Origin of the sequence: Hyphomicrobium sp. D-2, assembly GCF_029872155.1 — a bacterium.
GTDB lineage: Bacteria > Pseudomonadota > Alphaproteobacteria > Rhizobiales > Hyphomicrobiaceae > Hyphomicrobium_A.
Genome location: NZ_JARXLA010000003.1, coordinates 57672 through 288357, shown reverse-complemented (window position 1 = coordinate 288357; position 230686 = coordinate 57672). Strand labels below are relative to the sequence as shown.

The following is a 230686-nucleotide window of genomic DNA, read 5'->3' as shown; positions in this document are numbered from 1 at the left end:
TCTTCACCGGCACCAAGGACGGCAAGCCCAAGCGCGCCATGATCTATAACGTCTGCCACCATGAGCATGCGTTCAAGGAAACCGGCGCGCAGGCGGTGTCGTACACCACGGGCGTGCCGCCGGTCGTCGGCGCGATGATGCTGTTCGACGGCTCATGGAAGAAGCCGGGCGGCGTTTACAACGTCGAGCAGCTTCCGCCGAAGCCGTTCATGGACGAGATCGGCAAGCAGGGCCTGCCGTGGCACGTGCGTGAACTGGAGACGGACGAGCAGGCCGAGCTGTTCGCAGTCGAGACCTAATCGGGGTTCCCGCGCATCTCCTCCAGCGCCAAGTGAACCTCAACGACTTCAGCGAAAGGGTGGCGCAAGCCGCCCTTTTGCACGTCATAGTCTAGACGCCGCCGAGTGTATGGTAGGCGGCGCCTGAACAGCGGGCCAGACACAGCGGGTAGACAACCGGGGGAGACCATGACCGTCGAGGCCGCGCCGCTGGAAACTGTGCCATCGCTCTCCAATGGTACCGGGCATCCCAATGCCGACGGCGCGATCGCCACGCAGCCCAACCCGGCCTCAGACACTTCACCGCGTCACGTCATTGTCACCGTACACGGCACCAACAGCCAGCACCCGGACGATAACGGCGAGCGCTGGTGGCAGACGGGTTCGCCGTTTGCAACCCAGATCGCCGCCGCGTTGACCCGATGCGGCCTCACCAACATTGAAGTCCTGCCGGTGCACTGGAGTGGGCAGAACTCCGATTTCGACCGCCTGCGCGCCGCCGCCGAGCTGGCGAAGACGCTGCGCAAGCTGGAAAAATCCGGCACGTCCTATTCCATCATCGCCCACAGCCACGGCGGCAACGTCACCGCTGAAGCCCTCGCCCTGCTGCCGCCCTCCGCGCTGCGTGGCGGTGTTGTGACGTTCGGCACGCCGTTCTTCACCCGCAAACTCAAAACGGTGCCGTGGCTGATCGCGCTGTTTCAGGCCGCGATGGGCATCATCATCGCGCCGATCATGCTCTGGTATCTGATTACGATCCTTGGCGGCGGCGGCACCAAATGGTTCGAGACCATCGTTTTCTTCGGCGGCCTGCTGTTGCTGTCCATCTGGAGCGCGCAGCGCGGTCTGCGCACCCTGCTGTGGCGTCGGCGCGCGCGCTATCGGTGCGCCCGGGGCATCAAACCCGGGCAATGGCTGGTGATCCACAGCCCGCGCGATGAAGCGATGCGGCTCTTGGAAACCGCGGCGGCGATCTCGCCGCAATACGTCACCGTTGCCGCTGCCAGGCGCTCACTCACGGCGTTCGCGCGGCTTGCCGGGGTTGTCGGCACGCTCGCGTTCTTCACTGCAACCGCCAGCTACTTTTTCACTCCGGTGTTCGAAAAGGTGAAGGCCGGCAACTTCGGCCTCGGCGCAGCGGCTGACCTGACATTCCTGCTGCTCGTGCCGATTGTTTACCTCGCGATCTACGGCGCAGTCTGGCTGATCGCTCGTCTCGGCGGCGCGTGGGCATGGGCGAAAACCCTGACCGCCGCCATTCACGGAGGTGTCGTCGGCGCGGCGTATGGTGGCGATGCCGCCTTTGCGCTCAAGGGCGTCAGCCAGTTTCCACCCTACGTGAAGGAACTCAATGAGGCGCGGATCGAAGCCATCAACCTGGGTGGCATTGACGACGACGCGATCTTTGTCGCCGCGCGCAAACTGTACGCTTCAGTGCTCGCCACGGACGCGGTCGAAGGGGGCCTCGCTGATCCCGACACGATGTGGAAACACCTGAGCGATGCGCTCTATCACAACGCCTACATGCGCGACGAACGGGTTATCAAAACCGTCTGCGACCACATCAGCCGATTTCAGGGAACAGGCAACCCCGGCAGAGTGCGCTAACGGCGCAACCGCCGCAACTTCCGCCACTTTCAACCAACCTTCCGCAATGCCATATACGGGCACCCGACGACCGGGTGAACGCTGCAAGGACTGCCAATGACGACGCCCAACCTGCCCACCTCGATGGCCACGCCCGCCTATGTGCTCGACGTCGCGGCGCTGAAGCGCAACCTTGAAACGGTTGTGCGGCTGAAGCGGGAATCCGGCGCCAGGGTGCTGCTCGCCACCAAGGCGTGGGCGATGCCCGACGCCTTCCCGCTGATGCGCGACGCGTTCGATGGCTCAACGGCCAGCGGCGAATATGAAGCCCGCATGGGCTTTGAGGACTTCGGCAAGGACGTACACGTCTATGCGCCGGCCTACGCCCCGGGTGAGGTCGAGCGCCTGATTGCGCACGCCCATCACATCTATTTCAATTCGCCCGAGCAGATCGCGCAGTTCGGTCCCATCGCCAAGGCGGCGGGTGCAAAGATCGGCGTGCGCATCAACCCCGGCTATTCCAACGCGACGCTGGGCGGTGCGCTGTATGATCCGTGCGCGCCGTGCTCTCGCTTCGGCACCACCCGCGCCGACATCGACAAGCTGCCGTGGGACGAGATCGACATCTTCCACGCCCACACGCTGTGCGAAAGCCTAGCCGATGGTTCGGTCGGATTGATCGAGCACATCGCGCGTGAGTTCGCGCCCTACATCCGCAAGGTGAAGGCGGTGAACTTCGGCGGCGGGCATTTCATCAACAAGCCGGGCTATGACCTCGACAAGCTGATCGCCGCCGTCAAGGCGTTCCGCGAGCAGTTCAACGTCGAGGTGTTCCTTGAGCCTGGCGGCGGCATCGTAGTCAACACCGGCTATCTCGTTGCCACCGTCATCGGCCTGCACTGGAACGAGAAGAACCTCGCCATCCTCGACACATCGGCGAGCTGCCACATGCCCGACGTGCTGGAAGTGCCGTACACGCCCGACATCATCGGCGCCGGCAAGCCCGGTGAGTACGCGCATGACTATGTGCTGGGCGGCAAGACCTGCATGACCGGCGACGTGATCGGCGAATACTCGTTCCCCGAGCCATTACAGGTGGGCAGCCGCATCGTCTTCACCGACATGATGCAGTATTCATTCGTGAAGAACACGACCTTCAATGGTACGCCTCGGCCGGACCTCGCCATCCTCGACGAGGACGGCACATATCGCGTCGTGCGCTCGTTCGGCTATGAGGACTACCGCCAGCAGCTCGGCAGCTGACTTTCGTCAATCCGGCAGTGGCAGGTCTCATTGAAAAGCTAAAGCGGCATCGCGATTCATAAGAAAAGCGATGTCGCGCTAATGTGACCGCCGGGGCTGCCCCCTGCCGTATTGTTGAATTTTGTCGCTTGGGATATTGATCCGGGCACCGGATTAACCCCTCACCTGCACGGCAGCGGGCAATCTGCCCGACAACACGCCGCCGTGCGTTCCATCCAAGCCTCACCAGAATAGCCGAATAAAGCCATGAATATTCATTTTCTCTACGGCACGGTCAGCGGTACGGCCGAGATGCTCTGCGACAGTCTCAAGGACGATCTGGGCGATGCCCACGACTGCCAGATCTCGTCGCTGGATGAAGTCGAGCCCGGCGAGTTTGATGCCGATACGCTCTATATTCTGGTGAGCGCCACTTACGGTAGCGGGCAATTGCCCGACAATGCGCAGCCGTTCCTGGATACGCTGGAGCGCGAGAAGCCGGATCTCAGCTCGGTGCGCTTTGCTATTTTCGGTCTTGGCGACCGCTCATTCGGGCCGACGTTCGCTAACGGATCGCAGACGCTGTTGACTGGAATGCTGGCCTGCAATGCGCAGCAGATTGGCGAGCGCGGCATTCACGACGCTTCGTCGGAGGACTTCCCGCAGGATGCCGCGCTGCCGTGGCTGAAGGATATTCTGGTCAAGGCAGCCGCCTGAAAGCGTTGAACGGCTACGCAGCGACGTTCACGACTTAGCGTGACGTCGCGATGCGCGCGCCATGCAGAAATCTGGCCCGCGTTATCAGTGCCGGGCCGTAATGGGCAGGCTGATATAAAGGAAGCTGGGCAGCCCCAAACGATAGGGCTGGTCGGGGCGAATGAGGTTGGTTCTGGTCTTCTCGTCCAGCCACTCGCGCTGGCGTTCCAGCGCCGCCGTGCGGTTGGCCCCAGCGCTCAGCATTTCCCGCGTGTAAAGCGTCGCCGCTTCAAAGCCAATCGCAGCACCAACACCCGCAGCCAAAACAGCGACAGCAACGGCGACACCGTTTGCGTAGCCATTTGTGCTGCGCGAACCGGGCGCAAAGCGCGTCAACAGCTCGGCGCATTGGCGGGCGAGAAATCTGCCGGCGAGAACCGCGCATGCGCCGATGACGGCATGGGCAGCGAGCTCAGCATATTTGGAGTCGAACACCAACTGGTTGTTGAACAGAAAGCTGAAGCCACAGCACACTACGAACCACGCCCACGGCGATGTCAGCGTTGATGGAAGCTGCAGGCCCGATCTGCTACCGGGCGCAGCGATACCGTCGGCGCGTTCGTCCGGCAACCTTGCGACAAGCTCTTCTGTCGTATGCGCCAAAGTCCCTCCATCGCGGTGCGGCGAGTGACGTTGGCTGAAATGCTAACTGTCGAAGGCTTAACGGTCGCTTCGTCGGAATGTCGCGCTCCACAACAAAGTTGTCGCACCAATAGGTCATGACGGCGCGTAATACACCACAAGATATGCGTTGGATGTTTTCTTCGCGGTCGACGCGACAATTCTTGCCACAGGCAAATTGCTCAAGCCCAATTTATGCAAGAGCACTTGCATCCTGCAGAAATGCAAGTGCTCGTCAGCGCAGTGTCTTGCGCACTGGGATCAAGCCTTCAGCCGCCATGCGTGCAGCCTCTGCTCGATAAGGGCTTGCCAGATATGTGCCGAGCACGCGCTTTTCCGACGAGAAGAATGAAAGCTCTTCCAGCGCAAGGCGAACCATGCGGTCGGATGGATGGCCTTCAATGTCGGCGTAGAACATCGTGGCGTTGAACGTGCCTTCAAGCTGATAGCTCTCCAGTTTTGTCATGTTAACGCCGTTGGTGGCGAAACCGCCGAGCGCCTTGTAGAGCGCGGCGGGAACGTTGCGCACGCGGAAGATGAACGTGGTGATGACAGGGCCGTCCTCCGGCAACGCATCATCGGCTTCGGAGGCCAGCACGACGAAGCGCGTCGTGTTGTGCATTTCGTCCTCAACATCGTTCATCAGGATGTCGAGGCCGTAGATCTCAGCAGCCAGCGTCGAGGCAATCGCCGCCAGACTGGCATCCTTCATCTCGCTGACGATGCGTGCCGAACCAGCGGTGTCGGCTTCCGGTACCGGCTTCAGGCCGAGTTCGATCAGCTTGCGGCGGCATTGGCCCAGCGCCTGCGTGTGCGACAGCACCTTTTTCACCGACTGCAGGCTGGCGCCGGGAATGGCCATCAGCTGATGGCGCACGCGCAGGAAGTGTTCGCCAACGATATAAAGCTCGGCCTGCGGCAACAGGTGATGGATATCGGCGACACGCCCGGCGACCGAGTTCTCGATCGGGATCATGGCCAGGCGCGCCTCACCATTCTTCACCGCCAGCAGCGCATCCTCGAACGTCGGGCACGCAACGGCTTCCATATCTGGAAACGCCTCGCGGCAGGCCAGATGCGAGTTCGCGCCCGGCTCGCCCTGATAGGCAATACGTCCGGAGGCCGGCACGCTGGCAGAAGATTTTGCACCCGCAGGTGCACCGCTCGTTGATTGGGACATGATCGCTGGGATGCTTTGGCGGCAAACAGATGCCTGCGGTTTGAAAAAACCGTCAGACTTCGGCTCGCGGAGGGTTCAGACGGCCCCCAGGAGGCGGCGCGCCCGCTCGAGGTCGGCCGGAGTATCGACACCGAGCGGAACAGTGTCAACGACGGTCACATCGATGCGCATGCCGGCTTCCAGCGCCCGCAACTGCTCCAGCTTTTCGCGCTGTTCGAGCGGCGAAGGTTGCAGCGACACGAAGCGCGACAGGGCCGGGCGGCGATAGGCGTAAATGCCGATGTGATGGTACAGCGGGCCCTCGCCATGGGGGGCGATGGCGCGTGTAAAATAGAGGGCGCGCAGGTGCGTGGCGGATGCATCGACGGGCGAGCCGACCACCTTCACCACATTAGGATTGGTGCGTTCTTCGGCCTCGGTAATCTCAGCCGCCAGCGTAGCGATGTCGACCGAAGCATTGGTCAGCGGCGCCACGCAAGCCGAGATCAGATGCGGCTCCAGCGTCGGCAGATCCCCCTGCAGGTTGACGATGGTGTCGATGCGGCCAGCAGGATCGATGCTTTCCACCGCCTCATAGATGCGGTCCGATCCGGAGGCGTGATCGGTTCGGGTCATCACGGCTTCTCCGCCCGCCGCCTGCACCGCCTGCAGGATTTCGTCGGCGTCGGTGGCCACCACCACGCGCCCCGCGTTGGCCGCCATGGCCCGGCGCCAGACCTGCACGATCATGGGCGCCCCGGCGATATCCAGCATCGGTTTGCCCGGCAGCCGGGTGGCCTGCATACGGGCCGGAATGACGATAAGTGTATTGGCCGGGGTGCCCGAGGGGCTGCTGGACGGCGTATTAGGCAATGGAACACCTGATCGGGTTAGGCTGCCCATGGGACGGCTTATGTACCCAAAGAACAATGGCCGAAGGGGACCGGGCGAGGCAATTGGTCCCGGCGCGATGCACATAGAACGACGCCCACTGCGGTTGCAAGCCGATGTGGAGTTTCTATAGTCGCGCACACGCTTCGGCAGCGAGCCGAAAGCGGCCGCGGAGCGAACAATGCAAGTTGATACTTTCGAACTTTCGAAGATCGCCGGCGCTTTTATCTGCGCCCTTCTGGTGATCGTCGCCTCCCGCGTAGCCATCGAAATCGGCCAGCACCACAGCACGCCGCAGGCGCCGGGCTACGTGTTGCCGATGCCGAGCGCCGATGGTCCTGCGGCGGGCGGTGGTGGTGCTGCTCCGGCGACAGAAGCGCCAGCCGCATTTGATCCGGCCGCGGTTGCTCAGGCCGCAGAAAGCGCCAGCGTCGATGCCGGCGCCAAGGTATTCAAGAAGTGCAGCGCATGCCACACCGCGGAAGCGGGCGGCGCCAATAAGGTCGGGCCCAATCTTGGCGGGCTTGTCGGCCGGGGCAAGGGTTCGCACGCAGGATTTGCCTATTCCGACGCCATGAAGGCCAAGGGTGGCGACTGGTCGATGGCTGATCTCGCCTCGTTCCTGCACAACCCCAAGGAATTCGTGCCGGGCACGAAGATGATGTTCCCCGGCATCAAGGACTCTACCGAGTTGGCCGATCTGATCGCTTACCTCAACAGCAACAAGTAGTTGCATGGGCGGCGGAGCGGAGCGCAGCGCGTCTGCATCGCACGGCCCACCCATCAACGACAATTGCGGCTCCGCTCTCCAGCGGGGCCGTTTTCGTATCTGCACGGCCACGCCGTCGTGGCCTCGATGCTGCTCAGCCAAGGGGCCGCAAACAGTTAACTGGCATCAAACGGTGGCGGTTAAGCTGTCCATGAGGCTAAAAATGACAGCAAGTTAACTCGCCCCCGCCGCCGTATTTTGCGACTCTGGCGCCTGTTGGCATATCTGTTGTTCTTTTGCGGCGCCCTGCCGTCGGTTTTCCGCGCAGCGGCGTCTTCCAGCTCTCGTCGTGATCATCAAGGGAATTCACCTGGTGCACCTGCGTCTTGACGCCCCCGCCGCCTGCCTCGCAGCTCTTCTTTGCCTGACGATGGCCACCGCCACCTTTGCCCAGGAGCCGGCATCGCCTTCGGTACAGGCAGAGCAACCCGTGCCGGTTGCAGATCCTGCCGCCCCCACCGCAGCGCCGCCAGCCAACGAAGCATCGGAACCGGCCAGCCCTCCTCCCGCAGCAGCGGAAGCACCGGCTACACCTGATGGCCAGACTGCTGCACCTGCGGAAGCCGCACAACAGGAAGCACAGCCGACCGCGCCGGAAGCACCGGCCGCAGAAGCTCCAGCCGCCGCTGTTGAACAGCACCCGCGCCACCATGCACTTTCGCTGATGGGCGATCCGGCCTTCCCAGAAGGCTTCAGCCATTTCGATTGGGTCAACCCGGATGCACCGAAGGGCGGCACCCTGCGCGCCTTCGCTCAAGGTTCGTTCGACAGCCTCAACCCGTTCTCGGTGAAGGGCGATCCGGCCGGTGGCCTCGGACTGATCTACGACTCGCTGATGTCGAGCAGCCCGGACGAGCCTTCGACCGAATACGGGCTGATCGCAGAATGGGTTTCCTATCCGCCGGATTTCTCGTCCGTCACCTTCGGCATCAATCCCAAAGCGCGCTTCCATGACGGCACGCCGGTTACGCCCGAAGACGTGATCTTCTCGTTCGAAGGCCAGAAGGCGGCCCATCCGCGCTCGGCGTTCTATTACAAGAACGTCGTCAAGGCAGAGAAGACCGGCGACAACGAGGTGACCTTCACCTTCGACGTCACCGGCAACCGCGAATTGCCGCTTATTCTCGGTCAGCTCAACGTTGTACCGAAGGCATTCTGGGAGGCGGCAGGCCCAGACGGCGAGAAGCGCGACATCACCAAATCGACGCTAGAAATGCCGGTGGGCTCTGGACCCTATCGCATCAAGAGCTTCGACCCCGGCCGCGGCATCACCTTCGAGCGCGTGAAAGATTATTGGGCGCAGGATCTGCCAGTCGCCAAGGGCCAATGGAACTTTGACGAGTTCAAGCTGACGTACTTCCTCGACCGCACGCCGGGCTTTGAGGAATTCAAATCGGGCAAGATCGACTACTGGCAGGAGACGACCGCGAGCCAGTGGGCCACCGGTTATGACTTCCCCGCGATCCGCAACGGTCAGGTGAAGAAGGAAGCCATTCCGGTGCGTCGCGTCGCGCCGATGCAGTCGTTCGTGTTCAACCAGCGCCGCAAGCAGTTCCAGGACCCGCGCGTGCGCCAGGCCTTCAATCTCGCCTTCAACTTTGAAGAGGCCAACAAGAAGCTGTTCTACGATTCCTATGTGCGCGTGGGCAGCTTCTTCGACAATTCCGAGCTGGCTGCAAAGGGGCTGCCGGAAGGGCGCGAGTTGGAAATCCTGCAGGAAGTGAAAGACGAAGTTCCGCCGGAGGTCTTCACCACCGAATGGAAGAACCCGGTGAACAAGACGCCGGAAGACTTCCGCAACAACATGCGCGAAGCCTCCAAACTGCTGCAGGAAGCAGGCTGGAAGCTGCAGGAAGTTGAAGTGGACGACGGCGAATGCGGCACGTTCTGCTCGATCATGCGCAGCGTCGGTCTTTCGTCGGCCAACACCACGAACCATCTGCGTAACGACAAGGGCGAGACGCTGAACGCAGAGTTCCTGGTCCAGTCGCCCGACTTCCAGAAAATCGTGCTGCCGTATGTGCAGGATCTGAAGAAGCTCGGCATCAATGCATCGATCCGCATGGTCGACAGCGCCCAGTACAAGCGCCGTGAAGACTCACGCGATTACGACGTCATCATCGACAACTTCGCGCAGTCGGAATCGCCCGGCAACGAGCAGCGCGATTTCTGGGGCTCAGCCGCCGCCGACCGCGAGGGTTCCACCAATACGGCCGGCATCCGCAATCCCGCCATCGACAAGCTGATCGACAAGGTCGTGTTCGCCACGACACGCGAAGAGCTGGTTGCAGCCACCCACGCACTCGATCGCGTGCTGCTGTGGAACCACTACGTCGTGCCGCAGTGGCATTATCCCTATGAGCGGATCGCCTACTGGGACATCTTCGGCCGCCCTGACAAGCTGCCCTCGCAAACGTCGTCGCTGTCGCGCGTCTGGTGGATGGACGCCGACAAGCAGAAAGCTCTCAACGCTGTGCAGGGACGCTGATCATCATGCTGCATTCGTTCTCAGCCCAGCGGCACGGGCCAAGCCGACGCCGGAACTTTGCAGCGGCTTTAGCACTTGCAGGAGCGGCGATGTCATTCGTCGCCGCTCCGCTCAGCGCCGAACCTAGGCACGGCCTTTCCACGTTCGGCGAGCTGAAATACGGACCGGACTTCAAGCACTTTGAATATGCCAACCCGGACGCGCCAAAGGGCGGACGCTTTTCCTCCACCGGCACCGGCGGCACAAAGACATTCGACAGCTTCAACGCCTTTATCCTGAAGGGCGACTCTGCGCAGGGCCTTGAGTATCTGTTCGACAGCCTGATGACGCGGGCGATGGACGAGCCCGACGCCGCCTATGGTCTGGTGGCTGAAAGCGCCGACGTTGCCGAAGACGGCCGCTCCGTCGTTTTCAAGCTGCGCCCCGAAGCGAAATTCTCTGACGGCACGCCGTTAACCGCCGACGACGTGGTGTTCTCGCTCGAAGTGCTGAAGGAAAAGGGCCACCCCAATTATTCGCTATCGTTGCGCGATGTGGTGAAGGCCGAGGCGATCGATCCGCACACGGTGCGCTACGAATTCAAAGGCAACCTGATCCGCGATCTGCCGCTGACGGTTGCGGGGCTGCCGATCCTGTCGAAGGCGTTTTACACCAAGCATCCGTTCGATCAGTCGTCGCTGGAAAAGCCCGTGGGCTCGGGGCCGTACGAGATCGGCAACTTCAAGCCCGGCACGTTTGTTGCCTACAAGCGACGGCCGGATTACTGGGCCAAGGATCTTGCGGTCAATCGCGGGCGCTTCAACTTCGATGAGGTCCGCTACGAATATTTCCGCGATCGCACGCTGGAGCTGGAAGGCCTGAAGTCGGGCACGTTCGACTATCGCGAGGAGTTCACCTCGATCGACTGGGCGACCGCATATGACATTCCGGCGGTGAAGGAAGGCCGGCTGCAGCGGCTCATCATGCCGGACGGCCGCCCATCTGGCGCGCAGGGCTTCTTCATCAACACGCGCAAGGACCAGTTCAAGGACAAGCGCGTGCGCGAAGCACTGGATCTTGCGTTCGACTTCGAATGGTCGAACAAGAACCTGTTCTTTGATCTCTACTCACGCACGCAAAGCTTCTTTGAAAATTCGGAGCTGAAGGCATCCGGCCTGCCCAGCGCTGCGGAGCTAGCGTTGCTTGAGCCATTCAAAGATAAGCTGCCGCCGGAAGTGTTCAGCGAGCCCTATGTGCCGCCGGTGACCGATGGATCGGGCCGCAATCGCGATAACCTGCGCAAGGCGCATCAGCTGCTGGCCGAGGCCGGCTATGGCCAGGGCGGCAAACCGCTAAACGTGGAAATCCTTTCCTTCGAGGAAGGCTTCGACCGTATCATCATTCCGTACATCGAGAACCTGAAGCGCATCGGCGTCAACGCATCGCTGCGCCGTGTCGATCCCGCACAGTATGAACGGCGCATCAAGTCGTTCGACTTCGATCTCGCGATCCAGCGCTACGCGCTGCGGCTGACACCGGGCATCGAGGTAAAAACCTACTGGGGGTCAGATGCTGCCAAGATCGACGGCAGCTTCAATCTGCCCGGCATCGCCGATCCTGTTGTTGATGCATTGATCGACAGGATGGTGGAAGCAAAATCGCGCGAAGAACTCACCGTTGCGGCGCGTGCGCTGGACCGTGTGTTGCGGGCCGGAAATTATTGGGTTCCGCAGTGGTACAAGGCGTCACATAATGTCGCTTTCTGGGATATGTACGGGCGTCCCGCTGTGAAGCCGAAGTATGACGACGGCGTAATCGACACGTGGTGGTTCGACGCCGACAAGGCCGCCAAACTGAAAAGACCGTAAGCCCGAGCGGAGCCCGATGGCAGCATATCTCCTGAAACGCCTGTTGCTGATCATTCCGACACTGTTCGGGATCATGCTGATCAGCTTCACGATCATCCAGTTTGCGCCGGGTGGTCCGGTTGAACGGATCATCGCCCAGCTGCAGGGGCGCGACTCCTCCATCGTCTCGCGGATCGGCGGCGGCGGCTCCGATACGCTCTCCAGTGGCAGTCAGGCACAGCTTGGCCAAGGCTCGGTGGATTCCAACACCTCGAAATATCGCGGTGCGCAGGGCCTCGATCCGGAATTCATCAAGAGCCTTGAGAAGCAGTTCGGCTTCGACAAACCGGCCTACGAGCGCTTCTTCATCATGATGAAGAGCTACCTCACCTTCGATTTCGGCAAGAGTTACTTCCGCGACGTTTCCGTGTTGCAGCTCATCAAGGAGAAGCTGCCGGTTTCGATATCGCTGGGTCTGTGGATGATGCTGATCAGCTATCTGATCTCCATCCCGCTCGGCATCCGCAAGGCGATGAAGGACGGCGAGCCATTCGACGCCTGGACCAGTACCGTGCTGGTGGTCGCCTATGCCATTCCGGGCTTCCTGTTCGCCGTGTTGCTGCTCATCCTGTTCGCGGGTTCATCGTTCCTGCAGATCTTCCCATCGCGCGGGCTGACATCGGACAACTGGGAGCAGCTTTCGTTCTTCGGCCGCATCACCGATTATTTCTGGCACCTGACCCTACCGCTGATCGCCATGTCGCTGACCGCGTTCACGACGATGACGTTCCTGACCAAAAACTCGTTTTTGGACGAGATCCGCAAGCAGTATGTGACGACCGCGCGCGCCAAGGGCCTGTCGGAAAATCAGGTGCTGTACGGCCACGTGTTCCGCAACGCGATGCTGCTGATCATCGCCGGTTTCCCCGGCGCATTCATCGGCGCGTTCTTCGCCGGATCGCTGCTGATCGAAACCATATTCTCTCTGGATGGCATCGGCTTGCTGTCATTTGAATCCATCGAGAAGCGCGATTATCCGGTGATCTTCGCCACGCTGTGGATTTTCTCGCTGGTCGGCCTGCTGCTGAACATCGTTGCCGACTTCGTCTACACGACAGTCGATCCACGGATCGACTTCGAAAGCCAGGAGGTCTGAGCCGATGACCGACCTGCGCGCCCTCGAAACGCCACTGCCGCAGTCGCAGCCGCCGCCCCGCGAAGAGCACAAGCGCCTACCGGAATGGATTTCGCGCCGCCTGCCTTCCGGCGACAAGCTGAGCCCGATCAACCAGCGCCGCTGGGCCAACTTCAAGGCCAACCGGCGCGGTTTCTGGAGCCTGCGAATTTTTCTGGCGCTGTTCCTGGTGTCGCTGTTCGCGGAGTTCATCGCCAACGATCGTCCGCTGCTGATCAGCTACAAGGGCGAAATCCTGTCGCCGGTGCTGTTCAACTATCCTGAATCCAAATTCGGCGGCTTCCTCGCCATCACCGACTACAAAGATCCGGTGATCCTCGACGAGATCAAGAGCAACGGCTGGGTGCTGTGGCCGCCGATCCGCTATTCCTACGACACGATCAACAAGGACTACCCCGGACGCAAAGCCCCGGACGGATTGTGTCTCGGCTATCCCGCGCCACCACCGTGGGCGTCAAGCGCACCGCTGTGTGACGCGCCCGCAGAACAGCTCGCGCGCTTCAACGCGCTCGGCAACACCAACTGGCTCGGCCTCGACAATCAGGGCCGCGATGTCGTCGCGCGCGTGATCTACGGCTTCCGAATATCGGTGCTGTTCGGCCTTATCCTGGCGCTGCTGTCGGCCACGGTCGGCGTGACGGCCGGCGCGATACAGGGTTACTTCGGCGGCAAGACCGATCTCATCTTCCAGCGCTTCCTGGAGATATGGTCGTCGATCCCGTCGCTGTTCGTGCTGATCATCATCTCGTCGGTGCTGATCCCCGGCTTCTGGACGCTGCTGGGCGTGCTGCTGCTGTTCGAGTGGGTGAATCTCGTGGGCGTTGTGCGCGCCGAATTCCTGCGGGCGCGCAACTTCGAATATGTGAACGCGGCGCGCGCGCTCGGGCTTTCCCATCGCAAGATCATGGTGAAGCACCTGCTGCCAAACGCGATGGTAGCAACGCTCACCTTCCTGCCGTTCCAGCTCTCGGGCAGCATCGCGGCACTGACCGCTCTCGACTTCCTCGGCCTCGGCCTGCCGCCGGGTTCACCGTCGCTGGGCGAGTTGCTGTTGCAGGGCAAGCGCCATCTTGAAGCGCCTTGGCTGGGTCTCACCGGCTTCTTCACCGTAGCGATCATGCTGTCGCTGCTGATCTTCATCGGCGAGGCGGTGCGCGACGCACTCGACCCCCGCAAGACTTTCCGGTGAGGCTGGCAATGTCGGACAAACCTTCCCGTGCGTTGCTCGATGTCAGGGATCTTTCGGTCGCCTTCAACGGCGGCAAGGTGATCGCCGCCGATAAGGTGAGCTTCCGTATCGGCAAAGGCGAGACGGTCGCGCTGGTCGGTGAGTCCGGCTCGGGCAAGACCGTGTCGGCGCTCTCGATCCTGCGCCTGCTGCCGTATCCGGCTGCGTCGCATCCTTCGGGCGAGATCTGGTTCGAGGGCCGTGATCTCCTGAAGCTAAAGCCGTCGCAGCTGCAAAGCGTGCGCGGCGATCGCATCTCGATGATCTTTCAGGAGCCGATGACGTCGCTCAACCCGCTGCACACCATCCAGCGGCAGGTGGGCGAAGTGCTGCGCGTGCATCGGCGCATGAACGACGTCGCCGTGCGCGCACGCGTGATTGAGCTGCTGCAGAAGGTCGGCATCCGCGATCCCGAGAAGCGTCTTGATGCCTATCCGCATCAGCTTTCCGGCGGGCAGCGTCAGCGCGTGATGATCGCCATGGCGCTTGCCAACGAACCCGACCTGCTGATCGCCGACGAGCCGACAACCGCGCTCGACGTGACCATTCAGGCGCAAATTCTGGAGCTGTTGCGCGATCTGCAGCGCGAGATGGGCATGGCCATGCTGCTCATCACGCACGATCTGGGCATCGTGCGCAAAATGGCCGAGCGCGTTTACATCATGCGTCGCGGCAACATCGTCGAGGAAGGCCCGACCGAGCGCATCTTCACCGATCCGCACCACGCCTATACCAAGCAGCTACTGGCCGCCGAGCCGAAGGGACTGCCGCCGCCCGCGGATGAAACCGCGCCGGTGGTGGTCGAGACCGACGATCTGAAAGTCTGGTTCCCGATCAAGGCGGGGCTGCTGCGGCGTACGGTGGATTACGTGAAAGCCGTCGACGGGCTGTCGCTGAAACTGCGCAAGGGCCAGACGCTGGGCGTCGTGGGTGAGTCCGGTTCCGGCAAGACGACGCTCGGCCTTGCCATTCTGCGGCTGATCTCGTCGGAAGGACCGATCGTCTATATGGGCAACCGCATCGACGGCCTGACCACCGCCGAGATGCGTCCCCTGCGCAAGGAAATGCAGATTGTTTTCCAGGATCCCTACGGATCGCTGTCGCCGCGTCTTTCAGTCGGGCAGATCATCGAGGAAGGCCTGCTGATCCAGAACCCCGAGCTGACCTACGACGAACGGCGCGCACGCGTTTCCAAGGCGCTGCAGGAAGTGGGCCTCGATCCGGAAGCGCAGGACCGCTACCCGCATGAGTTCTCCGGCGGACAACGTCAGCGCATCGCCATCGCCCGCGCGATGGTGCTGCAGCCGAAGTTTGTCATGCTGGATGAACCGACGAGCGCGCTCGACATGTCGGTGCAAGCGCAGATCGTCGATCTGCTGCGCGACCTGCAAAAACAGCGCGACCTTTCCTATCTGTTCATCAGCCACGACCTGAAGGTTGTGCGCGCGTTGTGCAACTACGTGATCGTAATGCGCAACGGCAAGGTTGTAGAGGAAGGCCCGGCTGCCAATGTATTTGCGCACCCGCGCGAGGACTACACCAAGGCGCTGCTTGCCGCCGCGTTCGACCTGAAGGTGGAACACGAGGGCGCGCTCGCCGGTTGATGCTCGTGCATCGGCATCCGGGGCGGCGCTCCGCCATTACATGTGAGGGATCGCGGCGATGACAGAAACACACCGTCAGAGCGTGAAATTCTACTATTCGCCCGGCAGCCGATCGAGCACCGTGCTGTGGATGCTGGAAGAGCTTGGCGCGCCGTACGATATCGAGCTGATAAATCTGAAAGCGGGCGCACAGCATTCGCCGGAATATCTGGCGGTCAATCCCATGGGCAAGGTTCCGGCCATTGCCCACAACGGCGCCGTCGTCACCGAAACCGCAGCGATCTGCTGCTATCTGGCCGACGCATTCCCACACGCAGGACTGGCCCCCGCAATTGGCGATCCGCTACGCGGCCCATACCTCAAATGGCTGTTTTACGGGCCGAGCTGCATAGAACCGGCAATGATCGACAAAGCCGGCGACCGCCCGCCAACCCCACGCGGCATGACCGGCTGGGGCAGCTACGATCTCGTCATCGAAACGCTGCGCGGCGCGGTTGGCAACGCATCTCCGTACCTGCTGGGTGAACGTTTTACGACGGCAGATGTTGTTGTCGGCTCTACCCTGCGCTTCGGCATGGGTTTCAAGATCATTCCAGAGCTGCCCGAGTTTGTCGCTTACGCCAAACGGCTTGAAGAACGCCCGGCTCTGCAACGGCAAATCGCAATCGAAGCCGACTATGCACGGCAGATAACCGGCTGACCGACTTTCCGCTTTGAATAATCGCCACGAAGCAGCATCGTAGTCGCATCGTCCATCAGCCAGCGATCAGAAGATGCTCCCCGACGACGTCTTTCGCACACGGCTTCAGGCAACGATCACGGCGCTGCGCTACTGGGCGCCCACCGTCGCAAGCACCGCACGCGTGGAAGAAACGTCTTCGGGCGATTACTGGCGCCTGGCCATCACCCCGATCACGCCAAGCGCCTGCCCGCTGGAACTGATCCTGCACTCGGACCAGCACTACGATATTTTCATCGCGGGCGAGACTTATGAAGGCAGGCCGATCGATTCCTTCGACTGGTTCCTGCCGCTTGCCGAAGCGGTGGCCGAAGGACAGGTGGTGCAACGCCAGCGCATCAGTCGCCTGACCGGATTGCAGCGCTCAACCGAGACGCTGGTCGCACTGGCCAATGGTGAAGTCTGGTTTGATGGTCGCGATACCCTGCATGCCGCGCCGCCGATCGAGGATGATGGCACCGAAATTCGCGAGCGCCGCTTCCTGCCCTACCATCGCTGATGTGACCGGCCAGCCAACCCGCTGGCCAACTTCCGCAAACGAAAGCCCACCGGTTATTGCGGCGCAATGCCGCCTGTCGCGCCACCGCCCGATTTCTGCTAGAAGCACCCCGAGCGGGTGTGCCTCTGGCGCACTTTTGCAAGTATTTGCGGGCATCTAACGCTTGCACTAAGGCACGACGCACATGTTGGCCGCAATTTGCTAGGATTGTCCGGCGCAAGATGCACGGGCTTTCGAATCCTGCCACCCCTGCGGCAGCAACCGCTGCTCGCCAGCGGCCCGTGCAGCAAATATGATCTGTAGGCGGCTGACCCGATCTGACCGCCGATCGCATGAACCTGGAGGCAATGAGAGTGTTGAAAGGCGTCGCCGAGGCAACCCCATCCAATCCAGTTTCCGCCTATTTCGAAGAACTCAGCCAAGTCCTGTCATCGATGCGCGTCAGTGACGCCGAAGGCAAGCCTATCGAGCTGCAGCGCGGTTTCGAATGGGTTGCCGAGACCGCGCGCAAAACGCAGGACGCCGGCAACAAGCTGATCCTGATCGGCAACGGCGGCAGCGCCGCGGTGGCCAGTCATCTGGCGATCGAGTTTGTGAAGAACGGCGGCATCCGCGCCCTTTCGCTCAACGATCCCGCCGCCATCACCGCGATGAGCAACGATTTCGGCTACGCCAACGTCTATTCCGAGCAGCTCAAGATCCAGGGCCAGCCCGGCGATATGCTGATCGCGATCTCCAGCTCGGGTCAGTCGGTCAACATTTTGAAATCCGTGCAAACAGCGCGCGCCAAGGGCATGACCATTGCCACGCTGAGCGGCTTCCAGCCCGACAACCTGCTGCGCAACCGGGGTGACGTAAATTTCTATGTGAATTCGACACAGTATGGCTTTGTCGAATTAGCGCATCACGCACTGGCGCAGGCCATCCTCGATATCTACGTGTTCCCTCAGCAGGCCGCGAAATAACCTCAGCCTGAGCGCTGATGCAGAAAAGTTCGGCGGCTATGGAAAACCAATGCCGCAGGCAGCGAGCTGCGTGCATTCGGCTGCAAATTGAAGCACTATCCCATCTGGCATGAATACTTTTTACGATTCCTGATACTGTTGGACGCCATTAGCGTCACTCGCAACGGATCGTGACCGGATGCACAGCGATAGATCTGCGCTGACAATCGAACGTCGGTCGTTAGCGGTTGGCGTTCTTGATGCCGCCAATGTCGATGGCGAAGCGACGCTGCGGCTGACCATCCAGATCGAAAGCGCAGGCGCGCATCTGGTGGCCCCGTTCGCCTCAGATGCCCTGATCATTGTCACCACCACCCGCGTTGGCCTGACAGCGGAAGTGCGCAAAATCGCAATGCTCGCGCACGCAGCCGGCGTGTCGCATCTTGTGCTCGCGGTTTTACGCAGTTCATCCGATGATCTGCAGCCGAACGCGTTTGATACCCTGACGCGTGGGTTCGACACGATGATGCGGCGGCTGAATTTCGTTTCAGCGGCCATCATTCCGATCGATAACGCTTCAGATAAGGCGGCTGCCGTTTCCGGGGCGCATATTTTACGTCGCGATCAGGCGCTGGCAAACTATCTCGTCACGCTCCCCCGGCCATCGCCGCTGCATACATCGCAGCTCGATCCCTCGCCGCCGAGCGAGCACTTCGCTGCTCATGTTGCCTGCCTGACCTCGCGTGAGGAATTGCTGCCCGGTCGCGAATACCGCTTGCGGATTGGATCGCTTGAGCAACCGGCGACGATCACGGCGATCAAGCACCGGCTCGACACCGAAACACTTCAGCGGCTGCCCGCACGCACCCTCAGCCATGGCGAGATCGGCGTTTGCACCGTTGCAACCCATCCCGCAATTCGTCTGGCGCCCGACTCGCTCGGCGCGGCGCGCTTTGAAATCTGGGGCGAACAGACAGACGAGCCGGTGGCCGCTGGCACGGTCGATTTCGCGCTTCGCCGTGGGCAGAATGTCCATTGGCAGGAACTGAGCGTCGCCAAGCCGCTACGGTCGTCCATGAAGGCGCAGCGGCCCTGCATCGTCTGGTTCACAGGCATCTCCGGCGCAGGCAAATCCACCATCGCCAATCTGGTGGAAAGCGCCCTGGCCGCGAACGGCCGCCACACCTATCTGCTCGACGGAGACAATGTCCGCCACGGCCTCAACAAGGATCTCGGCTTCACCGCCGCCGATCGGGTTGAAAACATCCGTCGCGTCGGAGAAGTGGCGCGCCTGTTTGTCGACGCCGGCTTGATTGTGCTGTGCTCGTTCATCTCACCATTTCGGGCTGAACGCGCAGCGGTGCGCGGTCTGCTTGATGACGGCGAATTCATCGAAATCCACGTGACCGCCCCGCTGGCTGTGTGTGAGCAGCGCGACCCCAAAGGGCTCTATGCCAAGTGCCGCGCCGGCAAGTTGCCAAACTTCACCGGTATCGATTCACCCTATGAAGCGCCGGAAAATCCGGACCTCATTCTCGAAACCGCCACTGCGCCGGCAGATGAACTCGCCCAAAAAGTCATTTCCCTGCTTGCTGCCCGCGGAATGATTGCAGCGCGCGATTGACCGCAATCTCAGCTTGAACCTCCGCAGAACTACAACATCTGTCGGATGGCTCGGCGTTGCTGGCTGGCAACGTTCATAGGATTATTCGGACTACCAATAGTTTTTGCGGCGCAGCGTGCATAAATTTCCTCCTGTGTGGGGGATCTGAATTTGATGCCAATGCCGTGGCTCTTCATCCGAACTGTGGGCAAGCTGTGCGTGGTCGGTGCGCTGACCATTGGCGGTGCCGGATGCGCTGCCATGCATGACCTCAGCGGAGCACCCCGGGCTGGCTATCAGACAGATGGCTCATATGTTTTGAGTGCCCAAGATCAGGGGTTGGGTTGCCGCGAGCTGACCGAACGCAGGGTTAGCCTGCAGACCCAGCTCAACGAACTTCCCGCCAAAGCAATGCAGCAGATGCAGGAACTGCCCCAAACCGTTGTGAGCGCGTGGGCACGCCTGACGGGCTCAACGGATCAGGGTGTGCCGGCTCTTGCCCAGTATAATGAAGCCAAGGCCGAAGCGGCGGCGGTGAACGCAAGCCTGGAACAGAAGGGCTGCGAAGCCAACTACGGCATCGAAACGGCCGGAATTCACCCCCACAACGCCCAATAATACGTGGCCCCTCTCCCGGGCCGCAGGCTTCAGCGCACACTTGCTGGATGGCTCCAGAACGCCAGTTCGTTGCCCCGCGCATGTCAAATATGCAAATGCTGAGCAAGTTTGCGTAGTGCCGCTCGCCCGCTGCCGCAGAAAGACCCGAACATTGATTTTTGTTTGTGATTGTCGGGCCCGGTTCTGGGGCGATCGCCAACGCCAGAACAGATAACTTATTGATTTGATTGGTCGGAGCGGGGAGATTCGAACTCCCGACCCCTTGCTCCCGAAGCAAGTGCGCTACCGTGGCTGCGCTACGCTCCGCCCGACCTATCAAGTCCCCTTAGGGACAATCGCCGCGCTCCTTGTGGAAGCAGCGGCGAGGGCGGCTTTATAGCTCCCGATCTGCGGGGCCGCAAGCCGCCCGGCGCCCCTAATGTCATTTCTTTTTCCCACCAGCGCAAAGGGGATGGGGATGCGGCGTCTAAGCCGGCTGAAACGGGATTGCCGGCCCATTCACCACCGACTATATGGGGCTGTCGGCTGGTCTGCTTTGTCCGTTTTAGCGGCAAATCGGCCGGCCGATGATGGGACGTAGCCAAGTGGTAAGGCAGTGGATTTTGATTCCGCCATTCCCAGGTTCAGATCCTGGCGCCCCAGCCAACGTTTCAGCGCAAAAATTAGCGCTATAAAACAATACATTAGCGAAATCGCTCTGGCGCCAAGGTGCTCTGCGGAGTTTCTCCAACGGGGCAAAGCTACCCGTTAGGCTGGACCACACCCACATCATTACCACGGCACCTGTCGCCGCCCCGGTGCGTAAACCGCTACACGCTGGCGTAGATCCCTGTCTCCCCGCCATTAACGCACAGGCCCGCCGCCGCTTATTGGCGATCTCGTTGCTTACGCAATCGCTGGCCGATCACCACGCAACCTTGACGCCGAGCTTGCCGTCGTAGGCGTTGCCGTCGGCGTGTTCGCCGATGCCGACGAGGTACGATGCATTGGCATAGATCGCGGTGCCATCGCCAATGTCGGTGCTGAAGCCGGTGTTGATCTCGAACGTCGTGCCGCCCATGTCGGCCGCGAACGGGATGAAACCGGTGGCGGATGAAAACTTCGTCTTCGGATCGCCGAGGAACTCGTACCAGAAGTTCGGCCGCACCCAGGCGGTGAAGGTAGATGGTTCACCCGTCAGCCAGGTCGGTGTGCCGAAGTCCTGCGCGAAGCGCACACCCACACGGCCCACCAGCGAGTTGACATTGTCGAAGTGCACCTGCGCGGCGACATCCGATCCGTTGTTGAGGTTGACTGTCTGATAGGCGAGCTGCGCCTGCGGTTCGATGCTGAAGCCGCCGGGACCGGAGTAAACCGGATAGCCACCTTCCAGAGACGCTCCGAACGCGCCGCCATCTGTTTTCATCTTCGGGATGCGGTTGGACTTGGCATCAATATCGTACCACGATCCTAACAGCAGCGCGTCGACGTAAGCATTTTCTGGCGTGTAGTGGGTCCAGTAGGCGCCCCAGCTGTAGGCCATGAAGCTGTTCTCACCCGCTTTGCCATCGCCGATGTGCTGAACATCGCCGGAGCCATGGCCGATAGCGAAGAACGCACCGGCGTGATTGCGTGATGTTCCGACATCGCCGTCGCGGTAGAGGTCCATGCCGCCCTGGAAGGCCCAGAAGTCATAGTCGTATTTCGGGCCGGCGCCGTAGATGCCGCCCTTACCGCCATCCCGATCACCATGCTGACCGATGACACGCGCCCAGGCTGCGTTCGGTGCGCCTTCTGCGTAGGCGCTGACGGCTGTACCGCGACGCTCATGCAGCGTGTCGAGCATCAAGCGGCCATACAGCAGCGTCATCGCCGGAACAGCGGCGTAGAGCGACGTTTCCTGCCGCCAGTCGGGGATGCATCATCGCCGCCGCCACCGTTACAAACCGCTGCAGACGGATCAGTGCACAATCCAGATCGGAGCGCAGATACCAGTTGTCAGGGTTGGCGCCATTTTCACCGCCGCGATAGAGCGAGTATTCGTACGGGCCAGCGATAACCGGCGCGGCGAGTGTGAACAGGCCTGGAGCTGTTGCACTGTTGATCGTGTCGACGACAAGAATGCCGTCAAGTGTTGTCAGGTCACCTCCACCACCGACATTGTTGACACTGAGTAATGATGATCCGAGCCCGTTGCCACCGTCAATGATAAGCCTATCGGAAGGCGATCCATCGGCGCCAAGATGGGTGTTGATACCAAGCGTGCCGCCAAGGCCAAGGTAGTCGTTCACCGTCAGCGTCTTGAACGGTCCCGCACTCGAACCGGGCGGGGTGAATTGCGCCAGGCTGCCGGCCTGATTGATCAACAGCGTAAGATTTGAATCGCCAGTTATGTTCCACACCGAGGCACCCAGCAGGTTCAACTGTGCTGTGCCACCGGCCGCCGTTACAGTGCGACCCGTAAGCGTTGATCTGGCTGCATAGATATCCAGCACGCCGGTGCTGCTCACATTCAAGAGTTCGTCACCACCAGAGACGGTTGCGTTTGTTAGTGTCGCACTAAGCTGGCCGTCCGCAATGTCGAAGCCGGCACCATCTGCCGCGTTCACAGAACTGCCGGTTATCGTGACGCCGTTGTTTCCTGAGACAGACGAAACGCCAGCCGAGCCGCTTCCCAATGCGGTCACGGTACTGTTCGATATCGAGATCGATGATCCGCCGTTGATACCAATCGCAGCGGCATTAGCGCCCGACGTCGTGACGGTTGCGTTCTGAGCATTGATCTCACCGCCATCCTGCGCCGAAAGCCCTATTGCGCCCACGCCTGCGGTAGTGATTTGCGATCCGCTACCGATCGAGACAAGTGAGATGGCTCCAGAGGCCAAAGCGCCATACGAGGAGTCGCCTCCTGTCGATACGCTGACGCCTCCCGCGGTGACCTGCCCGCCGCTGAGTGCATACAGGCCGTGCGAGCCGCCGCCAGCAGTGGTGACACTCGCGCCTGAGGCGCTGACTGCCCCAGTGTCCCCCGCGAACAAACCGTGCGCGGTGGCTCCCAACGTTTCGATGGTGGAGCCGGCGTCGATCGTGACGAGCGAGCCGACGCCGTTCGAATAGGCGCCATGTGCGCTATTGCCGTTCGTGGTGACAGACACGGCCCCGGTGTTGATCTCGCCGCGCTGGATCGCATAGAGGCCATGCGCATTATCGGACTGCGTCGTTATTGACGATCCGTCTCCAAGGGAGACAAGCCCACCTGAGAAGTTCGCCATGACGCCATAAGCCCCAGTCCCCTCAGTGTTGACCGTTACCGCTTGCGTCTCTAGCTGGCCGCCAAGTGCAAACAATCCAATGGCGCCCGCCCCCTGCGTGTAGACCTCGACGCCAGTGCCGATCGTAACCCGTCCGTCATTGCCAACAATACCGTAGGCGCTCGCACCCGCAGTGTGGATTATCACGTTTTCGACTGTGATCTCGCCCCCGGCGACAGCGCGGATGCCTTCACTACCGTTCGTCGTAGTGATTTCCGTATTGGTCAACGAGATGAAAGAGCCCGTACCGGAGGCTATGGCACCGAAAGAACCTGTGCCCTCAATGCGGATCGCCAGCGAGTCCGCAAATATTTGCCCTCCATCCGTAACAAGACCGTAGCCACCACTCCCCGATGTCGTAATCGTGGAGCCGGGCTGGTTGATCGTGATGGTTCCATTCAACTCGGCCTCCGCGCCGTGCCCGTTGATACCGGACGTCGTCACCGTTATGGCGCCGGTAGTCACGATAGAACCGCCATTCAACGCCCACAGCGCAATTCCGGCGTCGTAATTCGCCGACGTGTTATAATTGCCTGTGGCAGTGAGAGCGATGCCATTGGCCACTACTCGCTGCGCTTGTGCATCGGAAGCCTGCAATACGGCAAACAAAGTGAGCATCAAAATCGCGCAACAACGCGCATGGTATGGCCGCGCCATATCAAGATCCTCTTGAAACATCAGCATGCGTTGTATTCAGCTTGAATTTGATTTTTTTGGCCGTCGTGTTTGTGAGCGACGGCTTCGCCGCGCTAGCTGGGCGCGATACGGAAACAACTTTTTGAATAAGTGTTACGGCGCATCATGAAGCGGCCTTTATTCGTCTGCGCACGGCTCAGCATCAACGATTCGCGCAGATCAGGGAGGGACGTTCAGTAAGCGCCAGCGAGATGTGCTCACTAGCGTCGCAAATTAAACACGGTCCACTGACGGATTAACATTATATCGCCAAACGATATCGTCTATATGATTGAGCTTTTCACACGCATTGCGGTGTGCAGCTACGTGATGGCTGGGGCCTGGCGCGCCAGGAAGCGCCAAGCCATGCCCCGGCAATTTCAAGAACGACTGTCCCACTTGCCGATTAGGTAGCCGAGACCGCGTACGGTTTTTATTGAAACGTCGGCACCTGCATCGGTGAGGGTTTTTCGCAGCCTGTGAACGTAAACCTCAACAGCGTTTGAGCCAACAGCCCCGGCAAGCGCATAGATCTCGTCTTCGATGAGCTGCTTCGGCACCACACTGCCTGCGCGCCGAAGCAACAGCTCCAACACAACGCTTTCGCGCCCAGCAATACCCCTAGTCTCACCCGCGACACACAGCTCTCGCGTTTCGGCGTTGTATTCCACATTGCCCAGCTTGAGCGCGCGCCGATGCCGTTCTCCCGGCCGACGCAGAAGCGCTTCAAGGCGCGCAACCAGCTCATGGAATGCAAATGGCTTTGTCAGATAATCATCAGCGCCGCTCTTGAAACCTTTGACCTTGTCCTCAACGCCGCTTCGAGCCGTTAGAACGAGGACAGGCAGAGCGTTGTGCGACATCCGCAGCGCCTTCAGCAGGTTCACGCCGTCGCCATCGGGAAGTCCAAGGTCGAGTATCAAAGCTGCATAGTCGACGGTTTTAAGCGCCAGCTCGGTTTCAGCCAGGGACCCGAGAATGTCGGCCTCGTATCCGGCCTGCCGCAAGCCCGAAGCCAGCAGCCCTGCCAGCTCGCTGTTGTCCTCAACCACCAGCACGCGCATTCCGGATGCCTTTCGCGACCTAGCGTCAAAACCAGATAAGCGACCTAAGCGCCGCCGCTGCGCTCTGAGTGCGGCAGGCAGGACGCCTATACGAATCCGCTTTTACCGCAGCTCGCCTTGAGCACAGCTTACCTGTCACGCTGCGTCAGCGCTCCGTCAAAAGTGCAGCAATGTCACCCCGAGCCGCTTGAAAACGCAGCTGTGCGTCCATGAGGCTACCGGTCAGTTCAACGCCGTTTACCGTGCTTTCCACGCGAGTGCGGGTTGCATCCAGCAGATCGGCGATGGTGCCGCCGGATAGTTTGTAAGCATCCTCGGACATGCGCTTCAACTTGGCCAGACGCGGGTTCACATTCGAGCGGAAGTTCTCAAATGCCGCGGTTCTTTCACGAACCTGCGAAGCATACTTGACCAGATCCGCATGCACCTGCGCATTGGCAACGCGCAGCTTCAGATAGGCCGTGCGCACTTCAGCTTCAGCCTTTTCAACCGCGCCTTCGCGGCGATCGAAAATCGGTATCTCAAGCGAAACACCGATGTTCGTAGTGGCGCCATATGGGCTTTCGGTCCAGAACCGTCCCGTGCTCACGGATACCTCCGGAAACCGCTCGCGGCGCGCCGTTTCCAGCGAAGCCTGCGCATGGCTGACATCCCCGCGAGCAGCGCTGATGGTGGGATGTTCGACGCTATAGTCGTCATATCCGTTCAGCGCGCTGAGGCGCCAGGGGCGCAGCTTTCCCGCTCCGCGCGGTCTCCAGTTCTCGACGCCAAATATGGCCGCAAGTTGCGCCCGCTTGCCCGCAAGATCGGCCTTCGCCTCCCCAACCTCGGAAAGCCAGATAGCGCCTTCCACTTCTATGCGCTCAAGATCGTAGTCACTCGCCATACCGGACGATCGCCGTCCTTCGACAAGCTTGCGCAGGCGTGCAATCTCTTTTTGGCGTTCCTCAAGCAGTCGCAGTTTTTCCTGGGCGACAAGCAGCTCGATGTAAGCGGCGCCTGCTTCTACAGCCCGCTCGGTCGCCGCCGCTTTGACGCGGGCCTCGGTCGCGCGCAGCCCCTGCTCGGCGGCTTCAATGCGCGCGCGGCGCTGCCCACCGATCAGCAGCGGAAACTCCACCCCCACCTCATGCGCTTTATGGCCATCGAAGTTGGTCAGCGGACCCGGCTGATACGCCCCCCCGTACGTTACCGTCGGATTAGGCCATGCACCCGCTGTCGTCCGATCCGCCCGTGCGACGGCAACATCCTGCCAATCCAGCTCGGTGCGCAGATTGGATTGAAATGCGAAGTCGATCACATCATCGAAGATGATCTTGTCGGGCAGGGATTGCGCCAAAGCCGGAGCAGCAAATGCCAGCAGTGCGGCGATCATGGAAAGTCGCCTCATGCCAGCGCCTCCTGGGTCTTCTTGTTTTTTTCCCGCGCCACCAAACTGTAAATAACCGGCAGCACGAACAGCGACACGAGAAGTGTCGTCAACATCCCTCCGACGATGACAAGCGCAAACGGGCGCTGCGTCTCGCTGCCGACACCGGTGGAAACCGCCATCGGCAGCAGGCCCAACAGCGCCAGCACAGATGCCATCAACACCTGGCGCATACGGTTGACTGTGCCATTCAGAACCGCGCTGTGCATATCGTGGCCTGCATCGCGCAGCGCCTCAATGGCGGACAGCACGAGCACGCCCATCAGCGAGACCTGCCCGAGCAGAGCGATGAAGCCAACCGCGGCACTGACGGAAAGGTTCACGCCCGTAAGCAGCAACAGGAAAACACCGCCCGTCATCGCAAACGGCATCATCACAATAACTACCGTTGCACACAGCCAGCTGCGCATGGCCGCGTACAGAAGTCCGAACACCAGCAGCAGCGCGATTGGCACCACTGTTTTCAGTCGCTCGGTCGCACGTGTCTGATTTTCAAACTCGCCGCCCCAGACGAAATAATGTCCGCTCGGCGCGGTGACGTTCTCCGCGACCTTAGCCATCGCATCCTTGACCACGGAGCCCATGTCGCGGTCTTCAACGTTGAACTTCAACGCCAGGAAGCGAACATTGCCCTCGCGCACGATGGAAGCGGCGCCATTGGCGACCGATATGTCGGCGAGCTCGCGCAGTGGCACGCGGCCGCCCTGCGGTGTCGTGATGGAGAGACTGGAAATTTTCTCTACGTCGCTGCGGTTTGAGTTCGGGAAAATCAGTCGTACCGGCACCGGACGCTCACCCTCCCACAGTTGCGTGGCGACACGGCCCGCCAGAGCCGTTTCGATAGTTCGGGTTGCATCCTCCATCGCCACACCGGCACGGGCCAGCGCCTGTCGATCAAGCGCTATCTGCAGTTGCGGAATGAACGCGTCACGATACAGATCAAGCTCGGTGACACCGGGCACACCTTCAATCGCTGCCCGCGCTTCCGGCAACGTGCTGCGCATCAACTGCAGATCTTCGCCGAACAGTTTCAGAACCACTTTGCCGCGTACACCGGCGACTGCCTCTTCCACACTGTCCTTGATCGGCTGCGTAAAGTTGAAACGCACCCCGAGAACAGGCGCCAGCACGGCGCGCAATTCCTGAATGACCTGTGGCTTCACCATGCCAGAACGCCATTCCGACTCCGGCTTCAAACGCACAACGGACTTCACCATATTGACGCTTTCGTTATCGGTGCCGTCTTCAGGACGACCGTGCTCGCTGTGGATGTCGTGAACCTCGGGAACCGCCGTAATGCGCTGATGGATATCGGCCAGGATCGACTGGCTTTTGCCCATCGATATACTGGCGGGCATTTCAATGAAGATACCGATATCGCCTTCATCGAGTTCTGGCAGAAATTCCGTACCCAGACGCTGCGCAGCCAGTCCGCCTACAACGAGCAACGCCAGCGCGAACACAGCAACGGTGGCACGACTTTTTAGAAGCCCGCTCAGCGCCGCGCGATAGCCATTACGCAGCCGGACCATCCAACCGGGTTCCTGCGGAATGCCAGCCGAAGAACGGAACGCAAAGGCACACAGGGCGGGCACAAGCGTCAACGAAAACACCAGCGCTCCAGTCAACGCGAACGCATATGTTTGTGCCAGCGGCCGGAACAGACGGCCCTCAACCGATTCCAATGTGAAGATGGGCAGAAGAGCCGCAATGATGATCAGCATCGCGTAGAACGTCGGCCGCCCGACTTCCACGGCGCTCTTCACAATCAACTGCAGAATGTCGCGACGCTTCTGTGGCCGGTGGGTATGGATCGCGTGCATGACATTCTCGACCAGAACGACAGCACCATCGACCAGAATGCCGAAATCTATCGCGCCCATGGATATGAGATTAGCGGGCATACCCGCCGCGTAGAGGCCTATAAACGCCACCAGCAGAGAGAGCGGAATCACCACCGAAACGATTGCAGCTCCCGTTACGCTGCGCAGGAACAGCCACACAACGCCAGCAATAAGAAAGAAGCCGTGCAGCAGGTTGTCATGCACTGTCGACAGCGTATGATCGACCAGGATGCTGCGGTCGAGCGCAACATCGATGTACATGCCGCGCGGCAGAATGCTTTCGTTGAGGGCTTTTACCTGCTGGTGAATCCCTTCAAGAACAATCGAGGGGTTCTCGCCGCGGCGCATCAGCACCAGGCCTTCGACAACCTCCCGCTGGTCGTTCCACGCCACCGATCCGCGGCGTGGCGAGGCGGCCTGCTTGACAATGGCAACGTCACCGAGCGTGAGCGCAGTGCTGTCCTTTGCACGTAGCGGAACGTTTTTCAGATCCTCAGCGGTCCTCAGGTTGCCGAGCCCGCGTATTGTAAGATCCTGATCGCCCTGCTGCAGGAATCCGCCGCCGACATTGATGTTCGCCTTGCTGATCGCATCCTCAAGATCGCTGATCGACAAACCAGCCGCGTAAAGCTTGGAGGGATCGGCTTCAACGTGGATCTCTTTCAGAAACCCACCGAAAGGCACAACGTCCGCAACGCCATGGACCTGACGCAACACTCGCGTGACGGTCCACTCCATCTCCGAACGAAGCTGGTAAAGATCGTGCACCGGGCTGAGCAATCGAAAGCGGTAAATCTTGCCGAGCGGCGTAGCATCCGGCGCCAATGCAGGCGTGATGCCATCCGGCAGATCGGCCCCGGACATGCGTTGCGCCACAATGATGCGACTGAGAAACGGATCGGCGCCATCCTCGAAAACCAATGTCACCAGCGACAACCCGAACAGGTTCTCACTGCGCATCAGCGTCATGCCGGGCGTGCCGTTAAGGGCCCGCTCCAGTGGCACCGTCACCTGCCGCTCGATTTCCTCGGCAGCATAGCCGGGCATCTGGGTGATGACCTGAACCTGCGCGTTGGTGACATCGGGATAAGCTTCAATCGAAGTGTTGCGATAGGCATGCAGGCCGAACAGCGCAACGAGTGCTGCCAGGATCACAATCGTAATGCGACCCTTTACGCACTGATCAATGATGCGTTCAAACATGATTGTACGTCAGAGCAGCTGCTCAGAGCTGCTATCAAGCAGCAACGCGCCTTTGACGACGACCTTCTCGCCGAAACGCAAACCATCGGTAACAGCCACGCGGCCGTTGCGCGAAGCCCCTATGGTTATCGATCTTGCCTGAAGCACACCTGCTTCGTTTTCGACGTAAACGATGTATCGATCACCATCCTTGATAAGCACCGCTTCGACCGGAAGCGAAAGCTGCGCAGTTGCATCGGTTTGCATGCGCACATCTACAAGCATGCCCGGCGACAAAGGCTTGGTCGTGCCACTGAGGCCGATGTAAACCGGCACACGCCGCTGATCTGCGTCGACCGTGCGCCCGATCCGTTCAACGATTGCATCGTATGTTGCGCCGATGGATCGGATTGCGACCTTCGCCGGCTGCCCCACCGTTATGGCTGCAAGCTCGTGCTCCGCCACATCCGCGATGACGAACAGCTTATCAGGGTTGCCAATGTCGACCAGCGCTTCGCCATCCGGCGATGACATCGCACCGATTCTTGCACGCACATGCGTCACCACACCGCCCGTCGGCGCCCGCAACTTAAATTCATCGTTTGAACCTTCACCGAGCTGATCAGCCGCCCGCTGCGCCCGATCGAGTTCAGCAGCCGCCTCGCGCGCAGCGATTTCAGCGCCAAATCTTTCGACCTCCAGCCCAACGCCACGCTTGAGCATTTCAGTTTGTCTGGCCAGCATATCCTCAGCCGCCGCAGCCCGAGCCGCAGCCTGCGCGAGCGCTGTTCGCGTCGCGGCAACTTCTGCGCCTTTGAGCGTCATCAACGGAGCGTTTTCCTGAACCACATCACCGGGGCTGACGTGCACAGCGACGACCCGCGCCTGCACGGGAACGCTCACCGAAGCTAACGCCTGAAGCCGGAACGCAACGCGTGCGGGAATGGCATCGCCCAACTCTCCGGTGCGCGGCGCAACGGATTCAATTGTCAGCGCATCCCGGACCTGCAGCGCAGGAGGCCGTTCGGAGGCGATGGGCGCGGCACGACTATCCGCCTCAGTGCATCCTGCAAGCAAGCCGCATACAGCGGCTCCCGACAGTGCAATGGCGCACATGCGCACTAAGTTCATCGTGTCCCCTCCCGACCAACTATCGGTAACAGGGCACACGATCAAACGTGGACCTGACAAAATACTTACAACGCGCAAAACCCACGAGCAGCAGCAGCCAAAGAGCCACAATCCGCACAGCGAGCCGGAAACCTTACGCGAAAATTACAGCACCCATCGGTTGTCTTTTGCGGCCCGCCGCGCTTTAAACGCGCCCGATACAGGATATTCAGATGCGATGCGGCTGCTGATCGTCGAAGACAACGAGCAACTCTCTGAGCTCATCTCCAACGGCCTGCGCACCGCCGGGTTTACCGTCGATGCCGTCACCCGCGCCGACCAGGCACTTGCGGCCGCGTCATCCAATAGTTACGCAGCCATTATCCTGGATCTCGGCCTACCTGACAAAGACGGTTCCTGCGTTCTCGCCACATTGCGGCAGGCGGGCAATCCGACGCCTGTGCTTATCCTGACCGCGCGCGACGGCGTCGACGACAGAGTGGCGGGGCTACGCGCAGGGGCTGACGACTATTTGGTAAAGCCGTTCGCATTTGCAGAGCTAGTCGCCCGCATTGAAGCCTTGCTGCGTCGTCCGGGCAATCTTCTTGGCGCCCAACTCCAGCTCGGCGACCTGACATTTGACACGCAAACGCGTCAGGCAAGCATCAACGACCAACCCGTGCTTCTCTCAGTGCGGGAGACCACGGTGCTTGAGCTTCTCATGCGCCGCAAGGGCAATGTCGTCTCCAGGAAGGCCGTGGAAGACCATCTCTTTGGTCTGGGTGAAGTGACTTCAAACGCCGCCGAGGTTTACGTGCACCGATTGCGCAAACAGCTTGCGGCAGCTGGCGCGAGCGTAAAAATCGCAACCATGCGCGGCGTTGGCTATGTGATGAAGGAAACTGAGTAGTGCCGACTTTCCGTTCGCTAACGGCACGGATGACTTCGCTGCATGTCATCACCATTCTTATCACCGCCACCATCATTCCGCTGGTGCTGTTCTATTTCATGAACGTAGCCGTGCATACGATTCATGAACAGGCGATGCGCGATCAGGCCGAATGGCTGGCATCTAACCTGCGCCGCAATCCCGATGGCAAACTCAACCTCGAACTGCCGCAAAATCTGAAGGCGATATTCTCAGACGACTATGGGCGCTATGCATACGCTGTTCTGGACGAACGCGGCGCGCCGCTGCTGTCTCCTACAGCGTACGCACAAGGTCTTTTTGTCTCCACGTCCGGCAACACCATTCCCAGCGGATATCAGGTAGCAAAGATAGGTGACAAGGAGATTGCCGGCGTCAGCATTCTCAAGAACATTGGCGACGAAAACCTTTGGATTCAGGTTGGTGAGGATCTCCACCATCGGGATGTCGTTTTGGATGACGTCGTCGCAGAGTTTCTGCAGCGGGTTGGTTGGACGGCCATTCCGGTACTGTTGCTGTTAGCCACGGCCGACATTCTCATCGTTCGCAATTCGATGCAGCCCCTGTTGCGCGCCTCGACAAAAGCCGCACGTATTTCGCCCAATCGTCTGGAAGTTCGACTGCCCGTCCACGATGTTCCAAACGAAATTCTGCCGCTGGTCACCAGCATCAATCAGGCGCTTGATCGCATCGAAAATGGCTTCGCCCATCAGCGCGAGTTCATTGCCGACACGGCGCACGAGTTGCGTACACCTTTGGCCGTACTACGCGCGCGCCTTGAAACCCGTGCCGACCTGCTGCCGACGGATGAATTGTTCCGCGATGTCGATGTCATGAGCCGCGTGATCGGGCAGCTGCTCGATCTTGCCGAATCGGACAACATTCTCGTGCACGCCAGCGACCGCGCCGATATTTATGAGGTGTGCGCCGACGTTGCTGCCCACATTGCCCCGCTGGCGCTGGCGCAGGACAAAAGCGTTGCTCTCGAAGCTTCCGGCACGCCGGTATGGGTTCGCGGCAACGCAGAACTTCTGCGCCGCGCCGTGCGCAACCTTTCTGAGAACGCACTTCGGCATACGCCGGCCGGCTCTACCGTTGAACTGATTGTCGGCTCGGACGCTACCGTCACCGTACTTGATCGAGGTGATGGGGTACCGGTCTCCCAGCGCGATACAATCTTTCAGCGCTTTGGCGTCCGCGATCCCTATCGAACCGGCGGCGCTGGACTAGGCCTGTCCATCGTCAAGCGCATTGCCGAAATCCATCAAGGTTCGGTAACAGTTGACAGTCGCAGCGGCGGCGGCGCTCAGTTCACTCTGCATCTGGTAGCGTTCAACGACGACGGCACCGCATCGGCTGATAATGAACTCACATCGTAAATCCTGGCGAACCAAACTCACGCGATCAAAACGGACGTCGCGCGTGGCATCTCCGATACTTCACGCCACCGCCGCGATGATCCAGAAGGAATTCATCGCGGCGAGTTGGTTGTTCGGCTGAACGCTTCAATTAAAAGCGGTAGTTGATGCCGAGCTTGAGCGTGTGCATGTCGAGCGCATTGTTCGCGGACCGGCCGTTCACTTCATTTGCGGTGCCGTCGTCGTATATCGTGGGTGCGCGCATAGGCTCATCGCAGATCGATTGCGGCAGTGTTCCAGCCGCACATCGGGCGGAGAAGCGAGGATCGTCCCTGATGTAGCCAATGATGGCGCCAGGTGTTGCCGAGGGAGCCGCAGCACCGGCTGCTGCCTTTTCAAACGAAAAGCTCTTGCTACCGAAGCGGGTGTAGCCGTAATCCGCGCGGATCGACCAGTGCTCGCTGACCGCATATTCCGCGCCGCCGCCGACGGTGAATCCGAACCGGTTCTTGGTATCTGTCTCAATGCCGACCGCTTCCGTCGTCTTGCCCAATGGATATGCCGGAGAGTTAGTGGAGCGATACTGCTGACGCGTTTGCGTTTCGCGCAACATGCTGAGACCGCCGGTGCCGTAGAGCATGAGCCGGTCGCTCACGGCATAACCAATGCGGCCGCGCACGCTCACGGTCCAGTCGATGTCGTACGCTGTCAGAGCCTGCAGCGAGCCTGCGGTAGCGAGCGTGCCTTCGGTGGAGCGCGCCATCTGCCGGCCCTGCATGTAGGTCTTGCTCCAATCGGCTTCGAGACCCAGCACCACACCGTTGCCAAGCTGCCAGTTATAGCCCGCCTGCAGGCCGAACATGCCGCTGTCGAAGTCCATGTCGGCGGATTCGGTTGCGGCGATGGCGTTTGACGAACCATCGGTTGGAGTCGTCGTGCCCCACGTGTGCGCCAGACCGGCGCCGGCGTGGAAGCCCGCATAAAGACCGCCCCAGTCAACACGGCCAGTGGAGTCCGGTTCGCCGTGGGTGAACAGCGACGGCACTTCAGGCAACGTATCGTCACCGCCGAATGTCTTGGTGAAGCTGGCATAGAAGGTGCGGCCAGGGCCTGGCTGCGCGACGAGGCTGAGCGGGTCGATATAGTATTTGTCGAACAGGTTTTCGACGCGCAGCGATGCCGTCAGGCTGTCGGTCAGCTTGTATTCCGAGAACAGGTCGACCAGCACATAGGGTTCCCACTTTATCGGCGCGATGAACTGCGATGCACCGACCGCGGTGACGTCGCCATGACCAATCGAGCGCGGACCGATGTACGATGCGCGGCCGCCGACCGTCAGCGTATCCTCGAACAGCTTCTGGGCAACGGTCAGATCGACGGTGTATTTCGGCTGCACATGATTGGTGGCGTAATCGCCGTAGAGCGTGCCGGCGCCGCAGGTATCAGCCGTGCGGCAGTATTCAACGTTAAGAAAATAGTTCGCGGCGAGATCCGCTGAGAAACCCTTGTATTCGTAGCGTCCGGCAAATTCCACGCCTTCGAATTTCGCCCGGTCGATGTTGTCGACCTGCAGCACGTTGTTGTTGTCGATGATCCTGAGATTACGCGCGAGATAATCCTGCACATCCCAATTGAAGTAGCCGAGCTTGACCATGCCGCGATCATCGGTTGACAAAAGGCCGTCGCGACGCAGGTTGGCGCCGAGCTCCCAGTTGTTGGAGCGTTCTGGCACCAAACCGTTCTGCGCCACCATGGTGAAGGCCGAACCGGCTTCGATGATGCTTGGCGAACGCAGCGTGCTCGAATAGTTTGCGTACAGCTCGACGCCGTCCATCGGCTTGACGATTACGCCGGCCGATGGGCTGAACCCGCCATCATTGGTTCGGTAGCCCATTTTGATCTCGCCGCGCTCGATCTGGCCGCGCTCCGAATAGGGCTCGAAACGATCCTGCATCCAGAAATGCGAGTAGCGTAGGCCGCCGTGCACGGTGAACCAGTCCAGCGGCGTGTATGCTACCTTGGTGAAGCCCGCGACCTCGTGGCGAACGGCATCGCGCGCGCCGATGATGTCCATCGCTTCGCTGTTGCGGCTGCCGCGCGTGTCTTCGGCGCGATATGAAAAGCCGTTGGTGACATCAATCTTGCCGAAGTCGAAATCGAATTTCGACAGGTTGGTGAGATCGCCGCCCCACATGTCGGTGTCGGAGCCGCTGCGGAAGTTTGGCGCGACAAGCCCTTTCTGCACGAACGCATAGTTGGTGAGGCGCATCGGATTGCGCAGTTCAAGGTGGCTCCAATACGCGTTGGCGTTCAGCTGGATCAGATCGTTATCGGCCGGATTCCACTGATGGCGAGCAGTGAACGTGTCAAGGGCAGTGCCTGCAGTCTGCTTCTGTTGAACGGCCTGAGTGCCAATGCTGCCAAGCGAAGACGCCATCCGATCACCTGCTTCACTGCGGAATCCGGTGTAGCCAAGCTGCAGCGTGTGCTCATCGGAGAGCTTGGCATTCATTTTTGCCAGCCATGACTCGGTACGCAACTGCGTGTTCAGCACTTCCTCGCCGGCGCGGTAGTTCGCCAGTCCACCGTTGACCATGAAGTCGCGATAGAAAAACGGGCAGGTTCCATCCGGATAACAGAACGGCCGATCGCCGGTGTTGGTCGGATTGGCATCGTTGCCCTTAGTGCCGGCGTGATAATTGCCCTGCTCGCGATAGGCGTAGCCCGCAACGACGTCGAAATTCTCGCCTTTGTATGCGGCAGCAATGCTGCCTGATCCGCTGGTGGGCGTGAATGTATTCGGCCGGTTCATGCCCGCCGCCGATGGCGTCGCGGTTCCGGGGCGCGCATTGGGATCGTTTAGTTCGCTAAGCGGATTGTTGAACAGGTAGCCAGCGCGACTGCCGGTGGTCGGCCCGGACGTGTTGGTGCCAAAGCCGCCTTTGACGCGCACGCCCCACGTGTTGCCATCCTTGACGATGTCGTCGGCGTTGATCGTGCGCATGGCCACGGAGCCGGCGTTGCCCCACGATGAAGCGTCAGAACCCTTGGTGATGTCGACGCCGCCGATCAGATCAGGATCGACGAACGAGCGGTTCGATAGTCCCTGATATCCCTGATAGATGGTGAGCGAATTTTCTGCACCATCGACGGTTGTCGAAACGCGGCCAAAGCCCTGCATGCCGCGGATATTGACGTCGATGCCTGCACCGCCATTGCGCGCTTCGCCCGACATTACGCCGGGTGTTCCGCGGAACATGTCAGCCGGACTTGCGCCGCGAAAGCGTTCAATGTTTTCAGCCGAAATGTGTGCGGTCGGTGCTGCGGTTTCATAGGGTGTGTAAACGGAGGTGCCCGCGATGCCACCACCCGACACATCGATAGTATCCAGCGCAATCGCACCATCGACAGCCGCACCGGCATCGGCGCCGCTGTTAGGATCGCTGATCGTCGCGACGTTCGCCGCGGTGAAGCTGAAGCTCAAACCGCTGCCGCTCAGCAGTTGGCTCAGCGCCGCATCGCGCGTGTATTGACCAGAAAGCGCCGGCGCCGACTTACCCGCTGTAAGCGATGCCGGATAAGCCAGCTTGACGCCCGACTGACGCGCAAACGCAGAAAGCGCCGATGTCAGCGGCTGAGCTGGAATATTGAAACTGATGGTGTTGCTCTGTGCAGCAGATAGCTGCTGTGCTTGCAGCGCGGGCGCCAAGGCCAGCAGCGACACGCTTAACATCGCCATCCGCGCAAAATGCTGCGGTTGGCGCCCCCGGTACGCAAACGACATTCAAACCCCCATACGCATACACATCGAGGGAGTTAGCCAGTGGGCTCGTGCCTTCCCTCACTGGCTTAGACGGGAAACCTGACGATAACCCTCAACAAAGATCCGCCGAAAAATTCACGATCGCTATGCGGCAGAAATAACCGTGACGAGATTTGACAACCGCATCACCCGGATCGGCAGGCCGGCCGCCAGCGCATCGAGCGATTGCTGAGGAGTTCTGAGATCCAGAACCGCGTTGACCTTCAGCTCGCGCACATCGGCATCCTGGATGATGATCCAGCCTTTGGAATAGGTGCGCAGAGCAGCGATCACATCTTCCAACGTTTCACCCTCGGCGATCAGCATCCCCGTGCGCCAGGCCAGAGCTGCTGCGGGGTCCTGTGCGACTGCGGCACCGATGCGGCCTGCACCGGAGACGAGCACCCTGTGCCCGGCCGACAGAATGACACTATCGGTTGCACGCTCGAACGTGGATTGCACCCGCACAGCGTTCTGGGCGACAAAGACGCTGACGCGATCGGATGCAAGGCGGCTGTCGACATCAAAGGCTGTGCCGAGCGCGGTCACGGTGGCGCCGCGCGCCGAAACTTCGAATGGACGGGCGGTGTCGCGCATGACCTCGAAATAGGCTTGCCCTTGCAGCAGCGCGATGCGGCGCAACTGCGGAGAATAATCGACATTCATTGCCGACATTGCATTCAGCACCACGCGCGTGCCATCGTGCAGATCGACCGTTCCGACTTCGCCGACCCCTGTCGCATGGTCGGCCATCAGCGGCCGCATGGCGCCGCTGGCCCAGTAAGCGCCAACGGCCCCGACCCCCACGCCGGCCAACCCGCGGAGCACCGTACGCCGGGACACCCGAGGCTTTTTGCGGCCGCCTAACCTGATCAAACCGCTTTCAGGATCGGCATGAAGATTGTCGGCATCGCGCCAAAGGGCTTCGGCCTCGGCCGCGGCGGCCTCGTGCTCGGCGCTCTGTGCGCGCCAGGTAGCAAAGGCCGTGCGATCCGATTTTCGGGCCGCGCCAGAATTCAGTCGAACGATCCACTCCAGCGCTTCGTTCGAAAGTGCCTTGGATGGATAGGTTGGTTTGGGGCTCATCCGCGGATCACGTTGCACGGTCAGTCTGTCATGTCCTCAGTGATATAGACGGGACCACGGCGCAAAACCCGTAATGCAACCTTCGATGCAGGTGGCCTGCAGGTCAGCTCTCTTCTGCGTCGCGCATGAGATCGCGACAATGAATCAGCGCACGGGTGACGTGCTTTTCGACCATGCTGATGGATATGCCAAGCGCCTGCGCCACCTCTTTGTGCGTGCGCCCCTCCATCCGGTTCATGACGAAAGCAGTCCGGCAGGAGGTGGGCAGTTCGTTGAGCAGCACGGCAAGGCGGGCTAGGCGCTGGCGATATTCAAATGCCACAGTTGGATCAACGGTCACCGCCAGCGGCGACAGATCCTCAACGTCGACGCGATAGGTCCATTCCACCGCACGCCGCGCCGTGAAATCGACGGCAGCATTGCGCGCCGCCGTAAACAGGTAGGCTCTCGGATGCTCGACAACGATGCCTTCGGCGGAGCGCCTTGCAAGACGCACGTAAGCGCTTTGCACGACCTCCTCGCCGTTTTCGCGGTCACCGACGAGACGGGCCGCATAACGCACGACCTCGGTGTGATAGTGCCGAAACAGATCCCCGAGCCATCGATGGATATTGTCAGCCACAGAGCAACCTCACGCCTCACATGGTACGGTAAAGCCCCTTCAAGCCGGGGCGCGGCATAGCGGAAAGCAGGCCAACAATCGATGCCGTCAGCCTTGAATGCGGGAAGGCAACGCCGATGCCGCACTTTGCATCTCCACAAATCCCATCAAAAATTTCTCTGCAACAATAAATATTTAGAGCGCTTCTATGCAGTTCCGGGCGGGCGGCCACATAACATGACTACAAGAGTATGATTATGCCTTGTTTTAGTGGTCTTGCCGCTGCGAGCGCGGCTGATCGCATACCGCCGGAGCCAGATCGATTGATCGCAACAAACCGAGCGCTCGTTGCCGCAAAGCAACTGCCTTGCTTGACAACAGGCAACTACAGCGTGCGCTATGCGTCCCGCTCTATCGTCTACTGCTGGTCGGGTTCGGGTGAGATCAGTCCGGGCCAATAGTGTGCATCGCTGGTCGGCCGCGCGCCGAAGATGGCCCGGCCGACACGCACAACATTCGCGCCTTCCTCGATGGCGATCTCAAAATCTCCGGACATCCCCATTGAGAGCTGCGTCAATGCCGGGTGAACCGCCACCGCGCGATCCCGCAGATCACGCAGCAACCGGAAGCAAGTCCGAACGCGTTCGACATCGGAACTGAATATCGCGAGCGTCATGAGTCCCTGCGGTTTCAGGCGAGGGAACTCGGCCAAGCGTTCGACGAACGGAATGACGTCCGCCGGTTGCAGCCCATACTTGCTCGGCTCGCCCGATGTGTTGACCTGCACGAACACATCAAGATCGCGCTCCTGCGCTTCAAGACGTCGGTTCAGTTCTTCCGCCAGCCGGAAGCTATCGAGCGCATGGAATTCCGATGCGAAGCGCACCAGGTACTTCACCTTGTTGGTCTGAAGATGCCCGATGATGCTCCAGCGGATATCGAGATCGGCAAGAGCTGCGTTTTTATCGCGCGCCTCCTGCAATTTGTTTTCACCGAAATCGCGGATTCCCGCTGCGAAGGCATAGCGCAGAACCGGCACCGGCACAGTCTTGGTGACCGGCAGCAACCGCACATCGTCCGGCGACCGCCCGCTGCGAAGACAAGCTGCGGCGATGCGAGATCTGACGTCCTGCAGGTTCGCAGCGAACGACGCAGTGGGATCCTCACCGAAACGCGCAATATCGTCAGCCGATAAATCGGCTCGTTGGGTCATCGTCATGCTGCATCCGTTCGTGTGTCAGCCAACTCGCGCATTACTTGTTCGCGTCCCTTGTTGCTCACACCATGTAGGACGCATTCGCGCGGCAGGTATGCCTATAAAACGCCGCACTCAGCTAAAGTGTATGAACAATCGCTGCGAGCGCGCGGTAAAGTAGGCGACCTACTGATGTCGCGAAGCGTCGATCAGATTAAGCGCGCTGTATTCTGCGGCCAGAAAATCGATAAATCCGCGCACCGATGGCAGCAGTCCGCGACGGGATGGAAACACCGCGTGCACAATGCCACCGGGCGGCGTCCAGCCCGGCGTGACGTTGACCAGCGCGCCCGATGCGATGTGCTCATCCGCCACCATCGATGGCAGCTTCACCACTCCGACCCCGGCGATGGCTGCTGCGAGAAGCTGAGCCATGTCGTCTGTGATGAGCCGTGGATGATGCGTCACGCGCACAGAGGCACCGTCAGCGCCGATCAGCTCCCACACATGCTTCGCCACCGCCGGAGCCAGATCGAGGCTAGGCAGCGCTGCAAGATCCGCAGGCACCAGCGGCAGCGCCATCCCCTTGACCAGCTCCGGACTGGCAACCATCCGTTGCGGACTTTCGCTCAGCGTACGCATCACGAGGTCGCTCTGCTCCAGTGGCGGGAAGCGCACGCGCAACGCAACGTCAAAGCCCTCGCCGATCACATCAACACGGCGGGACGTCGAAACCAGATCGACGTGAACGCGCGGAAACTTCGCCATGTAACGCGCGATCATCGTGCCCACTTCAAAACAGACCAACGCAGGCGGCGCGCTGACGCGGATGACACCCTGCGGTTCGGAGCGCGACCGGTCGATCACGTCCTGCGCCGCCTCGGCCTCGACCAGCATCGCCACGCAGTGCCGGTAATACGCCTGCCCCAGCTCCGTTACCGCGAGCTTGCGCGTTGAGCGCTGCAACAGGCGCACGCCGAGCCGCTCCTCCAGCTCCTGAACCCGGCGGCTCAGCTTCGACTTAGGGATACCCAGCGCCCGGCTGGCGGCGGCAAAGCCACCATGCTCCACCACCGACGCAAAATAGTAGAGGTCGTTGAGATCCTGCTGCATGCACTATCGTCCTATATTTGGGACGGTGTGGTCAATATGTGCCTGCTAGCGAATTAATCGTCCCGTCGATAGGTATATCGGCAACGGAGATGCCCACCGGCATCCCCCACCAATCACCAGCAGGAGAAGTGCCATGAGAAAGATTCTCGGCATCTACAGCGCCCCGCGTCAGCACTGGGTCGGTGACGGCTTTCCGGTCCGCACCGTGGTCTCCCACCACGATCAGGGCCAGCACGTCAGCCCGTTCATCATGATGGACTACGCCGGACCCGCCGTTTTCGGCCCCACCACGCAGCGGCGCGGCGTCGGCGCCCACCCGCACAAGGGGTTCGAGACGGTGACCATCGTGTACGACGGCGAAGTTGAGCACCGCGATTCAGCCGGTGCCGGCGGCGTCATCGGACCGGGGGACGTGCAGTGGATGACGGCTGCCAACGGCATCGTCCATGAGGAGTTCCATTCCGATGCATTTGCCCGCAAGGGCGGTGCATTCGAGATGGCGCAGCTCTGGGTGAACCTGCCCGCGAAGGATAAGTCCGCGGCCCCCGGCTATCAGACGCTGCTCGCGTCCGACATCCCGGTCGTGGAACTGCCCAACGGTGTAGGCCGAGTTCGCGTCATCGCCGGCAACATCGATGCTGCCAAAGGTCCTGCGCGGACGTTCACGCCCATCAACATCTGGGACGTGCGTCTGAACAGGAACAAGACAGCGACCCTCGATCTGCCGGAAGGCCACACTCTGACGGTGGTCGTGCTTTCGGGCACTGTCGAGATCAACGGCGAAGAAGTTGCACGCGACGCACAGACCGTCGTGTTCGCTTCGGAAGGCGGCAGCATCACCATCGAAGCCAATGGCGATGCCAAGCTGCTGGTGCTGAGCGGCGAGCCTATCAACGAGCCCGTCGTCGCCCAGGGCCCGTTCGTGATGAACACCGTGGGCGAGATCAAGCAGGCGATGCTTGATTTCCAGCACGGCAAGTTCGGCGGCATCGCTGCTGTCGAGCACGCCTGACGCAACTGCGGTGCTCCGGATGAAAATCCGGGGCACCATCCTCGCGCCGAATTCCCCCTTCATCATTAAAGACCCAGAAGGAACCTGCTATGGCCCGGGCCTACAACCGCCTTGACCGCGACAACGCCGTCGTGCTGCTCGTTGATCATCAGTCGGGGCTGCTGTCGCTGGTGCGCGATATCGAACCCGACAAGTTCAAAAACAACGTGCTCGCACTGGGCGATCTTGCGGCCTACTTCAAGCTTCCCACCATTCTGACGACCAGCTTTGAAGATGGCCCCAACGGCCCCATCGTTCCCGAACTGAAGCAACAGTTTCCCAATGCACCCTTCATCGCGCGGCCGGGACAGATCAATGCCTGGGACAACGATGATTTTGTAAACGCCGTGAAAGCCACGGGACGCAAGCAGATCATCATCGCCGGCGTCGTGACGGAAGTTTGCGTGGCATTCCCCACTCTGTCCGCACTCGCTGAGGGCTATGAGGTGTTCGTTGTCACCGACGCTTCGGGCACGTTCAATTCGATCACACGTGACAACGCATGGGACCGCATGTCGGCTGCCGGTGCTCAGCTCATGACTTGGTTCGGCGTTGCCTGCGAACTGCATCGCGATTGGCGCAACGACGTGGAGGGCCTCGGCGCGCTGCTGTCGAACCACATCCCCGACTATCGCAACCTCATCACCGGCTATACCGCCGCAAAGACCGGGCGCTGAATATCGACCCAACTGGATCAATCCGCTGGTATCGGCGGATTGATCCCCGCGGAATGTACACGCCCTCTGCAACCGCCGTGATTATCGGCGTGTAGCCTGCCAAAGCACGAGGCGCGGCACTTGCAACCGTCTTCGCCACAGCCGCTGGGCAAACCCTGTCTCATCTGTCATGACCTCAGTCTCGCGGCGGGCTACATTCCCGCTTGCCGAACTGACATTGTCCGTCGGCCCGTTTCCAGCAAGACCGGTTGCGTTGTATGGCCCTTAACTTCAAAACCGACATGCACTTCAGCTACGGCATCCCCACCGTTATGGCGGATGGGATCGCGCGGCTTGTGGCGCCCAATGCCGGACCGCTGACGTTCAAGGGCACAAACACGTATCTTGTCGGAACCCGCAGTCTGGCCGTGATCGATCCGGGTCCGGAAAGCGCGGTGCATCGTGATGCGATCCTTGCCGCAGCGAATGGACGCCCGATCACGCACATCATTACCACCCACGCCCACCGCGACCACACCGACGGCATCAACGCCCTGGTGGCAGCAACCGGCGCACGCACGTTTGCATTTCGGCGCGCTCAACTGACACCCGAGCAAGGCGGCGATCCCCATGCGGAGTTTGTCGGGCACGATTTTATGGCGGACGTGCACGTCGCCGATAACGACCGCATCGCCGGCGAAGACTGGGCATTGACAGCGCTACATACGCCGGGCCATGCGCCGGACCACCTCTGCCTTGCGATGGAAAATCAGCCGATCGTTTTTTCTGGCGACCACGTGATGGCATGGAACACATCGGTTATCGCGCCGCCCGAAGGCCGCATGTCAGATTATCTGCGTTCTCTGGAGCGGCTGCTGACACGCAACGATGCCCTGTTTCTGCCGGGCCACGGCGGGCGCATCGAGGAACCCAAGCGCGCGGTGAAAGCCTATCTTCTGCACCGCAAGTGGCGCGAGCAGGCCATTCTGGAAGCTATTCGAAAAGGCGCATCAAGCGCGCGCGCACTGCTGCCGATTATCTATCGTGATCTCGATCCAGCAGTGATGGGTGCAGCGATGATGTCGCTGCGCGCGCACATCGATCATCTGGCCGAACGCGAACTCATCACCGTCAGCGACGGTTCTTCGATCGCCGATTGCGAGGTTCGTCCTCTTTAGGTTCCTCGGCTTGTTCGTTGCGCGCGGACGGAACGGACGACTCCATCGCAACAACGATTTCCTTTAGCAGCACGCGCACCCGTGCGGCGTTGAATCCCAGATCATGTTTGCCATAACGCCAAGCTGAACGCACATCGACCCGCGCGTGCTTTTCCGTGCCTGAGACACGGATAGCGATGTCTTCTTGCAGCCCCAGAATTAGCGTGCGATCCGCCACTTCAATGAAGCCTGGGCGCTCAACAGAGTCATCGGGCGGCTGCTGATGGATGATCGGCAGCTTCAGCCGCCTCAAGGCCGCAATGACGAGCTCAAAAACTTCGTCGGCAGGCCTGTCGATTTCAATCGGCCGAATATCCGGATAGGTCGCAGCCTGCTTGCGCGCAAAGGATTCCCCCACATACGCAACCGAGTTTGCATCGGGCGCGCGCAACTTCGCGATCTCGGTAAACGGCGGCGGATCAGCGGTGTCGGTCGTAACGTCGTAGATGCTTGGCAGGCCATCATACTTCGGCAGGAAAATAAGCGGCCAGAGCATCAGGGCCAGACTGACAAGAATGGCGAATACAGCGCGGGACGTTCCGGCGCGTCCGGTACGCCAGATGCCGATGATCGCCAGCACCGCGAAAATGATCGCAAGCCCGGCGCCGAGAAACGCAACCGCCGCAAGATTGAAGGCAATGGGCGTGGGCAGAGAAAAGATTCGATGCAGGAATGCCGCTGTGAACAGCAACACAGCCGAGAATACCGCGATGCGGCTGGTCCAGCGGCCGAAGAAGGAAGGCGCGGAGTGTGGCGATCTCATGCGTGACACCGCAGGCAAAACGCGATGGCCGCTGCCGGGCGCGGTGCTTCAGCGGCTGAAAAAAGTGCAGGCGCGGCGGAGGTCATGCAAGGTCAGCCATCAGTTAGTTGCCAACGACATCGGCGTCGGCGTTTCCCCAAGGTGCAAGGCAGGCAACCTTAATCGAGAATCAGCCCCGATGCAGCGATGCGCCCACAGCAAAGTGGACCTCCACGCGCGGCCCTCAAACGTGCTGGCCGCCGTTGATGTGCAGCTCCGCCCCGTGGACATAGCTCGACTGCTCACTGCACAGGAAATAAATCGCGCGCGCCACTTCCTCCGGCGAACCAAGCCGATGCATGGGAATCTGCTCCTCCACGATCTTGCCCGTGCCCGGCGAAAGGATTGAGGTGTCGATCTCGCCCGGCGAGATGGAATTGACGCGAACACCGTCGCGACCGAAATCGGCCGCCATCTCGCGCGTCAACGCCGCCAGCGCCGCCTTTGATGTTGCATAGGCAGACCCGGCAAACGGATGCACGCGTGTGCCGGCAATCGAGGTGACATTCACCACTGCCCCGCCCGCTTTCGCCAGTTCACCGAAAAGCCCACGCGCCAGCATGATCGGCGCGAAGAAATTCACCTGAAACACCTCGCGCCAGATCTCGTTTGAGGTGTCCTTTGCCCCCAGACGCTGGCCGCCCGGTGCCTTGGGGCTGATGCCGGCATTATTGACCAGCGCATCCAGATAGCCGCCTTCATCGGCAAGGCGCGCGCGCAAGTCTTCGATGGCGCGCTCGGTGTCCTGCGGATCAGCAAGATCAACCTGCAGATGGTTTTCACACCCCATCTCCCAGGGGCATTTTTCCGGGAAAGCATGGCGCGAACAGCTGATGACGCGCCAGCCCGACGCCGCAAAACGCTGCACGGTGGCGTGCCCGATCCCGCGCGAGGCGCCGGTCACGACCAGTATTTTCCGCCTGCGCTTTTCGTTCGTCGGCATGCCACCTCTTTCCCGCAGCCGCCACATATGACGTCAGCGGATTTGACCGTAGATTGTGACCGGGTCAAGCCACGACCGTGCGGAGCATGACTGCCATGCTACTGCGCGCCGCACTCAACGTCAGTACAGTCTCAAGGGTAAAGGCGGGCTCAAGGGTAAAGGCGGGTTTTCGACCACTCCGCACCGGGCTCCGGCCGCGTGAACACCACGCGCTCGTGCAGCCGCGATATGCGTGCGTGCCAGAACTCGATCTGCACCGGCGTGATGCGGAAGCCGGACCAGTGCGGCGGGCGGGGAACTTCCCCAAGCAGATACCTGGCGGCCTCGCCAGCCACGGCCTTTTCCAGCGCAAAGCGGCTTTCCAGCGGCCGTGACTGCTTCGATGCCCAGGCGCCAATCTGCGATGTGCGGTGCCGGGTTGCGAAATACTCGTCGGCTTCCTCGGCCGTCGTTGGTGTAACCGGGCCGCGCACACGAACCTGCCGACGCAAGCTTTTCCAGTAAAAATCGATCGCCGCGTGCGGGTTGGCCTGCAGCTCCTGGCCCTTGGCGCTCTCGTAGTTGGTGAAGAACACGAATCCGCGACCGGGATAGCCGATCGGATCGACGGCCTTCAACAGCACCATGCGCACGTTGGGATGGCCCTGACTGTCGACGGTGGCCAACGCCATGGCGTTGGGGTCTTCCGGCTCGTGCTTGGTCGCCTCCCGCAGCCAATCTGCGAACAGGGCAAAGGGTTCATCGGCAGCAACGAAATCGCCGGGCTCTACTACCGCCTCGGCGGCGGGGCGCAGATCACTCACGTCGAAACCTCAATGCAAGAAGTTTTTCTCGGTCGAGACACGCGTTCAGTCGAATTTAACCAAGCCGGAGCATAGTTGTCACAGGTCGCGCCAGTCTTTGCGTGGCAGTTGCGTAGGTTAGATTCAAGTGAGCGTCATGAGTCAGCACCCCTCTGTAGTAACGCTTACCGCCGTTGTCACCACCGGCATGGTTCTGTTTGCAGCAATACTGATGGCTCCAGCCACGGCCTTCGGCAGCGAGCAGTGGGAAACTTCGGTCAGTCGCGAAGGAAGCGCCGCACCGGCTCCGGCGGCCGCTTTGCCTGAAACTCCAGGCATTTCGATCCTGTCCCAGACCGAAATCAGTGTGCCCAGCGCGCGCTATCAACTGGATGAAAAGGACGAAATCGCCGCACTGGAACGTATCCAATATGCGCTCACCGAGGTGGGCGACGGCAAGACTTATGTCTGGCGCCGCTGGCATGGAAAGCTCTCCGGCCTTGTCCAGCCGACAGCGTCATTCAAGGACAGCAGCGGCAAGATTTGTAGACATCTCATAGTTTTAATGACCAACGGCCCGACATCGAAGCGCCAGGAAGGCATCGCCTGCCGGTTGCCCAGCGGCCGTTGGCAATTGGACGGCTGACCCGGCGGTAACCCCCTTCCCGCATGGCGATCAGCACAAAGGCCGGCCCCGAGCCGGCCTTTGACTTTCTACCTGCGGGCAGCCGCCCATCTGGACCCACCGTTTCATTTGTGTAGGATGCGCGCCGAACTGACCGGGCGATAACCAGGAACTATAGAGAGAGACCCATGACGGAGCCTATGCCGAGCGCAGGGGTTGCGAAGGGCAACCTGTTGGCTGGCAAACGCGGCCTTATCATGGGCCTTGCCAACAACCGTTCAATTGCCTGGGGCATTGCCCGCGCCGCTGCTGACCAGGGCGCTGAGCTTGCCTTTACGTATCAGGGCGACGCGCTGAAAAAGCGCGTGGAGCCGCTGGCCAAGGAACTTGGCTCGAAAGTGGTGCTGCCGTGTGACGTCAGCGATGCCGCATCGATGGATGCCGTGTTCGCTGAGCTAGAACGTGTCTGGGGCAAGCTCGACTTTTTCGTCCATGCCATCGCCTTCTCGGACAAGGCTGAGCTGGACGGCCGCTACGTCGATACCACCGAGAAGAACTTCACCCAGACGATGCTGATCTCGTGCTACTCGTTCACGGCCCTTGCGGCCCGGGCCGAGAAGCTGATGCCCGAGGGCGGCTCGATGCTGACCCTCACCTATTACGGCGCCGAAAAGGTCATGCCTCACTACAACGTGATGGGCGTGGCGAAGGCGGCGCTGGAGGCCAGCGTGCGCTATCTGGCGGCCGACTTGGGCAAGACCGGCATTCGCGTCAATGCGATCTCGGCTGGCCCGATCAAGACGCTGGCCGCTTCAGGCATCGCCGACTTCCGCTACATCCTGCGCTGGAATGAGTACAACTCGCCCCTGCGCCCGGACTGTCAGCATTGAAGATGTGGGCGGCTCGGCGCTTTACCTGCTTTCGGATCTCTCCGGCGGCGTTACGGGTGAAGTGCTGCACGTCGATAGCGGCTATCATGTTCAGGGCATGAAGAACGAGGACGCCCCGGACATCACGGTCGCCAAATCCGACGAGAGCTAAACGCCCGCAGAAGAGCAGCTTTTAGTGATGCGCGCCGGGGTTACGATCTATTTCATCCGCCACGGCGAGACCGACTGGAACGCCCAGTCGCGCTATCAGGGGCAGGCCGACGTGCCCCTGAACGATAAGGGCCGCGGTCAGGCCCGGCGCAACGGCGAGATGTTGCGCGCGCTGGCACCTGAAACCGGCGCGCTTCCCTTCATCGCCAGCCCCCTGCAGCGGGCGCGGGAGACCATGGAGATCGTGCGATCGGCCATGGAACTGCCCGCTGAAGACTACAGCCTCGATCCACGCCTGAAAGAGATCAATTACGGCGCCTGGCAGGGCACGCTGGCGGCGGATCTGCCTCAGGTCGATCCCGATGGACTCGCAGCGCGCAACCTCGACACGTTCAACTGGCGTCCGGAGGGCGGCGAAAGCTACGCCGACCTTAGCCAGCGCGCCGTGGGCTGGCTGGACGGCATCGAGCGTGATTGCGTGGTTGTCGCCCACGGCGGCATCAGCCGGGTGCTGCGCGGGCATCTCTACGCACTGGAACCCTTGGCCATCCCCGACCTCGCCGTTCCGCAGGATCGCATTCTCATTCTGCGCCGCGACGGCATGGAGTGGATTTAGTTTTAACTTGGGCGCGGCGACACCCCTGCGGGCGCCGGCCGCCGCGCGCGTAAAAGCTAGATCGGTGCTACCAGACATATGCCTCGGCACGCCGTCATCCCGACGAGGTCAGGAGCCACGCCAGTTTCCGCATCTGCGCCTGGTGTAGTCGGGCAGCATGCTGCCTCAAAACCTTTCTCGTCATCCGAGTGTAGGGTGTCACCCCTTCCCGTGTCCGGCGGCTGACGCCCCAATCCTTCTCAGTGTCCGGCGGCCGCGCGCCCCGCAGGAGTGTCGCCGGACACAAAAGAAAGAGCCGAAGCAGCGGCTGCCTCGGCTCTTTCCCGTTTTGGTGCATGACACCACTCGGTGACAGTTGCTCAGGCTGCCATGGAGCAGTGTTTCGGGCAGTCCGTTCCTCTCGGAGGCCCTAAACGCTTTTACGCAGTTTGCGCTCACGCAACCCGGCGCTTGTGGCGCCGTTGATCCTGAAACAGCAAAAGAAACCAGAAGTCCAAGGCAAGCCTTGTGATGACTGGAGGTTTCACCACCCGGAGGTGGCCCATGCAGGTAGCCGCTTATCGCGGAGGCGATATGCGACCGGGCTGCTGCTTCAATGCGATCAATCGCGAAGCACGACGCGATACCCCCCCCACTTAAACTGCGTCGCGCTCGTCTGTCACGGTCTTTGCCACCTAGCGCACTTGCGAGGCCTCGCTTGCACTCCTAAGACTGGCACAACTGCCACTGGGCAAGTGTTGCACACACAGCCGCTTTTTCGATCTTCAACGCGGCTACAGGCGATGTCACACAACACTTTCGGCCATTTGTTTCGTGTCACGACCCTGGGGCGGAGCCACGGTCCCGCCTCGGCTGCGTTGTGGACGGTTGTCCACCGGGAATTCCGCTTGAGCCATCCGAGATCCAGCAGTTCCTGGATAAGCGCCGCCCGGGCCAGTCGCGCTTCACAACCCAGCGCAAGGAGCCCGATGAGGTCGAGATTCTTTCCGGCGTGTTCAGCGATGGAGAAGGTCGTCAGGTGACGACCGGCACACCGATCTCACTAATGATCCGCAACGTCGATCAGCGCTCGAAGGACTACGGCGACATCGCCAGCAAGTTCCGGCCCGGTCACGCCGATTACGCCTACTTCAAGAAGTACGGCATCCGCGACTATCGCGGCGGCGGTCGCTCATCGGCGCGCGAAACCGCAGCGCGGGTCGCCGCTGGCGCGGTTGCGCGCAAGATCATTCCCGGCGTACGCATCCGTGGCGCGCTAGTGCAGGTCGGCGATATCAAGGTCGACCGCTCGCTGTGGGACTGGGACGCCGTCGACGCCAATCCGTTCTTCTGTCCCGACGCTGCTACCGCCGTGAAGTGGGCCGACTATCTCGATGGCATCCGCAAATCCGGCTCATCCATCGGCGCAGTGATTGAAGTCGTCGCCGAAGGCGTTCCGGCAGGCTGGGGCGCACCGCTCTACGGCAAGCTGGATCAGGACATCGCTTCGGCGATGATGAGCATCAACGCGGTGAAGGCTGTCGAGATCGGCGCTGGCATGGCAGCTGCTGAACTGACCGGCGAAGAAAACGCTGACGAGATCCGCGTCGGTCACGATGGCGAGCCGTGTTTTCTTTCCAACCACGCGGGCGGTGTTCTGGGCGGCATCTCCACCGGCCAGCCGGTCGTGTGCCGGTTCGCGGTGAAGCCGACGTCATCCATTCTCACCCAGCGCAAGACCATCGACATCAACGGCGAAGAAACCGATGTGATGACGAAGGGGCGTCACGATCCGTGCGTCGGCATCCGCGCGGTTCCCATCGGTGAAGCGATGATGGCGATCGTGCTCGCCGATCATTTCCCGTGCCACCGCGCACAGATCGGCTGACATCAGCCACTCTGCGCAATCGCACATAATTCGTACGCTGTCGTGGTGTGCATGCACGCGCACGCACGCCGCGTAACGATGCGAAAATTTGCAGTGCTTATCGACAAAATGTCACACGCGAGGCTAGCCAAAGTTTGGTCGCTGCGTTATCGTCAAGAAACTGAAGCTCAAGAGAAATCCCAACACTGACGTTGCGGCCGGCATGGCCAGCAGCGCCGCTCTCGGCTGCGAGAGCATGCGCTTGCGTCTTGCGTGCCCCGCGCGAACGAGAGCGCTTGCCTGTTTTCAGGACAAGCACCGGACTTGGCCGCTTGACGCGTGGGAGGCGTGAGACTGTGTTGAGACTCGACGGACGTCGACAGATTTCGCTTTTGAGCAAAGCCGTCATCGAGCGTAGCTCGCCGGAAATACGTTACGCGATGTCGCGCCCTCGGTTCCGCTCATCGCGCGCGACAGCTTCGTGGCCGAAACCGCGGTGAAGATGGAGCAGATGCAGGCGACGCTGCGCCTGCTGTCGCGCGACATGTCTCAGCTTGCCGGTGCTGTCGCCGATCTCCAGAAGGCGACCGAGGACGAACGGCATTATCGCAATTTCCGCATGGGCGAGCAGCGCAGCCGGCGAAAGCAAGCTCGATGAAGTGCTGCGCAAGTGCCGCGATCTGAAGGCGCGGCTGGACCGCATCGAATACACGTCGCCCCGGGGCGACTATCACGCCTACACCAGCTTCGAAGCGATAAGCCGTAAACTGGCGGAGTTCGACACCTTCCGCGCCTACGCCCAGCGCATAGAGCGTTCGATGACCACGCGCGCCTGGCTGTTAAGCAGCATCGTCGCGGCTGGCGCTAGCGTGTTGGTGGTAGCGGCGCGACTGGCGAGCCAAAAACTCACCCAACCAAGCCGGGGCGCGGAATGTGCCCCGACGCAAGCGCGCCATGTTAAGCGCCCGGGTATCGGTGAGCGCTCGGTTCAACACACGCTGTTAAACGCGTTCGGCCCACAGGTCGTAATCGTCAGCCTGCGTCACGCGCACCGAAACGATCTCGCCGGGCTTCACGTCGGTGACGCCGTTGAGGAACACGCTGCCGTCGATCTCCGGCGCATCCCACTTGGAGCGGGCCAGCGCGCCCTCATCATCGACCTCATCGACGATAACGTCGATCTCGCGGCCGACAATCTTCGCCAGCCGCTTCTCGCTGACTTCCTTCGCCGTCTCCATGAAGCGATGCCAGCGCTCGTCCTTCACTTCCTGCGGCACCGCGCCTTCCAGATCGTTGGCGGGCGCGCCATCAACCGGCTCGTAGCGGAAGCAGCCAACGCGCGCCAATTCGGCTTCGCGCATCCAGTCGAGCAGCAGCTCGAAATCTTCATCCGTCTCACCGGGGAAGCCGACGATGAACGTGGAGCGGATGGCCAGATCAGGGCAAACGTCACGCCAGCGGCGGATGCGCTCCAGCGTCTTCTCCTGATTGCCGGGGCGGCGCATCGCCTTCAGTACCGCGGGCGAGGCATGCTGGAACGGGATGTCGAGATAAGGCAGCAGCTTGCCTTCCGCCATCAGCGGAATGACGGTATCGACGTGCGGATAGGGATAGACGTAATGCAGGCGCACCCATGCGCCCAGCTCGCCCAGCGCCTCGCACAGCGGCAGGAAGCGCGCGGGCAGCGGCTGCCCCTTCCACTGGCTTTCGGCATACTTGAGATCGAGACCGTAAGCGCTGGTGTCCTGACTGATGACCAGCAGCTCCTTCACACCCGCCTTCACCAGGCGCTCGGCCTCGGTCATCACATGGTTTGACGGCCGGCTTTTCAGGTCGCCGCGCAACTGCGGAATGATGCAGAAGGTGCAGCGGTTGTTGCAGCCTTCGGAAATCTTCAGATACGCATAGTGGCGCGGCGTGAGGCGCAGGCCTTCAGCGGGCACCAGATCGATAAACGGATCATGCTTCTGGCGGCGCGGCGGCATGCACCGCTTCGACAACCTGCTCATACTGATGCGGTCCGGTGATCGCCAGCACGCCGGGATGGGCTTCGCGGATGCGCCCTTCCTCAACGCCGAAACAACCCGTGACGATGACGCGGCCGTTCTCGGCCATCGCCTCACCAATGGCGTCCAGGCTTTCCTGCTTGGCGGAATCCAGAAACCCACACGTGTTCACCACCACCACGTCGGCGCCCGCATAGTCCGGCGCCACGCGATAGCCTTCCGCGCGCAGCTTGGTCAGGATGCGCTCGGAATCGACCAGCGCCTTCGGGCAGCCAAGCGACACGAAGCCAACGGTTGGCACATGGCCGCGCTTCTGATCAGCCGGCGGGTTTTTGTCGAGCGATATTGTCAGGGCCGGGGCTCTAGCACGGCCTGAACGGGCGCGCGAGAGCGCTCTTTATGCGCTTGGCAGGAATAGAAAGCATTTCTTGTTCGTTCCGGAACGTTTGGCCGCACCGATAGGTTGTAGTGAGCTGACACTGGAACCACAGCCATGACCGCCGATCGACTGCTATCCCTGGCCGGCCTTTTCCTGTCCTTCGGACTGGTGGCCTCAATCGTTCTCGCCCTGGTTTAAGACGCCCCTCCGGGAGCCCCGCAGCGATGGCGGCAGTCCCGGTATTGCAGCGGAAACGCGGCCGAGCGGTTAATCGACGGTTACTTCAGGGCGACCTTCATCAGCACCGGCACCCTCATCCTCCAACGCCGCAGCCATCGCGTCCTCCACCTTTTCCAGCCAGATCAGCTCAAGCTGCTTGCGCGTTTCCTCGGACAGATCCTCGATGTCCTTACGGTTGCGCGCCGGCAGCATCACGCGCCGGATGCCCGCACGCGCAGCCGCCGCAAGCTTCTCCTTGATGCCACCCACCGGCAGCACCAGCCCACGCAGACTGATCTCGCCCGTCATCGCCGTATCGGAGCGCACCGGCCGGTTGGTCATCAACGATGTGAGCGCCAGAAACATCGCAACACCCGCTGACGGACCATCCTTCGGAATTGCACCGGCCGGAACGTGGACGTGGATGTCGCTGCGTTCGAACAGCTTTTCGTCGATGCCAAGCTGCGCCGAACGGTTCTTTACGATCGACAACGCCGCCTGCACGCTTTCGCGCATCACCTCGCCGAGCTGACCGGTGAGGATCAGCTTGCCGTTACCCGGCGTGCGCGTGGCTTCGATAAACAGGATATCGCCGCCCACAGGCGTCCATGCCAATCCGGTTGCCACGCCCGGTACCGACGTGCGCATCGCCACTTCGCTTTCAAACACCGGCGCACCCAGAATGGCGTGCAGATCCGGCGTGTCGATGCTGATGGTGCTGCTCTCGCCTTCTGCAACACGCACGGCGGCATTGCGCAAAACCTTGCCGATTTCGCGCTCAAGGTTTCGCACGCCCGCTTCACGCGTATAAAGGTTGATGATCTCGCGTAACGCATCGTCGGTCAGTTCAACCTGATCGGACTTCAGGCCGTTCGCCTTGAGCTGACGCGCAACCAGATATCGCTTTGCGATATTGAACTTCTCCTCCGCCGAATAGCCAGAAAGATGGATCACCTCCATGCGATCGCGCAGCGGCCCCGGAATCTGGTCGAGCACGTTCGCCGTAGCGATGAACACAACCCGTGACAGATCGAACGGCACCGCGAGATAATTGTCGCGGAACGTCCCGTTCTGCTCGGGATCGAGCACTTCAAGCATCGCCGCGCGCGGATCGCCCTGCACGCCCGAACCCAGCTTGTCGATCTCGTCCAGCATCATCACGCAGTTACGCTCCCCAGCCTTGCGGATAGCCTGAATGATGTTGCCCGGCAGCGCGCCGATATACGTACGGCGGTGCCCGCGGATTTCCGCCTCGTCATGCACGCCGCCAAGGCTCACGCGCACGAACTTGCGGTTCATGGCGCGCGCGATCGATTGGCCAAGCGATGTCTTGCCCACGCCGGGCGGTCCGACGAAGCACAGGATCGGCGCCTTGCCCTCCGGCGCCAGCTTGCGCACGGCCAGAAACTCGACGATGCGCCGCTTGATCTTGTCGAGGCCGTAATGGTCCTCATCAAGAATGCGCCGCGCATCCTTGATATCGATCGGCGTCTCTTCAGGCAGTTTCCACGGCAGTTCGATCAGCCAATCGAGATAGGTGCGCGTCATGCCATAATCTGGCGACGCCTCCTGCATGCGCTCAAGCCGGCGCAGTTCCTTGCGCGCAGCGTCTTCCACCTCCTTGGGCATTTCTGCCTTGGTGATGGCTTCCGACAGATCCGCGATATCCTGCGCCTTGCCCTGCTCGCCTTCACCGAGCTGACGCTGAATGGCTGCCATCTGCTCGCGCAGCAGCACCTCGCGCTGGCGATCATCCAGCGCGGCTTTGGTCTGGCGGCCAATCTCATGCGACAGCCGCAGAACTTCGATGCGATGGGCAAGCAGCGCGGAGACCTTCTCCATACGCGCCGAAACATCGACCGTTTCCAGGATTTCCTGCTTCTCCAACGCGTTGAGATCCATGTACGCGGCCGCCATATCGGCGAGCGCACCGGGTTCGCGCACGCTCTGCACCGCAATCAACATCTCCTGCGGCGCCTGGGGCAGAAGCTCCAGCGCTTCGACGGCCTGCCGCTGCAGGTTCAAGAACCGCGCCTGAATTTGTGCGTTCGTTTCCTGCGGATCCGCGATGCGCTTCACCCGCGCGACCAGAAACGGCCAGCCGGTGAGAAATTCCTCGATCTGGAAACGCTCATCGCCCTGCACGACAAGATGATGCGAGCCATCCGGCGCCGTCACATAACGCACAATGTTAGCCACTGTGCCGATGCGATGCAGATCGATCGGCTGCGGAACAGCGGCTTCGCCGTCGCGCTGCATGAGAATGCCGACCTGGCGCTGTTCGCGCACACCGTACTGCGCAGCCGCGACCGAACCGGGACGACCGACAGCAACCGGCAACACAACGCCGGGAAACAGCGTCATCTCGCGCACAGGAATAATCGCGATCGCATCCTCCGGCAGCGCAGGCATATGCGACGGCAGCGAGCGCCCACCGCTATCGGGGGCCGCGCTATTCGTATTGGTATTCGGAGCGTCCATTTTCATCTCAGTCACGGCCCGGCCCCACTTTCGATAACAGCACCAGCAAGCAACCATCGGCAAAGCTGCGGCGTACATCAGCGTAACGCCCCGCAGGCAATCGAAGACGGCGTTCGAAACGCCCCTGCGGCAACTCCAGCCGATGTATCTCGGCCGTACGGAACTCCGCCGGCGGTGTGCGCACGCCAATGACAATTAGATCGTTACCGTCGATCGCAGCTTCAACCTGCTCTGGCTTCACACCCGGCAAAGCGACGACCACCAGCACACCGCGCTCGTCCTCGAACACATCAACCGGCGGCTCCCAAACCGGTTGGCGCGCATAGACGCGCACCGGCTGAAAAAACTGCCTGTGCATACGTTCAGCCCGCGCAAGCATCTCGCAGGCCTGAGACCACATCACACGCGTTGGATCGTCTTTCATGGACAAGCGCTTTCGTTGACTGGGTCACCGACGAGGACTGGGCCACCGACGAGGCGCCGGCGCATGGTCAAGAAAGATAGTCGTCAATTGATGGATTTCTACTGCCGGCCAGAGATGCGCGACGCAGATGCCCTGGCATGTGGATGCCGGACGGATCGCGAGGTCGATCCAGGCGCCGAGCACAAAGCTGGATAAGGCCTATCGGCTGAGGCCCATACCGGATGGCAGGCACTCAACCGAAGCTGCCGGGGGCCGCGACGCAACCGGCAAAACTAACTGGCCATCAAGCGGGCCACGTTATTCCTGAATTCCAGCGCGATTTTTCTATACAAAAATAGTCATGTATTTGCGATCGGTGTTTGGTTTAAATTGATGAATTAATATTTTCGCGATATAAATGCTTAAGAACGTGATGTTTGGCGGCCAAGATCGGGTTTTTCGACGCACGACAATCGAAATACCCTTGAAATATCATGTAATAGTGCCGATATGCGCTCCTAAGGTGCACACTACGCGTGTGCCCCCTCCGGTAGACATCCAGAAAATATCAATCTTTTTGCTGGAAATGCCGAAGGTAACGGCGGGTCCGGGGCGTTCGCCAGTTAAAAACTAGAACGCAAATTGGCAACTGTGGTCGAGGTCGAGTTGACAAATTTCAAGGAACATTACCGCGCTCACGCCGACAGCCATGATCATGGCGACACCTGCTTGGACAGCTTCGAAGCTGACCGTGAGGCACGCCGACATACCGAGCAAAAGACGAGGAAATGCCTGCTTTGCCGCGAGTCCTTCCCCAGTTCGTGGGCAGGAGAGCGCATCTGCCGGAAGTGCAAATCCACGTCGACATGGCGCAGCAGCGGGATGGAATGATCCCGCGGCGCGAATGGACATAACAGCTAAATTGGGGGCGCCTGCTAGGCTGCCCCCTTTTTTATGCGGATCGGGCTCTGATGTTCACAGGGCGGAAGGAATGAAGTCCGCCCCGACGCAGCGCAGCCGCTGCGTTACGGACCGGGCGCCGTTTCGTTCAGTGGTGCAGGGTCAGGCGTGCTCATATCGGTATTGCCAGCATAAAAGACCGTATACAGCACCGCCGCCGCGATAACGGCGAGCAGAAGCGACTGCACCAACACCCGAAAATTGAGACGGCGCGGTGAGCCCTGACTTACATCGGTGGGCGTGAGCGTTTTGTCAGTATTCCTCATGGTAAAAGTCCTCCGCTGAAGGAATGCGCTCATCTTCAGCAAGGTTCCGGTGGCCGATCGAAAAGGCCGCACCTCAGTGAGGAAACAAAATGGTTACGGCATCGAACAATCATTAACGACCGGAAATCGGCCTTTCAGCTCAGGGAACAATCCATCTGTCTGGTTCGTTTTAAGGAAGAAATAGCGCTACTGAATTGAGATCTCAGTGTTTCCACTTGTTTGCCGCAATCGGGGCCCCAATTCCAAAATTCTGCAAAGCCATCCAGAAAAAGTTGCGTAGCCATGCTTGCGTACTCCGTTCCACAGATTGACCCGATAGCCCGGTCCGCATTCTCGGCGGATCAGCAGAAGGCACGCGTCCGCCGATTGGCACGCGGAGAAACTCTGTTCCATGCCGGAGACGCACGGCACATGCTCTACCGCGTCGAGCGCGGTGCGCTATGCCACTACATTCGCTGGGCTGATGGCCGGCACGATGTGATCGAATTTGCGTTTCCCGGCGACATCATCGGGTTCGGCCATATGGATTCACACATCAGCACCGCCCAGGCCGCGGCGCGCACGATTGTCAGCCATATTGATCCCGCTGAATTCGAACAGCTGATGGCAGACGACGCGCAGCTTGCCGGCAGATACGCTTCCGCTGTCGATCGAGAGTTTGAATTCATGCGGCTGCGCGCTGTGCAAAGCACTCAGGATGCGCCTGCACGGCGAGTTGCTTCTTTCCTGGCGGCGCTGTCTTATATGGGCGTGCGCGAAGGTCGCGACGCGAGCCTTATTCCCGATGAGGTTAGCTCCGGCGCTGTTGCCGATCAGCTTGGCATGAACATCGCCGCGCTGGCGCGCGTACTTTCTGATTTGAAAGCGCGTGGCATGATAACGGAAACCCCGAAGGGGCTACGCATTCTAGACCTTGAAGCGCTGGAGCAGTTTGCCGACGCTCGCTAAAGGCAGCGCGAAGCTGAAGGCAATCGAAATTTCTGGTTGAAGCAGCCGTGTGCCCGATGATGGCATGGCGGCGGATCTTGCCGCGCGCTGCATTGAGCGCTTGATTGCTCCGATCAGCGACGCGCTACAGGCGTCGCTTTATCGGGCGAATGCGCATCGTTGTTTCCAGAATCGCATCTCGCTTTGACCAGGTATGTGTCCCCCCACACGCTGGACACTGCACCGGAGCAGCGACAACATCAGGTAGCACTGCGAAGCTGTCCTGATCAGTATCTATACCCACCGGAATAAGCTCGTCCGTCTTCGGACAGCGGATCATGATCGCGCCCATCACCCTCTCCCATACACGTCGCAGGCGGCCATGCCATGGTATGCACCGGCATGTACGCCAACTTCGTTTGGTCCCCAGGCGCAGATTATCTCCAATATCGGCCAAATGTTGTTCAGTAAAAGGGGGAATTGAGATTCAGCGCTTCGCATGGCGCTATGCTCTTTGAGAGCGCAATCGACGCCTACACTTCACCGTCAGCCACAGACTCAGCGCGATCCTCACTAGAACACATGGATTTTTCCAATTGCCGCACTTTGTCGAGCGCTCGTGCAATCGACGGCGAGAGCGCGTCAGAACACGATGTCTTCATGGCATCGCGAAATTTTCTGCCAATTGAAATCATGAGCTGATGTCTGACCGGATTCACCCTTCATGTTCCTATAAAATTATCCTTGCTGTTCAAAATCCAACACCGCGATCCACCTAAAGTTCCTCCATTCCGACGCACGATTGCCTAGTGCCCAGCGCACAGCTCCATGACGCTTCACGTTTCATGTCAACGATGGTTCATGTCGGAACTTTTAGCGCAGCAACTCAGTTTTTGCCTTGTACTCACCGTACAGAGCTTCAAGGAGTGCAACATGAACTGGGATCGCGTCAGCGGAAACTGGAAGCAGTTTCGTGGCAAAGTGAAGGAACAGTGGGGCAAGCTCACCGACGATGAGATTGCCCAGATCAATGGCAACCGCGAGCAGCTTGAAGGCATGATTCAAGAGCGGTACGGCATCACAAAAGACGACGTGAAAAAGCAGGTCGATCAGGCGATGAGCCGCTGGTGACCACTTTCTCCGAATTGATCGAGATCATCTAACGGGAGTTCGCAGCTTACGGGCTGCGAACTCTCGTCTTCCGTGCTTAAATATTCTTGTCCACAGATGGACCAAATGGGAACGGCCGTGGATGGCAGAACGTTGTATGCCACATGCCTCATGCTCAAGCTGGGCCTAACATACGGCATATGGGGCCAACTCAAGGTCAGATCGACAATGCCTGAAGGGGGAATGCACGGGAGGGCCATGATTTAATGTCTGAAGAGAAAAACGCCGGCTGGGGCAAAGGCGCTCCACCTCAGAGTGAGAGCGTTCCCACTGCTGCAGCATCCGCGCCTCTGGAACAGTCTCCCGAAGCGCAGGCCGCTGCCTCTTCCCACGGCAGTGACACAGCTCAGGATATTTCCAGTTCAATGGTAGCCGGTCGCGATGATGGGCACGAACAGGGCCAGGAAGGTGAGCAATCCTCCCCGGCTTCTGGTGACCTCCATGCGGAATCGACGCATCAACGGGTTCGTGACCAGGATGTGCTGCCCGAGATTTTGGGTCGGCAGCTGCGGGCTGCTTACGGTGAATTGCTCAGCACACCACTGCCGGACAGCATCACGAATCTCGTGAAGAAGCTCGAACGCCGCGAACCCACACCTTCAGCCACCAATGCAAAACAGCGAAGCGGAAAGGAAAGCCGTTGAGCCATTCCGCACAGTCCGACAGTCCGCTCCATAACGATCTGATCGCCGCTATTCCGAATATGCGCGCGTTTGCGATCTCGTTGTGCGGCAACCGCGATCGCGCCGACGATCTGGTGCAGGAAGCGCTGGTTAAGGCGTGGAACCATCTCGATTCATTTCAGGAAGGCACGAACCTCAAGGCGTGGCTCTTCACCATTCTGCGCAACGCTTATTTTTCGGAACTGCGCAAGACCAAGCGTGAGATCGCCGATAGCGAAGGATACCACGCCGCGAAGCTGTCAGCTCCGCCGGAGCAACAGGGGCATCTCGATCTGCTGGATCTCAATAATGCCCTCACGAAACTACCTGCCGACCAGCGTGAAGCGCTCATTCTTGTCGGCGCGGAAGGATTTTCCTACGAGGACGCTGCGGCAGTTGCAGGCTGTGCCGTTGGCACCGTGAAAAGCCGGGTGAACCGTGCACGCACCCGCCTCAATGAACTCATGTCTCAGACGTCGGCCACGGGCGACAAACCCAACAAAAGCGCTGATGCTGACAGGCCGCCACTGACGCCAACAACGCCAGCTGGCAACTCTCGACGCGCGCGGGCTGTATAACGGAGAAGTCAGTCCTTCGCGCCCTACGACGCCTGCGTTCCCCGCGGCTCTCCGCTCTCCGCTCTCCGCTCTCCGCTCTCCGCTCTCCGCTCTCCGCTCTCCGCTCTCCGCTCTCCGCTCTCCGCTCTCCGCTCTCCGCTCTCCGCTCTCCGCTCTCCGCTCTCCGCATCGTTCCATGACAGCAGGCACGCGCCAAACGAAAATGGCGGGTCTCCCCGCCTTCGTTGTTGTCGTCCCATGATGTATTTAGTCCGCAGCGGCCGCCTACAGCACGCCGCCTGTCATCCTCACCGACAGCATCATGCCGATGCGCCCTCAGCGTTAGGGCTGCGAGCCTTGTAATCGAAAAACAATGCCTGGCTGATAACCGCCTGCACCGTCTCGGTGCGGAACGGCTTATTGATCAGAAAGGTCGGCTCAGGCCTGCTGCCGGTGAGAAGACGTTCCGGATATGCGGTGATGAAGATGACCGGCACATCGAAGGTCTCGAGGATCTCGTTAACCGCCTCCAGACCAGAGCTGCCGTCTGCCAGCTGAATATCAGCCAGAACGAGACCCGGCTTGTGTTTCTGGAACGCGGCCACCGCTTCCTTATGCGTGCGGGCAGTGTCGCTGACATCATGGCCGAGCCCTGAAACCAGATCGGCCAGATCCAGCGCGATCATCGGCTCGTCCTCAATAATGAGAACGTTGGTGGCCACCTGCTCGGCGATCTCGGATGCCGCCTGATCGACAAGGGCTTTGACTTCAGCCTCGTCTGTCCGGAGCACTGCGGCCGTATCGGCGGTAGAAAATTCCTCAACGGCCATTAGCAGAAATGCCTGGCGCGCTCTGGGCGTGATAGCTTCCAGCTTGCGATCCGCAGCGGCCAGCCGTTCTGAGGTGCCCTCTTCCCTGGTGTGGTTAAGCTCAACCGCGTTCCAGACATCCAGGAACGATTGATAGGTCGCAACGCGAGGCTCTAACTGGTCCGGAAATACCGTAGGCTCGGCGGCGATTGCCTCAAGCATTGCCACGACATAGGCGTCACCACTTTCCTGGCTGCCCGAGAGAACGCGCGCGAACCGCCTCAGATAAGGCAGTTGCGACGCGATAATATCAGAAATCGACATGCTCTCCCCTTTACACAATTTGCTTTCCGGTGCCGGATCGGCACCCGGACAGCAAAACGGTTTCGAAACGCTCAGTTGCGTGAAAAGTTCCGTCAGTCTTTCGAATGTTCTTTGACCGAAAGGAAGGCTTTACCTTTTAATAAGGCCGCAGGCAGCCTCTACTGCCCTACCACGTAACCGCTTAATTCGGGTTAGCTGGACAGGGCGCGCACGACCACAGCTGGCCGATGGAAAGCCTTGCCAAAGGCCGCTACATTCTCAGCCCCGACGCAACATGCCACCCACCACGGCGAGGGCCAGCAAAATAATTGCGATCCAGAAGAGCAAACGCGCGCCCTCAGTTGCAGCGCCAGCTATTCCGCCGAAACCTAAAAATGCTGCAACGATGGCGACCACCAGAAATACCACCGCCCAATAGAGCAAATTACCCATGACATCCTCTTGCTACGCAAAAATACTGCATCAGCAAAACACGCCCCGGCGACATCAGGTTCCAGTTACGCGGCAGGAGGGTCATGAAGCATTGTTTCGTCGCCTAGGAGATCTCCGTGCCTTAGACGGACCGATGCCACCGAAATAAAAAAACGCGTTGTGTCGAAATTCACGGGAACTGAGACCCGGATAACAAGTTGAGCACAGGCACCGCAATGCCGTCTATCGCCCGCCGGATGATGAGCACCCACATTCGCCAGTTCGACTGGAGCACCACACCTGTAGGCCCGATTGAAGACTGGCCTATTGCGTTGAAGGTTGCAGTCGACATCATAACTGCTTCACCCGTGCCTATGCTGGTCCTTTGGGGACCGGAAGGCACGATGATCTATAATGACGGCTATGCCAGCTTCGTGGGCTCGCGGCATCCCGGCCTGCTCGGTCAGCCTGTACTAATCGGCTGGCCCGAAACTGCCGACTTCAATCAACGCGTTATCGAAAACGTACTGGCCGGCGAGTCGCTCTCGTTCCGGGACAAGCACTTCACCTTACGCCTGCACGAAGCTCCGCAGGATGTATGGACCAATCTGGATTACAGCCCAATTCTCGGCGACGACGGCCTGCCCAATGGCGTGCTGGCGATCGTCGCTGACACAACACCCTGGGTGTATGCAGAACGCGCCCAGCGCGAGAGCGAATCCCGCTTTCGAACGCTAGCCGACAACATCGCTGCATTCGCCTGGATGGCCGACCAGGACGGCGGCATTTTCTGGTATAATAAGCGCTGGTTTGATTACACCGGCCTGCCTTTTGAAGAGGCCCGGGAATGGGGCTGGCCGCTGCGCCAGCACCCCGATCACGTCGAGCGCGTGATGGAAAAAATCAACCGCTGCCTCACAACCGGTGAAGTCTGGGAGGACACCTTCCCGCTGAAAGGGCGCGACGGCGTTTATCGATGGTTTCTTTCACGCGCGATGCCTATTCGCGACGACAAAGGCACCGTCATACGCTGGTTTGGCACCAACACTGACATCACTGAACATCTGCAGGAAGCTGAAAAGAACGCACAGCTCGCAACGATCGTCGCCACCTCCGCCGACGGTATTCTTTCGATGTCTCACGACGGGATCATCCAATCCTGGAACCCCGGCGCAGAGGCGATGTTCGGCTATGCGGCCGACGAAGTGATCGGTAAATCGGAACGTCTGCTGTTCCCCGACGACGCCCAATCCGAGTTCGACGAGAAATATATTCACCTGCGTGCGGGCCAGCACGTGATGCGCGACACCATCCGCAAGCGCAAAGATGGCTCCATGCTGGACGTCGCCATCAACGTTGCCCCGATGCGCCGGCCCGATGGCCACATCTTCGGGTTTTCCGCTGTGTTCCGCGACGTGACCGAGCGACGTCGCGCCGAGAAGCATCTGCGCATGGTGATGCGCGAGCTTTCCCACCGCACCAAAAATTTGCTGGCGGTAATCGTCGCTATGGTGCGACAGACAGCGCGCGCAAGTTCTGACGTGGAAGTGCTGCAGTCGCAGCTCATTCAGCGCCTGCAGAGCCTGTCCGCGTCACACGATCTGCTCGTCGCCGAGGATTGGACAGGCGCGTCGCTGGAAGAGTTGATCCGCGCAGTGCTGCAACCCTTCATCGGCAATACATCGGATGCGCTTGAATGCGAAGGCCCGATGGTTTTCGTCAATGCAACCGCAGCGCAGAACCTCGGGCTGGCGCTGCACGAGCTGGCCACCAACGCCGCCAAATACGGAGCGCTCTCCACGTCGTCAGGCAAGGTGCACATGGACTGGCACTTCGAGCCTGACGCCGAAGGCCTGATGCGACTGATATTGAATTGGCGCGAAACGGGTGGCCCGCGCGTAGCACCTGCCACAATAAAGGGGTTCGGCCACGTCGTGATCGAAAAGGTTGTGGGACAGGCGCTGAACGCCCACGTTGATTATGAGTTTCCGCCCGAAGGCGTGCGGTGGTCGATAGCAATTCCGCCGGAATTCATGGCGGCCAACTGGCGGCGGAACAGCGCCCCGGTTCAATCGACTGCCGATACTTAACAGCCCTGCTCGGCTGTTCCCGTTCGACAAAATTGCGGCGGCCCGCACAACAGCGGCCTTGCCTAATAATTCGACTTGGCCTTCAATCGCGGTGAGCCATCCATTTGCAGCCGCTAGCAATGACTGAACAGACCGACCAGCCAGCACCAAACGATCACGAGACCGAGCTGCAAATCGCCGAACAGCAGATCTCCACGATTCTGGCGATTGCTGCCGATGCCATCATCTCGCTGAATGAGCAGATGCGCATCATGCTGTTCAACGACGGTGCCGCGGCGATGTTTGGCTACACCAAGGAAGAGATCATCGGCCAACCGCTCGATATTCTCATTCCCGATCGCTTCCGCCCGCTGCACAAGGAACACGTTGCAGTATTTTCCGCCTCCCGCGTGGCTGCCCGACGCATGGGAGAGCGGCAGGAGATTTTCGCGCGCCGCAAGGACGGCAGCGAGTTTCCCGCCGAAGCCTCCATCGCCAAGCAGGAAATCGGTGGCCGGCGCGTCTACATGGTGGTGGTGCGCGATGTAACGGAACGCAAACGCGCTCAGGCCGAACTGGCGCGTGCTAACTCGCAACTGGAAGAACGCGTTGCCGAGCGCACCCGCGCACTTGAAGCGGAAATCAAACGGCGCGAAGAGGCCCATGCCGCGCTTATTCAGGCCCAGCGCATGGAGGCTTTCGGCCAGCTAACCGGTGGCGTGGCGCATGACTTCAACAACCTGCTGACCATCATCTCCGGCAACCTTGAACTGCTTGGTTCCAACTCGCTTGAGCCCAACTCCAAAACGTTGCTCAAGCGCGCAGGCGACGCGGCGGACATGGGTGCAGCGCTGACGAAGCGGCTGCTGACCTTCGCGCGCCGACGGTCGCTGTCACCGCAGGTGCTGGATCTCAACGACCTTGTTCTGGGATTGATGGAAATTCTGAAGCGCTCCATAGGCGAGCCGATTACGCTGAGCACCATGCTTGCCGGGCAGCTCTGGACTACGAGGGTCGATCCGAGCGAAGTCGAGAACGCAATTCTGAATCTCGCCATCAACGCCCGTGACGCAATGCCGAATGGCGGCGAATTGCTCATCGAAACCCGCAATGTCGAAGGCAGCGAGTTGCCATTCGACGGTGGCGGGCGTCAGTTCGTGATGCTCTCCGTTTCCGATAGCGGCGACGGAATGCCCCCCGATGTCATCGAGCGCGCGTTTGAGCCGTTCTTCACCACTAAGGAGCCGGGACGTGGAACAGGCCTCGGCCTCAGCACTGTCTATGGTTTTGCGCAGCAATCGGATGGCCATGCTGCAATCGAAAGCACGCCCGGACGTGGCACCACTGTGCGCCTTTATTTGCCCCGGGCCGACGCGGAAAAAAGCTCGGTAGCTCATCAATCCGCCGAAGCGGTGCCCATGTCGGAGGCCAGCGAGATTATCCTGGTTGTCGAAGACAACGACGACGTGCGCGAAGTTACGATGCAGCGCGTCGAAGGATTGGGATATGTCGCGCTGGAAGCCGAAAGTGGGCCGGCAGCTATAAGCTTGCTCAAGTCAGGCGAACATGTCGATCTGGTATTGAGCGACATCGTGATGGCGGGTGGTATGTCGGGATACGATGTGGCGAGCTGGGTGCGCGAGCACGCGCCGCACATCAAGGTTGTGCTGACCACCGGATACGCGGCGGAAGAAGCCCGCCATGCACCGTGGGAGGCGGGCAGCGGCCCAATTCTGCGCAAGCCATACAAACGCGCACAGCTTGCGACCGCCCTACACGACGCCCTGCACCGCACCAATCCTTGATCATTAAGCCGCCGAGGATGGCCGCCCGGTCGGCGCGCTACTCAGCCGATTGTCTGGGCTTCTGCGCGGCCCGATAAGCTTCATCAAGCATACGCTGACGTTCATCGTCGGCGGCACGGGCCATAAGCTCAGCTGCGCAGGATTCCACTGCATCGCCGCCTTCGCTGGCAAAGCGCGAGGTGCATTCCTCACGGATGCGATCGGCGGATGGCTTGTCAGGCGCCCCAACGATAAAGCCGATTGTCATCAACAGCAGCAGGCCCATGAGTGCGCTGCCCGCGAGCACGAGCAGAACTTTCAGCGTGACGATGATCGGGCCTTGCCGCGTCATGATGTTTTACCTTCAACAGCACAGCCAAGGTGACGCTGCGTGTATGTTTTCTCGTGCTTCTTGTCGGAAACCGGGTTCCACTTTTCCGAAAGCACTTCAGGCTAAAGTCGCTTGACGCTGCCGGCGAAAACATAACCAACGCCGCGCACCGTCTTCACCAGCATTGGCCGCTCGCTCTCAGGCTCAAGCTTCTTGCGCAGGCGCGCGACGAGCGCATCGATCGAGCGGTCCATCGGCGTCCACTCATGGCCCTTGAGCAGATCCATCAAATCATCGCGAGAAAGCACACGCCCGGGCTTGTGCAGGAATACAGCCAGCAAGTTGAACTCGGCGGTTGTGAGATCGCGCCTCTCGCCGGCCGGATCATGCACCTCCCGCCGCGCAATATCTACCGTCCAGCCATCGAACGCGAAGCGCTCATCGGCGCTGTCCGCGCCCGCTGACGCCTGCGTGTTGCTGCTGACGTAACGGCGCAGAACCGCCCTGATGCGTGCAACAACTTCGCGCATCAGAAACGGCTTGGGAATGTAATCGTCAGCGCCCAGTTCCAGCCCGACGATACGGTCGATCGCATCGCCCTTGCCGGTGATCATGATGATCGGCGTATTTCTCGCCATGCGCAATTCACGCGCGAACTTCAGGCCGTCCTCGCCGCCAAGCTTCAGGTCAAGCGTTATCAGGCTGACGTTTTGGCGGCCCACCTGCTCCATCGCCTGACGGCCATCGCCAGCCTCAAGCACATGAAATCCCTCAGCTTCTAAGCCCGTACGCAGCAGCTCGCGCACCTGTGGTTCGTCGTCAACTATCAGGATTGTTTGTTGGTCGTCTTGCATGGACATGGACGGCACATTCAGAAAAACCGGTCGCCTCTGTTACATGCTGTCACACAAGCGCACAATCGGGTCAAATCCTGGCGGTTGCCACAGGCTACTTTAGCGCCGTTTGACCGAACCAGACGAAGGCGCAGTCCGGTGGCACAATCGATATCAAACGGCACGGACAAGACCTGTTGCAACGTCTGCAAGGGCGTCGACAGTGCTCGGCCCAGCTTTGTCGTCGGCGTATTCTTCCAGCCCGCTGCAGCCGCCAGCGTCGCCGAGCGGCTGCGCCGTTGCGCAGCCCGGAATGTCGATGTCGTTTCAGCGGCCGAAGCAATTCCGGACGGACCTCTGACAGGGCTGCCCGGCCTTGGTTGCGGGCGATTGTCGGAGCAGATCTCGCGCCATCTGCAGTCCGGCGCTGCGCTTGTGGTTGTTAATGTCCAGAACCCGGAGCAACGCCTCGACATCTCGCGCGAGATGCTGGACTGCAAATGCGATCTGCTGCTGACTCATGACGGCATCCGCAGCGACTAAAGTTTCGCCAAGTCGTCGACGGCGGTCTCACCACGTAGATCTAATCGGCCTTGGGCGCGTAGTCCTCGGGCGTAGCCTGTCGGCGCTCCGGCCCGGGCACGTCCGGTCCTTCATGATCCTCAATGCCGCGCCAGCCAGCGCCCTCGAGATCATCAAACTGGCCACTGCGCAGCGACCATAGAAACGCCGCCAATCCCAAACCGCCGAGCACCAGTGCGCAGGGTATCAACCAGGCAAGCGCCGTCATTGTGTTGCGCTCCCTTGCAACGTCCACATCGGCGTCGCTTCTGAGGTGAGCGTGAGACGACGGTTCCGCAGCCGCAGGGCATTCGCCGTGACCGCGATTGACGATAGCGACATCGCCACCGCCGCCAGCAACGGCGTCACGTATCCGGCAACGGCCAGGGGCACAAACACAGCGTTATAGGCCAGCGAAATTCCGAAATTCTCGATCGCCATCCGTTGCGACGACCGCGCAACCTTCAATGCCTCGGCAACCGGCTCCAGCGCTTCGCCCTGGAAGACGGCATCCGACGCGATCTGACTGACATCCGCCGCTGTCGACGGCGACAGCGATGCATGCGCCTCGGCCAACGCAGGCGCGTCGTTGAGGCCGTCACCGACCATCAGCACCTGATGACCTTCAGCCTTGAGCTGCTTGAGACGCTCAATTTTGCCAGCCGGACGAACCTCGGCAGACCAGTCATCAATGCCACATGCAGCGGCAGCGGTGCGGACAGCTGCTTCGCGATCGCCCGAGAGCAGACAGACCTTGAAGCCCGCCTTGCGCAGATCACCGACTAGCGCTGCCGCATCCGATCGCAACTCGTCCTGGAAGCGGAACGCAACAGGCGGCGCGCTGCCATCGCGGAACCAGAGCGATGAGGAGGGTGCCTGCGCGCCATCGGAGCCTTCAACGCCAACCCAGGCGGCTGATCCCAGACGCTGCTCTCCACCAACCGAAGCATCGCAACGCAATCCGCTGCCCGGCTCTTCAACCGTTCCCTCTGCGGCGGCGAATGACAATCCACGCTCACGCGCCGTGCGCACAACAGCACGCGAATAGGGATGTCTGCTCGCCACCGCGAGTGATGCAGCAGCAGCCAGCGTGCGATCGTCAATCTGGTCGGCATTGGAGAGTGAAGGCTCACCGCGCGTCAGCGTACCGGTTTTATCGAACACGATCGTATCGACTTCCGACAAACGCTCCAGCCCATCCGGCGCCTTGACGATAACCCCCTTCGCGAACAGACGGCTGGCCGCCGCAACCTGCACAGCCGGAACCGCCAACGCCAACGCGCACGGACACGTGATGATGAGCACGGCGATGGCGTACGTCAGCGAGCGCTCGAAGCCCGCGCCCGCGATCATCCAGCCAATAAGCGTCAACGCGCCGAGTAGATGCACCGCCGGCGCATACTGGCGTGCGGCCCTGTCGGCCAGCCGCACGTAACGGCCACGACCCTGCTCAGCCGCCTGCACCAGACGGGCGATTTCGGCCAGCAGCGTATTGTCGTCGGTAGCGCTTGCCTCAACGATGATAACGCCACCCAGATTGACCGTTCCGGCGTGCACGGTTTCACCGTCCGATGCTGCGCGAGGAATCGATTCACCGGTGATGAGACTGGTGTCGATTTCGGTTGAGCCGCTCACGATGCGGCCATCGACCGGAATACGCTCGCCGGCCGCCACCTGCACCCGCATGCCCGGCGTCAATTCACGCGCCTGCACCCGGCGCACCGCGCCGTTCTCGCCGATGACATTTGCCGCCAGCGCCTTCAAGCCGATGAGGTTCTCCGCCGCGCCCCGTGCACGCACACGCATGTATTCGTCGAGATAGCGGCCGATCAGCAGAAAGAACGTGAGTGTGATTGCGGCGTCGAAATAAACCTGCTCCGTGCCGCGATAGGACTGATAAACGCTCATCGCCGTGGCAAGAATGATGCCGAGCGAGATCGGCACATCCATGTTCAGGCGGCGCGCCTTGAGTGCCGCCAGGGCGGATTGGAAAAACGGCTGGCCCGAGTATGCAATTGCGGGCATCGCGATCAGACCGGACAGCCAATGGAACAGGCCCTTGGCCGAAGCATCCATATCGCTGGCGATACCGGCCCAGACCGCAACCGACAGCAGCATGACGTTGGCTTGCGCAAAACCGGCTACACCAAGACGGCGCAGAAGATCGTCGGCGCGGGCATTGGCGGCCTCGTCGGCGCTGCCAACGGACTCGGCAGCGCGGTATCCTTCATGATCGAGTGCTTCGATCAGTTGCAGAGGCTCAGTCGTGTCTTCATCGTAGGTGACAGAGACGCGGCGCGTGGAAAGGCTTGCCCTGGCGGCCTCCACCCCAGGCACCTTGCGCAAGGCGCGCTCGATGGTGCCCATGCAGGCGCCGCACACCATATTCTCTACGATGAGAAGAATCGTACGGGGTGTGCGGTCTTCCTCCGGCGCATTGTTCCCGTGTGTTGATGCGCCGTCGCCCTGCATGCCGCCGGGCAAAGGAAGGGTTACTGCCCTATCCATATCCTGCTCCGCGCCTGATAGGCCGGGTCGTTATCCGTGTTCGCATTGAATGCGCTGACGTCAACAATCCACGCCCCACCGGCTATCTCATCACCCAGCGGGGCCTCATATAAGCCCGGGGCTGTTTCAACCAGTTCCAGGTTCATATCATAACGGTTCGTGGCTGGCCGCCCAACCCGGGCCCTCAGAGCCTGCCCGGCGATGGTCTCATTGTCGCGGCCATGCAGCACAACGCGCAACTTCGCGGGCTCGCCAGCGACGCTGACCGTATCGCTCCAGCCACTGGCCGACTGAGCGACCTGACGCTCGATGCGGTCGTTGTAATGCAGGCCCTTGCGATAGGCGTCGTTGGTTTCAAGGCCGCCGAACGTCGTTACGGCCTGATAGATCATGAAGCCGTCGACAACCACAATGGTGGCGAAAAAGCCGACGAGGATCATGAACACATGGCGACCCTGCAATCGGCGTCCACGCGGTCCGGCAGGTGCAGCGGTGTCACTCATTGGTCGGGCCCCCGGAAGTTGAGATCGTGATGGGTAACGTCGCCATTCTCTGCGCAGGTGACGATCAACTGGAACGGCGTGGCGGCGCCCTTCAACTTGTCGCGCATTGCCACCGGCACCGTAACAAGAACCTTCAGTGCACGCAGATTATCGGACGCAACCTTGATGGTTGAGGTCGGATCATCAAAGCCTACCACCGTCATCTTGGCGCCCTCAAGTCCGGCGATGCCAAGCTGGAAGCCGCGCACATGATGTTCCTTGTTGAGCAGCTTGACGGTGAAACCGTTACGTAGGCTGCCGTCCGACAGCTTGACGAACATCGGGTTGCGGTCCTGCTGCACGGTTACATCTGTGGAAGAACGATTCATCCACGCCGCAGCCATAATGCCCGTAACGAGAAGCATCATGAGCGAGTAAAGCACGATGCGCGGACGGAACAGCTTCACCTTTGGGTGAGCGAGATGCACCGGCGCTTCGACATTCTCGAAGGTATCGTAGGCGATGAGGCCCTGCGGACGGCCGACACGCTTCATGATGTCATTGCAGGCATCGATGCACAGCGCACACTGGATGCACTCAAGCTGTGAGCCATCGCGGATATCGATGCCCATCGGGCAGACTGTGACGCACGCCTTGCAGTCGACGCAGTCGCCACGTCCATCCCACGGCTGCCCCTTCTTGTGCGGGGCGCGCGGCTCACCACGATAATCGCGGTAGGTTACAAGCAGTGATTCACGATCGAACATCGCCGCCTGAATGCGCGGCCACGGACACATGTAAATGCAGACCTGCTCGCGCGCGATGCCGCCCAGCAGATACGTCGTGCCGGTGAAGATGGCCAGGAATGCATACGCGACCGCGGGAGCCTCGCCGGTAAACAGCTCAACCAACAAGGTTGGCGCATCGCGGAAATAGAAGACAAGCGCACCGCCGGTCGCGACCGAGATCAGCAACCACGAAATGTGCGTGCCTGCCTTCTTCCAGATCTTCTCGAACGTCCAGCGGCCGTTGTCGAGCCGCATGCGCGCGTTACGGTCGCCCTGCCAGAAGCGCTCGACCAGGATCATCAGATCCGTCCACACTGTCTGCGGACACGTGTAACCGCACCACATCCGCCCGGCGACAGCTGTCACAAGGAACAGCCCCAATGCCGAGAGGATGAGAATGCCGGTGATGTAGTACAGTTCCTGCGCCCAGATTTCGATTGGGCCGAAGAACAGCCGCTGATTGGCGAAGTCCAGCAGGAACGCCTGGTCCGGCAGGTTCGGTCCACGATCCCACCGCAACCAGGGCAGCAAATAGTAGATGCCCAGCGTGACGACCAGCACCGCCCATTTCACCTTGCGGTAAAAGCCGTGCGCAAGCTTTGGATAGATTTTCTTGCGCCCGATGTAAGCCTCCATCGGGCGTTGCCCGACGGTCGCTTCAGTCGTCTGATTCATGGCATTCCTGCGCGTCTTGGATGGCTAGGGACACGCGTCTCCAACTTATTGTCCACCCCCCAGAGAGTGCACATAAGCGGTTAGCATTTTGATCGTAACGGGGTCGAGACGACCACCCCAACTGGGCATAACGCCGCCGCGACCTGTCACGATGGACCGCTCGACATCGGCAAGACGCGAGCCATAAAGCCAGATGCTATCGGCGAGATTTGGCGCACCGACAGCCGGATTGCCCTTGCCGTCTTCGCCATGGCACGCAACGCAGTTGTCAGCGAACAACTGTTTACCACGTCCCGCCGCAGCCTCATCCGTAGCACCGCCCGACAATGACAGAACATATTGCGCCGTGTCGGCGATTTCCTGCGGCTTCAGTAGGCCATCGAGACCGAAACGCGGCATCGCCATGTCGCGGGCTTCCGGATGTCCCGAGCGAATGCCGTTGGTGATCGAATATTCAATCGCCTCCAGCGTGCCGCCCCACAGCCAGTCGTCGTCGTTAAGGTTCGGATAACCAACCGAGCCGGCGCCGCCCTTGCCGTGACACGGACCGCAGTTGTCGCCGAACACAGCCGCACCGCCAGCCATAACGAATGGCAACAGCTCTTCGTTTTTCAGGATGTCTTCGAGCTGCGTCTCTTCAATTTTCTTGAAGTAGCTAGCCTGCGCTGCCTTCGCGTCGGCAACCTCCTGCGTAACCACGGCGCGCTGGCTGTAATCCCAGATGCCCTTGGTGTAACCGCCGCCGGGCAACGGCCACGCCGGATAGAGTATCCAGTAGCCGATCGCCCACACGATGGTGGCGTAAATCGTGTACAGCCACCACTTCGGCAGCGGCTTGTTCAGTTCCTTCAGATCGCCGTCCCAGACGTGCCCGGTCGTTTCGACGCCGGTGACGCTGTCAATTTCTTTCTCAGCCATCAGGCCTTCCCCTCCGGTTCGTCGTCTTTGTCGTCGAGAGGCACCTGTGCTGCCTCATCAAACTTCTTTTTGTTTCCCGGCCAGAACACGTAGACGATGATGGTCGCGAACAAGCCGACAAAGAGCACCAGTGCTATGATCTGCGATATGACTGTCGCTGACTGATAATCCATTGGTCTGGCCTCACCGAAGGTTGGGGCCAGCTGCGTCGAATTTTGTGAAATCGACCAGCGTCCCAAGCATCTGCAGATAGGCGATCATTGCATCGAGCTCGCTCGGCTGATCTCCTCCAGCGCCATCGAATTTACGCACCTGCGCTTTAGGATATCGTTCAAGCAAAGCCTTGGATTCATCCGTGTCAGGCGAAACCTGCGCCACCACGTCTGCCTTTGCGGAAGCAATCATTTCATCCGTGTAGGGCACGCCGGCGATGCGCAGCGCCTGCAACCGCTTGTCCATGTCGGAATAGTCGAGCTTGCGCTTTTCCAGGAACGGGTAACCCGGCATCACCGACTCCGGCACCACATCGCGCGGACGGCGCATGTGATCGACATGCCATGCGTCGGAATACTTGCCGCCAACACGCGCAAGATCCGGCCCGGTACGCTTGGAGCCCCACTGGAACGGGTGATCATACATGCTCTCGGCGGCCAGACTGTAATGGCCGTAACGCTCCACCTCATCGCGCAGCGAGCGGATCATCTGCGAGTGGCAGTTATAGCAACCCTCGCGGATGTAGATGTCGCGCCCCGCCAGCTCCAGCGGTGAGTATGGCCGCATGCCCTGCACTTTTTCGATCGTCGAAGACAGGAAGAACAGCGGCGCGATTTCCACCAACCCGCCGATCGATACCACCATGAGGATACCGATCAGCAGCACCATCGGGCGTTTTTCGAAAATGTCGTGCTTCATTGTTTTTCTCACTCCGCCGGTGTTGCTGCGATGGCATGGCGCAACTCGGGCGCAGCAGCCGATGCGGGTTGCTCTGCAATGTCGGAAGATTCCTCGCCGCGGATCGTCCGCCAGACGTTGATGGCCATCAGGATGCTGCCGATCACGAACAGCAGGCCGCCGGTGGCGCGGATGATGTACGGCCAGTGCATCGCCGCCACGGTTTCAACGAACGAGTACTTGAGGAAGCCGAGGCTGTCGTAGGCACGCCACATCAGACCCTGCGTGATGCCCGACACCCACATCGACGTGATGTACAGCACGATGCCGATGGTGGCGGTCCAGAAGTGCCATTCCACAAGCCGCAGCGAATAGAGGCCGCGACGCTTCCACAACCACGGCACGAGGCAGTAGATGGCGCCGAACGACACCATGCCGACCCAGCCCAGCGCGCCGGAGTGTACGTGGCCGATGGTCCAGTCGGTGTAATGCGACAGCGAGTTGACCGACTTAATGGACATCAGCGGCCCCTCAAACGTCGACATGCCGTAGAACGCCACCGACACAACGAGCAGACGCACCACCGGATCGGTACGCAGCCGGTCCCATGCGCCCGACAAAGTCATCAGGCCGTTGATCATGCCGCCCCACGACGGCATCCAGAGAATAATCGAGAACGTCATGCCCAGCGTCTGCGCCCAGTCCGGCAGCGCGGTGTAATGCAGATGGTGCGGACCAGCCCAGATGTAGAGGAAGATGAGCGACCAGAAGTGAACGATCGACAGGCGATATGAATACACCGGCCGCTCGACACGCTTCGGGATGAAGTAGTACATGATGCCGAGGAAGCCGGCGGTCAGGAAGAAGCCGACCGCGTTGTGGCCGTACCACCATTGCGTCATCGCATCCTGCACACCCGAGAACAGCGAGTAGCTCTTGGAACCCAGGAACGAGACCGGGATCGACAGGTTGTTGACGATGTGCAGCATCGCAATCGTCACGATGAAGGCGAGATAAAACCAGTTCGCAACGTAGATGTGCGACTCGCGGCGCTTCCACAGCGTGCCCAGGAAGATCGCCAGATAGGCCACCCAGACGAGCGTCAGCCAGATATCGACGTACCATTCCGGCTCTGCGTATTCGCGGCCCTCGGTTACGCCGAGCACATAGCCCGACGCCGCCAGAACGATGAAGAGCTGATAACCCCAGACCACGAACCATGGCAGCCAGTAGCCGAAGATGCGCGCGCGGCTGGTGCGCTGCACCACATACAGCGAGGTCGCGATCAGCGCGTTACCACCAAAGGCGAAGATGACCGCTGAGGTGTGCACAGGGCGCATGCGACCGAAGTTGGTCCACGGCAGATCGAAATTGAGATCAGGGAATGCGAGCTGCCAGGCGATAAGGTCACCGACGAGGAATCCCACGATGCCCCAGATGACAGCGGCAATTGTGGCCACCTTGATCGGGCCATCCATGTAGTGCGCCTGCTCGTCCGGCCCGCCGACGCGCGGATGCGTCATCACATAGAAGCCAGCGGCGGCACTGGCCGCGAGGAATATCAAGCCGTGCAGTCGAATGACTTCATCCTGGCCAAACAACGCCAGTATGCCCCCGACTAGTATTCCGAGACCCGCGGCGATCGTCGCCGTGGCTCCCGAAAGAGCGATCATCTCTTCGCTGGCTGCCTTCATTATTGGAACCCTTCGTCCTTCCCCAGGAACTGCACGATAAGGTCGCAAGTGCGCGTCACCCTTTGACGGAGATCAATCCGACACGCACATATCGCCATCACATTTTGTCGCGTTCACAACAGGCGCACCGACATGTGATGCGCACTTTGACGCTAATCAAAATCCATCGGCGTGCCAGCGCTCATGCTCCCTTCACAAAAAGTCATGTGGAGGAACGTCATGAATGAGATCGTTCGAGGGGTGACGGCTGCGGACGCGCTGCTTGGCCCGGCTGAATTTGAAGCCGCCATTCGCGCTGTCGGTGCCGAGCGCTATCACGACAAACACCCGTTTCATAAATTGCTGCACGGCGGCAAACTGTCGAAGGGACAGGTGCAGGCGTGGGCGCTGAACCGATATTGCTATCAGTCCGCTGTGCCGCGCAAAGACGCTGCATTGATGAGCAGAACGCTCGATCGCGCGTTGCGCCGTGAATGGATCCACCGCATCATGGATCACGACGGCATCGACGATGAGCACGGCGGCATTGAACGCTGGCTGGTGCTGACGGATGCGCTCGGCCTGGATCGCGACTACGTGATCAGCATGGAGGGCGCGTTGCCGGCGACGCGCTTCGCCGTCGAAGCCTATGTGCGCTTTGTCGTCGAACAACCACTGACAGTTGCTGTGGCCTCTTCCCTCACCGAGCTGTTCGCGCCCGCCATCCACCGGGAGCGCATCGCCGGAATGCTGGAAAATTATCCGTTCGTGAACGACGAGGTGATGGCCTACTTTAAACGTCGGCTCACGCAGGCGCCGCGCGATGCTGATTTTGCTCTTGAATATATCAAGGCCAACGCGCGCACCCGCGAAGAGCAGGAGGCCTGCATCAACGCCGTGCGCTTCAAGTGCAACGTGCTGTGGGCACAGCTTGATGCACTGCATAATGCTTATGTCGAACCGGGCCAGATCCCGCCCGGCGCGTTCCGGCCGAGCCCCTGAAGCCAGCAACCTGAAACACCGAAGGGCGCCGCGAGGCGCCCTTTTCATGTGTCGTCAAAACTGAAACGGCCAGCCGTCACTCCGGCCACCCGCGACGCGTGTTACTCGTTGGCAAGATCCGTCAGCCGCGCCAGATCGCAAAGTTGTACGCGCGTGCCACCTTGCGCAATATCGATGACGCCCATCGTGCGCAGCTTCGTCAGGGTCCGGCTCACCGTTTCAATCGTCAGTCCGAGCAGATCGGCAATATCGCTGCGGCGCATGGCCAGATCGACGGTCGCACTCTCCGCGCCGGCTGTACGGCGATGCAGAGCGACGAGAAATGCGCAGACCCGCTCAATCGCACTGCGCTGGCCAACCGTGATCAGCAGGCTGCGCGTTGCCGCAAGCTCATGACATACAGACTTGTATAGCTTCAGTGCGAGTCGGGCGTCGCTCTCGGCGATGCGCTCAAGCGCGGCAGCAGAAAGACATTTCACCTTGGATGGAACTGTCGCCTGCGCACTCAGAACATGCTCGTCCAGGATACCAAGGCCGATAAGGTCACCGGGGTATGCAAAGTCGATGATCTGGCGGCGGCCATCGGGCAGCGTCTTGTAAACGGCGATGACGCCTTCCTCGACCTGGAACACCTGCTCGCGATCATCACCCTCGCAGAACACATGCTCCTTGGCGATCAGGCGCCGCACGGTTGCACTGGGCAGACGCTGCTCGGCGACGGACGAACCATCACCATGGCGATTGTGCATTCCGGTAGCGGTTGCAGAGGTCAGGTCGAGCTGCGCCGCGAACATATGCTTGTGCTCCGTCTTTGATCTTTCTCAATGACGGTTTAGCCACCTCAAGCTCCGCAGGTATGCCGAGCGCGTGACGAATTGTAAGAGTGTGTAACAGGCGGGGCCCGCGAAGCTGATGGCGCAAGCCCCCCTAAATCCACGCGCCGACGCAGATGATCCTGATCAATGCGCAACTGGCCGGGCACTATAGCCTCAAGCCCCATGGATATGCCGCCCGACATCTGCGAGCTCATCGAAGCCGACGCGCGTCTTCAGCGGGAGATTAACCACGCGCTGGAAGCGGCGATCGATCATCTCCTGCCTGCTGCGGAGGTTGGGCGCGCCATGATCCACATGCTCGTGCGGACGCTGGTGCCGAGCTGGCAAAGTCACGTCAGCCTGCAATCGGAGGTGATTTTCCCCATCGCCGAGGCACGCCAAGATAGCGCAGTGCTGCCTGCAATAACGCGCCTGAGGGCCAGTTACCCTGAATTGGCGCACCATCACGCCACGGTCGGCGGCGCCCTGCAGCGCCTGCTCGGCCTGTCACAATCGCCGGAACAAGGCGACCTCAGCGGCACGAGACAGCAATTGTGCACCGCACTGAAGGCCCGCCAGGTCCATTTTCGGCTCAGCGCACAGCTTGACGCTCCACTGTCAGGCCCCCTAACGCCAGCGGAGCAGACCCTGTGTACATTATGGCTGGCCACCCGGCCGCAGCCCTGCTTCCCGCTCAATATGCTATTAGCTGAGTGGGTAGCGCATCAGGAGCTTACGGGTGGCCCGTCAGCCGGCTTGCGTCTGCACTGATTTCGCGCGTTCCAGGGAGCATGAATGGACGCCGCCCTGTTGATTATCCTCAACGGTCTGGCCCTCGGACTTGCCAGTACGCTGCACTGCGCCGGCATGTGCGGAGCGATTTCGTGCAGCCTGATGCTGGCGCAGGAACGGGTTGGCGGCGCCGATCCGCGCTTTGTGTTCGCGCTCAATCACGCCGGCCGCATCTGCTCATATTCAATTGCCGGCGCCCTCGTGGGGCTCGTGGGCGCACCGGCGATCTCGTGGTTGGACCGTGACGCTGCCTTCCACCTGCTGCAATGGGCTGCCGCATCCTCGCTTATCTGGATTGGCCTCTCCACCGCCGGGCTGGTGCCCTCGATCACCATCATCGACCGTGGGCTGACCTCGCTGTCAGATTCGGTAGCCCGGTTGCAATCGCGCGGCACCGGCCAGACATTTGTTCCGCTCGCATCGGGCCTGGCGTGGGGAATGATGCCCTGCGCGATGGTTTACGCCGCGCTGTTCACCGCCATGCTGACCGGATCGTTCAGCGGCGGTGCGCTCACCATGGCGGCCTTTGGCGTCGGCACGCTCCCGGGCTTGCTGGCTTCAACCTTCGGCTTCCGCCAACTGGCGCAGATCAAGCGCAATCGCGGCACCCGCATCGCCGCCGGACTGGCCGTTGCGGTATTCGGCGCCGCGACCGTACTGCTGGCGCATCCGCAGTCACCCTACTTCTGCTTCCCTGGCACCACGACTTCCACCCATTCCGCCGCGCCTTCTTCGCCAAAAGTCTAAGGCCGTACCGCGGAGGCGCGCGCAACTCCTGCCGCGACAGATCGACAACCATTGATCGCCATCAAGTGCCGCCGCAAGGCGCTGCAGTAGCTTCCCGGCCATTGCTGCAACAGATAACGCGATAGATGGCCCTATGAACCCAGAAGTCGTGAAGCGATATTCCGCTCCCGTTCCGCGCTACACCAGCTATCCAACGGCGCCGAATTTTTCCGCTGACGTGGGCGCTTCCCAATACGACCGCTGGCTCAGCGCCCTAAACCCCGGATCGCTGATCTCGCTATACCTGCACATCCCCTACTGCAGTTCGTTGTGCTGGTATTGCGGCTGCTGCACCAAGGCCGTCCAGCGCTATGAGCCGATAAGCGACTATCTGACAGCGCTGCACAGCGAGATTGCAGGCGTATCGCAGCGCATGCAGGCCTCGCACCGGGTCAATCACATCCATTGGGGGGGCGGATCTCCCAACATACTTTCCGCCGATGATATTGCATTGCTTGCAGCGGCCCAGCGCGAGCATTTCGAAATCCTCGACACAGCCGAGTTCGCCGTTGAGATCGATCCTCGCGGATTGGACGCCGAACGCGTCGCAGCATTCGCCAAAGCGGGCGTAACGCGTGCTTCGCTTGGCGTGCAGGATTTCGACACCAAGGTTCAAACGGCGATCAACCGCCATCAGTCGTTTGCCGAGACACAATTTGCGGCGGAAGAGTTTCGCGCCCACGGCATCGACAACATCAACATCGACGTCGTCTACGGGTTGCCACATCAAACCCGCGACGGCGTACAGAAAACAATCGAACAGGTGCTAGAGTTGCGGCCATCGCGCGTTGCAGCGTTCGGCTACGCCCATCTGCCCAGCCGCCTCAAACATCAGACAATGATCGACGAGAAAGCGCTGCCCGATGTTATCGAGCGCTTCGCGCAGGCAAGCCGCATTTCGCGCACACTCGCCAAGGCTGGCTATGTGCGCATCGGTCTGGACCATTACGCACTGCCTGAAGATCCCATGGCGCGCGGCATGCTGGCGCGGAATTTCCAGGGCTATACGACTGATGTCGCCGATGCGCTGATCGGCTTTGGCGCATCCGCAATCGGACGGCTTCCGCAAGGTTACGTGCAGAACATCTCGGCTGCGGGAGAGTATGCCCGTAAAATCTTGGCTGGCGAACTGGCAACCGCGCGCGGCTTTACGCTTTCTAATGCCGATAAGATGCGCGCCTTCGTCATTGAGCGCCTGATGTGTGATCTGACGTTTCCGGCCAGCGAGCTGCGCTCCCGCTTCGGCACTGCTTGCAATGAGCTGATCGAAGAAGCCCAGGCATTGCTGGAAGCGGACCAGGATCGCTTGATCGAGCCCGACGGTGATGCGTTCCGCGTGACCGATCGGGGGCGCCCGTTCGTGCGTTCCATTGCGGCCTGCTTCGATTCCTATTTCGACAGCGGCGCACGCCACGCGCCCGGCGTGTGACGACTAGAGCGTTTGGCGACCAGATGGAATCTGATCACACGCTCTAGTTTTTTGATTGGTCGCATTTTCTGGCGCCGAACCGGCGTCCAATTCGTCGGAAAATGCTCCGGCACGTCGCATAGCGCAATCGCACGCACTTGATTGGGGGAACAGGCGCAATGGATGACCACTTCTGGCCATCGCTCTATCCGGGCATATTCATTGCCGTGATGATCGGCTTCGCGACCGGCGGCATCGTCGCAATTTTCACCGGCGCGCTCGGCGGCCTCATCGGCTCAATCGCAGCCTACTTCCTGACCGTATGGTTGGGCCTCACCGATTCCGCCGTGTCACTGGCAGTGTTGATCGCCGGTGCGTCTGCTGGCGGTTACGCTGGCGCAAAAATCGGCGCAAAGCTGCTCGCCCGTCGCAGCGAAGAAGCCTGACGCCGGCTTCACGCGTTGCGATTGAAATCCTGCAGTACCGCTTCCAACCGCTGCCATTGCTGCGCACCACCGGGCAGCCCAAACCGCAGCCAATTGCGGTTATGGGGAAAGCTGCGGACGAGAATACCCGCGCGCCCCAATACCTCCGCTAGTGCCGGAGCACGCGCGCACTCCGCCAGACGGAACAGCTGCGTGCCGCCAACAATCGTCAGACCTGCATCCTGCAAAAGATGATCGAGCCGACGGCAGTCTGCAGTCAGCGTCTTTGCCATGGCAGTAAGCCACACGTCATCGCACAGCGCTGTTTTGCCAATCTCCAGCGCAGGGCCAGCAACAGCCCATGGCCCCACTTCAGCGCGCAACGGGGAACACCAGCGCTCGTGCGCGATCGCAAATCCCAGCCGAACCCCCGCCAGGCCATAGGCCTTGCCGAACGAGCGCAGCAGCACGGCCGATGTCGGCAGGTGCGAAGCTAGGCTGGCATCACCGGGCGCAAAATCTGCAAACGCCTCATCGACCACCAGCAGCCCGTCCCGCACAGCAAGCTCATCGGCAAGGTCGCTCAGCTCTTCTACGGAAAAAATGCGGCCTGTGGGATTGTCCGGATTGACGACGATAATCACACGCGCCGCGCCAACCTCTGCAATGCTGGCGACTTCCCGCACCCGATGCCCGCACCGCTCCCACGATGCCGCATGCTCACCGTACGTCGGGCCGACGATCGCCACCTCTGAAGCATCGATCAATCGTGGCACGATCTGAATAAGTGCCTGACTGCCCGGAGCGGCAACGATATTCGCATCGAGCGGAACGCGATAACGGCGGCGCGCCGCCAGCAGCAATTCATGCTCGGCTGACGATTGCGGCAGATGACGCCATGCACCCGGCGTTACCTCCGGTACCGGATAGGCGTGTGGATTGATGCCGGTCGACAAATCGATCCAGGGCTCAGGCGCATCGGGATAGCGCGCACGCGCTGCATCAATGTCGCCGCCATGGGGAAGCGGTTCTAAGCGAGGCGCTGTCATGCTAGCACCAAATCCCGATCAAGCGCCTGGACTGCAATCCGATGTATCCCTTCACAACCCTCATTGCCATGGCGCTGGATGTGGCATGCGGCTACCCCACATGGGTATTCACCCGCATCGGCCATCCGGTAAGCTGGATCGGCGGACTGATAGCATGGTGTGAGGCCCGCTGGAACGATCCGCGGCTTTCCTTCGCACACCGCCGCCGCAACGGCGTGTTGGCCCTTTGCGTCACCTTGGCCGCCACCGCTGCGGTAACCATTGCTATCGTCGTTGCGCTCGGCCTTCTGCTGCCGCGGCCTTGGGACATCATCTGCACCGGCGTCATCGCCAGCACACTGATCGCCCAGCGCAGCCTTGACGAGCACGTGAATGCCGTTTCCAGCGCCCTGCAGTCGGGCGGTCTGGATGCCGGCCGCCATGCCGTGGCGCAGATCGTCGGACGGCGTACAGATACCCTGGACGAAGCAGGCGTCAGCCGCGCCGCGATAGAAAGCCTTGCCGAAAACTATTCCGATGGTGTCGTCGCGCCGCTGTTCTGGCTGCTGATCGGTGGGCTGCCCGGCGCAGCGCTCTACAAGGCCATCAACACCGGCGACAGCATGGTCGGACACCGCAGCGAACGCTACCTGGCGTATGGCTGGGCATCCGCGCGCCTCGATGATCTCGTCAACCTGCCTGCATCCCGGCTAGCTGCGGTGTTTATAGTCCTCGCGGCGGCCATTCTGCCGGGCTCGAATGCACGTGATGCAGTGCGCGCCGTCCGCCGCGACGCCCGCCATCACGGATCGCCCAACGCCGGCTGGCCGGAGGCCGCCTTCGCCGGAGCGCTCGGTTTGCGCCTGGCCGGTCCACGCATCTATGGCAATGAGACGGTCACCGGCCATTGGATGGGTGATGGCCGCCCCGAAGCCACAGCCGCCGACATACGCCGCGCCTTGCGCCTTTACCGCACCGCATGCCTGCTGCAGTTTCTAACCGTCGCCGCGCTCGCGCTGCTGCTCACGACCTGATATCTGCCGCCAATGGACAAGCCCTTCTCGATCACACTCGCGCCGCCGTTCCTCACCGCTACGTTCGCACAACCGCAACGTGTCCTGAGCTGGTCCATGCTGCGCTCCGGCATGGTGATCGCGAACCGCATCACCTGGCTGGAAGTCCGCAACGCTGATCTGCCAGCAGACGCAGATCCGTTTGAAGTTATCGGTAAACGGGTGAGCGACGCTGGCCTTGACGACGCGGTGGTGCTGGTCACCTCGCGCGACATCCGCCGCCATCACCACCATCACGCGCCGGTAGAAAACGTGCATGCCCACTGCCTGACAACCGCCGGGCTCTCGAACAGCGAGCGCGTGGGCACACGCCTGCACATGCCGCCACCGTTCGCGGGCACCATCAACACGCTGGTGCACCTCTCCCTGCCGCTGACGGACGGAGCAATGCTGGAAGCGCTTTCCATCGCCACCGAGGCCCGGACAACGGCAATTCTGGAAGCTGACCTATATCGCGGCGGAAAACACATTACCGGCACCGGGACCGACTGCATCGCGATTGCCTCACCTGTCAGCGGGCCAGCGCAACCCTATGCGGGCAAGCACACCGCGGTTGGCGAAGCTATCGGCGCCGCCGCCTATCACGCGACAGTCGCCGCGATCGACGATTGGAAAACCGATTGTGCGGAATTGAACAAAGCGATGCGCGCCAGCTGATGCCATGCAACGCATTCATCCGCATACGGTTTTTGAATCATTCCAGCCGACATAAATAATTTGACGCCAAACTGTATGCGGCACTCGCTCACGCAGCTTCCCGCAGGTTGCGAACACGGCCGATCTGCATACACCCTTGTCGAATAGCACAGTGGTCTCAACGCTTTGTCGGCAACACTGTTGCAACCAATCGGCCCCCACTTTGCAAGCGCCTGTTTCCACCAAACGACGTAGAGCGTGGCTGATAAACATCAGCTCCTGAAACAGTCTGAATGTTGACTCTCAGATGCTTGACTTAGTCAGTCAGGTTTTGCTCCTTACCTAATCAAGATTGCTGCAGTCGAGTTTTCCGGCGCGCAACCTTAGGTTTTTGTATTGCGTAAGGGGTGGGGTAATGCGTACTCATAATGAGTGGGAGTCCGTCTGGGCGCTTGATAATTCGAGCCCAGCTGAAACTGAGACCAGTGGCGACGCTGCAAAAGGCAATCGGCGCCTTTCTTTTAAATCTCACTTACTTATCGGCGCAGCTAGCGTCATTGGTGCACCTGCTGCTGCCACAGCTCAGGAAGCAGCCGAACCTGTTCCTCTTCCGACCCTGAGCGTCGAAGGCGCCGCCAAGAAAAAGGCCGCCGCGAAGAAGAAGGCTGCGCCCAAGAAGGCCGCCACTCAGCAGGCCTCGCCAGTACCGCAGGCACCGCAGTTCGTTCCGCAGCAGCAGCAGGCCGATCCGCTGCCGGGCCTCGCTGCTCCGGTCGCTCCGGGAGTGTACAACGCCCAGTATTCGACGTCGGCCAAGGCCACCGGTCCGCTGCTCAACACGCCCCAGACGGTCAACGTCATTCCCACCGCGATCATCCAGGAGCGCAAGAGCACCAACCTGATCGAAACGCTGAAGAACACGCCGTGCATCACCATCGACGCCGGCGAGAACGGGTTTAATACTGCCGGTCTTCAGTTCGCGATCCGCGGCTTCAATTCGACCGGCAATGTTTTCAATGACGGTGCACGCGACAACGGTGTCTACACGCGCGACACGTTCAACATCGAGCAGGTCGAAGTATTCAAGGGCCCGGCAGCCGATAACGGACGCGGCTCTGCAGGCGGCTATGTCAACATCGTCACCAAGACGCCGAAGCTTGAGGATTTCGTAGAGGCAACGGTCGGCATCGGCTTCGATGACACCAAATCCGAAGCACGCCGCCGCGCAACATTCGATGTTAATCAGAGCTCCGGAACTGTTGCGGGCCGCCTGAACTTCTTCATTCAGGATGGTGGTGTCGCCGGCCGCGATGTCGCCGAAGCTAACGCGTGGGGCGCGGCCCCGTCATTGGCCTTCGGTCTCGGAACGCAGACGCGCGCTATTTTTGCTTACGAGCACTATGAGCGCAACGACCTGCCGGACGCTGGCGTCCGTCTTAATCGCCGTGCGGAAGGGCTGACGTTCGGTGCGGGTGGAAACCCTGTAGACTCTGTCGGCATCGGTGGCGCTGGTCCCCGTCCGAACGGGGGCGGATCGTTGTCCCGCGATACGTTCTTCGGTCGCCACACGGACTTCGATGACACCGTAGCAGATACGTTTATCGCTCGGTTCGAGCATGATCTAGCTCCCGGTGTGACGATCTCCAACCAGACTCGCTGGAACCAGGTTGACCGTCAGGCCGCACTCTCCACGCACGCGACGACCTTCACGGCGGCAAACCAGAACAGCGGTCTGCAAGGCGGCATGGGTCTGTTCACCTACGACCGCAATAACGAAACGCTGACCAACCAGACAAATCTGGCCGCGCGGTTCTACACGGGTCAGTTCCGACACACGATCTCCACCGGCGTAGAGTTCTCGCGCGAAGAATCGTTTGCCCGCCGCGCTAGCAACCAGACCGCTGATATCGGTATCGATACCGCTGCTGTCTATGCCTATGACACGATCGATTTGACACGGCAGTGGCAAGTCGTCGGTGGCATCCGTGTCGAGCACTACGATTTGAAGATCAACGGTCAGGGCGTTCCAGGCGGATTGTATACTCAGACCGAAACGACGGTCGGCGGCAAAATCGGTGTTGTTTACAAGCCGGTTGAGAACGCCAGTCTCTATGCCTCATACGGGATTTCACATCTGCCGCACGGTTCGCTGATGTCCAACCCGGACATCTCGCGCGATGGTGGCAATGCGTTCCCCGGCTTCGTTGCCGGCGCAGATCCCGCCGAGTTCCACAACTACGAAATCGGCGCGAAATGGGACTTCTTCAACGGCCGTCTGTCCACCACCGCTGCGCTGTTCCGTACCGAAAAGCACAAGTCTCCGATCGTCGGTGCCGATCTTGCAGCAGGTGACCCAGCCGGAGCCAATATCTTCCGTGGCTACGGCGAGCAGGTCGTGCAAGGTATCGAGCTTGGTATTGCCGGTAACCTCACCGAGCACTGGAAAGTGTATGGTGGCCTGCTCGTCATGGAAAGCGAGCGCAAGCATAGTGCCTACCTCGATGGCGTACGCCGCAATGGTGGCAACGGAACAGGCGACTACGGTACTGCACTGCGCACCGATGGCGACGAACTCGCCTTCACTCCAAACGTGACGGCAACGTTCTGGACTACCTATGACGTCACCAAGGAACTGACACTCGGCGGTGGCTTCCAGTACGTCAGCGACTCCTACATCGGTCGTCCAGATGATGCCCTGCGTATCATCAAGAATGGACGCTACGGCAAGCTGCCCGGCCACTTCATCGTCAACCTGATGGCGTCGTACGACATCACCGAGAACATTGAGCTGAGCCTCAACGTCGATAACGTCTTCGACGAGACATATCTCACCTCAGTCAACTGGAACGGCAACTGGGGTTACGTGGCTCCGCCGCGCACCTACTGGCTGTCGGCCAGCTACAAGTACTGATCTACCCACCAACCAACACCGGCCGCAGGACCTCCCGCCTGCGGTCGGTGCACTACTCCCCACGACGAGACTGCCGGGCCCCCGTCCCGGCATTCTTGCTTTTTTCGGAGCTCCCACAATGCTCGTGACCATCCCCGATGTCCTCTCGGCCGACGAAGTGGCGCACATCCGCAGCGTGCTTGAGAGCACCGATTGGGTCGATGGTCGCGTCACCGCCGGTGATCAGGCGGTGAAGGTCAAAAACAATCTGCAGATCCCGATCAATTCGCCTGAAGCGCAACAGCTCGGACAGATCGTCCTCAATGCGCTCGGCAAGAATCCCAAGTTCATGTCGGCCGTGCTGCCGCTGCGCGTGCTGCCGCCGATGTTCAATCGCTACGACGAAGGCATGACCTTCGGAGCACACGTTGACGGTTCGATCCGCGCCCTGCCCGGAACCGGCGAGCGCCTGCGCACCGACGTATCCTCGACGCTGTTCCTAACCCCGCCGGAGGATTACGACGGCGGCGAACTGGTGGTGCACGATACGTATGGCACCCACACCGTGAAGCTGCCCGCTGGCCACATGGTCGTCTATCCCGCCACCAGCCTGCACTCCGTCACGCCGGTGACACGGGGCAGCCGCTGGGCGTCGTTTTTCTGGTCGCAGTCGATGGTGAAGGACGACTGGCAACGGCACATGCTGTTCGATCTCGATCAATCGATCATGCGCATCCGCGCGCAGATGCCGGACGACGATCCCGCTGTCGTCAGCATCACTGGGCACTATCACAATCTCATCCGCGCCTGGGCCGAAGTGTAAGCAGCAAAGCGTAAAGCGAGTTCCGTCATGCGTGAGATAGAGTTCCACACCGAAGTCGGCGCTCCGCAAAAATATCGCCCGCTGTATGTCAGCATTTACGCCGATGACGATGATACGTCGGCCGTGCAGGACGCAAACCGGGATGCGCGCAGAACGGAGCAGCTTGCTCAGCAGGGCTCACCCTTCGCGCAGTTTCTGCTCGCCCATATGTACCTGTCTGGGCAGGACAAGCCACAGGATTATGCCGCCGCCTACAGGTGGTTTGCACGCTCTGCCGCCTCCGGACGGGCCGACGCGCTGAACATGGTCGGGCGCTGTTACGAATGCGGCTGGGGCGTGGAAATCGATCGCGCTGAAGCCGCCCGCTGGTATCGTCTAGCGATCGAACAGGGCCATGCCTGGGCCATGTTCAACCTCGCATCATTGATGATGCAGGGCGACGGCGTAACGCAAGACGCGGAAGGCGCACTGGCGCTGTTCGTGCGCGCCGCACGGCTGGGCAACATCAAGGCCATGAACATGATCGGCCAGTACCGCGAGGATGGCTGGCGTGGCCGTGTGCGGTTGCGCTCCGCCGCGCGTTGGTATCAGCGTGCAGCCGAAGGTGGCTGCTTCCGCGGACAATATAATCTGGCGCGTTTTCTTGCCCGCATGGGACAGACTCAAACCGCCGCCCAATGGCTGCGCGTGTCGTTCGCCGCTGCTCCTCCACAGTTCTGCCGCGAGGTCGGAGAAATGCTGGCCAACCATCCGGACGCGAACCTGCGCGATGCTGCCTGTGAAGCATTGCTCCGCGCCGAAACGCCGGCGCGTCATCCCGCAGCATAGATCCGAACGCATTCCTGCGCGTTTCTGCCCGCGCAATCACTGCGCGCGGCCCTGGCCGGATCGTCACCCAGCAGCGACGCCCGCACCGGGCAGCCGGCAAAACTCTGCGGATCTCGTATTAAAACATCACGCAGCGCAGCCGCACCGCTCGCGCTACAGCTTGAGTTGCAGCGGATCTGTCACCAGCAAGTCCCGCCCGGCATCGCTCAGCGTCCGGCAGCCAGTCAGCGCCATCGCCAGTTCAAGCTCATCGCGCAAGATACGCAGCACATGCGCCACGCCGCGTACGCCGGCAACCGCCAGCCCGTACACGATCGGGCGCCCCACCATCACCGCTGACGCACCGCACGCGATGCACTTCAACACATCCGTGCCACGCCGAATGCCGCCATCCACCAGCACGGGTGCGCGGCCCGCAACGCGATCGACAATGCGCGGCAGCACGGTGAGTGTCGGCGGCAGCGTATCCAGCGTGCGCCCGCCGTGATTGGAAACGATGACACCCGCAGCCCCATGCTCCAACCCGCGTTCGGCATCGTCAGCGTTCAGAATACCTTTGAGGATGACGGGAAGCGATGTATTCGCCGCCAGCCATTCGATGTCGCTCCACACCGCCGCAATAGGCAGGAAGTGCTCGAACACGACGCTCTGCAGTGCGGCCGAAGGCACATGCTGCGCGTAGTCGCCGAGATTGACCGCGCTCATCCCGTCCGGCAGACGAAAACCAGCCCGCTGCTCGCGATTGCGCGCGCCGCTGACCGGCGCATCGACCGTCACGACGATGGCTTCATATCCGGCAGTCTCCGCGCGCCGCACCAGATCCAGCGTCGCCGCTCGGTCCGGTTGCATGTAAAGCTGGAACCAGATGCGCGGACCCGCGGCAACGGCGATGTCCTCCAGCCGCATGCTCGCCAGCGTGCTGACAACAAACCCCGCGTCCAGCGCCGCTGCAGCAACCGCTGTTGCCTGCTCGCCATCGGGATGCGCCAGCATCTGGTGCGCAACCGGCGCAACCAGAATCGGATGCTCGAATGTCTTTCCAAACAGCTCTACGCGTGTGTGCCCACCCTTGCCATGACGGAGCACGCGCGATTCCAACCCGACACGATCGAACGCTTGCCTGTTCCAGCGGGCGGTTATTTCATCCGCCGATGCACCGGAAAAATACGCCCAGGCGTTGGTGTCGAGCGTTTCGCCCGCGAAGCGCTCGTAGTCACTGAGGCTGACAATTCCGTTCGGAATATCCGCCAATGTGGGCAATGTGTCGGTCAAGCGATGTGTCTCATGTCAGCAATGCGTGACGCATATTTGGCATCACAACCACCGCAGCGCCAGTCAATAGTCAGTGTGCAAGCCGCGCTGCATATTGGCTGACAGACGATCACCGCCAACCTATTTTGTGAAGCGCTTCATCCTGGCTCTAAACATCGGCAGCAACCATGCATTCGGAAGATTGGGTTTCGCATTTCCCAGGGTTGCACAGCCTTCCCGACGACATTCTTGCTGCCCTCATCGCCAGCAGTCGTGTCGTTCAGCTTCCCGCCGGTACGCGCATATTCGGACCCGGACACGCGCCGGACGCATTCATTCTGATGTTGCGCGGAACCGTGCGCGTGCAGCAGGTGTCCGATACCGGCCGCGAGATCGTGCTGTATCGCGTTTCAGCCGGCGATAGCTGCGCGCTGACGACAGCGTGTCTGATGGGCTATGACGACTATCAGGCTGAAGCATTAGCCGAAACGGATGTTGCCGCCGTCGCCATTCCGCGCGCAACGTTTGACGACATTATCGCCCGCTCGCCGGATTTCCGCCGCTTCGTTTTCACCGCCTTCAGCCGCCGCGTCACCGACCTGTTCCGTGTCATTGAGGAGGTCGCGTTTGCGCGCATTGATGTGCGACTGGCCCAACGGCTTCTGGAGCGCGCCAACACTGATGGCCACATTGAGCTGACGCACCAACAGCTTGCCGCCGAGCTTGGCACCGCGCGCGAAGTGATCAGCCGCCAGCTCAACGAATTTCAGCGCCGCGGCTGGATCACCACCTCCCGTGGCGCCATCGACATCACGCAGCCCGAAGCGCTGCGCCAGCTTGCCACAGCGCCGTAGCACCGGGTTGCGACTCTGCACGGCAAACCCTGTGACTTGGTCACATACGGCCCCGCACCGGGCAGCTATCCAGTACCCAACCAACTGGAGCTGCCGCCATGATCAAGAATATTGGAACCTGGGACCGAGCCCTGAGAATTACACTGGGGCTGGTGCTGCTTTCGCTTGTATTCGTCGGCCCGCAAACGCTGTGGGGCCTTGTCGGCTTTGTTCCGCTGCTCACCGGGCTGGCCCGCGTCTGCCCCGCCTATAGCATCACCGGTGTCAGCACTTGCGGGCAGCGCTGCGCAGGCCCCAAATCCTGATCGAGCTTCGCTCGCCCGTTACTACAGGCCAAAGGACGTCCAGATGGATCAGATATTCGCAGCCAACAGCACGCTCGCCGCAACAATTGGTGGCGTTCTCATCGGCCTTTCGGCGGTACTGCTGATGGCGACAACAGGGCGCATCGCCGGTATCAGCGGATTCGTTTCGCGACTGTTGCCGCCCTACACAGACGACGGCTTTCTCGCGCGCATCGCATTCATCGCCGGGCTTGTCGCAGCGCCTCTTATCTACAGCTTCGCAACTGGCAGCGGCATTGGCATTTCAGTTTCCAGCAGCGTGCCATTGCTGATCGCAGCCGGATTGCTGGTCGGCTTTGGCGCCGTGCGCGGCGGTGGCTGCACCAGCGGTCACGGCGTCTGCGGCATCGCCCGCCTTTCGCCTCGTTCGATCGTTGCGACGCTCGTGTTCATGGCAACCGCTGTCGCAACCGTATTCATCGCCCGCCACGTGATCGGAGGCTGACATGCAGATCATGATTTCATTTGTTGCAGGGCTTCTGTTCAGCCTGGGGCTTCTCATCTCTGGACTGATCAATCCTGCCAAAGTGCAGAACTTCCTCGATCTCGCTGGCACCTGGGATCCCAGTCTCGCCTTCACGATGGCCGCCGCCATCGCCACGACGACAATCGGCTATCGGCTGGCGTTTCGTAATTCCAGGCCGCTGTTCGCTGACGCGTTCCAACTGCCGATAGCCAAGGCCATCGACGTTCGGCTTGTTGGCGGCGCCGCGGTGTTTGGCATCGGCTGGGGCCTCATCGGCTTCTGCCCGGGGCCAGCGGTGGCAGCACTCTCAACCGGATCGACATCGGCCTTCATCTTCGTTGGCGCCATGCTGGCCGGCATGTTTCTGGCGCGCACACTCGAACGGCCATCTTCTCCATCTGCTCCGCAGACAAAAATTTAGTGGAGGTCACCATGAGCATTCCCCACACTGTCGATCTCAGCGTGAAGCCGCCGATCACCGCGTTCTTCGATGAACCAACCAACACCATCAGCTATGTGGTGAAAGATCCGCATTCCAACGCGTGCGCCATCATCGACAGCGTCATGGACATCGACTACGCCGCCGGACGCATCGCGTATGAGTCCGCAGACGAGATCATCGACTTCGTCAAGAAGAACGATCTCAAGGTCGAGTGGCTGATCGAGACGCACGCCCACGCCGATCACCTTTCAGCGGCGCCGTATATCCAGAGCAAGGTCGGCGGCAAACTGGGCATCGGCGATAACATCAAGATCGTACAGGAGGTGTTCGGCAAGATCTTCAACGAAGGCACCGAGTTCCAGCGCGACGGCAGCCAGTTCGATCGGCTATTCAACGATGGCGATACGTATCAGATTGGCTCGATGACCGCGTTCGCCATGCTGACGCCTGGCCATACGCCCGCATGCATGACGCATGTGATCGGCGACGCCGCCTTCGTGGGCGACACGCTGTTCATGCCCGATGGGGGCACCGCCCGCGCCGACTTCCCCGGCGGTGATGCCCGCACACTGTTCCGCTCCATCAAGCGGGTGCTCGAACTGCCGCCTGAAACGCGTCTGTTCATGTGTCACGACTATGCGCCCGGCGGCCGCGAGATCAAATGGGAGACCACGGTCGGCGAGGAGCGCGAGCACAACATCCACGTCCGCGACAGCGTCACGGAGGATGAGTTCGTTGCCATGCGGGAGGCCCGGGACAGCACGCTGGAGCTGCCGAAGCTCATCATCCCGTCGATCCAGGTCAACATTCGCGGCGGAAACCTGCCCGAGCCCGATGAATCCGGCAAACGGCATCTCAAGGTGCCGATCAATGAGCTATAAGGTCCTCCAACATAGCAGAGGAGGAAGCAAGCCATGGCCAAGGAGCTAACTGAAGAACTGTCGGTGGCGGGGCAGATCGGCCCCGCCGAGATGACGGATCTGGCGGCCGAGGGCTTCCGGTCGATCATTTGCAACCGGCCCGACGGTGAAGGCGCCGATCAGCCTTCGTTTCCCGAAATTGCCGCTGCCGCGGCTGTCGCCGGGCTTCAGGCTCGCTATGTGCCGATCACCGCTGGCCAGGTGAGCGACGCCGATGCCGCCGCGTTCGCAACGGCGCTGGCTGAGCTCCCCAAGCCGGTGCTCGCCTACTGCCGCAGTGGAACCCGCTCCACCATCCTCTGGGCGTTGACTGAGGCCGGCAAGCGTCCCGCCGATGACATCGTCAACCGCGCCCGATTGGCCGGATACGATGTCACCGGCGTGATGCAGCGCGCGGCCAAGGACGGTGCGCCAGCAACGGATAAGCCCGTCGCCAGCCACGATATCGTAATCGTCGGCGGTGGCGCGGCCGGAACCGCCGTTGCCGCAAGCCTGCTGCGCCGCGCTCCGGACCTCGACATCGCCGTCATCGATCCGGCCGAAACCCATTACTACCAGCCCGGCTGGACGATGGTCGGCGGCGGTATTTTCAGCGCCGAATCGACAGCGAAATCGATGGCCTCAGTGCTGCCCGGTCGCGTCACCTGGATCAAAGCTGCTGTCGCCAGCTTCTCGCCGGAAACCAACAGCGTACTGCTCGAAGGCTGCCGCGCGATCCGTTACAACCACCTCATCGTCTGCCCCGGTATCAAGCTGAACTGGAACGGTGTCGAGGGTCTCAGCGAAACGCTCGGCCACAACGGCGTAACATCCAACTACCGCTACGATCTGGCGCCCTACACGTGGGAGCTGGTGCGCAATCTGAAATCCGGCAAAGCCATTTTTACTCAGCCGCCGATGCCGATCAAATGCGCCGGCGCGCCGCAGAAAGCGATGTATCTCTCCGCTGACCATTGGCTGCGTACAGGGCGGCTCAAGGATATCGACGTCAGCTTTTATAATGCGGGCGGTGTGCTGTTCGGCGTGCCCGAATATGTTCCCGCGCTGATGAACTATGTCGAGCGCTACAACGCGCAGCTCAAGTTCAATCACAATCTCATTGCCATCGATGGCCCCGCTCAACGGGCATGGTTCAAGAAAACCGGCCCCGATGGCTCAACGGAAACGGTCGAGACGTCGTTCGACATGATCCACGTCTGCCCGCCGCAGCTTGCACCGGATTTCATTCGCGCCAGTCCGCTGGCCGATAGCGCCGGATGGATCGATGTCGATCACGCCACGCTGCGCCACAAGCGCTTTGCCAATGTCTATGGACTCGGCGATGCCGCCTGCACGCCGAATGCAAAAACTGCGGCGGCGGCCCGCAAGCAGGCGCCCGTCGTGGCAGAGAACATCCTTTGCGATAAAGGTCGTCTCACGATAGTTCGCGCCTATGACGGCTATGGTTCGTGTCCGCTCACCGTCGAGCGCGGCAAGATCGTGCTGGCCGAGTTCTGCTACGGCGGCAAGGTCACGCCCACATTCCCGCGCTTCGTCATCGACGGCATGAAGCCCTCGCGCACCGCGTGGCTGCTCAAGGCGCGGCTGCTGCCGCCGATCTACTGGCGCGCGATGCTGAAGGGCCGCGAGTGGCTGGCTAAACCGAAAGACTTTGCCTGATGCTGCAAGACCTGCTGGCGACCGCTTCCGGCGTGCTCGTTGGCTTTGTGCTGGGATTGGTGGGCGGCGGCGGATCGGTGCTCGCCGTCCCTCTGCTGGTTTACGTGGTTGGCGTGCCCTCACCCCATGTCGCGATCGGCACCAGCGCCGTCACAGTGGCGGTAAGTGCGCTGGCAAATCTGATCGGCCATGCGCGTTCCGGCCATGTGAAATGGCCATGCGCGCTGGTGTTCGCCACCGCGGGTGTCGTTGGCGCGGCTGTCGGTTCAACACTTGGCAAGCAGTTCGATGGCCAGAAGCTGTTGACGTTATTTGGCGCGCTGATGATCGCGATAGCAGCCTTCATGTTCTGGAACCGCAATACCGAGGGCGATATCAGCGTTCGCCTCACGTCCGGTTCCGCGCCCAAACTGATGCCCTGGCTACTGGCCTATGGCAGCGGCGTTGGCGTGCTTGCGGGCTTCTTCGGCATCGGCGGTGGCTTTCTTATTGTGCCAGCCATCATGGCCGCCACCGGCATGCCGCTCATCTTCGCAATCGGATCGTCGCTGGTTTCGGTGTTTGCATTCGGCCTGACAACTGCGGGCAATTACGCCGTGTCCGGACTGATCGACTGGGAACTGGTGGCGTTTTTCATCGGCGGCGGCATCGTCGGTGGGATTTTTGGTCAATTTGCTGCGCGCGCCTTAGCCTCAAAAAAGCAACTTCTGGCTACTATGTTCGCGATGTTCGTCGCTGGCGTCGGTGCCTATGTCGTGTGGCGCGGTCTCAGCGGGACGTAACGGTGCGATCGCATGGCATTTCAATGCGCGAGCGGCGAAAACTGCAGATTGCACGTCGATACTACCGCGCGTGGTTAACGGCAATAAAACCTACCTTAGGCTGCATTCACCGTGACCCGTCATTGCCACCATTTCCGGTCTTATTGCCACGACCTGCCGAGACAATATGTGCCAGCGTCGACCCCAGTCCAGAAACACAAAACCAAATAAGAGCTTGAAAAATATGCGCACTACGCTTGCCGTTGTAACCCTTCTCGTCGGCGCGACGGCCGCCGCCGCTGACTGCACCAAAGAGGTAAACGACGCTTTCGCCAAACTCCGCGAGTCCTCCGCGTTCCGGATGCAGACCAAGATCACCAATGCCCAGGGCAGCCTGACGATGAGCAACGACTACGTGCTCCCTGATCGCATGCACCAGACGGTGTCCATGGAAAAGGGCCCGGGCAACATGGAGATGATCCTCGTCGGCGATAAGGCCTGGAGCAAGCAGGAGAATACCGGCTGGGCCGAGATGCCGCCGAATTTCGCCAGCTCCATCGCCAAGCAGATGAAGGAAACCGTCGCCGAGCCGCCCAAGGACGTTCAGGCCTATGAGTGCCTCGGCGATGTCGAGTTCGAGGGCAAGACCTACAAGGGCTTCAAAGCCAAGCTGGCTGCCAAGGAAGGCGCTCAGGCTCCGGGCGAAGCCAACGTGCAGACGGTCTATGTCGATAAGGATCTCGGCATTCCCGTGCGCAACATCGTGACCTCCGAGAAGGAGCCGGACAAGCTGCTGTTCGACGGCAAGTTTGAGCTTCGCGACGGCCTGAAGATTGAACCGCCGAAGGTTTCAGACGCACCCTGATGCGATTGCGCCTGAGTTGAGCACGCGTTCGAACGCTCGCGCAACCCGGCCAAGCTGAATGAAGATCACGAGGCTCGCGCGGCACCCGCCACGCGGGCCTTTTTTGTTACGTGTGCAAGGGAGGGTGGCTTTACACGGTATCTGCAGTCCGCCGACGTGGCAGAGCCACTGGTGCGAAGGCTTTCTGGCATGCTGAAACACGCGGGGGCGCTGAAACACTTCGGAGGCGGGCGAACGTGGCTGGTTAAGAAGAGCCGCAGAACAGATCAAACCTGCGGATCAGCGACGTACGGTGCTGCTGCTCAGAGCCCCGTTGTTCAGCAGCTCAGGCGCCACGTCGCTCACCATCGGGCAGGCCAGCGTTGTCTGCAGCGCTTCGATAACCTGATCGGCCGTATCCGTCGCCGCATAGATGCCGCCCGTCTCATCGGCCAGACAGCGGGATTCGAAGCTGGCGCCGGGCCCTATCGCACTCGCAATCTGATAGCTGATGACGTGAACAGTCGTCTGGGCACCCTCTTCACGCAGCGCCTGCGCCAGCGCACACGGAGAACCGCCGCACGTTTCCTCGCCATCCGTCAGCAGCACGATCGTCACCGGTCTGTTGCGGAAGTCGAGCACCTCGGCCGCCCGCCGCACCGATGTCGTCAGCGGCGTTTTACCGTCCGGTTGCAACCGGTCGATGCGCGCCATGATTTTGTCCGCTGCATCTTCTGATGGGCGCAGTTCCAGAGAAATGTTGCTACAGGCGTCGCGTCGGCCCGGGCCGTAGGTGATCAACCCGATGTGCCGGCGCTTGGAAACCTGTGGCAGCACATGGGCCAGAGCTCCGCGCACGGCATCAATGCGGCGCAGTCCGGATTTCTCACCGGAAGAAGCAGCCATCGAGCGCGACGCATCGAAGACGATCATCACGTCTTCGGTGCAGGGCTGCTGCGCCTGCAAACCACCGGAAAAAATGGCCAAACAACCGACAGCGGCAACAACCCGGGCCACAAATACCACCCCGATATTACCGACCGATCGGTAGCGCTGCAGCGATCGGAAATGCGTAACGTGCTGAGGAGACGAGCCGACGATCAGTTCGAAAGGTTCGCCCCGAGCAGCTTTCACGGCCTGGCACCGCCGCTAGCTTCAGGTGTCGGCGTCGTGCCGTCGCTCGCCCGGCCAGCAGCTTGCGAAACTACAGCCAGCGCCCGCGCACCGCCGCCCGTGGTAATGCGCTTCACTTCCTTGCCGGACGACATATCCAGCACCGACACATCACCCGAGAACCAATTTGCAACGTAGGCCTTCCGATCATCGGGCAATATCGCAACGCCCTCCGGGAAGCGACCAACCTTGCCGGTCGCAACGGATTTCAGCGTCTCGGCGTCAATGATGGTAACCGAGCCCGCACCCTGGCTTGCAATCAACACTTTCTCGCCGTTGCGGCTGGCGGCAACGCCATACGGCATCGGCCCGGTCGGGATCGTTGCCTCGGTCCGCAATGTCTTGATGCTGACAACGGAAACGTTGGCGCTCTGCACATTGGCGACGTAAACGCGCTGGCCGTCGGGCGACGCGGTCAGGGCGAATGGCGCCTTGCCAACCGGGATCGTCGCCACCACAGCAAGCGTCGTCGTATTCAGAATGCTGAGCGAATTACCTTCGCGATTGGCTACAAACACCAGCGATCCGCCCGGACTTGCAACGATGCCCGCGGGGGAATGCCCGACCGGCGCGCGGCGCAGCACCTGACCATCAGCCGGGTTCACCGCCGTTACGGTATTCGCATTCCAGTCGCTGATGAAAAGCGTCCCATCGCGGCTGACAGTGATACCGAAGGGCGTGCCCTCCAGCTTGATCGAGCGCACGACCTTACGTGCAACGGGATCGATCACCGAAATTTCAGATCGCTCGGGGTGGGTGACGTAGAGTGCTGATCCGGTCGGATCAACCGCTATTCCGGCTGGGGCGAACGCCACCGGAATGCTGGCAACAACCTCGTCAGAACCAGTATCGACGACGCTGACCGTCGCCGCGTCCTGGTTGACAACGAAGACCAGCACCTGATCGTTAGCCGCAAATACCGGCACCGCAAATAGCAATGCCATCAGCCCAAAAATCAGGCGCTGGATCTTCTTCATGCTGCTTACTTACTTCGCTTCGACCTTGGCCTTCAGACCGTTCAGGCCTTCGGTGATGTAGTCCTTCATGGCCTTGATGGCCGCAGCGTCATTGCGGTCAGGCGCAGGCTCGTTGCCGGTGTCGGCGCGATAGAAGCGACCCATCCACTTCACAGTGCTGCCACCATCTGCACCGGGCTTTACGGTGATCTCAGATGTGTACGAGCTGACCGGAAGCACATCGACCTTCTCGCGGTTGAGACGGTAGAGGTAGGTCATTTCCGTGTCGCTGTAGTAGTCGAGACCTTCTTCCAGCTCACCACCGTTCTTGAGCGTGATGGTGCGGGTTGCGCCGGAATCGACACCACCCTTGCCTTCGCTCTTCGTGAGAGCCGGATTCCAGTTAGCGATGCCGCCGAAGTCCTTCACGATTGACCATACTGCGTCTGGAGGCGCTGCAATCTCTATGCTTTCCTCAACCTTCTGCGGGGTTGGGCCGTGGGCCCATACAGGCGAGGCAACCAGAAGGGCAACAAGGGCGGGCATGAGAGAGCGCAACAAACTCATATAGTCTCCTGTGGTTCAAGTTGAGTTGTGTACAGAACGAATTGGCGACCTGAACGCACTCACCGCTGCAATTCCATAAAGCAGAGTGAGAAGCGCAAGTGCCAAGCTACCGGGAATGATGCTCACATCGACCGAGCGTTCGAGAGAACGGGCATGGGCCGCTTTGGTGAACTCATTCGCCAAACTGCGATCATCGCCAAGATAGGCGTAAGTCAGGCCAGTAACGCCTGCAAGCTTTTTGAGATACTCTTCTCGCACGATCGCAAGATGTTCTTTGTTGTTAACTATGGCGTTGCCGAACGGCGCCCACTTCGGGTGATAGCCCGGCCGGGATTCGGCATCGGGTGGCGGCGGACCGGCACGGTTTTCCTGCGGAATATCCTGCATGGAATAAACGCCGATCTCACGACCGTCGGCATCGTACTTCAGCAGGCGCGAACTCGTGTGGCTGCCGATGCCGACTACAAGTCCACCCACATCGCCCGGCTTGCCTTCATAGGGCTCAAGCCCGCTATAGGGCAGCGGCGGCAGCTCGTGGCCATCCGTGATAAAGATCAGATCGGCCTTATCGCTGTGGGCGATGCTCAGCGCGCTGAAAAGACCCTTTGAAACAAAGCTGTCGCCCTGCCAACCCATGCGCCAGTGAATGTGCGGAATAGAATCGTGCAGCGCCGAGAAGTTCGCGCACACCTCAACGGGCTCATAAAGCACGAACGTGCGTCGCTCGGTGAAAACGCCCAGACCCGCCTTTGAACCGCACGGAAGCTGCGCCAGCGTATCTTGAATTGATGCCTTGGCCACGTCGAGGCGGCTTGCCGGTTCGCCCGCAAGCTTCACATCGCGCGTGTTCATGCTGGTTGTGATGTCGACGACGAACATCACGTCATAGGCGTCGCGCTGAAGCATGATACGCGGCACGAAAATGGCCAGCAGCGTCAGCAGCAGTGCTCCGGCCGCAAGCCACGTGCGCGGATCTTTGAGGGCGGGCAGTCTCATGGCAGGCCCTGCGGCGTGCCGGGAAGATCAGACCAGAGCTTTTCCGGTGTTTCCAGCGGATCGTCCTTGTCCTCTGGAACAGCCTGCGGAAGATCACGCACCAGACGCATGGCAACGTCCAGATTGTGCTTGGCGTCCCAGTCTTCGGGATCGATACGCAGCGCGCTGCGGTACTCAGCTTTCGCCAGCTGGACGAGAGGAATGGCCTTATCGAAGTTGCCCTGCTCGATCGACCTGATGGCAACGCGCATCCGCGAGTTTGCCATGTTGTAGAGCATCCGCGCATAGCCATCTGGCTCAGCACGCAACGCGGCCTGATCCAGATACTGCTGAGCGTCATCGAAATGGCTGCGCTTCAGAAGGAAAGACGCGCGCGCCTCCAACAACGCCGGCGGAGCCTCAGCGGCATCGACAGCCAGGTCCTTACCAGAACGCAGAGCGGCGATATCAGCGTTGATCATCTGCTTGTCGACATACATCCAGCTCGACAGAGCCAGAACGGCAGCGCTGATGGCAAGCACGGTGCCCAGCACGGCAGTCTTCATGCCGCCGAGCGTTTGCAACAGGCCACGTAAAGCTTGCTTCATGTCTACGCCGCCTCCTTCAAGCGTTTCGTTTCATTATCCGTCGCCTGCCGCGCAGCAGCGACCGTGCTGCCTGCTTTGCTACGCGTCAGGGCACCACCGGTTTCAAGACGGACTTCAGCCAGCTTGGCCAGCAGCAGCAGCAGCAGCGTGCCGGCTGCAATGCCATAGGCCAGATCGGACAGATCAATTTCGGGAATGCGCTCCTGATAACGGATCGGATTGCGCTCCAGCTTGTCGATCTCTTCAATTGCGTCAGCGATTGCTTCGGGATTCTCAGCCTCGAACGCCCGATACGGCACCTTCAGGCTCTGGAAGAACAGATTGAGATGCCGTTCAGGCATTGCTTGCGGCGTATCGGGAACGCCTTCACGGGGCGGATCGAAAATGCCCGGAGCACCGGCCGTGCGCAAATACAGCCAGTAGAGGTTCACCGGACGCTTGGCTATCTGCTCGCGCAAACGCTCCTGAACACGACGATCGATAACAGCAGCACCGTCCGAAACCAGCAGGATGGCTCGCGATGCAGCTGTCGGATCAGCCTCATGCATGGAAAGCGCCAGTGCCAACCCCTGCCCGACGTTGGTGTATGCAAGACCTGGACGCGTAATAGCGTCAACAGCGCCCAGCACAGCATCCTTGTGGCTGGTAATCGGCAGCACCGGCATCGCCATGGTCGAGAACGCGGCCACACCGAAGCGATCGTGGTCGCGCCGATTGATGAACTCACGCATCAATTCACGCGCTACTGATGACTTCGAAGCTTCCGTTTCCGTTGCCTGCTTGCCCGCGAAGGTTTCGTCCATGCTGCTGGAGCGGTCGAGCAGCAGCACAACGTGCGAACCCTCACCAACACGTTCGACCGTCTGCCCCTTGAGGTGCAGTCCGCCAATTGCAGCCAACAGCGATAGGATCGCAAGTGCGCCAAGCAGGTGCAGGCCGATATCGACCGCGCGCGACAGGCCGTCAGGCTCCACGCCCGCAAGCGACGGATACCCCTGGCGGCGCTGTATCGCGAAAGTCAGCGGTAACAACGCGAGCGGAATTAACGCGAGCACCCAGGGATATGTGAGCGCAAGGTTCATCCCGCGCTCCGTTCCGCCACCGCCAGCTTGGAGCTGAGATCCGTCAGCGCTGAAAGCGGCAACTGCTTGCTGGCGCCCTCAACATTGTTGCCGAAGAACGTCTGCCGCGACGAGGCGAACATGGCCTCGACTTCCGTCGCGTAGGGCTTGAACTCCGGATGATCGGCTAAGAACCCATCGACGTCATCGGCCAACACGCGGCGTCCGGCTCTGAGATCGAATGCCCGGTGGAGCCGCAACAGCGCCGTGCGATAACCGCTGGCATCCTGCAGCTTGCCTGCATTCGAGCGCAGATAACGCGCCGTGTCAGTGAATGGCCGGGCAGCACGCTTGTGGAACGGCCACCACGCCTGATGCCACGCCAGCGCGATCAGCGAACCGAGCGCAATCAAACCTGACACCAGCATAGCCGTGCGCTCGCGCCCGGTCGTCAACGGATACGGCACCACATCCGGCTGCAGGGCAACGGAGCTTCCGCTGCTTTGGCTGCTGGATGCGAACAACTGACGGATCGGCGAACTGATGAACTCGAAGCCCGGAACAGTTACCTCACCCGTTCCCGAAGCGCCGGCAACCTTCAGCGCAAAACCCGGAATCGTGAGCTTGCGTGGGTCGAGCGGCGTGTAGAACGTCTGGTAGTTCAACACCAGTCGGTAGGTCGTAGAACCGCCGCCGCTGGATTCGGTATCCAGCTTTACGTCGTTGAGTTCCAGCCAGTAATTGACAGGGCCGGCCAGCGGAACCGACGCCATCTCCAGCGTCTCGCCAGCATCAACACGCAGTATCACTTCACGCGTCAGCGTATCGCCGAGGAAGTAGCCAAACGAGCGCGGATCTTTCAGCGCCAGAGACGGCTCAGCCGATACCGGAGCCGACGCTACGAACAACGCAACCAAGCCGAGCAATATCACTCGCATCATGCCACACCGCCCGCGAGATACCCGCTTAGTCGTTCCCAATCGATACGATCTTCCACCACGAAGGGCGTGCGGCCATATCGGCCCGCGATCGATTTTAGATCGGCTCGGCGGCGTCCGCTCCTCCTTTGCCATGCCTCCCACAAGCGCGGGCGCATGACGACGAGACGCCGCCGGCCAACCTCTAAATCGGTGAGCGACAGAAGCCCCCACCGAGGTAGCCTTTCAAGTTCCGCAGTGTCAGACAGCACGATCGGAATGATGTCGTGCCGGGCAAGAGCCCCAAAGATTGCCTCAATCTCCGGGCGCGGCATATAAAAATCTGAGATGAGAAATATCACCTTTCGACCACCGCCAACCAGCGCTGCGGCATCGACCATTCCACCGGTGCCGGCGCCGCGGGGGGTGAAGTTCCGCAACCGCCGGAGCATCTCAACCTCACTGCCGCGTGCACGGGTGGCGAGAAACGTGAGTTCCTTCTGAACTTCTGCGTCGCAACCTATAAGGCCGAATGCATCGCCAGCCCGGCGCACAGCCGAGGCCAGTGCCGCGCAAAGATCGGCTGCAAGGCGCATCTTGTCAGAAGCGCCCCGGAAACCCATCGACGCTGACACGTCAACCAGCGCATAAACCGTGACCGTTGCCTTTTGCTCAAAGCGACGGACGTGCAATCCCTCAAACGGATCGCGCGCACTGACGCGCAGGTCCAGTCGCCGCGGATCAGGACTGCGCAGCAACGGCGCCACGTCACGGAAGAAGCCCCCGGCTCCTTCGCGCTTGCCGCGATGGGCACCGGCTCGGACCTCCGAGCTGCGCCAGGCCAACTGATAAGGAAGATCCGGCGGCGGCGCATCGTCTTCAGGCCGGCGCGGATCGATCATGGCGCCGGCACCCTTTCGAACAGCTGGCGAACCAGTTCCCGAACAATCGGCTCACGCCGAAGTTCATAGATCGGGTCGAAGAAAATGCGATGTGCCATGGTCTCAAAGAACACAGAACGCAAATCTTCAGGAACAACCATCGTCCGATTATCGAGGAATGCCGCAACGCGCGCTGCACGGAGCAGGTAGCTCATTCCGCGCGGACTGGCGCCGCCGGAAACAAGGCGATCCATGTCGACGTCGGGGATCTCGATGCCAGCTGCGGCAGGATTACGAATTGCCTGCCAAAGATCGAGCGTGTAACGCTGCAGATCTTCGCTGGCCGTGACGCTTTCCTGAATCGCTGCAGCTACTTGCGGCAACGCCCGGTGATCGAGAATAGACTCACGCACGCTCTCAATCAGCTTGTCTCCATCGTGGAAACGCGGATCGAATGCAAGCTGACGCCGGACATCAGGATCAGTCGGCGTGGAAATGTTGATTTCCATCAGGAAGCGGTCGCGAGCGGCAGCCGGCAGTTCAAATGTTTCTTCCCGCTCGATGCGATTGCGATCGGCAAACACCAAGAGGTACGGGAAGTGATATTCCTTGTTAAAGGCCGCAATCGAGCGCTCAGCCATAAGGCGCAGCAGCAGCGAATGAACCTGCGGACGGGCGCGGTTGATTTCGTTGAAGAAGAAGACTGTCAACTCACTGCCGTAGCGAATGACAGGACCCGGCTCTACGCGCGGACGACCATCTTCACCGATATAGGTGTGGTACACCATGTCGGCAGGCATGAGGTCGATTGTGCCTTCGACACGCTCGTACGCACCGCCCAGACCGCGCGAGGCCGCGCGAAGCAGAGTGGTTTTGCCGACGCCAACATCGCCTTCTAGCAGCACGTGGCCGCGGGCGAAAATGGCGATGGTCAACAGATGAATATTGCGCTGCTGGCCGATTACGACCTTACCAAGCTCCGTTTCGAAATCGATCGCGTGCTGGCGCCACGATGAAAGGTCGATTCCTTCGGAAGCCTTGACCGCCTGCAAACCTTCGCGGGACAAGGTAGCACTCCTGTGCGCCGGGGCCGACATACGTCAGCAAGTGAAATGAAAAGCAAACGTCAGACAAGGTGGAGGGGTGCGGATACCCGCACCCCCAGTGTCCTCGGGAGGAAGCAGCAATAGTCGTGTACTGCTCCGAGGAGCCACCTAACACCCAAATTAGTTCGGGATGTCTTCCACGTCGTAGATCCACTCGCCGCTCTTGACGAAGTGCGCAGTGCGCTTCGCGTTGCGAGCTTCCATTTCCTTGATCGAGTTGCCCTGCTTGGCGAGCTCGGCCGGATCATGCTTCGGGTCGTACTTGGAGCCAGCAATCTTCTCCGGATAGCCCGGCTTCGGCTCCCAGCAGTTGCCCGGCGCCTTGCACTTGGTGCCGTCGTAGGCGAAAGCGGACGAAGCGGCGACGAGCGCAGCAACGGCCGTAGCGATGAACACAGTCTTCGTCATGACAATTTCCTCCTGGCTTTCCTTAACGTCTTAGTTTGGCGGTATTGCCCGCCTTCTTGCTCGCGCCCACCGGAAGCGAACATTCTTTTAATGGCGCATCGTTCCGCACACATCGGCCGGTACAGCCTGCGCCAGTTCAGCGGTGCCATGCTCAACGCTCTTGTCTTCGACATAGGGCTTGAACACTTCACGCTGCTCAGGTGTCAACCAACGGGCCTTCTTGGGATCCTCAGCGTACAGATGGCGAATCCAAGCCATGATGTTCAGGATCTCGTTGATCGACTTATCGCTGTGCGGGCCCATCATGCCCTGAGCGCCACCATAGATCGTCTCGAAGAGGCCCTTGTCAGTCCGGTTCTTCGGATAGGTCCAGTACGCGTCGTTAAGGCCGTGTCCAACCTTACCTTCAGCAACGTGCCCGTGACAGCCGGAGCACGACGACAGGTAGAGGAAGTTGCCCAGCGGCAAGCACTCAGCCTTTTCGTTGTACGGGTTGACACCGGTTTCAAGGAACTGCTTGACGGCAGGCGGCTCGGGATCATCCTTTGGCGCAATATTCAAGTCGAGAATATCGCCCGTAATGGTGTTACGGAAAGGATCCAATGCCATCGCTGCTGCCGGCAGAACTACCATTGACAGACCAACAAGCACTATCTTCGTAAGTTTATTCATCCTTGACGTCCCTCTGGGGTCTTCGCGAGCTCGTCCAGGGGAATGCCTTCTTCCTTCAGGATGCTCTCGATTTCGGGTTTCGCTTTTTCTAGCGCAGCATTGACCTCAGCCAGCAACTCCTTGTCATCCTTGCGCACTGCGATCGACTGATCAAAGTGGAAAGGCAGATGCTGTCCGTCGCTGCGCGTTGCGTTGTCGGGAACTACAACGAGCTTCAACGCATTGCCGCGATCCTTGGCATAACGTGCGACTTCAGGAGAAAACACCACGGCAAAATCGGCCTTTCCGGAGGCAACGTCATCGACATAGCGCTGCGGATCGACACGAATGTACTGGTTACGCTTGCTCTTGAAGCCGACCAGCGACTTCATGTAGTTGAAGTTCGAATTGAAAAGACCAAGCTTCTCAAGCATCACCTGCGCCGGGCTGTCTTGAGACATACCGATCTTCGATGCCTTGAGAATGTCCGGGCTGTCCCAGCTCGTAATGTCGAGCGGAGAGTCCGAACGCATTACGAACACGTAAGGCGCGCGATAATAGGGATTCGACGTCAGAACCCGCTCATCACCTGTGTCGAGGCCAATCACAACATCGCAGTTGTTTTTGTCGAGCTGATCCCGAACGAGATAAATCGCAGGCTTATCCGTCCAAACGAACCTGGCGCGCTTGCCCATTGCTTCGGCAAGAACATTGCCAATTTTGTTTTCGAATCCTTTCCCGTCACGCATTGAGTAAGGCTTCTCAACCTCGGAAGCACAAATGCGGAGGACAGACGGATCTGGCGGAGTTGTTTTCTTCTTAGCTTCCTCTGCCGTTGCGGACAGAACGGTGAAGCTTCCCGCCATCACGGCAACCGACAAAAACGCGAAGGCCGACTGATGGAATTTTGATGTCTTGCTCATATTGACGCTATGCTTTCATGAAGCAGATCTGCTCCGGCGCCGAGCTTATCTTGAGTGTTCTACGCCCGACACTAATCGCCACTTTGGCGATGATGCGGAGACAGCATCCTAACCGTTGGAGGAGTGTACGGATCGGCGCTGTGGGTCGGGCGCCCCCGCCAGGTTGCCTAGCAACCCAGCGGGAACGTCCAGCTCCTCATCAGAGCTTCGGCAGCTGCGGCGGATACTCGTCGAGCATCACGTCCTCAGAGTAGGGGCTCTTGCCGTCAAGCGAGAAGACAAGAAGACCACCACCCATCTGGGTCCAGTTGGCGAGATGCTTGAACGCACCCACGGCACCGAGACCAGCAGTCGGATCGTTGAGGTCGAACACCAGACCAACACCCGGCCAACCACCAACGCCGTAGTAGATGGCGACGTACTGGGTGCCCTTGTGGAGGTAGGTCATCGGGTAGCCGATAGCGCCCGACGGCATCTTGAACTTCCAGAGAAGCTCACCGGTATCGCTGTCGCGAGCCTTCAGATAGCCATCCAGCGTTCCGTAGAACACCAGGTCGCCACCGGTAGCAAGCGTACCACCCCAAGCGGCGAAGCGTTCCATCACTTCCCACTTATAGTCGCCGGTGATGGCGTTGTATGCCTTCACCTGACCAAGGCCGAGGTAGTTCTGACGGTCGCCCTTCGGACCCGGGTACATCCACAGCGTAGCACCGACGAAGAACTGGCCGGCGCGATACGGCAGCATGAACGGTTCCCAGTCCATGCAGATGTGGTTGATCGCCATGTAGAACAGCTGGCGGTTCGGATCGTAGGAGTCGTGAGCCTGATCGTGGTAACCCATGGCCGACGGGCAAACGTTCGTTGCCTTGTGGTCCATGCGGGTGCCGTACTCAGGATCGCGGACCGGGATACCGGTCTTCAGGTCGACGTGCGTCCAGACGTTGACGGTGTCGTCGATCTTGTCAGCGGAGATAAGGTCGCCGTTGGTACGATCGAGGGTGTAGACGATACCGTTGCGGTCAGGATGGGTCAGCAGCTTGCGAACCTTGCCCGACTTGTCCTTCTGAGTGGAGAGCATGATAACGTTCACGCCCGCGTAGTCCCACTCGTCATGCGGAGTCTTCTGGTAGCCGAAGCGAAGCTCACCGGTGTCAGCGTCGCGAGCCATGATGGTCATGGTCCACTTGTTGTCACCCGGACGCATCGTCTCGTTCCACGGAGAGGGGTTGCCCGATCCGTAGTAGATCAGGTTCTCTTCGGGATCGTATGCGTACCAGCCCCAGTTCGTGCCGCCACCGATGCGCCAGGCATCGCCTTCCCAGGTCGACGTTCCGAGACCCTTCTGGCCGTAATGCGGGTTGGCTTCGTTGAACTTGTCGCCGATACCAACTTCGTCATCCGGACCCGTGGCATACTTACGCCACACCTGGGCACCCGTCTTAACGTCGTAAGCGGTTGCATAACCGCGAACACCGAGCTCAGCGCCCGACGAACCGATGATCACGAGGTCCTTAACAACGTAAGGAGCGATCGTCAGCGTCGAACCGACCTTGATGTCGGAGTTTTCGAGCTTCCAGAACTCTTCGCCCGTCTCAGCGTTCAGAGCAACAACGTGGCCGTCAAGCTGGTTGTTGATGATGAGGGAAGGGGTCTTACCATCGCCCGGCCAGTAGGCCAGACCGCGGTTGACGAGGTCGCAGCAAGCAACCGAGCGCGCAGCAGGATCCTGCTTCGGCTTGTGCTGCCACTTGATCTTGCCCGGATTGTTCAGGTCCAGAGCATAGACGTTGTTCGGGAAGGAAGAGTTAATGTACATCACGCCGTCAACGACGCGCGGTGTACCTTCGTGACCGTGGAGAAGACCGGTCGAGAACGACCAAGCAACCCGCAGATTCTTTACGTTGCTTTTATTGATCTGCTTCAGCGGGCTGTAGTTATTAGAGTCGTAGTTCTTACCGGTCATAACCCAGGCTTCGTCACTATTCGACAGCTCAATGAGCTTGTCGTTGGCGCTAGCGCCAGTAACGAAGCCTACCAACGCCGCAATCGATGCGGACGCCAGCAAGCCTGACTTGAGGTGTGCTTTCATCAACAAACCCTCGCGTTTTCGCTCCCAGGACAAAGGCGGTTCCTTAAGGATACAGATGACCTCGCTCGTACATTTTGTATGAGCAATAAAGTCCTCGCCGCCTTTTTTAGAGGTGCAGTGATCAGTCGCAGTTACTCGTCTGAGCTGCACGAGCTGAGTAAGGTTCCTTGCGGAATCCTGTCTCGGCCGTGAGGAAAGCTAGAACGCACATGTTGTCGCGTCTTTAGGTCAACTTCCAAGAGTCTCATGGCAAAGGTGGCAACGTGTGTGCAAGTCAGTGCCGTCGCGCTGCGCCGCAAAGCCGCGCTAGGATACCGAAGTGTCGCACTAGAACTACCCAACACTTTAGTGGACCGGGAAAAACGCCCGATCGAACTTCCAAATGGGTGAACTCAATATGGCCCTCACTAAGCACTTAATGCCGCCGCTCCGATTGCCATCATGCTGCGCTTGCACATTGATTGTGGCCCTAGCTTTCGTACTGACTGGCTGTGGAGAAGAGCCGACTCCAGAGGCATCCACCCCGCCAACCCCGGTTTCGACGGAAAAAGCCACGTTTTACAATCTGACTTGGCTCAGGCAGATCGATCCGACCCCCGCGGAACAGTGGCTCGCAAGCCGGGAAGTGGGGCATGATCTTGATCTCTACGACCCAGCAGTCGCTAAGATGCGGGAAAAGCTGGATATTGCGTCAAAGCGCTTTCGCGATCATCCGCGCATGATTGCCAACCGGGCCGTGCAGCTGGAAGGAATGCTGCAGGAGAAGAAAATCGCCGAGCGTGCGCCGGAAATTATTGATACGCTGTGCGAGGTTCAGCTTTCTGGCCGGTCGGTTGAGAGCTTCTCATCGTTGACGCAGCAATATTACAATTTGCGCATGGAAGGGCTGGACCGAGACAAGGCTATTGTCGCGCTGCGGCAGCAAAATCCGTAAGGTTCATGACAGGTTACTGACAGCGGGCGGGAATTCTTGCTATGCGTTAAGTCATGGCAAGAGACTCGCAACGCGAGGCCCTGCCCCCTCTTGCCAATTGCCGCCTGGCACCCAACCTGTTGCCAATAATTCCCTTGCAATCGCCCTTCCCACCTCACATAGGGATTAACTGTTACAATATTTCATCGCAGAAAGACGCTGTTGAATGAAGGTTCTGGTCATAGACGACCATCCGATTGTCGCTCAAGGCTGCCGTCGGCTTCTCGAGGATGCGGGAGTTGACGAGATTTTCGTGGCTGCCACTCTTTCCGAAGGGTTCCGACTTTATCGGCAAAAACAGCCCGACCTTATTATCGTTGATCTTTCCATGCAGTCTGGCGCGCTAGGAGGACTCTCCTTTATCCGCCGCCTACGCGTCCACGACGAGCGCACTGCGATACTCGTTCTCAGCATGCATTCCGACCGCATGATCGTCAGCCGCGCCCTGGAGGTCGGAGCTAACGGCTACGTGCTGAAGGACACCTCTCCTGAAGAGTTCTCAAAGGCATTCCGCCGTGTGCGTGACGGCCAGCCCTATCTCAGCCACGACCTCGCCTCGCAAATCGCGTTCATGGAAGCGCGTGGCGACCGCAACCCGCTCAGCCGCATGACGCTGCGTGAGCTGCAGACGCTATCGCTGATTGCCGAGGGCAAGCCGTACATCTCGATCGCAGAAGAACTGCACGTGAGCTACAAAACGGTGGTGAACACCTGCGCCCAGCTTAAAGCCAAACTGGGTGTGCGCACGCTGCCTGAACTGATGCGCATTGCCATTCAACATCTGCCGAACATGCCTGGCCGCTCGACGCTGTAACCGCTGCTCCAAGCGCTACTGAAAAACAAAAAAGCCCTCGATTGCTTAGGCAATCGAGGGCTTTTGTCTTGTATATCGCCAGAAGGTGCGGGTCAGAAAACCTGCATCACTTCTTTTCTTCTTTCTTGTCCTGCTTGGTCTCAGGCGGGCAATCCGGGCCGATATATTCGCCATCGAGCGTCACGCCCATGGTCTGGAATCCATCCGGCGGATCGAACGTCATCTTCATGATGGCGCGGTAGCGCTTGTTGAAATCGCCGCCGAAAACCGTGCTCATGGTCTGCTTGGCATATGGCCGCTTGCAAACGATGGTGACGATAGTTTCCGTACCGGCCTTCTCAACCTTTGGCTCGCCGCAATCGCCGTTATCAGCCGGCATTGCGATGCTATCATCGGGACCAATACAGGTATCGATGGTGGTCTTGCCAAGGTTGGCGGCAACCGTCGTGATACGCCAGTGCCCCGGCTTCCGCTTCGGAATGTCTGCCTGACCCAGCTCTACCTTTTCGGTAGTCTCCGCTGCCGGCTTCTGATCTTCAGCCGTGGCAATTCCAGCGACAGGCAGCGCCAGCCCAAACATAACGGCGGCGCAGATTGTTGTTTTTACGCGCATTCGCATTTCCTCCCAATGGGTTGAGAACCTAGCTCAATCGCCCACCGAGCGAAGTGGAGCAAGTGGCCCAATCCGATAATATCTATCTCCCCGATATATTGGATTATTTTCCCGTAATGCGCGCGACTTCGCCGGCTGCTGCGGCGCACAAACGGAAGCGGGCGCGCTGATCGCGCAAAGCCCGCTCCTCAATACCTTCCCTATCGGTCAGCTTTTCTCTTCGACGCGCGGATCCTGCCCGCCACGCAGAATTGTATTTCCATCGTAACGCGAGCGCTGATCCACGGCCGTACTGGCCCAGTCCTGCTCGCTCATCTGACCGCTCTGGCCGTACGCGGCCAATGCATTGCCATAGGTCACCTTGCGCACATCGTCAGCCGATACGCCCGCCGCTGCCAGCAGCTCCGCCGTCTTCGGTACCGACAGCGGATCGGAGATGCCCCAGTCGCACGCGGAATCGACGATCAGCTGATCGGCGCCGTACTGGCGGACGATTTCCAGCATACGCGGCGCGGTCATTTTTGAATGCGGGTAGATGGAGAACCCAGCCCAGAAACCGCGCTCCGTTACTTCGCGCACGGTCTCTTCGTTGACGTGATCGATCACAACCCGGTTGGGCGCGAGATTGTGCTCGATGATGATGTCCATCGATCGTGATGCGCCCTTCTTCTTATCGCGGTGGGGCGTGTGCACCATGACCGGAAGATCCAGTTCGCGCGCCAGATCGAGTTGCAGGCGGAAATACTTTTCCTCAAGCGCGGTTTGCTCGTCGAAGCCGATCTCGCCGATGGCCACCACGCCTTCCTTGGTGGCGAACTCCGGCAGAATTGCCATCACATCTTCGGCCAGCGCCTCGTTGTTGGCCTCCTTCGAATTGAGACCGATGCAGCAGTAATGCTGGATGCCGAACTGACTGGCGCGAAAGCGCTCAAAGCCGAGAATGTGAGAAAGATAATCGCGATAGCTGCCGACGTTGGTGCGCGCCTGCCCAATCCAGAAAGCCGGTTCGATCACAGCCACGATGCCCGCTGCGGCCATCGCTTCGTAATCATCGGTGGTGCGCGAGATCATGTGCGCATGCGGGTCGATAAAGGGCATCGGAAATTCCGTCCTGTTCTTTCATGCCTGCTCGACGAACATCGTATCAGATGCGCAGCGCCGACACATGCTGTTTGTGATATTATCCGCTTCAGGGCAGGCTGGGATGATCGGATAGCTTGGCGATGCCGGCATCATACAGCCGATCCCAGGTCAATTCGCCAGAACGGATCGATGCGGTCAGCGGTCCGTCAGCATCAAGCAGTGCAAGTGCTTCGGGCGTCGCGCATTCAAACAAAGCCAGCGCACCCGCGCGATGCTCGTCCCGATCCGCGGATCGGAACACCCTAGCCAGATCGTCCAGATAGCGATTGCCGGCAAACGGCCCAACACAACGCCACAGCTCGGGACTGACAACGCGGCCCGCCGCCCAGCGCTCGTGCGCATAGTCGACCAGCATGCGCGCCAGATCAGCGTTGCGGCGCTCGTCCAGCTTCACGATGGGAACCAGTGTGCTGTTGATGAAGAGCGTCTTCACAACCATCTGGTTCCACATCGCCTCGCTGAACTGCTCGGCGGGATAAGGGCTGTTGTGCGCAACGGCTTCGAAGATTGGCTGCACAGCGGAGCGAATGCCCTCACCTGCCGTCGCAAGATTTGCTTCCGCGCGCGGATACAGCGGCAGGCCGCGCAGCAACGCGAGCTGCTCACCGATTTCGCCGGAGCGGAACAGGCGATCAAGCCGCGCAGCGAAGCCTTCTGCGCCCGCCGATGAATCAGCGCTCGCCAGCAGCAGGAAAACCCGGGCCGCCTGATCAGCCGACCAGTCGCGCGCATTGAAGCCCGGCCGCACCGCTGCAGCGACTGCCAATTCCTGTGCTGTCAGATCAAGCGGCGCTTTACCGACCTTACGCGGCGCCAGCCCGATCGACATGGTGAGCACGGGCGCATCGGGAGCGGCTGCGATTTTTGCGGCCTGATCATCCAGCCACTGGAGCGCTTCCGGACTGACGCGCGCAGTTAGCCATCCGCGCAGCAAGCCCATCCGGGTTGCGATTTCAGATCCATCCTGCATCGTTCAGCTTCCCCCGCTCGCGTATTCCGGAGCGATCGCGTGTTTCCGCAATCGCGATGCACTGCCGCCTTGCATGAGACCGATGTTGCACCGTTTCGGATGTAGGGTCCAAAGCAGCAATGGTCTAGGTCGCGGGTACGAACCGTTGCAGAACCAGCGTGAGCCCGAAACAAAGGAGGCATGCGATCGCCGCATAATGCACGCCCGTCGTGGTCGCGAATAGTGCATCAACCAGCGAAATTGCTGCAATAAGCAATGCGACCGCCTGCGATACGTCACCCGTAGCGCGCCGCCGCAGAAGCGTTGCAACACGCCAGCCGACCGCCGCAAGCATGACATAGATCAGCAATGCGAGCGGCGAGAATGCTCCGGCGACGGCCGCAACAATAACAGGCGCCGCCAGCAGCGAAAGCGGCCACAGGCTCGTGACACGATCAACGTTTTCCATCCGCGCCGTGAACGTGAGCCCGGCAACGTAAGCCAGCACGGCGGCGGCCGGAACGAGCACATCGAACTGCACGTCCGGGAACACCACCAGCCCCGCGGCGACATAAACCAGCGCGCGGCATAGTCCCATCACGAACGGCGCAACCGGATTGCCCTTGTGATGCCAGTTGTAAAGGATGATGGCACCGCCCAGCGCAAGCCCCGCAAGGCCCGCCTCCTCGCGCTCAAATGCCAGCAGCACGATGCCGAGGACCAGCAAAGCCGCGCCGACCGCAAACACCAGCTCCGGCGCGATACTGCCAGAGGGGATGGGACGTTCGGGACGTTCACGCGCATCGATCTCGCGATCAAAGGCATCGTTGAGATACATGCCGCCGACGTACATCAGCGAAATGGCCAACGCGGTGACGGCCGTGGATAGCAGTGCGCCGCCGCCGGCCAGCGCACTGGCGGCGATCACGTTGCTCCACACCGTCGGCAGGTTGGAAACGCGCCCCAGCAGCAGCGCAGTGCGCCATGGGCCTATGCGCCCAGTTGCTCGCGAACCCATTGCAGCTCCCGCGCGATATCGTTGCTGATGTCGCCAGCCCGCAGATCGGTGGGCAGCACATCCCAGGTGTAGGTTTCAACTTCGAGGTGAGGCGCGAGTGCGCTTTCCCTGCATGCAGCCAGCAGATCGATCAGCGGCGCGTGGGTCGATTGCAGCACGCCCGACGCCTGCCAGAACAACGGCACATGGCAATGCACGCGCCATTCCGTGGCTTGTGCACTGCCATCGAGCGCGGCGATTGCCTCGGGCAGATCGAGGTAGCGGGTCAGCTCGCCACCACGTTGGGCCACGGTCTGATGCAGATAGACGCCATCGTCGAACGCCAGCAGAAGCCGCGCTGCCTCCGCGTCGGGCGTGGGAACGCGCAGCGCAGCGCTGAGCTGGATTTTCGGCACGGCGATGCCGGCCTCGCGCAGGCGCGCCATGCTGGCGACGGGATCTTCGAACTCGACAGCGGCATGACAGACATCAAAACAGACGCCCAGATGCTGCCGCAGACGCTGCTCAGCCACCATGAGGTCGTCGATGTTGGCGGCATGCGCGAAAGCTTTTACGGCGGCAGGCGCAAACACCCGACCGTTGAAGAACGCGATCGCCTCGTCGGTTGTCTCAAGGAAGCAGTGCGGTTCGGGCTCAAGCGCCAGGCTGATGTGCTTGCCGGTCGCTTCGCTCAACGCGTGAAGCTGCGCGGCGCAAGCGATCAGGTTATCGACGATAGCGGCGATGTCGGGTTCGGTTGCGATAGCGGGCTTGAAGCCGCCCGGCACGGTGCTGATGCTGCCAGCCATTCCGTCGGGCAGCAGCACGCTCAAAATGTACGCCGCCGCATCGGTGAAGCGCAGACGTTCCTGCGTGCGCCAGTCGGGCTCATAGACCTGCTCTTTCACGCGCGTGGCGTGGAAGGTGCCGTAGGGAAACGCGTTGACGGTGAAGACGTAGAAGCCGGCGGCATCCAGAAACGCCTTTAATTCCCGCAACCGTTCGGGATCAGCGAGATCATCGACCGCGGCTGCCGAAAGCCGCAAGCCGACACCCATCGGTGCATCGGGAGAAACCTGCTGCTTGACCGCCGGCAGATTGCGACGGAGCGCGGCATAGATTTCCTCCCAGGTCTCACCGGCGTGGATGTTGGTGCAATAGGTGAGGTGTGGCGTACCGGGCAGCGACAGCCGCATCAATTACCGTCCTGTGGACGTAGCCATTCGATCGCTTCATCGATCAGCGCGTGGTCCATTTCATGCACATCCACGCTGATGCCGAGATCATTCAACAGTGTGATGGTGAGCTGACCGCCCAGATGCTCGCGGAACTCTTCAAGACCCGCCAACAGCAGGCGCTTGCCCGCATCGTTGCGCATATCGCAGGACGGATGCCACAGATTGAAGCCCAGCCGTTCCAGCAGCGCCCGGACGCGCTCGTCTCCGCCCGGAGGCATCAGGCCCGCCAGAACGGAATAACGCGTATCAATGGCGACACCGATGGCAACCGCCTCACCGTGGCGCAGATCATAGTTGGACAGCGCCTCCAGCTTGTGCGCGGACCAATGACCGAAATCCAGCGGCCTGCCGCTACCGCGCTCAAACGGATCGCCTCCACCGGAGATCTGCCGCATGTGCAGCAGCGCGCAATGGCGGATCAGACGGTCGAGCGGTTCAGAGGTGAATAGCGCCAGCGCCTCGGCCTTCTCTTCAAGCCAGTCGAAGAATGCGCCGTCGCGGATCAATGCCACCTTTACCGCTTCGGCCATGCCGGCGCGCTTGTCGCGTCCTGGCAGCACATCAATGAAGGCTGAATCGTTGATGACGGCAGCGGGCGGCACAAACGTGCCCAGCATATTCTTGAAGCCGAACGCGTTGACGCCATTCTTCACACCGACGCCGGAATCGTTCTGCGCCAGAACCGTGGTAGGAACGCGAATGTGCCGGATGCCGCGATGGGTTGTTGCGGCCACATAGCCAATCAGATCCAGCAACGCGCCGCCGCCGATGCCGACCACGTAGGCATGGCGATCCATCTTGTAGCTCACGAGCAGGCGCTGCAGGCGCTCAACCAGCGCGGGATCGTTCTTGCATTGCTCTCCGCCCGGAACGAGCTCCGGCGGCCCGACCAATTCCATCGCATCGGCATGCGCAGCAGCATAGGCTGCGATGCGCCGCTTGAGATCGGGCATCTCGCGCACGAGGCCTTCGTCGATAAAAAATATTGTGCGCCGCCGCGAACCGGAACCCGATCGTTCGATGGATTCGGCAAGGATCTGATTTCCTTCCGAAAATAGATCCCGCGTGAAATAGACCGGAAACTCGTATGGCACCGTGAAGCGCTGAACGAAAGCCCGCTCTTCGCCGGTGCATTCGATTTTCGCTAGTGCATCGCTGACCGATGAAACCACTTTCGCCGCTTCCCCTTCCAACACCCTGCATTTGCAGTGGTATTTTTGACCCAGAAACAAACCGGGCTGGCTTTACTTCTCGCATCTTGGACAGCGCCAGCATTCGTGTCTGCGCGGTACAAAGACGGAAGCAACCGGCCTTAATCATGCGCGGTTTGCCAGGGGCAAGCAACGGTTTTGCTTCATCTTTTCGCGCGTGGCCACGGTGCACGCGTTGGACTGTTTCAATGTTTGGAAAAAATCGAAGGAATAAACAGCAAAAATGCTTACCTCGTCAGCCAAAACGAGGTCAATTTGTGCAATTCGTGAGGGGGTCCATTGCCGCAGTGACATTCATTCACTAGCGTTCGGCTTGCGTGGCGAGGCGCTCCACAAACACTCGGTTAGCTGAGTAATTGGATGCGATTTCGTTCGCAACGTGAAAAATGGTCGCTACGCGACAGATCGAAGACATCCGATCGCAGGGCGACTTTCAGAGACTTATGAAATGGGAGAACGCTCTATGAGAATGCGGTTGCTGCATGCCGCTTCGATGGGCATGGCCCTCGTTGGAGCACTGGGAACGACCGCTGCGGTCGCCCAGACTGTGCCGACAGAGCCATCGCAGGTCGCACGGCCGCCTGGAAAGCTTCCAGGTGATCCGAAGATCGCCCTCGTCAAGGTTGCTGATGGTTTCAACGATCCTGTTGGCGTCGCTTCGGCATTTGACGGTTCGGGTCGTATCTTCGTCGTCGAACGCGTCGGCAAGATCAAAGTCGTCAAGGACGGCAAGACTCTTGAAGCTCCGTTCCTCGACCTGACCAAGAACACGCCTCTCGGCTCGGAAGTCCAGACGGGCTTCGTTGAGCAGGGCCTCTGGTCCGTGGCGTTCCACCCGAACTTCAAGGAAAATGGCCACTTCTTCGTGAGCTATTCGTCCTTGCCGTTCAATGGCGCGCACATCATCGCCCGCTACACTGTTGATCCCAGCAGCCCCGACGAAGTGACGGTCGAACAGGCCAACAAGTCGGTCAAGGTGATCATGAACATCCCGCAGCCGTACTATAACCACTACGGCGGTGGCATTGCGTTCGGTCCCGATGGCTATCTCTACATCGGCAAGGGTGACGCTGGCTGGGAGGGCGACCCCCTCAACGCCGGTCAGGACACCAAGGTGCTGTGGGGCAAGATCCTGCGCATCGACATCAACACGCCTGACGATGTTGCCTACTCTATCCCGCCGACCAACCCATTCGCGAAGGCCTATCAGGACCGCATGATGGCCCTGTTCGGCATCACCGAAGAAGGCTTCTCCAAGATTCACATGGGCGCACGCCCTGAGATCTGGGCCTACGGTCTGCGCAACCCCTACTCGCTCGACTTCGACAAGAAGACGGGCGCGCTGTTCATCGCTGAAGTTGGTCAGAACCACTGGGAAGAGATCAACTGGCAGCCTGCAGACAGCAAGGGTGGCCAGAACTACGGCTGGAAGTTCAACATGGGCACGCACTGTCACCCGTCGCTGGGTCCTGATGACAAGTGCCCGATCGTTGGCACGCTGCCCGTCGCAGAATATCCGCATCAGGAGCCATATCCGGGTGCAGAGAAGCTGAAGGACGGCTGGGGTTGCTCGGTTCAGGGTCTTGGCGTTGCCAACTATGCCGGCATGAACAACGTGTACCTGACCGGTGACTGGTGCTCGGGCCGCGTGTTCGGCACTGGCTGGGATGGCAAGAAGTGGCAGATCCAGGAACTGCTGCAGACCTCGCTGCAGTTCACCTCCGGTAACGTCGACGAAGACGGCACCGTTCTGGCTGTGAACTGCGACTGCTTCTACACGGACGACAAGGGCCCGCTGGCTAACCCGCCGGGCGCTCTGTGGCGTGTCGTAGCTGCTGACAAGGTGCCTGCCGGCGCCGAAGTCGCCAAGACGAAGAAGTAATCGCTAGCCGATCGCTTCGGCGGCAGGGCCTATTGCTTGAAGAGCTGATGCTTGCAGAAAGCTATGCTTGTAGAGTCTGGGCCCTGCCCCCACATCTGAACCTCAAGACCACGGCATGACACTTGGTGATTGCAGTGGTTTTAATCGATTGTGCTTCTGTTCGGAAAACGGGTGCCACCTATTCCGCGGCTGCACTGTGAAGTGTGCTCAACCCAGGCAATCGGCCACGCAATTGGCCTTCAGTTTCCTGGGCGCACTCTATCTTGAACGTGCACCGATCCCGGGCGCACTTTAGGAAAGTTCCGCCTCCATGCCGGTCAAACTTCGCCACCTTTCTGCTGCCGCGTTTGTTGCGTTTGCCTTCGCTGCCACTGTTCCCGCAGTTGCAGTGGAGTTCAAAAGTGCGCTTGACGACTCCCCGATCGACATGGATCCGATCAAGGGGGAAGAGTTCACGGACGCCGTGAAGAAATTCCATGAGACGGGCGAAAACCCTTACAACGGCAACGCCGATGAAATTGCTGCCGGTCAAAAGCTCTACAACGCCAACTGTCAGGTCTGTCATAAGCCGGACGGTTCAGGCGGCATGGGCCCAGCGCTGAACGACGACGCGGTTGTCAATCCGCGCGCCAACACAGACGTCGGCATGTTCGAGATCATTCACTCCGGTGCCGCTGGTGCCATGCGTCCGTTCGCCAAGCGCGGCATGACGCAGGATCAGATGCTGAAGATCATCGCCTTCATCAATACGCTCAAGAAGTGAGTCGGCTCAGCCGCAACAATCGTCAGTGATGCAGTCTCTCCTGGTTCTCAATATCGTCGGCCTTACGCCGGAACTCATTGGCGATCACACACCCAACCTGAAACGGTTCGCGCAAGCGGGCGCAATGCGCCCCTTGCGTACTGTGACGCCCGCCGTAACCTGCTCCGCGCAGGCGACGTTCCTGACCGGGTTGCCGCCCGGCGGGCATGGCGCGGTGGCGAACGGCTGGTTCTTCCGCGATCTTTACGAAATCTGGCTCTGGCGTCAGTCCAACCGCCTGCTGAGCGGCGAGCGCGTGTGGGATGCCGGCAAGCGGCTCGATCCCGCGTTCACCTGCGCCAACATGTTCTGGTGGTACAATATGGCGTCGGACGCGGACATCGCTGTCACGCCGCGCCCGATCTACAAGGCCGATGGCCGCAAGCTGCCGGATTGCTACGCGCAGCCTTCGCAGCTTCGCGATGAGCTGACGGAAAAGCTCGGCCCCTTCCCGCTGTTCTCATTCTGGGGCCCCGCGACGACGGTAGCGTCCTCGCGCTGGATTGCGGACGCGTCGCTGCATGTGATGGAGCTAAGCGATCCGACGCTGACGCTCGTTTATCTGCCCCATCTCGATTACTGCCTGCAGCGCGTCGGCCCGGACGATCCGTCGATCGCCAAAGATCTGGCTGAGATCGATGCGGTAGCGGGCAGCCTGATCGATGCGGCCGCTGCGTCCGGCCGCGATGTGATCGTTCTATCCGAGTACGGCATCGTGCCGGTCAACAAACCCGTGCACATCAACCGCGCGCTGCGTGAAGCGGGGCTGCTAGCGGTGCGCGTGGAACAGGGCGGCGAATTGCTTGACCCGCCACAGTCGCGGGCATTCGCGGTGGCCGATCATCAGGTGGCGCATGTGTATGTGCCAGACCCTGCGCATATTGATGAAGTGCGCGCGCTGCTGCTGAAGCTGGATGGCGTGGCCGAAGTCTGGGGCGAGGAAGAAAAGCGCGCCAACGGGCTGGCGCATGAGCGCTCGGGCGAACTCGTCGCCATCAGCGAACCCGACGCGTGGTTCACGTATTATTATTGGCTGGATGACGCGCGCGCGCCGGATTTCGCCCGCTGCGTGGAGATTCACCGCAAGCCGGGCTACGATCCGGTCGAACTGTTTCTCGATCCGGCAATCAAAGCCCCGAAACTTGCAGTAGGGTGGCGCCTGTTGAAACGTAAGCTTGGCTTCAGATCGTTGCTAGACGTGATTCCGCTGGATGCATCGCTGGTGCGCGGCTCGCATGGTCGCGCCGATACGCCGGAAGCGCGCAGCCCGGTAATCATGTCGTCGCGGGCGGACCTTCTGCCCGCGGGCACATGTGAGGCGACTGCCGTGAAGCAGATCATGCTCGACCATATTTTCGGGCGGCAGGCGAGCGATGGCGCATCGTCATCACAGAGGCACACGCCGTGATGATCGACGAGCTGGAACACGTCATTCTCGTCGACCCCGACGACCGGCCGCTGGGCACCGAGCGCAAGATTGAAGCGCACGTGGAAGGCAAGCTGCATCGCGCATTTTCAGTGCTGATCCACGATGGCAATGGACGCATGCTGCTGCAGCAACGCGCGCCGGAGAAGTACCACTCAGGCGGGCTGTGGACCAACGCATGCTGCGGGCATCCGCGTCCCGGCGAGACGGCGATCGACGCTGCGCGCCGCCGTCTGATCGAAGAAATGGGCATCGATTGCCCGCTGGTGCCTCTGCATTCGCTGACCTATCGCGCCGATGTTGGTAACGGCCTCATTGAACATGAGGTGGTGCATCTGTTCGTCGGCCATTGGGACGGCGCTGTTGCCGCCGATCCGTCCGAAGTTTCCAACTACGCCTGGAAGACGCTGGACGAAACGAGGGTCGAAGCGCGCGACGAACCGGAGCGCTTCACCGCTTGGTTCCGCCTGTATCTGGATCGACAGGATACTGACTGGTTTGCAGCTTAGGCTTTTCTTTCTTTGCACCGGCGACACCGCTCCGGGGCGCCGGCCGCCGGTGCATTTTATCGCACTGGCGACTCCACTGCGAGAGCCGGCCACCAGCGCTGATTGGTGCGCACCAAACCTGCTCGGCTCCGCACATCGTCATCCCGAAGACGGTCGGGATCTACGCCAGCTTCAACACCGGATCGGGTGAAGGTGCGTGCGTTCTTCTTGGCCGCGCGTCCCTCCAGCCAAATCATTGCGGAGACTTGCGTGGATCCAGACCTGCGCCGGGGGGACGTAACGCTATATTTGCGCTGTCCGGTCAGCTGGCCGCCTGCGCAGTATGGTGCACATTCCAGGGACCCGGCCGCCGTGCTTGATTGTCGCCTCGCATCGATGAGCGAAACCACGAGTGGCGCTTAAGTGGAATGGGGCTAGCGGGAACATGCCCCGCAATTATGCGCCGTCATCAGCTGTCTTGGCTTCGGCAGTCGCTTTCGTACCGGCATCTGCCGCAGCCTGCCCGGCATCGAGCGCCTCGGATTTATTTGCAGCATCCGGCTTGGCAGCAGCGGTTTCAGGCTTTGCGTTCGACGTCTCGCCGGCAGTCGCCGCGTCGTCCTTCTTGCCGAACGTGCTGCCCGCTTCCTTGAACTTCATCGCGTGTGCATCGTCAGCCGAGCCTTTGGTGCCGGCCACGATGCCGAACTCCAGCGGTTCATCCTGGGCATATCGCTTTCCGAGCTTGTGCGCGATCTCGGCGCGCGCAGTTTCTACGCCCAGATAGAATGCGTGGCCCGCGTCGGCCCGCGTATCAATGTGCGGGAACAGCTCGAACGGATCCTGCCCAACCGCATGACCGTTGCGGTTGTAGATGTGAATGCCATCCTCAGCGACTTCGATGCGATAGTTCTGGTCGCGGATCTGACTGGCCAGAAACTCGATCTCTTCCGGCGTCGATGCAAAACCCTTGCGGTCACGCAAAGCCATCAGACCGCCGCCGAACCCTTGCGGCAGCGCGTTCGCCTGCTTGGCCGCGTAATATTCGCGCCGCGCATAGTCGAATTCCTTGATCGCGGTACGGCAGTGCGGGCTGACCTGCACCGCCAGCACCGCAGTGATGTTCAGCTCCGAACAGATGCCCATCAGCAGCGCATTGATGCCGGTGGTGTCAGCGTCGGTGAGTTCGGTCAGGTTGCCGATGCCCATCAGGATCGGAATATCCGGCCGTCGCATCCGAAGATCGTAATAGCGTGCCACCGAAGCGGCGAAGCCATAATGGATCGGGTCAAGGATCGGATCGGCATAGTACGGCCGCCCCTTCGCGATCATGATGTCGATGACGCGATCGAGCGATGCCATATCGGCCGCGCCCGATGACACCAGCACCGGCGCTGCCGGACCCTCATCGACAATCGAGATGTTCTTTTCCGACAGGCTCAGCAGGAAGTCGGCGCCTGCACGCGTCGCGCGCGATAACTCCTCGGAATTGAAACTGTCGACGCTGACGCGCGCGCCGTCGGAATGCAGCGCGGCGATGGTTTGTTCCAGATGCGGAAACGGACTGTCTGGCAGACAGCCAAGATCGATCACGTCGGCGCCTTCTGCGCGTAACTTGCGCGAACGCTCGATGATCTGATCGATCGACATCGCGGTTGCATCGACGATCTCCGCGAAGATCGTCATGTTGTGCTGGGAGAGATCCACCTTCTGCCGCGCCTGCCCCAGATATTCGGGCAGGTCGGCGATCTCATCGGGGCCACGCTCAAATCGCGTACCGAAAAAATCCGACAGCCGCTCAAGGTCGCCACGGAAGCGCCCCGGCATGATCACGCGGTCGACGCCGTCCGGCAGCTTGAGGCGCCGCTCGACGATGTCGGTGGTCATCAGTGCAGCCACCTTGACGCCCACGTTCGCGACAACGGGCTCGATGGTTTCACCACCGAGCTCGTTCGCCATTCTTTTCACCCGCGGTTCCGCCAGCGAACCGGTGACCAATACGACGCGCTCTGTCATGGGCCGAATGTCTCAATACCAGGGGGCCGCCGCAAGGGCCCCGCCTGCATAGAATTGTGAAGCAGAGGTTGCGAACAATTTGCTCATTACCGCAACTCCAGGCCGCATTCGGCAGAAAAATGCTTCGAAAGCCCCGCAAATCAGCAGGGCAGCGTTGTAGCCGCTGGCAACTATAGCCGCTGAAAGCCCCCGCGGAAATTGAACCGACGTCGCGGAGCAGAGCTTTAGCCGACATCGGCCTCATTTGCGGGAACACACCAGCCAACACAACCGAGTTTGAAACCTCTTCGGCAGCGAATGTACCTGCCGCACCCATGACCACGGCGAAGATCACGGCGAAGTGCTTTCCCTCACTCCATCGGGGGCAGTAACAATTTAGATGTCGAATAGGATTCCGCGATGCTGAGATACTCTCTATCGCTGGTCTGGATCATGGCGCTGATGATTTCATTGCCGGGCGCGCGCCATGCCCGGGCGGGAGAATGGGGCGCCTACGACACCGCCCAATTCGACACCCTCATCGACAAATGGCGCAAGAGCGGCAAGCAGCCCCGCCGCGCCGCGCTCAGCGTCGCCGTGGGCATCAACGGCGAGCTTGTATTCACCCGTGGTTACGGCGAAGCGCGCCCCGGCCAGATCGCCACCGAGCGCACCGTCTATCATATCGGCTCATTATCGAAGCAGTTCACTGCAGCGGCTATGCTGAACCTGCTGGATCAGGCCCCCGTTGCGCCGCGTTCACTGGCACCTCTTTCTCTGGCGTCGACTGTCGATGCCGTTCTGCCGGGCTTCGAAAACTGGAGCGCGCCCGAAACCGGCTCGCCGGTTACGATCCGTCGCCTGCTGACAATGACATCCGGCCTGCCCAGTCTGCTCAACCGGCCACCAGCGGGGTCTGATCCTTGGGGCCGCATCAGCACCGGCGAATTGCTTTCAGCGCTGAAGGATCTGCGCCCGAGCGCACGCCGCAAGATATTCACCTACGACAACTTCAACTACTTTGTGCTTTCGCAAATCATCGAAGCGGTGAGTTGCAGATCGCCGGACGCCAACGCACGCGGCTTCATGCCGTTCGTTCGTTCCACGCTGCTAGCGCCTCTTGCGCTGGAAGACACCGGCTTTGTCGGCGACCCGAAATCCTATCGCGCCGCACGCGTAGCAACGCCTTCATGGGGCAACACACCTTCACACATGCGCCGTCCGGCATTTGTGCAATCCGCATGGTTACAAGGCGCAGCCGATATGGCCAGTTCCGCGACGGATCTGTTCAAATGGAACCGGGCCATCATGCGCAACACTGCGGTTGCGCCTGCCAATCGCATGTTGATGTTCTCGAATGCCGCGCGCGTAACCCTGACGAGATATTACGGCATGGGATGGTTCATCGACCATGATGCCGGCTGGGACTGGTATACCCACACGGGATATGTTCCGGGCTACACAGCATCGAATGCGATTGTGCAGAACCCTGCCAACGGCAGCTGGATCAGCGTGACATTGCTGACAAACGCCGATGGCGTGCGCGATCTGGACAAACTATCCGAGGCTATTGTTCGTATCGCAAAGCGACATTTACCCATGGTTGTCGCGCAGCCCAGCGAACCGCGACCGGCGCTGTTTTTTCGCGCGATCCAATTTTCTGAGCCACCCGGTCCGCCGCCGTATTTAACCGGCCGGTGATGCGGAAACCGGCGCGCGCGAGGCATCACGCCGGTGACTTGCCCGGATAAAATATTGCCACTGGCGCGGCATAGCTAGGCAACTCCAGCGTCGACGGTATTTCCTCACCCGTCGCCAGAAACTGCGGCAGAAAATGAGTGTGCGCGCCGTCGGGAGATTTGCCACCGGGCGGGGGAATCGGCGCAAAAACCTCAATGCGGGCCTGCGCCGTTTCAACAACGCGTGCGGGACTGTGCTGGATGATATCCATGCCCATGCCCGCCATCACGGTGGACCACGGCTGACCGATGAAACCACGCAGCTTGGCCGCCAGATCAGCGTTGCCGGTGCGGACGCAGAAGCGGCTGAAGCGGCGATCGACACCCAGATCAAACAGCGTTTCGCTGCGGTGATCGGCATTGATCGCATCGTTGTCGGCGCCCAGCGATGTGACCGTCGAAGCCTTCGACAGCGTTGCGCGCACCTGCGGAAAGCCAATCACCGTTGGACCATCATCGTCGAACGCGAAGGCACGCAACTTGTCGGAAGCACTCAGCCGGAAGGTTGCATCGTGCGCGCGGGCGGTCACGCCGTCTTCGTCGATCGTAACGGTGATGTCGCGATCGGGTCGGCATGGAAACTCCGCCACTGCACCGGGTGGCCCGACCACCCAGGTGCCCTGGCGTTGCTCGATGGTTTTGGCAACCCAGGCCTGAATTTCATCGCTTGTCGACGGTAGCAGGCGCACGCGTACGGCCAGCGCCTTGAAGCGCTCCGGCAGTTGCTGCCAGATCGCATCGCGCGCAGCTTCACCCATGCCCGCCCACGCGCCAATCTCATCGCCGGTGCGCGCGCAGCCGAGACACAGACCTGACGCTTCATCGAGTTTACAAACGCCGATGCAGGGCGAATGCCGTTGGCGTCTGGCGGCTAAATTCATTTTCGTTTCCCCAGATATCTTCAGGCAGACAGTTCAGCCGGTCGCGCTTCTTGGCACCACGACAAGCTTGTCTTCATCCTCACCGAAAAACGCCTGCACACCATAGACACGCTGCAAATTCTCAGCGGTGAGAACCTGACGCGCAGGGCCATCCGCTTCCAGTCTGCCGTTACTGAGCAGCAGCAGCCGCGTACAGAAGCGCGCGGCCAGCGAAAGATCGTGACACGTCATAAGCACAAGTCGTCCATTGGCGGCCAGCCCCGAAAAGATCTCGGTGACGCGAATTTGATGGGCCGGATCGAGCGCTGACGTTGGTTCATCGGCAAGCATGACGGAACTCGCCTGTGCCAACGCGCGGGCAATCAATACGCGTGAACGCTCGCCGCCCGAAAGCTCGGTGATTGGCCGTTCGCGCATGTCAGCAACATCCGCTTCACGCATGGCCGCTTCCACCGCATCGCGGTCCACGGCTTTCAGCTGCTGCATCGGCGCGATGTGCGGAGTGCGCCCAAGCGAAACGACGGTTTCCACCGATAGCGGCCAGGTGGCATCGCGTTCCTGCGCCACGTAGCTCATATTAAGCGCCCGTTGTTTCGCCGCCATCGTGCGTAAATCGACGTTATTCAGGCTGATGCTGCCTGTCGACGGGATCAGACCCAGCAACGCCCGCAACAGTGTCGTTTTGCCGGAACCGTTGGGGCCGATCAGACCGATGAACTCGCCACCCTTCGCGGCAAACGACACGCCCTGCACGATCTCACGACCGCCCAGCGAAACATGCAAGTTCTCGACACTGAGGCTCGTCATACCAGCCTCCGGCGCTGCTCAAGGATGAGCCATAGAAAGAACGGCGCGCCGACTATCGCGGTCAGAACACCAAGCTTCAGATCGCGTCCCGGCGCAATGACGCGTACGGCGATGTCAGCCGCCTGCACCGCTGCGGCACCGCCCAGCGCGCTGACCGGCAACAGACGGCTCGGCTGCGAACCAACCAGCGGACGCAACAGATGCGGCACCACCAGCCCGACGAAACCGATGGTGCCTGAAACCGCGGTGGCGGCGCCCACGGCACTGGTTGTGCCCAACACAGCAACCAGCCGCACACGGTCAGGCCGGATGCCCATGCTGGCCGCTACATCCGGACCAAGGGACAGCGCATCCAACGAACGGCCAAGCGAAAACAGCAGCACACAGCCAAGCACAATGAAGGGCGCCGACAGCCAGACGTGCAGCATGGAGCGATCGGTCAGCGATCCCAGCATCCAGAACACGATTTCAAGCGCCGCAAACGGGTTGGGCGAAAGGTTCAGAGCCAATGACGTGAACGCCGTCGCCAGCGAGCTGATTGCAATGCCCGCAAGGATGAGCATCAGCGGCGTTGCATGGCGCCCCGCCAGCAACAGCAACGCGCTAACCGCAATAAGCGCACCGCCAATCGCCGCGAGCGGGAGAGCGAGAGGAAACAGCGCCGCAAGGCCGGTATAGATGGCCAGCACCGCGCCCAGCGAAGCCGATGCGCCGATGCCGAGCACGCCGGGATCGGCCAGCGGATTGCGCAGATAGCCCTGCAATACCGCGCCCGATAAGCCCAACGTGGCGCCAACCAAAATCGCAAGCATTGCACGCGGCAACCGGATTTCCTGCATCACAAGCTCAGCCGCACGATTACCGATGCCGATCAGGCCGAGAAACGCCGTAACCGGATCAAGCCCGGCAGGACCTACGCCAAGCGACACGCAAAACAGCACCCCGACGAGGCCGACCAGCAGCCCCACAAGCAAGCCGAACTTCATGGATGCGCCTGTCCCACCACTTTGCGGCGCGCCGCGTTGAGAATGGCGACGGCTTCAGCCGTGAACGGCCCGCCGCACACCCAGTATTTGTCCGCAACACCGGTCATCGGTTCACCGCCCAGAATGGCTTTCAACGCCGGATGCTGAAATGTCTCATAGGCGAGAGCGGGCGCTTCACCGGCCAGCCGTTCACCGGCGATGATATCCGGATTTGAAATGATGATTGTCTCCAGCGGCAGGCGCGAAGTGCCGGTAAGCCCAAGCTCGGAGCCAAGATTGCGCAGACCTGCAGCGTCAACCACCTCCGCCGCGAGCGTTCCGGCCCCGGACGTATAGCTGTTGGCGTAGTGCAGCGCGCTGAGCGGACGCTTCAGCGCTTCGCCACCGCGAGCTTCGGCAAGCCGCCGATGAAATTCGGCAATGAGCTCCTTTGCCCGTTGCGGCCGCCCCAGCAATTCGCCCATGCGCAGAATGTGCTTCTCGATGTCCTCGAATGAACTGGCGGGCTCGAACTGCTCAACGCGAAACCCCAGACGCTTCAACATCGCAACGCTTGCTCGACTGGTATAAGTGCCAGCAAAAACCATGTCGGGTGCCATAACGAAGATCTCTTCGGCCAGCCCGTGGTTCACAGCATAGCGCTGCGCCTGCGTAACCATCACAGAACTGGCGGGGTCGCTGGCAAGGTGTGAAACGGAAACAAGCTGGCCTTCATCCGCCATCAGCATCGCGAGCTGATCCGTACACAAATTCATCGACACAACACGCTTGGGAACGGCCATGACATGGACGGAGCACACGCCCATCACAGCCGCGACAGCCAATAGCCGCATGCCCATGCGCAAAATCAATGTTTCGGCTCGAAGCACATCCCACATAAAGAGACCGCTACCTCACAGCATCAATTAGTCCGGCAACGGATTGTAAACGCAAGCGTCAAAATCCGTTGCAACAGAATGCAGGGAGCATCGGTCGGGTTCGGCTTACGCTTGGATCGCGGGACAACCAAATGTCCCGAACCGATCCGGCATGCACGGAGCAGAACTGCTGGCGCGCCGCGCGCACCGCAATGCGTTCATTCCGTCCGTTGAATGCGTGTCGAAAGAACGGACACCGCAAACGGCAAACCTGACGTTGCTCCCCTTCGGTTGCACATCGCTCGCCACTCCGGGTTTCCGTTCCTCCGTGCAGCCCGCACGCAGGATGGGCGACCTGTGACGGCAGGTTTCCTGGCTCACGGCTCCAACGCGATCCTGCCAACCTTCCCAGCAACCAAATCCGGCGCCAGTGGCAATCAAGGCAAGACGCTTGCCGCTCACAGTTGCGGGCGCAGCCGCAGATTTGGCAGATCACACTGCCTCACCGCGTTCCCATGCACCGTCACGCCCCTACTTGCGTCGTATTGGCGGCCTGATGTCAATGGACAAATAGCCCCCGGCGCCAGCGCAAGTGTTGCATGCGCCATCCCGCTGGTCGCCTCAGCCGCTAAGGCTGCGTCGCGACAGCCGATTTACCATCCCGCAAGCATCCATCGCCCACAGTACGCCGCTGCGAACAAGCCGGGATGGATCACATGAAGCCACTGGTCGACCCGCGCTGTGGCGACATCGAGGATGATGCCTCCAGCACAAAATCAAATTCCCTGCTGATGATGGCCGGTAACATGCTGGGCGAGATCAGCTTTGCCAAGCTGCTCGTTGCCTGGCTGGCGCTGTTCATTGTGCCGGCTGTCATTATCGGCGTGACGCCGCTGATCGCGTCGGCCTGGCTGGCCAAGCTTGCCGGCAAGCTGACGCCCGCGCTTGGCATCGTGCCGCTTGCGATCCTCGCCATCATCATCATGCTTGGCTGGCTGTTTGGAAGACGACTGCTGCGGCTGGCCGAAAGCAGTTTCTGGTCGCTGAACGCGCTGGTGATCGAACCCGTTTATATCGTCTGCCGAGAGGTTATGCGGCACATTGCCGAGAAACTGCTCTCGGACGACGCAAGTCCGCGCAACCGCGAGCGCATACGCGCCTGGGCCGCCGCCGCTTCCGGACTGGTGATCTCGCTCGCCGCTCTCGCCGTGTTCCTCGCCGTATGGCCATCCACGCAATGGGTCGGCCAGCTCAGCGATCTCGCCGCGCCGCTGCATCTGGTGTGGGCTGCAATCGCGAACACCGTTGCGGTCACCTGCGCCTATCTTGCCGTCGCTGCGTTCGCCTGGGGCATCGCCGACGCTACCATGCCACCACCGCGCGATTTGCAGCGCTTTGCCGATGCGGGGAACGGCGGCCGTGCGTGGCGTATCGCGCACCTTTCCGACATTCACACCGTTGGCGAGCCCTATGGCTTTCGCATCGAATGTGGTCGCGGCGGACCGCAGGGCGATGACCGTTTCCGCCGCCTGCTGACGCAGCTTGAGACCATTCACGCCGATAATCCACTGGATTGCGTGCTCATAACCGGTGATGCGACAGACGCTGGACGATCAGCCGAATGGGCGGAATTTCTCGACGCACTGGCAGAGCATCCGGTTCTGGCAGAACGCACGCTGGTGCTGCCCGGCAATCACGACATAAACATCGTAGACCGATCCAATCCGGCCCGACTTGATCTTTCAATCGGGCCGAACAGCCGCCTGCGCAAGATCCGTACCCTCTCGGCGATGGACGCGGTGCAGGGGCAGCGCGTTCATACGGTCGATCGCAAGCAGGAGACCGCCGACAGAACACTGGCGGCAACGCTGGCGCCCCATGCCGACGAGATAAAAGCGTTTGCCGACACCGGCCGGCCGGTGTTTTCAACGCTCGCGTCGGATCTGTGGGCCGATGTGTTCCCGATGGTGCTGCCGCCCGAAACACCAAACGGGCTCGGCGTTATTCTGCTGAACAGCAATGCCGACGCGCATTTCTCGTTCACCAACGCGCTCGGGCTTATTTCCGTCGAGCAGTTCACGGCGATGGAACAGGTGTTGGCGCAGCATCCGGATGCGGGCTGGCTCATCGCCCTCCACCATCATCCCATCGAATACCCGCGCAAGGCAAAGGTGCTGGCTGAACGCATCGGCACCACGCTGATCAACGGCAACTGGTTTTTACGCCGACTGCAACCCTATGCCGATCGCATCATACTAATGCACGGCCATCGCCACATTGACTGGATCGGCGAATGCGGCGGCATAAAAATCGTTTCAGCGCCATCGCCGGTAATGGAATCCAGAAACGATGGCACGACCTATTTTTACATCCACTCACTGACGATCGACAACACGGGCCGGTTGCAGCTGCTGACGCCGCAGCGCGTCGACGTCGCCGGCGACCGCGACAGCACGACCATCACGCCACGCCTGGAAAGCGTGCAGCACAGCTAACCGGGGGACACAATGGTGACGGACAACGGCAGAACCGCGCTTATCATCTGCGCGGCAGTGCTCACGATTGCGCTGGCCTATTTTGCGCGCTCGGTTTTTGCACCGATGGCGCTGGCGCTGTTCGGGATCGCCGTCGTCTGGCCCGTGCAGCGGCGGCTTGAGGCGCGCATGCCGCAACTGGCGGCGCTGGCGATTTCGCTCTTCCTCACCATCATCGCAATCGGCGCGTTGCTGCTCCTCAGCGTGTGGGGTGTTGGACAGGTGGGACGCTGGATAGCGCTTAACGCGGCGCAGCTTCAACAGGCATACGCGGAGCTGGCACAATGGCTCGAAGGGTTCGGCATCTATCTCAACGGCATCTTTGTCGAGCAGTTCCACGTTTCGTGGCTTGTCCGGCGAACGCAACAGATCGCGACGATGCTTAGCGGGCTGACCGGATTTTCCGCGCTGGTGCTGGTGTTTCTGATGCTGGGGCTGCTGGAGGTGCGCGACTTGAAGGCCAAGGTTGTCTCAGCCTGGGAGCCCGACACGGCAAATCGTGTGCTGCACACCACCGGCCTCATCGCCGAAAAGTTTCGCCGCTATGCAGCCATCCGCACGGCTGCGAGCGTGCTCACCGGTCTACTGGTGGCGCTGCTGTGCTGGCTTCTCGGCATTGACCTGGCTCTGGCCTGGGGCGTGCTGGCGTTCGCGCTCAACTTCATTCCATTCATCGGCCCGTTCATCGCCACGGTTCTGCCAGCAGCGTTTGCCGTCGTGCAGTATCAATCGTGGGAAGCGGCGGTGCTCATCCTCGCCAGTTCCTCGGTGGTGCAGTTTCTCATCGGCAGTTATCTGGAGCCGCGCCTTTCCGGCAGCGCACTTTCCATCTCACCGTTTCTGGTAATTTTCGCGGTGTTTTTCGGTGCGCTGCTATGGGGCATCACCGGCGCTTTCATCGGCGTGCCGGTTGCTATCGCGATCCTGACAGTCCTGGAGCAATTTCCCAGCACCGCATGGATGGCGGAGTTGATGTCAGGCAGCCCGAAGCGGCATGACGCGCCGGTTGCCTGAAGCGACGCTACGCTTTGTGGCGATGAGAGAGCAGAGAGCCGCCCCGCGAAAAATGCGAGGCGGCGCCGTTATCAGGCATCGTACAGGATACGGCCCGAGCGGGGCTTCTGACCGGCGGGCTTGTCACCGGCCTTGAACGGCTTACCGGAACGGCCACCGGCCTTTGCATCATCGCCGAAACGCTTGCCGCCCTTGGCAGGGGGCTTCGAACCGCCGCGACGCAGCGGCTGTTGGCCTCCGCGCGCACCGCCGGCTTTTGCACCCTTCTTGTCGCTCCAGTTCGCTCTTGGCTTCGCCCCGTCGCGATGCGCACGTTCGCCATCCTGTCGTCCCGTTTCACCGTCGCGGCGGTCGGCACGATGACCGCCTGCGTCGCCGTCACGCTTCTTCCAATCCGGACGCGGACCGCGATCGCCTTCGTGACGCGCCTTACCACCGTCGCGGCGATCGGCCCGATGGCCACCTGCGTCGCCGTCCCGCTTCTTCCAGTCCGGACGCGGCCCGCGATCACCTTCGTGGCGCGGCTTGCCACCATCACGACGGTCGGCCCGATGGCCGCCTGCGTCGCCATCGCGCTTCTTCCAATCCGGGCGTGGACCGCGATCACCTTCGTGGCGCGGAGGCTTACCACCGTCACGGCGATCAGCCCGATGACCGCCTGCGTCGCCGTCCCGCTTCTTCCAATCCGGACGCGGCGCGCGATCACGGTCGGAGCGATCTTTTCCGCCGTCGCGGCGATCGGGACGATCAAAGCTTCTTTCCGCGCGGCGCTCCGCTGGAGCTGCGTCCTGTGCTGGAGCCTTGGCTACTGCTTGCTCACCTTCGCGATGCGCAGGCGTGTCGCGCTCAGCGTGCTGCTCAGCTCCGCCTTCATGCTGCGTCTGCGGACGATCTGCGCGCGCATCCGGGCGGCGCTCGCGAGGCTCACGTTTGCCGTCGCGATCCCACTTGCGATATGGGCGCGCATGTTCCGGCTTTGCATCTCCGGCACCTGCTCCGGCGGAGGCGCCGTCATTCGCCAGCGAAATGCGCCCTTCGTTGCTCGGCAACGTCTGCGCGGTTTCAGAGAAACGATCCGCGGCGTCGGAAACGATCTGGAACCGCGTGTCGCGATCGAAAATGCGGATCGCGCCGATCTCGGCTTTCGTCACACCACCAGCGCGGCACAGCAACGGCAGCAGCCAGCGTGGATCGGCATTGCGCTCGCGGCCGATGTTGATGCGGAACCAGGTCATCGGGCGACCATCATCATGCACCGGACGCGGGCTCCGGCGTTCGCCAGCACCTTCTGGCCGTTCACGGCGGAATCCATCAGCATTGCCTTCGCGGCGCTGCCACTCACCGCGTGGCGCGCGATCACGATCTGTGCGGCGCGGCGGCGGGCCGGTATCCTCGGCCAGATCTTCCGGCGCGGGCAGCTGCGCGCGATGATAACGCACCAGCGCCATCGCGATCTCTTCGGCGGAATGCTGCTGTTGCAGCTCCTGCGCCAGCTTGGTGTCATCTTCGGTAGCGGGGTCAGTGAACATCGAAGCGCCAAGAAAGCGCTGCTGATCCCGCGCGCGGATTTCATCGGCGGTCGGCGCCGGCGTCCACGTAACTTTCAGCTTCGCCGCGCCCAGCAACCCTTCGGCTTTGCGGCGGCGGTTGAACGGCACGATGATCGCGCACAGACCCTTGTTGCCTGCGCGACCGGTGCGGCCGGAGCGGTGCAACAGCGTTTCAGCGTCGTTCGGCAGTTCAGCGTGGATGACCAACGCCAGATCCGGCAGATCAAGCCCACGCGCCGCAACGTCGGTAGCGACGAGCACACGCGCATGACCAGCGCGCAGTGACTGCAGCGCATTGGTGCGCTCGCCCTGCGTCAGCTCACCGGACAGAGCGACGGCAGAAAATCCGCGCTCGTTAAGGCGCGCGTGCAGACGCTTCACGGATTCGCGCGTGGCACAAAATACGATAGCAGCGCGCGCCTCATGGAAGCGCAGCACGTTCACAACCGCATGTTCAACGTCGTGCGGCGCGACACGCATCGCCTGATACTCAATATCAGTGTGCTGCTCGTTCTTGTTTACGGTCTCGATACGCACGGCATCGCGCTGATACTGGCCAGCCAGCGTTTCAATCTCGCGCGGCATGGTTGCCGAGAACAGCAACGTCTGGCGCTCAGCGGGCGTGTCGTCGAGGATGTATTCGAGATCCTCACGGAAACCGAGATCGAGCATCTCATCGGCTTCGTCCAGAACCACCGCCGACAGCTTGCTCAGATCAAGGCGGCCCCGTTCAAGATGGTCGCGCAGACGGCCCGGCGTGCCGACAACGATATGCGCGCCGAAGTTCAGCTGGCGCGCCTCGGTACGCACATCCATGCCGCCGACGCAGGTGACGACCTTTGCACCGGCATCCTTGTAGAGCCAGTCAAGCTCGCGCTGCACCTGCATCGCCAGTTCACGCGTCGGCGCGATGATCAACGCCATCGGAGCGCCAGCTGGAGGCAGCGTTTCGCCATCACCCAGCAGGGTGGGCGCAATCGCAAGGCCGAACGCGACAGTCTTGCCGGAACCGGTCTGAGCCGAAACCAGAAGATCGCGCGATGCCTTGTCGGCTTCGAGTACCGCAAGCTGAACTGCGGTTGGGGTCTCATAGCCACGCGTGGCGAGTGCACGCCCGAGCGCTGGATGGGCAGAAGAAAAATTCATTCAGGGATGTGCTTTTTTCAAATGCAGAGGACTGACGGCGCCTCAAGGTTTCGGGGTTGCCATCGCACACTGCCAAGGATCTTGTGATTTCAGATGCCTAGCTGGTTTCGTGCTTTCCCACCAGCAGCTTGTTGATCCGAGCCGGGGGCTGCGAAAAGCCGTCGCGGGCCGTGAATATGCGAAATGCGGGGGTGGATGCCCCATCAGACAGCATTGCGGGCAAATTCTTTCCGCATACCGCCATGAAAACAAAAGATTTTCCGACATTCTTACGGTTCTGGGAAGTCGGCTGAAGGCGGTGGCAGAACGGCTAGGCGTCAGTAATCCCACTCGACGCCGACGCCGATCTTGCTGTTCCCGTCGGCGCCCAATTCACCCCGGGCCTTTAGATTTTTCGTCAGATCGTGGTCGATTATCACGCGGCTGGAACTGGCGCTGCTGCCCTGGCGCACGCCCACGTAGGTGTTTTCATCGACGTATTTGCCGGCCGAAACTTCCGGCGAATTGTTAGCGCCCGTGGTGACATCCAGCACATCGACACCCAGCGCGCCCTTGACCTGATCGAAGGTGCTCGGCCCGCTGGAGAGGCCGCCGATCTTGTCGATCTCGCCCGCAAGGCTGGCAAGCTGCATCGGCGACAGTTTCGCCAGCGACTTGTTGAACAGCAAACGCGCGACGACCTCATCCTCCGGCAGCGCCGGACTGGAGGAGAAGCGAAACTTCGGCGCGGAAGCAGGACCGCTGACGAACACAGAGATCGTCGCACCATCGGCCTCGGCAACTGCTTCCATGTCGAGGCTCGGTTCAAGATCGCCGGTGAAGATCAGACGCCCGTGCTTGAACGCAAGCTGACGACCGAGAATATCGAGCGTTCCGCGCTCGGTCGAAAACCCGCCCTTCGCGGCTGGCCGGTCGGCGGTGCCCGTGATGCGCAGCGATCCGCCGAGTTGCACGTCAAGTCCGCGCCCCCGGACGAAAATGCGGTTCGCGGCTTCAACACCCAGATCGATGCGGATGGCCATGGGCGAGCTGTTGCGCTCAGCAACTTTGGGCTTCAAGCGCCCGGCGTAGGAATCCGGCTGCGCGTTGACATGCTTCAGATCCAGAGACGAAACCGAATGCGGCATCTGGCTGGGCACGATGATGTCGAGACGCTTGATCTCGACCAGACCGCCAGCCTGCAATGCCGCCAGCGTGCCGTCGACGTTCAGCCTGCCATCAACTTCGCCCGACATCATCTGGCGATCATCAAACTTGAGGCCGTCAATATCGAGCTTCACATTGATGGCCGGATCGGCGTTCTCGATCATCAGCACGCGGCCTGATAGCGCCAGCGTGCCGCCCTTGTCGCCGTTAGCCGTGATGCGATCGATCGTCAAACCGGTGCGGGTGAAGTTCGCGCGGCCCTGCACATTGACGAGCTTCAAACCGCTGGCAGGATCGTTCACCTGCACGCCATCCAGCACCGCTTCACCCGCAACTTCCGGAGCTTTGGCAGGGCCGGATGCATCGGCCTTGATGCGCAGCGTGCCGCTTAGACGCGTGTCGCGATCCGCCAGGGCCGCATTGCCGAGCGCCAGCGGAACAACACCATCAAGGTGGGCGCGATTGATCCGCTCGGCCTTGATGTTGTATTCGCCCGTCGCCTTCAGCTTGAGGCCCTGCGCCCCGCCCGCCTCAACATCGGCGCGCGCGGTACCGTCTTTCATCGTTGCGGTGAGATCAACGCCCAGCGGCGGCAGAAACTGCGCGCGCGTGGCCGCTGCCGCGGCGCCCGTCCATTTGAATTTCGCATTGGCGTTCGGCATACTTGCAGCGCCGCGCACGACAGCGTTGCCATCGATGACGCCTTCAAGGCCCAAGGTTTCGTCGAACGCATTCGCCAAGCTGGCGGGCAGGCGTTTCACATCGGCCTTGATATCCAGCGTTTCGCCGCTGACCCGCCCGGAAACCTCAATCCGCCCGCTGCCCGCCTTCAGGATCAGGCGCTCGATATTTACATCGCCGTTGCGGGAAACAATCGTCGCCGGGCCATCAAGCGCCGTAGCGATGCCGGACAACCCGGCCTTCAGTTCCGACAGCGTCAGGATACTTGCATCGCCATCCTGCGCGAGCTTGCCCGCGACGTCGAGACGGCCATCGCCATCGACTGCAGCACCGACGCGGAACGACGATGCGCCCGCACTGTCCTTGGCTTCGAAGCGCAGGCCGTTGATGCGTGTTCCGCCGGCGTCAATTGCCGCCACGGTCGCGACGCCGGAAAACCGCAGCGCATCGACATAATCCAGCACATCGATATTGGCGTTGAGCTTGCTGAGTTTGGTGGTACCGGCATTGACGGCCGGTGCGTTGGCGCGAATGGAAATCGCAGGCTCTCCCGCCGCCGCCATGACAACCTTCGCGCTTGCCGAGCCCGACAGCGGCTGGCCGACGAGCGATGTCAACACGCCCAGTTGCGGCGCATCGAGATCAATCTGGCCAGTGGCGCGCCCAGTCGGCGGGACGCGCACATCCGCCGCCACGCGCAGCGTTCCGAGCGACAGCCGAAGCTTGTCCGCGAACACATCGCCAACCGCGTCCTGACCGACCCGGCCCGCGCCCGCAATCACAGTGCCATCGAGATCGCCGCTGATTTTCAAATCGCCCGCGTGCGCCGTGATGGGACCGCTGCCCGCAAACGCAATCGTGGCACCGCGCAGAGACTTGCCGCGCAGCCGCAGGTTTTCGGCGCCGATATTTACGTCCGTTGTCAGATCGCCTGCGCTGCCGCCAAGGTTGGCGGTGATGAGAAGCGCACCGGCCAGCTCCGGGCTGACGCGGGCCAGATCCTTGATGCGCGCTTCAGCGTTGAGCTTGAGCCCGCTACTGTTGAACAGACCGCGACGGTTCGATGGCGCGGCAGCGTCGGCCGCCAGTTGCTCTAGACCTTCGCCGCTGGCGTTGACGGCAAGATTTCCCCCCGCGACCGAAAACGTTTGCAGCGTCAGCCTGCCGTTCGCGTCGGTGGCAATTTTGGCTTCCAGTTGCATTGCGCCGCCGAGCAATCCGTCGAGCGCAGCCGTGCCGAGCGCAACTTCTTCGGCGCCACCCTGGAGAGAAGCGCTCACGGCTCCATCGGAACGCGATACATTGGCGGCGGCGTTGAAAGCCGCGCGGCCGGATGCGCTGCCGCCGACAAATCCCGACAGGTAGCCCAAGTCGACGAGCTGGATGTTCGCCTTAGCCGCAATCGCCTCCAGCGTGCCGGTAATATCGGCGGTGGCGGAGGCTGCTGCGGTGGTCAAGAGCGCGCCGTTGACGGCGAATATGCCTTGACGGTGTTCTGCGTTGCCCGCGGTCAGCTCAACTCTCGGGCCCAGTGCCTTAGCCAACGCCGGATCGCTCGGTGCAAGTCCATCGGCGACAACCTGCAACTTGCCCCCGGTTACATCGAATGCGCTGACACCAGTTGGCACGGCCTGCTGTCCCGAAGCGGCAAGGACAACACTCTCGGTGCTGCCGAACGGGCCTTTAATCGAACGCGCATCGAACAGCATATCAATCTGCCGCGCCGTCTTGCGGTCCGGGATCGAGACACGCAGATCAACCGCGCCGAGCGTGATAACCTCGCCGGTGCCAAGCTTGATCGGAACGCCCGCCTCGCGTTGCACAGACGCATTTTGCGAAGGCGCACCAGCGTCGTTGCCGTCACCCGCAGCCGCGTCCGTTTCAGAAGCCGACGACGCAAGCTGCGCGATGATGTCTCCGTAAAAATATGGCGCGGCAGGATCGACGCCTCCGGTCGCGGAAACGCGCAGCACGTCACTGACGATCGCAAGTTTTTGTAGGCCGATCGCCTGATCGCCGCTCACCGTGCCTGCCGCGCTCAGTGTTGTCTTGCCAGCTAACACACCAGCCAGCGCACCGGGCACAAGCTGCTGCAGATAACCCTCGGACTGGAGCGCGAAGCTGTGACCTGCTCCGCTGCGATCAACGCGTGCCCCGCCCGCCAGAAACGGCCGCTGGTCAGCCGCCATCGACCATTGCGCGCGCCAGGCGTCGATCGGTCCGTCGCCATTGAGCTTGAAATCAAGTGCGGGCTTTTCCGGCAGATCGAGCGCGGTGGCGATCAGACCGTTTGCCGGCTCGGACGCCGCTGCCTGCACCCGCAACGCATTGCTGGCTGCGTTGTAATCGCCACTGAGTGTCAGACTACCGCCCGGACCATCAAGACGCTGAATTTCAAGCGCCAGGGAAAGCGCATTGCTGCGGTCCTTCAATTCGGCGCGGGCTGCGATAGAAAGCTCTGCCGCCAATCCGAGCAATGGTTCAGCCAGCGACACCTTGGAGATTTCGAGCCGGCGCGCGGCGATGGCGATAAATGGCAAGCTGCCGCTGCCATCGGAAGCGGGCGGCGCGGCGGTCGTATCCGCCGGCTGCGCTTCGGGCGCGCGCAACACATCTACATGCGCGACGGTGACATAGGCGATATCGAGTTCACCGGTGAGAAGGCGCATCGGCGACCATGAAAACCGGATATCGCGCACGAACAGCCAATCGCCATTACTGTCACCGACAACAACTTCCGCAATCCCCCCTTCAGAAAACAGTGAGCCCTGCAGTTGGCCGATGGCAACAGTACGTCCGTCGCCCGAAGCAAAATACGACGCAAGGCGCAACGCTATCGCCTGTCCCGCCGTCGTCATCAGCGCAAGCGACGACAGCGCCATCACCGCGAGCGCGACGACAACAACTGCAAGTGCTCCGCGAGCGAGATATTTGCCTTTCAGCGGCATCAGAATGACTGACCCAGACCGACATAGACGCCGAACTTCGGCTGTCCTTCGGTGTGGGTTGTCGGCATGGCGAAATCGAGCCGCAGCGGCCCGAAAGATGTGTAGTAACGAAGCCCGATGCCGGCGCCGACATAAACGGGCTCGTTGAAGGTCGGGAAGCTGTCAGGCGAGACGACAGCAACGTCAACGAACGGCACCAGCCCCAGCGAATCCATGATGCGCCAGCGTAATTCCGCTGAACCGCCGACCATCGACAGGCCGCCGACGACCTGTCCGTTGAATGTCGGGCCGAGGCTGCGATATTCGTAGCCGCGCACCGATCCACCGCCGCCGGCGAAGAAGCGGTATGTTGCCGGAACATCGGCAAGCGATGCACCGAAATCGCTGCCGATGACGAAGCGGCCGGCGAGGATGGCGCGCCCCTCCGTATCGAGCGAACGGTAGCTGGCGAACGAGAGCTCACTGGCGCCAAATGTAGCGCCCGAAGCCAGTTCAACGACAGGCGCAAACCGGAAGATGGCATTGACGCCGCTGCTCGGATCAAAGCGATCATTGCGGCTGTCATAGAGAAGATCGCCGTGCAGGCTCAACAGCGTGTAATTGGTGGTGCCGAACGCGTCCTCGATCCGCGATTGCGTCGCTTCGAAAGCCATCGATCCAGACAGCACACTGTCGAAACGATGCGCGAGACCGACGCGGACATTGCCGGAAAGGCTTTCGTAGCTTTCAGGCCGCTCGCGCACGAGCCGGATCTCACTGAAAAGATCGGTGTCGATATCCAGCACGCCGGGCTTTGAGAAAGTGGCGCCAACGTCAAACTGCAGCCGCTCGAAACCATCGGCACCGATTTGCGAAACCGTTGCATCGACGCGCAGCTTCTCGCCTTCGCCAAAGAGGTTGCGATGGCCCCAATAGGCCTGCACCTCGGCGCCGTCGACGGTTGAAGCGGAAACGGTAGCACCGAAAAAGCGCGCCTTACGCTCGATGACTTCGACGGTGATCGGGATGCCGCCGGTATCATCAACCTGATCGCCTTCGATCACGCGCACCGATTCAATGCTTTCGAATTTGCGCAACCGTTCGCGGCTCTGTTTCAACTGGCGCGGGCTGAAGCGCTCGCCGGGGCGGATCGCGGTTTGGTCGGCGATGCGGCGGGAATCCAGATCAACCGAACCCGTTACGTTGACCCAGCCGTATACGGCGGGATCGCCCGGCGCGACCATCAGCCGAACATCGACAACATGGCGCGCATGGTCGGCCTCAATGTCCTTGTCGGTGATCTGCGCGAAGGGATAACCGCTCGAACGCCATGCCTCTACGATCCTGTCGGAAGCAGCGACGATGAGCGCCGACTTTGCGGGCTCGCCTTCGATGAGGCCGAAGCTCTGCGGATCTAGCGTGGGCGCTGCTTCGGTCGGCGGATTGTGTTCGATCCGCACGCTACCAAACAGAAAGACCGGCCCGGGACGAATATTGATCACCACCTCAACCGGCGGCGCGCCTTCCGCGCGCTGCTCCAGCTCTTCGGGCTTGATGGCTGCCAGCGGAACGCCGTCGATGGTGATCTGCACATCGCCGCCGTAGCGGGCTTCGGCATACAGCGCGGCGACGATGCGCTCGACATCAGTGCGGGCCCGCGCCACCAGCGCGAGCGCGTCAGACGCGCCCTGCTTGGACTGCTCGATCAGAATGGAAGCCGGCGACAGCGCCTTTGCCAGCGCCTCGTCCTGACCTTCGACCTGAAGCGAAACCGCATAGGGGAATGCGCCTGACGGCGCGGCATCGTCTCCGAGAACGGAGACGCCGAACAGCTCCAGGGCCATTGCCGCTTCGGGTTGTGCGAGCACCACAGCGGCACTCAACATCAGCCCGGCGGCTATCTTTCGGGCACATGGCAATGCGCGGCCTGTGTCTTGCTCAACTTCCAGGGCGGAACCGCGCGCAAATTATGACGTGTGATCAACAGGTTGGCCTGAACCGCCCCAAACAGGTGCCCATAGCAGCACCAAATATCACCCACGTGCCAAGTTGCAGCGCAATTCCAAACGAATCTTAACAGGTCAACTTTGGAAAACTTAGCCACCGAAAACAAGTGCATACGGGCCTCAGCACGCCAGGTTTTGACAGCCCCGACATTCCGGCTCCGCTCTGCTGTGTAAGCAGCGAAATATCCTTCGTCCGGAATCGGAGAGCACCCCGCTCCGGCAAAATTCGCTGCTGATTTTTTTTTTGCCATGGGGGCACAACGTGCGCCGCTTTGCCGCGCCGATGAATGCCTGATGAACACCACATGAATGGCCGATGAACTGCGCATGAATGCGAGCTGAACGGCGATGCCTCGGCGCCCGCCAAAGACGCCCTTCTGTTCACTTTGACGGCACTTCTCCTGCGGCATCCGGGCTCGCGACGTCAACGCGACACATGCAAAAAACGCAACAAAAACAGGCGTTTTCTAAATATCGGAGCAGGTTGATTCAGAGCAACCTCTGCCTTAATTATTGATGCTTCCAATTTCATCGAATTTCTAGATACGCCATCAATGGCGTCCACGGACAATATCCCTCAAGGCCCATGACGGGTCATTTGCAGGGAACCTATGCAGCTCGACTTGCAGACCATCTCAATCGTGTCGTGCGCGGCGACGTTCATGATCGGCGCGATCTTGCTCGCCATCTGGTGGCATGATCGCAACAGCGCGCTCATCGGCTGGTGGGGGCTGTCACAACTGGCGATGGGAATTGGCCTCGGCATGGCTGCTTGCGGCGCGGCGATGAAGCTGCCCGCCCTCGTCGCGTTCGCCCAGGCGTTGATCATCATGGGCACCGCAGTCATGTGGATGGCTGCCCGTGAATTCAACGGACGCACATTCAACGCACTGCTGGTGGCAGCATGGCCGGTTGCCTATGTCGTTATAGCCGCGCTGTTTGTCATTTCGTTCGATCAGCGGCTGATCGTGACGTCCACCACCATTGCGGCCCTGCTGCTGCTGACCGCATCGGAATTTGCCCGCCCCGGCCAGGATCCTTCCAGCAGCCGCTGGGTCGCCATGCTACTTTTGTGCTTCACGGCGGCGAGCTACCTCATATGGCTGCCGCTGACGCTGTCGCTGCCCATCCTTGAAACCGGCCGCGGCGAGTTCAGCGCGTGGTTTCCCGCTGCGCTCCTGCTGGCAATGCTGGCCCGCATCGCCCTCGCTTTCGTCATTCTCTTCATTGCCCAGGAACAGCAGGAACGGCGCCAGCATGCGTTCGCGCGCACCGACGCGTTGACCGGGCTGCCTAATCGCCGCTCGCTGTTTGAAGCTGCCAGCCGGCTGCGGCAGGCGGTCCGTCGCAGAAAGACCGCAACCGCCACGTCGGTGATGATCCTTGATCTCGACCACTTCAAGCGCATCAACGACAACTACGGTCACCGCGTGGGCGACAACGTTCTGCAGTATTTTGCGCGGACGCTCGTCAGCACTCTCGATGAAGACACCATCGTGGGGCGGCTTGGCGGTGAGGAATTCGCAGCCATCCTGCCAAACACCCCGATCGAGGTCGCGCAGGCCGCGGCTGAACGGGTGCGCATCGCGTTTGCAAACTCCGGCGCTTTCATCGGCGGCATCCCCGTGGGCAGCACGGTGAGCATCGGCGTGGCATCGCATGTCGGCACCGATTACGACCTCAGCGCACTCTTTCACCGCGCCGATGGCGCGCTTTACGCCGCCAAGCAGGCGGGCCGCAACCGCGTGCATTGCGCCGATACGCTCAGTCAGGATGAGGCCGCACTCGACTCGCGCTGGCTCGAAGAACAGCACCCGCTCACGGCGCAATCGACGCGGCGTTTCCGGGGCTCCGCTGCGTGATCGGCCGGCAGGAATGACCACATTGAAGTTGTCCACAACTCGTCCACAGCTTGTTCATGGCGTGCACCGTTAAGGCGCGCTGTGCTGACGCGGGCGCTGGAAAGACGCAGGGCCATCCCCCCGGTTGGCGACTATGTTTGGCCCAACCAATCGCGCTGGTAGCTGCCGCGCCCCATGCCATCTGGAGCTGGCCCGCCTGCAGCTGGTATTCTCGCCATACGAGGGAACGAACAATGGATGCTGCGACGCTGTTTATCGTCATGTCGCTGAACGCTGGACCCAAACGGACGATCACGCAGAAATTCCCGTCCATGGAAATCTGCACGCAGGTTGCCGACGACCTGCGCAAGAAGACATCGCTGCGAACCGCCACGCATTATTGCGTCAAGCGCAAGCCCGATGCTGAAGAGCAGAAGGCCATTGACGATGCGCGCCGTCGCGCGACTGCGGCCATAACCAAACAGAAGCGCGCTGCGGCCCAGGCGAAGGCCAGCGCACAGGCAAAGGCGCAACTCCAGGCGCAGGCTCAGGTTCAGCAACCGGGCATGCCGCGCGATTTCTTCTCCGGTCCAACGCCGAGCCAGAACTGATATCGAGCGCCTGATCGCTGTATCGACGGAGCGGATGGTTGCAGCAGCCATCCGCTTTTTTGCATCCAGCTTCCCGCGCCGGGGATGCATTCGACTGCTAGAATACCTGCGCAAACAACCGGCGATGGATCAGGCGATGTTCAAGCTTGCAGAGAACGGCACCAACATTCGCACCGAGCTTCTGGCCGGCCTCACGACCTACCTCACCATGGTCTATATCGCCTTCGTCAATCCTTCAGTGCTGGCCGACGCAGGGATGGACAAAGGCGCGGTGTTTGTCGCCACCTGCCTCGCGGCCGCGTTTGGCTCGGCAGCGATGGGCCTGCTCGCCAACTACCCGATCGCCATTGCACCCGGCATGGGGCTCAATGCCTATTTCACCTATACGCTCGTGCAAGGCATGGGACTGCCATGGCAGAGCGCACTGGCCGCCGTGTTCGCCTCCGGCGCGCTGTTTTTCGTCGTCAGCGTAACGCCGCTGCGGCAATGGATTATCGACAGCATCTCGCCATCACTGAAGCTGGCAATCGCAACCGGCATCGGCTTCTTTCTCGCCTTCATCGGCCTGCAGAACGCGGGCCTGATTGCACCCGACGCGGCAACATTTGTGAAGCTCGGAGAGGTCAAGACACCGGCGGTCGGCATCGCGGCGGCCGCGTTCATCCTGATGGCTGCGCTGACTGCGCGACGCATGCATGGCGCCATTCTCATTGGCATTCTCGCGGCCTATGCGGCGGCCCTCATACTGGGCATGGCCGAATTTTCCGGCCTCGTAGCCATGCCGCCTTCTATCGCGCCTGTATTCCTGCAAATGGATCTGGGCGCGCTGTTCGATATCGCAATGGCGAGTGTCATTCTCACGCTGTTTTTCGTCGTGTTGTTCGACAACACCGGCACGCTGCTGGGCATCACGCGGGCCGCAGGCATGACCCGCCCCGATGGCAGCATTCCCAACCTTGAGCGCGCGCTGACGGCGGACTCCACCTCGGTGATGGCCGGAGCCGCGCTCGGCACATCCACCACCACCAGCTACATCGAGAGCGCGGCCGGCGTGAACGCGGGCGGGCGCACGGGTCTCACGGCGATTACAGTCGCAGTGCTGTTTTTGCTCACGCTGTTTATAGCGCCGCTGGCAGGTTCCATCCCGGTGTTTGCGACCGCACCCGCGCTGGTACTGGTCGGCTGCCTGATGGCCTCGGCGGCGCGCGACATCGACTTCGACGATGTTACCGAAGCGGTGCCAGCAGCAATCACCATCATCTCGATGCCGCTGACGTTTTCCATCGCCGACGGCCTGGCGTTCGGCTTCATCGCCTATGCGGGCATGAAACTGCTGGCGGGCCGCTGGCGCGAACTGCCAGTGGCTGTGTCAGTTCTTGCCATACTCTTTGTGCTGCGCTTCGCGCTGCTATAAGCAAAACCTGTGTGCAATTTACGTTTGATGAAACAAGCTTTCCCCAGCTAATCTGTCCGAAAGACAAGTTTGGATAGCCGTAGAACACCAGGCCGGATGATCATTGCTGCAATGATCATTAGGCCAAGGGTGAGGCATGCTTCGACTAGTTTTTGCGGCGCTTATTGTAGCGCTATCGCATCCGGCATTGGCGGATGCGTTCGCTGACTATCGAGCTATCCAGATCGCGCTGGCATCAGCCAACGTCACCGACGAAACCGTAGCGAAGGCGCGAAACCTTTTTCCTGATCAGATTACATTGATCGAAAAGATGGAATCGGCCGCCCGTTCCGACCAAGATTATTTCATCGCCAAACGGCAGACCGCGCAGGCGGCGTATCACGACTTCATTCTATTGCCAGCAAATCAAGACGTGCTGCACGGCTTCATTGCTCATCAGCTGGCATTTCTAGAAAAACTGTCGGTGTCGCAAGAAGCGCGGCCGGGCATGATCCTGGCGTGGGGCTGGGCAACTTTAAGTGAAGCCGCGGTGATCGGATATGAGGCGACTGGTGACCAACGTTTCATAGATCAGGCGCTACGGATATTCCGGGTTTCCTACGAGAACACCGACGATGCGCGTGGCATAACGGAAGACTTTAATCGGGAGAATGTGCGCGGATGGAGCTTTGACCATTATGGCAAGACAGGCCGCGAGCACACTTTTGCCGGCCGCATAATCGCGCCCATGCTGCGGCTGGCCATCGCGGTCAAGGGGAAAAACATTCCGGATGCAACGGCCCGCGAAATACAGAAGCATGCGGCCGACGGCATCGAAATTTTAAAGGCGCATCTTCAGTTTCAAATTATTGACGGCGACAAGCGCTACTACAAATACATTTTCACGGGTGAGCAGGACGCATTCAATCATATCGCCTCCTACACATTGGCGGCCAGTTATGCCTATGAGCTAACCGGAGACAAAGAATTCCGCGACGTCTGTGACGGATTTTTGAATTATCTGTTTAGTCACGTCGAGGTTGGCGAAAACGGCGCCTACGCTTGGGATTATCAGATCAACGACGACCCCAAAAAGCGGCACCGCTCTGAGCTATGGAAGGAAGCTATTACAATTTCGGCTATTGCCTACATGAACGAGCGCGGAATAGGGGTGGCCAGCAAGCACAAAAAGGGACTTACGCGAGGGTTCACAACCTATATAGCGCGGCAGAACCGTACTGTGCACGCCAAAATGGGAACAGATTATTTTCCGCTTACGGCGTTCAATCTGATGAAAACCGATTACATCCACGTCCAGCTGTTCATGAATTACATGCCGCTTGACCAGTGGTCGCCGGAGATCAGGGAAATCATACTCGACACAGTTGCATCGCGATCGGATCTGTTTCCGGAAGGGCTGCTTTCGGGTTTCTTCTCGGCGCCTGCCTATGCGCATATGTTGCGGTATAATGCAGATGCGACGATTTCGAGTGTGATGCAAAAAGTATTGGACGTTTCAAAAGATATTTGGGGCAGCATCAAACCCATCACCGGTCGGTGATGGATCAGGCTGATCGCAGCATTTGACCGGGCAAACAGCGGATCAAAGCCGCGTAGAGCCGTTGCAAGGTGATGCCCTCGCGGCAGCGCAAGGTCGCCGCGTATGCTTGCCCTAGCTTTTCAATAATCAGCTGCACCACGCCGGGGCGGCGGCTGATGCCGAGGGGGCGGACTGGCGTAGCCATATTCTTGCTGGCCGGCGTCACGCCTGCTCTCCGATCGGCGGATCTGTCGCGCCGGGCGTGGCTGAGGAACATTCTCCTGCATGCCGGTCTCCTGCACGCCGGTCGCATCGCTCGCCAGCGCCTTGGGCGACGCGGGCTGCTCCGGCATATGCTGCACGGCTTCAGCGGTCGGCCAGATGGCGGGCCGGAGCCACCAGATGCTCATGACCGCCGTGGCGGCCAGCACCATCGGCCCCAACCAACGCCGAACCGCACCGCCGCGAGGGCGCGCAGGACGCCATTTCACATCAGAATTTTTCCGCATAACTTTGATAATTCAACGCTTTACATGTTGTGAGAATGAAAGATAGCTGCGGGTGTAACACCCCATAACAAGAAGTATGATCGCAGCTCCGGGGCCAGGGTATGACCGCCCTACAGGTCCGATGGATGATCCGGCACGGGCGGATTGAGAGAGCGCCCTGTCTATTGGCAAAAGCCCTGCCCCACAATCGCAAGCCACTGACACTTCAAGCCGCAGGGTATCCGCGCCCAGACGTGTGAGCTGTGTGCAACGCACTGATTGTGCCTCTCAGGGCATTCTATCCAGGGTCGCAATCGCGGGTTCTGTTACAAAAAGGTTGTAGCACCGGGGCGATTGCAGCGACGGTTTTAGCCCTACCGACCGTTTTCATGATCGACGCCGCAGTGTTGCCGCTTTGCAGTCTCTGGTCAGGGGCAGATTTTGGGACAGGAACGCCAGTGAGAAAATTCTTCAAATCATTGTTTGCGATCCTCGCCATTGCCGGCATCACAGCCGCTGCGATCTATTACACGCAGGGCAGCAACACACCCCAGCGCGGCGGCTTCCGTGGCGCTCGCATGGCTGGTCCGGTGCCAGTGGTTGTTGCCGATGCAAAGCTGGCCAACATTCCGGTCTGGCTGGATGGTGTGGGCACGGCGCGGGGCCGCAACACGGTAACTGTGCGTCCGCAGGTCGACGGTCAGATCCTTTCGGTCGATTTCAAGGAAGGCCAGGAAGTGAAGGCCGGTGATCTGCTCGTGCAGATCGACCCTGTCACCTATCAGGCCCAGCTAGACCAGGCGCTGGCCAAGAAGGCGCTCGATGAAAGCCAGCTCGCCAACGCCAAGCTGGATCTGGAGCGCTACACCAAGCTTTCCTCCAACGTCATCGCTGCCAAGACCGTGGACACCCAGCGCGCGCTGGTGGCTCAGCTCGAAGCGCAGATCAAACAGGACGACGCTGCGATCGAAAGCGCGCGCGCCTATCTGAATTATGCCAGCGTTGTGGCGCCGATTTCCGGCCGCACCGGCATGCGTATGGTTGACGTCGGCAATCTCGTGCGCGCCTCCGATGCCGGCATCGTCGTCATCACTGAAGTGCAGCCGATCTCGGTTGTCTTCACCCTGCCGCAGCAGGATCTGCCTTCGATCAACCGCGCATCCGCCAAGCGCGCACTGAAGGTGGAAGCGTTGGAGACCGACAGCAAGAGCGTGATCGATACCGGCGAACTGCAGGTGGTCGACAATCAGGTGGACCAGAACACCGGCACCATCCGGCTGAAGGCCGACTTCGATAACAAGGATCTGCAGCTCTGGCCTGGGCAGTTCGTCAACGTGCGCCTGCTGGTTGACACGCTCGATCAGGTTGTCGTTGTACCCACCGCCGCAATCCAGCGTGGTCCGGAAGGTGCGTTCGTTTACGTCGTCGATGCTGAGAACAAGGCTCGACTGCGCAATGTGACGATCACGCAGCAGGACGAAAACCTTTCGGTGATCGCCAGCGGCGTTGCCGCCACGGATAAGGTCGTCACCACCGGCTTCTCGCGCCTGAAGGATGGCGCCGATGTCCGCGTCGATGCCCCCGGTGACGCTGCTCCGCCGCCTGCAACCTCCGGCGCTGGCCGTGAAGGGCCTTCGCAGGCGTCCGCACGTCGCGGCGCGCCCGGCGATACCGCATCGATCAATGGGCTGGCTCCCGCAACGGCAGCAGCTGCTGCTCCGGCGCAGCGCTCCAACCGTGGCAACGGCGAAGGCCGCCGCCAGCGCGACGGCGATGCTTCGGGTAAGGGCGCGCCCGGTGCAGGCAAACGCGCCAACGTCGAAGGCTCCGCTTCGGGTAACGCGCCATGAGCGTATCGGCCCCATTCATCCTGAGGCCGGTCGCCACCTCACTCCTCGCCTTCGCCATGATCCTCGGCGGATGGCTGGGCTATTTCTGGCTACCGGTTTCATCGCTGCCGCAGGTTGATTTTCCCACCATTCAGGTGACGACCCAGCTTCCCGGTGCGAACCCGCAGACGATGTCTACGCTCGTCACGGCGTCGCTGGAGCGCGAGTTCGGCCGCATTCCCGATCTTGCGACGATGACATCGACGAGTTCGTTCGGGCTCAGCAAGATCACGCTGCAGTTCAACCTGGGCCGCGATATCGACGCCGCTTCACAGGATGTGCAGTCGGCCATCAATGCCGCCGGTTCGACGCTGCCGCGCAACCTGCCATATCCGCCGACGTACGCGAAGGTGAACCCGGCCGACAGCGCTATCGTCACGCTGGCGCTCACGTCCGACATCGTATCCATGCGCGAATTGAGCGATCTGGCCGATACGCTGATCGCGCAACGCCTCTCCACCGTCAGCGGTGTTGGCCATGTCTCGGTTGAGGGTGGCATTCGCCCTGCCGTGCGCATCCAGGCCGACATTTCGCGCCTCGCCGCGTATGGCCTCAGCATTTCCGACGTCAACAGCGCGATCACCAGCTCGAACGTTTCCGGCCCCAAGGGCTCGCTCGACGGAACGCATCAAAGCTATTCCATCGCCGCCAACGACCAGATCGCATCGGCGGCTGCCTATCGCGACGTGGTCATCGCATATCGCAACGGCGCGCCGGTGCGCTTGAAGGATGTTGCCGACGTAACCGAGGGGCTGGAAAACGCCCGCGTCGGTGGCTGGTACCAGAATTCGCCCGCTGTCATCATCGACGTGCAGCGCCAGCCTGGCGCCAACGTCATTGAAACCGTCGAACGCCTGACCGAAGAGCTGCCACGCATCGAGCGCGCGCTGCCGACAAGCGTGAAGCTGACGCTGGTGCATGACCGCACCGATACGATCCGCGCGTCGATCCACGACGTGCAGTTCACGCTGGTGTTGTCGGTGGCGCTGATCGTCATGGTGGTGCTGGTGTTCCTGCGCTCCGGCCGCGCCACCATCATCGCCGGCGTCGCACTGCCGGTGTCTCTCATCGCTACGTTCGCGGTGATGTATTTCTTCGGCTTCTCGCTCGACAACCTCTCGCTGATGGCACTGACCATCGGCACCGGCTTTGTTGTCGACGACGCCATCGTGATGATCGAGAACATCGTCCGCCATATCGAGAAAGGCCAGAAGCCGCTGCGTGCTGCGCTCGATGGCGCGCGCGAAATCGGCTTCACCGTCATCTCGCTGACGCTATCGCTGATTGCAGTGTTCATCCCGCTGCTGTTCATGACCGGGCTTGTCGGCCGCATGTTCCGCGAGTTCGCCCTCACGCTCACCATCGCGGTGACGGTGTCGGCCGTTGTCTCGCTGACGCTGACGCCGATGATGGCGGCCAAGTTGCTGAAGCATGAGCCGGAGCGGCGCGGCAACGTTTTGAGCCGCGGGTTCAACTGGGTCTTCGATGGCATCATCGAAGGCTATCGCCGCAGTCTTGAGGTTGTGCTGCGCCACCAGACCGCGACGCTGATGGTGACTGCGTTGACGCTGGTGATCACGGTGTGGATGTACGTGGCGATGCCCAAGGGCTTCCTGCCGGCGCAGGACACCGGCCTCATCACCGCCACGCTGGAAGCCGAACCGCAGGTATCTTTCACCGAGCTTAGCCGCCTGCAATCGGAGGTGGCCAAGCTTGTCAGCCAGGATCCGACCGTCGCTGGCGTTGTCGCCGTCGTCGGTGTCGGCCAGCTCAATCCGACGCCGAACATCGCGCACCTGAAGATCACGCTCATTCCGCGCGCACAACGCGAGGTGCTTGCAGCTGGCATTGTCGAGCGTCTGCAGCAGGCGGTCTCGGCCATTCCCGGTATCACGGTGTACTTCCAGCCGGTGCAGGACGTGCAGATCGCCACCCGCACCAGCCGCGCGCAGTATCAATATACGCTCGTCAGCACCGACATCGACGAAGTGAAGGAGTGGACGCAGAAGCTCGCCGCCGAGCTCGCCCGTTCGCCGATGCTCAGCGATGTTAACCTCGAAACGATGAGCGAAGGCGCGCGCATCCGCGTTGATGTTGATCGCGAGGTTGCGGGGCGCCTTGGCGTCACCGTGCAGGCAGTAGCCGACGCGTTGAACGATTCATTCGGCCAGCGCCAGGTTTCCACCATCTACGCGCAGGCCAACCAGTATCGCGTCGTGCTGGAGGCGATGCCGCAGTTCCGCACCGACCCGTCGCGGCTCAACCGCCTTTTCGTACCTTCCAGCAACGGTGCGCAGGTGCCGCTTACCTCCGTCGCCAAGATTACGCACACGACAGCGCCGCTGGCCGTCAGCCATCTGGATCAGTTCCCGGCCGAGACCATCAGCTTCAACCTTGTGCCCGGCGCTGCGCTTAGCGACGCGGTCGAGATCGTCGCCCAAGCTGAAGCCGCGATCGGCATGCCGTCGTCGGTCACCGGCAACTTCTTCGGTGACGCCAGCGAGTTCGCGGCATCGCTTCAGAGCCAGCCGTGGCTCATCCTCGCCGCCATCGTCACCATCTACATCGTGCTCGGCATTCTGTATGAAAGCCTCATCCACCCGTTCACGATCCTCACCACACTGCCATCGGCCGGCATCGGTGCACTGTTGGCGCTGATGCTCGCAGGACTCGATCTGTCGCTGGTGGCATTGATCGGCATCGTGCTGCTGATGGGCATCGTGAAAAAGAACGCGATCATGATGATCGACTTCGCCCTCGACGCCGAACGCGAGCGCGGCCTCAACCCTCGCGACTCCATCGTCGAGGCAGCGCTGCTGCGCTTCCGCCCCATCATCATGACCACGCTGGCCGCTCTGTTCGGCGCGCTGCCGCTGGCGCTTGAAGGCGGCGTCGGCTCGGAGCTGCGCAATCCGCTCGGCATCACCATTGTCGGCGGCCTGATCCTCAGCCAGCTACTGACGCTCTACACAACGCCGGTGATCTATCTGGCGATGGAACGGCTCAAGGCACGGCTGACCGGTGGTTCGCCCGCAGCTGCAAACGCAACGCCGGCAGCGAATGCGGCTGGCAACCCTGCCGCAGCAGAATAGCGGAGCGCAGCGCCATGAACTTCTCCGCTCCGTTCATCAAACGCCCGATCGGCACCGCGCTGATGGCGATCGGCCTGTTCCTGCTCGGCGCCACCGCCTACTACGATCTGCCCGTCGCCAGCCTGCCAGCGGTGGATTTCCCGACCATTCGCGTGCAGGCCAGCAGCCCCGGCGCCGATCCGCAGACGATGGCGGCCACCATCGCCGCGCCCATCGAACGCCGCCTGGGTGAGATTGCAGGCGTCACTGAACTCACATCTTCCAGCTCGCAGGGCTCGGCCAGCATTCTGGTGCAGTTCGATCTCAGCCGCGACGTTGATGGCGCCGCGCGCGATGTGCAGGCGGCGCTGAACGCAGCCGCGGCGGATCTGCCCGGTGATCTGCCGCAGGTGCCGACGTTCCGCAAATACAATCCCTCAGCGTCGCCGGTGCTGATCCTGGCGCTAACCTCCGACACGATGTCGCCCAGCGAGGTCTATGACACCGCGGACACCATCGTCGCGCAGCGCATCTCGCAGGTGCCGGGCGTTGCGCAGGTGGATGTCAGCGGCGCGGAGCAGCCTGCAATTCGCGTGCGCGTGAATCCTACCCTGCTGGCCGGTGTCGGCGTCAGCATGGATGAAGTGCGCAATGCCATCACCGCAGCCAATGCGCTTGAACCGGTTGGCGTGATCGACGGCGACAAGAGCGCGTTGACGGTCGAGACCAACACGCAACTTCTCGATCCCGACGACTACGGCGCGCTTGTCCTGAAGACGAGCAACGGCAACGTCGTGCGGCTGTCGAATGTCGCCAAGGTCGAACACGGCACGCTCAATTCACGGTCTACGGCGCTGCATGACCGCAAACCGGCCGTACTGCTCATCATCCGCAAGCAGCCGGACGCCAACGTGCTGGAAACGGTCGATGGCGTGAAGGCGATGCTGCCTAATCTTGAGCGCTGGATGCCTGCGGGCGTCGATCTGCACATTGTCACCGACCGCACCATGACCATCCGCGCCAGCGTGCATGACATGCAGTTCACGCTGGTGCTGTCCATCGCGCTTGTGATGGTGGTTGTGTTCGTTTTCCTGCGCCGCATCACACCGACGATCGCGGCGGGCATCACGGTGCCGCTGTCACTGGCCGGAACATGCGCCGTCATGTGGGCGCTTGGCTATTCGGTGAACAATCTCACGTTGATGGCATTCGTCATCGCGGTCGGCTTCGTTGTCGATGACGCCATCGTCATGATCGAGAACGTGTTTCGCAATCTCGAAAAGGGCATGGAGCCGATGCGCGCTGCCCTTCTGGGTGCGCGCCAGATCGGCTTTACCGTCATATCGATCAGCGTGTCGCTTATCGCCGCGTTCATTCCAGTGCTGTTCATGGGCGGCGTGATGGGCCGCATGCTGCGCGAGTTCTCGGTAACGCTCGTCGTCGCGATTGCGGTGTCAGTCGTCGTGTCGTTGTCGGTTACGCCGATGATCTGCGCTCACTTCATCAAACATAGCAACGAAGGCATTCGTAATCGCTTCGACCGGATCGTCGAGGCGGCCCTTGACTGGATGGTTGGGCTCTATGCCCGCACGCTGCGCGTCGCGCTTCGGCACCAGATTGTCACGCTGTTCTCGCTGCTGTGCGTGATCCTGCTGACCGCGCATCTCTATGTGCAGATCCCCAAGGGCATGTTCCCCGAAGATGACACCGGCCTCATCATGGGATCGGTGGAAGCTTCAGCGGATGTCTCCTACGAGGCCATGCTTAAATTGCAGATGCAGGCGCTGGACGTGGTGCTCGCCGATCCGGCGGTCAACAACGTCGGCTCGTCGCTCGGCGGCTCCGGACCTGGCCCCGGCGGCAGCACCACCGGCCGCATGTTCATCGATCTCAAGCCGCTGGAGGAGCGCGGCGGCGTTTCTACTGCGCAGGTCGTGCAGCGCATGCGGGGCAAGTTCTCGCATATCAAGGGCGCGGAGGTGCGCATGTTTCCGTCGCGCGATATTCGCGTCGGCGCACGGCAGGGCAATTCGCAATATCAATATACGCTGTGGGATCCGGATATCGACGAGCTGAACGAATGGGCCCCCAAGGTGCAGGCCCGCATGCGCAGCATCCCCAGCATCATCGATGTTTCCGACGACCGTCAGGCAGGCGGCCTGCAGCTCGACGTCAAGATCGATCGCGAGGCCGCTGCGCGCATGGGCGTGCGCATTTCCGACATCGACAGCACGATGAACAACGCGTTTGCACAGCGGCAGATTTCTACGATCTATGCCCAGCGCAACCAGTATCGCGTTATTCTTGAGGTTGATCCCCGCCTGCAGCGCGATCCATCCGACCTTCAGCATATTTTCGTGCCCAGCGCCGATGGCAATTCGCAGGTGCCGCTGACCAGCCTCATCCGCATGGAGAAAACCACCGCTCCGCTGCGCATCAATCATCAGGGGCCGTTCCCCGCCATCACCATCAGCTTCGACATCGCCCCCGGCTTCACGATGGAGCAGGCGCTGAACGACATCGAGCAGGCGATGGCGGATCTGCACACGCCGTCAAATCTGCGTGGCGAGATGGCTGGTGATGCGGCGGCATTCGCCGCGCAGTCAACGCAGCAGTTGTTTCTCATTCTGGCGGCGCTTATCGCCGTCTACATCGTGCTGGGCGTGCTTTACGAAAGTCTGGCGCATCCCATCACAATCATCTCGACGTTGCCATCGGCGGGGCTTGGGGCGCTGCTGGCGCTTTACCTCGCGAAGATGGAACTCTCGATGACGGCGCTCATCGGCGTCATTCTTCTGATCGGCATCGTCAAGAAGAACGGCATCATGATGGTCGACTTCGCGCTCGATGGTGAGCGCGAGCGCGGCATGAAGCCAGCCGCCGCGATCTATGAAGCGTGCCTGGCCCGGTTCCGTCCGATCCTGATGACAACGCTGGCCGCGCTGCTTGGCGCCATACCGCTGGCATTCGCCGAAGGGCCGGGTTCTGAAATCCGCCGTCCGCTCGGTATCACCATCATCGGCGGTCTGTTCGTTTCGCAGTTCCTAACGCTGTACACGACGCCGGTGATCTACCTGATGCTCGACCGCGTACACCGCAAGCTTGGCGGCGCTGCGCCTGCAAAACTGGACGAAGTTCCGTCGGCGACGGATGTTGAGTTGTCGAGCGATGGCGCGACCCCGGGCCCTGCAACCCCAGCATCTGCGGCGACCTGAGCATCGGCGCATGAGCTGCGCTGCACCTTAGAACCATTATGGATTGCTGCTACCGTCCCGGCCTGCTACGCAAGGCAAAAGCCCGTCTTTCGTGCCCCGTTAGCTGTCTCGCCGCGGTGCTGTAACGAACCATGACCGGGCCGCGAACAGCCTATGGGGCGATTTGTGGTTCAGACGCTGCGAGAGGAAGAATGGGCTGAGCAGATGCGAGCGGCGCTCGCTGGCGACGATGCTGCGTATCGCGCCTTGCTACATGCGTTATCGCAAAGTTTACGTTCAGCTATCCGGCGCGGTTTCGCCCATGCAGGCGCGCCGTTAAATGATGTCGAGGATGTACTGCAGGAAACGTTGCTTGCGCTGCATCTCAAGCGCAATACGTGGGACCCGGCGCAGCCACTTGGGCCATGGGTACGTGCTATTGCGCGACACAAGCTGATCGATGCACTGCGCCGCCGAGGCAGACGCATTCAGGTGCCGATAGACGCAATCATTGGCACGCTGGCGGCCGAAGAGGACAGCAGCGAGCTGGATCGCCAGGATGCACAGCGCCTCGTCAACGGTTTGCCGGGACGACAGCGCGATGTGGTGCAGGCTGTCAGCATCGATGGCCAGTCGATCAAGGAAGTGGCCGAAAGGTTGCAAATGAAAGAAGTTGCAGTGCGTGTCACCCTACATCGCGGATTGAAAGCGCTTGGCGCCCTGCACCGGGAAGACGACCGCACATGAAGACTGACGAACTGATCAATGCGCTGGTCGCTGACACGGCGGTGCCACCATCCCCGGTCCATCGCATTGTATGGATCGCCGCCGCGCTGGCTGCACTGGTGACCGGAGCGCTATTCTTTGCCTGGCTGCCTGTTCGCGGCGACATGGCATCAGCCCTGACCGATCCGCGCTTCCTGTTCAAATGGGCCTTTACGCTATCTCTGTTTGTCTCCGCCCTGGCCGTAGCGACCTTGCTCATGCGCCCGGAGCAGACACAAAAAGGACCGCTGCTGCTGCTGGCTGCGGCACCGGCGATTTTGATTATTGGAATAATTCTCGAACTCATCGCGCTGCCCGCCGAACAATGGCTGAGCACCATGGTCGGCATGAACTCGCACGGCTGCATCGTCACGATACCGTTTCTTGCTCTCGCGCCGTTGTTGGTGCTGATCATGGCGATAAGAAAAGGCGCGCCCACGCGGCCAGCCTTTGCCGGCGCGGTTGCCGGTCTCGCCGCGACCGGCATCGCGGCCAGCTATTATGCAATGTACTGCCGCGACGACAGCCCGCTGTTTTTGGCTGTCTGGTATATTCTTTCAGCTCTGCTTGTGGCCGCCATCGGCGCACTGATCGGATCGCGACTTTTGCGCTGGTAGTACCGTGCGCACATTTGTTGAGCGCGACATAAGACAACGCTACCTTGTTCAAATCAAAAATGAAGAACAGGAGCGCATGGGATGACTAAAACAGAACTCGAAACCGTGTGGGCACCACGCCTGCTCGGCCTGCTTCGCATTGTTTCAGCATGGCTTTTCATGATGCACGGCACGCAGAAGCTGTTCAATTTCCCCGAAGCCACGCGTGGCCAGCCGGAGCTGTTCCAGCTCACCTGGTTTGCTGGCGCACTTGAAACCTTTGGTGGATTTCTTCTTCTTATTGGTCTGTTCACGCGCCCGGTCGCGTTTGTACTCAGCGGTCTGATGGCGTTCGCATATTGGATCGCCCATGCACCGAACAGCATTTATCCGGTGCACAATGGTGGTGATGCCGCCATCCTGTTCTGCTTCGTCTTCCTGTATTTCGTGGCCGCCGGCCCTGGCGCGTTCAGCGTCGATGGCGCGCGCGACGGAAAGTAACCGCGACCTACGTTACAGGGGCGGGCCAGGCTTTCGCCGGGTCCGCCCCTGTTGCTTTGCTGCCCGACTGGCACAGGGAGGAAAGGCCTACAAAAGCTTCAATCCGAGGCGTTATGAAAGATTGCCGTAACAGCCTGTCGGCATGGAGTTTACTTTTTGCGAGTAATATCTGCCGGATGACCGGTTCCGGTGCACGCCGGTTCAGCATGATCTGTGAGTTGTAATGCGTCCCAGCTACGTCATTCTGATCGTCCTCCTGGCCGCAGCGGCTGCCGTCGTCGCTTATGGTCCCGTGCGCGGACGCACCGTAAGCGCGGGCATTGATGATCTGCGAACGCAGCTCGATACCGCCAATAAATCGCTGCAGGGCTATTTCGCCAGCGGCAGCGGGGCTGCAGCCCCAGCGCAGAAATCCGCAGCGTCCGGCCAGAAGGCACCGACGCTGACCGTCGCCCAACCTGCATCGCGCAAGATCATCGAGTGGGATGAATTCACCGGCCGCTTCGACGCGGTTGAAAGCGTGGATGTTCGCGCCCGCGTGTCCGGCTACTTGACTGAAGTCAACTTCAAGGACGGGCAGGAAGTGAAGGCGGGCGACCTGCTGTTCACGATCGACCCCCGCCCTTTCGAGCGAGCACTGGATCAAGCCACGGCCCAGCTCAATCAGGCCAAGGTAAGCGTCAACAACGCAAAGCTGGATGTCGACCGCGGCCTGCCGCTGCTCAAGCGTGAGCACATCTCCAAGAAGGCATTCGACGACCGCGAGAACCTGCTGCGTGACGCTGAAGCGCTGGTGAAGATTGGCGACGCGCGCGTGAAGGCGGCCGAGCTGGAACTCAGCTTCACGCGTATCACCGCGCCCATCGCGGGTCGCATCAGCCGCACGTATGTGACGCCGGGCAATTTCGTCAGCGGTGGCGGATCGGAATCGGCTTCGACGCTGCTGACCACGCTGGTGAAGCAGGACCCCATCTATATCTATTTCGACATCAGCGAAAACGATGCGCTGAAATATCAGCGGATGTCGCAGGCACAGGGCAAAGGTGCGCAGGGCATCGTGGGCGCCACCGTCGGGCTCGAACTGCCGGACGAAGAAGGCTTCCCGCACACCGCAAAACTCGATTTTCTTGAGAACCGTCTGGATCAGGGCACCGGCACGCTGCGCGCACGCGCTGTCATTGCCAATCCCGATCGCTTCTTTTCGCCCGGCATGTTCGCCCGCGTGCGAGTGCAGGGCTCGCCTGAATACACCGCGCTGCTGCTGCCGGATGAAGCAATCGGCACCGATCAGGCCAACCGCTTTGTCTATGTGGTCGGCGACGACGATATCCCGGTGCGGCGCACCGTCCAGCTTGGCCCGATGGACAACGGATTGCGTGTCATCCGTAAGGGACTGGAGCCGGAGGATTGGGTTATCCTGCGCGGCGAACAGCGTGTTCGTCCGGGCATGAAGATCAATCCGCGCCGCTCTCCTCTCACCGTGTCTAACGCAGAGGCAAAGGCAGGCAGCGCGCCGGCTAATATACCGCCTGCTCCGGTAAGGCGGTAAGCCCCATGCGCTTCTCCCGCTTCTTCATCGACCGGCCGATCTTCGCCACCGTCCTGTCGCTCATCATCGTCATCGTCGGCTCGATCGCTTACCTGACACTGCCGGTTGCACAGTTTCCTGAAATTGTGCCACCCACAGTGTCCGTCACCACCACCTATCCTGGCGCCAACGCCGTCACCGTCGCCGATACGGTTGCCTCCGTCGTCGAGCAGGAGATCAACGGCGTCGAGGACATGATCTACATGTACTCGCAGTCGACCGACGACGGCACCATGTCGCTGAGCGTTACGTTCGACATCGGCACCGACGTCGACAAGGCGCAGGTGCTGGTGCAGAACCGCGTAGCATCGGCCGAACCCCGCCTGCCGGAAGAAGTGCGCCGCAACGGCGTGACGGTTGAGAAGCGCTCACCGGATCTGTTGTTGGTCGTGCACATGCTGTCGCCCGACAACACCTACGATTCCGTCTACGTCTCAAATTATGCGCTGCTGAACGTGCAGAACGAGCTGGCGCGCATCAAGGGCGTTGGCAACGTCACGCTGTTCGGCGACCGCCAGTATTCAATGCGTATCTGGCTTGATCCGGAGCGCATCGCGCTGCGTGGCATGACGGCCGAGGAAGTGCTCACTGCCCTGCGCTCGCAGAATGTGCAGGTCGCCGGTGGCGCGCTTGGCCAGCCGCCGCAGGGTGATGTCGGAGCCTTTCAGGTTTCGCTGCAGCTTAAGGGCCGCCTGCTTGAGCCAAGCGGATTTGAAAACATCGTCCTGAAAACCGGCGAAGATGGCCGCGTAGTGCGTGTGAAGGACGTCGGCCGCGTTGAACTTGGCGCGCTCAATTACACCACCTACGGCTATCAGGACGAGCACCCCGCGATGGTGCTGATCGTCACCCAGCAGCCGGGCTCCAACGCGATCGAAACCACCAACGCCGTCAAAGCCGAGATGGCGCGCCTTGCCGAGCGCTTCCCCAAGGGGCTGGAATATCGGATCGTTTATAACCCGACCGAGTTCATCGAAGAATCCATCGACGAGCTCTACATCACCATCGCCGAGGCGGTGTTTCTCGTGATCATCGTGGTGCTGCTGTTCCTGCAGACATGGCGCGCCACGATTATCCCGCTGGTCGCCATCCCCGTCTCGTTGATCGGCACCTTCGCGGTGATGCAGGGGCTGGGCTTCTCGATCAACATGCTCACGCTGTTCGGCCTTGTGCTGGCCGTCGGCATCGTTGTCGATGACGCTATCGTTGTCGTCGAGAACGTAGAGCGAAAGCTGGCCGAGGGTCTGTCACCCATCGAGGCCGCGCGCGTGACGATGGATGAAGTGGGCACCGCGCTCGTCGCCATCGCGCTGGTGCTTACCGCCGTGTTCGTGCCGACCGCGTTCGTCGCAGGGATCACGGGACAGTTCTATCAGCAGTTCGCTGTAACCGTCGCAACCGCCACCGTCATATCGGCTTTCAACTCGTTGACGCTTAGTCCTGCGCTGTGCGCTTTGCTACTGAAACCGCACACCAGCCACGAGAAGAAAAGCCTGCTCATGTGGCCGGTGCACGCATTCTTCCGGGCGTTCAACTACGTCTTCGACAAACTGTCAGAAATCTACGGCGTGTTCGTCCGCTTCATCATCGGTATTTCGCCGTTGATGCTGATGCTCTACGCCGTGTTGCTGGGCATCGCTGGCTGGATGCTGTTTCACACGCCCACCGGCTTCATCCCGAAGATGGACCGCGGCATCATCATCGTTTCGATCCAGCTTCCGCAGGGTGCATCGCTGCCGCGCACCGATGAGGTGATCCAGCGCGCGAACAAGATAGTGCTCGAAGTTCCGGGTGTCGCGCATACCTCCGCATACACCGGGCGGGCCGGATCAACCGGATCGAACGCCAGTAATTCCGGCACGATCTTCGCCATCGTCGAGGATGCGCGCGAACGGGCCAAACGCGGCCTCGACATTGATGTCGTCGTTGATGACATCCGCAGTCGGCTGGACGGCATTGAAGAATCCAAAACCTCCGTGTTCGTTCCGCCGCCAGTGCGCGGCATGGGTGGGCAGACCGGATTCTCCATGCGCCTGCAGAACCGCGCCAACATGACACCGGCCGAGTTCCAGGCGGTTGCCGACGATTTCATTGCCGAAGCCAACAAGCTGCCTGGCATTTCCAACGTCTTCACCAGCTATTCCAGCGGCACACCGCAGCTTTACGTCGACGTTGATCGCGACAAGGCGCAGATGCTGAAGGTTCCGCTGGAGGCCATCTTCGAAGCGCTGCGTGTTTATCTCGGCTCGGCCTACGTCAACGACTTCAACATGTTTGGACGCACGTTCCGCGTGACCGCGCAGGCTGATGCCGATTTCCGCACCGATCCGCAGAACGTCAGCCGCATCCGCGTGCGCAACGAAATGGGTCAGATGGTGCCGCTCGGCAATCTGATTTCGTTCCGCAACATCTCCGGCCCCGATCGCGTGCCGCGCTATAACCTGTTCCCGACGGTGGAAGTGAACGGCGCACTGAAACCCGGTATTTCCAGCGGCCAGGGTCTGGCAATGATGGCGGAGCTGGCCAAGCAGGAACTTCCCGAGGGCATCACCTACGAGTGGACCGATCTTTCCTATCAGGAGGTCAAGGTCGGCGGCACCGGTTACTACATCTTCGTGCTGTCGGTCGTGTTCGTGTTCCTTGCGCTCGCCGCGCAGTTTGAGAGCTGGTCGCTGCCGCTGGCCATCATTCTCATTGTGCCGATGTGTCTGCTTAGCGCGCTGTTCGGCGTGCGCCTGCACGGTCAGGACATCAACATCCTGACGCAGATCGGCTTCATCGTGCTGCTTGGTCTGGCAGCCAAGAACGCCATTCTCATCGTCGAATTTGCGCGCCAGCTGGAAGATCAGGGGCGTGATCTCGTAACGGCCGCTGTGGAAGCCAGCCGCCTACGTCTGCGTCCGATCCTTATGACGTCACTGGCATTTACGCTCGGCGTCGTGCCGCTCTACATCGCCACCGGCGCAGGCGCGGAAATGCGCATCGCGCTTGGCACCGGCGTTTTCTGGGGCATGATCGGCGTCACGCTGTTCGGGCTGGTGTTTACGCCGGTTTTCTACGTGGTGGTGCGCCGCTTCTCGATGCGCCGCGCGAAATCGGAGCCGGAAGCGTTGCACGCACCAGCGGAGTGACGCCAGCTGAGTAAACGCTGCATGCTTGAACGTTGGCGTGCAATCGCCGTCAGCGCTTGACGATCAGCCCGGACACGTCAACGCGGTCCTGCCAGCCACTGCGCTCCAGTTCCGGATCGAGATGCTCCTCCGCCGGCCAGCCGATGCACAAATACGCAACCAGCCTCCATGTGGCGGGCACATCCAGCGCTGCCGAAACGACATCCGGCTCAAGGATCGAGATCCAGCCGACACCAAGCCCGTGCGCGCGCGCCGCCAGCCACAGCGTCTGCACGGCGCCAACCACCGAATAGCGCATCGTCTCCGGCATCGTGCGGCTGCCAAGTCCGGCCCCCGCATCCGTTGCCTCATCGGCGAAAACGGCCAGATGCACCGGCGCGACGTCGAGCCCTTCAAGCTTGAGGCGCGCATAAAGCCCGCGACGGTCTTCGCCATAGGACGCAAGCGCATCGGCGTTCGCGCGTTCAAACGAGGCCCGCACCTGCGCGCGGCGCTTAGGACATTCCACCAACACGAACCGCCACGGCTGACTGTAACCAACCGAGGGCGCGCGGGAGGCAAGCGCGATCAGTTCGCTCAACAGCGCGTCATCAATCGGCTCAGGTCGGAACCGGCGCACATCGCGGCGCCAGAACACAAGCTCCCGCAAACGCGCGCGGAACGCGTCATCAAACTGAGGCGGATTGTGTCGCCTGTCGCCGGTCATCTCGCTTCTCTGAGGCTCCTGCTGCCACGCTACTCCTGCCGCCGTTCTATCCTACCCTTGCCGCGGGACAAACGGAGGCCGATAAGAAAGCCGCTAAAACCTCTGCGGCAGATCGGACCCGCCCGTGACTGATGAAACGCCACGCTTCACCCTTGTGCTGGGCGGCGCCCGCTCCGGCAAAAGCCATTATGCTGAAGAGTTGATAAAGCGCCTGCCCGCGCCGTGGACCTATATTGCCACGGCTGAGGCGCTGGACGAGGAAATGCGCCAGCGCATCGCCCATCACCGCGACCGCCGGGATGAACAGTGGCAGACGCTGGACGCGCCGCTGACGCTCGCGGAAACTATTCCGACGCTTGCCGGCCCGACACTGATCGACTGCCTCACCCTGTGGCTCAGCAATATGATGTTCGCCGAGCGCGATATCGATGCGGAGACTGAGCGCCTGATCGCTGCGATTGCGCGCGGCAACCATCGTGCGCCAATCGTTGCGGTGTCGAACGAGGTGGGGATGGGACTGGTGCCGGAAACCGCGCTCGGCCGCGCCTTCAGAGACGCGCAGGGGCGCTTGAACCAGCGCATGGCAGCGGCGGCCGACCGCGTCGTTTTCGTTGCGGCCGGCCTGCCGCTAATTCTGAAGTAACGGGCGTTTACTGAGCCGACTGTTATGCGCGCTCAATCGCGTTCGGCGTCACAAAACCCGCTGCAAAGGCGATCCGGTGCACAACCAGCAGCACCGCGAACCCAATCACCTCGACCGTCGCCACGTACCGCACGACATCGTAACGGAACGCGCCTTCGCCGTGCGTGAGCACCAGTGTGCCAGCATAGATGCCTGCCTGATAGACAAGGAATGCCACCGGGAGAGCAGCAGCAAGCATCGCGATCATGCCGTAGGGCTTCAGTGCCAACACAATCGCGCGCGCCGCATAGTAGCCCGCAATCGCACCGGCGCCCATGAACAGCCCCCAGCCGAACGCCTGCAGCTCAAGCGGATAGCCGAGCACGCCGAAGCCGTAGGCCTGATTGGCCAGCCATGAGGCGCCAACCAGCCACGCGCCATCCTCATATTCGGTATCGAGTGCAGCCAGTGCTGCAACCGCCGCGAATGGAAATGCGCATGCGAATACCGTCGTCGCGACGATACTCGCCGCGACAAGAAATACAAACCACATCATACGTTTGACGATGGCTTCCGACATCTCAGAAATCCCCCAATATTCTATTTCACGCCCATCGATACCATGGGGCGCGTCAGATATTCTGTGCCGCAAACTATGCGATCCAAACGGCCAGAAGAAGCAGCAGCAACGTTTCGGTCACCTCAATGCTGGCGCCGAGGCAATCCCCCGTGATGCCGCCAAGCCGCCAGCGCCAGTATAGCGCGACCGCAGGAATGATAAGCAGCGCCGCCAGCAACACGGGCGCAAACCACACCGTTATCAGTGTCAGCACGGCGGCTTCGGCTGCGATCAATCGCGGATCGATCTGCCATGCGAAGCGCTCGCCCGAACCCGTTGCGAGCGGCGGTACGGCAAGGCTCCACACCGGCGCGCCCAACCGCACCCAGGCAGCAATCAATATCAGCGGCATAAAGCCCGCCTGCGTTGCCACTTCCGCCAGCAGCACCAGCTTGGCGATGAGCTGCAGGGCGATGGCAATCGCTCCGAACGCACCCAGATGCGGATCGCGCATAATCTGCAGCAGCTTTTCAGGCGAGCGGTGCGATCCTGAAAGCGCGTCCGTGACATCGCCAAGGCCATCGAGGTGCAGCGCGCCCGTCACCCACACCCACGCCACCAGGCCAAGCAGCGCACCGATCCACGGCGAAGCCAGTCCGCCCACCATGACTGCGGCGGCAACGATTGCACCAACGATGGCGCCAACAGCCGGAAACCACAGCGCAGAGCGGGAAAGATCGGCGGGATCGAAAACATCAACCGGCGGCGCGGGCAGCCGTGTCAGGAACTGCAGCGCATGGGAAAACGACCGGATGTGCGCCTTGATGTTCATGGCTGGACGACCTCAACGATCTCTCCCCATAGACCAGCTTGCGCATCGCGGCCAACCCTCAGCGTAATGCGCGTTCCCGGTTCGATCCGGAATGTCCACAGGTTGGCGAACGGAATGGCGCACGCCACCGACAGCGCCGCGCGGATCGGCCCGGCGTGGGTGACGACCAGCGCAGTTTCCAGTGGCGTTGAGGCGGCGGACACCGGATCAAGCAAGCGCCGCAGTGCCGCCGCTACCCTCGCCTCCAGCATATGCCAGCTTTCTCCGCCGCCCGGCGCCGCTGGCGCATCAGCCGAGCGGTAGAATGCCATGAAGGCATCCGCCGTTTCCGCGTCCGCACGCAGCTCCTCCAGCGTGCGCCCGTCCCACGCGCCGAAATCAAGTTCGCGCCAATCGTCATCCATGCGCACGCTGAGTTTCCGGGCCGTCCCGATTAGTCGCGCCGGTTCAAGCGTGCGCAATCGCGGTGATGAAACGATGGCATCCCAATTGCGGCCCTGCGTCTGGCGATAGATCTGCACCCTGCCCAAATCGGAAAGCGGCGGATCGCTGCGGCCGATCAGGCGCCCCGGCGTTACTGTCTCGCCGTGACGGATCAGATCGATCAGCACCGATGCCGCAGCTTCGCTCATGGCACCGGACCTGAAACGCTCGCCTCTTCGAACGTCGCCATCTGATTATGAAGCGCACACGCGAGCCGCAGCACCGGCAACGCCAGCCCAGCGCCCGATCCTTCACCGAGGCGCAACTTGAGATCGAGGATAGGCTCAGCCGCCAACGCATCCAGCACCAGACGATGCCCACGCTCCGCCGAGCGATGCGAGTAGATCAGCCACGGCACGCAATCCGGATTGATACGACAGGCGGCCAGCGCAGCGACAGTGACGATGAAGCCATCGACGAGCACCGGAATGCGCCGCTGCGCAGCAGCGATCATCGCGCCCGCAAGCGCTGTGATCTCCAGCCCGCCGACACAACGCAACACCTCAATCGGAGAAGCCTCGCCACGATCCAATCCGTGCAGGCTTAAACTTGCATCGATCACCTGCGCCTTGTGCCGGATGCCATCGTTATCGAGACCGGTGCCCGCGCCGACGACGTCCTGCGCGCGACATGCCAGAAATGCAGTAGCAATCGCCGCCGCCGAGGTTGTGTTGCCTATGCCCATCTCGCCCAGAATGACGAGATCGGCGCCCGCTGCCGTTGCTCCCTGCACCGCGCGTTTGCCGGCATCGAACGCGAATGCAAGCTCTGCATCTGTCATCGCCGCCTCACGCGAGAAATCGCGCGTGCCGCGTCTCGGCTTGTCGCTGATGACACCGGCGATGTCGGCTTCACCCAGCGTGCCGACATCGACCACCGTGAGCGGCACGTTCAGTTCGCGCGCCAGCACCGAAACAGCAGCCCCACCGTTGGCGAAATTGTGCAGCATCTGCACGGTGACATCGGAAGGATACGCTGAAACGCCCTGCGCCGTGACGCCATGATCGCCCGCGAACAGAATGATCGGCGCGCGCTGCCCGCTCGGGCGCTCCGTCGCCTGCAACGAGGCCAGACGCACAGCAAGCAGCTCAAGCGCGCCAAGCGAACCCGGCGGCTTGGTCAGTTGACCCTGCCGTTGCTCCGCCGCTGCACGATGATCCTCTGACGGCTTCGGACACGTCGTCCTGATCCAGCTTGCGCCCACGCCCGTTGTGCTCCTGTCGGTCTTCGCGATAATCCGCGAGGGTGCACAATGGTCGCTGGCGCTTGCGCGTCAAGACGCCCATGCGCCTCAGGGCTTCATGGGCACATGGCTATCAAGCCTGTCAGGCGACAATCCGGCTTTGGCAGAGCAGTACGATGGCGAGCCGGAAAGGTCGGAAAGCCGCTTTATGCGGCACGTCCTAAACCGGATCGAGCGGCCGCCCAGCCACCAGACGATAGAACTCTGCCCGCGTTTCCGGTTCGCGCCGGAAGCATCCGGTCATGCGGCTGGTAATCGTAACGACGCCGGGCTTCTTGATGCCACGCGTGGTCATGCACTGGTGCGACGCTTCGATCAGGATCGCCACGCCCTTGGGTTTCAGCACCGTTTCCATCGCATCGGCGATCTGCGCCGTCAGCACCTCCTGAATCTGCAGCCGTTTGGCGTAGATCTCCGCCAGCCGCGCAAGCTTGGAAATGCCGACAACGCGTTGCGAGGGATAGTAGGCAATATGCGCGCGGCCGATGATCGGCACGATGTGATGTTCGCAGTGCGACTCAAGCCGGATATCGCGCAGCATCACGATCTCGTCGTAGCCGGCGGTTTCCTCAAACGTCGTGCGCAGGATCTCGACCGGATCTTCCGCGTATCCGGAGAAAAACTCCTCATAGGCGCGGGCAACGCGCCCCGGAGTTCCAACCAATCCCTCGCGGTCTGGATCATCGCCCGCCCATTCAATCAGCGTGCGCACGGCCGCCTCGGCGTCTTCCCTGCTCGGCCTTGGCCGCAACTGCCGCTTCACCAGATCTTCGACAACAGCATCCATGGTTTCTTTAGTCTCCATTGCTCCGTTGGCGTATTTTCAAGCTGCGCCGCCAGAGACAGGTTGTTCAATGCAGGTGCGGCCGCGCCGAAAACGGGCGATTGATGCAGAGGAACAGGCGGGAACAGCCGCTGCCGCTTATGCGCGGCGAGCGATGCAAAAGCGCGTTATCCGGGAGCTCTTTGCCAGCGAACAGACCAACGCCAAATTGCGGCATCGAGAAAACCGGGCCTTGATAGTCTTCCTGCTGTGCAAGCGCCTGCTCTACATAACCGGGCGGCACCCACTGCGTGCCCGCTCCAACATAGGTGGTCACCAGCCGCGCCAGCGTGACATCGGTGTGAAACTTCCGGCATGCATCATCCGTTACCACCTCTAGCCGCAGCTCAACCTCGGGCGAAGCGGTAGCATTGGCAAACAGCGTCACGAGATAGGCCGCATCGTGGATGAGCAGCGCTGCCAAAACCGGATCGAGCGCGTCGCAGCGCTCTAGCACCTGCGATATCCGGCGCCCCGCATCGGCAGGCGATGCCATCAGGCGCAGCGATGGCACGTCCTCCAGATCGAGACGCGCAAAGCGCGCCTCGATCTCGGATGAGAAACGCCGACGCCAGAGTGCAAGCCGGCAGTGCGGCTCACGCCAACGCCGCAAGACGCTCGGAAGCTCAGAACTGAGCACCCCTTCGAGCGGCGCGTCATCTTCACCGTCAACGCGGTAACGCTTGTATAGCGGTTCAATCGTCACGCTGCTTCCCGCCCCCAGCTTGGAAACGGATCCGGCAGACGCGACCACGCGCCGGTGTCGACAGCCTGATCGGACGGCATATCCAGCAGGCACGCATCCAACTCAGCCGTGATGCGTTCGCGGTCCATCTCGCCGGTGCCGATGAAGACCAACTCCTGGCGGCGATCGCCCCATTGCTCGTGCCAGCCCTTGCGGATGCGCTGCACCAGATCGTCATCCTCCGGCCAGTTCTTGCGCGGCACGGCGGCCCACCAGTAGCCCATGGCTTCAGTGCGCACGAGCGGCCCCGCCTGCGACATCTCCCCGACGAACGCAGGGCGCGATGCAAGCCAGAAAAAGCCCTTGGCGCGCACAACACCCGGCCACGACTTGTTCAAAAACGCATACAGCTTCGTCGGCTCGAACGGCCCGCGCGCGCGATAAACAAAGCTAGAAATGCCGTACTCTTCCGTTTCCGGCTGGTGATCCTTGAAGCCGTTCAGCTCCTTGAACCATGTTGGATGCTGGTGCGCGGCATCAAACGAAAACAGGCCCGTGTCCAGAATTTCCGATAGCGCAATGTTGCCGTGGTTGGTCTCGATGATGCGCGCGTCGGCGTTGAGCGCACGGATGATAGAGCGCGCCATTGCCACCTGCTCCGGCGCGGCAACGTCCGTCTTGTTGAGCACGACGACATCGGCAAATTCGATCTGCTCGACCAGCAGCCCAACGAGTGAGCGCTCATCCTCGTCGCCCGCAACTTCGCCGCGATCTTTCAGGAAATCCTGCGAGGAATAATCGTGCAAAAGGTTCGCCGCGTCGACAACCGTCACCATGGTATCGAGACGCGCAACATCCTGCAGGCTGCGGCCATCCTCATCGCGAAATTCAAACGTCGCGGCGACGGGCAGCGGTTCGGCGATGCCGGTCGATTCAATCAGCAGGTAATCGTAACGGCCATCCTTCGCCAGCCGCTCCACCTCCTGCAGAAGATCATCGCGCAGCGTGCAACAGATGCAGCCGTTCGACATCTCCACCAGCGTCTCTTCGGTGCGCGACAGATTTGCGCCGCCCTTGGACACCAGATCGGCGTCGATGTTCACCTCGCTCATGTCGTTAACGATCACCGCAACCTTGCGGCCTTCGCGATTGTTCAGCACATGATTGAGCAGCGTCGTCTTGCCAGCGCCCAGAAATCCGGAAAGCACCGTAACCGGCAGACGGCGGTCCGTTTTGGCGACGGATTGCGCCAGAAAAGAAGTTAGTTTGTTGTCCATGGATGGCCTCCTTGCGCACCATAGATGCGGATGTTATAACATCCGTCAAGAGGTCACCTGAACAAAGTTGTCGATCGGCAGCCGTCAGCTCAGTGATCGTCATCCCTTTGTCAGCAATCGCCGGTTGTCAGTCGCAATGAACAAGCCAATGCGCCGAACATCGAATGCTACCCATGCCGAACGCGTGCTGGAGGCCTTGCGGAAAGCCGAGAAGCCGATCAGCGCCTATGAGATCATCGCGTCCATCCGCACCGACAGAGAGATGGCTCCGGCAACAGTTTACCGTGCACTCGATCGGTTGATCCGTGAACGGCATGTCCACAAGCTGCAGTCTCTCAATGCCTACGTTTCGTGCCGTCACAATCACTGTTGTGACAGGCCGGCATTTGCAATCTGCGACCGCTGTGGCGTCGTGAACGAGTTTTCCGCGTGCGGACTTGGATCGCTGCTCGACCAATCCTGTCAGGCGAAATCGTTCGCGCTCGAAACGGTCACGATTGAATTACATGGCACCTGCCATGCCTGCCAGAACCGGCAGGAAGATTGATCACATCCACCACGCGCGCGGATTTGGCCGTGATGGTTGGATGCATGAATTGGCTCACCGCGCATGTCGGTCCGGGTTGGGACAGACATGCAGAAGGGGGAGCGATGGGCCACGCGCCCGCTGCGGAAAACCCGCGTCCGCAATTGGGCACAGGCTGCCGGGCAACCCCTCGGCAGCCGATTTACAAAAGGAACGCACCCATGAAGCTTGCAACCTATGCCGACTGGCGGCGCTGCATCGAGGTTCAGTGCGGCATCCCGCTGACTGCGCCTTACATAGCCGAGCGCATCCGAATTCTGTCGGATCAGACGTCGGACCAAACGCGCAAGTTTGTCGAGGTCTGGGGTGATGCGCATCGCCAGCGCGTGCTGATGTGGTTCAAACAAGCCGGCGCCGAGGTATAATCTTTTCGGCCCCAATACCCCAACACGGTTAGCGGCATCTGTCGGGGCAAAGAACAGTCAAGCATCTGCCAGCCAGCACGGTTGCTGCGCCCCCTTTATCCAGAGCGCAGGTCACACACTATCACTCGCTAGCAGCGGGCGCTGCACAGCGAGCACAAGCGCACGATGCAGGATGTTTCCCATCAGGCTCGTGCTCGCATCCGGCGGAAGCTGCTGGCGTACTCTTAAGCGACACTGCCAGATCCGCCACCTGCGTCTGCATGGTCTTCGGTGCTTCGAACGCAACGGCTGGCATGCTTACCCACCCGACAAGCGCTGCTGCGCCGATCAACGTGCCTCTGGTTTTCATAGCTCCATCTCCTTACCCATACCGTCCGTACGATTGGCACTCCTTAGGCCACGCCCCTGCCGCGCCGCCAATAAAAGCACCGCAAATATTTCGGATATTATAACATATAGAATGTGGCGACCGTACGTTGCACAGCTTAAGCGACAGCGATTGCAAAACGCAGCGATCTCAGGCTCATCTGCATGGGGCAATCCGCTTGAGCGCAGACAAATCCTGACGACTATCATGCGGAGTAAACTTACGGCGCCGCCGCTCAATCGAACATGAAGGGACGCGGACCAATGACCGGATCCACCACGGGCCAATCATGCTGTGTTGTCGGCGCGGGGCCGGCCGGGCTGATGCTTGGCTTTCTGCTCGCGCGCGCCGGTGTCCGCGTCACCGTCATCGAGAAGCACGGCGATTTCCTGCGCGATTTCCGCGGCGACACCATCCATCCTTCAACGCTGGAGGTGATGCATGAACTCGGCTTTCTTGATGAGTTTCTAAAACTGCCACACCAGCAGGCTGTGAAACTGCACGCGGAGATCAACGGCCAGCAGGCGACCATCGCTGATTTTTCGCGTCTGCCCACCCGCTGCAAATTCATAGCCTTCATGCCGCAGTGGGATTTTCTCAGCTTCCTTGCCGACAAGGCGCGCGCGTTCCCTAACTTCGACCTGCGCATGGGTGTGAAGGTCAGCGGGCTCGACCGCAGTTCCGGCCGCGTCTCCGGCGTTCACATCGTCAATGCAAGCGGCAATCCGGAGACAATCGCTGCCGATCTGGTGATCGGTGCCGACGGGCGCAATTCATCGGTGCGGCGGGAAGCGGGGCTGGAAGTCGAAGACCTCGGTGCATCTGTCGACGTGCTGTGGATGCAGGTTTCGCGCCGGGAGGACGATCCAGCCAAAGGCATGAGCCACGGTGGACCCAACCAAGGTTTGATCCTGATTGATCGCGGCGAATTCTGGCAGTGCGGCTATGTCATTCGCAAAGGTGGTTTTGCGGAAACCCAGGCGGCCGGCCTGCCTGCGTTACGGACCAAGCTTGCCGCCGTTGCTCCGCTGCCTGCCGACCGCTTCGAGGAGATTGCCGACTGGAGCCAGGTGCACTTGCTGAACGTGCGCATGGACCGCTTGAAGACCTGGTGGATCCCCGGCCTTCTGTGCATTGGCGATGCGGCACACGCAATGTCGCCGGTTGGCGGCGTCGGCGTAAATCTGGCCATTCAGGATGCCATTGCCGCCGCCAACATTCTCGCTGTTCCGCTGCGCACTGGCGCGCTGACTGATGCAGACCTTCATGCCGTGCAGAAGCGCCGCGACTTTCCAACCAAGGCAACGCAAAAGGTGCAACTCATGATGCGCAGCCGCCGCAAACCGGGTGATGAGAGCAAAAGCAGCGGCCCACCGGCGTTTCTGCGCGCCATCGGCCACTCCCGCCTGTTGCCGCATTTGACCGGACGGCTGATCGGTCTAGGCTTCCGCCCCGAACACATCAAAACCTGATCAGGCATCCGCTTGCGCACGCTTTATCTATTGCTTGGAATGTTCTTCGTAGCGCTCGGCTTCATCGGTGCGGTGCTGCCGGTGCTGCCAACGACGCCGTTTCTTATCGTTGCGGCGGCATGCTTCGCCAGGTCATCGCCACGGCTTGAAGCATGGCTTCTAAACAACCCAACCTTCGGGCCGCTGCTGCGTGACTGGCGCGCGCGCGGCGCTATTCCCTGGCGGGCCAAGATCATGGCGCTTGCGGGTTGCGCGTTCGGCTATGTCGTCTTCTTTATCGGCAGCGAACCAACGCTGTTGCCCGCACTTGCAGTTGCGCTGCTGATGGCAACGGGCCTGATCTACGTTTTTTCCAGACCCTCCTGACCTGCACACGTCTACATTGCGGCCATCCATCGCCTTCCGATACAGATGCATGTTGCAATAATGTCGTACAACACTGCGTTTTCATTACCGCAACAGTAAACATTATTGTTACCACCACCCTATGCATGCAACTTTCGCCGCGTTTGCGTAGCGGGAGTTAAGAGTAGTGAGCGTACTTTGGCGTACAGTGTGCGCTGCAGCCGTTATGGTTGCAGCGAATGCAGGGTCTTTTGCGTGGGCACAGGATGCGGACGTTCCGCTACCGCCGGTGGAGGTAACGACCTCGCCACAATCGAAGGCCCCAAAGAAATCAGCAGCTAAGAAGAAGCCGAAAACGCAGGCTTCCACACCAAGCGCTGTTTCCGCACCAGAGCCGGCATCGCCCATCACGGCCAGCGGTGCGTCGCCTCTCCCGCCGTCTGATGCAGGCTCTGTCACTGCCTCCGGAAACGCGGTCAACGCCGCCGCTCAAAACGCCGCCACAGCCCGTGCCCAGGCGCCTAACGGCGTCATGATCATGGAAGGCGCGCAACTGCAGCAGTACAGCCATCTCAGCATCGGCGATGTAATGCGGCGCCTGCCCGGCGTGACATTCCCCGGCGTGAACAGATCGCGCGACATCAAGCTGCGCGGCATCGACAAGGCCTACACGCAGGTGCTGCTCGACGGCCGCCCGCTGCTTGACGGCGACACCAGCCGCAACATGGAAGTGGACCGCATTCCCGCTTCGTTTATCGAGCGCATCGAAATTACCCGTACGCCGCTGGCCAGCATGGAATCCCAGGGCGCCGCCGGCACGGTGAACATCATCACGCGCCGCTCATTCGGTCCATCGGGTGGCCAGCTCACCCTCGGCGCCGGACGCATGCCCAACAACGGCTCGCCAGGCGAGATCAACGCCTGGCAGGGCGGTGAAGCCGGTGCGGTGCGTTATTTTATTGCAGGCGGTTATCAGCGCCGTCTGGTGCAGGAAAGCTCCAGCGAGCTCACATTCAGCACCAACGGCACCACACCCGATCGCGGCGAGGTTGCGCCCCAGCATCGCAAGTTCGACGAATATACCTTCCTGTCGCGCTTCGAGTGGGACATCAACCCGGCCAATACGATCATCGTCGCGCCGAGCTACCTGAAGACCACCGAGCAGCGCGAACAGAACGCATTCCGCTTGAGCAAAAATCAGCAGTACGTTGACCGCGACACCAAGGAATCGCGCGAGCGTATCCGCGAAGCGTATGGCGTCGCGACCGAATGGCTGCATGATTTCGGCAACGCCACCAACGCGCGAACCTATTTCGAATACCAGCGCGGCCGTGAGGACACCTCACGCCACACCGTGCGCACCGAATTCAACAGCAGCGGCGCTATAACCAGCGGACCAACCGTACAGGCGCCGCGCTTCGTGCCGATCGACGTTGAACGCATCGCCGCGGGCAGCGCAATCAAGTCGCGCATCGGCCAGCACACGGTCGAGGCCGGCGTTGGCTGGGCCCAGCGCCTGCACGACGAAAACGCGATCATCGGCTTCGTGCCTGCTCCGGTGCCGGAGCGCACCTATCAGGTCACGGAAGACATTTATCATGCGTACATCAGCGACAGCGTCTCGCTGTTCGGCAACGACCTGCTGACCGTCGGCCTGCGCATGGAGCACTCCATCACCGAGACCATCAACGATCAGCGTCTCCAGAACGAAGTGTCTGCCACCGACTTCAATCCATCGCTCAGCTATCGTCTCTCTGCTGCGGAAAACCTCGACTTCCGCCTCGGCATCGCACGCACACTGCGCCGCCCCGACCTCAGCGAACTGACGCCTACCCTCATTGAAGAGGACGGCACCTACGCTTCGCCGGACGAGCGCGGCAACCCCGACACCACGCCCGAAAAGATCTGGGGCCTGGATGTCGGCACGGACTATTACTTCTTCGAGCGCACCGGCCTAGTGGCAGCGAACTTCTTCGCCCGCTCGTTCGAGGACAAGATCGAATACGCGATCGAGCGTGACACGACGACCAATCGCTGGGTTCAAACGCCGCGCAATGCTGGCGATGGCCACCTGTACGGCGTCGAGCTGGAAGCGCGCCTGCCGATGGCGTTCGTCGGCCTCACCGACCTAACGCTATGGGGCAACGCAACGGCGATGAAGTCGGAGCTTACCGACAGCGTCACCGGACAAACCCGTCGTTTCGCCGATCAGCCCGGTCTGCTGACCAACATCGGCTTCGACTATTACGTGCCGATGTGGGCGACGACATTCGGCCTCGGTTACAACCGCACCTATGCCTACGATCAGAATATTCTGCAGACCAACGGCAGCTATGAGCACACAAGCTTCTCGGCTCTGGATCGCCTCGATGCATCGGCGCGCATCTCACTGGAAGAAAATGTTGTGCTGAGCATCACGGCCAGCAACCTGCTGCGGGCCGACGATATCCGCACGGTCACGACCCGCAACGGCGCCGGTGCAATCACTGCACTCACCACCAGCCGCGAGCCTTCGCCATCGGTGTTCTACAGCCGCCTGTCGCTGGGCTGGTAATGCACGCCAGCTAACAAGCCGGACAGCATACAAACGAAAAAGCCCCGCTGCGGATTGAAACCACAGCGGGGCTTTTGTTTTTCAGACGCCAGCGACAGGAGCCACTCAGCGTTCAGTCGGAAAATCACGCTCAGCTAAAGCCCCAACAGAGCTGCGCCCGCAATCGCCGCAAGAAACAGGAACCACCAGAAACCGCCGGGCGCCAACGACAGCACGCCAACCACGGCGATGCCCGACATAGCCGCCACCAAAACCCAGGCGACAATGCCTTCATCGATCGGCCAGATGGAAAGGCAGACCCACAGCGACAGTAGCAGCGCCAGCGTTCCGAAGATGCGCAGCAGCCAGGACGGAATCCTTGTGGCGACCACATGCGGGATGTCACGCTTGCGATGCGTCTGCGATGCCGCCAGTCCGGAAAGCCCGCAATAGGCGAAACAAAATGCTGCGGCGATCATGTCAGCGCCTCCACGTTCCGGCGCTGAAAGGTATTCTCGGCTGCGGCGGATATGTTGCCCAGCTTGATCGCGACTGCAGCTGCGCCAACACCCATTGCAACCACCACCAGCTCGACGCTGAACCGTTGCCAGTCACCGTCGGCCGCATAGGTGCCAGCCCATTGCCGCGTTGTCATCCAGTTCAGCACGGGCAAAGAGCACGCCATCAGAGCTGCCAGTCCGAGTTGCTCCCGCCACGCCATCGCTGCGCCCCTCAGGTAGGCATGCAGCAGCGCCGCCACCCACACGACGAAGAAGACACGGATCTCAAACATCGCCCGCTCCTCCAGCCCGACAGCAAGCACCCGATTGGCCCAGAGATAGGAGATTGACGCGAGCGCCAGCCCGGCGATGACAGCAACATTGATGCGCCCCACCGCCAGCCACCACAGTCTGTCCGCCCGCGACGCACGATCGATGCGCGCCGAGCGCTTGACAGTGAACATCACCAGACCGGTTGCCATCGTTCCTGCGCCCATGAGGCCAAGAACGAAATACAGCCAATGCATCGCGTAGCCGCCGAACCAGGCCAGATGCAGCCCAACCACAAATGACTGGAGCCGTTCGGCAGGCAATGGCGCCGCCAGAGGCTGCACGATGTCTCCGCTGGCGCCATCGAACGCGACGCGGCCTGCATCGCGCACGATGCCGACATCACGCGAGCCGCGCACCTCGACAACGCTTGCGCCGCCTTTCGATGGCGTTATGCGGATGCTGGCCATTTCACTGCGTGGCATCGCGGGTTCGGCCTTCTCGACAAACGCGCTCAGCGGCAACATGCCCCCTGGGGAGGCTTCCCGCTTGCCGCCACCGCCGCCCTGCGCCGATTGCGACATCGCCTGCCGAAATGCTGCCTGATCGCCATTGAACAGCGCCGACACACCCGCAGGCACATACAGGAAATAGAAGTAGGCCAGCCCAGTGAAGCCGATGACGAACAGGAACGGCAGCGCGAAAACACCTAGCGCCGTATGCCCGTCCAGCCATGCGCGCGGGTATGCCGATCGCGGCCTGAACACAAACAGCTCGCGGAAAATGCGCTTGTGAATGATGACGCCGCTGATCAAAACCGCCAGCATCATGGCGGTGGCAAGCCCCACGATCCAGAAGCCGATTTCGTTGCTGCGCCTGTCGATGTTCAGACGGTAATGCAGCGCCCGGAAAAACTGGGCACCCATCGTGCTGCGCGGTTCATATTGTTCTCCGGTGAGCGGATCCATCGCATAGGTTTTGATGTCACCCCGGCCGCCGAATGAGATGCGCAGGTCCGGATTACGCGCGTCGGGAAAGCGCACCATGGCACGCGCATCGGATTGTCCCTTCTCGGCCCAGAATGCTTCCGCGGTTTGCACCGCTCGCGGCGTTGCGCCCAGCTCAGAGTGGCTCGGCACGCTGACTTCGGGCTGCATCCACAGGGTGATTTCCGGCGCAAACACAGTGAGGCTGCCGGTGAAGAAAATGACAAACAGAAGCCAGCCGGCCGTCAGCCCAAACCAGGTATGCAGGCGCGTCAGCGAGGCGGTGGTGTTGAAGGGTTTCGATTGCTCTTCTGCAGACGCTGCCGCAGCAACGCCCGCACCTTGATCGTTACTCACCACAGTGCACTCCCGCTAACGATGGGAAGAAAGCCAGCGGCGCAGATCAACGCGAACGTCGCAAACACCCTTATCGTGCGCGGACAGGCAAACGCCCACACCATCAGCGCCGGATAAACCAGCAAGCCCAGCAGCGATGTGACGATGACAGCTTCTGAATCCGCAAGCGGCATGATCTTCGCCAGCCAATAGGCAAGCACCCACGTCACCGCATATCCGCCGGCGATTGCAAGCACGGCCCGCATGGCGATAGCTACGCCTCGATCCGCACGATCAACCGTATTCGGCCCCGTTACCATTACCGGCCTGCCCCCATCATTATTCCCCAGTCACCCTGCCAGATGGGAATCATCGTGCCAGACCAGCACACCGATCGCCACCCGAAGCATTTCGCTCAGGCATAACCGCCGAAGTGCCACATCGCCATCATGGCGTGCCACCTTGCTGTGTGAAGGCCGATGCGCCGCACCGGAAGCATCTGCGATAAGCGGTCGCTGATGATGGGCTGCCTGCAAAGGCGATTTTAGGATTTAGCGCGATTTTCGGCGCATTTTGCAGATGGACAGGCCGGTTTGGCGGACGGTTCCAAGTCCTCTGTGGGAAAGGTGGCCGAACTGTCTCGGATTAGTCGTGCGAGGCGCTAGACATCCGTCAATGTCATCACTATAAGGGCCGAACTTCGGTGCTGGCTCTTGCCTCCGATGCAATGCCCAGGTAGCTCAGTTGGTAGAGCACGTGACTGAAAATCACGGTGTCGCTGGTTCGATTCCGGCCCTGGGCACCATTTAAAATCAAGCACTTAGACCCAGACAATTCGAGAGCGGATGCACCACTTCATCACCGTTCTGGTCTCGGCGTGGGATTTTTCTCGCCCGGTTAGCCGTAGCGCGCTGTCGCCATCACCCCCCAGCCCATTCCGGGGCGTGACGCTAGGCTATCGGCGCGTCCGCCCTGATCACTCCTGATCGCTTTCGGGGCCGCCGATGGAAGGGCGCAGGGCGCGCTCCAGATCTTCGTCGCCGTCTTCGTCGGCATCCTGCTGACCACCAGCGATCACGTAGCCGCCGCCCAGCCAGCGGCCCAAGTCGACATCGCGGCAACGGCGGGAGCAGAACGGGCGATATGCGGTGTCGGTTGGCTCGGCGCAAATCGGGCACCGGCGACCGGAGGCTGGTTTAGAGCCTGTTTCCTGATCAGCCATGGCTTCTCAAACTCCTGACAAAAAAGGTACGCGGTCAGGTGGGATCGAGTTCCGCCGCGCGCACCCAGGCGAAATGGATCGGGAACCCTTCGGCTGCCAGCATCTGCACCACTTCGGTCAGCGGCAGGCCAACAACGCTGGAATAGGAACCGACGATTTTCTGGACGAACGAACCGGCCAGCCCCTGAATTGCATAACCACCGGCCTTATCGCGCCACTCTCGCGAGGCGATATAGGCTTCGATCTCTTCGCGCGTGAGGTGTTTAAAGCGCACCCGGGTGTCGACGATCTTCTGCTTCATACGATCGTCGGGCGTGATCAGGCAGACACTGGTCAGTACCCGATGGGCTCGGCCGGAGAGAAGCTGCAGACAATTTGCAGCTTCCTCGATGTTTGATGGCTTCATCAGAATGCGCCGGCCCACCGCCACTACGGTGTCAGCAGCCAGGACATAGGCCGAGGCGATGTCCTTGTCGTTCGCGATCTGATCGCGGGCGGTTTCCGCCTTGGCGCGGGCGATACGGGCTGCATAGCCGCGCGGCATCTCGGTTCTACGCGCCGACTCATCGATTGAGGAGGGACGCAGCGCATCCGGCTCGATCCCGACCTGCGACAGCAGCATGAGACGGCGCGGGCTTGCGCTGGCCAGCACCAGCCGGGGACGCGCGGCCTCATCAGACTTATTGGCGCTCCGTTCCCGCGCCAGCTCGCGCCGCAGCGTATCGCGGCGCGGATGATCGGTTCGGCTGAGCGCGCTCAGAAATGCGGCCTTGGCAGACATCGCAGGCGTCACCTTGAGAGGAAAACATAAGAACCCGTGGCGGTTCGCCATCGCACGGGCGGATCACCGCCATGCAGGCAAAACCCCAACCCGGCCTGGTCACAACAGCCGGAGTGCTTTTACAAAGCTCAACGACATTGCAAAGGCATAGGCCGAAAAGCAAGGGGCTTCACCTTTTGCACGTCACGTGCGGGCAAATTGGGATGCTGCCGCAGTTTCATGATGATACGTTACCGCGCTGCAATACCATCGCCACAAACCACCATATTTTTTCAAACGGGATTGCCTCGGAACATGCTTTCCAGAAGTGCCATCACCGAATTTCTCGCCCAGACGTCGCTTTTTGGCCCGATGGATGAGGCGATCCGGCACACCATTGCCGGCGAGATGCGCGCCATCGGTTTTAATGCCGGACAAACCATCTTCGGCCGCGGCGATCCGGGCACCGAGATGTATCTGGTTGTATCGGGCCGCGTGCGGATCTCGATACTCAGCCCCGAAGGCCGCGAGCTTTCGTTTGCCCATGCCAGCACCGGAGCCGTATTCGGCGAGATCGCGATGCTGGATGGCGGCCTGCGCACCGCCGATGCGACAGCGGTCGATGCGGTGAACGTACTGTGCCTTTCTAAACCAGCTTTCAAACGCCTGCTTGAAACGCATCCACGCGTGGCCGAAGCCGTGATCCGGTTTCTGTGCGGCCGCATCCGCGACGCTGACCAGCAGCTTGAAGCCATAGCGCTGTATCCCATCGAGGGGCGGCTTGCCCGCTTCTTTCTGGCCACCGCCAAGGCAGCGGCGCCGGATGACACTGAAGGGCAAATCGCCGTCGACATCAGCATGTCGCAAAGCGAGCTCGCCCTGCTTGTCGGCGCCAGCCGCCCGAAGGTGAATGCCGCCCTGGCGCTGCTGGAAGCAAGCGGCGCAATCGTTCGCAGCGGCACGCGCATCACTTGCAGCATGAGCGAACTTGAGGCCATCGCCGGGACCGCATGAGAATGTTCGAACGGCTTGGCGCGCGACAACACATCTGCACCGCGACGCGAAAGGTGCGCGAGCTGGGCCGTACGCTGGCGGCTGCGGGCACCGCGAGCTATCCGCCCGATGTGCGCCGACGGCTGAAGATCCTCAACGTGATGTGCTATCTGATCGCCACCACGACGCTGATCTATGCCGCACAGCAGGCGCTGACCGACTATCAGGCCTATGCACCAATGGTGTGGGTCAATGTCGTACTTGCCGCTGTGGTGCTTGTGGTGCCGCTGACCCATCGCATCAGTGAAATATCCGGTGGCCTGCTTCTTGTCGGTGCAGAGTATGCGGCGCTGCTGGCGTTCACGCAATTCTTCAGCCGCGAAGGCGGCGCCAGCCTGCAATACATCATCGCCGCCGCTGCTCCGTTCGTCATATTCGGTCTGCAGCGCATTCGTTTGATCGCGCTGGTGGTGATTTCCGGACTGGCGCTGCATCTGTTTGCGTGGTTCCGGTTTCCTGCACCAGCCGACCTGACAGCAACCGAACGCTCGGTGCTCGACGCGAATTACACGCAGGCAGCGATCACAACCGTCGGCCTCATTGCGGCATCGGTCTACTATGCATTTCATCTGGCCGAGCAGGCCAAGGCCGAGACCGACGCCGTGCTGCATAATGTTTTGCCGGATGTCATCGTCGAGCGACTGAAAGCTGATCCCCACACACTGATCGCCGACAATTATGAATGCGGATCGGTGCTGTTCGCCGACATCTCGGGCTTTGTCGGCATCGCGCGGCGTCTTGGCGCTGCTGCTACCGTCGATCTGCTGAGCCGCATCGTGACCGAGTTCGACAGCCTCGCGACGCAGCATGGCGTCGAAAAGATCAAGACCATCGGCGACGCTTATATGGTCGCCTCAGGGTTGCCGGTGCCGAGCGACGGTCACACCGTAAAGCTGGCACGCATGGCGCACGATATGCTGGCCGCCATAGAACGCCACAACGCTGCAAGCGACTTCGCCATCGGCATCCGCATCGGCATCGCGTCGGGGCCGGTTACAGCAGGCGTCATCGGCAAGCGTAAATTCAGCTACGATGTCTGGGGCGATCCGGTGAACCTCGCCAACCGCCTTGAGGCCCGTTCGCAAACGGGGCGCATACTCATTTGTCCGTGCACACACGATCTGCTCGGCAACGCATTCCGATATGAAGCCTGCGGGCCGATGGAGATCAAAGGGCTGGGCATGCAGGAAGCGTGGTTCCTGCTTGGCGAAGCGCTGCCGCCGGTCGATCATCACGCCGCTTAAACGGTTGGTCCGCCGCCAAAGCCGAAGCGCTGTTTGATGCGCTCAAAAAGGCCGTCGCGCACAGCGCGATAATCCATCAGCGTCTGCTCACGCGTGCCGTGTCCCACCATCACCGTGGCATCAATCGTCGGCCAGTATTCAACGTCGACGGCCATCGTACGCGTAAGCTCCAGCGCCTGATGGTGAGCTTCCGGCGACAGTGAAACGATCAGATCGAATGAGGTGTCATTCAGCTCGCGCAGCGTGTGCGGGGTATGTCCTGAAACATCAATGCCGATCTCATCCATGACTGCGGTGACGAATGGATCGACCTCGCCTGCACGCACGCCCGCCGACGCGACATAAACACGATTACCCGCCAGATGGCGCAGGATTGCTGACGCCATGACGGATCGAACCGCGTTTGTCGTACAGGCGAAGAGCACGGCACCGGGCAATGGTCCGGCTTCCATATCCGGCGCCCCGGTTTGAGAAGCCGTAAGTCCGGCAGTGCCGCCGCTGCTCGCGAAGTCGCGAGACATGGCGCTAACCCTTCCAGTGCAACGCGCAGATAAGCGTGAACAGCCTTCGGGCCGTGTCTATGTCGACGGTGATCTTGCCCGCCAGCCGCTCCAGCAGCGTGCGGCTGCCCTCGTCGTGCAGGCCGCGCCGTCCCATGTCGATGGCCTGGATGCGCGATGGCGGCGCCGTTCGGATCGCCTCGTAATAGCTTTCGCACACCAGGAAATAATCTTTCATGATGCGCTTCAGCGGTGTCAGCGAAAGCATGTGGGTGATGAGAACTTCATCCGCCTCACTGCTGACGACGAAAACCAGCCGATCGTCCATCAAAGCGAGATTGAGCTTGTATGGACCCTCATCGCGACCTTCGAGGGCAAACGAGTTGCCCTCAAGAATGTCGAAAATCGCGACCTCTCGCTCATGCTCGATATTTGAATTGCTGGTCGCGATGGATTTTTCATCCAACGTGATTGCAACTAGCCGCGCACGGGGAAGATCCTGGCTCTCGACCTCGGTCGTCATGATGATGCACGCTCTGGCATGGGTTGCTGCTCCGATTGCAGGCGGATCTCGGCGGATGACCGATGCGCCTCCAGCCCTTCGGCGCGGGCGAGCGCCATGGCTGCGGGCGCCAGCTCGGCCAGCGCGTTGCGATCGAGCTTGAGGATCGAGGTACGCTTCATGAAGTCCAGCACGCCGAGGCCAGACGAAAAGCGCGCCGTACGCGATGTCGGCAGCACGTGGTTCGGCCCGGCGACATAGTCGCCGATCATCTCCGGCGTATAGGCGCCCAGGAACAGCGCACCGGCATTGCGGATGCGCTCGCCCAGCGCCTCGGCATCCTGCGTAGCGATTTCGAGATGCTCAGCCGCGATCCGATCCGCAAGAGCAGGTGCTTCATCCAGAGACTGAAGCTCGATGATGGCGCCGAACACGTTCCAGCTTTCGCCGGCGATGTTGCCACGGGGCAGCGTCTGCAGCTGGCGCATTACGGCAGCCTCCACCGCACGGCCAAATTCGGCGTCGTCCGTCATCAGGATCGATTGTGCTGCAGTGTCGTGCTCAGCCTGCGCCAGCAAATCGGCCGCGATCCACTCGGGATTGTTGTGGCGGTCGGCGATCACCAGCACCTCGGAAGGACCGGCGATGCTGTCGATGCCAACGGCGCCGAACACCTGACGCTTGGCAGCGGCGACATAGGCGTTGCCGGGCCCAACGATCTTTGCAACCGGCGCAATCGTTTCGGTGCCATAGGCGAGCGCAGCCACGGCCTGCGCACCACCAACGCGATAAACCTCTTCAATGCCAGCCATCTCGGCAGCGGCCAGCACCAGCGGATTGATCTCACCGCGGGGCGCAGGCACGACCATCACGATGCGTGGCACGCCGGCCACCTTGGCCGGAATGACATTCATCAGCACCGAGCTGGGATATGAGGCAAGCCCACCCGGAACATAGAGGCCAGCCGACTCGACCGCCGTCCAGCGCCAGCCAAGCTCGGCGCCACGCTCGTCCGTGTAGCGCTCATTGGTCGGCAGCTGGCGCTGGTGATGCTCGGCGATGCGGGCCGACGCAAACTCCAGCGCTTCCAGCGTATCGGCGCTGCACGCTTCGCGGGCGCGGCGCATTTCCTCGGCCGAGACGCGCAGCCCCAGCGCTTCGAGATCGACGTGATCGTATTTTTTGGAAAGATCGATCAGGGCCGCGTCGCCACGGGTCCGCACGTCATCAATGATGGATGCCACCGCCGCGCCAACATCCGCCGACGATTCCCGCTTCTCGCCCAGGAACTGAGCGAAAGCTGCATCAAATTGGGGGTCACGCGTGTTCAGCCGCTTGGGCATGTCGTAATCGGCCCTGCGGCCGTCTCCTGAATAAGTGTGATCTGACCTGATTTATTCGTCGATTGTGTGGACCGGTTTGGATTGGGCACGCCAGACGGCGCCCAGATCACGCAGCTCGGCCTCAATGCATTCGACCTGAAGCTGAACCGCAGCCCCACCGGCAAAATGCAGCGTGATGGAGCCCGATGGTTCCTCGGCAGGGTCGAAGGTTAGGGCCAGCAGTTCCAGCACCGCGTCTTTGTTCTGCAGGTCAAACCCCAGAACGCGGGCAGCCTTTACGCGCTCAAATCGCAGACCTGAGCGGCGGCGTTGGCCTTCGGCCTGCTCCGTCTGGACTGCTGCTTCCCAATCGAACCGGTTGGCGATAGCAGCAAAGCGCATCTCGCGGCTGAGATAGGCCATATCGCCGACGCGGATGATCGCATCCTGCAGATGGCAGGAGAGAACCCGCAGATCCTCCGGATCAAGGGCGATCAGCTTCAAGTCTTTCATATGCCGGCATCCCAGCCATTCGGCCCAAAGGTATGGCCACAGGCCCTCAAACGTTGATAGCTTCGCAGCCCTAGCGGTGCAACACAACTGGCCCGACCACATTGGCCAAGCGCCCATCGGCCGCATCGGGGCCACACCGTAACTTGTAGCAGCGCCCATTCCCGCGCCGTGCGCCACGTCAGCATGGCCCAGACACAAGGTGATGCAATGAAAACCGATAACAAATCGCTGGACGAAGACCGCTTTAATCTCTCCTTACGCCGGTTTCTGAAGCAGGTGGGGATCACCTCCCAGCGCGAAATCGAAGCTCTGGTGCGGGATGGAGAGCAGCACGGCGCCCAATTCGCCGATAGCGGTAAATTGCGGGTGCGGATGGTGCTGACCGCCGAGGGAACCGGCCTGAGGCACGTGATCGAAGACGACATCGACCTCCGATAAACGTATTCCACTGACGCTTCAGACAACGGTGGCATCAGCCGCCGAGCTTTCCATGCGGCCTCCACAATCCGACTGTCCGACCTTTGGGTGGGCACCGCCGCGCAGAGGCAGCAGAGGTAAAAGCCGACCCGCCCTGCCGGACCAACGCATAATATTTGTCAGAACATGCAGCTGACCCGTGACGCCGCATTTCGTCTCTGAACCGGTCTATCGTCGCTCTGAAACGCGATGCTGACTGACCAAAAGCCCCGGCATCCGGATGCGTCGGCCATGTCTTGGTCAGCAAAAGACTAACCAATGGCCGCAAAATCGAATCTTGATTTTCATATGTCGTGAAGTTCCGATCTTCTATTTTAGCTGGTGATCGCGGAAATCAAGTGAGGCTTTATGCTTGGTCCCAGCGAAGACCGTTTTACCAGTGCTACGCTCCGCGAAGCGGATCGCATCCGCGCACTTGAAGAATACCGCATCATCGGCAGTCCAGCCGACCCCGACCTTGACCGCATCGTAAAGCTCGCTGCCCGTGTGTGCCGGGTGCCGATGGCGGCACTTTTTATCGTCGGGCGCGATCGCGTGCACGTCAAATCGCAGTATGGCGCCGAGCTTGGCGACCTGCCGCGCCACGAACGTATTTGCACCTATATAAATTCGCAGGACGCGCTGTTCTGCGTGCCCGATACCGCAGCAGACCCGCATCTGGCTGGATCGGCAATCGTCCGCAAGAGCCCAGGCATCCGCTTTTACGCCGGCGTCCCGCTCGTTGCGCCATCCGGGCACAAGATCGGCGCGATATGCGTGTTCGACCCCAAGCCCTGGTCGAAGTTCTGCAGCAAGGATCGCAGAGCACTGGAGGACGTCGCCGCGCTGGTGATGGAGCGCCTGGAGATGCGCCGCGTGCATGCTGCCAGCGATGACGGCGATCTACGGTTCGAACGTATCGCCTCAACATCACCCAATGCAATCGTATGCGCGGATGCACACGGCGGCATCACGTTTTGGAACAAGTCCGCTGAAGCGATGATGGGCTATTCCGCGCATGAAGTACTGGGCCAGCCTGTCAGCTTTGTCTTTCCCGATCGACTGCGCCGTACCCAAACCGCAAAGCTCACTCGTGCCGTTCGCAAAACCGCCGCCGATCGTTCCGCACCGCGGGCCGGATTCATCGTACGGCATCGCGACGGCACAGAGCTGGAACTCGAAATGACGCTGTCCGTGACGCGCGATCACGATGCGGGCTTTGGCGCGGTGTTGCGCGATATCAGCATTGCCCGGCAGGGCGAGCATAGGCTCTATGCACGCGCTGAACTCGATCCGCTGACCGGCCTGCCTAATCGCTGCCGCTTCCTTGCCGCTGTGCGACAGCTTTCAACCAATGGCAGCGGCACGCTTTTCCAACTGGATCTCTCCGGCTTCAAGGACATCAACGATTCCCTCGGTCACGGCGCCGGTGATCAGCTTTTGAGCCAGGCCGCAGCGCGTCTTTCAACCCTCACCGCTGCCAAGGCCAAGGTTTCCCGTTTCGGCGCCGATGAGTTCGCAGTCTACTGGCCTGATCTTTCCGCCTCCGAAGCTTCGAACAAAGCTGAAAATCTTCTCAGTCTGTTCGACTTGCCGTTCCTTGTTGATGCTGAGGTCGTCTACCTCGGCGTCAACATCGGCATCGCCCGCTGCCCGGATGATGGCACCAACGCAGAAGAACTCACCGCCAATGCCAATCTCGCGCTGGAACGCGCAAAGGCAACCCGGCGCCGCGGATATGAGTTTTTCAAGCCAGAGATGCGCCAGGTGGTCATTGCACGGCGCACTATTGAAAGTGAGCTGCGCCAGGCACTGGCAGCGTCACAGTTCGAACTCTTCTATCAGCCGCAGGTAATCCTCAACGATGCTTCGATCATCGGCGCGGAAGCACTGCTGCGCTGGCGTCATCCCACGCGCGGCCTGCTGGCTCCTGGCGCATTTCTCAGTCACTTGGAAAAAGGCCCGCTCGCTGCGGATGTGGGCAACTGGGTTCTGCGCACCGCATGCAAGCAGGCAGCTTTGTTGCGCACCCACCATCCCAATTTCCGCGTCGCGGTAAACTTGTTCGGCGCTCAGTTTGATGCCGGCGATCTGATGTCCCGGGTGGAAGACGCGCTGCTCACTTACAAGCTGCCCCCAGAGGCGCTAGAGCTGGAAATCACCGAAAACATCATGCTGCGCGGAGAGCATGCGATCGTTGTCCCGCTGCGCGAAATGCTGTCTCGCGGCATAAGCATCGCCTTCGACGACTACGGCACAGGCTTCGCTTCGCTCAATCTCTTGAAGCGTTTTCCTGTCTCGCGCCTCAAGATCGATCGTTCATTTGTGCGCGATGTATGTGCCGACGAAGAAGACGCTGCGATCGTACAGGCAATCATTTATCTGGGTCGCTGCTTCAAGCTCAACGTCACCGCTGAAGGCATCGAAACAGAGGAGCAGGCAGAAACGCTGCGCATGCTGGGCTGCACCGAAGGACAGGGCTATCTGTATGCCGAGCCACTGTCTGCCGCAGCTCTCGCCAACTACCTCTGTCGAAACGACGCCCGCACCGTAGCGTAACCCTGCGCAACCTGTGCTTTCCAGCCGCCGCTCCGTGCAGCTCCATCAGCACAGATCGTATCACGATCAATAGCAATGCTGGCGCAACGTCCAACCCTTGACCTTGCAGCGCTCATTGCCGCTGCGATCAACGTTGCACACGCGATTTGGCAGACGCTGATAGGAGCAATAATAGTTTCCTGCCTGCCCTTCATAACCGCGCATGGGACGGTCGAATTTATAGTCCTGCGTGTAGAAATCCTTCGCGCCCCGGGCGTCAGCCTGCGTTGTAGCTCCGGCAAAAAACGCCGCTGCGAGCAAGGCGGCTGAGAAAATGCGGCAATCCATAATCAAAAGCTCCATCGTATTGGCCGCTCGGCTTTCGTGCGGCGTGATCTACGAAGGAACAATGGATTGAAACCGCCCTTGGGGCTGTTCCCGACGTGACAGCGATGAGGCAGGCAAGCGACGGCTTCAGGTGTCGTCCAGCGCCAACGCTTCCATCACGGTGAACCGGGTATCCGTGATCGACGCCAGTTTCTCAGCCTTGGCGCGACTTGCGAGAGCCATTGAAGGAATGCGGTCCGGACGGCGCAGAAAATTTCCCATCGCATCGGCCAATGCTTCGACGTCTCGCGCTGGAACAAGCCTGCCGTTCACCTGATCATCAACGGCCTCGCGGCAACCGGGAATAGCGCTGGTGACAATCGGCCGACCGGTGGCGAGGGCATTCAACACCGGTTGCGGCATGCCTGCCAAACGCGCGGGATAAACAAATACGTGTGCCTGCTCCAGCAGATCGGCATCGGCATGATCATCAAGGACGCCGAGAAACTCGATGTCTCCCGAAGAAGCCAGCAGCGCAGGATCAACGGTCTGAGCATCCGCATCATCGTCCGGCAAGGCAGCCAGAAGAAACCGGGCGTTCGGCGAGCGCTGACGCAACAGCGCAGCCGCCGCGCAATAGTCCTCCACCCCTCGACGCACATCGAGACCTGCGACCATAAGAAAACTGATGCCCTGAGTGATCGGCGGCAGCGGCTTCACTGGATATGCCTCCAGATCCACATCGGCGCCCGGCGTCAGGGAAACGGGCAGCCCCTCGGGAACGATGCCAAGCTTTTTCAGCAGCGCAATATCATCGCCATTATGAAACAGCGCGACATCGGCACTGCGCAGCGCCTGACCATATCGCCAGGCAGGCATTTCGTTTTCGGCGAGTGTGCCGGTGAAGCGATGCTCGGGCAATGCGCCAACAATGACGACTGTGCGCGCAACATGCGCCCGCTTTGCAGCAAGCGCGCCATAGATCATGGTACGGCCGCCGCTGGCCACGACAACGTCGGCCCCCCAGCGCACCAGTTGCTGCCGGATCGCGCCGACCGCCTTCCAGTCGGACAGCAGCTTCCATCCGCTGTCCTCCGCGCCAATAATTGCGTGCTCGACACCCAGCTTCCCAAGCTGGTCCGCTTCTGCCTTTTGCAGCTCCGACGACAGAACGAACGCGCGATGTCCCTTCGCCACCAGCTCTGCGAGCAAAGCGGGAAAATTCTGAATGGCGTTGACGCCCGGACACACAAAAGCAATGTGCTTGCTGACAGCCTCAACCACAGACGCAGCCTTCAATGATCAGTGGAGCGTACGCGATTGCGTCGGCCAATCGCGCGTGCGCTCATCATCGACCAGAAGCGTCGATATTGCGCCCTCTGGATGATAGCCTTCGACATTCCGCAGCAAGACGGCATGAAGCGCATTCAAATCGCGTGTTTCTACAGCCGCTGACAATTGCGACAACTGCCGCCGCAAATCATCTTCGCTCAGGAAGGGCTCATCAGAGCGCCAGATCCGCGGATGCTCGGTTTGGCTGGTGTTGTCGCCGATCAGAAGCTCTTCATAGAGTTTCTCGCCCGGACGCAGGCCAGTGTACATGATGGCGATGTCGCCATCGGGCTTTTCCGCGTCCTTTACATCGTAGCCCGATAGCCGAACCATCAGGCGGGCCATGTCGTCGATCCTGACCGGCTCGCCCATGTCGAGCACGAACACCTCGCCGCCTTCTGCCATGGCTCCGGCCTGAATAACGAGTTCGGCCGCCTCGGGAATGGACATGAAATACCGGATGATGTCCGGGTGCGTCACCGTCACCGGACCGCCGGCCTTTATTTGCCTGCGGAATTTCTGAACCACTGAGCCCGAGCTATCGAGCACATTGCCGAAGCGCACCATCGTGAACACCGTCGGCCTGCCCTTTGCCGCTGCTGCCTGCAGCACCAGCTCGGCCATGCGTTTGCTTGCACCCATGACGTTGGTGGGTCGCACAGCCTTGTCGGTGGAGATCAGCACGAACAGTTCAACGCCCGCCGCCTGCGCCTGCTCAACGAGTGCAGCGGTGCCGAACGTGTTGTTCTGCAGTCCTGCGATCGGGTTCTGTTCCACAATCGGCACATGCTTATAGGCTGCCGCGTGGTAGATCACCTCGACGCCGTAATCGGTCAGTGTTTCACGGACCTTCGTAGCGTCACATACCGAACCCAGCACACCTACTATTTCCGGGCGTGGCTCATCGGGCTGCATGCCACGCACCACTTCTGCGACTTCGTCGTTGATCCGATAGAGCGCTATTTCCGACAGCTCAAAAAGCACGATCCGGCGTGGGCGATGCTTGAGAAGCTGGCGCACAAGCTCCGATCCGATCGAACCACCCGCACCGGTCACAAGGATCGATTTTCCCTGCGTCTTGCGCATGAGCAGCTTCGCATCGGGCGGCACCCGGTCGCGTCCGAGCAGGTCGTTCACCTCAAGACGGCGCAGGTCGGCAACGCTGACCCTGCCAGAGGTTACATCTTCAACGTCGGGAAGCGTGAGCACCTGAACGGGCTGTTGTTGCAGCTCCTTCAAAATGCGCTTTCGCTCATGCCGCCGATCATTGGGAAGTGCAACCAGCACTTCCTTGACGTGATAACGTTCGATCAGGCTGGGCAGTCGCCGGGCATCGTGCACCTTCACGCCGGCAACATACTGCCTCCAGACCGAAGGTTCGGTGTCGACGAAAGCAACGGCCTGGCGCGCATTGCCCCGACGCAGCGTCTCAAGCAACTGGACGCCAAGTTGTCCGGCACCAAAAATGATGACCGGCGTGCGCTCCACATCCGCTGGCAGCTCTGAAAGGCGCACGCCTGCGCTTTCCAAAAGCATCGAGATCATTTCGCGGCTGCCGGTGATGAACAGCGTGGCCAGAATTCCGTAACCGAACAGAACCGAGCGCGGCGGGGCGGCGGGCTGGCCAGCCATGAACGCCACCAGCGACCAGATCAGCACCGAAAGCCAAATGCAGCCGATGATGCGGGTATGACCCCGATAACCGAGATAGCGGGTTACAAGACGATAGAGCTCTGAAATTGCAAACGTCGCGACCGTAATAAGCGGCCCGCTGAGCAGGATCAGACCGACGGCGAAATCCGGTGGAATGTATACCGTGTTGTAACGGATAGAGAGGGCAATCCACAGCGCGAGAATAAGCAGCGCCAGATCCAGCCCAACCAAGATTAAACGCTTATTAAGACGCGGAAGCTGCAGTAGAAGCGTTTGCCACTCTTGCAAAGATCTAGGGCGCTGAGAACCGTTGGTGCTCATAAAGCGAAAACCTTTGAAATGGCCGCTATTGCAAACTTATTGGGCGGTAAGAAAGACTGCAGATCTAGGAAACGGCCTTAAACTTACCAGACACCGGGCCGACCTCCGCCAGCTCTTCCCCAGAATTCCACCTAATGTCACCGTTTTTTTGACGGAATCGATTACATGCGCCGGCGTGACTTTATCGCCGCAGCGAGCGTACCCTCGTCCAGATAATCGAGTTCACCACCCACAGGCACGCCCTGCGCCAGTCGCGAAACCACAATCCCGGTCGGCGCCAGCTGCTCGGTCAGGAAGTGGGCGGTGGATTGCCCTTCCACCGTTGCATTGAGCGCCAGGACGATCTCCTCAACCTCTCCCGTCGCCGCCCGCTCAATCAGGCGGGCAATATTCAGCTTCTCGGGACCAATGCCATCCAGAGGCGACAGGTGCCCGCCGAGCACATGGTAAAGCCCGCTCACAACCCCGGCGCGTTCCAGCGCCCACAGGTCGCCGATCTCCTCCACCACCACGATCAGCGAGCGATCCCGCCGGACGTCCTGGCAGATGCTGCACGGCACAACGGTGTCGAGGTTCCCGCAATCGGGGCATTCCACAATTTTTTCAACCGCGTCGGATAACGCTTCCGTCAGCGGAACAAGCAATTCGTTACGGCGTTTTATGAGCGCCAGCGCAGCTTTTCGTGCCGACCGTGGCCCAAGCCCGGGCAAGCGGCCGAGCAGGCGCACGATGCGTTCAATTTCTGGACCGGAAACTTTGCGTGTCATGAAAAGCGCTTAGCAGTTTTTGAAGGAGGCGGGTCGGCTAAGCCGAGCGCCTCTTGGCTTGCGTGTTTGGCAGGTCGTGAACTGACTTTGCACGATACGTCGGTCAAAGCAGGCACGATGCAGATCAAATGCTGCAGGTGCTGCTTATGCACTAATTTCCAATGCGCCGGTACCTTTGGCGCGTAAAGTGACTGGGCTAATCTGCCGCCACGCATAACTAGGGGTTTTCAACCCTCGATCCCCGGGAGGACACAATGCAGCTTATCGTGAAGCCAGAAACACCTTCGACGGCCCTAGCCCGTGTCGGGGCTACTCTCAAGGTCCGCAGCCGCTACGACAACTACATCGGCGGTGAGTGGGTTCCGCCAGTCCAGGGTCGCTACTTCGAGAACCGCACCCCCATCACCGGCGAACTGGTGTGCGAGATCGCCCGCTCCACTTCCGAGGACATCGAGAAGGCGCTCGACGCCGCCCATGCCGCCGCTGAAACGTGGGGCAAGACCTCCTCGGCCCAGCGCGCCCTGATCCTCAACCGGATCGCGGATCGCATGGAAGCCAATCTCAATGCGCTGGCCACCGTCGAGACCATCGATAACGGCAAGCCGATCCGCGAGACGATGGCTGCCGACCTGCCGCTGGCCGTCGATCACTTCCGCTATTTTGCAAGCTGCATCCGCGCCCAGGAAGGCGGCATCTCCGAAATCGACGAAACCACCATCGCATTCCACTATCACGAGCCGCTGGGCGTAGTCGGCCAGATCATCCCGTGGAACTTCCCCATCCTGATGGCTGTGTGGAAGCTGGCTCCTGCTCTCGCCGCTGGCAACTGCGTCGTGCTGAAGCCCGCCGAGCAGACCCCATTCTCCATCATGGTGCTGGCCGAGTTGATCGGTGACCTGCTGCCGCCGGGCGTGCTCAACATCGTCAACGGTTTTGGCGTCGAAGCCGGCAAGCCGCTGGCGCAGAACCCGCGCATCGCCAAGATCGCCTTCACGGGTGAGACGACCACCGGCCGCCTCATCATGCAGTACGCCTCCGAGAACATCATTCCGGTCACGCTGGAACTGGGCGGCAAATCTCCGAACGTGTTCTTCGCCGACGTCTTCAACGAAGACGACGCCTTCTTCGATAAGGCCCTCGAAGGCTTCACCATGTTCGCGCTCAACCAGGGCGAAGTCTGCACCTGTCCGTCGCGTGCGCTGGTTCAGGAAAGCATCTACGACGCCTTCATGGAGCGTGCCATCGAGCGCGTGAAGAAGATCGCGCAGGGCAACCCGCTCGATCCGAACACGATGATCGGTGCACAGGCTTCGTCTGACCAGATGGAGAAGATCCTCTCCTACATCAACATCGGCAAGGAAGAGGGCGCGAAGGTTCTCACCGGCGGTCATCGCGGCGTGCACAACGGCCTCGAGAATGGCTTCTACGTCGAGCCGACCGTGCTGGAAGGCCACAACAAGATGCGCATCTTCCAGGAAGAAATCTTCGGACCGGTGCTGTCGGTCACGAAGTTCAAGGATGAAGCGGAAGCCCTGGCCATCGCCAACGACACGCTCTACGGCCTCGGTGCCGGCGTGTGGTCGCGTGAAGCCAACACCTGCTATCGCATGGGCCGTGGTATCAAGGCTGGCCGCGTCTGGACGAACTGCTACCACCTCTATCCCGCACACGCGGCGTTCGGCGGTTACAAGCAGTCCGGCATCGGTCGCGAGAACCACAAGATGATGCTCGACCACTACCAGCAGACCAAGAACATCCTGCAGAGCTTCAGCCCGAAGGCACTTGGATTCTTTTGATTGAGTGGCGCCGGCGACTCTCCTCCGGGGAGCCGGCCGCCGGCGCCGACAATCCGCAGTCACGCTGCGAAGCAAAATCGGCACTGGCGGCTTCTCAACGAGAGTCGCCGACGCCCAACCAAAGACAATCCATTCCCCACAGCGCGGCCCCAAAAGCCGCGCTGTTTTTACAAGAGGAACAGCCCAATGACTGAAGCCCGTCCGACACTGCGTTCGCTGCTGGCAATGCCATCCACCCCTGAACCGCTGTCCAAATCCGCGCTGGTGCTCATCGACTGCCAGAACACCTACCGCGAAGGGATCATGCAGCTCGAAGGCGTCGAGCCGGCGCTGAAGGAATGCGCAAAGCTGCTGCAGCGGGCCCGCGATGCCGGAGCGCCAGTCATCCACATTCAGCACGATGCGGGCCCAGGCTCGCCTTACGATGTACGCGATCGTATTGGCGCCATCGCCGATGTCGTTGCACCGATCGAAGGCGAAACCGTCATCACCAAGAGCTATCCAAGCTCATTCGAGCAGACCAACCTCGACGCCGAACTGAAAAAACTCGGCGTCACCGATCTTGTGCTGGCCGGCTTCATGACCCACGTCTGTGTGAATTCCACCGCGCGCGCCGCCTTCAACCACGGCTATCGCCCCACGGTTGTCGGCAACGCCACGGCAACGCGTGCGCTCGCCAATCCGCTGGGCGGGACACTTTCGGCTGACGCGGTACACACCGGTGCGCTCACCGCGTTGACCGACATGTTCGCCATCGTCGTGCCGTCGTCGGAGGCGGTGCCGGACTGATCGCGAATTATTGATTGCAGAATTCCGGCCTTCCGCTCCCAACAGGCCCGGATCACGATTACCGGACTGGCAAGGTCTGGTACGACGGGCTGGAGCATGTTTCCCTAGGGCGCATGCTCCAGTTCCCTTCAATGAGGAGGCAGGAATGGTCGATCGCGTTTCGCTCACCCCGGCAGCGGAAGAGCTGATACACAAGCTGGTCGCCGTACACGGCCCCCTGATGTTCCACCAGTCGGGTGGATGCTGCGATGGCAGCGCACCGATGTGCTATCCGCGCGGCGAATTCCGCATCGGCGAGCGCGATGTGTTTCTCGGCGCCATTGCCGGGTGCCCGGTTTACATCTCCGGCCCGCAGTTCGAATACTGGCAGCACACGCACCTTATCATTGACGCGGTTCCCGGACGCGGTTCCGGCTTCTCGCTCGAAGCGCCGGAGGGGCTGCGTTTCCTCACCCGTTCGCGCGTCTATACCGAAGCCGAATATGACGAGCTGGAGCGGATGGGCGAGCCGCTGCGGGGCCCCAACGCCATGGCTGAAGCCGGGCTCGCCTGATCACGCCCAGCGACCGCGCGGCGGCACAACGCTGCCTTTACGCTCGCCTGTGGCCATCCCGCACTAGGAAATCACTGCGATCGCCCCGACATTCCGTAATGGATTCCGCTTCGGCATCGCCGCCGCATGCCGCCGACGCTACGGAAAACTGCATGAAGCTCGCTATACTCGCTTTCAGCCTTTTGTTCGGCCTCGCAATCGCGCAGTCGGTGCACGCTGAAGCTGCGCCCGCCAGTCCCGTCGAAAACGATTTCGTCATCGAATTCGACGACGAGGACGAGGATGATGACGGCGCCAGCGCCGCTGAAGAGGCCGCGCCGCCCTCTAAGCCACCTGCTCCGATCGCCAAGGAAGCACCCTTCAAAGCCCTGCCCGGACGCTGGGTCGGCGACGGCCGCATCGGCATCAAGGACGGCAAGCCAGAATTGGTGAAGTGCCGCGCCACCTATTTCGTGAACGATGCTGGCGACGAGCTGCGCCAGAACATTCGCTGCGCCTCGGCCGGCGGCAAGGTCGAGATCAAGAGCAGCGTTGTCGCCCGGGAAGGCAAGGTCACCGGCACCTGGGAAGAGCTGATGTATAACATGCGCGGCGACATGGCCGGCGAAGTGACAGAGCGCGGCTTCCGCATCAAGGTTGCCGGCGATGGCTTGAGCGCCAACATGGATGTCATCGTCGTCAACGACCGCCAGATCGTCGAGATTCAGTTCTTCAACAGCTCACTGCGCGGACTGATGCTGATCCTGAAGAAGGGCTGACCTCAGCGCGGCGCCAACGCTACCGGCGGCCGAAGAGCTTTTCGATGTCGGCGAGCTTCAGCTCCACATAGGTCGGTCGGCCGTGATTGCACTGGCCGGAATAGGGCGTCGCCTCCATGTCGCGCAGCAGCGCGTTCATTTCCTGCGGGGTGAGGCGCCGACCCGAGCGCACGCTGCCGTGACAGGCGATGGTGGCGCACACTGCCAGCAGCCGATCCTTCAGCGCCGTGCTGGTGCCCTCGCGCACGATGTCGGCTGCAAGGTCGCGCACAACCGCGGCGACGTCGCCATCGCCCAGCAGCACCGGCACCTCGCGCACCACGACAGCACCGGGGCCGAAGCCTTCCAGCACCAGCCCCAGCTCTTCCAGCTCCGCCGCCTTTTCCGTCACCGCGACCGCTTCATCGTCATCAAGGTCGACAACCACCGGCACCAGCAGCCCCTGACGCGCAACGCCGCCCTCGCGCAGCATTGTTTTCAGCCGCTCATACACAAGGCGTTCGTGCGCGGCGTGCTGATCGACGATGACGACGCCGTCCCGCGTTTGGGCAACGATATAATTCTCATGCAATTGCGCGCGCGCGGCGCCAAGAGGCCGGTCCTGCGATTCCTCCGCTACTGGCGCTGTAAATGCGCGCGCATCGGCGCTCGGCCCGTCCATAATGTCGAGCGGCGCCTGCATCGCCTCGGCCATTCCCGGCGCGGGTGCATAAGGGCTGCGTGCGGGATAAACGGCGCGCGCCGACTGGCCGTAATCGCGCGCGTATGATCCAGAAAATTGTGCTGCACCGCTGCCGGCATCAGCCGGCACGGCATGAACGTTAGCATTCGCGTTGGCATGCAGTTCATGCAGCGCCGCAGCGCCATTGGCCGCCGACGCGCGATGCCCCTCGCGATGCAACGAAGCCGCCAACGCATTGACGATCAGCGAACGGACGGAACCGGCGTCACGGAAGCGTACTTCCGTTTTGGCGGGATGCACATTCACATCCACCTCATCGGGTGGCAGCTCAAGAAACAGCGCCAGCAACGGCTGGCGGCCGCGCGGGATCAGGTCTCCATAGGCCGCGCGCACCGCACCGATCAGCAGCTTGTCGCGCACCGGACGGCCGTTGACGAACAGAAACTGTTGCGCCGCATCCGGACGGTGCAGCGTCGGCACACCGGCATATCCATTGATGCTCACATTCTCGCGCACACCGGATACACGCACCGCGTCATCCATGAATGCGCGGCCCATGATGCGGCCGAGCCGTTGCAGCAGGCCATCCGGCCCCGCAGGTTCACGCGGCAGGCGCAGGTTCGAGCGCTCGCCCATCGTCAACGTGAAGCCAACGCCGGGATGCGCCATCGCGAGGCGCTTCACCACCTCGCTGACGGCCATGTTCTCCGCCCGCTCCGACTTCATGAACTTGAGCCGCGCCGGCACGGTTGAAAACAGATCACGCACCTCGATGCAGGTGCCGGCATTGGCTGCTGCCGGACGCAACTTGCCCTTGGCGCCCCGGTCGACATCGAGCGCAAAGGCATCGGCGGCATCGCGTGCGCGCGACACGATGGTGAGATGTGCAATCGAACCAATCGAAGGCAGCGCTTCACCACGGAAGCCCAGCGTGCTGATGGCGAACAGGTCTTCCTCGGAAAGCTTCGATGTGGCGTGACGCTCAACGGCAAGCTGCAGATCGTCGGGCGGCATCCCGCAGCCAGTGTCGGTCACGCGGATCAACGACAGGCCACCGGACGCAGTGACGACATCGATCTCGTCGGCGCCTGCATCGAGCGCGTTCTCGACCAGCTCCTTCACAACACTCGCCGGCCGCTCGATCACCTCACCGGCGGCAATGCGATTGATCGTGTGCGGCGAAAGCTGCCGGATCGCCATTTCCCTGTTCCCTGTCGTCGTGCCCGCAGCAGCGGTTCACGCCATCTAGTTTCGCGGCCGCGCGGCTGCAAGCTGTCGTTCAGCGCCGATGATATGCCCGATTCTGTCAGCGGCCTTGAGTTGCACAGGGAGCCAATCCCCACATGGCAAATGGCTGTCCGGCTGCGACAAGCTGTCGAATGCTACGAAAGATGAAGGATAGAAGCGGAAAAATGCGGCGTTTTCAGCCAACTGCGACGAGCATACGGCTATCCATTCGCGTCGGCTTCGTCCATCTCTTCGGCCGGGCCGCACCGGCGGCCATGAAACTATGTGGAGATTACATGCGCCTCGACGCCATCCCGATCGGTATTAATCCTCCCCTCGACATCAACGTCATCGTCGAAGTGCCGGTGGGCGGCGAGCCCATCAAGTACGAACTCGATAAAGCATCTGGTACGCTGGTTGTTGACCGCTTCCTCTACACGCCGATGCGCTATCCGGGGAACTACGGTTTCGTCCCGCACACGCTGTCGTCCGATGGCGATCCGATCGACGTTCTGGTCTGCAACACACGTGCGATCATTCCCGGCGCGGTGATCAACTGCCGCCCCGTGGGCGTGCTGGTGATGCAGGATGAAGGCGGTGGCGACGAGAAGATCATCGCCGTGCCCAGCAGCCGCCTGACCATGCGCTACGACAAGGTCGCCAACTACACCGACCTACCGCATATTTCCATGCAGCAGATCGAGCACTTCTTTGCACATTACAAGGATCTGGAGCCCGGCAAGTGGGTCAAGATCGACCACTGGGGCGACTCTTCCGAAGCGCGCCGATATATCGCCGAAGCGATCGAGCGCGCCAAGAACAGCAATCACGACTGATCCTGTTCGCAGCAGCACCCACCTGAAACGCAAAAGGGGCCGGTCATTCTGACCAGCCCCTTTTTTTATTATTTGGCGTTTCCTGATTTCTTCTGCGCTGCAAGCGCGGTCGCGGAACTAACCGCCCTTCGCCTTGGGCTGCTCAAGCTCCGGCTTGCCGACAATCGTCACAATCAGATTATCGGTGTTGAGCATCCGCTTGGCAACGCGCTTCAGATCATCCAGCGTCACAGCTTCGATCAGCGCGTTACGCTTCTCGATATAGCTGGGATCGAAGTCATCCATGCGCAGGCCCAGAAGCTGCGTGGCGATCTTCGCGTTGGTGTCGAAACGCAGCGGATAAGCGCCGGTCAGATAGCTCTTGGCGTTGTCCAGATCTTCCTGCTTCAGATCGCCGTCGGCCATCTTCTGCAGTTCCTGGCGAATGATATCCAGCGACTTGCCCATCATGTCGTTGCGCGTTGCAACGCCGCCGGAAAACACCGATGCATGCCGGAACGGATACACATAGGTGTAGACGGAATAGGCCAGGCCGCGCTTCTCACGCACCTCCTCCATCAGCTTGGAGGCAAATCCGCCGCCGCCGAGGATCTGGTTGAGAACGAACGCCGGAATGAAGTCCGGATCGCGGCGCGGCATGGCGCCCATACCGAACACCGCCACCGACTGCGGCACGTTCATGTCGACGACATTCTGCTGGGCACCGGCGACGGGATCAGTAATCGAAACGGGTGCCAGTTCGGCCTTCTCGGGCAGGTCACCGAACACATCGTCCAGCATCTTGCCGAGCTGCTCCGGCGTGATGTCGCCAACAGCAACGACCTTCAGGTTGTCCTTGGCGAACACGCGCTTGCGATAAGCTTCAAGCTCAGCGCCGGTGATCTTGCCGAGGCTCGCCTCAGTGCCGCTCGCCGGGCGCGCATAAGGATGGCCCTTGAACGCGGTTGCATACCAAGCGTTTTGCGCAACACGGTTGGGGTCACGCGCGGCGTAGGCAAGCGATGCCATCAGCTGCTGCTTGATGCGTTCCACCGCATCGGCATCGAAGCGCGGCTTGGTCAGAGCCAGCTTCAGCATCTCGGTTGCTTCGGGGCGATACTGGCTCAGCGTCTCGAAATTGCCGTAGAAAGCATCCTTGGCATCTTCGAAGTTCATACGCATGGAGAGATCTTCCATGCGATCCTGAAACTCGCTCGACTTCAGATCACCCGCACCTTCATCCAGCATGGCTGAAAGGAAGTTGGAGACACCCTCCTGCTCGTCAGGATCCTGCGCGCTGCCGCCGTCGAATGCGAACCGCATCGCCATCATCGGCACTGCGTGCTCTTCAACCAGCCAGGCTTCAATTCCACCCGGGCTTTTCACTGTCTGAATCTTCATGGCGTTAGCTGGCAAACTCGTGCTGGCAAAAAATAGCAGGGCGAAAGCGGCGGACAACACGGTGGCGCTGCCACCAATCTGGCGAACCGCCGAGCGGACGCCATGACCGCAGAACGACAACATCAACAACGGACGACCACTCGCGTGCATATCACAGGCCCTCGACATACTCATCTGATGCATACGGCTGCTCCTCCAGGATCAAGAGCGCGTATGGACGGCGGGCTGCTCGGTGGTGCTGCTGCCAGCACCCTTGCCGTCGTCCTCAGCTTCCGGCAGCAACCATCCGGTTACGGAGTTTTTCGCATCGAGATAAGTTGCTGCGGCCTTCTTCACTTCGTCCGCAGTGACCTTCGCCAGCGCATCCGGCCAGCCTTCGACATCGGCGATCGACCGGCCAATCGTTGCCGACCAACCGTATTGCCGGGCCAGAGTCGCCTGATTGTCGCTCTGATAGATGAAATCTGCCGTCAGAGATTTCTTCGCGCGTTGCAGCTCAAGCTCGGTGACACCGTTCTTGCGCACATCGTCAAGCACTGCATCGACCGCTTCTTCAACGGTCTTCAGATCCTCAACACCCGCACCGGCAACGGCGTAGAGCGAAATGGTGCCTGAATCGAGTGAGCTGCCGGAGTAGCCGCCGCGCGCGGTGGCAGCCACCTTCTTGTCGACAACCAGCGAACGATAGAGGCGGCTCGTGGCGCCATCGCCAACGATCTTCATCAGCACTTCAAGCGCTTCAGCTTCGCCCGGCTTTCCGGTCACGTAGCTCGGCACCATGTAATAGCGATGGAACGATGCGTTACCCGCGCGCGGATCCTTCAGCGTCAGGCGACGCGGCACTGCGTGGGGCGGATCCTGCGGACGGTTGCGCGTGTCGACGTCCGGGTTTGCGGGAATCTTGCCGTAGGTTTCCTCGGCGAGCTTCTTCACTTCCTCCGGCGTCACGTCACCCGACACAACGAGGATGGCGTTGTTGGGCGCGTAGTAGCGCTTATAGAACTTGAGCGCGTCCTCGCGCGAAAGCTTCGCCATCTCGTGCGCCCAGCCGATGACAGGAATGCCATACGGATGCGCGAGATAAAGCGCTGCACTCATCTGCTCGTCGAGACGGGCAGCGGGGTTGTTGTCGATGCGCGAACGGCGCTCCTCGATGATGACCTGACGCTCCGTCGCCACCTCGTCGTCGGTGAGACGCAGGTTCACCATGCGATCTGCTTCCATCTCCATCAGCGTGCGCAGGCGATCCTTTGCGATCCGCTGGTGATAGGCGGTCAGATCCTGACCGGTGAATGCGTTGTCTTCGCCACCCAGCCGCGAGATGATTTTCGAGAAATCACCCACTGCGATCTTGTCGGTGGACTTGAACATCAGATGCTCAAGGAAGTGCGCGATGCCCGAGGTGCCCTTGGGCTCATCGGCGGAGCCGACCTTGTACCAGACCATATGCGTCACAACCGGCGCACGATGATCCGGAATTACGATCACTTCCATACCGTTGGAAAGCTTGAACGCGCTGGCGCGCGGTTCAGCCGAAGCGGTCTGTGGTGCAAGAGCGAGCATGAGAAAAACCACCAGAGTGAAGATGGAACGGCTGACGCCGGGCATGTGCATCGATTGATCCCCGATTAGGACCTGAAAGCAAGGAACTGAGGCCGATGGCCAACTGAGAAGAGCGGCATTCGCGGGCGATTGGACAGGGCTGGCGAATGCTCGGCAATCATCTGGCTAGCCACACCGTTGTCAAATGACAACGTGTTCATCTGATGCATGCTTACAGGATGCCGGCAGCGCGGCATATGCCGCTTGAACGCTTATCTCAGCTCACCCATATCATTTGGCATCCGGTTGCCGCCCAGGCGGGGCCGGTGCGTTGGAGGCCAGGGTTAAGGCTCTTGCGGAATATTGGTCGAGGTCGCTTGAGGAAGGACCCGTAATGTCGCGGATTTCGCTGCTCTCCAGCCCCTTTCTTTTGGGCTTTGAAGATATCGAGCGCCTGATTGATCGGGCTACAAAGGGTTCGGCCGACGGCTACCCCCCTTACAACGTTGAGCGCATCCAAAGCCCGGACGGCGATGCCGACATCCTGCGCATCACGCTCGCAGTGGCGGGGTTCACCCGCGATCAGCTTGAGATTACCCTGTCAGACAGCCAGCTCACCGTCCGCGGCAAGCAGTCGGACGACAAGGCGCGCGAGTACCTCTACCGTGGGATCGCAGCGAGACAATTTACCCGCACATTCGTGCTAGCCGATGGAATCGAGGTAGAGTCTGCAGACCTTTCGGACGGGCTTCTAGCCATCGACCTGAAACGGCTGGAACCCGAACGCCAGGTTCGGACTATCAACATTATCGACAGAAAATAGCGGTTCACTACGTTTTACCGATTAGCCCTGCCGCAATTTCGCAGTGGGGTCGGGGCCGGGATGTCTGGCCGTCCGCTGCGAAGCGGAATGTACAGCTCCGGCATGCAGAAGGAGTAGCGTCATGACCGAAGCCGACAAGACCACCTATTACTATCCGCGTCATGTCATGACCGACGACGAGTTTGCTATCCTGGGTGATGGTGCTGTCGCATACATCAAGACGCTGACGTTCGACGAGGCCACACGCATGTTTCCGGCCGTCGACGGTCTGCCCCAGGGCATCAACCTGTTCTCACTGCATGGCGCCGACGGTACACCGCTTGCCCTGACCGACACTCGGCAGGCCGCAATCGGACATGCGTTCGACGACGATCTGGAGATCGCGAGCGTGCACTAATTTGAGTGTTTGCCAGCCTGCTGGTTGCGCTGGCTGACAATTCGGGATCGTGGAGCTCCGGAGAAATCCGGAGCTCTTTTGTTATGGGGCTTGCTTGCGTGCTACGGGCCGCCGACGCTCGGCAGAGCCCACTTCCTGCCTCACCAGCTCAGGTGCGGTAGCTGGCAAACTGCCCGCGGGCGCGGAAGCGCTCCAGATAGGTCGGCACGATCGCGGCAACACCGGTGGGCGTCGGCACACCCAGCGCCGTCAGTGTCCGTCCCTCGTCTTTCGCCGCAGCGCTCACCACGTTGTCGTGTTGCAGCAGCTTCACCTGATCCAGCGTGATCGGACGCAAGGCGTTCGGCAGCGGCCAGGTCAGCGCGGCCTGCACTTTTGCCAGCCAGAACGGCAGACGCAGATAACCCCGCTCGCGGCCGGTCCATTCCTGCGTCAGCTCCAGAACTTCCTTGAACGACAGCTCATCTGGACCACCCGCCTCATAGACAGTTCCGGGCTTGGCTGCGCCTGCCGCAGCAACCGTGATCGCCGTGGCGATGTCGCCCACGAACACCGGCTGGAAGCGCGTGCGCCCGCCGCCGATCAACGGCAACAGCGGCGACATGCGCGCCATGGCTGCAAAGCGATTGAAGAACTGGTCTTCCGGGCCGAAAACCACCGATGGGCGGATGATGATGGCCTCAGGGAACTCCTCCAGCACTGCAGCTTCGCCCTCGGCCTTGGTGCGGGCATAGTGGGACGAGGAATTGATATCGGCCCCGATCGCCGAAATGTGCACGAAATGGCGTACGCCCGCAGCCTTGGCCGCCCGAGCAATGGCGCGCGGCCCGTCAACGTGCACCGCCTTGAAGGTCTGCTTGCCGCCGCTGGCCAGAATGCCGACCGCATTCACAACCACCTTGGCGCCCGCAAGCGCACGGGCCACCGATTCCGGATAACGGACATTGGCCTGCACGGGCGCGATCTGGCCCACAAAGCCGCCTGTCTGCAGGAAGCCCGCCAGATCAGGACGGCGGACCGCCGCGCGAACCCGCCAGCCCTGCTTGGCCAGCGCCGTCACCGCATAGCGGCCTACAAACCCCGAACCGCCGAAAACAACCGCCAAACCCTGGTCGTCAAGCCGCTCTGCCATTGTCTTCTCCGTGTGTTCGGTGCTGCGTTACGCCATAGCGCGGATTGCAGAAAAGGGCACGGGTGTTGAAAGGTCGCGCACAAGCCTCACACGATCGATTGACAAGTGCCGCGACCCCATCTAACTCACCACTCCAGTGCCCAGGTGGCGGAATTGGTAGACGCACCAGCTTCAGGTGCTGGCGCTCGCAAGGGCGTGGAGGTTCGAGTCCTCTCCTGGGCACCAACGCTTTCCTAACCCATTGGAAAGACGTAACTACCGAGCATCATTGATAATTTCGGACACCACTGTCACACAGAGGTGCCCCACAATGGTGTTGATGATGGCCCGCCCAACAACCCGTTCACGTTCCACCAAGGGACAGTTCAAAAAGCGCGTTCCAAGCGACGTGCTGGCGCGAGCTCGCGGTCAAGAAATCTTCTTCTCGCTGCCGAAGGCATTGAGCGGTGACGAACGCTTCGTCGTCAGGGCAAAGTTCGGAACGCACGTCGAGTTCTCGCTGCGCACCAACGACCCCGCACTCATCAATCTTCGCCACGGCGCTGCGCTGGAGCAGTTTGAACGAGGCTGTGCGGCCCATCGGCAAGGCCCGCAGGGGCTGACACACAAGCAGCGCATCGCGCTCGCAGGCATCCTCTATCGCGACCTGAAAGAGCTGTTCGAGGATGATCCTGTCGACGCCAACTGGTGGCGTATAGTTGCAGAGGTCGCCGAGTGGGTATTGGTGCCACCGCCGGGCCCGCCATTGATGATCGAAGCCTATCCGGGCGAAGCTCAGATCATAGAGCTTGAGCGTTACGTGGGACCGTTCCTGAACCCAATCCTCAGCAGACACGGGATCATCCCCGCTGCCGAAGAACGCCCTGCTCTCTTGCGCATCTTCGCCAAGGCTTTGATAGACGCCGCCAAGACGCTCAAACGATTTGCCGAAGGCGATTACACGCCGGACGATGCCGTCACCGCCAAGTATCCAAAGTGGGACGGCGCTCAACCCAAAGCACCCCCAGCGCCCTCGCTCTCTTCCTCAGCCTTGACCGCTGCCAAGCTGTTTGCGCTTTGGCATGGGCACCCGGATCAGAAAGCCGTCAAACCTTCTACGCTCGCGTCTTACGCGCCCATTTTTGAAAAGCTGACCGCTTTCCTTACCGACAGATACGGACGCGAGCCCAGCGCAGCAGAGCTTGGCCGCGAAGACTTCCGCGCGTTCATCGACATGCGCTCCACCGTTGATGGCGTTTCGGCCAAGACGATCAACGACACTGACCTCGCTGGTATCAATGCCGTGTTCAACTGGGCCGTCGATCAAGACCTTCTAGCCTCGAACCCGGCAAACCGCGTCAAACGCAAGGTGCGCAAAGGCGCAGAGAACAGTAACAAGCGGCGCAAGACGTTGAATGATGCGGAAGCGCTGGCAATCCTCCGCCACGCCTTAAGCGCCGCCTCAGGCTCGTCGCGAGCCAACCGCAAACTCGCCGCTGCGAAGCGATGGGTGCCGTGGCTCATGGCGTACACAGGCACCCGCGTCGGTGAAATGGCGCAGCTTAGAAAATGCGACGTAAGCATATATGACGGCCATCCCGCCATCAGCATTACCGGCGACGCTGGAACCGTAAAGACGGATGGAATGTGGCACGTTCCCTTGCATCCGCATCTGATTGAGCAAGGCTTCCTCGACTTCGTCGACGCCGCTGATGACGGCACACCTCTTTCTTACGCCGCGTCCTGACCTTTACCGCGCCGACGCCAAACCAAGCCGCACCAAAGACCCGCGCGGCATCCTCGGTCCTCTGCAAAGCGTGAAGAACAAGCTCGCTGAGTTCACGCGCGAGGTCATGCCCGACACAAACGGGCCAGCACCCAACCACGGCTGGCGACACAATTTCAAAGCGCGAGGTCGTGGCATGATCGACCCAACAGTGCTGGACGCTTTTGGCGACCACGCACCACGCAGCGTCGCCGAACGATATGGCCGAGACGAACTCTTCAAGGCTATGGTGGCGCTAAGCAAAATTCCTCGGTATGAGGTGGGGTGAGAAGCCCCGGCACTGCGCCAGCACGAGCTCGCAATGGCAGCCCCTAGGGGAAGGCCTTAGGCTGCGCGATAATTTGAACGATCAATGGCTTGCCGCGCCGGATAGGGGTATCCGACCAGTTCTGCAAATCCCGTCTCCAGCACACAAGCGAAGTGCAGATGATTTGGGTCACAGACGCGAGGATAGAATTCAACACAGGCTGCTAGCTTTCTCCCCCCAGGCCCCTTACGCTCTGCCGAGCTTTGCAGGTCGATGCTCACCGAGCTTTCACCTGCTGTCAGATATTGAAGCGACGATTGGTTGATCAATTGAGATGAGCAATTTCCAGAAGCCTGCGGTGTTGGATGCTGCCGCGTTTGAAAACATTCAGAAGTGCTCCCAATCAAGCACAACCATTAAAGAAGATTGCTTACGACGATTAGCTCAATGCGGTGACGACAAGGATAAGGCGAAGACCGCATATAACGCCTTTATAGCTGCGCATGTTCGACAGGGAAATCCTCCTGCCGATCTTCTCCCGGACGAAGGATTGGGGACGCTTGTCGCCGAACTCCCGTTCGTTCGTAAGACAGCGGAAGCACTTCAACTCAGCCCGGCCGTGCTGCAACGAAAAGTCGACAGCTGGCTGTCGTTCGAGGAGAAACGCCGCGGCAACCAACCGTTTTCTGAGCATGAGCGAGCCGATGCGATGGCAATCCTCACGCTAAAGGTTCCAACTCGACAAGATGGGGGGCTTTGGCTCTTCCGCAACCCGCGACGCAAGCCGAACACCTTTGATGGGTTGTTAGATGACGGCCAACTGCCGCAGCGTCTCGGACTGATCTTATCACCGGGACAAACGCGGCTGACGTTCAGCTTCAGAGCTGCTCACGTGAGTGACGTCCGGCGACCCAAGTTCGCGGATGCTACTTGGGATTACTTGCCCTATTGGGACTGGAGAGGAAAAACCAAGCCGCTGGCACCGCTGCCTGCCGAAGCCGGGTTAGAAGAGGTGGTAGCAGAGCCCCCGGCAATTGGTCAGGTTAACCAGACTGTTAGACGTATTACTATATCTTCGGTGTGAACTTAGGTAAGGTCGTTCTGTGCCAATGACAGCGTCAATTCTGAAGATTTTCGAAGCGTACTCCCGTGGCGAGGTAGTTGATCGCGACGGCCATACCGCTTTGGATGAGCTTATTACCGAAGCCAATGGCGATCCAAAAACCTGGTTAGGCAGAGTGGAGGCATTCCTTCGAGAACCAAGGCCTTGCCCAACGTCTTACTGGATCGCTCTGGAATTTCTCCTGGCCTACTCTTCCCTCCGTTCTCCACTGTTGCCGAATCTTCTGGAAGATAGGCTGGCGGGCGACCGTCTCGAAGCGAGGGCACGGGCGAGCATTTATTCCATGCTCGCTATGCTTGGAAAACCGGTGGCAGCCGATACAATTTTCAAAGACACACAGCTTCAGGCAGAAGAACCACTTCGTTGGCTCGATCTCGCCTTGCCGTCAATCGCAGATCCGGACTTAAAGACAGATTTGGTGCGTGCCGCTATCCGGCAAGGCCATCTCAATCCAAAGCAATTTCTCGCGAGGCTCGAAGAGTTCAGGATTGTTGCTGGCCGCCAATTCGGGAATTGGCTGCACACTATGGTTCAATGCTTCACCATGGCCGACCGGACAGAACTTACGTCCGCGCTCGCGCCCTTCGGACTGAGGCAGCCCCACTCCTACAATCTTAGTGAAGCTAAGCCCATCAAGAGAGGTATCCGCCAGCTGAGAGAAAAACGGCAAGAATTGTCGCTGGCGTGATATGAAAAAGAACAAGGACACGGACCTTTTCCTATTCGCGAGGCCGTTCGGCGAAGCGTCTACCGCACTGATGGCACCTTGGTGGAATGCCGTCCGGACTTTTTGCTCCGCGCCCCCCTCGACTTGGCTCAATAGAGAGTTCGCCGAGGCGGTATCGTTCCCCTTTAGGGGGCCACATCGGATCGCAACGCAAATCGATCCTCACCTCGCCTCCAGCAAACTGAAATTCTTGCACACCCTTCGCGCTGGCTCAACTAGCAGGAAGAGGGCACAAAACAATCCAAACATTGGCTTCACGCGACCGTACGCGCTACTTTTGAACCAATTTAGACACCCCCTCGTGGCCTGCAGCATTACTGAAGGACTGTCGCCAACAACTCCGGTTGCGGACGTGCGAAACCGGCCGAAGCAGTATCTCTTTTCGCCGTTCTTCTTTCTAAGGCAGATGTTGGTCTCTCCCGAGTTTGGCGCCTCCGACGCCTACGCTCATGCACTTATTCGGGCTGAGCTTTTCGCACTCACTTTAGAGTTCTCTGAGCGCATCGAGGGAAAGCCGGATGCTGAGGGCGACGCGTTCGACCGAGTTCGTGCGATCATCCGCTTTGACCAGGTAGCGAACTCTTTGCAGAAAGCGGAGTCGTATCGCGAGAATAGAGATACCTTTTACCCGGCGACGCCGACCGACTTCATCGTCGGCCACTTGCTCGCATCTCGTGGCTTGGCTGTCCTGGCCTTTGCGCCGGGAAAAATGCGCTATCAGCCAGCTCGCAAAAACGAACGGCCACTCTTGGGGCGCGACACCTTCCTAGCCGGCAAAGAACTTGTTTCGAAGACCGCGGTGTATGAATTTCGATTCCTGGACACGGTTCGACGACTTCCTTCGCCGTCAGAGCTAGTCAACGAACTTGACGGCTATCCTGTGCCGCTACCTGGAGGCGATGCGATATTCGCCCGCGGTTTACGCTCCACCGGTTCAAATGGCCTCGTAGGGCAGATCTCCGGGGCCTCTGGTTCTGGCAAGACGTCCCTAGCGCTGGCGTTGGGCATCAGCTACGCCCCGTTGGGAGTGTCGACTCTCTATGTCTCATGCGAAGAACAGCACGAGGATCTACGGAATCGCATCTTAACTCTAACGCCGCCGTTCATAGCGCGGACCGCGTCGTTCCCGAGAAAGATCGAGGATTGGTTCTATTCCACGCATTTGGACCACAACCAATCAGAGCACACTCGCAAGGCCGTCTTCGACTTTATCGACGAAATCATAGCTCTTTATCAGCGGGAGGGCGTTGAGCCATCATCTCAAACTCCACCCGGCTTGCCCGCATGGTTCGTGGTCTTTGACGGACTCCACGAAATGGTTTCTCGGGAAAATCCGGATCAACAGGTCGAACTGCTAAGATCGCTGGTGTCGAAGCTGCGATCGCTTGGAGCGTTCGTACTCATCCTCACCGCAGAAATAGATAGCCCCGCACTGCGGGAGCTTGATTATACCGTCGACTTCGTTGCGCGGCTAGATCAGGACTCTAATCAGGAGTCGCCGTCGGAGTACAAGCGCAAATTCATTCTTCACAAAACACGACTCCAGTTTGCGAGGACAGGCACCCATACCCTTCACATTTCGAAACGAGACGGTGTCAAACTTTATCCGCACCTTTCCGCTGAGCTGGACTCCTACGCCCATCTTAACTGGAAAGCGCCGGATAAACAGCGGTACTACGATTTTCTTCTCACGGGGGTCAACGCGGACGATCCCAGACCGCTCGTAGAGGTTTTTGAGCGCGCTCAGATATTGGTCGCCGGACGTGGTAGCACGGGAAAAGCGGGATTCGCCCTCAAGCTTCTGATGAAGCCGATTTTAGGCGAAGTTGACACTCAGCGCAGCCTTTTTGACAAAGTCAGCGACGCGCAGCATCGGTACCCAGACCCACGACGCATAATGGTCGTGTCATTCCTCTACAATTCAAGCTACTATCAAGACTTGCAAAGGCGGATTGAAACCGCACTAGCATTAGACTCGCGCGAGAAGTTTCGAAAGCAGATAATCTTCGTCGATCACCTTCCGCTGTATCCAGGGTTTCTGGCGCCGGAGGTTTTCTTATCGAAGGTTATCGAAAAGTACGAAGGCGCTGCAGTCAGCGGTTGTCCTTATCACGGTGTACTTATTGATGGCTTGCATAACGTTTTTTTGCAGTTTCCAAGGCTACAGGCGACACCGACGCTCTGGTCAATCCTCTTCCAATTGATGCGCTTATTTGGCCTTACGCTGGTGACCACACATACCCACTTCGACGTTCACGGGTTGGAACGGCCGAGCCAATTCCGGTCCGACGTGGAACTTGCGAGCCAGCGAGTGAGTCCACTCCTGCAGGCGCTCGTGAACTCAGCGGATTTCTACTTCGATCTTTCGCGCACGGACCCCACCTTCGGGATAGCATCCGCAACTGTCCCGATCGAGTTGGTCACAGCCCTCGGACAGGATGTTAGGCCGTCACAATATGGTTGGGATAGAGAGCGTTCAGTGGTAGTTTTCGCTCGACCTAAGTAGGTCGCGGGGAACTACCTTCATGGATTTGCGGGGTGATGCGCTGAATGCAAAGTCTCTGCTCGTTGGGTTCGGTGAGAGCCCATACGCATCAACAAGTAATGGCGGATGGAGCGAGACCCCATTCCAACGGTGGATCAAGTTCAAAGAGGCCTATTCTCAGCGCTTCGTGCGCGACGCGCTCGCACTGAGTAAGTTTACTCCTACTCACTGCATTGACCCATTTGGGGGCAGCGGCACCACATCCTTGGTATGCTCACAACAGGGTATCAGGTCGACAAGTATCGAAGTGAACCCCTTCCTTGCCGATGTGATTTCGGCGAAAACAAATCCTTCCGATCGAAAGACGCTGTTGCGCAATTTTGAACGCGTCAGAGCCACACTCTCTCAGGTTCAATTGCAGCCGCTAGATCGCACGTTCCGCGAAGCGCCAAAGACGCTATTTGAGCCCGGACTGAATGGTCGCTTTATCTACACGAAAGCGGTTGGCGTTCGCATCCTGACGTATCTGGCCGCGATTGAGCAGCTCAGAGATGGGAAGGCAAAGCGAACTCTGAAGGTTCTGCTGGGCGGAATTCTCGTCTCGGTCAGCAACATCGTCGTGAACGGCAAGGGACGTCGCTACAGAAGCAATTGGCAGGCCAGGTCGACAACAGCAGTCGATGTAGATCGCTTGTTTGAGGCTGCGGTGATGCAGTGCGCAGCTGATCTTGATGAGATAGCGAATTCAGCACTCTCACCCACTACGCTGCTGAGAGGCGATTGCCGATCTCTCATCCACAAGTGCAGTATCGGCGATATTTCCATCTTCTCGCCACCGTACCCAAACTCGTTCGACTACACAGATGTTTACAATCTTGAACTCTGGACATTGGGGTATTTGAAATCACGAAATCAAAATTTGTCACTCCGGCGGGCTACACTCCGCTCCCATGTGCAGGCCACCTTCGAATATTCTAGGGTTACGAGAACCCCGCAATTGACCAAGACGCTGAAGAAGCTTGAAAGAGCGCGTGAGCACCTCTGGGATCGACGCATTCCGGAAATGGTCCAAGGCTATTTTGACGACTTGCATCTCGTGCTGTCGGGTTTGACGCGTAGGCTCGCACGGCGGTCGCTCATCGTGATGGCTGTGGGGGATAGCCGTTACGCCGGCATCAATGTGCGAACCGCCGAAGTTCTCGGTGAGATGGCAGAAACGATGGGGCTACATGTGGTCAGTGCGGATCGAATTCGGCAGATCCGCGCCAGTGCACAGCATGGCGGCGACCGGGAACTAGCTGAGACACGGGTCGTACTTCGAACCTGAACAACTCCGGGCTCGGGGGCTGTTGCCAAAGCAGCCCTAGCGGTAGGTGCTTTCCCTGCAGATCTCAGAGTCTTTTGGACCAGACCAGCTGCTGCCGTTCGACCTGGGAACTACAGCGCGAGGTATAGATGACCGCCAGCCGGAGGCGATGAGAGAGGGCTGTTCAAGGCGCGCCCCCAGGTTAATGACCAATCGAGTTGGCCGGTCGTATTTGGGTATACCCCGGCGAGATAGTGCGGTGAGACGCCAATGACGTCTCATTTGGGTTGCCAGATGGACAAACGAGACAGTGTGAGTTACGGTCTAGACCCATACGAGACATTGAGGGGAGAGGCCGATGGCTATTTATGGCTATGCGAGAGTAAGCACGACCGACCAGGAGTTGGAGATCCAGGTCGAAAAGCTGGTCGGCGCAGGTTGCAGTATCGTTCGCGAGGAGAAGGTGAGCGGCACTACCCGTGAGGGAAGGGCCGAGTTGGAGACACTGCTTCAGTTTCTCCGATCCGGCGATGTTCTGATGGTCACCAAGGTGGACCGGCTAGCCCGCTCGGTGGGCGACCTTCAGGAGATCGTCAAAGCAATTAAGGCCAAGGGCGCCGCCCTGAAGGCCACCGATCAACCAATCGACACGGGCACCGCGGCGGGCAAGTGCTTCCTGGACATGCTGGGAGTGTTCGCCGAGTTCGAGACCAACCTCCGCCGAGAGCGGCAGATGGAAGGGATTGCGAAGGCGAAGGCCAGAGGCGTCTACGAAGGCCGCAAGCCCACCATCGATGCGACTGAAGTGCGCCAGCTGGCAGGCGAGGGGCTCGGCGCGACGGACATCGCCAGACGCCTCGGCATTGGACGGGCTTCGGTCTACAGGCTGCTTGGCGACACGAAAAATGTGTAGCAAACACACTTGACGGGTTTTGTGACGAACCTATATTGCGTGTGCAATAACACGTAAGGTAGGTACGCATGAACACGCTGAAAGCCCTTCGAACTCGGTTGCACATGACGCAAAAGCAGGTTGCAGAGCGTCTCGATACTACTCAGCAGACGATCCAGCGGTGGGAGAGCGGCCAAACTGAAATTCCCGCCGCTCATCTCAAGGATCTCTCGATCCTCCTCGGATGCAGGATTGAAGAGTTGTTGGGCGTAGATACGCAAACCAAACGCAACGCGGAGGGCTTTGCCCGAGCCCGACACGATCTCCCGTGGGGTACATTCAAGGTCAGCTTCTCCTTTGGCGAACGACTGTATCCAATCGACGAACGAGAGCGCGATGCGCTCTTGGAGAGGTTTCACTCTCAGATCGACCTCAAGAGACAAAGCGGCTGGGTAGAGTTCACGACGCTGGACAATCGCCTAGTGTTCCTCAATCCGACGTTCGCGCTGAAACTCGACCTGGTTAGCGACGAGGAGGAGGAGATGCCATTCTTCGCTTCTCCAGAGGCATACAGAGCCCTGACCAGCGCCCCGTTAAAAAAGATCGGCCCGGTTCTCCAGGATGAATGCACTGGTGTGCTCGTGTCCCTTAACGTCGCGGATGAGCGAGGCAAGCCCGACATGGACAAGGCGGCCGAAAAGCTCAATTCGCTTGAGGTGGTAACCTGCAACGGACAATCGTCCACGCCGTATTTGTCCGACGACGTGGCAACGAGCGTCTTTGTCCTGTCGGACGACGGCGAGATCGGTCCCAACACCTTCCTTACCGTGTCGGTGGGTGATGGAAATTACGAGATCGTCAACCTGGGAAACATTGCAGCCATCGAAGTCTCGGTCGAAGCGTACCTCGCTCACCTGGCAAAGGATGGCGACGACGCCTGAGCCCAGCTGGGCCACGCTCCTTTCCGTCCCTGCCTTCCCCCCCTACGGCTGCAATTTATCGAGGATCAATGAACCGAACTTGCCGAATACCCGGCTGCAGCACCGCTGTGGCCTCAGGCTTCTCGCCTTACTGCGCTGGACATCGCGCCAATCTGCGCCGCCATGGCGAGCCGGAACAGAAGGCCATCACCAAAGCTCAAGTAAGACCCTACCAGACGCTCGTTAGAGCGCGGATCGCCAAGAACCCGCACAACCCTGCGTGGACCGCGCTAGAGACGCGTTGGCGAGCACTGGTGGACCATGCCGAGCACGTGATCGCCGAATACGAGCGCGGTCGCGCTGGATCGCAAGTCGAACGGCTGGTCGCCCGCGAGATCGTGAAGCTGGGAAACACCACCGAGCCTCGCATAGTCGTAGAGGTGACGATGGCGATGGTGATGTTGCGTGAGTTTCGCCCTTGTTGCTTCCGCTCCGACCACGCGTTTTGGGTCCAGCTCGGACGCCGCGTTCGGGGCCTGTCGGACCTCAACTTCGGGGAGCGATACGTCCACGCCACGGGAAAGGTGAAGCGCTGCTACCGCGAACTTTCGCCACGAGCCGCCGTCGTGCTCGGACGCTGGCTTGCGGAGACGCTCGGCATCGGCGGTCTTTATTTGGCCAGACTAGATCGAGCGGAGCACGAAAAACAAAACGCCGAGCAACGCGACCTTCACAAGGCACTAGCGCAGCTTTCCTAAGGGACCTGAATGAGCATCGAAGCTGTTACCACCGATACGACAGTCCTCCCTCGACGTAGACGGAAGCATGAGCCGCAGCGCCACCAATGGTTCGATCAGTGGTTGGTCGCGAGGCCAGGACCACTGAGGACCGAGCGGAGGCGGCAAATCAGGATCGGTGGAGAGCCAATTGGCATATTGGATTACGGCTCGATGTTCACTCGTCTCGCCTATGCCGAGCTGGGGGTGCCTGCCCCTCCCGGCGACCTCTATGCCATTCCCGGCTACGAGAACTATCGAAGCGGGATCAAGCTCGCGATGAACTGCCTGCTCTTTGACGGCGGACCGCGGCGGAGCTGGCCAACCGGGTTGGGCATTGGCGTTGGGGACGATGTGGACGCGGCGGACGACAGCCAATCCGAGGCAGCTCGCTACGAAGCTCGGTTGCCAGCGAGAGCCACCGTGGCATCAACTAAGAATGCGATCCTGGGCCTTCATCCCACGTTGGAAAAGGCATGGGGTCGCCGCCTAGGTTACCGGCTCATGTTTAGGGAGAGCGAGATCATGGTGCGGGTACTCAGGACGCTGTCCTCGAAGGGTGTCCCCGCCCTGTGCCTTCACGACGGGCTGATCGTGCCCGTGTCTGCCTGTGGGCTTGCACGACAAGTCATGGCGACTTCTGCTCTTGAATTAGCCGGTGCCGAGTTCCCTGTCGCCGACAAGACATAGTCCCAGCCTCTGGTAATCTTCCTGCATCACGCCGCGAGGAGTCGTCTATATGAGTCTTTGTTTAGGGGGCTCCTCACTGTGTGCAGGTGGAGGGGGCTATTAGAGGGATCGTCGTCGTATGTATCGTCCCATACCTCGTCTACCTATCGTCCCTCTACCTTTCCCTCCACTAACAGGACCCGTAAGGATACCTAAGCCCTTTGCCTCCATCGGCGGACCGTCGGAATAGAGATTGATCGCCCATATTGCTTTTTTAGAGAAGCCAGCGGACTTAACTTGCACAGACCTTGAAATTCCCCAGAGAGGCCATCCTCCTGCTGGCGCACTACGGAAAGAGGCAATTGAAGAGACCCAACGGGATCGTACCACTCGCCGCACGCGGCGTTTACGCCACGCCTGCTGGAAGCAGCGCTCTCAGGCCACGACAGACTGCCACCACTTTACCTATCCAAAGAAAGCGCACCCCTGAACTTGAAGAGCGTCATCGGCAACGGATCGACGAGCAGCAACAGAAGCGAAACGCGGCCGCGAGCGAAAGTCTGCGGGAGTACCATCGCACCGGCAAATCCCCTGAAACTCCGGCCGAGAAGGTACGACGTGACAAGGCCGAGTTGAAACGGATCAGGAAGGTGCAGGCAGCAAGACAGCGCAAACAACCACGAGGAGACACGAACCCACTCTGACAGCGCTTGAAAAGTGCCCCACAACACTGCTACACAGAGCGTCATCCTAGTCCGATTTTATCGTGATGTTTCAATGGGGTACGGAGCGGAATCGTCAGTCCTCTCCTGGGCACCATCCTTACAGCTATAAACCCTTTGAAAACCACGCGATGTTTTGGTCGCGCCGGGGTAACGAGTAGCTAGTAGGCAAAATACGTCGACATTTACGTCGACCGTCCATCTTGCCGCCAAGGAGCGGAAGACGGACATGGCCAACAAGCCCAAAACAGCACAGCCCATTAATCGCGGTGGTATTTGGTACCTCCTGAGCAGGGCGCCCAAGCGCCTCACCTAGCTCGATCGGCGGGGCACCGTGACGTTGGTACGGCATCCCCGTGCAGGATGACCCGAGCGCTATCCGCGCTAGAGTGCTCGTGCCAGCACGACGAGAAAATGCAGCAGCATTGCCTCGGCCTCTCTCCCAGGCTGCATTTAAAGATGCCCACAAAACCAAGATTAGAGGGTCCGCATGGATAAGTTCTCGAAGGCCTGCTTGGTTCGGATTTGCCGATAACGGAGGATATGGCAGGGTCGAGTTGCCGGAAACGTCACTCTATCAAAGTGACGTAGACACTCGCACGCTAAAGAGAGTCCCTAGTATCAGCTGTATTTGAGCAAAGGTGAGAGCATGACCGACACTATGAAGGCAATCGTCCTCGGTAAGTTCGGTGGCTACGACGCCTTCGAGATGCGCGATGTTTCTGTTCCGCCTGTCGGGCCCAGGCAAGTCCGCGTGCGCGTCCACGCGACGGCCATCAATCCGCTGGATTATCAGATCCGTCGTGGTGACTACGTCGACTACGTGCCACTTCCCGCCATCATCGGTCACGATATTTCCGGCGTCGTGGAGGACAAGGGGGCGAACGTAACCGAGGTAGACGTAGGCGATGAGGTTTATTACACGCCCAAAATCTTCGGCGGTCCCGGCTCATATGCGGAGCAGCACATCGCCGATGTCGAACTGGTCGCCCGCAAACCGCACAACATCAGCCATCTGGAGGCCGCCAGCCTGACGCTGGTTGGAGGCACAGTCTGGGAAGCTTTGGTGACCCGCGCCCAGCTTGCGGTTCACGAGACCATTCTGATCCACGGTGGTGCCGGCGGTGTGGGCACGATAGCGATCCAACTTGCCAAGGCGATAGGCGCCCGGGTCATCACCACGGCGCGCGCTAGCAACCATGAATTTGTGCGCTCACTCGGAGCGGATGACGCAATCGATCACACATCGGATGATTACGTCTCAGCCGTTGCCGAGCTGACCAGGGGGCAAGGTGTGAATGTCGTGTTCGATACCATCGGCGGCGATGCCCTGACGAAAAGCCCGCTCGCTCTGGCGGATGCCGGACGGGTAGTCAGCATCGTCGACATCGCGCGGCCACAGAACCTGATCGAGGCTTGGGGCAAGAACGCTGCTTACCATTTTGTGTTCACCCGCCAGAACCGCGGCAAACTCGATGCGCTGACCAACCTTGTCGAGCGCGGCCTGATCAAGCCGGTGATCGGCGCGGTGCTACCTCTAGCTCGCATCGGCGACGCGCATGAATTGCTCGAAGGCGGAAGCTCCCGTGGGCTTCGAGGTAAAGTGGCGATCGATGTTGTCGGCCAGACTGTCGAACTTCCTACGCGGCGATAGATACATCGCCGAACGGTATAGGGATCGCCCGATGTCGCAATCGGGACGGCATGCGCCGTCCCATTCGTTTCATCGAACCCATCGAAAGCTCAGAACTTCCAGTTGAAGTGGCCACGCAGACCATTGTCGGTGAAGTCGCCTGAGTACTGTCCCATGTAGGAGAGGCCAAGCGTCATATCTTCGGCGAGAATGGCATCGGCGCCCACTTCGAACAGCGCGCTGTTCTGCGCCACCGGCACACCGCCTATGCCCATGCCGATACCGGTCGAAGCGAACGCGAGAGCCTGCACCGGCGTCACATCCCCGAATGCGTACTGCCAGGCAAGCGAGGCATGCGGGATCACTGTCGTTCCGCCCCACACCATTGTCGTACCGGCGCGCGCACCAAGCGTGCCATAGCCAAGATCCATGCTCTGGCGACTGCTCGTGAGGCCAGCTACAGGACCGCTCTCCGTGAACCCGCCCGTGCCGACATGTACGTAGGCGAGACCCGCAAACGGTTCGATCACGCCGCCATGAACAAAGACCGGATAGGCGAGTTCGGCGAACAACTGACCGACGTCGCCATCGTAGCTTGCGCTCTCACCTTCGATGAAGCCGGGGAAGGCAACTGTGCGCGAAGTATCGATGCTGTTCCATGTCCATGTACCACCAGAGCGGAACGCGAAGTCGCCGATCCCGCCGCCGGCGTAGCCGCCGAGAACGTAACTGTCGATGTCGGCCGAGCTGAACCGCCCGGCACCGGTGCTGAGGCTGGTGTTGAGATAGCCCGTTGCCAGACCTGCGCGCCAGCCTCCACCAACGTCGCCGTCTGCACCCAGCACGAAGCCACCGAGATTGCGATCAGTAGTTGCGGCATTGTTGTTCGAGTCATACTGGCCCCACGCACCGAATGCGCGGCTCCAGAACGCGACATCCCGGCCGGCCCCCGGAGCCACCCGTTGCGCACCATCATATCCGGCCCCCAGCGACATGCGCGAAGAGGTGTCGATCGTGGCGACGTTCGTCGGGGCCGCTGCTGCGAGCACGATCGGTTGGCCGCCACCCGCACCGGCACCCCCGTAATACGACTGGATCAGGCGGCCGGTGATCGCCTCGCGCACATAGCGGCTATCGTCCGCCAATGCGGAACCGACCGAAGCGTGGATCTCACCCGACAGCGCGTTGAACGCCTGCTGCGCATCCGCGATGCTGCCGCCAACAACTGCCGAAAAGAGCGGATTGTCTTTCGGGAACTGGTCCAGCGCCTTTGCGACGGCGATCTCGTTCGGTGTTCCAGCAGCCGATGTCAGCGATTTGTAGCCGTCGATCAGCAGGTAGACATTGTTGAAATCATAATCGAGGCTGTAGAGAACGAACGCTGACGTTGTCTCAACGCCCTCAAATGTTCCGGTCACGCCGAAGTCGGCAGTGAGGATCGCGTATTTCAATAGGCTGGGAACACCGCTGACGAGAACTGTGCCGCCGTTGAGCGTCATGTATCCGTTGCCATACAGCAGGTCTGACTGCGCGCCATTCACCTCAACCGCGAACTTCGAACCGACCTCGAACACACCGTCACCGGCCACCGTCAACGTACCGATGGAATTGCCCGGTGCGACGGTGCCTCCCGATTGTACTTCGAGCGCACCGATCCAATCGCTGCCGCCAAGCGTACCGGTACCACTTACGATGGCCTGAGTGTTACCCATGTTGCCATTGATGTAGGCCGTGCCGCCTGTGACATTCATCGTGCCGCCGAAGGCATTGTTGTTAGCGGTGAAATTCGTATTGCCCGCGAGCACGTTGATTTCAGAGTTGGCGCTGCCGCCACCCGAGATCACTGGCGAAAAATTCATGCTGCCGGTGTGATTGAAGACGATCGCGCCATTGCCTGCGCCGAACGCGACGGTTGGCGCACTGAGTGTTCCCGCGGCAACTGCAGGATCACCTGCTTTCGCGCCGAAGATCAGCGTACCAGTTGAGCCCGCGTCCTGCGCCAGTTGCACGGTTCCTGGTGTCGTGGCGCTGCCGCCCGTTGCAAGCGTAAGAACACCAGTGCTGCCGGCATCTCTGCCTATAGCGATGTTGGGTGCAGTGGCCTGCGCTCCGTTGCTGACCGTGACGGAGCCATCCGCGCCACTATAGACGCCAATATTTAAGGTCGCGAAAGAGGCGCTGAATAGCGCCGAGTCCGTCACGGTAACATCCAATGCGCCATAGTAGCCGATGTAGGCACCGTAGTCGGCGTTGAAATGGGTTCCGGCACCACTCACGAGCATGGTGCTGCCGCCATCCCCACCGCCGCCATAAAGATAGTCGGTCGTTACGCTAGCGCTGTCGGTGATGTTGAGTGCACCCGTGCCGCTGTGCCACTCAATGTAATTGTCGACCACAACCTGTGTCCCAGCGCCGGAAATGTTTACGGTGCCATTTCCGCCGCCATCATAGCCCAGATACAGATAGCCCATGTAATTGGTGGCATCGAACTTCATTCCGCCGGTGATATTGAGTGTGCCGGTGCCGCCGTAGCCAGCGTAGAATGTACTGCTGGCGTCCCAAACGGTCGATGCGCCGGAAATATTCAGCGTGCCTACACCCCCTGTCTGGCTGCCAATATAGACTGTGCCTGAATCGACGAATGCACCGTCAGTCACGTTCATTATGCCAGTGCCGGCCCTGCCAACGGTCAGGTCTCCGCCAACGTCTAACGTTGAGTCCGTCCCGCTCACATTCACCGTTCCGGGGGCCGCAAGAGTATTCCATCCCAGAGTCATCGCCTGCGAGGTAACGACGGAACCTCCGTTCTCAATGTTAAGCGTGCCGGTTGAGGGGCCGAAGCCGACCTGAAAGTCGGCGCCTGTGTTCGTCCACGTGGACCCGACGCCAGATACGGTTGCTACGCCTTTGCCGGTGCCGCCAGGAGCTGCACCCACACCTGCTGTGGTGCTCGTTAGCGTGGCTCCGTCGAGAATGTTGAGTGTTCCATCGCCTCGCGTACCCGAGATAACTGACGTCGCGGTGACCGCCGTACCCGGTCCGGTAAAGTTGACGATACCCACACCGGTAGCCGTTGTTCCAATCGAGAAGCTACCGGTAAACGTGGCCGTCGCACCGGCGGATAGATTGAACGTGCCGTTGCCGGATTGACCGATAACGGTCGCGCCCGAAGATGAAACACTCGATCCGGTCCCGGTCACATTCAGTAGACCTGTCGATCCCGTGTTTGAAGCAACGGTCAAGCCACCGTTACCGACAGCGAGGTCCGCGCCATTTTCAACGGTAACGGTTCCGGAGCCTAGGTTTCCGACACGCATACTGAAGGCCGACCAGCTCACATTGTCGATCGTCGCAGTTCCGACGCCCGTGGCGGCATCACCGATGATTACGTTTGCTGCCGGCAACGTATTCAGCGTGGCGCCATTGCTCACTGTCAGCGTGCCTGTGCCCGCACCACCTATCGTGAAGCTGCTGGTGATGTTCCATTCCGCCCGTGAGCCGGAGAGCGTGGCCGTACCCGTCGAGCCTGCTTGCGCACCCAAAATGGTAAGCGCCGAGTAGTTGTAAGAGCCCGTCGTATCGTCAATCGATGAGAACGTACCAATGCCCGCATCGCCGATGGTGAAGTTGGCACCCGGTCCACCAAATGCGCCGCCTGCGCTGACGGTCACCGTGCCATTGCCCGATGCCGATGTGCCCAGAACTGCAGAGTTGACCTGAAACGTGCCGCTGATCACGTTGAGCGCGCCGGTTCCCGTCGTGCCGACAAGCAAATCATCAGACGGATTCATACTGAAAGGTGGCGAGTTCTCAGTTGTTCCATTGATCACCACATCGGCTGCGTGCCCGTCCGGCGAAACGCTCAAAATCGCTGTGATGGCGAGTGCGCTGGAGCACATACTGAAGATGCGGCGTTGCAGGGCGCTGCGCATGCTTGAATCCTATTTTTGCGAAGTGAGACGGGTGCTACGCTCAAAGGACGCGCCAGGCTGTTAAATGAGCCGACTCTGAATGACGCCACAGACGGTAAGCCGTTTAGACGAACGACCGCGTCGCCCGAAAATCACGTCAGGCGCCAATCCGCGGAGAGCAAGGACCGGTCAGGTCCGCTCAAATTCTGGCAATACACAGCATTCAAAAAGGCGTGATTCTCGGGGGTGCGATATCGCACAAACGAAAAAGGCTGTCGCCATCGCGCAATCGGGAAAAAAATATATCGCTGCCGGCGCGCTCAGCAGTCGCGAGGTGCCGCAACAGCGACAAACCCAGCATGCCGCCAGGCGCTATTCGCGTCCGTTCATGTCGAACGTCGAACGCACTATGAGCGTAATCGTTTAGCTATAGCTTGCTTCAAGGCCGTTGACGGAAGCTCGCCGTACCTCTGCTTGTACATGCGGGCGAACTCCCCAAGATTGGCAAAATATTCGCCCGCTATCGTCGTTAGGTTTTCGCCCTCGCGCGCAGCAAGAATATGATTGCGAACCGCTTCCAGCCGGCGCTGCGCGACCCACTGCATTGGCGTACAATCGAAAGCCGCGCGAAAGGCATACTGCAAACTCCGACGCGAAAGCCCCGTTATCGACTCCAGCTCGGTCAATGTAATCGTGCTGGTAAGATTGGCATCGATGTATTCGCAGGCCAGACGAAGGACAGCCCGGGGTGCGCCAGCATCCGGCGCTGATGCGGAGAACGCATCGAAATTCAAAAGCAGAGCGACAACCCGAATAATGGCGTCGTCGAGAGCGGCTCTCGCAATGAGATGCTCATCACCTTCAAACAGATCCATGGTCGCCGCCAGGCTGTCAATCACACGGCAGAAATCAACGCCGGTGCGGGGAAGCTTGACAGGACAGGGCCTTGAGAACGAGAACGCCGAACCACGCGCAAGCGGCCTGCCGCCAAGCATCACTTGCGTGACGCGGTCGAATTCGGCTCGATCAACATCTATTCCTATGACGGAGCGAGCGGTCGAACGCGCCGAACATCCCCCAGGCGGCAAATACAATGCGCCCTGATCCGTTCCCCACTCGAAAGTTCGGCCGTCGTGCTGCGTGGTTGTAAATCCATGCAAAGGAACCATAAGCAGCCCGCTGGGAGCGCCTTGCGCTTCGACGTGAAATGCCGATGAAGCCAGCGCCACCAGCCTCACACTCCGCGTTTTGATGACTGCCGTCTGGGCGCGAAAAGAACCATCGGCTTCGGCAGAGCGGTGCTTCATCTCCAGCGAGCCCATCCCTGCCAATGCCTCAGACATGCTGTCGGCATCGCGGAATTTAGCAGCTCTGGTATGACCAAAAGCAAGGCGAGGGAGATCTTCGTAGGATTTCATCGCCACCATCCAAGGTTTCTCGCACCCTCAGAAGGCAGTACAGAGACGACCCCGCCGGGCGAGCCCTATTATACAGGCTCGCGCGCGATGTACATGATGTTCTTTGAACTGATCAGCAACTGATCGTCCTGAGTGACTCAGCTCACGCATGCCGCGAAATCGCGAGCGATCGACTGGCATCCTTAGCGGACTTTGACCGGGAAACATCCAGCCGAGCGGCACAATTTTAGCATCGTCCCGCGTGCGCAATCTGATTTACGTCATTGTCCCGGTGCGCCTGGCATCCAATGACGTACCAATCACAACAGTTAGAAGTTTGGGTTTAAGTTTGCGCGGCTGACCAGCCGTAAACACCGCCGCGCGCCGTCAGCAAGCTGAATATGCTTCTGATTATAGGCGCTCTACCGAGGCGTCACTTAGCCGTCACAGCGCACCACCTCCGGTAGCGACAGCGGTGGGTGGGTATCCGCCTTCCGGATCTGAACGCCGACATCATCCGATCAGTATGGGACTGCGCAGCTATGCATGCGCTCGAAGGAAATGAGACTGGCCCATCCAATTGGCAACCGGGGTATCCTCCCAGCGCCGCTCCAGCCAAAGGCTTGGTCCCGTCACAAAACGCGGCAATCCCGGCAATAGAAAATCGGCAGTTGCAATCTCGACCTTCCCCCATCCGGCGTTGGCAACGAGATCCCGCAGCTCGTCTGACAGAAACGCCATTTCCTGTGGTTCCAAGTGCGCCAGACGGCGCCCTAAGGATGTTCCGAACAGGAAACGGCATATCGGATTATTCAAATTGGGCTCAATGAAAGCCATCCCGCCATCGTCAGCTACAAGTTCTCGCAGCCGGCGAAGCACCTGAGGCAATTGCGGGATCAGATGATGCAGCACCCCGTTGCCGAAAAACAGATCCGTTCGCTGCAGCGCTGGCAGACCATCCGACAGTACATCCAGAACCCGGAACTCGAGATTGGGCAGAGCATATCGGCTCTTGGCTTCTGATATGAATTTCTCCGATAGATCGATCGCAAGAATCTGACAGTCGCCGCAGGCTCGCGCCACGTCAAAAGCCATCTCTCCTGTGCCGCAGCCCAGCTCAATAGCATGGCGCGCCCCGCCATCGCGAAGCTGCTTAGCGAACCAATCCGAGCGCCGTTGCGCTCTCAGGACAGAGGTGCCCCGTTTCGGAAAGATCTGATTAAAGCCCCGTTCGTCTTGTACGAACATTGACGCGCGCTTCTGCATCAGTCGCCAATCCGAGCCCATGAACAATACGGCTGGTGGGGATGGCGGCGCAGCGCGAGATTGTTGAGGCCGAACACCTCCAGCGCAGCCAGCGTCTCCCCGGGGAAGTGCGGACAGTTCATTTCATCGAAGACAACAATCGATCCCTTCACGAGACGCGGTTTGATCGCTTCCAGAACATCGCGGGTGGGCTGGAAGACATCCATATCGAGAATGGCAAGCGAAACGACAACATGCGGATTGGCTTCGATCCACGCAGGAACCGTCACCGACGCATCGCCTCTGACCAGATGGTAGCGCGTAATGTGCGATAACGGAGCGTTGGCCTCATGCAGACCAAGCAGACTCTCAAGCTGCTCTTCATACCGTTCTGGAACAGCATAATCGCCCTGATCGGAGAACGTGCCATCCTTTGCAACGACGGTCGAGAAGCCCTCGAATGTATCGAAGCCGTATATATGGCGTGAATGATTGTAGGGTTCGTATATGCCGCGAAGGTTGGTCAATAGGGCGGTGGTCGCGCCGTACTGGACACCGAACTCGCAGATCACACCAGGCACAGAGACGATGCTCCGGTAAATCTCATCGAGATAAAGGATACGCGAGAGCGCCTGCCGCTTGAGATATGCGTTGGCATGGTAAGCCCACTGCGGACCCGTTGAAAATCCATGCTGCTGAAACATCTCGCGCAGGCTTTCGTCGATATCCGACTCGCTGCCCGACCGCTGAATGAACTCTCCATTGGTCTTGATGACGGCGGTGTTTTGCGCGGCGGTGCTCAGGTTCGACAGCTTGTCATCGTTGGCCATTGGAAAGGTCCTTTGTCGTTTCTTTTTCCGTTGGGAAGTTTAGGCGGGTTCGTTCGAAGACCAATGGTTTACGACGCACCTGACCGTATATGGCAAGGATGTATTCACCGATAAGTCCGGTAACAAACAGCTGTACACCACCAAAGAAAAACACCGCCGTAATAAGCGTGGCTATGCCTGGCGGTGCAAACTCGCGATACATGATGAGGCTCGCGGCGAAAATCGCAACGGCATAAAGAATTGCGAGAGCAGCGATGAAGAAGCCGGTGAAAAGTACGATGCGAATGGGGGCCGACGTGAACGTAATCAAGCCGTTCATGCCCTGATCGATCAGCCGCAACAGCGAATTCTTCGAAATTCCTCGCTTGCGCGCCACCCATCGATAGGGAACGCCCACCGCATTGTATCCGATTTCGAACGTCATCATACGCATGAACGGATACGCGTCATCGATCTGTCGCATGGCATCCACTACCCGCTTGTCGACGAGTTGAAAATCGCCAACGCCGGGGGGAACCCCCATCTGCGAAACGCCGGTAAGAAGCCGGTAGTAGGCGCCGCGTACATTGCGCATGATCCAGGACTCCTCGCGGGTCGCCCGGATACCAAAAACCACCTCAGTGCCCTGTTCCCAGTGCTTTATGAATTGAGGGATCAGTTCCGGCGGGTCCTGCAAATCGGCCACCATGCACAGCAGAACCGCATCACCCGAAGATGCCATCACGCCATTGTAGTTCGATCGCAGCGGACCGAAGTTGCGTGTGTTGACGATCACTTTCACATCTGGATCGGCAGCCGCGATTTCCTGCAGTATCTCGGCGGTTCTGTCAGTCGAGGCATTGTCACAAAAAATGTGTTCGCGGCGGTATCCCGGCAACTTGTCTGCGAACAGCGCCTTGATGACCTCATAGCACTCGCGGATGTTCAACTCCTCGTTGAAGCACGGGGTAACGATGGAAATCGTCTTCATCCTGTCCGCCTAAATACGATCAGTTCGTTGCCCAAGAACGACAGCACGGCGATCACCGGAGCAGCAACGATTTGCCCAATCAGAGGATCCTGCCCAAAACTGACGACCATAGAGATCAGGCCTGCGTTTATCATTCCCAGCACCGCATAGACCGTCGCGAATGGAATGAGCGTCCCCAGCCCTGTGGAGTTGAAAACCAGGCGCCCCATCGTAGCGTGGGAGAACAGCACGCAGATCGGAACGGCGATAAAGCCCGCCAGCAGATAGTCGGAGAGAAGCCATTGCAAGGTGGCGAACACGATCAAGGCCACAATCGTGTTCAACAAGCCCACAACTAGGAATCGAGCCAGTATCAACTGTGCTTTCTACCCACGCAGACATATGTCCCACAACCAATCGCGCGCAGAACCGGCAGCCGTTCGACCAGCGGTTCCACAAACCCCAACACTCGCGCAACGCTATCGGAGCAGAAATAGGGGACAAGCCCCGAATAGTCGCGCCGAACGATTTCAAGCCCCTGGTCGCGTAGCCACCTGTCGATCCGGGCAGGCGGAAACGAACGCTCTCCGTGCTCGATATGATAGCTTGATGTCTTCTCGATCAGCTTCAATGCAGGATTGTAGCCGTTGGGCTCCAGCACGAGAACCGTACGCGCGACGCGGGCGGCCTCGGCCACAGCGCGCTCAGGCTCGTCCATGTGGTGGAGTACACCGCGCAAGTGCGCAATGTCGAAACTCTGATCTGGAAATGGCAGCCGATAGGCGCTTTCGGCAGCGAACTGGATATTGCGATCGCCGACACGCTTGTCAGCTGCAGCGATGGCGTTGGCTGCCGGATCAATCCCAACAATGCGCTTCGGGTGCGTTTGATCATACAGCACGACCGTAGCGGCACCGTCACCGCAGCCGATATCAATCACGTCAGCACCGGAAAAATCCAGCGCTTCTGCTACTGCACGCGATTGGCGAGCCACAGCGACAATGTTTGAGAGTTGAGTACCCTGCGTATAGACATAGGAACCTAGGGTTTCTACATCACGATCAAATGGCACTTCTTCGCGTGTATCTGACGAACGAGACATAGAAGCCCAATCTCGAGAGATCTGCTCTCGAAAATAACTATTTCACTCCCTGCACTACTGCGCGCGATCGACAGGTGCATATAATATCACTTGTCTGCCATAGAGCGGATGAAGCGCTGTGGCAACGATCTTATAATCTTTATCAAGGTCAGATCCGAGTGATGTCACGAAGGCTGCGGTAAACGTTCGGGGCGCATCGCTTCGCACGATCCAGGCCTGCTTGCGATCATCCGGATTCAGTTGCGCAACCGCTGCCGACGCAAGGCGCTCGGAGAAGTCGTAGCCGTTGACCAGCCACGGAAAATACGGCGCCCGCCCCCCCAAGACCAACGCTGCCCCGGGCAGTTCACCCGAAAAATCCAGCACTACACTTCCGGGCGAAAATCCCGCCGCTGCAGCTTGGCGGCGAAGGTTTTCAATAAAATCTCGGGTGGGCGCATCCACCCGCAACAACCCGCCACCGACGGGCACGGAATGTTCTTGCGAATTCAATCCAGCATGAATCCGATAGGGCGATCTGTCGGCGGCGTACAGCGCAGCGAACGCAAAGAACGTGGCAAGCAGAGCCACCGCCATGGTGCGCCAATCGCGTCCGCCAAAGCACAGGTAAGCTGTCATAATAGCCGCGCATAACGGCAGAGAGACGTAGAAGCTGCTTTGAAACAACAGAGTGTTGCCGGTTCCAAACGCACAGATCCATGGCAGCATGTGTCCCAGCGAAACAATAGCCAGCAGCCGCCAGTCCGGCCTGGTCGGCGCCCACGCGAGACAATTGGCGACTGCCGCCAGGCTCACCGTCATGGCGATGGCCCCTTGGCCGACGCCGTATGCGGGAAGCCGCGACACCAATACGCTGACGGCCGCTACGGCAGCCACGACGCCACATATTTTTGCCTTTTGTGGAGGCAGCCTGAAACTTGCGACTGCCGCGGCCAGCGCAACATAGTAGCCAACTGGCCCAACCGCACCCTGGATAAATCCCCCTCCCGCCGCCGGCGTTGCGCCGAACACCTCGATATAGGAGCGCGCCTGCTCAATCGCGAGCGGCGCATCAAGGAACGTCCCAGCTGCCAGCAGAAAAAGCGCTACGCAACAAATCGTGCTTTGAGCAACATGCAACAAAGCGTGCCGCGTAAAGCCGCGCAGGATCAGCACACCGCAACCATAGACAAGTGCGAAGCCGACGGCAGTTGTCGGCTTGCCTGCAAAGGCCAGCAACCCTGCGGCACCGATCGCGAGAGCTGAAAGCCAGTCGGAATATTTATTGTAGATGAGGACAAGCCCGGTCAACAGCAGAAATGCCGCCGGCAACGGAAGCCAATTGTAAGAGGGGGTCGGAAGCCAAACGAAATAGTAAGTCACCGTAGTGCCAGCGCACGCCAGCGCAAGCAGCCAACCACCGCATTTGTCTGCCAAGGAATTTGTCCTGCTCCGGGCAGTGACGGCGAGGGAGAAACCGGCGGCAAACAGCATTAGGGCAAGCAATCCGAACCTTCGCAGAGCAGCGGGGTCGGAATCGAAAAGCCGATATACCGGTGAAAGAAAATGCCCAAACGCTGAGCCAGCGATCAGATAGGATGCGGGCTGATCAATCCAGAGAAAATAGTAGGACTCATCGGTCAGATCCAAGCCCTTATCCAGGCCGATATAAAGATATGACAGCGCTGAAATGCATGCTGCCATCAACGCACAGCAAAACAGCAGCCATGCCGAATTTCTGCTCACACCAAATCGTTCAGCTGCATTCATTCTGATCTCGTCAGGTTGGCAACAAGCTCTTGAACGATATCGATGGCCTTCCGCTCCGGCACATATCCGATTTGTTCCGCTGCGTGATAACGGGACCAGTAGTGCGTGCGTCCGGTGGATGCGATATCCTGACTCTCAACGCTCCAACGAAGCCCCAGCGCACGTAACGATTCCAGCAAGTCAAACTTGCTCACCGGTGCCAATGAATAGGTATCGACAGCCACGTTGACGACCGGGCGTTCAGACGCCAACTCTATAAGCGTTGCAAGTTCCAAAGTGCTGATATAGTCGCGCACAACATTCTGATTGTTGGTGCGCATGACCTGCCCGGTTCGGATAGAATTCACGATATCGCACACCAGATAGCGTGTGCCGAGGTCCAGGAACTCGCTCACAAACCCGAAAATCCGGATATCAAGAATCCGCCGCTCCGGCTGAGCACGATGTCGAAGTTCCGCCGCGAGCTTGGACGCACCGTACCAATCTGACGGGCGCAGCAGGTTTAGCGGGACAGTTGCAAGCGTTGTCTCGGACGCGGGCCCGGACTCGAGCGGGCCGTATATCGCACCACTGGACATATACACGGTCAGGCAGCCGGGATTGGCCTGCGCGACCACGTCGACAAGATCCTCAATAGCCAGCGTCAGCCGATAGAACTCAGGCCCGGCGTTACTCGCGACAGCCGGATCACCAATGCCAATCGCGTTTATGATCACGTCGACGTCATGCGCACCCAGTTCATCCAGCGTGTGATGCTGGACATGCTTGGCAGCAAACAGCGCGCGCGTAACCTCGGGACGACGAGAATAGAGCGATAGAGCAACATTCTGCTGGCCTATGTAAAAATCGGCCAGCGCCTTTCCGATGTGGCCCGTGGCCCCGAGTATGGCGACACGCCTCACTGGCCAAGCATTTCGGAGGCGACCGCAGCGGCAGCATCAGCATCGATGCCGAAGGAGTGGCGCAGGAACTCCGTGCTGCCAACCTGCTTGGGATAGGTCAATCCGATTGCAATATCGCGATAGGCACGGGAGGTGCCCTCTTCCATGAGCAATCGCCTGAGGCCCAGCTCGAGCGGTCCGCCGACATAACCCTCAAATATGGACAGCACCGGCACAGCTCCCGGCAAGCACCGCTTCAATCCTGGTGCCGGGAAAGGTGCCAACACCGGAACACTGACGACACATGCCGAGATCCCGCGCTCGGCGAGCAGCGTGCGCGCATCAAGCGCCGTTGTTACGGCCGGCCCAGTTCCGACGATGCAGATGTCGCTTCCATCAGCGACACGGTGCGCGGCTTCGTCGAACTTCGAGAACTGCGGCACATCGAACGGGCGCCCGGATTCGCGAGAAACACGAATGTATGTGGGGCCCGGACTTGCAAGCGTCAGGCGGTGAACTTCCGCAAGCTCTGCGGCATTTGCCGGGCTGAGCACGCGCATCCCTGGCAATGTTGCCAGCAGAGCCGCATCCTCGAGTGAATGATGCGATGGCCCCAGCGATCCGTACGACAGACCAGCACCAACGCCTACGATGATGACTGGCCTTTTATGATAGCAGACGTCGTTGCGGATCTGCTCATAGCATCTGGCTGTTACGAAAGGGGCGATCGAATAGACATAAGGCACGTAGCCCGTATCAGCTAGCGCAGCAGCCATCGTCATCATGTTCTGCTCGGCAACGCCGGCGTTGATGAACCTGTCGCCAAGGGCGCATTGCAAAGGTTCGACAACCGAGAAACCCAGGTCGCCTGTCATAAACAGCGAGTCCAGATCCGATTTGCAATGGGTGAGGATCAGATCAACCAAGGCTTCGCGCATTATTCGAATTCCTTGCGGTCGTCACCGGTCGCGGGGCGATAATGGGAGGCGACGGTGTTTTCGATACGCGCAATGCCCTTGCCTTTGACCGTATCGGCCAGAACAATTTTAGGTGCGTCAGTCACCATGAGGCTGGAGGTCAAGGCATCGGAATCATGACCGTCGCAGCCTTTCACGTCCCATCGGAAGCTAGACCATTTCGCCCCAAACGGCTCAAGATCCAGAACCTCAGCCGTTGTCCCAATGCTTTGGATTTTGTTGTAATCGACCACTGCAGTCAGGTTGGACAGCTTGTGATGTCCCGCAAAAAGCGCTGCTTCCCAGACCGAGCCCTCGTCGCATTCGCCATCGGAAAGCAGACAGAAAACCCTGCCGGAGTGCCGGCGCAGACGTTGCCCGAGGGCGAGCCCGGTTGCATAACCCAGACCGTGCCCCAGAGAGCCGGTTGAAAAATCAATCGCCGGCACATCGCCTGTTCGCGTCACGTGTCCCCAAAGGGAGGTGCCGTTAGAAAGGTACACCTCGATATGACGGTCCTCGATCATCCCCCAAGCATGCAGCACAGCATAGTAGGCCATCGCCGCATGACCCTTGGAAACGACAATGCGATCACGGGTTGGGCTATGTACTGTGTCAGGGCGCAGATTGCTGGTAGCCACCATGGCGTCGAGAATTTCAACGCAGCTCAAGGAAGAGCCCAGATGCGCCGATTTGGCGGCATATGACATCTCGACAATGGTATGCCGAATCTTTCTGCAACGGCTTTCCGTAGAGCCAGATTGATTGCGATAGAGCATCATTGCCTCAGAGAATTGTCGCTTGGGCGGCCAGAATGTCCTCAATCTGGCGGCGCGAGACTTCAGCCATGTCATCGCCGCGCAGATAGGCCTTGTACCATTCCGCCGTAAGCTCAAGCGTCCGATCAAACGTAATCGCAGGATGCCAACCCAGACGGACAGCCGCCTTGGTGCTGTCCACCTGCAGCGTGTTTGTTTCTTTCGGCTGTACGACGTCCGTGATCTGCACTGGCAGTCGAGCTCCCCAGCAGTCGGCAAGCCGAGACACGAACTCGCCCACACTGACCGTTTGCGCGGCCGGAGGTCCGAAGTTCCAGGCGTTTTCAGTCGTGCGCCGATCCATTACCGCTTCCGCTAGACGCAGATAGCCGAGCAGCGGCTCGAGTACGTGCTGCCATGGCCGTGTCGCAAAAGGATAACGCAGCACCAATGGTGCTTCCGATTCGATGGCCCGGACCAGATCCGGCACCAATCGATCCTGGGAAAAGTCACCGCCGCCGACGACATTGCCCGCTCGCGCGCTGACAGCAACGCACCCTTTGCCCGAACCGTCCAGGCCATACGCCTGCCGGTAAGTTGAGACGACGAACTCGGCACATGCCTTGCTGCCGGAATAAGGGTCAGCGCCTCCGAGCGGGTCGTTTTCCCGATAGCCGAACGCCCAGTTCTGGTCGGCATAAACTTTGTCACTGGTGATGATGATGGCCGCCCGGACAGTCGCCGAGTGTCGTGCCGCCTCAAGGCAATTGACCGTGCCCATGACATTGACGCCGTACGTTTCTATCGGAGCGAGCAGCCCGGCTCGAACCAACGGCTGCGCGGCCATATGAAATACGACGTCAGGCGCGAAGCGGTCGAAGGCAGCCGACAACGATTCTGAATCGCGAATATCGTTTCGGAAGTCATCGGTCAGGTACTGACCCACCCCCGCAAGATCGAAGTGAGAAGGCTGTGTCGGGATCCTGTCGGAGTAGCCCGCGACGTGCGCACCTAGCCTGTGTAGCAGCAGACAAAGCCAACTACCCTTGAAGCCGGTATGGCCG

197 protein-coding genes, 4 tRNA genes, 4 pseudogenes and 1 riboswitch (2 of these 206 only partly in view) are annotated in these 230686 nt (G+C 60.4%); of the genes and pseudogenes, 102 read left to right on the top strand and 103 right to left on the bottom strand.

What is annotated here, in order from left to right:
• The 4 genes from QEZ49_RS07235 to QEZ49_RS07220 form a co-directional block, all read left to right on the top strand.
• Window positions 1–299 carry the 3' end of a saccharopine dehydrogenase family protein gene (locus QEZ49_RS07235; RefSeq protein ID WP_173954646.1) on the top strand. 919 nt of this gene lie to the left of the window's left edge, so the window shows 299 of its 1218 coding nt (coding positions 920–1218); its start codon lies off the left edge, out of view; the stop codon is at window positions 297–299.
• 168 nt (window positions 300–467) lie between these two features.
• On the top strand, window positions 468–1886 hold the full coding sequence (locus QEZ49_RS07230) for a hypothetical protein (protein ID WP_280385524.1): 1419 nt from the start codon (window positions 468–470) through the stop codon (window positions 1884–1886).
• Between the two features lie 96 nt (window positions 1887–1982).
• Window positions 1983–3128, top strand: coding sequence for a carboxynorspermidine decarboxylase (gene nspC / locus QEZ49_RS07225; protein WP_280385522.1), 1146 nt, complete (start codon window positions 1983–1985; stop codon window positions 3126–3128).
• 246 nt (window positions 3129–3374) lie between these two features.
• A complete protein-coding gene (locus QEZ49_RS07220; RefSeq protein WP_280385520.1) occupies window positions 3375–3824 on the top strand; it encodes a flavodoxin domain-containing protein in 450 nt (149 codons plus the stop codon).
• 84 nt (window positions 3825–3908) lie between these two features.
• On the opposite strand, the gene QEZ49_RS07215 is transcribed toward QEZ49_RS07220, so the two are convergent.
• The 3 genes from QEZ49_RS07215 to QEZ49_RS07205 form a co-directional block, all read right to left on the bottom strand.
• Window positions 3909–4466: a hypothetical protein gene (locus QEZ49_RS07215; RefSeq protein ID WP_280385518.1), complete on the bottom strand. Its 558-nt coding sequence runs from the start codon at window positions 4464–4466 to the stop codon at window positions 3909–3911.
• A 253-nt stretch (window positions 4467–4719) separates the two neighbouring features.
• Window positions 4720–5664, bottom strand: coding sequence for a prephenate dehydratase (locus QEZ49_RS07210; protein ID WP_280385516.1), 945 nt, complete (start codon window positions 5662–5664; stop codon window positions 4720–4722).
• 75 nt (window positions 5665–5739) lie between these two features.
• Window positions 5740–6516, bottom strand: coding sequence for a 3-deoxy-manno-octulosonate cytidylyltransferase (locus tag QEZ49_RS07205; protein ID WP_280385514.1), 777 nt, complete (start codon window positions 6514–6516; stop codon window positions 5740–5742).
• Window positions 6517–6715: 199 nt separating this feature from the next.
• On the opposite strand from QEZ49_RS07205, the gene QEZ49_RS07200 reads away from it, so the two are divergent.
• The 11 genes from QEZ49_RS07200 (at window position 6716) to QEZ49_RS07150 (ending at window position 20047) form a co-directional block, all read left to right on the top strand.
• The gene (locus QEZ49_RS07200; protein WP_280385512.1) at window positions 6716–7264 is read left to right on the top strand and encodes a cytochrome c family protein; all 549 of its coding nucleotides are present in this window, start codon (window positions 6716–6718) and stop codon (window positions 7262–7264) included.
• Window positions 7265–7616: 352 nt separating this feature from the next.
• Entirely contained in the window at window positions 7617–9791 is a 2175-nt protein-coding gene (locus QEZ49_RS07195) for an extracellular solute-binding protein (RefSeq protein WP_280385510.1), read from the top strand.
• An 89-nt stretch (window positions 9792–9880) separates the two neighbouring features.
• Window positions 9881–11638, top strand: coding sequence for an extracellular solute-binding protein (locus QEZ49_RS07190; RefSeq protein ID WP_280385508.1), 1758 nt, complete (start codon window positions 9881–9883; stop codon window positions 11636–11638).
• Window positions 11639–11654: 16 nt separating this feature from the next.
• Window positions 11655–12773, top strand: coding sequence for a microcin C ABC transporter permease YejB (locus QEZ49_RS07185; protein WP_280385506.1), 1119 nt, complete (start codon window positions 11655–11657; stop codon window positions 12771–12773).
• Window positions 12774–12777: 4 nt separating this feature from the next.
• Complete coding sequence (locus QEZ49_RS07180) at window positions 12778–14001, top strand: ABC transporter permease (RefSeq protein ID WP_280385504.1); 1224 nt, start codon at window positions 12778–12780, stop codon at window positions 13999–14001.
• 8 nt (window positions 14002–14009) lie between these two features.
• Complete coding sequence (locus tag QEZ49_RS07175) at window positions 14010–15644, top strand: ABC transporter ATP-binding protein (protein ID WP_280385501.1); 1635 nt, start codon at window positions 14010–14012, stop codon at window positions 15642–15644.
• Window positions 15645–15702: 58 nt separating this feature from the next.
• Complete coding sequence (locus QEZ49_RS07170; RefSeq protein ID WP_280385500.1) at window positions 15703–16344, top strand: glutathione S-transferase family protein; 642 nt, start codon at window positions 15703–15705, stop codon at window positions 16342–16344.
• A gap of 73 nt (window positions 16345–16417) precedes the next feature.
• On the top strand, window positions 16418–16882 hold the full coding sequence (locus QEZ49_RS07165; RefSeq protein WP_280385499.1) for a hypothetical protein: 465 nt from the start codon (window positions 16418–16420) through the stop codon (window positions 16880–16882).
• A gap of 347 nt (window positions 16883–17229) precedes the next feature.
• The gene (locus QEZ49_RS07160) at window positions 17230–17847 is read left to right on the top strand and encodes an SIS domain-containing protein (protein WP_173954636.1); all 618 of its coding nucleotides are present in this window, start codon (window positions 17230–17232) and stop codon (window positions 17845–17847) included.
• Between the two features lie 178 nt (window positions 17848–18025).
• Window positions 18026–19450 (top strand): adenylyl-sulfate kinase, encoded by a 1425-nt coding sequence (cysC, locus tag QEZ49_RS07155; protein WP_280385496.1) that lies wholly within the window; start codon window positions 18026–18028, stop codon window positions 19448–19450.
• A 153-nt stretch (window positions 19451–19603) separates the two neighbouring features.
• Window positions 19604–20047 (top strand): hypothetical protein, encoded by a 444-nt coding sequence (locus QEZ49_RS07150; RefSeq protein WP_280385494.1) that lies wholly within the window; start codon window positions 19604–19606, stop codon window positions 20045–20047.
• 228 nt (window positions 20048–20275) lie between these two features.
• On the opposite strand, the gene QEZ49_RS07145 is transcribed toward QEZ49_RS07150, so the two are convergent.
• Window positions 20276–20353 (bottom strand) — tRNA-Pro (locus tag QEZ49_RS07145).
• Between the two features lie 264 nt (window positions 20354–20617).
• Between QEZ49_RS07145 and QEZ49_RS07140 the strand changes: the two genes are divergently transcribed.
• Window positions 20618–20692, top strand: a tRNA-Gln gene (locus tag QEZ49_RS07140).
• 259 nt (window positions 20693–20951) lie between these two features.
• Here QEZ49_RS07140 and QEZ49_RS07135 read toward each other — a convergent pair.
• The 6 genes from QEZ49_RS07135 to QEZ49_RS07110 all read right to left on the bottom strand — a co-directional run bounded on the left by QEZ49_RS07135 (window position 20952) and on the right by QEZ49_RS07110 (window position 30662).
• Window positions 20952–21896, bottom strand: a complete 945-nt coding sequence (locus QEZ49_RS07135) for an autotransporter outer membrane beta-barrel domain-containing protein (protein ID WP_280385492.1) — start codon at window positions 21894–21896, stop codon at window positions 20952–20954.
• Window positions 21853–23955 (bottom strand): hypothetical protein, encoded by a 2103-nt coding sequence (locus tag QEZ49_RS07130; protein ID WP_280385490.1) that lies wholly within the window; start codon window positions 23953–23955, stop codon window positions 21853–21855. The genes QEZ49_RS07135 and QEZ49_RS07130 overlap by 44 nt, the downstream gene beginning before the upstream one ends.
• Before the next feature lie 437 nt (window positions 23956–24392).
• On the bottom strand, window positions 24393–25076 hold the full coding sequence (locus tag QEZ49_RS07125; RefSeq protein ID WP_280385489.1) for a response regulator transcription factor: 684 nt from the start codon (window positions 25074–25076) through the stop codon (window positions 24393–24395).
• 145 nt (window positions 25077–25221) lie between these two features.
• Window positions 25222–26466, bottom strand: coding sequence for a TolC family protein (locus QEZ49_RS07120; RefSeq protein WP_280385487.1), 1245 nt, complete (start codon window positions 26464–26466; stop codon window positions 25222–25224).
• On the bottom strand, window positions 26463–29552 hold the full coding sequence (locus tag QEZ49_RS07115) for a CusA/CzcA family heavy metal efflux RND transporter (RefSeq protein WP_280385485.1): 3090 nt from the start codon (window positions 29550–29552) through the stop codon (window positions 26463–26465). The genes QEZ49_RS07120 and QEZ49_RS07115 overlap by 4 nt, the downstream gene beginning before the upstream one ends.
• Window positions 29553–29561: 9 nt before the next feature.
• On the bottom strand, window positions 29562–30662 hold the full coding sequence (locus QEZ49_RS07110; RefSeq protein ID WP_280385484.1) for an efflux RND transporter periplasmic adaptor subunit: 1101 nt from the start codon (window positions 30660–30662) through the stop codon (window positions 29562–29564).
• Between the two features lie 217 nt (window positions 30663–30879).
• Between QEZ49_RS07110 and QEZ49_RS07105 the strand changes: the two genes are divergently transcribed.
• The gene (locus QEZ49_RS07105; protein ID WP_280386005.1) at window positions 30880–31551 is read left to right on the top strand and encodes a response regulator transcription factor; all 672 of its coding nucleotides are present in this window, start codon (window positions 30880–30882) and stop codon (window positions 31549–31551) included.
• Window positions 31551–32948: an ATP-binding protein gene (locus QEZ49_RS07100; protein ID WP_280385482.1), complete on the top strand. Its 1398-nt coding sequence runs from the start codon at window positions 31551–31553 to the stop codon at window positions 32946–32948. The genes QEZ49_RS07105 and QEZ49_RS07100 overlap by 1 nt, the downstream gene beginning before the upstream one ends.
• Window positions 32949–33078: 130 nt before the next feature.
• Here QEZ49_RS07100 and QEZ49_RS07095 read toward each other — a convergent pair whose 3' ends face one another.
• From QEZ49_RS07095 to QEZ49_RS07075, 5 genes are all read right to left on the bottom strand, one after another.
• On the bottom strand, window positions 33079–36666 hold the full coding sequence (locus QEZ49_RS07095) for a TonB-dependent receptor (protein WP_280385480.1): 3588 nt from the start codon (window positions 36664–36666) through the stop codon (window positions 33079–33081).
• 168 nt (window positions 36667–36834) lie between these two features.
• On the bottom strand, window positions 36835–37815 hold the full coding sequence (locus QEZ49_RS07090; protein WP_280385478.1) for a FecR domain-containing protein: 981 nt from the start codon (window positions 37813–37815) through the stop codon (window positions 36835–36837).
• Window positions 37816–37918: 103 nt separating this feature from the next.
• Window positions 37919–38437 carry a sigma-70 family RNA polymerase sigma factor gene (locus QEZ49_RS07085; protein ID WP_280385476.1) on the bottom strand — a complete coding sequence of 173 codons (519 nt, stop codon included), beginning with the start codon at window positions 38435–38437 and terminating at the stop codon, window positions 37919–37921.
• A 397-nt stretch (window positions 38438–38834) separates the two neighbouring features.
• Complete coding sequence (locus tag QEZ49_RS07080; protein WP_280385474.1) at window positions 38835–39635, bottom strand: YggS family pyridoxal phosphate-dependent enzyme; 801 nt, start codon at window positions 39633–39635, stop codon at window positions 38835–38837.
• 162 nt (window positions 39636–39797) lie between these two features.
• On the bottom strand, window positions 39798–40724 hold the full coding sequence (locus QEZ49_RS07075; RefSeq protein WP_280385472.1) for a LysR substrate-binding domain-containing protein: 927 nt from the start codon (window positions 40722–40724) through the stop codon (window positions 39798–39800).
• 133 nt (window positions 40725–40857) lie between these two features.
• Here QEZ49_RS07075 and QEZ49_RS07070 point away from each other — a divergent pair, with 133 nt between their 5' ends.
• From QEZ49_RS07070 to QEZ49_RS07060, 3 genes are all read left to right on the top strand, one after another.
• Complete coding sequence (locus QEZ49_RS07070; RefSeq protein ID WP_280385470.1) at window positions 40858–41736, top strand: pirin family protein; 879 nt, start codon at window positions 40858–40860, stop codon at window positions 41734–41736.
• Window positions 41737–41825: 89 nt separating this feature from the next.
• Complete coding sequence (gene ycaC / locus QEZ49_RS07065; protein ID WP_280385468.1) at window positions 41826–42452, top strand: isochorismate family cysteine hydrolase YcaC; 627 nt, start codon at window positions 41826–41828, stop codon at window positions 42450–42452.
• 257 nt (window positions 42453–42709) lie between these two features.
• A complete protein-coding gene (locus QEZ49_RS07060; RefSeq protein ID WP_280385466.1) occupies window positions 42710–43609 on the top strand; it encodes an MBL fold metallo-hydrolase in 900 nt (299 codons plus the stop codon).
• Here the strand turns inward: QEZ49_RS07060 and QEZ49_RS07055 are convergent.
• From QEZ49_RS07055 to pdxH, 3 genes are all read right to left on the bottom strand, one after another.
• Window positions 43563–44411, bottom strand: coding sequence for a DUF1499 domain-containing protein (locus QEZ49_RS07055; RefSeq protein ID WP_280385464.1), 849 nt, complete (start codon window positions 44409–44411; stop codon window positions 43563–43565). The genes QEZ49_RS07060 and QEZ49_RS07055 overlap by 47 nt on opposite strands.
• Window positions 44412–44634: 223 nt before the next feature.
• Complete coding sequence (locus QEZ49_RS07050) at window positions 44635–45393, bottom strand: SDR family oxidoreductase (protein WP_280385462.1); 759 nt, start codon at window positions 45391–45393, stop codon at window positions 44635–44637.
• A gap of 149 nt (window positions 45394–45542) precedes the next feature.
• A complete protein-coding gene (gene pdxH / locus QEZ49_RS07045; protein WP_280385461.1) occupies window positions 45543–46196 on the bottom strand; it encodes a pyridoxamine 5'-phosphate oxidase in 654 nt (217 codons plus the stop codon).
• A gap of 136 nt (window positions 46197–46332) precedes the next feature.
• On the opposite strand from pdxH, the gene QEZ49_RS07040 reads away from it, so the two are divergent.
• From QEZ49_RS07040 to QEZ49_RS07020, 5 genes and pseudogenes are all read left to right on the top strand, one after another.
• Entirely contained in the window at window positions 46333–46821 is a 489-nt protein-coding gene (locus tag QEZ49_RS07040; protein WP_280385459.1) for a hypothetical protein, read from the top strand.
• 167 nt (window positions 46822–46988) lie between these two features.
• Window positions 46989–47841 (top strand): annotated as a pseudogene (gene fabI / locus QEZ49_RS07035) (enoyl-ACP reductase FabI).
• A gap of 27 nt (window positions 47842–47868) precedes the next feature.
• On the top strand, window positions 47869–48456 hold the full coding sequence (locus QEZ49_RS07030; protein WP_280385457.1) for a histidine phosphatase family protein: 588 nt from the start codon (window positions 47869–47871) through the stop codon (window positions 48454–48456).
• 782 nt (window positions 48457–49238) lie between these two features.
• A pseudogene (gene aroC / locus QEZ49_RS07025) lies at window positions 49239–50323 on the top strand (chorismate synthase).
• A 460-nt stretch (window positions 50324–50783) separates the two neighbouring features.
• Window positions 50784–50960, top strand: a complete 177-nt coding sequence (locus QEZ49_RS07020) for a hypothetical protein (RefSeq protein ID WP_280385455.1) — start codon at window positions 50784–50786, stop codon at window positions 50958–50960.
• A 343-nt stretch (window positions 50961–51303) separates the two neighbouring features.
• On the opposite strand, the pseudogene rimO reads toward QEZ49_RS07020, so the two are convergent.
• The 4 genes and pseudogenes from rimO to QEZ49_RS07000 form a co-directional block, all read right to left on the bottom strand.
• A pseudogene (gene rimO / locus QEZ49_RS07015) lies at window positions 51304–52609 on the bottom strand (30S ribosomal protein S12 methylthiotransferase RimO).
• 345 nt (window positions 52610–52954) lie between these two features.
• Window positions 52955–55318, bottom strand: coding sequence for an endopeptidase La (gene lon, locus QEZ49_RS07010; protein ID WP_280386003.1), 2364 nt, complete (start codon window positions 55316–55318; stop codon window positions 52955–52957).
• A gap of 76 nt (window positions 55319–55394) precedes the next feature.
• On the bottom strand, window positions 55395–55811 hold the full coding sequence (locus QEZ49_RS07005) for an Hsp20/alpha crystallin family protein (protein WP_068463999.1): 417 nt from the start codon (window positions 55809–55811) through the stop codon (window positions 55395–55397).
• 1004 nt (window positions 55812–56815) lie between these two features.
• A complete protein-coding gene (locus tag QEZ49_RS07000; protein ID WP_280385453.1) occupies window positions 56816–57016 on the bottom strand; it encodes a hypothetical protein in 201 nt (66 codons plus the stop codon).
• 282 nt (window positions 57017–57298) lie between these two features.
• Here QEZ49_RS07000 and QEZ49_RS06995 point away from each other — a divergent pair, with 282 nt between their 5' ends.
• From QEZ49_RS06995 to QEZ49_RS06980, 4 genes are all read left to right on the top strand, one after another.
• Window positions 57299–57964: a Crp/Fnr family transcriptional regulator gene (locus QEZ49_RS06995; RefSeq protein ID WP_280385451.1), complete on the top strand. Its 666-nt coding sequence runs from the start codon at window positions 57299–57301 to the stop codon at window positions 57962–57964.
• Between the two features lie 912 nt (window positions 57965–58876).
• A complete protein-coding gene (locus QEZ49_RS06990; RefSeq protein WP_068463986.1) occupies window positions 58877–59074 on the top strand; it encodes a CsbD family protein in 198 nt (65 codons plus the stop codon).
• Window positions 59075–59319: 245 nt separating this feature from the next.
• Window positions 59320–59757, top strand: a complete 438-nt coding sequence (locus tag QEZ49_RS06985; RefSeq protein ID WP_280385450.1) for a NepR family anti-sigma factor — start codon at window positions 59320–59322, stop codon at window positions 59755–59757.
• A complete protein-coding gene (locus tag QEZ49_RS06980; protein WP_280385448.1) occupies window positions 59754–60353 on the top strand; it encodes a sigma-70 family RNA polymerase sigma factor in 600 nt (199 codons plus the stop codon). Before QEZ49_RS06985 ends, QEZ49_RS06980 begins: the two co-directional genes overlap by 4 nt.
• Window positions 60354–60652: 299 nt before the next feature.
• Here the strand turns inward: QEZ49_RS06980 and QEZ49_RS06975 are convergent, their stop codons facing one another.
• Window positions 60653–61465 carry a response regulator gene (locus QEZ49_RS06975; protein WP_280385446.1) on the bottom strand — a complete coding sequence of 271 codons (813 nt, stop codon included), beginning with the start codon at window positions 61463–61465 and terminating at the stop codon, window positions 60653–60655.
• Between the two features lie 258 nt (window positions 61466–61723).
• Window positions 61724–61897: a DUF1328 domain-containing protein gene (locus QEZ49_RS06970; RefSeq protein ID WP_083509821.1), complete on the bottom strand. Its 174-nt coding sequence runs from the start codon at window positions 61895–61897 to the stop codon at window positions 61724–61726.
• Between the two features lie 197 nt (window positions 61898–62094).
• On the opposite strand from QEZ49_RS06970, the gene QEZ49_RS06965 reads away from it, so the two are divergent.
• Window positions 62095–63966 (top strand): PAS domain S-box protein, encoded by a 1872-nt coding sequence (locus QEZ49_RS06965; protein ID WP_280385443.1) that lies wholly within the window; start codon window positions 62095–62097, stop codon window positions 63964–63966.
• 119 nt (window positions 63967–64085) lie between these two features.
• A complete protein-coding gene (locus QEZ49_RS06960; RefSeq protein ID WP_280385441.1) occupies window positions 64086–65750 on the top strand; it encodes a PAS domain S-box protein in 1665 nt (554 codons plus the stop codon).
• A 37-nt stretch (window positions 65751–65787) separates the two neighbouring features.
• On the opposite strand, the gene QEZ49_RS06955 is transcribed toward QEZ49_RS06960, so the two are convergent.
• The gene (locus QEZ49_RS06955; RefSeq protein ID WP_280385439.1) at window positions 65788–66081 is read right to left on the bottom strand and encodes a hypothetical protein; all 294 of its coding nucleotides are present in this window, start codon (window positions 66079–66081) and stop codon (window positions 65788–65790) included.
• A 101-nt stretch (window positions 66082–66182) separates the two neighbouring features.
• Window positions 66183–66920, bottom strand: a complete 738-nt coding sequence (locus QEZ49_RS06950; protein ID WP_280385437.1) for a response regulator — start codon at window positions 66918–66920, stop codon at window positions 66183–66185.
• Between the two features lie 132 nt (window positions 66921–67052).
• On the opposite strand from QEZ49_RS06950, the gene QEZ49_RS06945 reads away from it, so the two are divergent.
• Complete coding sequence (locus QEZ49_RS06945; RefSeq protein ID WP_280385435.1) at window positions 67053–67436, top strand: hypothetical protein; 384 nt, start codon at window positions 67053–67055, stop codon at window positions 67434–67436.
• A gap of 40 nt (window positions 67437–67476) precedes the next feature.
• Here QEZ49_RS06945 and ccoS read toward each other — a convergent pair whose 3' ends face one another.
• The 8 genes from ccoS to ccoN are packed head-to-tail and all read right to left on the bottom strand — an operon-like array spanning window position 67477 to window position 75410.
• Entirely contained in the window at window positions 67477–67683 is a 207-nt protein-coding gene (gene ccoS, locus QEZ49_RS06940) for a cbb3-type cytochrome oxidase assembly protein CcoS (protein ID WP_280385434.1), read from the bottom strand.
• Window positions 67680–69962 carry a heavy metal translocating P-type ATPase gene (locus QEZ49_RS06935; protein ID WP_280385433.1) on the bottom strand — a complete coding sequence of 761 codons (2283 nt, stop codon included), beginning with the start codon at window positions 69960–69962 and terminating at the stop codon, window positions 67680–67682. Before QEZ49_RS06935 ends, ccoS begins: the two co-directional genes overlap by 4 nt.
• Window positions 69947–70465, bottom strand: a complete 519-nt coding sequence (locus tag QEZ49_RS06930; protein WP_280385431.1) for a FixH family protein — start codon at window positions 70463–70465, stop codon at window positions 69947–69949. The genes QEZ49_RS06935 and QEZ49_RS06930 overlap by 16 nt, the downstream gene beginning before the upstream one ends.
• Window positions 70462–71907, bottom strand: a complete 1446-nt coding sequence (gene ccoG, locus QEZ49_RS06925) for a cytochrome c oxidase accessory protein CcoG (RefSeq protein ID WP_280385429.1) — start codon at window positions 71905–71907, stop codon at window positions 70462–70464. Before ccoG ends, QEZ49_RS06930 begins: the two co-directional genes overlap by 4 nt.
• 45 nt (window positions 71908–71952) lie before the next feature.
• Window positions 71953–72825 carry a cytochrome-c oxidase, cbb3-type subunit III gene (gene ccoP, locus QEZ49_RS06920; protein ID WP_280385427.1) on the bottom strand — a complete coding sequence of 291 codons (873 nt, stop codon included), beginning with the start codon at window positions 72823–72825 and terminating at the stop codon, window positions 71953–71955.
• Window positions 72825–72998 (bottom strand): cbb3-type cytochrome c oxidase subunit 3, encoded by a 174-nt coding sequence (locus tag QEZ49_RS06915; protein WP_280385425.1) that lies wholly within the window; start codon window positions 72996–72998, stop codon window positions 72825–72827. Before QEZ49_RS06915 ends, ccoP begins: the two co-directional genes overlap by 1 nt.
• Before the next feature lie 10 nt (window positions 72999–73008).
• Complete coding sequence (gene ccoO, locus QEZ49_RS06910) at window positions 73009–73737, bottom strand: cytochrome-c oxidase, cbb3-type subunit II (protein ID WP_068463950.1); 729 nt, start codon at window positions 73735–73737, stop codon at window positions 73009–73011.
• An 8-nt stretch (window positions 73738–73745) separates the two neighbouring features.
• On the bottom strand, window positions 73746–75410 hold the full coding sequence (gene ccoN / locus QEZ49_RS06905) for a cytochrome-c oxidase, cbb3-type subunit I (protein WP_280385422.1): 1665 nt from the start codon (window positions 75408–75410) through the stop codon (window positions 73746–73748).
• A 219-nt stretch (window positions 75411–75629) separates the two neighbouring features.
• On the opposite strand from ccoN, the gene pqqC reads away from it, so the two are divergent.
• On the top strand, window positions 75630–76391 hold the full coding sequence (gene pqqC, locus QEZ49_RS06900; protein WP_280385420.1) for a pyrroloquinoline-quinone synthase PqqC: 762 nt from the start codon (window positions 75630–75632) through the stop codon (window positions 76389–76391).
• A 101-nt stretch (window positions 76392–76492) separates the two neighbouring features.
• On the opposite strand, the gene QEZ49_RS06895 is transcribed toward pqqC, so the two are convergent.
• Entirely contained in the window at window positions 76493–77185 is a 693-nt protein-coding gene (locus tag QEZ49_RS06895; protein WP_280385418.1) for a helix-turn-helix domain-containing protein, read from the bottom strand.
• A gap of 204 nt (window positions 77186–77389) precedes the next feature.
• On the opposite strand from QEZ49_RS06895, the gene QEZ49_RS06890 reads away from it, so the two are divergent.
• From QEZ49_RS06890 to QEZ49_RS06875, 4 genes are all read left to right on the top strand, one after another.
• Window positions 77390–77977, top strand: coding sequence for a hypothetical protein (locus tag QEZ49_RS06890; RefSeq protein ID WP_280385416.1), 588 nt, complete (start codon window positions 77390–77392; stop codon window positions 77975–77977).
• A 24-nt stretch (window positions 77978–78001) separates the two neighbouring features.
• On the top strand, window positions 78002–78745 hold the full coding sequence (locus tag QEZ49_RS06885; RefSeq protein WP_280385414.1) for a sulfite exporter TauE/SafE family protein: 744 nt from the start codon (window positions 78002–78004) through the stop codon (window positions 78743–78745).
• A 133-nt stretch (window positions 78746–78878) separates the two neighbouring features.
• Window positions 78879–80213, top strand: a complete 1335-nt coding sequence (hemN, locus tag QEZ49_RS06880; RefSeq protein WP_280385412.1) for an oxygen-independent coproporphyrinogen III oxidase — start codon at window positions 78879–78881, stop codon at window positions 80211–80213.
• A gap of 158 nt (window positions 80214–80371) precedes the next feature.
• On the top strand, window positions 80372–80638 hold the full coding sequence (locus tag QEZ49_RS06875; RefSeq protein ID WP_280385410.1) for a hypothetical protein: 267 nt from the start codon (window positions 80372–80374) through the stop codon (window positions 80636–80638).
• A gap of 8 nt (window positions 80639–80646) precedes the next feature.
• Here QEZ49_RS06875 and cobD read toward each other — a convergent pair whose 3' ends face one another.
• Window positions 80647–81666 carry a threonine-phosphate decarboxylase CobD gene (gene cobD / locus QEZ49_RS06870; protein WP_280385408.1) on the bottom strand — a complete coding sequence of 340 codons (1020 nt, stop codon included), beginning with the start codon at window positions 81664–81666 and terminating at the stop codon, window positions 80647–80649.
• Window positions 81667–81707: 41 nt separating this feature from the next.
• On the opposite strand from cobD, the gene cbiB reads away from it, so the two are divergent.
• The 5 genes from cbiB (at window position 81708) to QEZ49_RS06845 (ending at window position 87895) form a co-directional block, all read left to right on the top strand.
• Complete coding sequence (gene cbiB, locus QEZ49_RS06865; protein ID WP_280385406.1) at window positions 81708–82679, top strand: adenosylcobinamide-phosphate synthase CbiB; 972 nt, start codon at window positions 81708–81710, stop codon at window positions 82677–82679.
• A 12-nt stretch (window positions 82680–82691) separates the two neighbouring features.
• The gene (locus QEZ49_RS06860; RefSeq protein ID WP_280385404.1) at window positions 82692–83375 is read left to right on the top strand and encodes an adenosylcobinamide amidohydrolase; all 684 of its coding nucleotides are present in this window, start codon (window positions 82692–82694) and stop codon (window positions 83373–83375) included.
• Between the two features lie 394 nt (window positions 83376–83769).
• A complete protein-coding gene (locus tag QEZ49_RS06855; RefSeq protein WP_280385402.1) occupies window positions 83770–86265 on the top strand; it encodes a TonB-dependent receptor in 2496 nt (831 codons plus the stop codon).
• A gap of 118 nt (window positions 86266–86383) precedes the next feature.
• Window positions 86384–87067 carry a Fe2+-dependent dioxygenase gene (locus QEZ49_RS06850; protein WP_280385400.1) on the top strand — a complete coding sequence of 228 codons (684 nt, stop codon included), beginning with the start codon at window positions 86384–86386 and terminating at the stop codon, window positions 87065–87067.
• 27 nt (window positions 87068–87094) lie between these two features.
• Window positions 87095–87895, top strand: coding sequence for a tetratricopeptide repeat protein (locus QEZ49_RS06845; protein ID WP_280385398.1), 801 nt, complete (start codon window positions 87095–87097; stop codon window positions 87893–87895).
• 153 nt (window positions 87896–88048) lie between these two features.
• On the opposite strand, the gene QEZ49_RS06840 is transcribed toward QEZ49_RS06845, so the two are convergent.
• Window positions 88049–89167 carry an alpha-hydroxy acid oxidase gene (locus QEZ49_RS06840; protein WP_280385396.1) on the bottom strand — a complete coding sequence of 373 codons (1119 nt, stop codon included), beginning with the start codon at window positions 89165–89167 and terminating at the stop codon, window positions 88049–88051.
• Between the two features lie 167 nt (window positions 89168–89334).
• Here QEZ49_RS06840 and QEZ49_RS06835 point away from each other — a divergent pair, with 167 nt between their 5' ends.
• The 8 genes from QEZ49_RS06835 to QEZ49_RS06800 all read left to right on the top strand — a co-directional run bounded on the left by QEZ49_RS06835 (window position 89335) and on the right by QEZ49_RS06800 (window position 95457).
• Window positions 89335–90000, top strand: a complete 666-nt coding sequence (locus tag QEZ49_RS06835) for a Crp/Fnr family transcriptional regulator (protein WP_280385394.1) — start codon at window positions 89335–89337, stop codon at window positions 89998–90000.
• A 98-nt stretch (window positions 90001–90098) separates the two neighbouring features.
• Window positions 90099–90305, top strand: a complete 207-nt coding sequence (locus QEZ49_RS06830) for a DUF2892 domain-containing protein (protein ID WP_280385392.1) — start codon at window positions 90099–90101, stop codon at window positions 90303–90305.
• On the top strand, window positions 90262–90789 hold the full coding sequence (locus tag QEZ49_RS06825; RefSeq protein WP_348534798.1) for a YeeE/YedE family protein: 528 nt from the start codon (window positions 90262–90264) through the stop codon (window positions 90787–90789). Before QEZ49_RS06830 ends, QEZ49_RS06825 begins: the two co-directional genes overlap by 44 nt.
• A gap of 1 nt (window position 90790) precedes the next feature.
• Window positions 90791–91231, top strand: a complete 441-nt coding sequence (locus tag QEZ49_RS06820; protein WP_280385386.1) for a DUF6691 family protein — start codon at window positions 90791–90793, stop codon at window positions 91229–91231.
• An 11-nt stretch (window positions 91232–91242) separates the two neighbouring features.
• On the top strand, window positions 91243–92133 hold the full coding sequence (locus tag QEZ49_RS06815; RefSeq protein WP_280385384.1) for an MBL fold metallo-hydrolase: 891 nt from the start codon (window positions 91243–91245) through the stop codon (window positions 92131–92133).
• Window positions 92134–92166: 33 nt separating this feature from the next.
• Entirely contained in the window at window positions 92167–93831 is a 1665-nt protein-coding gene (locus tag QEZ49_RS06810) for a TIGR01244 family sulfur transferase (protein ID WP_280385382.1), read from the top strand.
• Window positions 93831–94613 carry a sulfite exporter TauE/SafE family protein gene (locus tag QEZ49_RS06805; protein WP_280385381.1) on the top strand — a complete coding sequence of 261 codons (783 nt, stop codon included), beginning with the start codon at window positions 93831–93833 and terminating at the stop codon, window positions 94611–94613. The genes QEZ49_RS06810 and QEZ49_RS06805 overlap by 1 nt, the downstream gene beginning before the upstream one ends.
• 223 nt (window positions 94614–94836) lie before the next feature.
• Window positions 94837–95457, top strand: coding sequence for a hypothetical protein (locus tag QEZ49_RS06800; RefSeq protein ID WP_068463891.1), 621 nt, complete (start codon window positions 94837–94839; stop codon window positions 95455–95457).
• A 279-nt stretch (window positions 95458–95736) separates the two neighbouring features.
• On the opposite strand, the gene QEZ49_RS06795 is transcribed toward QEZ49_RS06800, so the two are convergent.
• The 13 genes from QEZ49_RS06795 to QEZ49_RS06735 form a co-directional block, all read right to left on the bottom strand.
• Window positions 95737–96570 (bottom strand): VWA domain-containing protein, encoded by an 834-nt coding sequence (locus QEZ49_RS06795; protein ID WP_280385379.1) that lies wholly within the window; start codon window positions 96568–96570, stop codon window positions 95737–95739.
• Window positions 96567–97586 carry a beta-propeller fold lactonase family protein gene (locus tag QEZ49_RS06790; protein ID WP_280385377.1) on the bottom strand — a complete coding sequence of 340 codons (1020 nt, stop codon included), beginning with the start codon at window positions 97584–97586 and terminating at the stop codon, window positions 96567–96569. Before QEZ49_RS06790 ends, QEZ49_RS06795 begins: the two co-directional genes overlap by 4 nt.
• A 9-nt stretch (window positions 97587–97595) precedes the next feature.
• Complete coding sequence (locus QEZ49_RS06785; protein WP_280385375.1) at window positions 97596–98132, bottom strand: SRPBCC family protein; 537 nt, start codon at window positions 98130–98132, stop codon at window positions 97596–97598.
• Window positions 98133–98147: 15 nt separating this feature from the next.
• Window positions 98148–99128, bottom strand: a complete 981-nt coding sequence (locus tag QEZ49_RS06780; RefSeq protein ID WP_280385374.1) for a VWA domain-containing protein — start codon at window positions 99126–99128, stop codon at window positions 98148–98150.
• Window positions 99125–99715, bottom strand: coding sequence for a hypothetical protein (locus QEZ49_RS06775; protein WP_280385372.1), 591 nt, complete (start codon window positions 99713–99715; stop codon window positions 99125–99127). Before QEZ49_RS06775 ends, QEZ49_RS06780 begins: the two co-directional genes overlap by 4 nt.
• A 2-nt stretch (window positions 99716–99717) precedes the next feature.
• Entirely contained in the window at window positions 99718–100797 is a 1080-nt protein-coding gene (locus tag QEZ49_RS06770; RefSeq protein WP_280385370.1) for a vWA domain-containing protein, read from the bottom strand.
• A complete protein-coding gene (locus QEZ49_RS06765) occupies window positions 100794–101714 on the bottom strand; it encodes a nonribosomal peptide synthetase MxaA (RefSeq protein ID WP_280385368.1) in 921 nt (306 codons plus the stop codon). Before QEZ49_RS06765 ends, QEZ49_RS06770 begins: the two co-directional genes overlap by 4 nt.
• Complete coding sequence (locus QEZ49_RS06760) at window positions 101714–102595, bottom strand: DUF58 domain-containing protein (RefSeq protein WP_280385366.1); 882 nt, start codon at window positions 102593–102595, stop codon at window positions 101714–101716. Before QEZ49_RS06760 ends, QEZ49_RS06765 begins: the two co-directional genes overlap by 1 nt.
• A complete protein-coding gene (locus tag QEZ49_RS06755) occupies window positions 102592–103626 on the bottom strand; it encodes a MoxR family ATPase (RefSeq protein WP_280386000.1) in 1035 nt (344 codons plus the stop codon). The genes QEZ49_RS06760 and QEZ49_RS06755 overlap by 4 nt, the downstream gene beginning before the upstream one ends.
• A gap of 174 nt (window positions 103627–103800) precedes the next feature.
• Window positions 103801–104088 carry a methanol dehydrogenase gene (locus QEZ49_RS06750; protein WP_280385364.1) on the bottom strand — a complete coding sequence of 96 codons (288 nt, stop codon included), beginning with the start codon at window positions 104086–104088 and terminating at the stop codon, window positions 103801–103803.
• An 87-nt stretch (window positions 104089–104175) separates the two neighbouring features.
• A complete protein-coding gene (gene moxG / locus QEZ49_RS06745; protein ID WP_348534797.1) occupies window positions 104176–104697 on the bottom strand; it encodes a cytochrome c(L), periplasmic in 522 nt (173 codons plus the stop codon).
• A gap of 59 nt (window positions 104698–104756) precedes the next feature.
• Complete coding sequence (gene moxJ, locus QEZ49_RS06740; RefSeq protein ID WP_280385362.1) at window positions 104757–105662, bottom strand: methanol oxidation system protein MoxJ; 906 nt, start codon at window positions 105660–105662, stop codon at window positions 104757–104759.
• A 199-nt stretch (window positions 105663–105861) separates the two neighbouring features.
• Window positions 105862–107751: a methanol/ethanol family PQQ-dependent dehydrogenase gene (locus QEZ49_RS06735; protein WP_280385360.1), complete on the bottom strand. Its 1890-nt coding sequence runs from the start codon at window positions 107749–107751 to the stop codon at window positions 105862–105864.
• 382 nt (window positions 107752–108133) lie between these two features.
• On the opposite strand from QEZ49_RS06735, the gene QEZ49_RS06730 reads away from it, so the two are divergent.
• Both QEZ49_RS06730 and QEZ49_RS06725 read left to right on the top strand, forming a co-directional pair.
• Window positions 108134–108685: a hypothetical protein gene (locus tag QEZ49_RS06730; protein ID WP_280385358.1), complete on the top strand. Its 552-nt coding sequence runs from the start codon at window positions 108134–108136 to the stop codon at window positions 108683–108685.
• Window positions 108686–108890: 205 nt separating this feature from the next.
• Window positions 108891–109538 carry a response regulator transcription factor gene (locus QEZ49_RS06725; RefSeq protein WP_068463854.1) on the top strand — a complete coding sequence of 216 codons (648 nt, stop codon included), beginning with the start codon at window positions 108891–108893 and terminating at the stop codon, window positions 109536–109538.
• A gap of 106 nt (window positions 109539–109644) precedes the next feature.
• Here QEZ49_RS06725 and QEZ49_RS06720 read toward each other — a convergent pair whose 3' ends face one another.
• The 6 genes from QEZ49_RS06720 to QEZ49_RS06695 form a co-directional block, all read right to left on the bottom strand.
• Window positions 109645–110151 (bottom strand): DUF3617 family protein, encoded by a 507-nt coding sequence (locus QEZ49_RS06720; protein WP_280385355.1) that lies wholly within the window; start codon window positions 110149–110151, stop codon window positions 109645–109647.
• A gap of 207 nt (window positions 110152–110358) precedes the next feature.
• Window positions 110359–111249, bottom strand: coding sequence for a TatD family hydrolase (locus QEZ49_RS06715; RefSeq protein ID WP_280385353.1), 891 nt, complete (start codon window positions 111247–111249; stop codon window positions 110359–110361).
• 91 nt (window positions 111250–111340) lie between these two features.
• Window positions 111341–112264: an EboA domain-containing protein gene (locus tag QEZ49_RS06710; protein ID WP_280385351.1), complete on the bottom strand. Its 924-nt coding sequence runs from the start codon at window positions 112262–112264 to the stop codon at window positions 111341–111343.
• A 124-nt stretch (window positions 112265–112388) separates the two neighbouring features.
• The gene (locus QEZ49_RS06705) at window positions 112389–113261 is read right to left on the bottom strand and encodes a UbiA family prenyltransferase (protein WP_280385349.1); all 873 of its coding nucleotides are present in this window, start codon (window positions 113259–113261) and stop codon (window positions 112389–112391) included.
• Window positions 113234–114436, bottom strand: coding sequence for a metabolite traffic protein EboE (eboE, locus tag QEZ49_RS06700; RefSeq protein WP_280385347.1), 1203 nt, complete (start codon window positions 114434–114436; stop codon window positions 113234–113236). Before eboE ends, QEZ49_RS06705 begins: the two co-directional genes overlap by 28 nt.
• Complete coding sequence (locus QEZ49_RS06695; RefSeq protein WP_280385345.1) at window positions 114436–115650, bottom strand: 3-dehydroquinate synthase; 1215 nt, start codon at window positions 115648–115650, stop codon at window positions 114436–114438. Before QEZ49_RS06695 ends, eboE begins: the two co-directional genes overlap by 1 nt.
• Before the next feature lie 502 nt (window positions 115651–116152).
• On the opposite strand from QEZ49_RS06695, the gene QEZ49_RS06690 reads away from it, so the two are divergent.
• The 4 genes from QEZ49_RS06690 (at window position 116153) to idi (ending at window position 120308) form a co-directional block, all read left to right on the top strand.
• Window positions 116153–117571, top strand: coding sequence for a PQQ-dependent sugar dehydrogenase (locus tag QEZ49_RS06690; RefSeq protein ID WP_280385343.1), 1419 nt, complete (start codon window positions 116153–116155; stop codon window positions 117569–117571).
• Window positions 117572–117881: 310 nt separating this feature from the next.
• Window positions 117882–118334, top strand: coding sequence for a c-type cytochrome (locus QEZ49_RS06685; RefSeq protein WP_280385341.1), 453 nt, complete (start codon window positions 117882–117884; stop codon window positions 118332–118334).
• A gap of 28 nt (window positions 118335–118362) precedes the next feature.
• A complete protein-coding gene (locus tag QEZ49_RS06680) occupies window positions 118363–119781 on the top strand; it encodes an alkaline phosphatase family protein (protein ID WP_280385340.1) in 1419 nt (472 codons plus the stop codon).
• On the top strand, window positions 119781–120308 hold the full coding sequence (gene idi / locus QEZ49_RS06675; protein WP_280385338.1) for an isopentenyl-diphosphate Delta-isomerase: 528 nt from the start codon (window positions 119781–119783) through the stop codon (window positions 120306–120308). Before QEZ49_RS06680 ends, idi begins: the two co-directional genes overlap by 1 nt.
• Before the next feature lie 435 nt (window positions 120309–120743).
• Here idi and QEZ49_RS06670 read toward each other — a convergent pair whose 3' ends face one another.
• A complete protein-coding gene (locus tag QEZ49_RS06670) occupies window positions 120744–122303 on the bottom strand; it encodes a DUF6513 domain-containing protein (protein ID WP_280385337.1) in 1560 nt (519 codons plus the stop codon).
• A 399-nt stretch (window positions 122304–122702) separates the two neighbouring features.
• On the opposite strand from QEZ49_RS06670, the gene QEZ49_RS06665 reads away from it, so the two are divergent.
• Window positions 122703–123983 carry a serine hydrolase domain-containing protein gene (locus tag QEZ49_RS06665; protein ID WP_280385335.1) on the top strand — a complete coding sequence of 427 codons (1281 nt, stop codon included), beginning with the start codon at window positions 122703–122705 and terminating at the stop codon, window positions 123981–123983.
• Window positions 123984–124008: 25 nt separating this feature from the next.
• Here the strand turns inward: QEZ49_RS06665 and QEZ49_RS06660 are convergent, their stop codons facing one another.
• The 4 genes from QEZ49_RS06660 to QEZ49_RS06645 are packed head-to-tail and all read right to left on the bottom strand — an operon-like array spanning window position 124009 to window position 127534.
• Window positions 124009–124902 (bottom strand): DUF1289 domain-containing protein, encoded by an 894-nt coding sequence (locus tag QEZ49_RS06660; RefSeq protein ID WP_280385333.1) that lies wholly within the window; start codon window positions 124900–124902, stop codon window positions 124009–124011.
• Between the two features lie 33 nt (window positions 124903–124935).
• Window positions 124936–125709, bottom strand: coding sequence for an ABC transporter ATP-binding protein (locus QEZ49_RS06655; RefSeq protein ID WP_280385331.1), 774 nt, complete (start codon window positions 125707–125709; stop codon window positions 124936–124938).
• A complete protein-coding gene (locus tag QEZ49_RS06650; RefSeq protein ID WP_280385329.1) occupies window positions 125706–126695 on the bottom strand; it encodes an iron ABC transporter permease in 990 nt (329 codons plus the stop codon). Before QEZ49_RS06650 ends, QEZ49_RS06655 begins: the two co-directional genes overlap by 4 nt.
• Window positions 126692–127534: an ABC transporter substrate-binding protein gene (locus QEZ49_RS06645; protein WP_280385327.1), complete on the bottom strand. Its 843-nt coding sequence runs from the start codon at window positions 127532–127534 to the stop codon at window positions 126692–126694. The genes QEZ49_RS06650 and QEZ49_RS06645 overlap by 4 nt, the downstream gene beginning before the upstream one ends.
• Before the next feature lie 362 nt (window positions 127535–127896).
• Window positions 127897–128092: riboswitch (cobalamin riboswitch) on the bottom strand.
• A gap of 176 nt (window positions 128093–128268) precedes the next feature.
• Here QEZ49_RS06645 and QEZ49_RS06640 point away from each other — a divergent pair.
• The gene (locus QEZ49_RS06640; protein ID WP_280385325.1) at window positions 128269–130047 is read left to right on the top strand and encodes a metallophosphoesterase; all 1779 of its coding nucleotides are present in this window, start codon (window positions 128269–128271) and stop codon (window positions 130045–130047) included.
• Window positions 130048–130059: 12 nt separating this feature from the next.
• The gene (locus QEZ49_RS06635) at window positions 130060–131100 is read left to right on the top strand and encodes an AI-2E family transporter (protein WP_280385323.1); all 1041 of its coding nucleotides are present in this window, start codon (window positions 130060–130062) and stop codon (window positions 131098–131100) included.
• A 1064-nt stretch (window positions 131101–132164) separates the two neighbouring features.
• Here the strand turns inward: QEZ49_RS06635 and QEZ49_RS06630 are convergent.
• The 4 genes and pseudogenes from QEZ49_RS06630 to QEZ49_RS06615 form a co-directional block, all read right to left on the bottom strand.
• Window positions 132165–133796, bottom strand: a pseudogene (locus QEZ49_RS06630) (DEAD/DEAH box helicase); the annotation flags it as partial.
• A 317-nt stretch (window positions 133797–134113) separates the two neighbouring features.
• A complete protein-coding gene (locus tag QEZ49_RS06625; RefSeq protein ID WP_280385321.1) occupies window positions 134114–138571 on the bottom strand; it encodes a translocation/assembly module TamB domain-containing protein in 4458 nt (1485 codons plus the stop codon).
• A complete protein-coding gene (locus QEZ49_RS06620; RefSeq protein ID WP_280385319.1) occupies window positions 138571–140436 on the bottom strand; it encodes an autotransporter assembly complex family protein in 1866 nt (621 codons plus the stop codon). The genes QEZ49_RS06625 and QEZ49_RS06620 overlap by 1 nt, the downstream gene beginning before the upstream one ends.
• A gap of 11 nt (window positions 140437–140447) precedes the next feature.
• Window positions 140448–140966 carry a hypothetical protein gene (locus QEZ49_RS06615; protein WP_280385317.1) on the bottom strand — a complete coding sequence of 173 codons (519 nt, stop codon included), beginning with the start codon at window positions 140964–140966 and terminating at the stop codon, window positions 140448–140450.
• A 201-nt stretch (window positions 140967–141167) separates the two neighbouring features.
• Between QEZ49_RS06615 and QEZ49_RS06610 the strand changes: the two genes are divergently transcribed.
• The 4 genes from QEZ49_RS06610 to QEZ49_RS06595 all read left to right on the top strand — a co-directional run bounded on the left by QEZ49_RS06610 (window position 141168) and on the right by QEZ49_RS06595 (window position 145962).
• Complete coding sequence (locus QEZ49_RS06610) at window positions 141168–142418, top strand: GGDEF domain-containing protein (RefSeq protein WP_280385315.1); 1251 nt, start codon at window positions 141168–141170, stop codon at window positions 142416–142418.
• 233 nt (window positions 142419–142651) lie between these two features.
• Window positions 142652–143008, top strand: coding sequence for a hypothetical protein (locus QEZ49_RS06605; protein WP_280385313.1), 357 nt, complete (start codon window positions 142652–142654; stop codon window positions 143006–143008).
• 136 nt (window positions 143009–143144) lie between these two features.
• Entirely contained in the window at window positions 143145–144422 is a 1278-nt protein-coding gene (locus QEZ49_RS06600) for an NCS2 family permease (RefSeq protein WP_280385311.1), read from the top strand.
• Between the two features lie 136 nt (window positions 144423–144558).
• The gene (locus tag QEZ49_RS06595; RefSeq protein ID WP_280385309.1) at window positions 144559–145962 is read left to right on the top strand and encodes a hypothetical protein; all 1404 of its coding nucleotides are present in this window, start codon (window positions 144559–144561) and stop codon (window positions 145960–145962) included.
• 119 nt (window positions 145963–146081) lie between these two features.
• Here the strand turns inward: QEZ49_RS06595 and QEZ49_RS06590 are convergent, their stop codons facing one another.
• Window positions 146082–146432 (bottom strand): hypothetical protein, encoded by a 351-nt coding sequence (locus QEZ49_RS06590; RefSeq protein WP_280385307.1) that lies wholly within the window; start codon window positions 146430–146432, stop codon window positions 146082–146084.
• A 455-nt stretch (window positions 146433–146887) separates the two neighbouring features.
• Between QEZ49_RS06590 and QEZ49_RS06585 the strand changes: the two genes are divergently transcribed.
• From QEZ49_RS06585 to QEZ49_RS06550, 8 genes are all read left to right on the top strand, one after another.
• Window positions 146888–148279 (top strand): efflux RND transporter periplasmic adaptor subunit, encoded by a 1392-nt coding sequence (locus QEZ49_RS06585; protein WP_280385305.1) that lies wholly within the window; start codon window positions 146888–146890, stop codon window positions 148277–148279.
• Entirely contained in the window at window positions 148276–151410 is a 3135-nt protein-coding gene (locus tag QEZ49_RS06580) for an efflux RND transporter permease subunit (protein WP_280385304.1), read from the top strand. Before QEZ49_RS06585 ends, QEZ49_RS06580 begins: the two co-directional genes overlap by 4 nt.
• Window positions 151411–151424: 14 nt before the next feature.
• Window positions 151425–154604 carry an efflux RND transporter permease subunit gene (locus tag QEZ49_RS06575; RefSeq protein WP_280385302.1) on the top strand — a complete coding sequence of 1060 codons (3180 nt, stop codon included), beginning with the start codon at window positions 151425–151427 and terminating at the stop codon, window positions 154602–154604.
• Window positions 154605–154769: 165 nt separating this feature from the next.
• The gene (locus QEZ49_RS06570) at window positions 154770–155330 is read left to right on the top strand and encodes a sigma-70 family RNA polymerase sigma factor (RefSeq protein WP_280385300.1); all 561 of its coding nucleotides are present in this window, start codon (window positions 154770–154772) and stop codon (window positions 155328–155330) included.
• A complete protein-coding gene (locus tag QEZ49_RS06565) occupies window positions 155327–155965 on the top strand; it encodes a DUF1109 domain-containing protein (RefSeq protein ID WP_280385298.1) in 639 nt (212 codons plus the stop codon). Before QEZ49_RS06570 ends, QEZ49_RS06565 begins: the two co-directional genes overlap by 4 nt.
• 81 nt (window positions 155966–156046) lie before the next feature.
• Complete coding sequence (locus tag QEZ49_RS06560) at window positions 156047–156445, top strand: DoxX family protein (protein ID WP_280385295.1); 399 nt, start codon at window positions 156047–156049, stop codon at window positions 156443–156445.
• A 223-nt stretch (window positions 156446–156668) separates the two neighbouring features.
• Complete coding sequence (locus QEZ49_RS06555) at window positions 156669–157994, top strand: efflux RND transporter periplasmic adaptor subunit (RefSeq protein ID WP_280385294.1); 1326 nt, start codon at window positions 156669–156671, stop codon at window positions 157992–157994.
• A gap of 5 nt (window positions 157995–157999) precedes the next feature.
• On the top strand, window positions 158000–161164 hold the full coding sequence (locus QEZ49_RS06550; RefSeq protein WP_280385292.1) for a multidrug efflux RND transporter permease subunit: 3165 nt from the start codon (window positions 158000–158002) through the stop codon (window positions 161162–161164).
• Window positions 161165–161213: 49 nt separating this feature from the next.
• Here the strand turns inward: QEZ49_RS06550 and bluB are convergent, their stop codons facing one another.
• Window positions 161214–161870 carry a 5,6-dimethylbenzimidazole synthase gene (gene bluB / locus QEZ49_RS06545; RefSeq protein ID WP_280385289.1) on the bottom strand — a complete coding sequence of 219 codons (657 nt, stop codon included), beginning with the start codon at window positions 161868–161870 and terminating at the stop codon, window positions 161214–161216.
• A 124-nt stretch (window positions 161871–161994) separates the two neighbouring features.
• Here bluB and cobU point away from each other — a divergent pair, with 124 nt between their 5' ends.
• Window positions 161995–162513 carry a bifunctional adenosylcobinamide kinase/adenosylcobinamide-phosphate guanylyltransferase gene (gene cobU, locus QEZ49_RS06540; protein WP_280385287.1) on the top strand — a complete coding sequence of 173 codons (519 nt, stop codon included), beginning with the start codon at window positions 161995–161997 and terminating at the stop codon, window positions 162511–162513.
• Between the two features lie 22 nt (window positions 162514–162535).
• Here cobU and QEZ49_RS06535 read toward each other — a convergent pair whose 3' ends face one another.
• The 7 genes from QEZ49_RS06535 to zigA all read right to left on the bottom strand — a co-directional run bounded on the left by QEZ49_RS06535 (window position 162536) and on the right by zigA (window position 168394).
• On the bottom strand, window positions 162536–163072 hold the full coding sequence (locus QEZ49_RS06535; RefSeq protein WP_280385285.1) for a hypothetical protein: 537 nt from the start codon (window positions 163070–163072) through the stop codon (window positions 162536–162538).
• 73 nt (window positions 163073–163145) lie between these two features.
• Window positions 163146–163883, bottom strand: coding sequence for an adenosylcobinamide-GDP ribazoletransferase (gene cobS, locus QEZ49_RS06530; protein ID WP_280385283.1), 738 nt, complete (start codon window positions 163881–163883; stop codon window positions 163146–163148).
• Window positions 163880–164515 (bottom strand): histidine phosphatase family protein, encoded by a 636-nt coding sequence (locus QEZ49_RS06525; protein WP_280385281.1) that lies wholly within the window; start codon window positions 164513–164515, stop codon window positions 163880–163882. The genes cobS and QEZ49_RS06525 overlap by 4 nt, the downstream gene beginning before the upstream one ends.
• Window positions 164512–165570, bottom strand: coding sequence for a nicotinate-nucleotide--dimethylbenzimidazole phosphoribosyltransferase (gene cobT / locus QEZ49_RS06520; protein ID WP_280385279.1), 1059 nt, complete (start codon window positions 165568–165570; stop codon window positions 164512–164514). The genes QEZ49_RS06525 and cobT overlap by 4 nt, the downstream gene beginning before the upstream one ends.
• A gap of 199 nt (window positions 165571–165769) precedes the next feature.
• Window positions 165770–166396 (bottom strand): GTP cyclohydrolase I FolE, encoded by a 627-nt coding sequence (folE, locus tag QEZ49_RS06515; protein ID WP_280385995.1) that lies wholly within the window; start codon window positions 166394–166396, stop codon window positions 165770–165772.
• A gap of 64 nt (window positions 166397–166460) precedes the next feature.
• A complete protein-coding gene (locus tag QEZ49_RS06510; RefSeq protein ID WP_280385276.1) occupies window positions 166461–167138 on the bottom strand; it encodes a DUF1826 domain-containing protein in 678 nt (225 codons plus the stop codon).
• Window positions 167135–168394, bottom strand: coding sequence for a zinc metallochaperone GTPase ZigA (gene zigA / locus QEZ49_RS06505; protein ID WP_280385274.1), 1260 nt, complete (start codon window positions 168392–168394; stop codon window positions 167135–167137). Before zigA ends, QEZ49_RS06510 begins: the two co-directional genes overlap by 4 nt.
• A gap of 148 nt (window positions 168395–168542) precedes the next feature.
• Here zigA and QEZ49_RS06500 point away from each other — a divergent pair, with 148 nt between their 5' ends.
• From QEZ49_RS06500 to QEZ49_RS06480, 5 genes are all read left to right on the top strand, one after another.
• Window positions 168543–168941, top strand: a complete 399-nt coding sequence (locus tag QEZ49_RS06500) for a transcriptional repressor (protein WP_280385272.1) — start codon at window positions 168543–168545, stop codon at window positions 168939–168941.
• Window positions 168942–169141: 200 nt separating this feature from the next.
• Entirely contained in the window at window positions 169142–169345 is a 204-nt protein-coding gene (locus QEZ49_RS06495) for a hypothetical protein (protein WP_280385270.1), read from the top strand.
• Between the two features lie 630 nt (window positions 169346–169975).
• Window positions 169976–171184, top strand: coding sequence for an FAD-dependent oxidoreductase (locus QEZ49_RS06490; protein ID WP_280385268.1), 1209 nt, complete (start codon window positions 169976–169978; stop codon window positions 171182–171184).
• A gap of 12 nt (window positions 171185–171196) precedes the next feature.
• Window positions 171197–171550, top strand: coding sequence for a YbaN family protein (locus tag QEZ49_RS06485; protein WP_068463714.1), 354 nt, complete (start codon window positions 171197–171199; stop codon window positions 171548–171550).
• Between the two features lie 205 nt (window positions 171551–171755).
• Window positions 171756–174083 carry a TonB-dependent receptor gene (locus tag QEZ49_RS06480; protein WP_280385993.1) on the top strand — a complete coding sequence of 776 codons (2328 nt, stop codon included), beginning with the start codon at window positions 171756–171758 and terminating at the stop codon, window positions 174081–174083.
• Between the two features lie 134 nt (window positions 174084–174217).
• Here the strand turns inward: QEZ49_RS06480 and QEZ49_RS06475 are convergent, their stop codons facing one another.
• The 3 genes from QEZ49_RS06475 to QEZ49_RS06465 are packed head-to-tail and all read right to left on the bottom strand — an operon-like array spanning window position 174218 to window position 176474.
• Window positions 174218–174541 (bottom strand): DUF3325 domain-containing protein, encoded by a 324-nt coding sequence (locus QEZ49_RS06475; RefSeq protein WP_280385265.1) that lies wholly within the window; start codon window positions 174539–174541, stop codon window positions 174218–174220.
• The gene (locus QEZ49_RS06470; RefSeq protein WP_280385264.1) at window positions 174538–176175 is read right to left on the bottom strand and encodes a PepSY-associated TM helix domain-containing protein; all 1638 of its coding nucleotides are present in this window, start codon (window positions 176173–176175) and stop codon (window positions 174538–174540) included. Before QEZ49_RS06470 ends, QEZ49_RS06475 begins: the two co-directional genes overlap by 4 nt.
• Window positions 176172–176474 (bottom strand): hypothetical protein, encoded by a 303-nt coding sequence (locus tag QEZ49_RS06465; protein ID WP_280385262.1) that lies wholly within the window; start codon window positions 176472–176474, stop codon window positions 176172–176174. The genes QEZ49_RS06470 and QEZ49_RS06465 overlap by 4 nt, the downstream gene beginning before the upstream one ends.
• A gap of 409 nt (window positions 176475–176883) precedes the next feature.
• On the opposite strand from QEZ49_RS06465, the gene QEZ49_RS06460 reads away from it, so the two are divergent.
• Window positions 176884–176959 (top strand) — tRNA-Phe (locus tag QEZ49_RS06460).
• A 171-nt stretch (window positions 176960–177130) separates the two neighbouring features.
• Here QEZ49_RS06460 and yacG read toward each other — a convergent pair.
• Window positions 177131–177376 (bottom strand): DNA gyrase inhibitor YacG, encoded by a 246-nt coding sequence (gene yacG, locus QEZ49_RS06455; RefSeq protein WP_173952395.1) that lies wholly within the window; start codon window positions 177374–177376, stop codon window positions 177131–177133.
• Between the two features lie 34 nt (window positions 177377–177410).
• A complete protein-coding gene (locus tag QEZ49_RS06450; protein ID WP_173952396.1) occupies window positions 177411–178157 on the bottom strand; it encodes a Maf family nucleotide pyrophosphatase in 747 nt (248 codons plus the stop codon).
• Window positions 178158–178451: 294 nt separating this feature from the next.
• Between QEZ49_RS06450 and QEZ49_RS06445 the strand changes: the two genes are divergently transcribed.
• On the top strand, window positions 178452–179150 hold the full coding sequence (locus QEZ49_RS06445; RefSeq protein WP_280385259.1) for a Crp/Fnr family transcriptional regulator: 699 nt from the start codon (window positions 178452–178454) through the stop codon (window positions 179148–179150).
• A 2-nt stretch (window positions 179151–179152) separates the two neighbouring features.
• A complete protein-coding gene (locus tag QEZ49_RS06440) occupies window positions 179153–180433 on the top strand; it encodes an adenylate/guanylate cyclase domain-containing protein (RefSeq protein WP_280385257.1) in 1281 nt (426 codons plus the stop codon).
• Here QEZ49_RS06440 and QEZ49_RS06435 read toward each other — a convergent pair.
• From QEZ49_RS06435 to QEZ49_RS06420, 4 genes are all read right to left on the bottom strand, one after another.
• Window positions 180430–180885: a hypothetical protein gene (locus QEZ49_RS06435; protein WP_068463663.1), complete on the bottom strand. Its 456-nt coding sequence runs from the start codon at window positions 180883–180885 to the stop codon at window positions 180430–180432. The two genes, QEZ49_RS06440 and QEZ49_RS06435, sit on opposite strands and share 4 nt — an antisense overlap.
• A 73-nt stretch (window positions 180886–180958) precedes the next feature.
• Window positions 180959–181456: a UPF0262 family protein gene (locus QEZ49_RS06430; RefSeq protein WP_068463661.1), complete on the bottom strand. Its 498-nt coding sequence runs from the start codon at window positions 181454–181456 to the stop codon at window positions 180959–180961.
• Window positions 181453–182778, bottom strand: coding sequence for a histidinol dehydrogenase (gene hisD, locus QEZ49_RS06425; RefSeq protein ID WP_280385254.1), 1326 nt, complete (start codon window positions 182776–182778; stop codon window positions 181453–181455). Before hisD ends, QEZ49_RS06430 begins: the two co-directional genes overlap by 4 nt.
• A gap of 51 nt (window positions 182779–182829) precedes the next feature.
• Window positions 182830–183270, bottom strand: a complete 441-nt coding sequence (locus QEZ49_RS06420; protein WP_280385252.1) for a DUF2948 family protein — start codon at window positions 183268–183270, stop codon at window positions 182830–182832.
• Between the two features lie 228 nt (window positions 183271–183498).
• Here QEZ49_RS06420 and QEZ49_RS06415 point away from each other — a divergent pair, with 228 nt between their 5' ends.
• Together QEZ49_RS06415 and QEZ49_RS06410 are read left to right on the top strand one after the other, a co-directional pair.
• A complete protein-coding gene (locus QEZ49_RS06415) occupies window positions 183499–183708 on the top strand; it encodes a DUF6494 family protein (RefSeq protein ID WP_280385990.1) in 210 nt (69 codons plus the stop codon).
• Window positions 183709–184095: 387 nt separating this feature from the next.
• The gene (locus QEZ49_RS06410) at window positions 184096–186285 is read left to right on the top strand and encodes an EAL domain-containing protein (RefSeq protein ID WP_280385250.1); all 2190 of its coding nucleotides are present in this window, start codon (window positions 184096–184098) and stop codon (window positions 186283–186285) included.
• A 66-nt stretch (window positions 186286–186351) separates the two neighbouring features.
• Here QEZ49_RS06410 and QEZ49_RS06405 read toward each other — a convergent pair whose 3' ends face one another.
• The 4 genes from QEZ49_RS06405 to recR all read right to left on the bottom strand — a co-directional run bounded on the left by QEZ49_RS06405 (window position 186352) and on the right by recR (window position 190664).
• On the bottom strand, window positions 186352–186612 hold the full coding sequence (locus QEZ49_RS06405; protein WP_280385248.1) for a hypothetical protein: 261 nt from the start codon (window positions 186610–186612) through the stop codon (window positions 186352–186354).
• Window positions 186613–186738: 126 nt separating this feature from the next.
• Window positions 186739–187875, bottom strand: coding sequence for a glycosyltransferase (locus QEZ49_RS06400; protein WP_280385246.1), 1137 nt, complete (start codon window positions 187873–187875; stop codon window positions 186739–186741).
• Window positions 187876–187893: 18 nt separating this feature from the next.
• Window positions 187894–189807 (bottom strand): nucleoside-diphosphate sugar epimerase/dehydratase, encoded by a 1914-nt coding sequence (locus QEZ49_RS06395; RefSeq protein ID WP_280385244.1) that lies wholly within the window; start codon window positions 189805–189807, stop codon window positions 187894–187896.
• Window positions 189808–190058: 251 nt separating this feature from the next.
• On the bottom strand, window positions 190059–190664 hold the full coding sequence (gene recR / locus QEZ49_RS06390; RefSeq protein ID WP_280385243.1) for a recombination mediator RecR: 606 nt from the start codon (window positions 190662–190664) through the stop codon (window positions 190059–190061).
• A 254-nt stretch (window positions 190665–190918) separates the two neighbouring features.
• On the opposite strand from recR, the gene adh reads away from it, so the two are divergent.
• The 4 genes from adh (at window position 190919) to QEZ49_RS06370 (ending at window position 194560) form a co-directional block, all read left to right on the top strand.
• Entirely contained in the window at window positions 190919–192460 is a 1542-nt protein-coding gene (gene adh / locus QEZ49_RS06385) for an aldehyde dehydrogenase (RefSeq protein WP_280385242.1), read from the top strand.
• Between the two features lie 186 nt (window positions 192461–192646).
• Window positions 192647–193249, top strand: coding sequence for a cysteine hydrolase family protein (locus QEZ49_RS06380; protein WP_280385241.1), 603 nt, complete (start codon window positions 192647–192649; stop codon window positions 193247–193249).
• 145 nt (window positions 193250–193394) lie between these two features.
• Window positions 193395–193802 (top strand): DUF779 domain-containing protein, encoded by a 408-nt coding sequence (locus tag QEZ49_RS06375; protein ID WP_280385240.1) that lies wholly within the window; start codon window positions 193395–193397, stop codon window positions 193800–193802.
• Between the two features lie 152 nt (window positions 193803–193954).
• Complete coding sequence (locus QEZ49_RS06370) at window positions 193955–194560, top strand: hypothetical protein (RefSeq protein WP_280385239.1); 606 nt, start codon at window positions 193955–193957, stop codon at window positions 194558–194560.
• A gap of 19 nt (window positions 194561–194579) precedes the next feature.
• Here the strand turns inward: QEZ49_RS06370 and mutL are convergent, their stop codons facing one another.
• Window positions 194580–196442 (bottom strand): DNA mismatch repair endonuclease MutL, encoded by a 1863-nt coding sequence (gene mutL / locus QEZ49_RS06365; protein ID WP_280385238.1) that lies wholly within the window; start codon window positions 196440–196442, stop codon window positions 194580–194582.
• A gap of 323 nt (window positions 196443–196765) precedes the next feature.
• On the opposite strand from mutL, the gene ppa reads away from it, so the two are divergent.
• Window positions 196766–197305 (top strand): inorganic diphosphatase, encoded by a 540-nt coding sequence (gene ppa / locus QEZ49_RS06360; RefSeq protein WP_280385237.1) that lies wholly within the window; start codon window positions 196766–196768, stop codon window positions 197303–197305.
• Window positions 197306–197422: 117 nt separating this feature from the next.
• Here the strand turns inward: ppa and QEZ49_RS06355 are convergent, their stop codons facing one another.
• Both QEZ49_RS06355 and QEZ49_RS06350 read right to left on the bottom strand, forming a co-directional pair.
• Window positions 197423–198685 carry a pitrilysin family protein gene (locus tag QEZ49_RS06355; RefSeq protein WP_280385236.1) on the bottom strand — a complete coding sequence of 421 codons (1263 nt, stop codon included), beginning with the start codon at window positions 198683–198685 and terminating at the stop codon, window positions 197423–197425.
• A gap of 201 nt (window positions 198686–198886) precedes the next feature.
• On the bottom strand, window positions 198887–200299 hold the full coding sequence (locus QEZ49_RS06350; protein WP_280385235.1) for a pitrilysin family protein: 1413 nt from the start codon (window positions 200297–200299) through the stop codon (window positions 198887–198889).
• A gap of 322 nt (window positions 200300–200621) precedes the next feature.
• Between QEZ49_RS06350 and QEZ49_RS06345 the strand changes: the two genes are divergently transcribed.
• Window positions 200622–201050: an Hsp20 family protein gene (locus tag QEZ49_RS06345; RefSeq protein WP_280385234.1), complete on the top strand. Its 429-nt coding sequence runs from the start codon at window positions 200622–200624 to the stop codon at window positions 201048–201050.
• Window positions 201051–201171: 121 nt separating this feature from the next.
• A complete protein-coding gene (locus QEZ49_RS06340; RefSeq protein WP_068463631.1) occupies window positions 201172–201447 on the top strand; it encodes a DUF1150 domain-containing protein in 276 nt (91 codons plus the stop codon).
• 148 nt (window positions 201448–201595) lie between these two features.
• Here QEZ49_RS06340 and QEZ49_RS06335 read toward each other — a convergent pair whose 3' ends face one another.
• Window positions 201596–202579, bottom strand: a complete 984-nt coding sequence (locus QEZ49_RS06335; protein WP_280385233.1) for a complex I NDUFA9 subunit family protein — start codon at window positions 202577–202579, stop codon at window positions 201596–201598.
• Between the two features lie 138 nt (window positions 202580–202717).
• Between QEZ49_RS06335 and QEZ49_RS06330 the strand changes: the two genes are divergently transcribed.
• From QEZ49_RS06330 to QEZ49_RS06275, 12 genes are all read left to right on the top strand, one after another.
• Window positions 202718–202804: transfer RNA gene (locus QEZ49_RS06330), tRNA-Leu, on the top strand.
• A 97-nt stretch (window positions 202805–202901) separates the two neighbouring features.
• Complete coding sequence (locus tag QEZ49_RS06325) at window positions 202902–204305, top strand: hypothetical protein (RefSeq protein WP_280385232.1); 1404 nt, start codon at window positions 202902–202904, stop codon at window positions 204303–204305.
• Window positions 204271–204612, top strand: coding sequence for a hypothetical protein (locus tag QEZ49_RS06320; protein WP_280385231.1), 342 nt, complete (start codon window positions 204271–204273; stop codon window positions 204610–204612). The genes QEZ49_RS06325 and QEZ49_RS06320 overlap by 35 nt, the downstream gene beginning before the upstream one ends.
• Window positions 204613–204925: 313 nt before the next feature.
• Window positions 204926–205675 carry a hypothetical protein gene (locus tag QEZ49_RS06315; protein ID WP_280385230.1) on the top strand — a complete coding sequence of 250 codons (750 nt, stop codon included), beginning with the start codon at window positions 204926–204928 and terminating at the stop codon, window positions 205673–205675.
• Window positions 205676–205700: 25 nt separating this feature from the next.
• Window positions 205701–206402: a hypothetical protein gene (locus QEZ49_RS06310; protein ID WP_280385229.1), complete on the top strand. Its 702-nt coding sequence runs from the start codon at window positions 205701–205703 to the stop codon at window positions 206400–206402.
• Window positions 206403–206742: 340 nt separating this feature from the next.
• Window positions 206743–208947: an ATPase domain-containing protein gene (locus tag QEZ49_RS06305; protein WP_280385228.1), complete on the top strand. Its 2205-nt coding sequence runs from the start codon at window positions 206743–206745 to the stop codon at window positions 208945–208947.
• Between the two features lie 19 nt (window positions 208948–208966).
• On the top strand, window positions 208967–210253 hold the full coding sequence (locus tag QEZ49_RS06300; protein WP_280385226.1) for a hypothetical protein: 1287 nt from the start codon (window positions 208967–208969) through the stop codon (window positions 210251–210253).
• A 337-nt stretch (window positions 210254–210590) separates the two neighbouring features.
• A complete protein-coding gene (locus QEZ49_RS06295; RefSeq protein WP_280385224.1) occupies window positions 210591–211145 on the top strand; it encodes a recombinase family protein in 555 nt (184 codons plus the stop codon).
• Window positions 211146–211213: 68 nt separating this feature from the next.
• Window positions 211214–212065: a helix-turn-helix transcriptional regulator gene (locus tag QEZ49_RS06290; protein ID WP_280385222.1), complete on the top strand. Its 852-nt coding sequence runs from the start codon at window positions 211214–211216 to the stop codon at window positions 212063–212065.
• 107 nt (window positions 212066–212172) lie between these two features.
• Window positions 212173–212802: a hypothetical protein gene (locus tag QEZ49_RS06285; RefSeq protein ID WP_280385220.1), complete on the top strand. Its 630-nt coding sequence runs from the start codon at window positions 212173–212175 to the stop codon at window positions 212800–212802.
• A 192-nt stretch (window positions 212803–212994) separates the two neighbouring features.
• On the top strand, window positions 212995–213510 hold the full coding sequence (locus QEZ49_RS06280; RefSeq protein ID WP_280385218.1) for a hypothetical protein: 516 nt from the start codon (window positions 212995–212997) through the stop codon (window positions 213508–213510).
• A gap of 1350 nt (window positions 213511–214860) precedes the next feature.
• Window positions 214861–215865 carry a zinc-dependent alcohol dehydrogenase family protein gene (locus QEZ49_RS06275; RefSeq protein ID WP_280385216.1) on the top strand — a complete coding sequence of 335 codons (1005 nt, stop codon included), beginning with the start codon at window positions 214861–214863 and terminating at the stop codon, window positions 215863–215865.
• A gap of 89 nt (window positions 215866–215954) precedes the next feature.
• Here QEZ49_RS06275 and QEZ49_RS06270 read toward each other — a convergent pair whose 3' ends face one another.
• From QEZ49_RS06270 to rfbG, 12 genes are all read right to left on the bottom strand, one after another.
• A complete protein-coding gene (locus QEZ49_RS06270; protein WP_280385214.1) occupies window positions 215955–219776 on the bottom strand; it encodes an autotransporter domain-containing protein in 3822 nt (1273 codons plus the stop codon).
• 386 nt (window positions 219777–220162) lie between these two features.
• Window positions 220163–221173 carry an AraC family transcriptional regulator gene (locus tag QEZ49_RS06265; RefSeq protein ID WP_280385213.1) on the bottom strand — a complete coding sequence of 337 codons (1011 nt, stop codon included), beginning with the start codon at window positions 221171–221173 and terminating at the stop codon, window positions 220163–220165.
• 519 nt (window positions 221174–221692) lie between these two features.
• Window positions 221693–222418, bottom strand: coding sequence for a class I SAM-dependent methyltransferase (locus QEZ49_RS06260; RefSeq protein WP_280385211.1), 726 nt, complete (start codon window positions 222416–222418; stop codon window positions 221693–221695).
• Window positions 222418–223227: a TylF/MycF/NovP-related O-methyltransferase gene (locus QEZ49_RS06255; protein WP_280385209.1), complete on the bottom strand. Its 810-nt coding sequence runs from the start codon at window positions 223225–223227 to the stop codon at window positions 222418–222420. The genes QEZ49_RS06260 and QEZ49_RS06255 overlap by 1 nt, the downstream gene beginning before the upstream one ends.
• Window positions 223214–224197: a glycosyltransferase gene (locus QEZ49_RS06250; protein WP_280385207.1), complete on the bottom strand. Its 984-nt coding sequence runs from the start codon at window positions 224195–224197 to the stop codon at window positions 223214–223216. Before QEZ49_RS06250 ends, QEZ49_RS06255 begins: the two co-directional genes overlap by 14 nt.
• On the bottom strand, window positions 224194–224529 hold the full coding sequence (locus tag QEZ49_RS06245; protein ID WP_280385205.1) for a GtrA family protein: 336 nt from the start codon (window positions 224527–224529) through the stop codon (window positions 224194–224196). Before QEZ49_RS06245 ends, QEZ49_RS06250 begins: the two co-directional genes overlap by 4 nt.
• 20 nt (window positions 224530–224549) lie before the next feature.
• Window positions 224550–225278, bottom strand: a complete 729-nt coding sequence (locus QEZ49_RS06240) for a class I SAM-dependent methyltransferase (protein ID WP_280385204.1) — start codon at window positions 225276–225278, stop codon at window positions 224550–224552.
• A gap of 54 nt (window positions 225279–225332) precedes the next feature.
• A complete protein-coding gene (locus QEZ49_RS06235; RefSeq protein ID WP_280385202.1) occupies window positions 225333–226907 on the bottom strand; it encodes a hypothetical protein in 1575 nt (524 codons plus the stop codon).
• 116 nt (window positions 226908–227023) lie between these two features.
• Window positions 227024–227929 (bottom strand): NAD-dependent epimerase/dehydratase family protein, encoded by a 906-nt coding sequence (locus QEZ49_RS06230; RefSeq protein ID WP_280385201.1) that lies wholly within the window; start codon window positions 227927–227929, stop codon window positions 227024–227026.
• Window positions 227926–228846 carry a transketolase C-terminal domain-containing protein gene (locus tag QEZ49_RS06225; protein WP_280385199.1) on the bottom strand — a complete coding sequence of 307 codons (921 nt, stop codon included), beginning with the start codon at window positions 228844–228846 and terminating at the stop codon, window positions 227926–227928. The genes QEZ49_RS06230 and QEZ49_RS06225 overlap by 4 nt, the downstream gene beginning before the upstream one ends.
• Window positions 228846–229643, bottom strand: coding sequence for a transketolase (locus tag QEZ49_RS06220; RefSeq protein WP_280385197.1), 798 nt, complete (start codon window positions 229641–229643; stop codon window positions 228846–228848). Before QEZ49_RS06220 ends, QEZ49_RS06225 begins: the two co-directional genes overlap by 1 nt.
• 7 nt (window positions 229644–229650) lie before the next feature.
• A protein-coding gene (gene rfbG / locus QEZ49_RS06215) for a CDP-glucose 4,6-dehydratase (RefSeq protein ID WP_280385195.1) crosses the window boundary here: on the bottom strand, window positions 229651–230686 show its 3' portion. 44 nt of this gene lie beyond the right edge of the window; the window shows 1036 of its 1080 coding nt (coding positions 45–1080); the start codon falls outside the window, past its right edge; the stop codon is at window positions 229651–229653.

Bases quoted from the DNA above. Each gene is read 5' to 3' on its own strand.
- QEZ49_RS07190 (WP_280385508.1), top strand. From the start codon at position 9,881: ATGTCATTCGTCGCCGCTCCGCTCAGCGCCGAACCTAGGCACGGCCTT.
- QEZ49_RS07095 (WP_280385480.1), bottom strand. From the start codon at position 36,666: ATGGCGATGTTAAGCGTGTCGCTGCTGGCCTTGGCGCCCGCGCTGCAA.
- QEZ49_RS06310 (WP_280385229.1), top strand. From the start codon at position 205,701: ATGACAGCGTCAATTCTGAAGATTTTCGAAGCGTACTCCCGTGGCGAG.
- mutL (WP_280385238.1), bottom strand. From the start codon at position 196,442: ATGGCGATCCGGCAGCTTTCGCCGCACACGATCAATCGCATTGCCGCC.
- QEZ49_RS06335 (WP_280385233.1), bottom strand. From the start codon at position 202,579: ATGGCAGAGCGGCTTGACGACCAGGGTTTGGCGGTTGTTTTCGGCGGT.
- QEZ49_RS06780 (WP_280385374.1), bottom strand. From the start codon at position 99,128: ATGAGACTGCCCGCCCTCAAAGATCCGCGCACGTGGCTTGCGGCCGGA.
- QEZ49_RS06655 (WP_280385331.1), bottom strand. From the start codon at position 125,709: ATGACGAGCCTCAGTGTCGAGAACTTGCATGTTTCGCTGGGCGGTCGT.
- QEZ49_RS07050 (WP_280385462.1), bottom strand. From the start codon at position 45,393: ATGCCGACGAACGAAAAGCGCAGGCGGAAAATACTGGTCGTGACCGGC.
- QEZ49_RS06970 (WP_083509821.1), bottom strand. From the start codon at position 61,897: ATGGGTAATTTGCTCTATTGGGCGGTGGTATTTCTGGTGGTCGCCATC.
- QEZ49_RS07115 (WP_280385485.1), bottom strand. From the start codon at position 29,552: ATGTTTGAACGCATCATTGATCAGTGCGTAAAGGGTCGCATTACGATT.
- QEZ49_RS06890 (WP_280385416.1), top strand. From the start codon at position 77,390: ATGGATATGCCGCCCGACATCTGCGAGCTCATCGAAGCCGACGCGCGT.
- QEZ49_RS06275 (WP_280385216.1), top strand. From the start codon at position 214,861: ATGACCGACACTATGAAGGCAATCGTCCTCGGTAAGTTCGGTGGCTAC.
- QEZ49_RS07105 (WP_280386005.1), top strand. From the start codon at position 30,880: ATGCGGCTGCTGATCGTCGAAGACAACGAGCAACTCTCTGAGCTCATC.
- QEZ49_RS07175 (WP_280385501.1), top strand. From the start codon at position 14,010: ATGTCGGACAAACCTTCCCGTGCGTTGCTCGATGTCAGGGATCTTTCG.
- QEZ49_RS06560 (WP_280385295.1), top strand. From the start codon at position 156,047: ATGACTAAAACAGAACTCGAAACCGTGTGGGCACCACGCCTGCTCGGC.
- nspC (WP_280385522.1), top strand. From the start codon at position 1,983: ATGACGACGCCCAACCTGCCCACCTCGATGGCCACGCCCGCCTATGTG.
- ccoG (WP_280385429.1), bottom strand. From the start codon at position 71,907: ATGAATCAGACGACTGAAGCGACCGTCGGGCAACGCCCGATGGAGGCT.
- QEZ49_RS06550 (WP_280385292.1), top strand. From the start codon at position 158,000: ATGCGCTTCTCCCGCTTCTTCATCGACCGGCCGATCTTCGCCACCGTC.
- lon (WP_280386003.1), bottom strand. From the start codon at position 55,318: ATGCCTGCGCTGCCGGAGGATGCGATCGCGATTATTCCTGTGCGCGAG.
- QEZ49_RS06845 (WP_280385398.1), top strand. From the start codon at position 87,095: ATGCGTGAGATAGAGTTCCACACCGAAGTCGGCGCTCCGCAAAAATAT.
- QEZ49_RS06650 (WP_280385329.1), bottom strand. From the start codon at position 126,695: ATGAAGTTCGGCTTGCTTGTGGGGCTGCTGGTCGGCCTCGTCGGGGTG.
- QEZ49_RS06620 (WP_280385319.1), bottom strand. From the start codon at position 140,436: ATGTTGAGTGCCGCTGTGGTGCTCGCACAACCCGAAGCGGCAATGGCC.
- QEZ49_RS07185 (WP_280385506.1), top strand. From the start codon at position 11,655: ATGGCAGCATATCTCCTGAAACGCCTGTTGCTGATCATTCCGACACTG.
- QEZ49_RS06625 (WP_280385321.1), bottom strand. From the start codon at position 138,571: ATGCCGCTGAAAGGCAAATATCTCGCTCGCGGAGCACTTGCAGTTGTT.
- QEZ49_RS06635 (WP_280385323.1), top strand. From the start codon at position 130,060: ATGGTGACGGACAACGGCAGAACCGCGCTTATCATCTGCGCGGCAGTG.
- QEZ49_RS06225 (WP_280385199.1), bottom strand. From the start codon at position 228,846: ATGCGCGAAGCCTTGGTTGATCTGATCCTCACCCATTGCAAATCGGAT.
- QEZ49_RS06240 (WP_280385204.1), bottom strand. From the start codon at position 225,278: ATGTCTCGTTCGTCAGATACACGCGAAGAAGTGCCATTTGATCGTGAT.
- ccoO (WP_068463950.1), bottom strand. From the start codon at position 73,737: ATGAAGCACGACATTTTCGAAAAACGCCCGATGGTGCTGCTGATCGGT.
- QEZ49_RS06265 (WP_280385213.1), bottom strand. From the start codon at position 221,173: ATGAAATCCTACGAAGATCTCCCTCGCCTTGCTTTTGGTCATACCAGA.
- QEZ49_RS07165 (WP_280385499.1), top strand. From the start codon at position 16,418: ATGCTCCCCGACGACGTCTTTCGCACACGGCTTCAGGCAACGATCACG.
- QEZ49_RS06990 (WP_068463986.1), top strand. From the start codon at position 58,877: ATGAACTGGGATCGCGTCAGCGGAAACTGGAAGCAGTTTCGTGGCAAA.
- QEZ49_RS07075 (WP_280385472.1), bottom strand. From the start codon at position 40,724: ATGCAGCAGGATCTCAACGACCTCTACTATTTTGCGTCGGTGGTGGAG.
- QEZ49_RS06565 (WP_280385298.1), top strand. From the start codon at position 155,327: ATGAAGACTGACGAACTGATCAATGCGCTGGTCGCTGACACGGCGGTG.
- ccoN (WP_280385422.1), bottom strand. From the start codon at position 75,410: ATGAAGGCAGCCAGCGAAGAGATGATCGCTCTTTCGGGAGCCACGGCG.
- zigA (WP_280385274.1), bottom strand. From the start codon at position 168,394: ATGGACAACAAACTAACTTCTTTTCTGGCGCAATCCGTCGCCAAAACG.
- QEZ49_RS06610 (WP_280385315.1), top strand. From the start codon at position 141,168: ATGCAGCTCGACTTGCAGACCATCTCAATCGTGTCGTGCGCGGCGACG.
- QEZ49_RS07160 (WP_173954636.1), top strand. From the start codon at position 17,230: ATGAGAGTGTTGAAAGGCGTCGCCGAGGCAACCCCATCCAATCCAGTT.
- QEZ49_RS06350 (WP_280385235.1), bottom strand. From the start codon at position 200,299: ATGCACATGCCCGGCGTCAGCCGTTCCATCTTCACTCTGGTGGTTTTT.
- ccoS (WP_280385434.1), bottom strand. From the start codon at position 67,683: ATGACGGCGCTTGCCTGGTTGATACCCTGCGCACTGGTGCTCGGCGGT.
- QEZ49_RS07210 (WP_280385516.1), bottom strand. From the start codon at position 5,664: ATGTCCCAATCAACGAGCGGTGCACCTGCGGGTGCAAAATCTTCTGCC.
- QEZ49_RS07230 (WP_280385524.1), top strand. From the start codon at position 468: ATGACCGTCGAGGCCGCGCCGCTGGAAACTGTGCCATCGCTCTCCAAT.
- QEZ49_RS06915 (WP_280385425.1), bottom strand. From the start codon at position 72,998: ATGGATTATCAGTCAGCGACAGTCATATCGCAGATCATAGCACTGGTG.
- QEZ49_RS06690 (WP_280385343.1), top strand. From the start codon at position 116,153: ATGAGAATGCGGTTGCTGCATGCCGCTTCGATGGGCATGGCCCTCGTT.
- QEZ49_RS06885 (WP_280385414.1), top strand. From the start codon at position 78,002: ATGGACGCCGCCCTGTTGATTATCCTCAACGGTCTGGCCCTCGGACTT.
- hemN (WP_280385412.1), top strand. From the start codon at position 78,879: ATGAACCCAGAAGTCGTGAAGCGATATTCCGCTCCCGTTCCGCGCTAC.
- QEZ49_RS06875 (WP_280385410.1), top strand. From the start codon at position 80,372: ATGGATGACCACTTCTGGCCATCGCTCTATCCGGGCATATTCATTGCC.
- cobS (WP_280385283.1), bottom strand. From the start codon at position 163,883: ATGAACATCAAGGCGCACATCCGGTCGTTTTCCCATGCGCTGCAGTTC.
- QEZ49_RS06475 (WP_280385265.1), bottom strand. From the start codon at position 174,541: ATGATCGCCGCAGCATTTTGTTTCGCCTATTGCGGGCTTTCCGGACTG.
- moxJ (WP_280385362.1), bottom strand. From the start codon at position 105,662: ATGAGCAAGACATCAAAATTCCATCAGTCGGCCTTCGCGTTTTTGTCG.
- QEZ49_RS06985 (WP_280385450.1), top strand. From the start codon at position 59,320: ATGTCTGAAGAGAAAAACGCCGGCTGGGGCAAAGGCGCTCCACCTCAG.
- QEZ49_RS06480 (WP_280385993.1), top strand. From the start codon at position 171,756: ATGGTTGCAGCGAATGCAGGGTCTTTTGCGTGGGCACAGGATGCGGAC.
- QEZ49_RS06435 (WP_068463663.1), bottom strand. From the start codon at position 180,885: ATGGAAGCCGGACCATTGCCCGGTGCCGTGCTCTTCGCCTGTACGACA.
- bluB (WP_280385289.1), bottom strand. From the start codon at position 161,870: ATGACCGGCGACAGGCGACACAATCCGCCTCAGTTTGATGACGCGTTC.
- QEZ49_RS07200 (WP_280385512.1), top strand. From the start codon at position 6,716: ATGCAAGTTGATACTTTCGAACTTTCGAAGATCGCCGGCGCTTTTATC.
- QEZ49_RS06260 (WP_280385211.1), bottom strand. From the start codon at position 222,418: ATGCAGAAGCGCGCGTCAATGTTCGTACAAGACGAACGGGGCTTTAAT.
- QEZ49_RS06220 (WP_280385197.1), bottom strand. From the start codon at position 229,643: ATGCTCTATCGCAATCAATCTGGCTCTACGGAAAGCCGTTGCAGAAAG.
- QEZ49_RS06680 (WP_280385340.1), top strand. From the start codon at position 118,363: ATGCAGTCTCTCCTGGTTCTCAATATCGTCGGCCTTACGCCGGAACTC.
- QEZ49_RS06315 (WP_280385230.1), top strand. From the start codon at position 204,926: ATGAGCAATTTCCAGAAGCCTGCGGTGTTGGATGCTGCCGCGTTTGAA.
- QEZ49_RS06255 (WP_280385209.1), bottom strand. From the start codon at position 223,227: ATGGCCAACGATGACAAGCTGTCGAACCTGAGCACCGCCGCGCAAAAC.
- QEZ49_RS06375 (WP_280385240.1), top strand. From the start codon at position 193,395: ATGGTCGATCGCGTTTCGCTCACCCCGGCAGCGGAAGAGCTGATACAC.
- QEZ49_RS06835 (WP_280385394.1), top strand. From the start codon at position 89,335: ATGCATTCGGAAGATTGGGTTTCGCATTTCCCAGGGTTGCACAGCCTT.
- QEZ49_RS06410 (WP_280385250.1), top strand. From the start codon at position 184,096: ATGCTTGGTCCCAGCGAAGACCGTTTTACCAGTGCTACGCTCCGCGAA.
- adh (WP_280385242.1), top strand. From the start codon at position 190,919: ATGCAGCTTATCGTGAAGCCAGAAACACCTTCGACGGCCCTAGCCCGT.
- QEZ49_RS06750 (WP_280385364.1), bottom strand. From the start codon at position 104,088: ATGACGAAGACTGTGTTCATCGCTACGGCCGTTGCTGCGCTCGTCGCC.
- QEZ49_RS06380 (WP_280385241.1), top strand. From the start codon at position 192,647: ATGACTGAAGCCCGTCCGACACTGCGTTCGCTGCTGGCAATGCCATCC.
- QEZ49_RS06785 (WP_280385375.1), bottom strand. From the start codon at position 98,132: ATGAGTTTGTTGCGCTCTCTCATGCCCGCCCTTGTTGCCCTTCTGGTT.
- QEZ49_RS06935 (WP_280385433.1), bottom strand. From the start codon at position 69,962: ATGGATAGGGCAGTAACCCTTCCTTTGCCCGGCGGCATGCAGGGCGAC.
- QEZ49_RS06930 (WP_280385431.1), bottom strand. From the start codon at position 70,465: ATGAGTGACACCGCTGCACCTGCCGGACCGCGTGGACGCCGATTGCAG.
- QEZ49_RS06950 (WP_280385437.1), bottom strand. From the start codon at position 66,920: ATGTCCATGCAAGACGACCAACAAACAATCCTGATAGTTGACGACGAA.
- QEZ49_RS06670 (WP_280385337.1), bottom strand. From the start codon at position 122,303: ATGACAGAGCGCGTCGTATTGGTCACCGGTTCGCTGGCGGAACCGCGG.
- QEZ49_RS06465 (WP_280385262.1), bottom strand. From the start codon at position 176,474: ATGGTAACGGGGCCGAATACGGTTGATCGTGCGGATCGAGGCGTAGCT.
- recR (WP_280385243.1), bottom strand. From the start codon at position 190,664: ATGACACGCAAAGTTTCCGGTCCAGAAATTGAACGCATCGTGCGCCTG.
- QEZ49_RS07060 (WP_280385466.1), top strand. From the start codon at position 42,710: ATGGCCCTTAACTTCAAAACCGACATGCACTTCAGCTACGGCATCCCC.
- QEZ49_RS07170 (WP_280385500.1), top strand. From the start codon at position 15,703: ATGACAGAAACACACCGTCAGAGCGTGAAATTCTACTATTCGCCCGGC.
- QEZ49_RS06575 (WP_280385302.1), top strand. From the start codon at position 151,425: ATGAACTTCTCCGCTCCGTTCATCAAACGCCCGATCGGCACCGCGCTG.
- hisD (WP_280385254.1), bottom strand. From the start codon at position 182,778: ATGCCCAAGCGGCTGAACACGCGTGACCCCCAATTTGATGCAGCTTTC.
- QEZ49_RS06440 (WP_280385257.1), top strand. From the start codon at position 179,153: ATGTTCGAACGGCTTGGCGCGCGACAACACATCTGCACCGCGACGCGA.
- yacG (WP_173952395.1), bottom strand. From the start codon at position 177,376: ATGGCTGATCAGGAAACAGGCTCTAAACCAGCCTCCGGTCGCCGGTGC.
- QEZ49_RS06805 (WP_280385381.1), top strand. From the start codon at position 93,831: ATGCTGCAAGACCTGCTGGCGACCGCTTCCGGCGTGCTCGTTGGCTTT.
- QEZ49_RS06790 (WP_280385377.1), bottom strand. From the start codon at position 97,586: ATGAAGAAGATCCAGCGCCTGATTTTTGGGCTGATGGCATTGCTATTT.
- QEZ49_RS06800 (WP_068463891.1), top strand. From the start codon at position 94,837: ATGCGCACTACGCTTGCCGTTGTAACCCTTCTCGTCGGCGCGACGGCC.
- QEZ49_RS07120 (WP_280385487.1), bottom strand. From the start codon at position 26,466: ATGAGGCGACTTTCCATGATCGCCGCACTGCTGGCATTTGCTGCTCCG.
- QEZ49_RS06830 (WP_280385392.1), top strand. From the start codon at position 90,099: ATGATCAAGAATATTGGAACCTGGGACCGAGCCCTGAGAATTACACTG.
- QEZ49_RS06525 (WP_280385281.1), bottom strand. From the start codon at position 164,515: ATGAGCGAAGCTGCGGCATCGGTGCTGATCGATCTGATCCGTCACGGC.
- QEZ49_RS06270 (WP_280385214.1), bottom strand. From the start codon at position 219,776: ATGCGCAGCGCCCTGCAACGCCGCATCTTCAGTATGTGCTCCAGCGCA.
- moxG (WP_348534797.1), bottom strand. From the start codon at position 104,697: ATGGCATTGGATCCTTTCCGTAACACCATTACGGGCGATATTCTCGAC.
- QEZ49_RS07040 (WP_280385459.1), top strand. From the start codon at position 46,333: ATGAGTCAGCACCCCTCTGTAGTAACGCTTACCGCCGTTGTCACCACC.
- ycaC (WP_280385468.1), top strand. From the start codon at position 41,826: ATGGCCCGGGCCTACAACCGCCTTGACCGCGACAACGCCGTCGTGCTG.
- cbiB (WP_280385406.1), top strand. From the start codon at position 81,708: ATGTATCCCTTCACAACCCTCATTGCCATGGCGCTGGATGTGGCATGC.
- QEZ49_RS06730 (WP_280385358.1), top strand. From the start codon at position 108,134: ATGGGTGAACTCAATATGGCCCTCACTAAGCACTTAATGCCGCCGCTC.
- QEZ49_RS07055 (WP_280385464.1), bottom strand. From the start codon at position 44,411: ATGAGATCGCCACACTCCGCGCCTTCCTTCTTCGGCCGCTGGACCAGC.
- QEZ49_RS06295 (WP_280385224.1), top strand. From the start codon at position 210,591: ATGGCTATTTATGGCTATGCGAGAGTAAGCACGACCGACCAGGAGTTG.
- folE (WP_280385995.1), bottom strand. From the start codon at position 166,396: ATGGATGCTGTTGTCGAAGATCTGGTGAAGCGGCAGTTGCGGCCAAGG.
- QEZ49_RS06300 (WP_280385226.1), top strand. From the start codon at position 208,967: ATGGATTTGCGGGGTGATGCGCTGAATGCAAAGTCTCTGCTCGTTGGG.
- QEZ49_RS06960 (WP_280385441.1), top strand. From the start codon at position 64,086: ATGACTGAACAGACCGACCAGCCAGCACCAAACGATCACGAGACCGAG.
- QEZ49_RS07030 (WP_280385457.1), top strand. From the start codon at position 47,869: ATGCGCGCCGGGGTTACGATCTATTTCATCCGCCACGGCGAGACCGAC.
- QEZ49_RS06810 (WP_280385382.1), top strand. From the start codon at position 92,167: ATGGCCAAGGAGCTAACTGAAGAACTGTCGGTGGCGGGGCAGATCGGC.
- QEZ49_RS06345 (WP_280385234.1), top strand. From the start codon at position 200,622: ATGTCGCGGATTTCGCTGCTCTCCAGCCCCTTTCTTTTGGGCTTTGAA.
- QEZ49_RS07220 (WP_280385520.1), top strand. From the start codon at position 3,375: ATGAATATTCATTTTCTCTACGGCACGGTCAGCGGTACGGCCGAGATG.
- pqqC (WP_280385420.1), top strand. From the start codon at position 75,630: ATGAATGAGATCGTTCGAGGGGTGACGGCTGCGGACGCGCTGCTTGGC.
- QEZ49_RS06280 (WP_280385218.1), top strand. From the start codon at position 212,995: ATGTTCACTCGTCTCGCCTATGCCGAGCTGGGGGTGCCTGCCCCTCCC.
- ccoP (WP_280385427.1), bottom strand. From the start codon at position 72,825: ATGGCTGAGAAAGAAATTGACAGCGTCACCGGCGTCGAAACGACCGGG.
- QEZ49_RS07070 (WP_280385470.1), top strand. From the start codon at position 40,858: ATGAGAAAGATTCTCGGCATCTACAGCGCCCCGCGTCAGCACTGGGTC.
- QEZ49_RS06340 (WP_068463631.1), top strand. From the start codon at position 201,172: ATGACCGAAGCCGACAAGACCACCTATTACTATCCGCGTCATGTCATG.
- QEZ49_RS07150 (WP_280385494.1), top strand. From the start codon at position 19,604: ATGCCAATGCCGTGGCTCTTCATCCGAACTGTGGGCAAGCTGTGCGTG.
- QEZ49_RS07125 (WP_280385489.1), bottom strand. From the start codon at position 25,076: ATGCGCGTGCTGGTGGTTGAGGACAACAGCGAGCTGGCAGGGCTGCTG.
- QEZ49_RS06760 (WP_280385366.1), bottom strand. From the start codon at position 102,595: ATGATCGATCCGCGCCGGCCTGAAGACGATGCGCCGCCGCCGGATCTT.
- QEZ49_RS06420 (WP_280385252.1), bottom strand. From the start codon at position 183,270: ATGAAAGACTTGAAGCTGATCGCCCTTGATCCGGAGGATCTGCGGGTT.
- QEZ49_RS06490 (WP_280385268.1), top strand. From the start codon at position 169,976: ATGACCGGATCCACCACGGGCCAATCATGCTGTGTTGTCGGCGCGGGG.
- QEZ49_RS06445 (WP_280385259.1), top strand. From the start codon at position 178,452: ATGCTTTCCAGAAGTGCCATCACCGAATTTCTCGCCCAGACGTCGCTT.
- QEZ49_RS06720 (WP_280385355.1), bottom strand. From the start codon at position 110,151: ATGCGCGTAAAAACAACAATCTGCGCCGCCGTTATGTTTGGGCTGGCG.
- QEZ49_RS06615 (WP_280385317.1), bottom strand. From the start codon at position 140,966: ATGCCGCAGGAGAAGTGCCGTCAAAGTGAACAGAAGGGCGTCTTTGGC.
- QEZ49_RS06855 (WP_280385402.1), top strand. From the start codon at position 83,770: ATGCGTACTCATAATGAGTGGGAGTCCGTCTGGGCGCTTGATAATTCG.
- QEZ49_RS06555 (WP_280385294.1), top strand. From the start codon at position 156,669: ATGCGTCCCAGCTACGTCATTCTGATCGTCCTCCTGGCCGCAGCGGCT.
- QEZ49_RS06975 (WP_280385446.1), bottom strand. From the start codon at position 61,465: ATGTCGATTTCTGATATTATCGCGTCGCAACTGCCTTATCTGAGGCGG.
- QEZ49_RS06715 (WP_280385353.1), bottom strand. From the start codon at position 111,249: ATGCCCTTTATCGACCCGCATGCGCACATGATCTCGCGCACCACCGAT.
- QEZ49_RS06640 (WP_280385325.1), top strand. From the start codon at position 128,269: ATGAAGCCACTGGTCGACCCGCGCTGTGGCGACATCGAGGATGATGCC.
- QEZ49_RS06405 (WP_280385248.1), bottom strand. From the start codon at position 186,612: ATGGATTGCCGCATTTTCTCAGCCGCCTTGCTCGCAGCGGCGTTTTTT.
- QEZ49_RS06725 (WP_068463854.1), top strand. From the start codon at position 108,891: ATGAAGGTTCTGGTCATAGACGACCATCCGATTGTCGCTCAAGGCTGC.
- QEZ49_RS06500 (WP_280385272.1), top strand. From the start codon at position 168,543: ATGCGCCGAACATCGAATGCTACCCATGCCGAACGCGTGCTGGAGGCC.
- QEZ49_RS06955 (WP_280385439.1), bottom strand. From the start codon at position 66,081: ATGACGCGGCAAGGCCCGATCATCGTCACGCTGAAAGTTCTGCTCGTG.
- QEZ49_RS07130 (WP_280385490.1), bottom strand. From the start codon at position 23,955: ATGCTCACTTTGTTTGCCGTATTGCAGGCTTCCGATGCACAAGCGCAG.
- QEZ49_RS07180 (WP_280385504.1), top strand. From the start codon at position 12,778: ATGACCGACCTGCGCGCCCTCGAAACGCCACTGCCGCAGTCGCAGCCG.
- QEZ49_RS06665 (WP_280385335.1), top strand. From the start codon at position 122,703: ATGCTGAGATACTCTCTATCGCTGGTCTGGATCATGGCGCTGATGATT.
- QEZ49_RS06850 (WP_280385400.1), top strand. From the start codon at position 86,384: ATGCTCGTGACCATCCCCGATGTCCTCTCGGCCGACGAAGTGGCGCAC.
- QEZ49_RS06710 (WP_280385351.1), bottom strand. From the start codon at position 112,264: ATGCAGGATGGATCTGAAATCGCAACCCGGATGGGCTTGCTGCGCGGA.
- QEZ49_RS06660 (WP_280385333.1), bottom strand. From the start codon at position 124,902: ATGAATTTAGCCGCCAGACGCCAACGGCATTCGCCCTGCATCGGCGTT.
- ppa (WP_280385237.1), top strand. From the start codon at position 196,766: ATGCGCCTCGACGCCATCCCGATCGGTATTAATCCTCCCCTCGACATC.
- QEZ49_RS06250 (WP_280385207.1), bottom strand. From the start codon at position 224,197: ATGAAGACGATTTCCATCGTTACCCCGTGCTTCAACGAGGAGTTGAAC.
- QEZ49_RS06775 (WP_280385372.1), bottom strand. From the start codon at position 99,715: ATGAAGCAAGCTTTACGTGGCCTGTTGCAAACGCTCGGCGGCATGAAG.
- QEZ49_RS06820 (WP_280385386.1), top strand. From the start codon at position 90,791: ATGCAGATCATGATTTCATTTGTTGCAGGGCTTCTGTTCAGCCTGGGG.
- QEZ49_RS06325 (WP_280385232.1), top strand. From the start codon at position 202,902: ATGGCCCGCCCAACAACCCGTTCACGTTCCACCAAGGGACAGTTCAAA.
- idi (WP_280385338.1), top strand. From the start codon at position 119,781: ATGATCGACGAGCTGGAACACGTCATTCTCGTCGACCCCGACGACCGG.
- QEZ49_RS06450 (WP_173952396.1), bottom strand. From the start codon at position 178,157: ATGTCTGCCAAGGCCGCATTTCTGAGCGCGCTCAGCCGAACCGATCAT.
- QEZ49_RS07080 (WP_280385474.1), bottom strand. From the start codon at position 39,635: ATGACGATGACCCAACGAGCCGATTTATCGGCTGACGATATTGCGCGT.
- QEZ49_RS07090 (WP_280385478.1), bottom strand. From the start codon at position 37,815: ATGAGCCCCAAACCAACCTATCCATCCAAGGCACTTTCGAACGAAGCG.
- QEZ49_RS07005 (WP_068463999.1), bottom strand. From the start codon at position 55,811: ATGAAAGACGATCCAACGCGTGTGATGTGGTCTCAGGCCTGCGAGATG.
- QEZ49_RS06595 (WP_280385309.1), top strand. From the start codon at position 144,559: ATGCTTCGACTAGTTTTTGCGGCGCTTATTGTAGCGCTATCGCATCCG.
- QEZ49_RS06995 (WP_280385451.1), top strand. From the start codon at position 57,299: ATGCTTGCGTACTCCGTTCCACAGATTGACCCGATAGCCCGGTCCGCA.
- QEZ49_RS06290 (WP_280385222.1), top strand. From the start codon at position 211,214: ATGAACACGCTGAAAGCCCTTCGAACTCGGTTGCACATGACGCAAAAG.
- QEZ49_RS06495 (WP_280385270.1), top strand. From the start codon at position 169,142: ATGAAGCTTGCAACCTATGCCGACTGGCGGCGCTGCATCGAGGTTCAG.
- QEZ49_RS06320 (WP_280385231.1), top strand. From the start codon at position 204,271: ATGACGGCACACCTCTTTCTTACGCCGCGTCCTGACCTTTACCGCGCC.
- QEZ49_RS06645 (WP_280385327.1), bottom strand. From the start codon at position 127,534: ATGGGCATGCGGCTATTGGCTGTCGCGGCTGTGATGGGCGTGTGCTCC.
- QEZ49_RS06370 (WP_280385239.1), top strand. From the start codon at position 193,955: ATGAAGCTCGCTATACTCGCTTTCAGCCTTTTGTTCGGCCTCGCAATC.
- QEZ49_RS06535 (WP_280385285.1), bottom strand. From the start codon at position 163,072: ATGTCGGAAGCCATCGTCAAACGTATGATGTGGTTTGTATTTCTTGTC.
- QEZ49_RS06605 (WP_280385313.1), top strand. From the start codon at position 142,652: ATGGATGCTGCGACGCTGTTTATCGTCATGTCGCTGAACGCTGGACCC.
- QEZ49_RS06765 (WP_280385368.1), bottom strand. From the start codon at position 101,714: ATGCGAGTGATATTGCTCGGCTTGGTTGCGTTGTTCGTAGCGTCGGCT.
- QEZ49_RS06600 (WP_280385311.1), top strand. From the start codon at position 143,145: ATGTTCAAGCTTGCAGAGAACGGCACCAACATTCGCACCGAGCTTCTG.
- QEZ49_RS06895 (WP_280385418.1), bottom strand. From the start codon at position 77,185: ATGTTCGCGGCGCAGCTCGACCTGACCTCTGCAACCGCTACCGGAATG.
- QEZ49_RS07135 (WP_280385492.1), bottom strand. From the start codon at position 21,896: ATGACGCTGCTGTATGGCCGCTTGATGCTCGACACGCTGCATGAGCGT.
- QEZ49_RS06430 (WP_068463661.1), bottom strand. From the start codon at position 181,456: ATGACGACCGAGGTCGAGAGCCAGGATCTTCCCCGTGCGCGGCTAGTT.
- QEZ49_RS06355 (WP_280385236.1), bottom strand. From the start codon at position 198,685: ATGAAGATTCAGACAGTGAAAAGCCCGGGTGGAATTGAAGCCTGGCTG.
- QEZ49_RS06705 (WP_280385349.1), bottom strand. From the start codon at position 113,261: ATGGGTTCGCGAGCAACTGGGCGCATAGGCCCATGGCGCACTGCGCTG.
- QEZ49_RS06770 (WP_280385370.1), bottom strand. From the start codon at position 100,797: ATGAACCTTGCGCTCACATATCCCTGGGTGCTCGCGTTAATTCCGCTC.
- cysC (WP_280385496.1), top strand. From the start codon at position 18,026: ATGCACAGCGATAGATCTGCGCTGACAATCGAACGTCGGTCGTTAGCG.
- QEZ49_RS06685 (WP_280385341.1), top strand. From the start codon at position 117,882: ATGCCGGTCAAACTTCGCCACCTTTCTGCTGCCGCGTTTGTTGCGTTT.
- eboE (WP_280385347.1), bottom strand. From the start codon at position 114,436: ATGCGGCTGTCGCTGCCCGGTACGCCACACCTCACCTATTGCACCAAC.
- QEZ49_RS07110 (WP_280385484.1), bottom strand. From the start codon at position 30,662: ATGAACTTAGTGCGCATGTGCGCCATTGCACTGTCGGGAGCCGCTGTA.
- QEZ49_RS07000 (WP_280385453.1), bottom strand. From the start codon at position 57,016: ATGAGGAATACTGACAAAACGCTCACGCCCACCGATGTAAGTCAGGGC.
- QEZ49_RS06735 (WP_280385360.1), bottom strand. From the start codon at position 107,751: ATGAAAGCACACCTCAAGTCAGGCTTGCTGGCGTCCGCATCGATTGCG.
- QEZ49_RS06815 (WP_280385384.1), top strand. From the start codon at position 91,243: ATGAGCATTCCCCACACTGTCGATCTCAGCGTGAAGCCGCCGATCACC.
- QEZ49_RS06580 (WP_280385304.1), top strand. From the start codon at position 148,276: ATGAGCGTATCGGCCCCATTCATCCTGAGGCCGGTCGCCACCTCACTC.
- QEZ49_RS06860 (WP_280385404.1), top strand. From the start codon at position 82,692: ATGGACAAGCCCTTCTCGATCACACTCGCGCCGCCGTTCCTCACCGCT.
- cobD (WP_280385408.1), bottom strand. From the start codon at position 81,666: ATGACAGCGCCTCGCTTAGAACCGCTTCCCCATGGCGGCGACATTGAT.